Source organism: Shewanella sp. c952 (genome assembly GCF_019654975.1).
Lineage (GTDB): Bacteria > Pseudomonadota > Gammaproteobacteria > Enterobacterales > Shewanellaceae > Shewanella.
On sequence record NZ_BPEW01000002.1, the window covers coordinates 57,672 to 288,357 of the forward strand.

The 230,686-nt window shown below is 43.3% G+C and carries 200 protein-coding genes and 3 tRNA genes (1 of these 203 running past the window's edge); 73 read left to right on the top strand and 130 right to left on the bottom strand.

All coding sequences use genetic code 11. From position 1 onward, the window contains the following. Positions 1–199: 199 nt before the first annotated feature. Positions 200–739, bottom strand: coding sequence for a YfaZ family outer membrane protein (locus tag K5R16_RS02065; RefSeq protein WP_220735898.1), 540 nt, complete (start codon positions 737–739; stop codon positions 200–202). Between the two features lie 430 nt (positions 740–1,169). Between K5R16_RS02065 and K5R16_RS02070 the strand changes: the two genes are divergently transcribed. Together K5R16_RS02070 and K5R16_RS02075 are read left to right on the top strand one after the other, a co-directional pair. After that, positions 1,170–2,240 carry a DUF4382 domain-containing protein gene (locus K5R16_RS02070; protein WP_374758370.1) on the top strand — a complete coding sequence of 357 codons (1,071 nt, stop codon included), beginning with the start codon at positions 1,170–1,172 and terminating at the stop codon, positions 2,238–2,240. Positions 2,241–2,437: 197 nt separating this feature from the next. Beyond that, complete coding sequence (locus tag K5R16_RS02075; RefSeq protein ID WP_220735900.1) at positions 2,438–2,920, top strand: glutathione peroxidase; 483 nt, start codon at positions 2,438–2,440, stop codon at positions 2,918–2,920. Between the two features lie 1,306 nt (positions 2,921–4,226). Here the strand turns inward: K5R16_RS02075 and K5R16_RS02080 are convergent. Continuing rightward, the gene (locus tag K5R16_RS02080; protein WP_220735901.1) at positions 4,227–6,020 is read right to left on the bottom strand and encodes a M1 family metallopeptidase; all 1,794 of its coding nucleotides are present in this window, start codon (positions 6,018–6,020) and stop codon (positions 4,227–4,229) included. Between the two features lie 139 nt (positions 6,021–6,159). Here K5R16_RS02080 and K5R16_RS02085 point away from each other — a divergent pair, with 139 nt between their 5' ends. Then, the gene (locus K5R16_RS02085; protein WP_220735902.1) at positions 6,160–7,044 is read left to right on the top strand and encodes a collagenase; all 885 of its coding nucleotides are present in this window, start codon (positions 6,160–6,162) and stop codon (positions 7,042–7,044) included. A 58-nt stretch (positions 7,045–7,102) separates the two neighbouring features. Here K5R16_RS02085 and K5R16_RS02090 read toward each other — a convergent pair whose 3' ends face one another. The 4 genes from K5R16_RS02090 to K5R16_RS02105 form a co-directional block, all read right to left on the bottom strand. Then, positions 7,103–8,074, bottom strand: a complete 972-nt coding sequence (locus K5R16_RS02090) for a PstS family phosphate ABC transporter substrate-binding protein (protein ID WP_220735903.1) — start codon at positions 8,072–8,074, stop codon at positions 7,103–7,105. 190 nt (positions 8,075–8,264) lie between these two features. Beyond that, complete coding sequence (gene phoR / locus K5R16_RS02095) at positions 8,265–9,587, bottom strand: phosphate regulon sensor histidine kinase PhoR (RefSeq protein WP_220735904.1); 1,323 nt, start codon at positions 9,585–9,587, stop codon at positions 8,265–8,267. A gap of 69 nt (positions 9,588–9,656) precedes the next feature. Next, positions 9,657–10,346, bottom strand: coding sequence for a phosphate regulon transcriptional regulator PhoB (gene phoB, locus K5R16_RS02100; RefSeq protein ID WP_220735905.1), 690 nt, complete (start codon positions 10,344–10,346; stop codon positions 9,657–9,659). 182 nt (positions 10,347–10,528) lie between these two features. Beyond that, the gene (locus K5R16_RS02105; protein WP_220735906.1) at positions 10,529–11,479 is read right to left on the bottom strand and encodes a porin; all 951 of its coding nucleotides are present in this window, start codon (positions 11,477–11,479) and stop codon (positions 10,529–10,531) included. 291 nt (positions 11,480–11,770) lie between these two features. Here K5R16_RS02105 and rdgC point away from each other — a divergent pair, with 291 nt between their 5' ends. Next, positions 11,771–12,682, top strand: coding sequence for a recombination-associated protein RdgC (gene rdgC / locus K5R16_RS02110; RefSeq protein WP_220735907.1), 912 nt, complete (start codon positions 11,771–11,773; stop codon positions 12,680–12,682). Between the two features lie 65 nt (positions 12,683–12,747). Here rdgC and K5R16_RS02115 read toward each other — a convergent pair whose 3' ends face one another. After that, positions 12,748–13,260 carry an SCP2 domain-containing protein gene (locus K5R16_RS02115; RefSeq protein ID WP_220735908.1) on the bottom strand — a complete coding sequence of 171 codons (513 nt, stop codon included), beginning with the start codon at positions 13,258–13,260 and terminating at the stop codon, positions 12,748–12,750. A 133-nt stretch (positions 13,261–13,393) separates the two neighbouring features. Between K5R16_RS02115 and K5R16_RS02120 the strand changes: the two genes are divergently transcribed. Further along, positions 13,394–14,395: a peptidase U32 family protein gene (locus K5R16_RS02120; protein ID WP_220735909.1), complete on the top strand. Its 1,002-nt coding sequence runs from the start codon at positions 13,394–13,396 to the stop codon at positions 14,393–14,395. 29 nt (positions 14,396–14,424) lie between these two features. Then, a complete protein-coding gene (locus K5R16_RS02125) occupies positions 14,425–15,291 on the top strand; it encodes a U32 family peptidase (RefSeq protein WP_220735910.1) in 867 nt (288 codons plus the stop codon). Here the strand turns inward: K5R16_RS02125 and K5R16_RS02130 are convergent. Next, positions 15,288–15,977 carry a DUF998 domain-containing protein gene (locus tag K5R16_RS02130; protein WP_220735911.1) on the bottom strand — a complete coding sequence of 230 codons (690 nt, stop codon included), beginning with the start codon at positions 15,975–15,977 and terminating at the stop codon, positions 15,288–15,290. The two genes, K5R16_RS02125 and K5R16_RS02130, sit on opposite strands and share 4 nt — an antisense overlap. A gap of 380 nt (positions 15,978–16,357) precedes the next feature. Here K5R16_RS02130 and K5R16_RS02135 point away from each other — a divergent pair, with 380 nt between their 5' ends. The 4 genes from K5R16_RS02135 to K5R16_RS02150 all read left to right on the top strand — a co-directional run bounded on the left by K5R16_RS02135 (position 16,358) and on the right by K5R16_RS02150 (position 22,458). Continuing rightward, complete coding sequence (locus K5R16_RS02135; protein ID WP_220735912.1) at positions 16,358–17,902, top strand: methyl-accepting chemotaxis protein; 1,545 nt, start codon at positions 16,358–16,360, stop codon at positions 17,900–17,902. A gap of 366 nt (positions 17,903–18,268) precedes the next feature. Beyond that, positions 18,269–19,624, top strand: a complete 1,356-nt coding sequence (locus K5R16_RS02140; protein WP_220735913.1) for a YjiH family protein — start codon at positions 18,269–18,271, stop codon at positions 19,622–19,624. Positions 19,625–19,765: 141 nt separating this feature from the next. Further along, on the top strand, positions 19,766–20,689 hold the full coding sequence (locus K5R16_RS02145) for a UDP-2,3-diacylglucosamine diphosphatase (RefSeq protein WP_220735914.1): 924 nt from the start codon (positions 19,766–19,768) through the stop codon (positions 20,687–20,689). 23 nt (positions 20,690–20,712) lie between these two features. Further along, on the top strand, positions 20,713–22,458 hold the full coding sequence (locus K5R16_RS02150) for a GNAT family N-acyltransferase (RefSeq protein ID WP_374758371.1): 1,746 nt from the start codon (positions 20,713–20,715) through the stop codon (positions 22,456–22,458). A gap of 68 nt (positions 22,459–22,526) precedes the next feature. Here K5R16_RS02150 and K5R16_RS02155 read toward each other — a convergent pair whose 3' ends face one another. Together K5R16_RS02155 and K5R16_RS02160 are read right to left on the bottom strand one after the other, a co-directional pair. Continuing rightward, a complete protein-coding gene (locus K5R16_RS02155) occupies positions 22,527–23,885 on the bottom strand; it encodes an NCS2 family permease (RefSeq protein WP_220735916.1) in 1,359 nt (452 codons plus the stop codon). A 409-nt stretch (positions 23,886–24,294) separates the two neighbouring features. Continuing rightward, positions 24,295–24,984, bottom strand: coding sequence for a hypothetical protein (locus tag K5R16_RS02160; RefSeq protein WP_220735917.1), 690 nt, complete (start codon positions 24,982–24,984; stop codon positions 24,295–24,297). Between the two features lie 105 nt (positions 24,985–25,089). On the opposite strand from K5R16_RS02160, the gene K5R16_RS02165 reads away from it, so the two are divergent. Then, positions 25,090–25,962 (top strand): LysR family transcriptional regulator, encoded by an 873-nt coding sequence (locus K5R16_RS02165; RefSeq protein ID WP_220735918.1) that lies wholly within the window; start codon positions 25,090–25,092, stop codon positions 25,960–25,962. A gap of 66 nt (positions 25,963–26,028) precedes the next feature. Here the strand turns inward: K5R16_RS02165 and K5R16_RS02170 are convergent, their stop codons facing one another. After that, a complete protein-coding gene (locus K5R16_RS02170; RefSeq protein WP_220735919.1) occupies positions 26,029–26,232 on the bottom strand; it encodes a hypothetical protein in 204 nt (67 codons plus the stop codon). Positions 26,233–26,622: 390 nt separating this feature from the next. Here K5R16_RS02170 and K5R16_RS02175 point away from each other — a divergent pair, with 390 nt between their 5' ends. The 5 genes from K5R16_RS02175 to K5R16_RS02195 all read left to right on the top strand — a co-directional run bounded on the left by K5R16_RS02175 (position 26,623) and on the right by K5R16_RS02195 (position 29,967). After that, positions 26,623–26,802 carry a hypothetical protein gene (locus K5R16_RS02175; protein WP_220735920.1) on the top strand — a complete coding sequence of 60 codons (180 nt, stop codon included), beginning with the start codon at positions 26,623–26,625 and terminating at the stop codon, positions 26,800–26,802. Positions 26,803–27,068: 266 nt separating this feature from the next. After that, on the top strand, positions 27,069–27,422 hold the full coding sequence (locus K5R16_RS02180) for a hypothetical protein (RefSeq protein WP_220735921.1): 354 nt from the start codon (positions 27,069–27,071) through the stop codon (positions 27,420–27,422). A 50-nt stretch (positions 27,423–27,472) separates the two neighbouring features. Next, the gene (locus tag K5R16_RS02185) at positions 27,473–28,630 is read left to right on the top strand and encodes a BamA/TamA family outer membrane protein (protein ID WP_220735922.1); all 1,158 of its coding nucleotides are present in this window, start codon (positions 27,473–27,475) and stop codon (positions 28,628–28,630) included. Positions 28,631–28,787: 157 nt separating this feature from the next. Further along, positions 28,788–29,249 carry a hypothetical protein gene (locus K5R16_RS02190; protein WP_220735923.1) on the top strand — a complete coding sequence of 154 codons (462 nt, stop codon included), beginning with the start codon at positions 28,788–28,790 and terminating at the stop codon, positions 29,247–29,249. 259 nt (positions 29,250–29,508) lie between these two features. Further along, positions 29,509–29,967 (top strand): hypothetical protein, encoded by a 459-nt coding sequence (locus tag K5R16_RS02195; RefSeq protein ID WP_220735924.1) that lies wholly within the window; start codon positions 29,509–29,511, stop codon positions 29,965–29,967. 103 nt (positions 29,968–30,070) lie between these two features. Here the strand turns inward: K5R16_RS02195 and K5R16_RS02200 are convergent, their stop codons facing one another. Beyond that, positions 30,071–31,300, bottom strand: a complete 1,230-nt coding sequence (locus K5R16_RS02200) for a DEAD/DEAH box helicase (RefSeq protein ID WP_220735925.1) — start codon at positions 31,298–31,300, stop codon at positions 30,071–30,073. Between the two features lie 170 nt (positions 31,301–31,470). Between K5R16_RS02200 and K5R16_RS02205 the strand changes: the two genes are divergently transcribed. The 3 genes from K5R16_RS02205 to K5R16_RS02215 all read left to right on the top strand — a co-directional run bounded on the left by K5R16_RS02205 (position 31,471) and on the right by K5R16_RS02215 (position 34,158). Next, the gene (locus tag K5R16_RS02205) at positions 31,471–32,658 is read left to right on the top strand and encodes a BamA/TamA family outer membrane protein (RefSeq protein WP_220735926.1); all 1,188 of its coding nucleotides are present in this window, start codon (positions 31,471–31,473) and stop codon (positions 32,656–32,658) included. A gap of 451 nt (positions 32,659–33,109) precedes the next feature. Then, positions 33,110–33,655 carry a YgjV family protein gene (locus K5R16_RS02210; protein WP_220735927.1) on the top strand — a complete coding sequence of 182 codons (546 nt, stop codon included), beginning with the start codon at positions 33,110–33,112 and terminating at the stop codon, positions 33,653–33,655. Between the two features lie 131 nt (positions 33,656–33,786). After that, a complete protein-coding gene (locus tag K5R16_RS02215) occupies positions 33,787–34,158 on the top strand; it encodes a PilZ domain-containing protein (protein ID WP_220735928.1) in 372 nt (123 codons plus the stop codon). A 51-nt stretch (positions 34,159–34,209) separates the two neighbouring features. Here K5R16_RS02215 and radA read toward each other — a convergent pair whose 3' ends face one another. Further along, positions 34,210–35,583, bottom strand: coding sequence for a DNA repair protein RadA (radA, locus tag K5R16_RS02220; protein WP_220735929.1), 1,374 nt, complete (start codon positions 35,581–35,583; stop codon positions 34,210–34,212). A gap of 152 nt (positions 35,584–35,735) precedes the next feature. Between radA and K5R16_RS02225 the strand changes: the two genes are divergently transcribed. Beyond that, positions 35,736–38,135: a PilZ domain-containing protein gene (locus K5R16_RS02225; RefSeq protein ID WP_220735930.1), complete on the top strand. Its 2,400-nt coding sequence runs from the start codon at positions 35,736–35,738 to the stop codon at positions 38,133–38,135. A gap of 85 nt (positions 38,136–38,220) precedes the next feature. On the opposite strand, the gene nrfD is transcribed toward K5R16_RS02225, so the two are convergent. The 4 genes from nrfD to K5R16_RS02245 all read right to left on the bottom strand — a co-directional run bounded on the left by nrfD (position 38,221) and on the right by K5R16_RS02245 (position 44,230). Then, a complete protein-coding gene (gene nrfD, locus K5R16_RS02230) occupies positions 38,221–39,168 on the bottom strand; it encodes an NrfD/PsrC family molybdoenzyme membrane anchor subunit (protein ID WP_220735931.1) in 948 nt (315 codons plus the stop codon). Further along, entirely contained in the window at positions 39,165–39,737 is a 573-nt protein-coding gene (locus tag K5R16_RS02235; protein ID WP_220735932.1) for a 4Fe-4S dicluster domain-containing protein, read from the bottom strand. The genes nrfD and K5R16_RS02235 overlap by 4 nt, the downstream gene beginning before the upstream one ends. A gap of 12 nt (positions 39,738–39,749) precedes the next feature. Continuing rightward, positions 39,750–42,026, bottom strand: coding sequence for a thiosulfate reductase PhsA (phsA, locus tag K5R16_RS02240; RefSeq protein ID WP_220735933.1), 2,277 nt, complete (start codon positions 42,024–42,026; stop codon positions 39,750–39,752). Positions 42,027–42,445: 419 nt separating this feature from the next. Then, positions 42,446–44,230: a sensor histidine kinase gene (locus tag K5R16_RS02245; protein ID WP_220735934.1), complete on the bottom strand. Its 1,785-nt coding sequence runs from the start codon at positions 44,228–44,230 to the stop codon at positions 42,446–42,448. 157 nt (positions 44,231–44,387) lie between these two features. Here K5R16_RS02245 and K5R16_RS02250 point away from each other — a divergent pair, with 157 nt between their 5' ends. Then, on the top strand, positions 44,388–44,996 hold the full coding sequence (locus tag K5R16_RS02250; RefSeq protein WP_220735935.1) for a response regulator transcription factor: 609 nt from the start codon (positions 44,388–44,390) through the stop codon (positions 44,994–44,996). Here the strand turns inward: K5R16_RS02250 and K5R16_RS02255 are convergent. Together K5R16_RS02255 and serB are read right to left on the bottom strand one after the other, a co-directional pair. After that, positions 44,993–45,901: an alpha/beta fold hydrolase gene (locus K5R16_RS02255; protein WP_220735936.1), complete on the bottom strand. Its 909-nt coding sequence runs from the start codon at positions 45,899–45,901 to the stop codon at positions 44,993–44,995. The two genes, K5R16_RS02250 and K5R16_RS02255, sit on opposite strands and share 4 nt — an antisense overlap. 262 nt (positions 45,902–46,163) lie before the next feature. Next, positions 46,164–47,135 carry a phosphoserine phosphatase SerB gene (gene serB / locus K5R16_RS02260; RefSeq protein WP_220735937.1) on the bottom strand — a complete coding sequence of 324 codons (972 nt, stop codon included), beginning with the start codon at positions 47,133–47,135 and terminating at the stop codon, positions 46,164–46,166. A 78-nt stretch (positions 47,136–47,213) separates the two neighbouring features. Between serB and K5R16_RS02265 the strand changes: the two genes are divergently transcribed. Continuing rightward, complete coding sequence (locus tag K5R16_RS02265) at positions 47,214–47,918, top strand: YtjB family periplasmic protein (protein WP_220735938.1); 705 nt, start codon at positions 47,214–47,216, stop codon at positions 47,916–47,918. A 116-nt stretch (positions 47,919–48,034) separates the two neighbouring features. On the opposite strand, the gene deoD is transcribed toward K5R16_RS02265, so the two are convergent. The 10 genes from deoD to pnp all read right to left on the bottom strand — a co-directional run bounded on the left by deoD (position 48,035) and on the right by pnp (position 61,623). After that, a complete protein-coding gene (gene deoD, locus K5R16_RS02270) occupies positions 48,035–48,745 on the bottom strand; it encodes a purine-nucleoside phosphorylase (protein WP_020911404.1) in 711 nt (236 codons plus the stop codon). 103 nt (positions 48,746–48,848) lie between these two features. Beyond that, positions 48,849–50,066, bottom strand: a complete 1,218-nt coding sequence (locus tag K5R16_RS02275; protein WP_220735939.1) for a phosphopentomutase — start codon at positions 50,064–50,066, stop codon at positions 48,849–48,851. 13 nt (positions 50,067–50,079) lie between these two features. Further along, positions 50,080–51,411 (bottom strand): thymidine phosphorylase, encoded by a 1,332-nt coding sequence (gene deoA / locus K5R16_RS02280; RefSeq protein WP_220735940.1) that lies wholly within the window; start codon positions 51,409–51,411, stop codon positions 50,080–50,082. A 163-nt stretch (positions 51,412–51,574) separates the two neighbouring features. Then, positions 51,575–52,348 (bottom strand): deoxyribose-phosphate aldolase, encoded by a 774-nt coding sequence (gene deoC, locus K5R16_RS02285; RefSeq protein WP_220735941.1) that lies wholly within the window; start codon positions 52,346–52,348, stop codon positions 51,575–51,577. 513 nt (positions 52,349–52,861) lie between these two features. Then, positions 52,862–53,779, bottom strand: coding sequence for an outer membrane protein OmpK (locus K5R16_RS02290; protein WP_220735942.1), 918 nt, complete (start codon positions 53,777–53,779; stop codon positions 52,862–52,864). A gap of 339 nt (positions 53,780–54,118) precedes the next feature. Further along, complete coding sequence (locus K5R16_RS02295; RefSeq protein ID WP_220735943.1) at positions 54,119–55,393, bottom strand: NupC/NupG family nucleoside CNT transporter; 1,275 nt, start codon at positions 55,391–55,393, stop codon at positions 54,119–54,121. Positions 55,394–55,570: 177 nt separating this feature from the next. Further along, entirely contained in the window at positions 55,571–56,335 is a 765-nt protein-coding gene (locus K5R16_RS02300; RefSeq protein ID WP_220736086.1) for a TatD family hydrolase, read from the bottom strand. Between the two features lie 357 nt (positions 56,336–56,692). Continuing rightward, positions 56,693–58,273, bottom strand: a complete 1,581-nt coding sequence (prfC, locus tag K5R16_RS02305) for a peptide chain release factor 3 (protein WP_220735944.1) — start codon at positions 58,271–58,273, stop codon at positions 56,693–56,695. 153 nt (positions 58,274–58,426) lie between these two features. After that, a complete protein-coding gene (nlpI, locus tag K5R16_RS02310; RefSeq protein WP_220735945.1) occupies positions 58,427–59,320 on the bottom strand; it encodes a lipoprotein NlpI in 894 nt (297 codons plus the stop codon). A 197-nt stretch (positions 59,321–59,517) separates the two neighbouring features. Continuing rightward, positions 59,518–61,623, bottom strand: a complete 2,106-nt coding sequence (pnp, locus tag K5R16_RS02315; protein WP_220735946.1) for a polyribonucleotide nucleotidyltransferase — start codon at positions 61,621–61,623, stop codon at positions 59,518–59,520. Positions 61,624–61,824: 201 nt separating this feature from the next. Here pnp and K5R16_RS02320 point away from each other — a divergent pair, with 201 nt between their 5' ends. Further along, positions 61,825–63,867, top strand: a complete 2,043-nt coding sequence (locus tag K5R16_RS02320) for an EAL domain-containing protein (protein WP_220736087.1) — start codon at positions 61,825–61,827, stop codon at positions 63,865–63,867. 1,280 nt (positions 63,868–65,147) lie between these two features. Here K5R16_RS02320 and rpsO read toward each other — a convergent pair. The 14 genes from rpsO to rlmE form a co-directional block, all read right to left on the bottom strand. Continuing rightward, positions 65,148–65,417 carry a 30S ribosomal protein S15 gene (gene rpsO / locus K5R16_RS02325; protein ID WP_220735947.1) on the bottom strand — a complete coding sequence of 90 codons (270 nt, stop codon included), beginning with the start codon at positions 65,415–65,417 and terminating at the stop codon, positions 65,148–65,150. A gap of 126 nt (positions 65,418–65,543) precedes the next feature. After that, entirely contained in the window at positions 65,544–66,494 is a 951-nt protein-coding gene (gene truB / locus K5R16_RS02330; protein ID WP_220735948.1) for a tRNA pseudouridine(55) synthase TruB, read from the bottom strand. Continuing rightward, positions 66,494–66,922, bottom strand: a complete 429-nt coding sequence (rbfA, locus tag K5R16_RS02335; RefSeq protein WP_220735949.1) for a 30S ribosome-binding factor RbfA — start codon at positions 66,920–66,922, stop codon at positions 66,494–66,496. The genes truB and rbfA overlap by 1 nt, the downstream gene beginning before the upstream one ends. A gap of 66 nt (positions 66,923–66,988) precedes the next feature. After that, positions 66,989–69,673, bottom strand: a complete 2,685-nt coding sequence (infB, locus tag K5R16_RS02340) for a translation initiation factor IF-2 (protein ID WP_220735950.1) — start codon at positions 69,671–69,673, stop codon at positions 66,989–66,991. A gap of 26 nt (positions 69,674–69,699) precedes the next feature. Further along, on the bottom strand, positions 69,700–71,199 hold the full coding sequence (nusA, locus tag K5R16_RS02345) for a transcription termination factor NusA (protein WP_220735951.1): 1,500 nt from the start codon (positions 71,197–71,199) through the stop codon (positions 69,700–69,702). Positions 71,200–71,226: 27 nt separating this feature from the next. Further along, positions 71,227–71,682, bottom strand: a complete 456-nt coding sequence (gene rimP / locus K5R16_RS02350) for a ribosome maturation factor RimP (protein ID WP_220735952.1) — start codon at positions 71,680–71,682, stop codon at positions 71,227–71,229. 159 nt (positions 71,683–71,841) lie between these two features. Beyond that, positions 71,842–71,918 (bottom strand) — tRNA-Met (locus K5R16_RS02355). 105 nt (positions 71,919–72,023) lie between these two features. Next, positions 72,024–72,110: transfer RNA gene (locus tag K5R16_RS02360), tRNA-Leu, on the bottom strand. Between the two features lie 110 nt (positions 72,111–72,220). After that, entirely contained in the window at positions 72,221–72,556 is a 336-nt protein-coding gene (gene secG / locus K5R16_RS02365; RefSeq protein WP_220735953.1) for a preprotein translocase subunit SecG, read from the bottom strand. A 2-nt stretch (positions 72,557–72,558) separates the two neighbouring features. Beyond that, positions 72,559–73,341 (bottom strand): triose-phosphate isomerase, encoded by a 783-nt coding sequence (tpiA, locus tag K5R16_RS02370; RefSeq protein WP_020911386.1) that lies wholly within the window; start codon positions 73,339–73,341, stop codon positions 72,559–72,561. Between the two features lie 185 nt (positions 73,342–73,526). After that, the gene (gene glmM / locus K5R16_RS02375) at positions 73,527–74,864 is read right to left on the bottom strand and encodes a phosphoglucosamine mutase (protein WP_220735954.1); all 1,338 of its coding nucleotides are present in this window, start codon (positions 74,862–74,864) and stop codon (positions 73,527–73,529) included. An 82-nt stretch (positions 74,865–74,946) separates the two neighbouring features. Further along, positions 74,947–75,735: a dihydropteroate synthase gene (gene folP, locus K5R16_RS02380; RefSeq protein ID WP_374758372.1), complete on the bottom strand. Its 789-nt coding sequence runs from the start codon at positions 75,733–75,735 to the stop codon at positions 74,947–74,949. Positions 75,736–75,847: 112 nt separating this feature from the next. Then, on the bottom strand, positions 75,848–77,791 hold the full coding sequence (gene ftsH / locus K5R16_RS02385; RefSeq protein WP_220735956.1) for an ATP-dependent zinc metalloprotease FtsH: 1,944 nt from the start codon (positions 77,789–77,791) through the stop codon (positions 75,848–75,850). A 70-nt stretch (positions 77,792–77,861) separates the two neighbouring features. Beyond that, positions 77,862–78,491 carry a 23S rRNA (uridine(2552)-2'-O)-methyltransferase RlmE gene (gene rlmE / locus K5R16_RS02390; protein WP_020911382.1) on the bottom strand — a complete coding sequence of 210 codons (630 nt, stop codon included), beginning with the start codon at positions 78,489–78,491 and terminating at the stop codon, positions 77,862–77,864. A 91-nt stretch (positions 78,492–78,582) separates the two neighbouring features. On the opposite strand from rlmE, the gene yhbY reads away from it, so the two are divergent. Next, on the top strand, positions 78,583–78,882 hold the full coding sequence (yhbY, locus tag K5R16_RS02395) for a ribosome assembly RNA-binding protein YhbY (RefSeq protein ID WP_020911381.1): 300 nt from the start codon (positions 78,583–78,585) through the stop codon (positions 78,880–78,882). A gap of 419 nt (positions 78,883–79,301) precedes the next feature. Here yhbY and secF read toward each other — a convergent pair whose 3' ends face one another. From secF to dnaK, 11 genes are all read right to left on the bottom strand, one after another. Then, positions 79,302–80,210 carry a protein translocase subunit SecF gene (gene secF, locus K5R16_RS02400; RefSeq protein ID WP_220735957.1) on the bottom strand — a complete coding sequence of 303 codons (909 nt, stop codon included), beginning with the start codon at positions 80,208–80,210 and terminating at the stop codon, positions 79,302–79,304. 1 nt (position 80,211) lies between these two features. After that, positions 80,212–82,026 carry a protein translocase subunit SecD gene (gene secD, locus K5R16_RS02405; protein WP_220735958.1) on the bottom strand — a complete coding sequence of 605 codons (1,815 nt, stop codon included), beginning with the start codon at positions 82,024–82,026 and terminating at the stop codon, positions 80,212–80,214. A gap of 308 nt (positions 82,027–82,334) precedes the next feature. Beyond that, positions 82,335–82,832 (bottom strand): hypothetical protein, encoded by a 498-nt coding sequence (locus K5R16_RS02410; protein ID WP_259649745.1) that lies wholly within the window; start codon positions 82,830–82,832, stop codon positions 82,335–82,337. 203 nt (positions 82,833–83,035) lie between these two features. Beyond that, a complete protein-coding gene (greA, locus tag K5R16_RS02415) occupies positions 83,036–83,512 on the bottom strand; it encodes a transcription elongation factor GreA (protein ID WP_220735959.1) in 477 nt (158 codons plus the stop codon). A 357-nt stretch (positions 83,513–83,869) separates the two neighbouring features. Continuing rightward, a complete protein-coding gene (gene carB / locus K5R16_RS02420) occupies positions 83,870–87,091 on the bottom strand; it encodes a carbamoyl-phosphate synthase large subunit (RefSeq protein WP_220735960.1) in 3,222 nt (1,073 codons plus the stop codon). A 28-nt stretch (positions 87,092–87,119) separates the two neighbouring features. Beyond that, the gene (carA, locus tag K5R16_RS02425; protein WP_220735961.1) at positions 87,120–88,292 is read right to left on the bottom strand and encodes a glutamine-hydrolyzing carbamoyl-phosphate synthase small subunit; all 1,173 of its coding nucleotides are present in this window, start codon (positions 88,290–88,292) and stop codon (positions 87,120–87,122) included. Positions 88,293–88,467: 175 nt separating this feature from the next. Then, entirely contained in the window at positions 88,468–89,283 is an 816-nt protein-coding gene (gene dapB / locus K5R16_RS02430; protein ID WP_220735962.1) for a 4-hydroxy-tetrahydrodipicolinate reductase, read from the bottom strand. 63 nt (positions 89,284–89,346) lie between these two features. Further along, positions 89,347–89,964: an FKBP-type peptidyl-prolyl cis-trans isomerase gene (locus K5R16_RS02435; RefSeq protein WP_220735963.1), complete on the bottom strand. Its 618-nt coding sequence runs from the start codon at positions 89,962–89,964 to the stop codon at positions 89,347–89,349. An 81-nt stretch (positions 89,965–90,045) separates the two neighbouring features. After that, a complete protein-coding gene (locus K5R16_RS02440) occupies positions 90,046–90,849 on the bottom strand; it encodes a M48 family metallopeptidase (RefSeq protein WP_220735964.1) in 804 nt (267 codons plus the stop codon). Positions 90,850–90,926: 77 nt separating this feature from the next. Further along, positions 90,927–92,057 carry a molecular chaperone DnaJ gene (gene dnaJ, locus K5R16_RS02445; RefSeq protein ID WP_220735965.1) on the bottom strand — a complete coding sequence of 377 codons (1,131 nt, stop codon included), beginning with the start codon at positions 92,055–92,057 and terminating at the stop codon, positions 90,927–90,929. Between the two features lie 88 nt (positions 92,058–92,145). After that, a complete protein-coding gene (gene dnaK, locus K5R16_RS02450; protein WP_220735966.1) occupies positions 92,146–94,071 on the bottom strand; it encodes a molecular chaperone DnaK in 1,926 nt (641 codons plus the stop codon). Between the two features lie 306 nt (positions 94,072–94,377). Here dnaK and K5R16_RS02455 point away from each other — a divergent pair, with 306 nt between their 5' ends. After that, entirely contained in the window at positions 94,378–95,295 is a 918-nt protein-coding gene (locus K5R16_RS02455) for a DMT family transporter (RefSeq protein WP_220735967.1), read from the top strand. Between the two features lie 76 nt (positions 95,296–95,371). On the opposite strand, the gene K5R16_RS02460 is transcribed toward K5R16_RS02455, so the two are convergent. The 6 genes from K5R16_RS02460 to K5R16_RS02485 all read right to left on the bottom strand — a co-directional run bounded on the left by K5R16_RS02460 (position 95,372) and on the right by K5R16_RS02485 (position 102,474). Further along, positions 95,372–96,007: a hypothetical protein gene (locus K5R16_RS02460; RefSeq protein ID WP_220735968.1), complete on the bottom strand. Its 636-nt coding sequence runs from the start codon at positions 96,005–96,007 to the stop codon at positions 95,372–95,374. A 302-nt stretch (positions 96,008–96,309) separates the two neighbouring features. Continuing rightward, positions 96,310–97,578 (bottom strand): glutamate-5-semialdehyde dehydrogenase, encoded by a 1,269-nt coding sequence (locus tag K5R16_RS02465; RefSeq protein ID WP_220735969.1) that lies wholly within the window; start codon positions 97,576–97,578, stop codon positions 96,310–96,312. After that, positions 97,575–98,693, bottom strand: a complete 1,119-nt coding sequence (gene proB / locus K5R16_RS02470) for a glutamate 5-kinase (protein ID WP_220735970.1) — start codon at positions 98,691–98,693, stop codon at positions 97,575–97,577. Before proB ends, K5R16_RS02465 begins: the two co-directional genes overlap by 4 nt. Before the next feature lie 233 nt (positions 98,694–98,926). Then, positions 98,927–100,216 carry an NCS2 family permease gene (locus K5R16_RS02475; protein ID WP_220735971.1) on the bottom strand — a complete coding sequence of 430 codons (1,290 nt, stop codon included), beginning with the start codon at positions 100,214–100,216 and terminating at the stop codon, positions 98,927–98,929. Positions 100,217–101,391: 1,175 nt separating this feature from the next. Further along, a complete protein-coding gene (locus K5R16_RS02480) occupies positions 101,392–101,988 on the bottom strand; it encodes a DUF6624 domain-containing protein (protein WP_220735972.1) in 597 nt (198 codons plus the stop codon). Between the two features lie 198 nt (positions 101,989–102,186). Then, complete coding sequence (locus K5R16_RS02485; protein ID WP_220735973.1) at positions 102,187–102,474, bottom strand: YciI family protein; 288 nt, start codon at positions 102,472–102,474, stop codon at positions 102,187–102,189. Between the two features lie 89 nt (positions 102,475–102,563). On the opposite strand from K5R16_RS02485, the gene K5R16_RS02490 reads away from it, so the two are divergent. Beyond that, complete coding sequence (locus tag K5R16_RS02490; protein WP_220735974.1) at positions 102,564–102,893, top strand: helix-turn-helix domain-containing protein; 330 nt, start codon at positions 102,564–102,566, stop codon at positions 102,891–102,893. Positions 102,894–105,662: 2,769 nt separating this feature from the next. Here the strand turns inward: K5R16_RS02490 and K5R16_RS02495 are convergent. Further along, complete coding sequence (locus K5R16_RS02495; protein WP_220735975.1) at positions 105,663–107,201, bottom strand: leucyl aminopeptidase family protein; 1,539 nt, start codon at positions 107,199–107,201, stop codon at positions 105,663–105,665. A gap of 216 nt (positions 107,202–107,417) precedes the next feature. Between K5R16_RS02495 and K5R16_RS02500 the strand changes: the two genes are divergently transcribed. Further along, a complete protein-coding gene (locus K5R16_RS02500) occupies positions 107,418–108,881 on the top strand; it encodes an aminoacyl-histidine dipeptidase (protein WP_220735976.1) in 1,464 nt (487 codons plus the stop codon). 51 nt (positions 108,882–108,932) lie between these two features. Here K5R16_RS02500 and dinB read toward each other — a convergent pair whose 3' ends face one another. The 17 genes from dinB to K5R16_RS02585 form a co-directional block, all read right to left on the bottom strand. Beyond that, on the bottom strand, positions 108,933–110,009 hold the full coding sequence (gene dinB, locus K5R16_RS02505) for a DNA polymerase IV (RefSeq protein ID WP_220735977.1): 1,077 nt from the start codon (positions 110,007–110,009) through the stop codon (positions 108,933–108,935). A gap of 166 nt (positions 110,010–110,175) precedes the next feature. Continuing rightward, positions 110,176–112,176, bottom strand: a complete 2,001-nt coding sequence (locus K5R16_RS02510; RefSeq protein ID WP_220735978.1) for a methyl-accepting chemotaxis protein — start codon at positions 112,174–112,176, stop codon at positions 110,176–110,178. Positions 112,177–112,429: 253 nt separating this feature from the next. Next, positions 112,430–112,633 (bottom strand): hypothetical protein, encoded by a 204-nt coding sequence (locus tag K5R16_RS02515; protein WP_220735979.1) that lies wholly within the window; start codon positions 112,631–112,633, stop codon positions 112,430–112,432. A 285-nt stretch (positions 112,634–112,918) separates the two neighbouring features. Next, complete coding sequence (gene bfr, locus K5R16_RS02520; RefSeq protein WP_220735980.1) at positions 112,919–113,386, bottom strand: bacterioferritin; 468 nt, start codon at positions 113,384–113,386, stop codon at positions 112,919–112,921. 12 nt (positions 113,387–113,398) lie between these two features. Continuing rightward, a complete protein-coding gene (gene bfr, locus K5R16_RS02525) occupies positions 113,399–113,866 on the bottom strand; it encodes a bacterioferritin (protein WP_220735981.1) in 468 nt (155 codons plus the stop codon). A 330-nt stretch (positions 113,867–114,196) separates the two neighbouring features. Next, positions 114,197–114,418: a (Na+)-NQR maturation NqrM gene (gene nqrM / locus K5R16_RS02530; protein ID WP_220735982.1), complete on the bottom strand. Its 222-nt coding sequence runs from the start codon at positions 114,416–114,418 to the stop codon at positions 114,197–114,199. 12 nt (positions 114,419–114,430) lie between these two features. After that, positions 114,431–115,447 (bottom strand): FAD:protein FMN transferase, encoded by a 1,017-nt coding sequence (locus K5R16_RS02535; protein ID WP_220735983.1) that lies wholly within the window; start codon positions 115,445–115,447, stop codon positions 114,431–114,433. Between the two features lie 29 nt (positions 115,448–115,476). Then, positions 115,477–116,724, bottom strand: coding sequence for an NADH:ubiquinone reductase (Na(+)-transporting) subunit F (gene nqrF / locus K5R16_RS02540; RefSeq protein WP_220735984.1), 1,248 nt, complete (start codon positions 116,722–116,724; stop codon positions 115,477–115,479). Positions 116,725–116,771: 47 nt separating this feature from the next. Next, a complete protein-coding gene (gene nqrE / locus K5R16_RS02545; RefSeq protein ID WP_220735985.1) occupies positions 116,772–117,380 on the bottom strand; it encodes an NADH:ubiquinone reductase (Na(+)-transporting) subunit E in 609 nt (202 codons plus the stop codon). Positions 117,381–117,385: 5 nt separating this feature from the next. Further along, a complete protein-coding gene (locus K5R16_RS02550; RefSeq protein WP_220735986.1) occupies positions 117,386–118,018 on the bottom strand; it encodes an NADH:ubiquinone reductase (Na(+)-transporting) subunit D in 633 nt (210 codons plus the stop codon). Continuing rightward, positions 118,018–118,812, bottom strand: a complete 795-nt coding sequence (locus K5R16_RS02555) for a Na(+)-translocating NADH-quinone reductase subunit C (RefSeq protein ID WP_220735987.1) — start codon at positions 118,810–118,812, stop codon at positions 118,018–118,020. The genes K5R16_RS02550 and K5R16_RS02555 overlap by 1 nt, the downstream gene beginning before the upstream one ends. After that, complete coding sequence (locus K5R16_RS02560) at positions 118,805–120,007, bottom strand: NADH:ubiquinone reductase (Na(+)-transporting) subunit B (protein WP_220735988.1); 1,203 nt, start codon at positions 120,005–120,007, stop codon at positions 118,805–118,807. Before K5R16_RS02560 ends, K5R16_RS02555 begins: the two co-directional genes overlap by 8 nt. Beyond that, on the bottom strand, positions 120,007–121,341 hold the full coding sequence (locus K5R16_RS02565) for a Na(+)-translocating NADH-quinone reductase subunit A (protein WP_220736089.1): 1,335 nt from the start codon (positions 121,339–121,341) through the stop codon (positions 120,007–120,009). Before K5R16_RS02565 ends, K5R16_RS02560 begins: the two co-directional genes overlap by 1 nt. Positions 121,342–121,994: 653 nt before the next feature. Next, entirely contained in the window at positions 121,995–122,504 is a 510-nt protein-coding gene (luxS, locus tag K5R16_RS02570; RefSeq protein WP_220735989.1) for an S-ribosylhomocysteine lyase, read from the bottom strand. A 372-nt stretch (positions 122,505–122,876) separates the two neighbouring features. Beyond that, positions 122,877–123,176: a BolA family transcriptional regulator gene (locus K5R16_RS02575; protein WP_220735990.1), complete on the bottom strand. Its 300-nt coding sequence runs from the start codon at positions 123,174–123,176 to the stop codon at positions 122,877–122,879. A gap of 143 nt (positions 123,177–123,319) precedes the next feature. Then, positions 123,320–123,823: an ACT domain-containing protein gene (locus tag K5R16_RS02580; protein ID WP_220735991.1), complete on the bottom strand. Its 504-nt coding sequence runs from the start codon at positions 123,821–123,823 to the stop codon at positions 123,320–123,322. 179 nt (positions 123,824–124,002) lie between these two features. Beyond that, positions 124,003–124,668, bottom strand: a complete 666-nt coding sequence (locus K5R16_RS02585; protein WP_220735992.1) for an alpha-ketoglutarate-dependent dioxygenase AlkB — start codon at positions 124,666–124,668, stop codon at positions 124,003–124,005. Between the two features lie 117 nt (positions 124,669–124,785). Here K5R16_RS02585 and K5R16_RS02590 point away from each other — a divergent pair, with 117 nt between their 5' ends. Further along, entirely contained in the window at positions 124,786–126,039 is a 1,254-nt protein-coding gene (locus K5R16_RS02590; RefSeq protein ID WP_220735993.1) for a methyltransferase, read from the top strand. Between the two features lie 88 nt (positions 126,040–126,127). On the opposite strand, the gene K5R16_RS02595 is transcribed toward K5R16_RS02590, so the two are convergent. The 3 genes from K5R16_RS02595 to K5R16_RS02605 form a co-directional block, all read right to left on the bottom strand. After that, positions 126,128–127,057, bottom strand: a complete 930-nt coding sequence (locus tag K5R16_RS02595; protein WP_259649756.1) for a sterol desaturase family protein — start codon at positions 127,055–127,057, stop codon at positions 126,128–126,130. Between the two features lie 32 nt (positions 127,058–127,089). Beyond that, positions 127,090–128,154 carry a DUF2804 domain-containing protein gene (locus tag K5R16_RS02600; RefSeq protein ID WP_220735994.1) on the bottom strand — a complete coding sequence of 355 codons (1,065 nt, stop codon included), beginning with the start codon at positions 128,152–128,154 and terminating at the stop codon, positions 127,090–127,092. 219 nt (positions 128,155–128,373) lie between these two features. Beyond that, positions 128,374–128,937 carry a porin family protein gene (locus K5R16_RS02605; RefSeq protein ID WP_220735995.1) on the bottom strand — a complete coding sequence of 188 codons (564 nt, stop codon included), beginning with the start codon at positions 128,935–128,937 and terminating at the stop codon, positions 128,374–128,376. 224 nt (positions 128,938–129,161) lie between these two features. Between K5R16_RS02605 and K5R16_RS02610 the strand changes: the two genes are divergently transcribed. The 4 genes from K5R16_RS02610 to K5R16_RS02625 all read left to right on the top strand — a co-directional run bounded on the left by K5R16_RS02610 (position 129,162) and on the right by K5R16_RS02625 (position 132,417). Then, positions 129,162–129,728, top strand: coding sequence for a YajG family lipoprotein (locus K5R16_RS02610; protein ID WP_220735996.1), 567 nt, complete (start codon positions 129,162–129,164; stop codon positions 129,726–129,728). Positions 129,729–129,765: 37 nt separating this feature from the next. Beyond that, entirely contained in the window at positions 129,766–130,359 is a 594-nt protein-coding gene (locus K5R16_RS02615; protein ID WP_220735997.1) for a peptidylprolyl isomerase, read from the top strand. A gap of 106 nt (positions 130,360–130,465) precedes the next feature. Further along, a complete protein-coding gene (locus K5R16_RS02620) occupies positions 130,466–130,786 on the top strand; it encodes a hypothetical protein (RefSeq protein ID WP_220735998.1) in 321 nt (106 codons plus the stop codon). A gap of 209 nt (positions 130,787–130,995) precedes the next feature. Next, positions 130,996–132,417, top strand: a complete 1,422-nt coding sequence (locus tag K5R16_RS02625) for an MFS transporter (RefSeq protein WP_220735999.1) — start codon at positions 130,996–130,998, stop codon at positions 132,415–132,417. A 65-nt stretch (positions 132,418–132,482) separates the two neighbouring features. Here the strand turns inward: K5R16_RS02625 and K5R16_RS02630 are convergent, their stop codons facing one another. Beyond that, positions 132,483–132,968 carry a YajQ family cyclic di-GMP-binding protein gene (locus K5R16_RS02630; protein WP_220736000.1) on the bottom strand — a complete coding sequence of 162 codons (486 nt, stop codon included), beginning with the start codon at positions 132,966–132,968 and terminating at the stop codon, positions 132,483–132,485. A 124-nt stretch (positions 132,969–133,092) separates the two neighbouring features. On the opposite strand from K5R16_RS02630, the gene K5R16_RS02635 reads away from it, so the two are divergent. From K5R16_RS02635 to K5R16_RS02650, 4 genes are all read left to right on the top strand, one after another. After that, a complete protein-coding gene (locus K5R16_RS02635; RefSeq protein ID WP_374758367.1) occupies positions 133,093–133,500 on the top strand; it encodes a VanZ family protein in 408 nt (135 codons plus the stop codon). A 38-nt stretch (positions 133,501–133,538) separates the two neighbouring features. Beyond that, on the top strand, positions 133,539–134,513 hold the full coding sequence (locus K5R16_RS02640; protein ID WP_220736001.1) for a ketopantoate reductase family protein: 975 nt from the start codon (positions 133,539–133,541) through the stop codon (positions 134,511–134,513). A gap of 142 nt (positions 134,514–134,655) precedes the next feature. Then, positions 134,656–136,155 (top strand): sodium-dependent transporter, encoded by a 1,500-nt coding sequence (locus K5R16_RS02645; protein WP_220736002.1) that lies wholly within the window; start codon positions 134,656–134,658, stop codon positions 136,153–136,155. Further along, positions 136,152–136,256 carry a MetS family NSS transporter small subunit gene (locus K5R16_RS02650; protein ID WP_220736003.1) on the top strand — a complete coding sequence of 35 codons (105 nt, stop codon included), beginning with the start codon at positions 136,152–136,154 and terminating at the stop codon, positions 136,254–136,256. Before K5R16_RS02645 ends, K5R16_RS02650 begins: the two co-directional genes overlap by 4 nt. Before the next feature lie 34 nt (positions 136,257–136,290). Here K5R16_RS02650 and K5R16_RS22445 read toward each other — a convergent pair whose 3' ends face one another. Beyond that, a complete protein-coding gene (locus K5R16_RS22445) occupies positions 136,291–136,413 on the bottom strand; it encodes a hypothetical protein (RefSeq protein ID WP_259649746.1) in 123 nt (40 codons plus the stop codon). Positions 136,414–136,441: 28 nt separating this feature from the next. Between K5R16_RS22445 and K5R16_RS02655 the strand changes: the two genes are divergently transcribed. Then, positions 136,442–137,077, top strand: a complete 636-nt coding sequence (locus tag K5R16_RS02655; protein WP_259649747.1) for a phosphatase PAP2 family protein — start codon at positions 136,442–136,444, stop codon at positions 137,075–137,077. Between the two features lie 87 nt (positions 137,078–137,164). On the opposite strand, the gene K5R16_RS02660 is transcribed toward K5R16_RS02655, so the two are convergent. The 4 genes from K5R16_RS02660 to K5R16_RS02675 all read right to left on the bottom strand — a co-directional run bounded on the left by K5R16_RS02660 (position 137,165) and on the right by K5R16_RS02675 (position 141,492). After that, positions 137,165–138,040, bottom strand: coding sequence for a DMT family transporter (locus K5R16_RS02660; RefSeq protein WP_220736005.1), 876 nt, complete (start codon positions 138,038–138,040; stop codon positions 137,165–137,167). Positions 138,041–138,158: 118 nt separating this feature from the next. Continuing rightward, positions 138,159–139,391 (bottom strand): DUF819 domain-containing protein, encoded by a 1,233-nt coding sequence (locus tag K5R16_RS02665; RefSeq protein WP_220736006.1) that lies wholly within the window; start codon positions 139,389–139,391, stop codon positions 138,159–138,161. A gap of 8 nt (positions 139,392–139,399) precedes the next feature. Then, the gene (locus K5R16_RS02670; RefSeq protein WP_259649748.1) at positions 139,400–140,284 is read right to left on the bottom strand and encodes a LysR substrate-binding domain-containing protein; all 885 of its coding nucleotides are present in this window, start codon (positions 140,282–140,284) and stop codon (positions 139,400–139,402) included. Positions 140,285–140,460: 176 nt separating this feature from the next. Beyond that, complete coding sequence (locus K5R16_RS02675; protein WP_220736007.1) at positions 140,461–141,492, bottom strand: porin; 1,032 nt, start codon at positions 141,490–141,492, stop codon at positions 140,461–140,463. A gap of 283 nt (positions 141,493–141,775) precedes the next feature. On the opposite strand from K5R16_RS02675, the gene K5R16_RS02680 reads away from it, so the two are divergent. Continuing rightward, entirely contained in the window at positions 141,776–143,554 is a 1,779-nt protein-coding gene (locus K5R16_RS02680) for a flavocytochrome c (RefSeq protein ID WP_220736008.1), read from the top strand. 94 nt (positions 143,555–143,648) lie between these two features. Here K5R16_RS02680 and K5R16_RS02685 read toward each other — a convergent pair whose 3' ends face one another. From K5R16_RS02685 to K5R16_RS02705, 5 genes are all read right to left on the bottom strand, one after another. Beyond that, the gene (locus K5R16_RS02685; protein WP_220736009.1) at positions 143,649–145,208 is read right to left on the bottom strand and encodes an AbgT family transporter; all 1,560 of its coding nucleotides are present in this window, start codon (positions 145,206–145,208) and stop codon (positions 143,649–143,651) included. Between the two features lie 239 nt (positions 145,209–145,447). Then, the gene (gene kdsA, locus K5R16_RS02690; RefSeq protein WP_220736010.1) at positions 145,448–146,296 is read right to left on the bottom strand and encodes a 3-deoxy-8-phosphooctulonate synthase; all 849 of its coding nucleotides are present in this window, start codon (positions 146,294–146,296) and stop codon (positions 145,448–145,450) included. Positions 146,297–146,367: 71 nt separating this feature from the next. Beyond that, on the bottom strand, positions 146,368–147,636 hold the full coding sequence (locus tag K5R16_RS02695) for a DUF819 domain-containing protein (RefSeq protein ID WP_220736011.1): 1,269 nt from the start codon (positions 147,634–147,636) through the stop codon (positions 146,368–146,370). Between the two features lie 163 nt (positions 147,637–147,799). Then, on the bottom strand, positions 147,800–148,579 hold the full coding sequence (locus K5R16_RS02700; RefSeq protein WP_220736012.1) for a tetratricopeptide repeat protein: 780 nt from the start codon (positions 148,577–148,579) through the stop codon (positions 147,800–147,802). Positions 148,580–148,587: 8 nt separating this feature from the next. Next, positions 148,588–148,983: a SirB2 family protein gene (locus K5R16_RS02705; RefSeq protein WP_220736013.1), complete on the bottom strand. Its 396-nt coding sequence runs from the start codon at positions 148,981–148,983 to the stop codon at positions 148,588–148,590. Between the two features lie 1,031 nt (positions 148,984–150,014). On the opposite strand from K5R16_RS02705, the gene K5R16_RS02710 reads away from it, so the two are divergent. Continuing rightward, positions 150,015–150,917: a LysR family transcriptional regulator gene (locus K5R16_RS02710; protein ID WP_220736014.1), complete on the top strand. Its 903-nt coding sequence runs from the start codon at positions 150,015–150,017 to the stop codon at positions 150,915–150,917. A gap of 63 nt (positions 150,918–150,980) precedes the next feature. Here K5R16_RS02710 and K5R16_RS02715 read toward each other — a convergent pair whose 3' ends face one another. From K5R16_RS02715 to lgt, 3 genes are all read right to left on the bottom strand, one after another. Continuing rightward, positions 150,981–151,709 (bottom strand): HDOD domain-containing protein, encoded by a 729-nt coding sequence (locus K5R16_RS02715; RefSeq protein ID WP_220736015.1) that lies wholly within the window; start codon positions 151,707–151,709, stop codon positions 150,981–150,983. Between the two features lie 339 nt (positions 151,710–152,048). After that, entirely contained in the window at positions 152,049–152,642 is a 594-nt protein-coding gene (locus tag K5R16_RS02720) for a GDSL-type esterase/lipase family protein (protein ID WP_220736016.1), read from the bottom strand. A gap of 211 nt (positions 152,643–152,853) precedes the next feature. After that, complete coding sequence (gene lgt, locus K5R16_RS02725) at positions 152,854–153,636, bottom strand: prolipoprotein diacylglyceryl transferase (RefSeq protein ID WP_374758373.1); 783 nt, start codon at positions 153,634–153,636, stop codon at positions 152,854–152,856. 671 nt (positions 153,637–154,307) lie between these two features. Between lgt and K5R16_RS02730 the strand changes: the two genes are divergently transcribed. The 4 genes from K5R16_RS02730 (at position 154,308) to hemL (ending at position 159,114) form a co-directional block, all read left to right on the top strand. Then, positions 154,308–155,312 carry an FAD:protein FMN transferase gene (locus K5R16_RS02730; RefSeq protein WP_220736018.1) on the top strand — a complete coding sequence of 335 codons (1,005 nt, stop codon included), beginning with the start codon at positions 154,308–154,310 and terminating at the stop codon, positions 155,310–155,312. 76 nt (positions 155,313–155,388) lie between these two features. Next, the gene (locus K5R16_RS02735) at positions 155,389–156,555 is read left to right on the top strand and encodes a hypothetical protein (protein WP_220736019.1); all 1,167 of its coding nucleotides are present in this window, start codon (positions 155,389–155,391) and stop codon (positions 156,553–156,555) included. Between the two features lie 221 nt (positions 156,556–156,776). Then, positions 156,777–157,796 (top strand): aspartate carbamoyltransferase, encoded by a 1,020-nt coding sequence (locus tag K5R16_RS02740; protein ID WP_220736020.1) that lies wholly within the window; start codon positions 156,777–156,779, stop codon positions 157,794–157,796. A 28-nt stretch (positions 157,797–157,824) separates the two neighbouring features. Then, positions 157,825–159,114, top strand: coding sequence for a glutamate-1-semialdehyde 2,1-aminomutase (hemL, locus tag K5R16_RS02745; RefSeq protein ID WP_220736021.1), 1,290 nt, complete (start codon positions 157,825–157,827; stop codon positions 159,112–159,114). A 78-nt stretch (positions 159,115–159,192) separates the two neighbouring features. Here hemL and K5R16_RS02750 read toward each other — a convergent pair whose 3' ends face one another. Further along, positions 159,193–159,378 carry a hypothetical protein gene (locus tag K5R16_RS02750; protein WP_220736022.1) on the bottom strand — a complete coding sequence of 62 codons (186 nt, stop codon included), beginning with the start codon at positions 159,376–159,378 and terminating at the stop codon, positions 159,193–159,195. 696 nt (positions 159,379–160,074) lie between these two features. On the opposite strand from K5R16_RS02750, the gene nhaD reads away from it, so the two are divergent. Next, entirely contained in the window at positions 160,075–161,322 is a 1,248-nt protein-coding gene (gene nhaD, locus K5R16_RS02755) for a sodium:proton antiporter NhaD (RefSeq protein WP_220736023.1), read from the top strand. A gap of 96 nt (positions 161,323–161,418) precedes the next feature. On the opposite strand, the gene K5R16_RS02760 is transcribed toward nhaD, so the two are convergent. Together K5R16_RS02760 and K5R16_RS02765 are read right to left on the bottom strand one after the other, a co-directional pair. Further along, a complete protein-coding gene (locus K5R16_RS02760; protein WP_220736024.1) occupies positions 161,419–162,444 on the bottom strand; it encodes a general secretion pathway protein GspB in 1,026 nt (341 codons plus the stop codon). Further along, positions 162,444–164,039, bottom strand: a complete 1,596-nt coding sequence (locus K5R16_RS02765; protein ID WP_220736025.1) for an ExeA family protein — start codon at positions 164,037–164,039, stop codon at positions 162,444–162,446. Before K5R16_RS02765 ends, K5R16_RS02760 begins: the two co-directional genes overlap by 1 nt. Positions 164,040–164,341: 302 nt before the next feature. On the opposite strand from K5R16_RS02765, the gene K5R16_RS02770 reads away from it, so the two are divergent. Beyond that, positions 164,342–165,571: a multifunctional CCA addition/repair protein gene (locus K5R16_RS02770; RefSeq protein WP_220736026.1), complete on the top strand. Its 1,230-nt coding sequence runs from the start codon at positions 164,342–164,344 to the stop codon at positions 165,569–165,571. 230 nt (positions 165,572–165,801) lie between these two features. Further along, positions 165,802–166,068, top strand: coding sequence for an Lpp/OprI family alanine-zipper lipoprotein (locus K5R16_RS02775; protein WP_020911298.1), 267 nt, complete (start codon positions 165,802–165,804; stop codon positions 166,066–166,068). Between the two features lie 169 nt (positions 166,069–166,237). On the opposite strand, the gene K5R16_RS02780 is transcribed toward K5R16_RS02775, so the two are convergent. Genes K5R16_RS02780 through folB form a run of 5 tightly spaced genes read right to left on the bottom strand, consistent with a single transcriptional unit; the run spans position 166,238 to position 169,729 of the window. Then, a complete protein-coding gene (locus K5R16_RS02780; RefSeq protein WP_220736027.1) occupies positions 166,238–167,137 on the bottom strand; it encodes a L,D-transpeptidase family protein in 900 nt (299 codons plus the stop codon). 53 nt (positions 167,138–167,190) lie between these two features. Then, positions 167,191–168,024, bottom strand: coding sequence for a putative RNA methyltransferase (locus K5R16_RS02785; RefSeq protein WP_220736028.1), 834 nt, complete (start codon positions 168,022–168,024; stop codon positions 167,191–167,193). 34 nt (positions 168,025–168,058) lie between these two features. Then, the gene (locus K5R16_RS02790) at positions 168,059–168,859 is read right to left on the bottom strand and encodes an undecaprenyl-diphosphate phosphatase (RefSeq protein ID WP_220736029.1); all 801 of its coding nucleotides are present in this window, start codon (positions 168,857–168,859) and stop codon (positions 168,059–168,061) included. 24 nt (positions 168,860–168,883) lie between these two features. Further along, the gene (gene folK / locus K5R16_RS02795) at positions 168,884–169,375 is read right to left on the bottom strand and encodes a 2-amino-4-hydroxy-6-hydroxymethyldihydropteridine diphosphokinase (RefSeq protein ID WP_220736030.1); all 492 of its coding nucleotides are present in this window, start codon (positions 169,373–169,375) and stop codon (positions 168,884–168,886) included. Further along, a complete protein-coding gene (folB, locus tag K5R16_RS02800) occupies positions 169,376–169,729 on the bottom strand; it encodes a dihydroneopterin aldolase (RefSeq protein WP_220736031.1) in 354 nt (117 codons plus the stop codon). It abuts the gene before it with no gap. A 312-nt stretch (positions 169,730–170,041) separates the two neighbouring features. On the opposite strand from folB, the gene plsY reads away from it, so the two are divergent. Beyond that, positions 170,042–170,653 (top strand): glycerol-3-phosphate 1-O-acyltransferase PlsY, encoded by a 612-nt coding sequence (gene plsY / locus K5R16_RS02805; RefSeq protein ID WP_220736032.1) that lies wholly within the window; start codon positions 170,042–170,044, stop codon positions 170,651–170,653. A gap of 73 nt (positions 170,654–170,726) precedes the next feature. Here the strand turns inward: plsY and tsaD are convergent, their stop codons facing one another. Beyond that, positions 170,727–171,743 (bottom strand): tRNA (adenosine(37)-N6)-threonylcarbamoyltransferase complex transferase subunit TsaD, encoded by a 1,017-nt coding sequence (gene tsaD / locus K5R16_RS02810; RefSeq protein WP_220736033.1) that lies wholly within the window; start codon positions 171,741–171,743, stop codon positions 170,727–170,729. A 229-nt stretch (positions 171,744–171,972) separates the two neighbouring features. Here tsaD and rpsU point away from each other — a divergent pair, with 229 nt between their 5' ends. The 5 genes from rpsU (at position 171,973) to K5R16_RS02835 (ending at position 176,751) form a co-directional block, all read left to right on the top strand. Then, positions 171,973–172,188 (top strand): 30S ribosomal protein S21, encoded by a 216-nt coding sequence (gene rpsU / locus K5R16_RS02815; RefSeq protein WP_020911290.1) that lies wholly within the window; start codon positions 171,973–171,975, stop codon positions 172,186–172,188. A gap of 7 nt (positions 172,189–172,195) precedes the next feature. Further along, a complete protein-coding gene (locus K5R16_RS02820) occupies positions 172,196–172,639 on the top strand; it encodes a GatB/YqeY domain-containing protein (RefSeq protein ID WP_220736034.1) in 444 nt (147 codons plus the stop codon). 104 nt (positions 172,640–172,743) lie between these two features. Then, entirely contained in the window at positions 172,744–174,474 is a 1,731-nt protein-coding gene (gene dnaG, locus K5R16_RS02825; protein ID WP_220736035.1) for a DNA primase, read from the top strand. 126 nt (positions 174,475–174,600) lie between these two features. Beyond that, positions 174,601–176,430 (top strand): RNA polymerase sigma factor RpoD, encoded by a 1,830-nt coding sequence (gene rpoD / locus K5R16_RS02830; protein WP_220736036.1) that lies wholly within the window; start codon positions 174,601–174,603, stop codon positions 176,428–176,430. Between the two features lie 244 nt (positions 176,431–176,674). Continuing rightward, positions 176,675–176,751, top strand: a tRNA-Ile gene (locus tag K5R16_RS02835). A 268-nt stretch (positions 176,752–177,019) separates the two neighbouring features. On the opposite strand, the gene K5R16_RS02840 is transcribed toward K5R16_RS02835, so the two are convergent. Together K5R16_RS02840 and K5R16_RS02845 are read right to left on the bottom strand one after the other, a co-directional pair. Then, positions 177,020–177,616, bottom strand: coding sequence for an HAD family hydrolase (locus K5R16_RS02840; RefSeq protein WP_220736037.1), 597 nt, complete (start codon positions 177,614–177,616; stop codon positions 177,020–177,022). Between the two features lie 114 nt (positions 177,617–177,730). Further along, entirely contained in the window at positions 177,731–179,200 is a 1,470-nt protein-coding gene (locus K5R16_RS02845) for a carbon starvation protein A (protein ID WP_220736038.1), read from the bottom strand. A 586-nt stretch (positions 179,201–179,786) separates the two neighbouring features. On the opposite strand from K5R16_RS02845, the gene K5R16_RS02850 reads away from it, so the two are divergent. Beyond that, positions 179,787–180,197: a hypothetical protein gene (locus K5R16_RS02850; RefSeq protein ID WP_259649749.1), complete on the top strand. Its 411-nt coding sequence runs from the start codon at positions 179,787–179,789 to the stop codon at positions 180,195–180,197. Positions 180,198–180,216: 19 nt separating this feature from the next. On the opposite strand, the gene K5R16_RS02855 is transcribed toward K5R16_RS02850, so the two are convergent. Together K5R16_RS02855 and K5R16_RS02860 are read right to left on the bottom strand one after the other, a co-directional pair. Continuing rightward, positions 180,217–181,251 carry a hypothetical protein gene (locus K5R16_RS02855; protein WP_259649750.1) on the bottom strand — a complete coding sequence of 345 codons (1,035 nt, stop codon included), beginning with the start codon at positions 181,249–181,251 and terminating at the stop codon, positions 180,217–180,219. 229 nt (positions 181,252–181,480) lie between these two features. Further along, a complete protein-coding gene (locus K5R16_RS02860; protein WP_220736039.1) occupies positions 181,481–182,671 on the bottom strand; it encodes an alginate export family protein in 1,191 nt (396 codons plus the stop codon). 557 nt (positions 182,672–183,228) lie between these two features. Here K5R16_RS02860 and K5R16_RS02865 point away from each other — a divergent pair. The 7 genes from K5R16_RS02865 to K5R16_RS02895 all read left to right on the top strand — a co-directional run bounded on the left by K5R16_RS02865 (position 183,229) and on the right by K5R16_RS02895 (position 192,046). After that, entirely contained in the window at positions 183,229–183,468 is a 240-nt protein-coding gene (locus K5R16_RS02865; RefSeq protein ID WP_220736040.1) for a YdcH family protein, read from the top strand. A gap of 457 nt (positions 183,469–183,925) precedes the next feature. Next, positions 183,926–184,816, top strand: coding sequence for a prohibitin family protein (locus K5R16_RS02870; RefSeq protein WP_220736041.1), 891 nt, complete (start codon positions 183,926–183,928; stop codon positions 184,814–184,816). 655 nt (positions 184,817–185,471) lie between these two features. Further along, positions 185,472–185,762, top strand: coding sequence for a putative quinol monooxygenase (locus K5R16_RS02875; protein ID WP_220736042.1), 291 nt, complete (start codon positions 185,472–185,474; stop codon positions 185,760–185,762). Between the two features lie 66 nt (positions 185,763–185,828). Further along, positions 185,829–186,485 (top strand): nitroreductase family protein, encoded by a 657-nt coding sequence (locus K5R16_RS02880; protein ID WP_220736043.1) that lies wholly within the window; start codon positions 185,829–185,831, stop codon positions 186,483–186,485. A gap of 295 nt (positions 186,486–186,780) precedes the next feature. Continuing rightward, the gene (locus K5R16_RS02885; RefSeq protein ID WP_220736044.1) at positions 186,781–188,502 is read left to right on the top strand and encodes a DUF3859 domain-containing protein; all 1,722 of its coding nucleotides are present in this window, start codon (positions 186,781–186,783) and stop codon (positions 188,500–188,502) included. 278 nt (positions 188,503–188,780) lie between these two features. Continuing rightward, positions 188,781–189,845, top strand: a complete 1,065-nt coding sequence (locus K5R16_RS02890) for a PepSY domain-containing protein (RefSeq protein WP_259649751.1) — start codon at positions 188,781–188,783, stop codon at positions 189,843–189,845. A 131-nt stretch (positions 189,846–189,976) separates the two neighbouring features. Further along, positions 189,977–192,046 (top strand): M13 family metallopeptidase, encoded by a 2,070-nt coding sequence (locus tag K5R16_RS02895; RefSeq protein ID WP_220736046.1) that lies wholly within the window; start codon positions 189,977–189,979, stop codon positions 192,044–192,046. A 90-nt stretch (positions 192,047–192,136) separates the two neighbouring features. Here K5R16_RS02895 and K5R16_RS02900 read toward each other — a convergent pair whose 3' ends face one another. Further along, positions 192,137–192,385, bottom strand: a complete 249-nt coding sequence (locus tag K5R16_RS02900; protein ID WP_220736047.1) for a hypothetical protein — start codon at positions 192,383–192,385, stop codon at positions 192,137–192,139. Between the two features lie 252 nt (positions 192,386–192,637). Between K5R16_RS02900 and K5R16_RS02905 the strand changes: the two genes are divergently transcribed. Beyond that, positions 192,638–193,651, top strand: coding sequence for an HAD family phosphatase (locus K5R16_RS02905; protein WP_220736048.1), 1,014 nt, complete (start codon positions 192,638–192,640; stop codon positions 193,649–193,651). Positions 193,652–193,860: 209 nt separating this feature from the next. Then, positions 193,861–194,718, top strand: a complete 858-nt coding sequence (yghU, locus tag K5R16_RS02910) for a glutathione-dependent disulfide-bond oxidoreductase (protein ID WP_220736049.1) — start codon at positions 193,861–193,863, stop codon at positions 194,716–194,718. Between the two features lie 63 nt (positions 194,719–194,781). Here yghU and K5R16_RS02915 read toward each other — a convergent pair whose 3' ends face one another. Together K5R16_RS02915 and K5R16_RS02920 are read right to left on the bottom strand one after the other, a co-directional pair. Then, positions 194,782–195,018: a hypothetical protein gene (locus tag K5R16_RS02915; RefSeq protein ID WP_220736050.1), complete on the bottom strand. Its 237-nt coding sequence runs from the start codon at positions 195,016–195,018 to the stop codon at positions 194,782–194,784. A gap of 1,220 nt (positions 195,019–196,238) precedes the next feature. Next, positions 196,239–197,033, bottom strand: coding sequence for an SDR family NAD(P)-dependent oxidoreductase (locus K5R16_RS02920; RefSeq protein WP_220736051.1), 795 nt, complete (start codon positions 197,031–197,033; stop codon positions 196,239–196,241). A 281-nt stretch (positions 197,034–197,314) separates the two neighbouring features. On the opposite strand from K5R16_RS02920, the gene gloA reads away from it, so the two are divergent. The 3 genes from gloA to K5R16_RS02935 all read left to right on the top strand — a co-directional run bounded on the left by gloA (position 197,315) and on the right by K5R16_RS02935 (position 199,961). Further along, on the top strand, positions 197,315–197,701 hold the full coding sequence (gloA, locus tag K5R16_RS02925; protein ID WP_220736052.1) for a lactoylglutathione lyase: 387 nt from the start codon (positions 197,315–197,317) through the stop codon (positions 197,699–197,701). A 4-nt stretch (positions 197,702–197,705) separates the two neighbouring features. Then, a complete protein-coding gene (locus K5R16_RS02930) occupies positions 197,706–198,806 on the top strand; it encodes an alkene reductase (protein WP_220736053.1) in 1,101 nt (366 codons plus the stop codon). A gap of 294 nt (positions 198,807–199,100) precedes the next feature. Then, positions 199,101–199,961 carry a DMT family transporter gene (locus tag K5R16_RS02935; protein ID WP_220736054.1) on the top strand — a complete coding sequence of 287 codons (861 nt, stop codon included), beginning with the start codon at positions 199,101–199,103 and terminating at the stop codon, positions 199,959–199,961. A 68-nt stretch (positions 199,962–200,029) separates the two neighbouring features. Here K5R16_RS02935 and norW read toward each other — a convergent pair whose 3' ends face one another. The 3 genes from norW to K5R16_RS02950 all read right to left on the bottom strand — a co-directional run bounded on the left by norW (position 200,030) and on the right by K5R16_RS02950 (position 203,310). Then, positions 200,030–201,208 carry an NADH:flavorubredoxin reductase NorW gene (gene norW / locus K5R16_RS02940; protein WP_220736055.1) on the bottom strand — a complete coding sequence of 393 codons (1,179 nt, stop codon included), beginning with the start codon at positions 201,206–201,208 and terminating at the stop codon, positions 200,030–200,032. Positions 201,209–201,246: 38 nt separating this feature from the next. Further along, positions 201,247–202,734, bottom strand: coding sequence for an anaerobic nitric oxide reductase flavorubredoxin (norV, locus tag K5R16_RS02945; protein WP_220736056.1), 1,488 nt, complete (start codon positions 202,732–202,734; stop codon positions 201,247–201,249). A gap of 363 nt (positions 202,735–203,097) precedes the next feature. Beyond that, a complete protein-coding gene (locus K5R16_RS02950; RefSeq protein ID WP_020911253.1) occupies positions 203,098–203,310 on the bottom strand; it encodes a cold-shock protein in 213 nt (70 codons plus the stop codon). 879 nt (positions 203,311–204,189) lie between these two features. On the opposite strand from K5R16_RS02950, the gene K5R16_RS02955 reads away from it, so the two are divergent. Continuing rightward, positions 204,190–204,549, top strand: a complete 360-nt coding sequence (locus K5R16_RS02955) for a VOC family protein (RefSeq protein WP_220736057.1) — start codon at positions 204,190–204,192, stop codon at positions 204,547–204,549. Between the two features lie 76 nt (positions 204,550–204,625). On the opposite strand, the gene torS is transcribed toward K5R16_RS02955, so the two are convergent. After that, the gene (torS, locus tag K5R16_RS02960) at positions 204,626–207,706 is read right to left on the bottom strand and encodes a TMAO reductase system sensor histidine kinase/response regulator TorS (RefSeq protein ID WP_374758368.1); all 3,081 of its coding nucleotides are present in this window, start codon (positions 207,704–207,706) and stop codon (positions 204,626–204,628) included. 81 nt (positions 207,707–207,787) lie between these two features. On the opposite strand from torS, the gene torT reads away from it, so the two are divergent. Further along, positions 207,788–208,852, top strand: coding sequence for a TMAO reductase system periplasmic protein TorT (torT, locus tag K5R16_RS02965; protein ID WP_220736059.1), 1,065 nt, complete (start codon positions 207,788–207,790; stop codon positions 208,850–208,852). A gap of 36 nt (positions 208,853–208,888) precedes the next feature. Here the strand turns inward: torT and torR are convergent, their stop codons facing one another. The 4 genes from torR to K5R16_RS02985 form a co-directional block, all read right to left on the bottom strand. Continuing rightward, positions 208,889–209,599 carry a two-component system response regulator TorR gene (gene torR, locus K5R16_RS02970; RefSeq protein WP_220736060.1) on the bottom strand — a complete coding sequence of 237 codons (711 nt, stop codon included), beginning with the start codon at positions 209,597–209,599 and terminating at the stop codon, positions 208,889–208,891. Between the two features lie 293 nt (positions 209,600–209,892). Next, entirely contained in the window at positions 209,893–210,639 is a 747-nt protein-coding gene (locus tag K5R16_RS02975) for a TorF family putative porin (RefSeq protein ID WP_220736061.1), read from the bottom strand. Between the two features lie 116 nt (positions 210,640–210,755). After that, positions 210,756–211,589 (bottom strand): ion transporter, encoded by an 834-nt coding sequence (locus tag K5R16_RS02980; protein WP_220736062.1) that lies wholly within the window; start codon positions 211,587–211,589, stop codon positions 210,756–210,758. A gap of 138 nt (positions 211,590–211,727) precedes the next feature. After that, positions 211,728–212,030: a winged helix-turn-helix domain-containing protein gene (locus K5R16_RS02985; RefSeq protein WP_220736063.1), complete on the bottom strand. Its 303-nt coding sequence runs from the start codon at positions 212,028–212,030 to the stop codon at positions 211,728–211,730. 86 nt (positions 212,031–212,116) lie between these two features. Between K5R16_RS02985 and K5R16_RS02990 the strand changes: the two genes are divergently transcribed. From K5R16_RS02990 to K5R16_RS03000, 3 genes are read left to right on the top strand one after another with little or no spacing between them, the layout of a single operon-like run. Continuing rightward, on the top strand, positions 212,117–213,046 hold the full coding sequence (locus K5R16_RS02990; RefSeq protein ID WP_259649753.1) for a PH domain-containing protein: 930 nt from the start codon (positions 212,117–212,119) through the stop codon (positions 213,044–213,046). Further along, entirely contained in the window at positions 213,036–214,538 is a 1,503-nt protein-coding gene (locus tag K5R16_RS02995; RefSeq protein ID WP_220736064.1) for a PH domain-containing protein, read from the top strand. Before K5R16_RS02990 ends, K5R16_RS02995 begins: the two co-directional genes overlap by 11 nt. A gap of 2 nt (positions 214,539–214,540) precedes the next feature. After that, positions 214,541–215,107, top strand: a complete 567-nt coding sequence (locus K5R16_RS03000; protein WP_220736065.1) for a DUF924 family protein — start codon at positions 214,541–214,543, stop codon at positions 215,105–215,107. 51 nt (positions 215,108–215,158) lie between these two features. On the opposite strand, the gene K5R16_RS03005 is transcribed toward K5R16_RS03000, so the two are convergent. The 3 genes from K5R16_RS03005 to K5R16_RS03015 all read right to left on the bottom strand — a co-directional run bounded on the left by K5R16_RS03005 (position 215,159) and on the right by K5R16_RS03015 (position 216,661). Beyond that, on the bottom strand, positions 215,159–215,602 hold the full coding sequence (locus K5R16_RS03005) for a universal stress protein (protein WP_220736066.1): 444 nt from the start codon (positions 215,600–215,602) through the stop codon (positions 215,159–215,161). A 49-nt stretch (positions 215,603–215,651) separates the two neighbouring features. After that, entirely contained in the window at positions 215,652–216,083 is a 432-nt protein-coding gene (locus K5R16_RS03010) for a universal stress protein (RefSeq protein WP_220736067.1), read from the bottom strand. A 197-nt stretch (positions 216,084–216,280) separates the two neighbouring features. Continuing rightward, positions 216,281–216,661, bottom strand: a complete 381-nt coding sequence (locus K5R16_RS03015) for an STAS/SEC14 domain-containing protein (protein ID WP_220736068.1) — start codon at positions 216,659–216,661, stop codon at positions 216,281–216,283. A 171-nt stretch (positions 216,662–216,832) separates the two neighbouring features. Here K5R16_RS03015 and K5R16_RS03020 point away from each other — a divergent pair, with 171 nt between their 5' ends. The 3 genes from K5R16_RS03020 (at position 216,833) to K5R16_RS03030 (ending at position 219,184) form a co-directional block, all read left to right on the top strand. Beyond that, positions 216,833–218,260: a coniferyl aldehyde dehydrogenase gene (locus K5R16_RS03020; protein ID WP_220736069.1), complete on the top strand. Its 1,428-nt coding sequence runs from the start codon at positions 216,833–216,835 to the stop codon at positions 218,258–218,260. Between the two features lie 21 nt (positions 218,261–218,281). Further along, positions 218,282–218,854, top strand: a complete 573-nt coding sequence (locus tag K5R16_RS03025) for a TetR/AcrR family transcriptional regulator (RefSeq protein WP_220736070.1) — start codon at positions 218,282–218,284, stop codon at positions 218,852–218,854. 117 nt (positions 218,855–218,971) lie between these two features. Beyond that, positions 218,972–219,184, top strand: coding sequence for a DUF1272 domain-containing protein (locus K5R16_RS03030; protein ID WP_248973587.1), 213 nt, complete (start codon positions 218,972–218,974; stop codon positions 219,182–219,184). Between the two features lie 424 nt (positions 219,185–219,608). Here the strand turns inward: K5R16_RS03030 and K5R16_RS03035 are convergent, their stop codons facing one another. The 8 genes from K5R16_RS03035 to K5R16_RS03070 form a co-directional block, all read right to left on the bottom strand. Continuing rightward, on the bottom strand, positions 219,609–219,836 hold the full coding sequence (locus K5R16_RS03035; RefSeq protein ID WP_220736071.1) for a hypothetical protein: 228 nt from the start codon (positions 219,834–219,836) through the stop codon (positions 219,609–219,611). Positions 219,837–219,904: 68 nt separating this feature from the next. Then, entirely contained in the window at positions 219,905–221,419 is a 1,515-nt protein-coding gene (locus tag K5R16_RS03040; protein ID WP_374758369.1) for an efflux transporter outer membrane subunit, read from the bottom strand. Further along, positions 221,412–224,546 carry an efflux RND transporter permease subunit gene (locus K5R16_RS03045; protein ID WP_220736072.1) on the bottom strand — a complete coding sequence of 1,045 codons (3,135 nt, stop codon included), beginning with the start codon at positions 224,544–224,546 and terminating at the stop codon, positions 221,412–221,414. Before K5R16_RS03045 ends, K5R16_RS03040 begins: the two co-directional genes overlap by 8 nt. After that, positions 224,546–225,772: an efflux RND transporter periplasmic adaptor subunit gene (locus K5R16_RS03050; RefSeq protein ID WP_220736073.1), complete on the bottom strand. Its 1,227-nt coding sequence runs from the start codon at positions 225,770–225,772 to the stop codon at positions 224,546–224,548. Before K5R16_RS03050 ends, K5R16_RS03045 begins: the two co-directional genes overlap by 1 nt. Before the next feature lie 270 nt (positions 225,773–226,042). Beyond that, complete coding sequence (locus tag K5R16_RS03055) at positions 226,043–227,443, bottom strand: PAS domain-containing sensor histidine kinase (RefSeq protein WP_259649754.1); 1,401 nt, start codon at positions 227,441–227,443, stop codon at positions 226,043–226,045. Further along, on the bottom strand, positions 227,427–228,839 hold the full coding sequence (locus K5R16_RS03060; protein WP_220736074.1) for a sigma-54 dependent transcriptional regulator: 1,413 nt from the start codon (positions 228,837–228,839) through the stop codon (positions 227,427–227,429). The genes K5R16_RS03055 and K5R16_RS03060 overlap by 17 nt, the downstream gene beginning before the upstream one ends. Before the next feature lie 170 nt (positions 228,840–229,009). After that, a complete protein-coding gene (locus K5R16_RS03065) occupies positions 229,010–230,221 on the bottom strand; it encodes an ABC transporter permease (RefSeq protein ID WP_220736075.1) in 1,212 nt (403 codons plus the stop codon). Between the two features lie 16 nt (positions 230,222–230,237). Beyond that, positions 230,238–230,686 carry the end of an ABC transporter permease gene (locus tag K5R16_RS03070; RefSeq protein WP_220736076.1) on the bottom strand. It continues 853 nt past the right edge of the window, so only the last 449 of its 1,302 coding nucleotides appear in the window; its start codon lies beyond the right edge, outside the window; its stop codon occupies positions 230,238–230,240.

Consider the following 230,686-nt stretch of genomic DNA (forward strand, 5'->3'; position numbering starts at 1 on the left):
AAACAGACATTTATCAAAATGTAAAACGTACTCAGGCTTTTAACGATGACAAGAGTAATTAAGATTTTAAGCTGGCAGTTGAAGGCAGAGGTTAGCAGTATAAAGTGTAGATAAAACGAAATTAGACAGGAGATCTAGCAGCTAATAGCCTTTATTGGACTATTTAGCTGCACTATTTAGCTGCACTATTTAAGCAATATTAGAAAGTTGCTCTACCACCTAGATAGAAGCCTGAGTCAAATGTAGTATTGGCTGCATCATCATATTGAAAACGAATATTTCTATAACCAACAAAAAGCGCTAATGAAGGGTTTAGCTGGTATTGAACCTTGCCATCAACCTGCCAAGAACCATCAACATCACCAAACGACAGTACTGAAGGTGAGTAATAACCTGAGCCATGCACAGAAACGTTTGAACCTAAGTGCATTGCGTATCGCCCGCCGATGCCTACCGCATTACCATTTTGACTGTTCTTAGACCAAAGCTGAGAAAACTTCGCCCCAATCTCAATATGGTGCACTCCAGCATCATGAGCTATGTGCATAGCACCTGATAGCATCTGACCGCCTTTATCAGAGTAGATATACTCTACAGACGCATTGACATCCTTATTCAAGTCTACCTGTATATCAGTAAGCAAGGTGTCATCATTAAGCCCTAAGGTAAAATCTGTTGCCTGAGCTGAAACACTAGCCAAACTCAATACTGCAGCACCCACTAAAAGTTTTATTTTCATTGTTAATCCGACACATATTTTAATTTGTCAGGAGCATACACAAAACTTATCTAATGTTTTATCTAAACCACTGTACCAAGTTCGCATTTTAATAAAGCTCAACCTAAATCTCCTTAACTGACAACACACTCAACAATAAAGACACACTAATCTCAACCAAGATTCAAACATGAAATCTCACCTCAAAGAATTAAAGCGTTGATTTAGATTAAGAACAATCGACAACTTCTTAGCCTGTTGAATGCGCCATAATTGAGTAGCGGACATTCATCTTAAACTCCCTTATAGTGCCGCAGGGGTATTGGTCGACAAAGTCAGTATTCATCAATGATTACGGCTTTGGTTTACCCCTATTTAGCATAAGCAAAAGTACTTATAACAACTATAATGAATATCCTGAGTGATATGATTTGGAGCAATGATGAAAAATATAAAACTCACATCTTTGAGTATCGCGATAGCAACCAGCATCATGTTATCTGGCTGTGGTTCTGATTCAGATTCCACCCCAGAACAAGAGTTCGGCACATTCACCCTTGGAGTGTCAGATAATCCCGCTGATGCGAATATTGTTAATATCGCCTTTAAGCAAGTGGTATTAAAAAACAGTGAAGGCTCTGTCTCATTCGACGTTTCAGTTGGAGAGGACGGACTACAACACGTCGACCTATTAAGTGTGCAAGGGCAAAATGTCGAAACACTTGTCAGTGGCCAATCTGTTGCTGTCGGCGAATATCAAATGTGTATCTATATGCAAAATAACGAAATATCAGATACTGATAGCTCTTATGTACTTTCTGACGCCACTAAAGATGATAACGGAGAATATGTGGGCGGCGTTGTTGAAGGGTTGATCACAAACAGTAATGGCTCTTGTGGTGGCGAAGGCGCTGATGAAGAAAATACTGGTCGTTTATTTTTCAATAAAGCGTTTACTATAGCCGCTGGCAATAACGCTTTCGTTGCTGAATTTAACTTATCTAAAGGCCTTCAAGCTCCTCATGGCAATAAAGAGTACTGGACGTTAAAACCAACGTCAGTGCAATTGGTTAATAACGCCGAGGTTGGCGCAATTGCAGGGCAAATAAGTCCTGAAACCATGGCAACTTGTGAAGCCAATGCCGGTGGTTCAGAGTTTTCTTCAGCAGTTTACCTCTATCCAAGCGATACGGCACTTGATGATATGGCAGATTTTAGAAGTGGCGCGAATGTACTCACTCAGGTTGCTCCTATTACTTCTGCTAGAGTTAACCCTATTGAAGACGCTGAAGGCACTAACTTAGGTTATGGCTATGAATTTGGTTTTGTGGTTGCTGACACATATAGCCTAGGTTATACCTGCCTAGCGCAAAATGACGACCCTGAACTATCTAATGTTCGTGAGCCAGAAGATGACACGCTTCCTTTCTTTATCGACTCTGCAGAGCAAGATGTCACGGTCGTTATTGATGAAACAACTACCCGTCATTTCCCTGAGTCATTTGTACCTAGCGACTCATAGGAAAAGCAAGGCTTTGTAGCCCTGTTACTTAGGTTACTTAGGTTACTTAGCGAAAAGGTACTCACTCATTTGTGAGTACCTTTTTAATTTTCCCAAAGAAGCTATTTATTTGCTGCAATTCATACCAATATAAGTTGCGCGCAATAATATTGCCCACAAAACCATTTGATAGTATGCTTCTCAAAAAGGAGCGCACTATGCCATCATCAATTTATGATTTTTCAGTTGCAAACATTCAAGGTCAATCTACCGCTTTAAAAGACTACCAAGGAAAAGTGGTTCTTATTGTAAATACAGCGAGTGAGTGTGGCTTTACTCCGCAATATAAAGAGCTCGAAGCACTCTATAAAAAATACCAATCCCAAGGCTTAGTCATACTAGGCTTTCCTTGCAACCAATTTGGTGCTCAAGAAAAAGGCGATAGTGCAGCCATCAGTTCATTTTGCGAACTCAACTTTGGGGTTACTTTTCCACTTTTTGAAAAAATAGAGGTAAACGGCGCTGCAACGACACCGCTTTACCAATATTTAAAAACAGAAGCAAAAGGCTTACTTGGCTCTGAACGGATCAAGTGGAACTTCACCAAGTTTCTAATTAACAAGCAGGGGAAAGTAGAGAAACGCTTTGCGCCGGCAACGAAACCAATGGCGATAGAGAAAAACATCTTAGAATTATTGTAATTTTTATAGTTTAAAAACAATGAATTAAAAATATAATTAAAAAAACCACAATTAATCTGTCTATTTTTTGAACTTTAACTGATTTTACCTCTCTAACTTTTTGAGCATTGAATATTTACTTCATGTTCATCATTCTCCCTGGGACTTCTAGCGCGGTCCCCTTGATCTCTAAGTAGGTCAGTCAGGCAACCCATTGGGTTGCCCTTTTTTTCCTCAATGACTCTCCAAATGACATAAACCTGAAGTGAATAGAAAAATCTCTCTTTCAGGGAACTAAAACGAATTACAGCACTCTGACTATATGAACCGATTCTCGTTAAGTGAATTTCATCAGTTGGCTTAACTCTTATTCTCTTTGCTCATCACTCAGAGTGTATATAGTTTCATTGTTCATCATCATTCCCTTGGGCACTCCTGTTGAGGTTTGCCATTGGAGTTAACCGTTACGCTAGCGCACTAACTGTGTTAACTCTTGAAAACTTATGTTTATGGCAACCTATTTAGGTTGCCATTTTTTTTGGCTAACAATCACCGCAAAACATCCTCAAACAAATCTTGGTTTAATCGCAAAATTCAATGCATTAATAAACGGATAATCACCAGTAAGTGAGCTAAAAATCAAACCAAATGAAATAAAAACGAAAAAAGTGAGGAGTAATTGGAACTAAAGCGAAATTAGGCACTCTGACTATATGAACCGATTCTCGTTAAGTGAATTTCATCAATTGGCTTAACTCTTATTCTCTTTGCTCATCACTCAGAGTGTATATAGTTTCATTGTTCATCATCATTCCCTTGGGCACTCCTGTTGAGGTTTGCCATTGGAGTTAACCGTTACGCTAGCGCACTAACTGTGTTAACTCTTGAAAACTTATGTTTATGGCAACCTATTTAGGTTGCCATTTTTTTTGGCTAACAATCACCGCAAAATATCCTCAAACAAATCTTGGTTTAATCGCAAAATTCAATGCATTAATAAACGGATAATCACCAGTAAGTGAGCTAAAAATCAAACCAAATGAAATAAAAACTAAAAAAGTGAGCAATAATTGGAACTAAAACGAAATTAGGCACTCTGACTATATGAACCGATTCTCGTTAAGTGAATTTCATCAATTGGCTTAACTCTTACTCTCTTTGCTCATCACTCAGAGTGTATATAGTTTCATTGTTCATCATCATTCCCTTGGGCACTCCTGTTGAGGTTTGCCATTGGAGTTAACCGTTACGCTAGCGCACTAACCGTGTTAACTCTTGAAAACTTATGTTTATGGCAACCTATTTAGGTTGCCATTTTTTTTGGCTATTAAACAACAGCCTTAAGTTGAGCGTCTAACATCACCACTATCGATGGGTGGTAACCCTCTCGCGCCAAGGCATAGATGTTTTTGATCTGGCCATCAAAACCAGCTTTTAGTAGTTCAGCATAAAGTGGCTTAACAAATTTACCTCGGCCAATTTTTACTAAATAATCACTCACAGCAGGTAATACATCGCTGTAACCATTACGAATTGCCACTTTATACCAATCACAGGCTATTTCGGCATTGGTTGATACTGTGAGTGAAAATGCAGCGTCAAGTGCTTTAAGCTGATCATGGCTTACTACCTCTGGTAGGTTGGTCAGGAAGTACTGCCAGTGATGCACTAACCAGCCTGTAGTATTCAGGTCGGCAGCAGCAGCATGACCCGCTTCAAATGCTGACAGAGCTTCAGTGACCTTATCTAAACTATTTGATGTTGGCGCGATAAACCACTCAGGCATACCTTCACCATAGATCCAGCCCAATAGCTCAACCTCAGTAATCAATTCACTATGTTCGACAAGCAATGTCTTTTTAGCGTACTCAACAAAAGTCTCTGTTGTTATCGCTTCAAAAGCGAATGCTTGTACATATTGGTAGAGGAATTTATCAAAAGCAACTCGCCCTAAGCGCTTTTCAAGGTCATGAACAAACATCGAAGCCTTGTCATAGGTGAAGCGGTTAAAGGCTTCATTTGGGTCTTGAGTTTGCATATTGGCAGGCAAAGTTTGCGCGTGTAATTCAGTTGACTCGATCGCTTCCTTTAAACGGCCATATTCCAGCACCACTTCAAGCTCGGCTAACTCTTTACCGAACACCTTTTCAACAATGCGGTTAGTAAAGTAAGTCGTGAAGCCTTCGTTTAACCATAAATCGCGCCAAGTCGCGTTACTGACAAGATTGCCAGTCCAGGAATGCGCTAGTTCATGGGCAACAGTCGAGACTAAGCTCTTATCTCCAGCGATTAGCGTGGGAGTCATAAAGGCTAATCTTGGGTTTTCCATGCCACCAAATGGGAAGCTCGGTGGCAATACGATCATGTCATAGCGTCCCCAAGGGTATGGACCCAATAAAGATTCAGCCACTTCAACCATACTTTCAGTATCTTCAAACTCGGCAACGGCAGACTCAACAACCTCAGGTTCCGCATAGACACCTGTACGCGCACCCAATCGCCCAAAGGCTAAATCGCCAACGGCTATAGCGAGTAAGTGTGTCGGCATGGCTTTTTCCATGGTGAAGCTAAAGCGGCCATCGAGTGCTGCAGTGGCATCATTCATGGCGCTCATCACTGCTCGCATCCCTTTAGGTGCATTAATCACGGCATCGAAAGTTATTCTCGCTTTTGGGGTATCTTGCAGCGGGATCCAGCTACGTGCATTGATGGGTTGCGATTGACTGAACAAAAAGGGGAGTTTCTTGCCACTGGTTTGAGCGGGGGTTAACCACTGTAACCCTTGCGCTTCAGGCGTAGTGGCATAGTGTATTTTCACGCTGCTAACTGAAGAATCTAATTTGATACATAAGCGTTGGCCTAAGATTTCATCTTCTTTATCAATCGCGTACTCTAAGGCTTGATCGGCTGTTGTCGTCACATTAAAAATCGTGATATCACGTAGATCCAACATCAACTCACTGGTATTGTCATCTAAGTAATTAAGATTTAGCTCCACCTGCCCGGTTAACTGTTTTGCAGCAAAGTCCACATCTAACATCAATGATAAATGTTTAACACACACTTGCTCTGTATTGGCGAATGAATGGTAGTCACGGCTGTTATCCCATTGCTCTAACACGGCATATCCTTTTTTAGTCACTGAACTTTTTAGGGGTATTTTAGCCAACATCTTAATCTAGAGTGAAATTGACTTGAATAGTTTTAAGTGGAACACTTGCGAATATTGTATGCAAATATAAAATATAGAGAAACCCTCCATGAAAAATAAACACTATATCCTGACGCTAATCATGAGCCCTCTGCTGATTATGTCAGCATATACTGCAGCGCAAACAGCGCAGCCGTTAGAAAGGGTTCTAAGCCAGAACCATACCTGCAGTGATACCATCATAATCCGCTCTCAAGCATTGACGTCGCAGCAGATTGAATCAGCGTGTCAGTTACTGCAAAAACAGGAAGCTAAATTCCACAAACTATTTGGCACATTAAATAAACCTGTAGCCCATGACAACAACCACAGTATGCGGGCAAACGTCTACCACTCGCGTGAAGATTATGAAGTGAATGTCACTGCTCACTTTAATGTGCCCAGTGACAATGGCGGCATGTATTTAGAGGGGTTTCCCTGGGAAGAAGACAACCAAGCCGAGTTTGTTGCTTACGAGAAAAAAGGCCAAGTGTGGAATCTAGCCCATGAATATGTGCATTACCTTGATGGTCGCTTTAATCTTTATGGTGATTTTTGTGCCTCATTACATGACTCACATGGCGCGCCAGAGTACTGTCCTCAACCAACACCTTTGTATCCTCACCTCGTGTGGTGGAGCGAAGGCATTGCCGAATACATCTCTCTTGCTGACAATAATCCAAAAGCACTAAAGGTTATAGCTGATAATAACCTGCAATTGAGCGAGTTGTTTAATACCAGTTATGAGCAGAACGGTGGCGGCGATAGAGTCTACCGCTGGGGCTATTTAGCCGTGCGATTCATGCTTGAACAACATAAAGATAAAATCGATGAGATGCTAATCTTCACTCGAAAAGGGGATTTCCCAAGGTACCAGGCATTAGTGAGCCAATGGGGAACCTCAATGGATGCAGAGTTTCAAACTTGGTTAGCTGAATTGGTTAAAGCAGACTAATAGTCAAACAGAATCAAAAAAGGCCTCAATTGAGGCCTTTTTCTAAATAGATTTTAACTTAAAGACGGATACCGGCTTTAGCTAAATCTTTCGCAATCACACTGCGAGGAAGCGCAACATAACCGTCTTTCTCTACAATTTGCTGTCCTTGCATTGACAGTACGTAACGGATGAACTCACGGTCCATTGGTGCAAGGTCTTTGTTCGGATGCTTGTTCACATACACATATAGGTAACGTGAAAGTGGGTATTTACCACTTGCAGCATTTTCAGCAGATGCAGCGATGTAGTTAGTGCCTTTCTTAGATACTGCTACCGCTTTAACGCCCGCCGTTTTGTAACCAATACCTGAGTAACCAATCGCGTTAAGTGACTGAGATACTGACTGTACCACTGAGGCAGAACCAGGCTGTTCATTGACGTTAGCTTTGAAATCACCTTTACAAAGTGCTTTCTTTTTAAAGTAACCGTAAGTACCAGATACTGAGTTACGTCCATATAACTGCACATCACGGCCAGTCCAGCTACCCGTTAGGCCAACATCGCCCCAACGTTTAATATCATCACCGCCACACTTGTTTGTAGAAGAGAAGATACCGTCGATCTGCTCCATGCTCATGCCTTTGATAGGGTTATCTTTATGCACGAATACCGCTAACGCATCAATAGCAACACGGATAGCCGTTGGCTGGTAGCCATAATGTTTTTCAAAAGCTTCAACTTCATTTGGCTTCATCTTGCGGCTCATTGGGCCGAACTGTGAAGTGCCTTCAGTCAACGCTGGTGGCGCTGTAGACGAACCAGCGGCTTGAATTTGAATATTTACGTTAGGGTATAGTTGTTTAAAATCTTCAGCCCAAAGCGTCATCATGTTAGCCAAAGTATCTGAACCAACAGAAGATAAGTTACCAGACACACCACTTGTTTTTTCATAAGTAGGTAAAGACTGATCGATTGCCGCCATTGATGCTGCAGAAAATACAGTTGCTGCAGTTAAGCTTACTGCGCCAACAAGTTGTTTCAATTTCATTCTTTGCTCCAGTGTTTAAATATCTTGGTTTCTTAAAACGCTGTCAGTATTAACTTCTATGATGACAAGTCTATTACTGCAAAGTGACACTTCGATGACAGAACGGCTCTATTTGAAAAATTTATGTCGCTTAAATGAAAAAACAGGCTAAGCGCCTGTTTTTATGTCATCTATGTTTTTAGTCAAAATATCACTCAGCAAGCTTTTCCGTCTCAGGCTGCGAATATTCAACTAAATTAGGCGGAATAACAAAGCTAAATGTACTGCCCTTACCTAGCTGACTCGATACCATCAACTCGCTTTGGTGATGATTGAGTGCATGTTTTGTGATCGCAAGTCCAAGCCCTGTGCCACCGCTTTGTCTTGAACGTGCACTATCGACACGATAGAAACGCTCTGTTAAACGGCTAATATGTTGCGGCGCTATACCTTCACCACTATCACTGACACTAAACTCGCCACCTGAGGCAATTTTACGCCAGCTAATATCGATGCTGCCACCCGGTTCAGTATATCGAATCGCGTTAGAGATAAGGTTTGTGCAAGCGCTTCTAAGCTGAACTTCATTACCGTACATATCAAGCCCTGGCTCGCAATACAACGACACATCATACTGCTTTTGAGCGAGCGCCAGTGCTTCATCACGTAATATATCCATCATCTGCGACATATTCACTTTGACTTCAAGATCGACATCACCCGAGTCCTCAATTCTTGATAACGCCAACAACTGCTCAACCATAGAGCGCATGCGCGAGGTTTGCTGCTGCATTTGATCGAGCGCTCTCACGTTAGGCGAACCGGGCTCCTCCATCGACTGCATCATCTCCAAGTATCCTTGAAGTACAGTTAACGGGGTCTTTAGTTCATGAGATACATTGGCAACAAACTCTTTGCGCATCCCTTCTAACTGACGCACACGGGTAATATCCCGTGCAATCAGCAACAACTGACCTGAGCCGTAGCCCATAATGCGGATCTCAAGCAAACGGCCTTCAGATAAGGGTGCGGCAAGTTCCAACGGCTCTTGATACTCGGCTAGCTTTAAGTAATTTGAAAAATCAGGATGACGAATAAGGTTATCGATCCGCTGGCCATTATCTTGCGGCCAAACGAAACCTAATAGCAGCTGCGCTAGCTTGTTACACCAGAGAATATTATGCTCTGAATCAAGAACCACTGCAGCGTCGGGTAATGCTTCAGCACCTTGTCTGAAACGCCCTAATAGAAATGCTAATTGGGACACACGCTTACGATTCTTACCTTGCAAGCGATAGATACCGTTGAACACCCCTTCCCAACTGCCGCTGCCATTTGGCGGCGTTAAGCGACGGTCATGCCACAACCAATAATTAAGCCGAGATAATTGACGGTAATGCCACAGCAATAAACCGATACAACCGAGTAAAAGTATCCAAAAGACTTCACCAATCAGTAAACCTACCACCAAACAAAGTAGTAGATAGATCACCAATCGAGAAATTAGACGATACCCAGAATATGAATCAAACATAGACCGACCATATGGAAGAACTGAGCACAAGATAGCCTAAAAGCCATCTTGTGCCTATGAGATGTTTAACTAAAGTCTCGTCGAGAAACGATAGCCTGCGCCACGAACGGTTTGGATCAGGCGATCATGCCCTGAAAAAGTAACCGCTTTGCGTAAGCGTCTGATATGTACGTCAACAGTTCTATCTTCAACATAAACATTCGTCCCCCACACATTGTCGAGAAGTTGCTCTCGACTATACACGCGCTCGGGGTGTGTCATAAAGAAATGTAATAAACGAAACTCGGTAGGCCCCATATCCAACACCTGCTCACCGACCGTTACACGATGACTAACAGGGTCTAATTGCAACCCTTGCACATCGATGGGATCTTCAAGGCAGGTCGGCGCAGCTCGGCGCATAACCGCCTTAATACGTGCGACCAATTCTTTAGGGGAAAACGGTTTAGTAATAAAATCATCGGCACCAACTTCAAGCCCTCTGACTTTATCTTCCTCTTCGCCGCGAGCGGTTAGCATAATAATTGGGATGTGACGTGTGAACTCATCTTGGCGTAATCGCTTAGCTAATTGAATGCCACTGCCGCCTGGAAACATCCAATCGAGTAGTACTAGATCAGGATAAGGCTCGGTTAACATATCAAGTGCTGAGTCGTAGTCTTCAGCCGCGGTGGTGGTAAAACCATGTTGCTCTAGCACGAAAGTTAGCATCTCGCGGATCGCTAACTCATCTTCAACTATCAATATCCTTGCTGTCATAATCGATCTTCTGTCAGTGAATTTCTACGAGTCTATTATTGGTCAGTTTTATTACATTAATATTAAACGAAGTACCATTTTGACATAATAAACAGAATTATTGTCATAAAGCAGCATTAGTTGCTCTCACTTTACACGTAAAAAGGAGGCCTTAGCCTCCTTTTTTATAACCTTACTGTGATTTAGAACTTGTGCTCTAGACCCACACCAAAGTATTTGTCGTCGTTTTCAATTTTTTCATATGAACGATTGGTGTAAAATGCGAATAACTTGGTTGGTTTACCCAGCTTGTAATCACCACCTACTGACCAAGTATCACCTTTGTCTTCCATATCTTGGTACTGAGCTTTTAGCACAACTGCATCTATAGTGTAAGCAGCGCTTAATAGGTAACCGGTTTTGCTTTCTTGATCAACAAGTGGATTACCATCTGAGTCATAAGTAGCTTCTTGCTGCTGGTACATACCGCCTAACTTAAGACCTGCAATTTTACCTTGCACGGTCGCACGTACAACTTCGTAGCCTTTAACATCTGCGTCATAGGCTACAGCTGCATAAAACGGAGACTTCTTAAGTTTCGCATCACCATACATAGCCGCAACACTGAAACCGTCTTGTGCGTACTGAGAACTTGCGCCCTCTGCAGCATAAGTGACACCCATTTTAAAACCACTAAATGATGGAGTGACATACGTTGCAGTTTGCTCAATACGGTTTTCGCCTTTAAACAGGTTTTTCAAATCACCTGAAAGGTCATTAAACTGGTCAACTTTACCCTGAGAAATCTTAAGCATGGTGTCGTTACGACCGACTGAGAATGCACCAAAGTTACCTTTTAGACCTACAAACTGATTACGCGCTTTGAAGTTTTCCTTGTCTTCATCGCCAGTGTCAACTTCATACTCAACGGTGTAAAAAGCTTCAAGTGAGCTGCTTAATTCAAAAGCGCCCTTAACACCAAAACGAGAAGCATTAGATTGAATAGTCGTTGTTGCTTCATCATTCACATCATTAGACTGCGCAGTAACATTTAGCTTACCGTAAACTGTTAATGGGTCTGCCGCGTGAGCAGAGGCAAGAGTTGCAGTAGCTAGAGCAGAGGCCAGTAGAGTTTTACAAAAAACGTTCATCATTTAATCCTTTCGACGTTTATTCGTCTTGGTTATTGGTTTGGACGAGCGCCATAATGAAGATCGTTTGTTGCATTTTTATTTCAGCAAATACTAAATCGAGCTCCAATTGTTCATAAATTGCAACTTAGGATCTAGAAAGCCTTTGAAAACGGGGCTTTCAAGCATCCCTGTTGAAATATGACAGTTTGGTTAAATGTGACAATCACATCCAGTATCTACACACCTAAGCGGTTTACCCGAACCTGACAATGACTTACACTGCGGCTTTAATTTTGACTGAGCACTTAATCTATGTGGTTTAAAAATCTAACTGTCTACCGCTTTAACAAGCCCTTCTCTGTTGACACTGAATCAATGGAAAAATCACTGGAAGACTTCACCTTCTCTCCATGCTCAAGCCAAGATATCAGCAAGTTTGGCTTCTCTAACGCATTTGGTAAGCATGGCGACACTTTGGTCCATACCGCAGCAGACAGGCATCTTATCTGCGCAACCAAAGAGGAAAAAATTCTCCCAGCTCAAGTCATTAAAGAAGCATTAGAGGAGAAAGTTGCACTTCTTGAATCTGAAGATGGTCGTAAACTTGCGAAAAAAGAGAAAGACGCATTAAAAGATGAGATTACCACCACATTATTGCCAAGAGCCTTTTCTCGTCGCAGTCAAATTCGCGCACTGATTTTACCTGAGATCCAGATGATCTTGGTCGATAGCTCGAGTGCTGCTAAGTCTGAAGAGCTAATGGCGCTACTGCGTAAAGCCATTGGTACTTTACCTATTATTCCGATGAGCTTTAAAACGCCGATTGAAAGCCAATTAACGGAATGGTTAAAAGAGAGCAAAACACCTGCACCTTTTGAGATGCAAGATGAAGCTGAATTAAAAAGTGATTCAGATGAAGGTGGAATTGTTCGCTTTAAGCAGCAAGATTTGAGTGAAAACGAAGTATTGGCGCACATTGAAGTCGGTAAGCAAGTTCATAAACTAGCATTACACTTTGGTCAATCAGTAGCCTTCTTACTTCAGTCTGATGCAGCGATTAAACGCCTTAAGTTCTCTGAAGAGTTCAGAGCGGGTAATGACGATTTAGGCAATGAAGATCCAATGGCGCGTTTAGATGCAGACTTTGCCTTAATGGGCAGCGAGCTAATTGCCTTGGTGAATGCCGTCGTAGAAGCACTTGGTGGACTAGAAGACAGTATTTAATACCAACTTCTTATTTGCTAAAAGAAAAGGCGCCAACGGCGCCTTTTTTGTTATGTTGATTAAATTCAAGCTACTTGTGGCTCTGCGCTTCTCTGTAATGATTGCAACGCTTCCGCCAGCTTAGTGACGGCAGTGCTTACCGCTTTAGGCATTGAATCGAACTCCACACCAAGTAATAAGTTTTTCACTTCAAGCCCAAGCTCTGTATCACCTTCAATACTGAGTTTACGTTGAAAAAATAGCGTATCGGGATCTTCTTTCGCCGCAGCAACTAAAAGTAACGCTTTTGAGTCACTCTTAAACGTCACTTCTGCATTTTGTAATGGTCGGACTAACCAACTACCGTTGTAACTCACCTCAAAGGTTAAAGCTAAATCTTCAACTTCGATAGCAACCCAACGATCCAATAAAAATTCAAGCTCATCATCCCTTGCTTGCTCAGCAAGCATCAAGCCTAGTATCCGCTTTAAAAGATCAGCCTTTAAAGAGAACGGGATAAATGCTAACGGTTGTGATAGCGCCTTAGGGCCAATATTCAGAATTTTTTTAGCCAAACTATTGGGAAGTAAACCTTGCATTTAAAAATGCTCCAGCATTGATACAAAGAAAGTGATCTTACCTAGCTTTTATGATCACAAACCTGTTTTACATCAAAAATTTGATCTTCATTCCCTTTTAAACTCCTGATTCCTTATCATTGGAGCCAAATATATGGAACTGCTGTGCCCCGCGGGTAATCTCGCATCATTAAAAATTGCGCTAAATGCTGGCGCCGATGCGGTCTATCTAGGACTAAAAGATGATACCAATGCCCGTTCTTTTGCAGGTTTAAACTTTACTCCCAAAAAACTACAACAGGCTGTTGAGTACACTAAAAAATGCGGCAAGAAAGTATTTCTGACCATTAATACCTTTCCAAAACCAGGTGAAGAAACTCGCTGGTATCAAGCCATAGATTTGGCCGCGGCAACCGGTGTTGATGCGCTCATTATGGCGGATATATCATTACTCGATTACGCCCATAGCCGCTACCCACACTTGCCGTTGCACTTATCAGTGCAAGCCAGCGCGACTAATCTTGGTGCGCTAACGCTTTATAAAGAAGCATTTAATATCGAACGCGCAGTTTTGCCACGGGTATTGTCGATGAAGCAGGTCAGAGACCTGTCTAAAGTCACCCCTGTTGACTTAGAAGTTTTCGCATTCGGCAGTTTATGCATTATGGCTGAAGGCCGCTGCCATCTATCTTCATACGTCACCGGCCAATCTCCTAATACTGGCGGCTCCTGCTCACCGGCAAAACATGTACGTTGGCAAGAGGATGGCAGTGATAGGTTAACTTGGTTAAACGATGTACTTATTGATAAGTCTGGTGTTGATGAACAGATGGGTTACCCAGTCGTCTGTAAAGGTCGTTACACCACAGATGAAAACAGTACCGCTAGCCACATTCTTGAGGCGCCGACCAGTTTAAACACCTTAAGTTTATTGCCTGAACTTGCCAAAGCAAACGTAGTGTCTCTAAAAATAGAAGGCCGTCAACGCAGCCCAGCTTATGTTGAGCAAGTGACACGAGTATGGCGCGCTGCAATCGATAGTTACTTATCAGCACCTGAGAAATACCAAACCCAGCAAGAGTGGAATGCAGCTTTAAACAAAGTCTCTGAAGGGCAAACAACCACACTCGGCGCCTATGAGCGAACTTGGCAGTAACAGCACTGCTTATTTTTAAAGGAAAGATAATGAAAACATCTCTCGGGCCAATACAGTATTGCTGGTCAAAAGAAAAAGTCAGCCAGTTCTATCAGCAGGTAGCTGACAGCAATATTCCCGTCGTCTATCTTGGTGAAACCGTTTGCAGTAGACGCAGACAAGTAAAATTTAGCGACTATTTAAAACTAGCGCAGATGCTACGAGAGTCAGGTAAGGAAGTGATTCTATCTACGCTAGCGTTATTAGAAGCGCCATCAGAATACACTGAGCTAAAAAAGCAGGTTAACAATGGTGAATTCATTATCGAGGCTAATGATATCGGTGCAGTGCAAGCAGCAAAAGAGATTGGTTTACCCTTTGTCTGTGGTCCCACTATCAATAACTACAATTTGGCGACGCTAAAAAAACTGCATCAATGGGGCATGCAACGTTTTGTGATGCCTATAGAGTTGTCTAAAACTTGGCTAACCAATGTTATCGAAGCTGAATTAGCCACGAGTGGAGCCCCTCTCCCCTTTGAAATAGAGGTGTTTGCTCATGGGTATTTGCCACTGGCGCATTCTGCTCGCTGTTTTACGGCCAAACAACAGGGGCTGCCTAAAGATAACTGTCAAACGGTATGCTTGTCGCACTCAAAAGGGTTACTCGCTCAAACCCAAGACCAACAACCGTTACTAAGGATTAACGGTATTCAGACTCAGTCTGCCAGTCAAATTGATCTTTCAGCGGATATTGCCCAGATGCAACAGATGGGAATCAACTACTTTAGAGTCTCTCCAAGTAGCTTAAAGAGCATCGAAGTCGCTGAGAGTATTCTGTCTAAGCCGCAACTGCCAGAGCCTCTCACATGCAACGGATATTGGCATCAAACCTCAGGGTTAGCACAGGTTAACTAGGACTTAAATGTAGGCTTTAAATTTAACATGACGTTGGTGGTCCAAGCCACGAAACAGCTGATCCCTACCCATTCAAACACCGCAGGCCACCAAATATCAGGACGATGCATCTCAACCAGCATCTCCTGATAAAATGCCCTATCACCTTCAGTCAACTCTAACCCTAGCAAAGGTACAATTAGAAATGCCGCCATGCTGATGAACGAGCAAGATGCCAAAATGCTGGTAGTCCGTGAGAATAATCGTCCTTTGCCCACTAATAAATACAGTCCATATAACACCGAGCTGGTACTGCCGAAAATAAAGAAGTATTGAATTGCCGCAGTATGTAAATGATAAACATTGATTGGGAACAGCCCTATTGCAGCAAGACTAAAAAATGTCAGCGCTAAACAGGCGAAAAATGGGTAAGACCAAGGCGAGTCTGCAATTTGTAAAGAAAACAAACAAAACAGCACCACACTCAAACTACCAAAGAATAGTCCGCCATTAATGATTACTGCAAAATAGGAGTGGCCATAATTACCCAACTCACTGAGCGTATGGTTCAAAAAGCTAAAACCTCTACCGTCATACTGCTCAAATGTCAGCACAGACATCAGCAAGCCTAGCAATAATCCGAAGACTCCTAGCATACCAAAGCGAAATGCGAGCGTAGAAACCTTATTCTGTATCCGAGCTACCATATATTCCTATTTTTATAATTTCTAATGGCATCATCAAATATATATCGATTTAGCCCTAGTTAAAGAGGTCTAGCTCAGGTTTTTAACAAGCTTTACAACGCCACCAATTGTAGCGCACATGTTACTTTTATCGTTTACCGCCCATATTTTCAAGTTTAATATCCAAAACAATGAAGATGGATAAGACTAAAAAGAGAATAAACCCAGAAAGTTACACCAAAAAAGCGCAATGCACTTTTAGCTAATATTTCATTAAAAAAATTAGAAAAACCTGATTAAAAGTGGGTGTATTAATGTTATATTTCAGCCAAGTGGTTATACCCATTAGTACATTTACGACATAAACCTCGTAATGCCATTTGCAGTCACATGGAATAATAATGACAACAAACAATGCAAACACAGCCAACCGGGAAGTTAGGCTCAACAATTCAGACCAATTAATATCAAGCACTGACAAGCGAGGTGTTATTACCTATGCCAACCCACGATTTATTGAAGTTTCTGGCTATTCTGAGCAGGAACTGATTGGCCAGAACCACAAGCTAGTCCGCCACTCAGATATGCCCAAAGCAGCCTTTAAAGAGATGTGGCAAAAACTAGAGGCTGGACAGTCTTGGCGCGGTATCGTTAAAAACCGCTGTAAAAATGGCAACTTTTATTGGGTTGACGCCTTTGTTTCACCGCTGTTTGAGCAAGGGGATCTCGTCGGATATCAATCAGTGCGCGTAGCCCCTAAAGCCGAGTACGTCAGCCAAGCACAGAAAATTTATCAACGACTCAACAATGGCAAGGCCGTTAACGACCCCATTAGCCTAACCAACAAGCGCGTACTCTCAGCGGTGTGTGCCAGCCTAGGCTTAGCCGTCGCGGGTTATATTTGGGGCTGGGGGGTGATTTTAGCCGGTATTTTACTAATGGGTATCAATCTCGCCATTTTCTACGATGAAGCTTTTCGTATACCTGCCCGTTTAATGCAAATGAAGCAGCAACACGATTCAGTTAGCCGCTTTATCTACTGTGGGCGTGACACCTCCTCACTGCTCGATTTCCAATTGATGATGAAAGATGCCAAGTTACAAGGTGTGCTAGGCCGCTCGCAAGATAACGCCGAACACATTGATGACATATCAAATCAACTAGTCACCGCAGCAACTCAAGCACATGTCGGGCTTGATGTTGAAAGCCAACAGATAGAGCAAATCGCTAGTGCTACCGAAGAGATGGCAGCCACTATTACCGAAGTCGCCAGTAATATTAAGTCAACCTCTGACAGCATTCAGGACACTTATGTCCTTTGCGATGACAGTCGAGAGAAGATGCAAAAGAGTGCCAACAGTATTAATGAACTCACAGAGTCAGTATCAGAAGCCGCAGCGAATGCATTATTACTCAACAAAGAAGCTGAACGTGTCGCCAGCGCCATGTCTGAAATTGATGCCATAGCAGAACAAACTAACCTACTCGCCCTTAATGCTGCGATTGAAGCTGCTAGAGCCGGTGAACAAGGTCGTGGCTTTGCCGTGGTTGCTGATGAGGTTCGTGCGCTGTCGAGCCGCACCCAACAATCTACCGAAAGTATCTCAAAAAGCGTCGATAAGATGTTTTCGATGCTAACGCAATGGTCGAAGCAGATGGATGAAAGCAAATCTCAAGCATTGCTATGCACCGATGATGCACAGCAATCGGCTCAAAAAGTCGACACCATTTACGAAGCCGTCAGAAATATTCATGATTTAGCGCAACAAAATGCAGTTGCCGCAGAGCAACAAACGCTGGTTGTTGATGAAATCAACCAAAATATCAGCCACATTAGCCGAGCCTCAGCAGAAAATTTGGGCGCGATTGATGTGGTGGAATTAGCAGTTAAAGAACTAAAGATTAACGCCGAAAAAGCAAAATCTTTGAGGAAAACATTTAGTTAGTTTGCAGTACTTTGTAATAGTTGTCGTTACAAACTTTAGTAGCGACAACTAAAAAACCACAACAAACACACCAAAAGCCAACAATCAAAAAACAAACTTAAAACATTGTTTTGAATAGAATTAAACAAAAAATAATTTTGTTTTTTCACTGCATCTTCCTATACAATATATTTAGTCATTTAGAGTTAATAACTATTCGCACAGCTTGATATATTTTCTATATCGGTAGAATCGTTTTACATAGATGTTTTAAGGCGGTAACCTCGCCTGTTAGCAGTTGAATGAATATTCAATACATTTTTTGCTTAAGTACAAAACTCAGTTTTTAGGCTGCAAAGCAGAACTCGATATTTAGGGTAGAAAAAAGTGTCAGAAAAACAAACCCACAACATTAAAACAATACTTACGTTTATTGTGCCATCACTGATCGGTCTGCTGTTATTCATGACCCCTATCAGCTATCAAGATGCGATCACGATTCCTATTGCTATTATCTCGAAATCTTTACAGAGTTTCCTCGGTGATGCGCTTATCGGTATCGTGACAGGTATTGTTATCTTCACAGCGATAGCCTCCGCACTGGTAAAAGCAATTAAACCCAAATTGGTCACAGAAAATAGTTTCTTAAACTCATTGTTTAATGTCACACCAATATGGTTAGTCATTCGCATTCTAGGTGCTATCTTTATCAGCCTGACTTTCTTTGGTGTTGGTCCTGAAGCTATTCGTTCTGACGATACTGGAGCACTGGTATTGAACGACCTCTTACCTGTATTGTTCTCGGTGTTTTTATTTGCAGGCATGTTACTGCCGCTTTTGCTTAACTTTGGTTTACTAGAACTACTGGGCACCCTGCTTACTAAGATTATGCGCCCTATCTTTAACTTACCAGGACGCAGCGCCATTGACTGTATGGCATCTTGGTTAGGTGATGGTAGCGTAGGGATCTTAATGACCAGTAAGCAGTATGAAGCACGTTTTTATACCCAACGTGAAGCTGCAGTTATTGGAACGACCTTCTCAGCAGTATCAATCACTTTCTCGCTGGTGGTTATTTCACAGGTACAACTCGAGCATCTATTTGTTCCCTTCTATTTAACAGTCTGTTTTGCTGGCTTTGTCGCCGCGATAATCGTGCCTAAGCTACCACCACTGTCTTGGAAGAAAGATCTCTATATTGATGAAACACCACGCCATAAAGATGACGAGGTTATTCCAGCGGGTCACGGTGTTTTCTCTTGGGGACTCGATCAAGCATTAACAAAAGCCTCACGTGCAGGCGGTATCAAACATACTTTAACTGACGGCGTTAAAAACGTTGTTGATATGATTTTTGGCGTGATACCAGTCGTCATGGGGATCGGTACCATCGCCCTAATGATTGCCGAATTTACGCCTGTATTTAATTATCTAGGCATGCCATTTATTCCGCTACTAGAGTTGCTACAAGTGCCTGAAGCTGCTGAAGCCTCTAAAACAATTGTGGTCGGTTTTGCGGATATGTTTATTCCCGCTATTCTTGCCAGCTCAATTGAATCAGACATGACTCGCTTTATTATTGCTGCGCTATCGGTCACTCAGCTTATCTACATGAGCGAAGTTGGTGCACTATTGATGGGCAGTAAAATCCCAGTCAACTTCCTTGAGCTTGCAGTGGTGTTTATCTTAAGAACATTGGTTACTTTGCCTGTTATCGCTGGTATTGCACACCTGATTTTCTAATCGAATAATCACTAGCAATATAAAAAAGAGCGCTGAGGCGCTCTTTTTTATGCGCGTCATTAATTTGCCATAAAATATTCATCTTGCAGTCAACTATCGCTTTTACTCTATCGGCATCCCCCAGCGTTAACTGGCAGGACAATGAAAGAGAAGCAGCAAGGATTAGCACACAGCAAAACAGCACTTTTGAGCAGTGCACTCGTGAGTCATATTGATAGCATATCGCCAATCAATAACACCGAGAAAAATAGCACTGAGCGACACTTCAATGCCATTTGGTTGTCGGATGTTCACCTCGGCAGCAAAGACTGCAAGGCTGAGTATCTGCTACAACTGCTAAATTCACTGCACACCGATAAACTATTTCTCGTTGGCGACATCATCGACATTTGGGCGCTAAAGCGTAAGTTTCTCTGGCCACAGAGCCACAACCTTATCCTACAGAAACTACTAAAAATGGCCCGCGAAGGAACACATATTGTGTATATTCCCGGTAATCATGATGATGTATTCAAACCTTATGATGGATTCCACCTTTGGGATCTGACCATTAGTACAGAGCACATTCACATCACCGCCTCTAACCGCAAAGTATTAATGGTGCACGGCGATCAGTTTGATTCCGAAGTGTGTATTGGCCGCGCCTACGCCAAGTTAGGCGACCACCTTTATGATCTACTGTTATTTCTAAATCGACAACTGCATAGAGTTCGTAACCACTTAGGTTACCCTTATTGGTCGCTGGCAAGTTACGTGAAACTTAGAGTCGGCAAAGCTCAACAAGCCATCAATAACTACCGTAGTGCCGTCATACGCTATGCAAAATCTAAAGGGGCTGATGTGGTCGTCTGTGGCCATATCCACCAGCCCGAACTTAGCCTCACAAACAATATTATTTATGCCAATGACGGAGACTGGGTAGAAAACTGTACTTTTGTCGCTGAATCTCAATCTGGTGATATACAACTTTTGAAGTGGCAAGAATCGACAAGCAGCGCCCGACTGATTAGCGCTTTTCAATTTAGTCCGCAGCGCGATTCGCCAAAAACTAGACGTGTAGCCTAACCTCTTAACAGCCATAGAAGGGCCTGATTATGATTTTTACCGTCGATAATGTCGTTGAAAAGAACTTACCATTGCTCGATAAGAGTCCATGGTTAGCAACTCCCACCAAAGCAATGCTTCGTTATCTACTTAAAGAAAAAGAGTGCAATGACATTGCCAACAAATTTTCATTTTTACAGGGCGTCGACTTTGTCGAACAAGTACTCAACAGCTTCAATTTCAGTTACAGCGTTCCTAACAATGAAGTTGAGAATATTCCGATAGAGGGGCGGGTGGTTATTTATGCTAACCACCCAATTGGTTCGCTCGATGCTTTAGCCATGATAAAGCTTATCAGTAAAGTAAGACCCGATATCAAAGTGGTCGCCAATGAGCTACTGATGGCGCTGGAGCCATTGCACTCGATATTATTACCAGTGCGCAACATGACCGGCGGTACCCCAAAACAGCATCTAGATAATATTCACAAGCACCTGCGCAATGAAGGGGCGGTGCTGATTTTCCCCAGTGGAGAAGTTTCACGCTTGCGCCCTACAGGTGTTGTCGATCTTCACTGGCACAGTGGCTTTCTAAAAATAGCTAAAGCCTGTAATGCGCCCTTGTTACCTATGCATGCAGATGCCAAAAACTCAGCTGCTTTTTATGGCGCTTCAATGCTTTATAAACCATTAGCCAGCTTGATGCTGGTAAAAGAGATGTTTAAACAAGCAAAGAAAACCATGCCTGTGCGTATTGGAGAGTTGATCCCAAAGGAGGTGGTAAATAGCTCTGATTTCCCCCTAAAAACAAAAGTTAAGCTACTCAAAAATCATCTTTATCGCATTGGTAAAAATCGCAGTCCACTATTTACCACCCAAAGTGCAATCGCGCACCCTGAGTCTCGCAGTGAATTACAAACGGCACTGTTACAATGTGAGCTCCTTGGAGAGACCAGCGACGCTAAGAAGATTTTTCTATATCAGCATCAATCAAGTAATCCGATCATGCGCGAGATTGGTCGCCTCAGAGAGATAGCCTTTCGCGCGGTAGGTGAAGGTACCGGTATGCGCCGAGATACAGATAAATACGATCGCTACTATCAACATTTGGTTTTATGGGATCCCGTCGACTTAGAGATCGTCGGTTCATACCGTTTCGCAGGCGCCAAAGAGGTACATCAAAAACAGGGAAGTAATGCACTGTATAGCCAGTCACTCTTTAAATATCAACCCGCCTTTGCGCCCTACTTTGAACAAGGCCTAGAGCTCGGTCGGAGTTTTGTACAACCAAAGTACTGGGGGAAGCGAAGTTTAGATTACCTCTGGGTTGGGATTGGTGCATTCCTCGTTAAAAACCCACAATATCGTTATTTATTTGGTCCGGTTTCTTTAAGCGATCATTTACCAGACCCGGCAAAAGAGCGATTAATCCACTTCTATAAAACCCAATTTTCTAATGAGCAACCTCTAGCGCATTCATTTAGTCCCTATATTTTCAATGAAGACAAGCTACAGCAACTCAACAAACAATACTCCCAGTTAGACTATTCTCAGGGCTTTAAACAACTCAAACAAACCATGGCCAGTATGGGCGCAGCAGTCCCTGCGCTCTATAAGCAATATGGCGAATTGTGTCATGATGATGGGGTTAGCTTTCTCGATTTCGGCATAGATGCTGAGTTTGGCGATTGCATTGATGGACTAGTGCTTGTTGATACCCTGAAACTGAAAGATAAGAAGCGCAGCCGTTATTTTGACTGTCACCAAGCAGAAGTAGGTGCCATAAAGTAGTGCTTAAGATAAAAAAGAGCCAGCTTTATAGGCTGGCTCAGTTGAGTTAATCTTGCTAAGAGAACAGTTTAAATCGCCCAGCCACCCATATAGAAGACGACCAAACCGATAGTAATCGCTAACACACCTAGCTTTAATTTGCGCCACTCACCACTACAAATTCTGCCTATAACTAACGTCACAAAACCAAGCATAATACCAGTAACGATGTTACAGCTTAAGATAATGAATACCGCACAAGTTAGGCCTGCCATTGCATCGACTTTATCGTCAAAATCAAGCTTGGTGACGTTACTTAGCATGAGCAGTCCAACATACATCAATGCTGGCGCAGTCGCGTAAGCCGGAACTAAATAGCTCAGAGGTGCTAAGAACATCATTAGCAAAAACAGAACACCTACAATCGTCGCCGTAAGACCCGTCTTTCCACCCGCCGCAGTGCCCGCCGCCGATTCGATATAGACAGCCGCTGGAGCTCCGCCGACAACACCAGCAAAAATACTACTGACAGAATCTGATGTCAGCGCTTTACCACCACCGACAATATTGTCTTTTTCATCAAGCAATTCTGCTTGGCCAGCCACTGCTCGAATGGTACCTGTGGCATCAAAAATTGCGGTCATCACTAATGCCAGAACAATAGGCAATACCACTGGGTTGAGTGCTCCCATCACATCAAGCTGACCGATAAGTGAGGTTTCAGACATTAAGTCAGGCAGTGCAAATAATCCCTGATAAGTTACGCTCGGGTCGAACACTAAACCAAACACAGACAACGCGATAATAACTAACAAGATACCGCCCGGCATACCGCGGCGCTCAAGCCCGATAGTGGCCGCAAGACCAACAATCGTTGCTATAACAGGTAGACTATTAATATCGCCAAGCTTTACTGGTAAGCCAGCGTCATTCGACACAATCAAATTCACGCTATTGGTCGCAATAAGTAACAGGAATAAGCCAATGCCGATGCCTGTTCCGTGAGCAATACCCTTGGGTAAATTGGTCAGTACCCACTGGCGTATGCCGGTCACACTGACAAGAGTAAATACAATACCCATTAGAAAGATAGCGCCAAGTGTGACTGGAATCGAAATCCCCTGCCCTAACACCATACTAAAAGCGGTAAATGCAGTCAGCGAGATTGCGCAACCAATCGCCATTGGCAGATTAGCCCATAGCCCCATAAGTAAAGAGCCAAAAGCGGCAATTAAACAGGTCGCAATAAACACAGCCGCAGGATCAAAACCGGCAGTGCCTAGCATGTTTGGTACCACAATAACGGAGTAAACCATGGCTAAAAACGTGGTAAAGCCAGCGATAACTTCACGTTTTAAGGTACTGCCACGGGCTGAAATATTGAAATATCGATCCAAGAGTGAATCGGAGGGAGCACTAGAGCTTGCCAGCGTCTGTTCAGACTTCATAATTATTTTACCTTGATCTCTTAAATATCAGTTAACTAACGACAATTCATTAGCGACACGGCTATGGCAGGTAGAGCCCCAAAGTAATTAAACTTGGGTGAGAGATCCACTTAACGCGGCTTGCGTCAGTGACCTGCGAGTCTTGCTGTCAGCAATTTTACCAGTCAATTGCTGACAAACATTATCTGGTAAAATTTACTCTTACCAACATAACCTTTGTTGGCGCGGAGTGTACCGTAATATAGTGCGTTGAGATACGAAACAGCTAACAGTTTTGAGTTACATATGTAAAAACACCGCTATTTTAAGTAGCGGTGTTTTCTAAGGCGAACAGTGTGCAATTCAATTTTGCTCTGTTGCATTAATAGCAGGTCTAATCTGCCTAGCGACTATCTTCAATACAAGTCTTTTAAAAATAGTAGTTTGCTTGTAACCAAGTCACAGTGTCAGCTTTCATGGTGCCAAACTGGTTTTTGTGCTCAGCAGTGTACTCAACCTTGGCGCCGACAGAGATATTACTGGTCACCATAAAGCCGCCACCCACTTCTATTTGGTTAATGAACTCTTTGTTCTTCAGGTGGTAAGTTGTCTTCGGGTTAGCATATATCCAGTGACCGGCATCAAATCCGTACATTGCATATATGCCGGCCTGAGCAAGACCTGAACGGTCATATTTGTTGTCTTCACCAGGGCGTTTCACCTGTGTGGCACCACCGCTAAGCATTGGGAAGATAGAAATGTTGTCAGTTACCTGGAACTTATAGATTAGGCCACCGAGAACAGTTTGAGAGTTTGCATCAGCAAGTACGTCAACAGAGTAACCAAGGCCATCAGTCACATGAAAGTAGCGACCACGGCCGTTTAAATCGCCAGTTTTATTGTCGGCAGCAATATCAAGCTGGAAAATATTGGCACCAAAACCGACCATACCATTTAGTTGAGTAGTATCTTTATTGGCAGAGATACCGACGGTTGAGAAACTGGCAGTTGGATCACCGTAGTTAACATCTTGCTCAACTTCTGGCTCTGCAGCAAAAGCATTGAAAGAGAATAAAGTTGCGATTGATAGTGCAGTTAATGTTGAAGTAAGTGTTTTCATAATAGTGCCTCTTGGGTTTGATTCGAATAATTAACTGGCGCCAGTATCCCAAAAGATGTTTAATAGGTTAAATCAGATAACATTAACAAAACGAATAGGTGACCAATGCTAAATCTTGAACAACTTAACGCATTTGTAGCTGCAGCAGAAAAAGGCTCTTTTTCGGCCGCTGCTAGACACATAGGTAAAAGCCAAAGCTCTGTCAGTATTGGGGTCAACAACCTTGAACTTGACTTAGGGGTTAATCTATTTGATCGAAGCACTAAATACCCTACGCTGACCCAGCAGGGTGAGCGGCTATATCAACAAGCAAAAGTTATCATTCGCCAAGCCAATAGAATGGAAAACTATGCTCAAGGTACAATCGAAGAAGTTGAAGATGAATTGGTCATTGCCGCTGACCCTCTTGTGCCTATGTCAGTATTTGATTCAGCGCTTGAAAAAATGGCGCAAGCATTCCCATTTACCCGTATCAAGTTGGTTAAGTTATTTGGTGATGAACTCAACCGTGCACTAGTAGAGAAAAAAGCTAACCTTGGTTTCAATATTGCGTCGGATGCTATTCCTGAAAACTTAGATTTCGTCACCATCACTCAAGTGGAGTGGGTCTGTGTTTGTAGCCCTGACTCCAAGTTTGCAGATATGGAAGTGATAGATAATGAAATCCTAATCACAGAAAGGCAGATCACCTGTACCAGTATGCTGCAGCATAAGTTGCTTAAAAACTCGACGATACTATCACAGGAAACTTGGGAGGCATCAGATCAAGACGATATGATCCGTTTAGTTGAACAAGATTTGGGCTGGGCTTTTTTACCGAAAACTATGTTAGATGAGAAGCTGGCAATTGGCACTATTAGTCAATTCACACCAGAGTTTAATAAAACTAAAATGTACTCAGCAATTGATCTGATCTGGAAATCTAACAGCCCTAAAGGGCCTGCGATGAGTTTTATTGTTGAACAAATGCAGCGATAGTGCTTATGCCTTGGCTATCTATTAACAACTAGATAGTCAAGGTCAGCTTAGGTAATATCATTTAATTCAACCTAGCAGATTTTCGAGTAACACTTGAATATGCAACTGCTCATCTAACAAAGTTTCATAAGTAACAAATAGAGCGATTAGTGCGACAGTAGAAACCAGAGTCACTCCTTTATCAACAAAAGAAACATCTGCTTGAGCTTTGGTATTATTTAGGCCATCGGCTTTATGAGTGAATAATTTATTTAGAAATTTAATTGGCATGCTAGCCTCCAAAATTGATTTGCGGCTATTTTCCAACTAAATTAACTATAGTGTTAATTACTTTGTATGACACAATCGAATAGGTAGCTTCAAACTAAGCATTAAAAAACATCTCGTCTTCCTACGCAGCTTCCCATCGTCACAACCTATTCGCTATACCTATAATAGCTAACAAATGCTATTCACTAAACTTCTATAAGATAACGGCAAATCTTATCCGAGATCAGTTAAATCAATAATGAAGTTGATGATATTAAACCAACTATCACAGCATTCTGAACTGCTATTAACAAATATCAAGGACAGAGATAAAACCTCTCTTTAAAGCAAATTATATAAGGGAATCAATTCACTTTAGTTTAGTTTAGTTTAGTTTAGTTTAGGAAGCCTATGACCTATCTAATCCGTTATACGTTTTATCACCAATTAGGGGCAACAACTAAGCGCTTTACAGACAAAGTCATCATTAAGGACACCACGCTACAAGGTGCCAAAAAACAAGTGACTGCGCGGGCTATAAAGGAAGATCTGCAAAGCTTTAAAATCACTTCAGCTGAGCTCATGTTGTAACAACCTAATTAGCAATTCTCTTTACCCACCGTAAACCACAGAGTAGGTCTAGCTTGGGCTAGATCCACTCTCTACCATTTCCGCCCTCTTGTTAGAAAGCCACTGTGACCAGACCGAAAAATGCCTATGCCGAACAGTGAGATCTTCGCTGTTATTCTACCTCAAACAACCCATTCGATTTGTCGATACAAACTAACTCTTAGTATTGAATATATTCAAATAAAATGTGCTTCAAGTTAATCACACTATTACGACGAGGTACCACTATGAAACTTAAACATCTATTGATCACGGCAACCCTGAGCCTCAGCTGTGTAGCCACAAGCTCACTTGCTGATTACTGCGACGATACCTTAGGCAATGTTGTCGGCGGTGCACTAGAGGGCGGCTTGATTGGCACAGGGTTAGGCGCTATTGCCGACGGCAGAGAGGGCGCTAAACGTGGAGCGCAAATTGGCGCTGCAGTCGGTGCTATTGATGGCCTAATTGAAGGCGAAATCAGGCGAGATCGCTGTAACCGTGACATGCAAGATCTTGAAGACGGTTTAATCATGGATGAACTCGATGATATGGCAGTAGAAGACGCCATCGCCGACGACATCATCTTTAGCGATTATTAGTTTTGTCGCGCGCTGTTTTAACGCAGCGCGCAATCCTTGGGGGAGTGAACATGAAAACTAGCAACAATAAACCGGCCGTAAAAACGGCCTTAGTAGGCGCATTATCTCTGTTAATGCTGCCTAACATTGCATCAGCAAGCTTTATGGATGGCTTTAAAGATCCGATAGATGGGCGTATAGACGCTAGTCAATGGATTTTGGATAACTCAGCTGGCTTTATGCCTATTCCACTGATTATTACAGAGCCAGCTGTGGGTACTGGTGGCGGCGCAGCCTTGCTGTTTTTTCATGAAACGGAGGAGCAGAAAGCTATCCGTGAACAGAACCCCGAACAAGTCTCTGAGATCCCACCAAGCGTTACTGGTGTAGTCGGTGCAGCCACTAGCAATGGAAGCTCGCTCGCAGGAGTGTTTCATTCAGGAAATTGGAAGAACGACAATATCCGTTACTTAGGCGGTATATTCGGCGCTGACTTCAACCTACAGTACTACCAAGAGGGCTCAGATCAAGCCAATAAGTTCAACATTAAAGGCTTATATTTCTTCCAAGATATCGATTTTAGGATCGGTAGCAGTAACTTCTTTATCGGGGCTGATTACGTCAATATGAGTTCAGAGGCATCTTTTGACCTCTCTTCTATGCTGCCAGGTGTTGACCCCCTGGCATTAGATAGTACAGACGCTCATTTAGGACTCAAATTCACCTATGACAGTCGAGACAATCAGTTTGCCCCCAGAAAAGGCACCAAAGCTGGTGTGAAGGCCAATATGCATGGCAAAGGTGTCGGCGGAGATTTTGATTATCAAGATTATCACGCCTTTGTGCAGAGCTATCACCGGGTAGCCCCTAAGTGGGGAGTCGCCATGCGCCTTGATGCTAAATCAACAACAGACGGTGCACCTTTTTATGCTAAACCTTTTATTGATATGCGCGGCATGGCAGCAATGCGTTACCAAGCTGATAATACCGCACTCGCTGAAGTAGAGGTCAGCTACGACATAGACGACCGCTGGACTGTTTTAGGTTTTGCAGGCACAGGCAAAGCAGTCAATAACGACCAAAGCTTTAATCAAGCTAAGTGGCAAAATGCACAAGGTGCAGGTTTTAGATACCTAATCGCTCGTCAGCTCGGGTTAAGAACTGGAATTGATATCGCTAAAGGCCCTGAAGAGTGGACTGTGTATCTACAATTCGGTGGCGCATGGTAACTCGTACTTACTTTCGATAACAAAGGAGACTAATGGCTCCTTTTTTTAATTGTTAAAACCAACTACCCACCCGATAAACGAATATTTACTAACTGTTACCTATAAGAAAGTCAGTACATAATAGCCCCATACACAACAATGATGATGAGCAAACACAATGAAAAAGATACTAACGGCACTACTTTTTACACTGGCATTTACTGGCTGTGCTAGCAACGATGTCGCTCGAGAAACCCAAGGGGAAATCTTAGCCAATCAAATGGCTAAGGCAGATAACGAAGGTGGCGGAAAAGCAGTAGGTCAACTAGCCAGCCTTGCCGCATCTGACAGTGACACTAGGCTAACAAGCTGGATCATCGGTGGACTGGTTGGTGACGCAATAGAAGAGGCGACTTTAGGTCAAGTTTCTGAACTTGTCATCCGTCTTGATAATGGTCAAGTCGTCAGCGTTAAACTCGACATCTATACCGAAGAGTTTAAGCAGGGTGACAAGGTAGATGTAAGCATCAACAAGTATGGAGAGGCAATTGATATTAAGCCGCTAACGGTTAGCAATCATGCAGCTAAAACATCAGAGAAAGGATTGCATCTACACGATACAGCTCTGCTAGCAAAATAGTCAGCACTCGGCTTTACGGTGCAAGTTTTAACAATACAAAATTTAGAGACTGATAATAGTTTCGCAGCGTAGTGACTACACTCCCAGGTCGCTACGCTTTTTTATTTTTATATAACTTCTAGTCGCTATATAACTAGCTGCTTTTGACAATAAGTTCATCATCTCAAGCTACCTACTACAAAAACGAATACTAACTAACTGTAACCCACTCTATATTATATAGATAATGATAGGCTCCTAACCCTCAATAAAATACAGCATGAAAATAACAGTCACTAGCCTACTACTCACTCTGTTCATCAGTGGTTGCTCTAACAAAGACGCCTGCCAAGAAGTTCAGGGAGAGGTACTAACAAACACAATGACTCAGATAAGAGATGCTAAAGCTGCTGCTAATAATGAATTAGCAAGACTAATGGTTGCCGATCGACATGTTAGTTCACCGGGCTGGATCCTCGGCACTGCCACTAAAGACCCAATTGATGAAGTAACACTCCAAAAGGTGTCTGAAGTGACTGTTCGGCTGGATGACGGTAAAATTGTCAGTATGGAACTAGACCATTATGCAGATGACCTTAAACAAGGCGACAAGGTCTCCGTCAGTATCAACCAGAACGATGAGGCAATGAATATTAAAACGCTAATAGCAAAAAATCGTTCAGTAAATAGAACGGATAAGCTGTTACATCAACGCAATACCCAGTTGCTAATAAAGTAGTTAAGCTTTAATCAGTAAAAGCGGTGAAACACATTAAACATATAAACTAAAAGCAGTCATCGCAACGCAGTGCCTATTTAAACAAAGCAGCGTTTATAATAGGTTAACGCTTCCCCTTTGAGCCCAAAGCCCGTTTTTTAGCACGTTGTCTTTGCGCTGCTTTACCATTTTTGCGCGGCTGCACGTCCATTTTGGTTAAATCTGGCTCAAAACCCGGTAACCATTGCTGCGGTAAACGTTTATCCAGCAAAGACTCAAGCTCTTCGAGCAAGCGAGCATCATCTTCACTGTAAAGTGTAATGGCTTTACCTGTGCAACCCGCTCTACCTGTGCGGCCTATACGATGGATATAGTCTTCAGCAACAAATGGGATCTCAAAATTAACCACATAATTAAGCTCAACAATATCAAGCCCACGCGCCGCCACATCCGTTGCCACTAACGCCTTAATATTGCCCGCCTTAAAATCATTAAGCACTTGTTCGCGCGCACCTTGACTTAAATCACCATGAAAAGCTTTAGCAGCAACACCTGCTGCAGCTAACTTACTGGTAATAGTATCGGCGGTTTGTTTCTTACGGCTAAAAATAAGTACTTGTTGCCAGTCATGCTTAATAATTAAATGGCTAATTAGGGCAGCCTTTCGCTCGCTATCAACCGCATAGACTATTTGTTCAATACTGTCTGCGGCGCTATTAGCCTTATCAACTTCAATGCGTTCAGGTTTGTTAAGTAGCTGCTTACTTAGGCGATAGATAGCATCTGAAAAGGTCGCCGAAAACAGTAGAGTTTGTCGCTCCGCTGGCAGCTGCTTTAGAATGGCCTTTATCTCATCCATAAAGCCCATATCCAGCATTCTGTCGGCTTCATCAAAAACCAAGGTTTCTATCGCCATTAAGGATAAAGAACCACGGCGCAGATGATCCAGTAACCTACCAGGGGTAGCAACCACAATATCGGCGCCTGCAGCCAGCGAATTTGCCTGAGCATCAATGCTTACGCCGCCATAAATAACCACACTTTTAAGCGCGGTATTCACCCCGTATTCAGTGACACTTTTATTTACTTGTACAGCAAGTTCACGAGTCGGTACTAAGATTAAAGCACGAATGCTATCAGTCTTTTTATCAACAGACTGTATCGCCAACTTTTGCAGTATTGGTAGGGTAAAAGCCGCGGTTTTACCGGTGCCCGTTTGAGCGCTCGCCATTAAATCTTTACCACTTAAAATAGCCGGAATGGCAGCAGTTTGGATCGGTGTAGGCTCGTTATAGCCTTTTTGCTTTATAAGGCTTAGTAACTCGTCACTTAATAATAAAGATGAAAAAGACACCTGCATGTACCTAAATATTGCTATAGAACTTGCGCGCATAGTAACAGAAAATATCACAGTTGTTTTATTCGCTTTAGCTGGTAACTCAGCCAAGCAATGGCAGCGAGTTATTTGAACATATTAAGCTTGAGAGACTATACTCAAAACTCGTTTAAGAGGGATCGAATAACGTGATAAATAATAACAAGATAGTGCTATCCATAACCATTGCAACTTCCAGCTTGCTCTCAAGTAATGCAACCGCAATTGATTTCTTTGACCCCATTGATGGTTACTTTGATGCAGGGGAATATCTAGCGGAAAATGCCTACGGCTTTCTGCCGGTGCCTAGCATTATCACCGAACCGTCAGTGGGTAACGGTCTAGCGGTAATGGGGTTATTTCTGCATGAGACTGACGCCCAAAGAGACAAACGAAAAGAGGTCGCCACCCACTCCATTGATGGTGGTGCACAACTACTCACTCCTGGCATATCGGTTGTCGGAGTCGGCGCCACAGACAATGGCACAAAAGTGGGCTTTGCTGGACATAGACAAACATGGGGCAAAGACAGTATTCGTTACTTGGTCGGTGGCGGCTATGGCGATATCAATATGAGCTATTACAGCCAAAACGATTTTGCTGATGCCCTCTCCCTCGATCTTAACTTGCAAGGTTATGGATTACTGCAGAAATTCCAGTATCGTATTCCTGGTAGTGCATTCTTTGTCGGTGTATCACAAAAATTCCTTAGTGTTGATATGAGCAATCGACACAAAAATAGTACTATTCCAGCAGAACTGATTGATAGACTCACAGGGTTATTAAACGCTTCACCTACAGTGTCGGCACTTGGCGCTGTTATCGAATATGACAGCCTCAACAACTTTTTTCTGCCTACCAGCGGCTATAACTACACTTTTGAATATGATTGGTTTAGCGAAAGCCTAGGCAGTGATTATGATTACCAAACTTTGAATGTTGAAGGTATCAACTATTGGCCACTATCTAAGAAGCTGACATTTGGATTAAAGGCGCGCTATCAATCTGTTACAAGCGATGATCGCCTACCTGTATTTGCTTATCCTTATATCGACCTCCGCGGTATTCCAAAAAATCGCTACCAGGGCGAAAGCGTTGGCTCAGCGGAGGTGCAACTAATGTGGAAAGTCACTCCGCGTTGGATGTTGCTTTCCTTTTTAGGCAGCGGTGTGGCTGGAGATTCGAGCAGCTCAATGTGGGACAGCGATGAACAAAATGCTTACGGAGTCGGCTTTAGATACACAATAGCCCGTCGTTATGGCCTACATATGGGCATCGATGTTGCTAAAGGCCCTGAAGATGTAGCCTGGTACGTTAATGTTGGCACTGGGTTTTAATGCTCACTAGGGGCTGTTGATCTTTCGAGCTTAGTTGTTGTTCGGTTCTTTACCGTAAGGAATAATGCTTCTAGTACAAGGCTTGAGCGATAAAGCTTAGCTGGCTAAGTGAAAAGCTCATAACACATTCTAGTCATAAAAGAATAGAAGCATTGAATCGAACCCAAAGGGCCGCGTTTCTTGGCTATTTTTACTGTGTTGTAGACTATTTGTGGAGAATAACTAAACGGCATAGCCTCCGCCTTGTCAAAATAGCCAATAAACTGCGGCAAAAACAACCGTGAAAGATCAACAGCCCCTAGTAATATAAGCAGCAAAACATGAGCCAAGTCACAAACTACAGCAAAGCATGATAAAGCAAATGCTAAAGTGACGACTGGATCACAACGCTAACGGCTAAAAAAACGACAATAGCAGCCGGTTTAATTATGTCGTTATTGTTGGTCGTTCTGTGTTCGAGTTATCTCATCAAGCGTTATTTTGGGTTCAAGCGATAGGTTTTGTGTCTATGGCTATCGGTTGGTGGGCAAATGCTCAGTCATGCGATGCTAAACTCGTCTCAGGCAACCTGTTAGCATCTGGCTTAACAGCAATCCACTTGGGGCTGCTTGGCAGTACCTTAGGCATGATGAACCAACTGCTTAATATTGGTCGATTTGGCAGCTGTAGAAGCGAAAAAGCACGCTGTGGTTGGCGGATAACATTGTTGCCGCTGCTGTTTTCAGCGTTAGCTGTAATACAAGGCTTTATTTGGGCTGAACATTGGTCTGAATGGTGCGCTGTTGCTGCCGCTGTTTTAATGAGCTACGCCCTGTTTTATTGCAGCTCGTTGAAATTACGTTACGCCATGCTATTGAGTAACATACTTAACCTAATGCTATCGGTTCACCTGCTTTCATGGTCGGGTATCGCTTATCAGCTAATCACAATTGCGATTATCCTTAAGGGATTGCCCGCTGTAAAGCAGCAGTCTTACGCACTAGAGAGCACAGCTTAAGTAGAACTTTACAGCTAAATTAGCTTAAATGTCAGCAGAATGTTTTACTCAAGTTCTTCATTAAATTACTATAGCGACGAAAATGTAATGCACTGAAGTTGATAAAGGGATCGCAAGACAAGGAAAGCAATATGAATGAACGTCGACAGTTTTCAAGGGTTTTATTTTCCAATCAAGCACAACTTCGCTGCCAAGAAGCCGTCTGGCAAACAACATTGCTCGACATTAGTCTCAATGGTGCGCTCGTAGAAACTCCCGCGCAATTTGCCCCCGAAACAGGGCAGCTGCAGTTAAGCTTTACCATTCCAGACTCTGATATTTTGCTGCAGATGGAAACTCAGCTCGTTCACCAAAAAGATAATCAACTGGGCTTAGCTTGTCGGCATATAGATGTTGAAAGTATTAGCCATTTAAGACGACTGGTTGAACTTAATGTTGGCGACCCAACACTACTTAACCGAGAGCTGGCGCTATTTATTGATATGCGCAGCCCTGAAAAATAACTCATGCCCAGGGCCGGCTAGCGGCTCAATAGTTATCGCTAACTTTTGTCATTAGTTAATCAGCTCAATAAGTTCATGGACTGTTTTAATCGCATGGACTTTCGCGCCTAACCCTTCCATCGATTTATGATAATTCCTAAACGGAATATAGATCTCAGTAAAGCCGTGCTGTACCGCTTCTTTCACTCTAGCTACGCCGCTATCGATTGGTCTGACATCGCCATTAAGACTTAACTCACCCATGATGCAGGTTGTTCTTGGTACCACAAAATCATTAAGACTACTGAGCAGTGCCGTAACCAAAGCTAAATCGATACAGGTTTCAGACTCATCAATCTTCAAGCCTCCGACCAAATTAAAGTAGGTATCGTGGAAGATTTTCGTCTTGGTATGTTTGCGTAAAATACCGGTTAACATCTTAATACGATTCATATTAAGACCAACACATACCCGCTGTGGAAATTCGCCCTCGGTTTCAGTGGTCAAACATTGGATCTCAAGTAGCAGATTGCGATTACCTTTACGAATACAGGTGATCGCGGCTCCTGGAGATTCAGTGCTCGAACCAGAGAGGAATATTTCACTGGGGTTATCAACACTCAACATACCGCGCTCTGTCATGCGAAATATACCAACGGTATCCACATCACCAAAACGGTTTTTATTCGCTCTAAGTGTGCGCACTTGACCGTCATTGCACTCGATATGGGTTAAACAGTCAACGATATGAATAAGAGTCTGTGGGCCTGCCGTTTCATTGTTTTTATTCACATGTGCCACTAAGAACATGGTGACATTGTTTTGCTTACAGTATTGTGTCAGCGCTTGGGCACTGCCTTTTACTTGTGAAGGCGAACCGGGACTGCCATTCGCCATCTCAGTGACGACCGCTTGAATAGAATCAATCACTGCAAATTTAACCTGTTTGGCTTCAAGCTCGGCAATAATAGCCTCTACGCTAGTCTCAGCCATAAGGTAAAGATTGTCTTCGTTGCAATTCAGCTTTAATCGATTTACGCGATTTTTAAACTGCGATAGAGATTCCTCTGCAGTACAATAAAGAGACGGCATTAACTGCGACATACGCGAAACAAGATCAGACAACAAAGTCGTTTTACCCGCACCAGGGTCGCCAGATATGATGTTTACCGAGCCAGTCGTTAGGCCCCCGCACAATACTCTATCTAACTCTCCTATGCCGGTCAGTCTCTTTTGTGCCTCGACCTCTTCAATCTCAGTGAGCTTTTTCGAACCACCACCAACAGCGCCAGCGTAACCAGCACTGGTTGCTGTTGTTGGTTTAATGGTAGAGATCTTAAGTTCACTAATGGTGTTCCACTCTTGGCAAGCACTACACTGGCCCTGCCAGCGAGGAAAGTCTTGACCACATTCATTACATACGTAAGCTGTTTTATTCTTTGCCATGATTCTTTCTAGGTAGTATAAAGTCGATAAAGTATCGGCACTTTAAGCCGATAACTATGAGTACAAGGAAGATAGTACTGGAAATAATTATAAAAACTTGCCTGTGAGCCTATCAGCCATTGGTCCAATAAGCATCCTAAAAGAAGTAATAGATGAGTTTAGATCTGCATAATGCGCTAATAGAACAACTAATCCCCTTACTCATGGAACCCGATTTCCATGAGTTGTTTGAACAGCTCACTGCAGAAGAGTCAAATTCCACCCGTTTTCTGCTTAAGATGGAACTCAACCGATTAGCCGCTAGCTGCACTCGAATTATCGACCTACGTAATAAAACCGATCTCCGCTGTGAAAGCTTTGAGTTTGGCGCACAAACTCACTTTATCGATCCACCAGCGAAAGCCAGTTTTCAAGAAGCGTTAGCGCTATATAGAGAGCAATATACTCTTGGCGTTTACGAGCAAGTCATCGCGGCCCATAAAGCACGAATACTAAAAGCCCGCAGCAGTGCAAACAGTGGTGACAATACACCAACGCCATACGTCGCAGAAGGTGTCGTACTGGGTAACTACTTTGCGCGCAGTGAAGAGCGCATGAACTACAGCATGAAAATTGAAGTATCCCAAGCGATGCAACAATACATGGGGATTACGGTAGACTTGTCGGTCGGTGGTGCACGAATTCGCCTGCCCGCGAAACAAAACCTCAATGCCAAGCAGCCAATTAGAGTCAAATTACTAGAGTTAAGTGATGACTATTATCACCGAGATCTTCAACAAGGGGTTGAATACGAAATTGTCGATATTGAGGGCAATAATGAATACAACTGGTTGAGGCTAAAACGAATTTCAGGCAGTGAGGCTTTGGCTGAAATGTTGGGTAAACTTATAAGAGGGTTTAAGTTCCGATATAAAGTTGATGTCAATGATGTGCTGGTCACCGCCAAAGGGTTAGGTTTCGAACGTCATTATCTGCCACATCTACCGCACCTTGCACTCTTTATTGAGCACAAGGAGCAAGGTAATGCGGGGCTTCAATATTTGCCAACCCATCTTTTTTTAGGCCGAGACAATCAGGCTATTTCACAGTACTTTAAAGATGAGTCGGGTGTCACTCAGATTAAAGCACTGCTCACTCCCTCCCGTTTAAATGCCATCATTAACTCTGATGATAACAGCGCCCACTGCCAGCTTTTTTGCTTCACCTTTCAAGCAAAAGGCAGCAAATATTATTACTCTGCAACCTTGGCTGAATTACAAGAAAAACAGTTACAGGCGCTGTTTTTAAGCTTTGGCGCGACCAAACCAAGTTGGCGTGTTTTCCATGTTGCTCGGCAAACCATCGATCACCAACAATCGTATCGTGCGAGTTTATTGCCTGGGGATGACGCTAGCTATAGCGCATTAACCGAGACACAACTAGCGGCATTTACTCATGTGATCCAATTGATCGATGTCACTAATGATGCTGCAAACGAGCAGTATCAAACTTGGAAGAATTTTAACAACAGCAGTGCCAATGAACTTAAAGTTTTTGGTCAGAAAAAGCTTAAAACACATAATTTGAAGCAGGTCTCGATGCAGTTCAGCGAGCGTCGTAATGAGGCTCGCTTTGCATTTAAAACCCCGGTCTTATTAACTCAAGGGAAACTCAGCGCCACGGCATTGACTCAAGATATCTCCAGTAAAGGGATGCAACTGACCACTGAAACCGCGGTTGAATTTAACCCAACGGCTCCCATTGCTGTTAGCTTTCCCAAATTACAAACCATCGCTGGAAAAACCTCTTTACAACATCTGCCCTACCGTCTTATACGCACAAGAAAGAACGGTGTGACTTTGCACCTTGCCGCGCAGATAGGACATACCCCTCATATTGGCGTTGAGTTCCTCAATCGCTTAATCGAGCACAATAAAGATAAGTTCGATAAGCTCACTGAGAACAATCATGAGGTAAAAGAGCTTGCCGATGGAATGAAAAACATACTGCTCAGAAAGCTGGTGTCTGTGCCTTTTTATCTAGAAAAAACATTGAAGTCAGCTTACGTCTCGACTATCGGGATAGGTAAAGAACAAAACCATATCGCCAATATCTTCGCCTCTAATACCAATAACTTATTGGAATATGATTTAGCGCCACTGTTTCAAGATGGCAAGCTCAAACGCGATATTGTGACCCCGATTCGCACCATGAAACCACAAAACGGTCTGTCTTTTTACGAAGTTTATCTGCAAATATCGCAGCACTCTCAAGGTAAGATTAACGTTCGCTGTATCGCAGATTCCGATATTAAGGATAGCGGCCACTTACAACAGTTCATCGAGCAAAGTAGCCGCCTCGGTGAATTTTTAGCATTACGCGTTTATCGAGGCGCAGTAGGAAAGCCGGATCTAGACTATATCCGTAGAGAACGAGAATACATAAAGATCCATGCTCAGCACAAAGGCAAAAAGCTAGAGGAACAACTGTGGCGAATTATCGGTGTTGGCGAGCTGCTCGATGTGACTCGCGAGGTCTTATTACGTTTTCCTGCGCTTGATACTCAGGATTAAATCTGGCTAAGCGATATTCTTAATCAGCAATAAAAGGCAGCGCTAGTATTCACTAGTGCTGCCTTTTTTATTACCTTTTTAGCAATTAGCTAATATAACTTTGTCCGGCATATACCACAAAGTGGCGTAGTGCTAGCACTCCTAAAATGGTGCTACACGAGACCGTGATTAAAAAGCCTTTAGTATGACGCCATGCCTTTGGCGCTAAGGTACTTGCCAGTACAGGCACCACTAGACCTAAGCCAACCACACCAATCCAAAACACACTTGCCCATGCGCCAGTGGTTATCGCGGCCGTTGCCGCTTGTGCTGCTGGGCCTGAAAAGTTAAGCCCGACAAACAACAACACTAGACAAAGCGCTTCGTTAAACGCCACTGGATACTCGATACGGTGCACTTGCTCAATGCAATCAGACTCTTTCTTACTAAAGAACAGTGTCGCAACGAGTATATTACCCGCTGAGCCGACCGACATTGCCGAAGCTAAAAACAGCGCCGGTAGTACCGCGGTATTTAGGATAGGGTAACTAATCATCGCCGATAATAGGAAACCAGTGTAAACCCCAACGCCTAAAGCGAGCGCAAAAATAAGTTTGTTAAGGCTACCTTCAAGTTGACGACATACCTTTAATACTCCAGCAAGCCAAGGCGCATAGTGCAGTACTTGCTTTTCGAACACTAACGCAGCAAATACAAATACTAACGGAATATACACCAGTAACGCGATCACCCCCCATGCCATAACCGAACTCAAGTTGTAATTGAGTAAGATATGATAAAACTCAAAAGGCTTAGTTAAATCAAGTACTAGCAATGCCATACCTAAACAGATTGCCACAGGGCCAATCACTGCTGCCGCCTTGATAACCGGTAAACCTTCAGTGGGTAAACCACGGTTCTTTTTGTACCATTTAAGCCCTATTGCCACCAGCATTGAGCCTGCGGACAATCCCGCCATGAATAGGTAAACCGCGATGATCCAGTTCCAAACAACGGGATCGTATTGCTCCATTGAGCCCCATATATTGTTCATGCTTTGATCCCCCCTCGACGGCTTGGAATTCGGTACACTCTTGGTTCAGTACCAAGGTTCACCTTCTGTTGGTAGTTCTGTTTGGTGTCTAACACCTTACGTACTTCTGAGTTCAAATCGTTGGCATCGCCGAAAGTGAGTGCATCCGTTGGGCAAACACTGACACAAGCAGGCTCTTCTCCTCGTGCTAAGCGGCTCTCTTTACAGAAATCGCATTTGTCTGGCACCCGCGTTTCAGGATTAATAAAGCGCACTTTGTAAGGACACGCTGCAACACAGTAGAGACAGCCCACACATTTGCCTTCATTGATTGAAACGATGCCATCGTCATTGACGTACGCTGCACCAGTAGGACAAACCTTTACACAAGGCGCGTTTTCGCACTGCTCGCAAGAGACACGATTGTACTTAAAATGTAAGTGGGGGAAGTTGCCATATGGCCCTTCAATTCGAACTTGTAGCCGAGTCACGGACTCAGGTACATTATTTTCGCTGCGGCAAGCCACGTTGCAGGCTTGGCAACCAATGCACTTGTTTTCATCGTGCACCAGAACATAACGTTTAGTCATAATGATCTCCGATTAAATCTTGGCAATTTTGACGCCGGTGGTATGCAGGTTCATACCTGTCACCGGAGACGTAACGTGAGGAAGTAAGTTACCGCAATGCACGCCTTTACCCGTTGCTCGCGCTAGCTCTTTGTTTTTAGAACCGCAGCCCATGTAGGCAAACACAGTATCTGGACGTATACCTGGCGTAACCAAGGCATGCCCCTCTTCACTGCCAGTATCGTTGTAGATACGAATAGCATCACCGCTGGAGATACTCAGAAGTCCTGCTGTAATAGGGTGGATCCACACAGCATTGTCAGACATCAAGTTGGCAAGCATCGGCACATTTTGTGTAGCAGCATTGGTATGAACTGCCACCTTGCCTTGAATGAAAAACAGCTCATCGGCTTTTTTCATATTCACTTCTCGGTAGCGGATTACGCCGCGTCCTGGCGCCATCTTTTCGACTTTGTTAGAACTCAGTTCAATTTTACCCGACGGTGTCTTGAAGCTTAACTGGCTTGCATAGGTGCCATCTTCATCCAATGGCTTAGCATTGGGATAGCTCGCGCTGAACGCTTTGACCATTGCAGGTTCACGCAGCAATAACGGCTTACCATAGCTAACCCAACCATCACTTTTTATCTTGTTTAGTAGCGGCGTATTCTTATCAACTTGAAATAGTTGCAGTGTTTCCATGTTCTGCCACGGGAAGAATTGACCTTGGCCTAACTTATCGGCTAGCTCTTTCCAAATCATCCAGCTTGGTTTGGTATTACCAATGGTTTCCACCACTTTCTGGCGCACATAGTAAGCTGGGTTCTTACCCGACTTATCGACAATCTCTTCATCACGCTCAAGGTAAGTCGATTCAGGGAGGAAGATATCGGCGTAAGCTGCACTTTCGCTAATGTAGATATCGCAAGCGACCACAAAGTCGAGCTTTTGCATCGTTTTAACGATCCTTGCTCTGTCTGTCATGGTTTGCATTGGGTTGGTGCGGCTCATTACCCAGCCGTGCAGTTGATAAGGCTTGGCGTCGAGTGTGGAGTCTAGAATAGTCTGGTAGATCCCGCCTGATGACCACAATAGTGAGTATTGCTCGTCAACCATGTCGATGCGTTTTGCATCAATTTTTGGCATATCTTTTACGCCGGGTTTCGCCAACGTAGGCGCGACATTTTCTCCTGCAAATTTATTGTATTTGGAGGCTTTCTTGCCGAAGTACAAACCGCCTTTTCGCTCAATATTACCCACTAACACGTTGGCAGCATAAAGCGCTCGGCGCATTTCAAACTCTTCGGTAGTAAATGAGGAGCGGTGACCAAAATCAACCAATACATGAGGGGCTGCAGCGGCATACTCGTGGGTGATGCGACGAATATCTTCTGCAGGCACATCACTGATAGATTCAGCCCATTCAGGTGTATAAGCTTTAACTTCTTTGGCAAACTCAGCGAACCCTGTAACAAACTCAGCGACAAAGGCTTTGTCGTACAGATCATCTTCGATAAGTGTATGACAAATGGCCAGTGCCACCGCAACATCGGTGCCGGGCTTGATGGCATACCACTCATCGGCTTTATCTGCCACAATCGAAAAGCGCGGCTCAAATACCACCAGCTTAGCGCCCTTTTCCATTTGTGCATTCATCATGCCTCTGGTTTCAGACATATTGATGCCTTCATAGAGGTTATGCCCAAAGTTGATGATGTACTTAGAGTTGCTCAAATCACGCTTAATTTTACCGCCAAACATGGCCTTGGCTGCAACAACATAACCCGCTGGACAAGTAGATGCATGGGTAAAGGTATTAGGGCTGCCAAAGGCTTTAGCAAGGTGAAAAAGGTGACCAGAAAGAGAACCCGATTTTGACGAGAAAGCGACGGATTCGGCGCCGTGATCTGCTTTAATTCTATTAAGATTTTCAGCAATGGTTGCATAGGCTTCGTCCCATTCAATCTCTTGCCACTTCCCCTCTCCACGCTCACCAACACGCTTTAATGGCTTAACGATGCGTTGCTTATCGTAAAGTTGACTGTGACCTGCTCCGCCTCGAGCACAAACCGCACCACCATAAGACTTAGCATTTGCGTTACCCAATATCGACACGTTCTTGCCATTAACAATTCGTGCCGAGATAGGACAACGTGTGGAACACATTTCACAAATACTGGCAACGGACTCAGCGCTGCCCTTCAATGTTGATTCTCCAAAAGCGGCTAACGAGCCAGGTAAGCTTGCCAGTGCGCAGCCTGCTGTCGTTGCGCCAGCCCCTTTAATAAAGGTTCGCCGATCTAGTTTCATGATGATTCTCCCAGTAGACATTGGAACTCAGTGCTTTGCTGGGAACTTGCGGCCTTTCGTTAGCGTTTATGCTAGAAAATGGCTGCCGCCCCAAACTTTTCACCATTGTCTGCTAGGAATTATCAGCTGAATATTGTGGTAAACCACATATCGACATTTACATATTACGCTTTGTGAGTCGTTTCACAGTTCAGTTTTCGTCCAACATAAACCGATAGAATATGTCTATTGTGGTAAACCACATTTCGATAAGCTTGCGATAAATTTAAGAAAAACCTTCCCAAAAAACGCTGTCAAACTGATTACACTGTTGCGGAAATACAGAAAGTTCAGAGGAAAAGAAGCCGGCATATTTAACAGGCTTCTAAAAGTGTGAAATTTGAAGATACTGGTTTGGCGATAGGCAATAGAAACGTTAATTACACTTCTACACTGCGCTCACTACCACGTTTTTTTAAGCTAATTTTGGCAACACAACCGACTTGCCCATCAATACGGTCATGAAGAGAGAATGCGCCATCGTGTTCATTGACTACTTCATTACAGATAGCTAAGCCTAAGCCCAAACCATCTTCCTTGGTGGTAAAGAAGGTAGCCATGACTGAATCTGAACTTTGTTCCAAACCACTACCGTTATCGATAACCAGTACGTCAACTTGAAACTCTTTAAAAACAAGTTCGATAACAATTTTTCCCTCAACTTCTGTTTGCGCTTCAGCAATGGCATCAATACTGTTTTTAGTCAGATTGATAAGTACCTGCAGCAATCCAACCCGATCAGCACTAATGAAGAAAGGCTCGCCTTTAATACGCTTGGTTATTTGAATCTCTCGGCGCTGAGACTCCAACTTTAACAAGGATATGCACTCATCAACTAAGCTGAGAATATTAACGTCACTCATTACCGATTCACGTCGTTTCAGCAGGCTGCGGATCCGATGCACCACCTCTCCGGCTCGAGTCGACTGGCTGTGGATCTTTTGCAATAGCTCAATCATTGATGCGCTGTCACCTGCTTGCCCTCCCTCTAAGCGCATAATACCGCCTTCGCTGTAACTGGTAATCGCCGCAATCGGCTGATTAATTTCATGGGCTAAGCCAGCACCAATCTCGCCAATAATTGAGGCGCTTTGTAGTCGTTCAAGAGCAATAGCTTGCTGTTTTAGCTGCCTTTCAGTAGCGATTAACGATTCACTTTTCTGGTGAAAGCGATACTCTATCCACAAGTGGTAAACCGTGGCGACCAGAAATACAAAAATGGCAAATATGCCCCAATGCCGATTATCTTTGAGCCAGTTTTCAACGCTCTCCCAACGACTACCATCGCTAGCATGCACATGAAGTTCGCCAAAAAGTTGAATAACCGCTAATTGACTTATGGGGGATGTCCAGCCCATGAGTTGTGCTTTGATTGCAGCTGGATGCTCCGTTGGCAACTCCATTAACGCTTGAGTGATCTGTTTACTCAAACCAATATCAACACTTTCACTCGCAGCAAATGACCAATTGGGATAAAGGCTGGTGCTACATTGACAATCAAAGCCATCTGGCCGACTTGGATTAAGAATACGATAGTCTGCCGCGTTGATAAGTCCGCGAGCTATCATATCTTCAAAGGTACACAACGGCGTGATCGCCGCATCAACATTGCCATCTCGGACTTGATACAGAAGCGGATCGAGTGGGAAACCAAGAAACTTAACTTCTTTAAAGTAATCTTCCGACTCCATCCCCAGTTTATGCATCAAGCCCACTGTTGCTTGATACCCGCCAAGAGCGTGGGGATCACTTGCCGCAATCACCTTGCCTTTTAGATCATAGAGAGTTCGATAGTCACTTTCCGCCTTAACGATAATGGCTGAACCGATGGCCGACGTGGCGCCGTTATGGCGCGCTGAACGCATTGTTGCTAGCCAAGATAGCGGATACTGGTTTGATAGGTAGAGGTACTGCCCTGGGTTAGTAATAATAAACTGGATCTGTCCTAGCTCCATGGCCAAATTAAGCGCTTCAAAGTTACCCGGATAAACATGAAAGTCAGTGCCCGGTACTTGCTCATTTAGATATTCCATCATAGGTTGCCAACGCTCAATAGCTTGTTGGTTGCCCCAGTTAGACAATACGCCAACATAGAGTGATTGAGTTTGTCCCCAAACACTGGATGTACAACACAGTAGTAATAAACAGAATAAGGTCCGATACACTCGATTAGCCTCGAATTAAACGCTGGCTCAAGTTTACGATAGGCTAATGTAGAGCCAACGTGATGGGTCTCATGCTTTGTAAAAAATATGTTCGCATTAAGTAAGGAACTGAGATATCTATCTACTAGATCCTAATAAAAGTGAAAGAGGAATACCCATGCAAGCGTTGATTGGCGGCCCTGTCTACCTTGTCGATGATGATGAAGCTATCGTTGATTCCATCACTTTTCTTATGGACGGATTTGGCTACAAGATTAAAAGTTTCAACTCTGGTAATGATTTTCTAGCCGGCATTGATCTTAGCCAGCCGGGCTGCGTGATCCTTGATGCCCGTATGCCAGGCCTTAGTGGACCACAAGTCCAGCAGCTACTTAGTGAAGCGAATAGCCCACTGTCGGTCATTTTTCTTACCGGCCACGGTGATGTGCCTATGGCTGTGGATGCCTTTAAAAATGGTGCTTTCGATTTCTTTCAAAAACCCGTTCAAGGCCAAGTGTTATCGCAATCTATCTCAAAAGGTCTGCAAAACAGCGTTAATAAATATAATCGATTTACCGAACAACAGCTGATAACTCGTTTATCCGAGCGAGAATTGCAGATCTTTAAGCTCATTGTTGCAGGCAATACCAATAAACAGATGTCTAGCTCACTTTGTGTGGCAATTAGAACCATTGAAGTGCACAGGTCAAAGTTGATGGACAAGCTTGGTGCAGCAAATGTAGCTGAACTATTAAAGCTTGCCCCCTTAATTGAGCTTGAGGATTAGCGATTGAACTGACGGTACCAATCGCGAACTGTCGGAAAATGATCTTGTACAGCATCTTTATGGGTCAACATGCCAGCATGGTCATAGTCGTGCTTAAAACCATGTTTACGGCTGAGTAAAGTATAATCGACCTGTTGAATTTGGCACTCGCTAATCATCCGCTGTACATCACTAGGATTGCCTAAAACAGTATCGCCCTGCCCTGCAATAAACCAAGACTTAGGCCATTTTGCATTTCTTGCTGCCTGACTGTAGCTAAAGCCATCGTCATGATCGATCCAATGCCCGCGAACCCAGTCGATACTTTGCAGCAATGAAGCCTGAGACTCATTATCCATCCCCACCTTTAACTTATCAGCAGGAAGATATCCACGCTGCCAAGCTATAAAAGGTGCAAGTCGATTCCAGAACAGATCGACCTTCAACCACTTGCTCAGCGACTTAACTTCAATACGACGTTTGCTGCCAAAGGTCACCAGTGAAGCCACCGTTTGCTGTAAATTGTCATATCGAGCGATAGCACTGGCCATCAACACCCCCCCCCATGAGTGACCGCACCAATGCACACTATCGGATTTTGGATGCAGAGAAAGAATGTACTGTTGGATCAGTGGCAATTGCTCTCTGATGACTTCACCTTGCCCGGCACTAAATCCTCGGCCAAGTTTCGGTGTACTGTGTCCTCGCCCAAGCGTGTCCAATACATAGACAACCACTCCTGCGTCAGCTAAATAGCAGCCTAGCCCTTTACCTGATTCACTGTAAAAAACGCGCCCATTGGACATTGCGCCATGCAGCATCAATAACGGAGGTTTACTCATATCTGGGTTAGCTGGCAATAATTGCCTTAAATGCAGGTGGCCGTGGTTATAGGGCACAAAGAGAGATTTCTGTTGGGTTTTCACGCTGTAATGCTCAATTTTTTAACCTAAGTTACTGAGTTAACCACACAAAAACAAGAGTAATAACTCTAAAGAAAAGGCTGATACAAACAAATTCAGTAAGTTTCAAACAGCGAGGAAAAGGAACTACTAAATGGAACAGCAGCATAAGACACTTTTGAAACAAAAATAAAAAGACCCATAAAAGTGAATTTATAGGTCAGTAGATGACTAGCTTAATCGATGTTTACTATAGAGCACGCTTACCTAGCGTGACTACTTCAGACTATTTGAGCTGAAATAGATAGGGCAACACTTTAAGGTTTAGCTTATCAATATTAACGTCTGCAACCACAGCAAGCTTTGGTTTAGCATGGTAAGCAATACCAAAGTCTGCAATATTGATCATTGGGATATCATTGGCGCCATCACCAATAGCAACACGTTGCCCCATTGCTATTGACCACTGCTTAGCGCTACTTTCGACAGTATCAGCTTTAAACTGCGCATCAACCACCTGACCAGAAACCGTGCCGAGTAGCTTTCCTTCAGCAATATCTAACTCATTAGCAAAAGCGGCATCTAAATCGAGTAACTGTTTAAGGTGATTAACAAAAGGAGTAAAGCCACCAGAAGCCACTACTGTGCGCCATTGATATTGCTTTAGCTCAGCTACCATTGCTGTCAATCCCGGCATTAACGGCAGTTTGGCACATAAACGTTGAATAATGTCAGCATCGGCGTTATTGAGTTTTGCCACTCTGGCACGCAGGCTCTCTTCAAAATCAAGCTCTCCCTGCATCGCTTGCTCTGTCACGGCAGCAACTGCTGCACCAACCCCAGCCATCTCAGCAAGTTCATCGATACATTCAATCTCTATCGCGGTAGAGTCCATATCCATCACTAACAGTCCCGGCTGATTTAACACTGGGGCATCAGCTTTAACCTGAAATACTTCAACACACGACAAGGTCTTCAAAGCAGCAAAATTTAACGCTTCAGCCGCGCAGACTTCTATACAAGTCAGTTCGTTGTTACGGGTAATGAGCGCAAGGCTTAACTCTGTCGTATTACAAAGTAGCCAATCTTCTATAGCAGCAAGACCGCTATTATCAGAAAACAGGATCCGATAACGCAGTGACGTCGATGGAAACTGAGTCTCGACATGCCGAGAAAATCTTTGTTCCCCAGTGCGGTAAGACATGCTACTTTCACTGTTTAACCATTCAAAAACAGTAGATTGACTCAAATTTTCCATTAGTTATGCTTCTCCAACTACCGAGTACCGAGATAATCAATTATGATTAAGTAAGTACACTACAAATTAAGGATTTCAGTGTTTTATTTAAAAGGCCTAAAAAAGAGCCATCGAATAAGCAGGATATTACAGATCCTTATCGCTATCGCATTATTCATTGGTCTGGATCAGTTGTGGGAAACTAGCCTACTACAAGGGCAACAGCTTCTAAAGTCCCAAACCGAAAAGATGGCAAGATTATTAGTAGAGCAAACTGCCTATGGCGCCGCTCCAGCCCTGCAATTGGAAAATGATGAGCAGTTGCAATGGCTTGCCACCGCATTAGTACTTGACCCTAAAGTGATGTCAGCCAGTATTTTCAGTGAAGATGGCGTTAGGCTGTCCTTCGCACAAAGTGTCACCCAAGAGGATTATGAAGCTGATTCCGAGGAGATGGTACAACTGCTTGCGCAATACCCTCCTTATGTTGAAGCTGTTTCGCAAGATGGACAGAACTTGGGTTATGTAGAGGTCAGATTAGAGCCAAAGTACTTTTTTAATGAAATTAAAGAAGCGCACCAGATCAATATGGAACAGCAGCAGATGATGCTGATCATTGCTGGGCTCATCGGTATGCTATTGTCACGCGCGTTATCGTTTAAACGTGCCGACTTTGACAGGCGCAAAGCTAAGATAAAGTTCAGACAACTGCTCAGCAAAAGAAATGCTAAACATCGACGTGAAGAACAAGAAAATCAAGCGGATGAAACACTCTCTGTAGAAGAGAAAGTGGATAAACCATAAATTGTAATCGTAATACATTTCAGCACAAAACAAACAGCCACAAAAAAGCGGACAAACAATGTCCGCTTTTTTATGACCTGTAAACCAGTGTTACTGGCTTACTGCAACAATGCTCATTAAAGAGTGATAGCTGCTTCTAGTGTCATTTCGATCATTTCGTTAAAGGTAGTTTGACGCTCGTCAGAAGAGGTCTTTTCACCAGTACGGATGTGATCAGATACAGTACAAACACATAATGCTTTAGCACCGAACTCAGCAGCAACGCCGTAAAGGCCTGCAGCTTCCATTTCGACACCTAAAATGTTCATTTTTTCCATAACGTCAAACATTTCTGGATCTGGAGTGTAGAAAAGATCAGCAGAGAAAACGTTACCAACGCGGAACTTAGTGCCTTTCTCTTCTGCAGCTTTAACCACAGCGCTAAGTAGGCTGTAGTCAGCGATTGCTGCGAAATCTTGGCCTTTAAAACGTAGACGGTTAACTTGTGAATCAGTACATGCGCCCATACCAATCAATACGTCGCGTACTTTAACGTCAGTGCTAACTGCACCACAAGTACCAACACGGATTAGGTTTTTAACGCCGTAATCTTTGATCAATTCAGTTGCGTAGATTGAGCAAGAAGGAATACCCATGCCTGAACCCATAACTGAGATGCGAACACCTTTGTATGTGCCAGTAAAACCTAGCATGTTACGAACGTCAGTAACTTGCTCAACGTTTTCTAGAAATGTTTCAGCAATGTATTTTGCACGTAGTGGATCGCCAGGAAATAGAACTGTATCGCCAAATGCACCGTCTACGGCATTAATGTGTGGTGTAGCCATCAGAAAACCCCTATTTATATTTTTAGACCGTCGTTAATACTTGAGTCTTTGTATGCTAGCGGTCCAAAGTGAACCGCCAAATTTAAAAATTGTTTCGGTTTAACTAGCGAACAAACGATTCGCCATATTCCATAGGCTCAAGCTTAAAGTAGCTCGCTATAGATTGGCCCATATCAGCAAAGCTGTTACGTAGGCCTAATGATCCAGGTTCGAGCCCTGCACCATATGCTAAAACCGGTACTCGTTCGCGAGTATGATCACTACCAGGCCAAGTTGGGTCACAACCATGGTCAGCAGTAAGCAGTAAGAAGTCATCTTCGTCTAGCAGAGCCAAAATCTCTGGTAAGCGAGCATCGAAATACTCTAGGCTGCGAGCATAACCAGCAACATCACGGCGATGACCATAATGAGAGTCAAAATCAACAAAGTTAGTGAATACAATCGTATTATCACCCGCTTGTTTAACCTGCTCTAGCGTGGCATCAAACAATGCTTCAAGCCCTGTCGCTTTTACTTTTTGAGTAATACCGCAATGCGCATAGATGTCAGCAATCTTGCCCACACTAACCACTTCACCGCCGGCAGCTTTAAGCTTATCGAGTACAGTTGGCGCTGGAGGCTCAACCGCATAGTCACGACGATTGCCTGTACGCTCAAAGTTACTTGCATCAGTACCTACGAATGGGCGGGCAATAACACGACCAATGTTGTAATCAGCTAGCTCTTCACGGGCGATAATGCAAAGCTCATATAATTTTTCAAGTCCAAAGCTCTCTTCATGACAAGCAATCTGGAACACTGAATCGGCAGAGGTATAGAAAATAGGCTTACCAGTCCGCATATGCTCTTCACCAAGTTCTTCTAGGATCACAGTTCCTGAAGAGTGGCAGTTACCGAGAAACTCAGTTAAACCTGCACGAGCAAGTATCTTATCTGTAAGTTCCTGCGGGAAAGAGTTAGTCAGATCGCTAAAGTAGCCCCATTCATATAAAACAGGTACACCCGCCATTTCCCAATGTCCACTCGGCGTGTCTTTACCTGAGCTTAATTCATCGGCATGACCGTAAGCGCCGATAATCTCGACATCATCACCAAAACCAGCAGGGAATTCACCTGTGCTCTCTTTAGATGCGTGACCTAAACCCAAGCGTGCTAGGTTTGGTAATTTTAATGGCCCTTCACGGCCGTCATTTGCTTTACCTTCAGCACATGCTTTTGCGATGTGTCCAAAAGTGTCTGATCCTACGTCGCCAAAGGCTTCTGCATCATGTGCAGCCCCTACGCCGAATGAATCTAGCATCATGATTATAGTACGTTTCATAAACTGTGCTCCGTTACAGATCTGACTCACGGATATAACGATATATCTCAGGAGTTTTCTCTGGTTTGGTATCGCCAATGTGAATCGCTTTTTTCACTGCAGCTTCAGCTTCAGCAAAGGCACCTTCAGATTGAGCGTGTATAAATGCAATAGGCTTGTCGGCACTGATTTCATCGCCAAGGGCGCAAACTTTAGTCAGTCCAACACTGTAATCAAGTGTGTCACCAGGCTTGCGACGTCCGCCACCTAAGGTAACAACGGCAAGGCCCAACTCACGGGTATCCATTGCAGTTGCAAAACCAGTTTGGTCAGCGTAAACAGGACGAATGATTTGTGAATCAGGTAGGTATTTACTGTAGTTCTCTACGAAATCAGTCGGTCCACCAAGACCGGATACCATGCGGCCAAATATCTCAGCAGCTTTACCGTTGTCGAGCACTTCATTCAGCTTGGCACGTGCCTCCGCTTCATTGCTTGCAATACCACCAAGGGTAAGCATTTCTGCGCAAAGTCCCATAGTCACTTCGTAAAGACGAGGATTACGGTAAGCACCGGTCATGAAGTCGACAGCTTCTTTAACCTCAACCGCATTACCTGCACATGAAGCCAAAACTTGGTTCATATCAGTTAATAATGCGGTTGTTTTAGTACCAGCACCATTAGCAACAGCAGTGATACTGCGGGCAAGCTCTTCAGATGCTTCGTAGGTAGGCATAAAGGCGCCAGTACCAACTTTGACATCCATCGCTAGGGCATCGAGGCCTGCGGCAAGCTTTTTAGAAAGAATAGATGCAGTAATAAGTGAGATAGACTCTACTGTCGCGGTATTGTCGCGGATAGAGTAAAAGCGTTTATCTGCAGGGACAAGATCACCTGTCTGACCAATAATTGCTACGCCAGCCTCTTTTACCACTTTGCGAAACAGTGCACTGTCAGGCTCAGTATTGTAACCAGGAATAGCATCAAACTTATCAAGTGTACCGCCAGTATGACCAAGGCCGCGACCTGAAATCATCGGTACATAACCACCACAAGCTGCAGCCATAGGGCCTAACATCAAACTAATGACATCCCCCACACCGCCGGTTGAGTGCTTATCGATAATTGGACCATTAAGGTCAAGAGATTTCCAGTCGAGAACCGTACCGGAGTCACGCATGGATGTGGTAAGCGCGATACGCTCATCCATATTCATGTCGTTGAAATAAACAGCCATACCGAGTGCAGCGATCTGCCCTTCAGATACAGTGTTATTGGTGATGCCATTCACGAAGAATTGGATCTCTTCAGTTGAAAGGACTTCAGCATTACGTTTTTTACGAATAATTTCTTGAGCTAAAAACATGTACTACCTCCAAGAATGTAACTGAGTTCCCAACTAAGGTAACTTTCAGCTAGCAATCTGCTAAAGGGGAATCAAAAGCCGTAATATAGTTACATCATAACGGACTTTTGATACACCTAATTAGATTTAGATCACACTTAACAACAAGCTAAATCAGTAAAGATTAGTAACCTTGTGGTCCTTTAGGTGCGTCACCTAACTCCAATGTATGAAGTAAGTTAGTTAGTAGGCTAGAAGCGCCAAAACGGAACGTAGCAGGAGTTGCCCAGTCGTCACCTAGAAGACGTGCAGCAACACCTAAAAACTCTGCAGCTGCTGCAGCATCTTTTACGCCACCAGCAGGCTTAAAGCCAACCTTTGTGTTCTTTTCGCTGATCACTGTCATCATAATTTCAGCAGCTTCAAGAGTTGCGTTGACAGCAACTTTACCTGTTGAAGTCTTAATGAAGTCAGCACCCGCATCGATTGATAGCTCAGATGCTTTACGGATAAGCGCAGGATCTGCAAGAACACCTGATTCAATGATAACTTTCAAGATTGCTTCATCGCCACAAGCTTCTTTACAGGCTTTAACGAGCTCAAAACCGACAGTTTCGTTACCCGCCATTAATGCGCGGTATGGAAAAACAACATCAACTTCATCTGCGCCGTAAGCAACTGCTGCACGCGTCTCTAATACTGCAATGGCAATATCGTCGTTACCGTGTGGGAAGTTAGTCACTGTTGCGATTTTGATATCATCGCCGCCAATCTCATTTAGCGTTTTACGTGCAATAGGAATAAAGCGAGGGTAGATACAAATAGCAGCAGTGTCGCCAGCTGGCGTCTTAGCTTTATGACATAAATCGATAACCTTCTGATCGGTATCGTCGTCATTTAGCGTAGTAAGATCCATTAAACTAATGGCTTGTTGTGCTGCTTTTTTTAAGTCGCTCATAATAGCTCTCCGAGACATATTCAAATAGTAAAATTTTGATAGAAATTTGTCGTATAGCTGCGCTTAGAGGTGGCTGTTTTGATTATAGTTATGGGCCGGGCCTTCGAGCATTGCCAAACCTTAATGATGGGCATCGATTGATGATGCTCAACTTAAGGTCAATATTCAGGTATCCAACATTGCAACGTCTTTGCATTGCAATAATCTTGACACTAGTGTCACGACTTGAATCCATGAAGACCGGGAAGGGAGATAGATACTGCTTATGTCTGCCTTTCCGCGAAAAGTCCTTTTTAGCGCGTAATAAATCTTATATCACTTTCAATTAATACTTACCTAAACAAGCTAATTAAATATAGTTCATGCTTAAGTAAAAATTAATCTGTTTGCGTTACCAAAATGACTAAAAATCGAAATAAAAATTAAAGGTTCAACATCAATATGTTTAGAAGATAGTTAGAGCCGCGATATTTCGCGGCTCTGACAGATACTTAACTGTTCTTTAAGCGATGCTTAGAACTTGTAAGTAGCTGTTAGGTAATGTGCAAAACCAGTTGACTCTAGGCCAAATGTTCCGTCATCTTTAAGAAGGTATACATCTTTGTATGCTTTAAGACCATAACCTAGTGCATAGTTCTCTGAATGCCAATGCAGACCAAAGTAAGCTGCACCACCGCTTGAAGTAAATGTAGTATTTACGAAGTCGCCGTTGTCGTCATAAGCTTTAACTTCGTCAGCACCGAACTGGTAATCAACATAACCTTGGAAAGAAACAAAGCTACCATTGTCAAAGTTCATTACGGGCTTGAACCAGTTCATAGAGAACTGGTAACCGTTCCAATCTTTAGTGTTAAAATCGTATGCGCCATATAGGTTCATGCCAGTTTTACCTAACCATGGAACCATAACATCAGCACCGATCCCCCAGAATGACATATTTACGTCACCAGGATTATTGATAACTGAAGGACCTTCAGCTCCTTCAACATCAAACGAAATGCTCTGGCCACTAATTGCACCACCACCCCAGTTGAATAGAGTTGAGAAGTAAACTTCTTGGATAGGACCAAGAGAAAGATCCCAACCAGTTATTGCATCGATAGAGAAACGAGGCGCAAACTTCATGAACATCTTGCTCTTACCAGCAGTTTTGTCACCAGAACTGCTGTTAGTTAGGTTGAATACATCAACATAACCGTATAAGTCAACAACACCAGCGCGGCCGCCGAATTCCATCTCTAGGTAATCATGTCCGCCGTCATCAGCGTCAGAACGTGGAAGTTCATTGAACGCGTACATTGCGTTGAACTGCATCCAGCTGTAATCGCCAGAGCGGATATCTTCGCCGCGATCTGCTGCAAAAGTAGGTGCTGCCATTGTAGCTGTAGCTGCTAGTGCTGTAGCTAGTGCGATAGTTTTAACGTTTTTCATCATCAACCCCATTTATTTATGGTTTGCTGCTCGACTTTATGAAGAGTCAGCGTTTCTTTTTTATGGCGCGCATTCTACTTAATTTATGTCAAACTTCAACACTATTTATGTAAAAATGCGAACACTAAGTTTTAACATTCGAACAAAGTCATGATTTGTCGACAGATTATTTTGTCTGATCATTGTTATTGTCGTATTTAAGTCGAAATAATCCCTAATCTTAGTTATTGATCATTCCGTAAAACTTTGTAATTGGAAAACGATTGACTTAATTGTGGCTCTGCTCTGAGTGAGCAGAACCAAGACTGAGCAACACATGCCACTCAGTCAATTTGAGGCTTACAATGCTAGGAATAGACCAGCAAGTGTTGCACTCATAAGGTTTGCTAGTGATGCTGCGATAACCGCACGAACACCAAGCTTAGCAAGGTCGTGACGACGGCTTGGAGCCATAGCGCCTAGACCACCAAGTAGAATTGCGATTGAAGATAAGTTAGCAAATCCACATAGTGCGAATGAGATGATAGCTTTAGTTCTATCAGTCATAGCAACACCAGTTTCAGCAACAACTATACCGCCATCAGCAATATCTTTTAGGTATGGAGCAAAGTTTAGGTAAGCAACGAATTCGTTAACAATGATCTTCTGACCAATGAAAGAACCAGCAACCATTGCTTCATTCCAAGGCACACCGATTAGGAATGCTAAAGGCATGAACAAGTAACCTAAGATAAGCTCTAGAGAAAGATTCTCGAAACCAACTAGTCCACCAAGGCCGCCTAACATACCGTTAAGCATTGCAATAAGACCAACGAATGCTAGAAGCATTGCACCAACGTTTAGTGCTAAATGCATACCAGAAGCAGCACCGGCAGCAGCAGCGTCAATAACGTTAGCTGGCTTGTCAGTGTCTTCAGGCAGATCGCCCATTTCGTTTTTAGTGTCTTCAGTCTCAGGATGGATAAGCTTAGCCATCATTAGACCACCAGGAGCGGCCATGAAAGATGCAGCAACTAAGTACTCAATCTTAACGCCCATACCAGCGTAACCAGCAAGTACCGCACCAGCGATAGATGCAAGACCACCAACCATGATAGCGAATAGCTCTGAGTTAGTCATAGTCGCAATAAATGGACGTACAACTAATGGCGCTTCAGTTTGACCTACGAAGATATTTGCAGTAGCAGACATAGACTCAGTACGGCTTGTGCCCAATGCTTTCTGAAGACCACCACCGATGAACTTAATTACCATCTGCATGATGCCAAGGTAGTAAAGAACAGCAATCAAAGAAGAGAAGAAGATAATTACAGGTAGTACGCGAATAGCGAAGACGAAGCCAACACCGTTTGCGAACATAGCGTCAGTACCTAGACCACCAAATAGGAAGTCGATACCAGCTTGAGAGTAACCAATAACACTGGCAACACCCATTGAAACGCCACCAAGTACTTCTTGTCCAACTGGTACATACAATACGAAACCACCGAAAGCGGCTTGAATTGCTAGTGCACCTAGAACAGTACGTTTGTTAATTGCTTTTTTATTATTTGAAAGCCCGAAAGCGATCGCTAGTAAGGTGACCACCCCTACTAAACTCATTAAAATATCCATTAACCATCACCCTATTGTTAATACTTTTTAATTATGTTGTTAACCAACCTTTTTCCGCGGTCGATTATACCCGACCAGACGCTCAAAAGCGTCGTCTTGATCAAATTTTTGAAGTTTTATTTCAATGATTTCGTTAGTTATTATGATGCGAGTTACATCTGTTCAATCAAAATAAAACTAAAGGTCAAAGAGTTGCGAAACATTCAAATACAGCTGTTCTGATACAAGAACATTAGTTTTTTTCTGCAAACTTGCCATTTTTTTAAGTAATAAAGGCAAAATAAGTGGTGAATTACGATCATTATCACTATTTTGAGGCCTCATAGCAGGTGAATCGGTTTCTAACACGAATGCATTGAGGGGTAATTCAGCCACTGTTCGTTGCAACTTATGAGCATTATCATTCAAAAGTAATCCGCCAATACCTAACTTATAACCTAAATGAACATAACGTGATGCCAACTCGGGTCCGCCATAAAAGCCATGGATCACCCCTTTTCTGGCGTTGTTACTGACTTTGAGCTGGTTAAGCATCTCTTCATGGCTTTTAACACAATGAATAATGAGAGGTAGGTCAAACTCTTCAGCGAGCGAAATTTGAGCTCTAAATACCGATAATTGTGTTGCGAAATTACTTTTATGTAACTTATCTAAACCGCACTCGCCAATTGCTACAAGTTTTCCACCTTGCTGCGATCCTAATAACAACTCCCTGAGATTAGGTAACGTTTGCGCTGTCATCAAATCACAAAACCAAGGGTGTACACCTAATGCAAAGGGACAATCAAACTGCTTGGCAATGCGAATTTGGTTTGCCCATTTGTCTTCTGAAACGCCAGGGATCACAACTTGCTCAATCCCCTGCGCCCTTATCTGTTGAAACAGTTCGCCTCTATCGTGATCAAACTCGCTAAAATCCAAATGAGCGTGACTATCTATCATTGGAAATACTTTTAACTGTTCATCATTCACTAATAATGTCATGGCTTATCTCTCTGTTCGCTCACTATCAAAGGTCAATATAACAAGTCTCCCTATTATTGTAATACTAGGGTCGGTTGTTCTTTCGAGCTTAGTTTTTGTTCGATTCTTTACCGTAAGGAATAATGCTCCTAGTGCAAGGCTTGAGCAATGACGCTTAGCCGTCTAAGTGAAGAACTCGTAACGCATTCGAGTCATAAAAGAATAGAAGCAATGAATCAAATCTTTGACTGCTTCAACTTAACAATAAACAGCCAATAAAAAACCCAAGCCATGGCTTGGGTTTCAGTATCGAGTATCAAATATCAGTGACTAAGATTAGTTCTCACGCGTCTTAGCAAACTCAATATCAGGGTAGCGTTCCATCGAAAGGTTCAAATTCACCATTGTCGGTGCGATATAAGTGAGGTTATCACCGCCATCAAGTGCTAAGTTCATGCTGCACTTACGCTTGAATTCGTCCAGCTTTTTATGATCATCACAATAAACCCAGCGTGCAGTTGCAACACTGATAGCTTCATAGATAGCTTCGACCTTATATTCAGTCTTTAGGCGACCTACAACCACTTCAAATTGCAGCACACCAACGGCACCTACAATCAAGTCATTACTGTCTAATGGTCTAAATACCTGTACGGCGCCCTCTTCAGAAAGCTGTACTAAGCCCTTTAGCAGCTGTTTTTGCTTTAATGGATCTTTGAGGCGAATACGACGGAACATCTCTGGAGCAAAGTTTGGTACACCGGTAAAGCGTAACTTCTCGCCTTGAGTAAAGGTGTCACCAATGCGAATCGTACCGTGGTTATGCAAACCAATAATATCACCAGGGTAGGCAGCCTCTGCACGGTTTCGATCGCCCGCCATAAAGGTCAACGCATCGCTAACGTTTACATCTTTACCTAAACGTACATGATGCATCTTCATGCCCTGCTCATAACGCCCAGAACAGATCCGCATAAACGCGACACGATCACGATGCTTAGGATCCATATTGGCTTGGATCTTAAACACGAAACCAGTGAATTTAGATTCTATTGGCTCAATATTACGCGCTTCCGTTTCACGCGCTTGTGGGATAGGCGCCCATTCAACGATACCGTCAAGAATATGGTCAACACCAAAGTTACCTAATGCGGTACCAAAATAAACCGGGGTTAGCTCGCCTTTAAGAAACTGTTCACGATCAAATTCGTGAGCCGCGCCAGCCACTAACTCCATTTCATCACGGATCTCTTCAGCATAGCTGCCGATTGCTTCGTCAAGTTCTGGATTATCTAGTCCTTTAATGACTTTTGAGTCTTGAATGGTGTGACCCATACCATTTTGGTACAAAATCACCTCATCGCGTAAAAGGTGGTACACACCTTTAAACTCTTTACCGGCACCAATTGGCCAAGTGATGGGTGCACACTTAATGTTTAGCACCTCTTCAACTTCATCCATCAACTCAATTGGATCTCGAATATCTCGGTCGAGTTTGTTCATAAAGGTGACAATTGGCGTATCGCGCAAACGAGTCACTTCCATCAACTTAATGGTACGCTGCTCTACACCTTTAGCTGAATCGATCACCATCAGACATGAGTCTACAGCGGTTAGCGTACGGTAAGTATCTTCAGAGAAGTCTTCGTGACCAGGTGTGTCAAGAAGGTTTACTAACGCATCATTGTATGGAAACTGCATCACAGAAGTAGTAATCGAGATACCACGGTCTTTTTCCATCTCCATCCAGTCAGACTTAGCGTGCTGACCTGATTTTTTGCCTTTTACTGTGCCCGCTTTTTGCAAAGCGTTGCCGAATAAAAGAACCTTTTCAGTAATGGTGGTTTTACCCGCATCTGGGTGAGAGATGATGGCGAAAGTGCGACGCTTGTCGACCTCAACTTTATAGCCTGACATGTATACCTGTAATTCTGGGAGTTCACAAAGGCGGCAATTATAGCTGTTCACCTATATTTTGGCTACCAGTGCAGCAGCTTAAAACGAATTCAAAATCTCATTCAGCCAATAAAAAAGCCCCCATATAGGAGGCTTATAGAGGATCATTCAGGCTTAGTTAACGGCAGGACTCATTGCGGCACCAACTCTTGCAAGTTCGAGACGCGCATATCTATGCTCAACAAAGTCATAGATGTTTGTCGCTAATGCTAAGCGGAAGTAATTAGCTGCCTCGGCATTATCACCGCGATATTGGGCAATTTTTGCCATATAAAAATAGGCTTCACATAAACGCTCAGCATATTCATTCGGATGCTTTAACCCCTCTTTAGCTAACGCGAACACAGCTTCTTTATCTTTTTTACCTAGGTAGTAGTCAACTAAGGCACTTGACCAAGCGTCGGGGTTCAACTTAGCGCGGTTCTCAATCATTCTGGCGGTAGCGGCTTGCTCATCGATTTCTCGTTCAGCAAGGAAAAGCCATAACACACGATAACCATCAGATGGGTCGCGGCTATAAAACATATCCATATCCGATACGGCTAATTCAGAGCGCTCTCCATAATAAAGCGAGATGCCGCGATTAAGATAGGCATAATCGTACTCTGGAGACAACTCAAGTACCGCATCAAATGCCTCATAGGCGCTTTCGAACTCATTTTCTTGGGTATAGTAAATACCAAGGAAGTTATACGCGTCGGCAAGGTTAGGTTGTAACTTCAATGCCTGGTGGAAATCAATTCGGCTTAGAATACGCAAACCAACTCGGTCATAAATCACACCGCGGTCATAATGGAAGCGTGCACGCTGCTCTTGGGTTAACTCCATGCTTGAAAGTATTTCATTTAGCTTAGCTAACGTTATCTCAAGCTTATAGTCAGGGGAAACAGGAGCAACTTTAATAGCGTCAGGTTGGTTACTACCTGCTTGAGTTGATACACATCCGGTCAGCAATATACTGATCCCAGCCATCACTGCAATTGCAGTGGTACGCATCTTTTGATTCATCCATTTAACCTTTTGAGTTCAGCAATAGCTCCAATCATAGCAATCCCCTGTTACTACTGCTATCAAGGAATTGAAAAATAATCTCATTTACAGCAAATAATCCCAACTACGGCGAGAAACCTTGCTATATAAAGCGGTAAATAACACCAACAAAAAAGGAGGCCACTAGGGCCTCCTTTTGAATAAACGATTAACGTTTACTCTGCAGCAGGAGCTTCAGCTTTTGGCGCAGCTTCTTTCATAGAAAGACGCACACGACCTTGGCGGTCAACTTCCATTACTTTAACTTTAACTTCTTGGCCAACTTCTAGGTAGTCAGACACATTCGCAACACGCTCTTCAGCGATTTGAGAAATATGAACTAGACCATCTTTACCTGGAAGAATTGTCACGAATGCACCGAAATCGACGATACGAACAACTTTACCGTTGTAAACAGTACCAACTTCAACTTCAGCAGTGATCTCTTCGATACGACGGATAGCTTCTTTAGTTGCTTCGCCATTTGAAGAAGCAATCTTAACTGTGCCGTCATCTTCAAGTTCAATCGTAGTACCAGTCTCTTCAGTAAGTGCACGAATTGTTGCACCACCTTTACCAATAACGTCACGGATCTTCTCAGGATTAATCTTAAGAGTAGTGATACGTGGTGCGTGATCAGAGATATCATCACGATGTGAACCAATCGCTTGGTCCATCACGTTTAGGATATGAACACGCGCGCCATAGGCTTGCTGTAGAGCAATCTGCATGATGTCTTTAGTGATACCTTCAATCTTGATATCCATCTGCAGTGCAGTGATACCGTCACGAGTACCCGCTACTTTAAAGTCCATGTCACCAAGATGATCTTCATCACCTAGAATGTCTGAAAGAACAACGAAATCGTCACCTTCTTTAACTAGACCCATTGCGATACCAGCAACTGATGTCTTAATTGGTACACCTGCATCCATAAGCGCAAGTGAAGTACCACATACAGAAGCCATTGAGCTTGAACCATTTGATTCAGTGATCTCAGATACAACACGAACGCTGTACGGAAATTCTTCTGCAGAAGGCATAACAGCGTTAATACCACGCCATGCTAGCTTACCGTGACCGATTTCGCGGCGCTTAGGTGAACCAACAAAACCAGTTTCACCCACAGAGTATGGAGGGAAGTTGTAGTGAAGCATAAAGCGGTTGGTGTATTCGCCCATGATGCTGTCAACTTTCTGTGCATCACGTTCTGTACCAAGAGTACAAGTAACAAGAGCTTGAGTTTCACCACGAGTAAACAGTGAGCTACCGTGTGTACGTGGAAGTACACCAGCCATCACGTTTAGTGCACGAACCATGTCTGGCTCACGGCCATCGATACGTGGGTTACCCGCAATGATGCGGCTACGAACAACTTTCTTCTCTAAACTACCAAGAAGGCCGTCGATTTCGCGCAAATCAGCGTCTGGGTTTTCAGCCAATAATGCTTCTTTAGCAGCAGATTTAACAACGCCAACTTGAGCGTAACGATCTTGCTTAACTTCGATTTGGTAAGCAGCGGCCATGTCGGCCTCAGCCAAATCTTTAATTTTAGCAACAAGGTCTGCGTCTTGAACTGGAGCTGTCCAGTCCCATGCAGGCTTGCCAGCTTCAGCTTTAAGCTCGCTAATAGCATTGATCACTACTTGCTGCTGGTCATGGCCATAAACCACACCACCAAGCATGACTTCTTCTGGTAGAGAAGCGGCTTCTGATTCAACCATCAGAACTGCGCCTTCAGTACCAGCAACAACTAAGTCAAGCTCGCTATCAACAAGCTGAGTCACATCTGGGTTAAGAACGTATTCGCCGTTTGTATAACCAACACGAGCAACACCTAGAGGGCCATTGAAAGGTAGGCCTGAGATGGCTAATGCTGCTGAAGTACCAATCATTGAAATAATGTCTGGATTGATTTCAGGATCAACAGAAACAACTGTGATAATTACCTGAACTTCATTCTTGAAGCCATTTGGGAATAGTGGACGAATTGGACGGTCAATTAGGCGTGCAATCAGTGTTTCGCTTTCAGATGGACGACCTTCACGTTTGAAAAATCCACCTGGGATTTTACCAGCAGCATATGTCTTTTCCTGGTAATTAACCGTTAGTGGGAAAAAGTCACGACCAGGCTCTTCAGCTTTCTTTCCGACAACAGTAACAAGGACTGTTGTATCACCCATACTTGCTAAAACAGCGGCGTCTGCTTGACGTGCAATAACACCAGTTTCTAATGTAACTGTGTGCTGACCATATTCAAAACTCTTTACGATTGGATTCACGTGAACCATTCCTTAAATTTAATTACCTTAATTACGCGCGTAAGTATACTGCAAGTTTATTCAATAGATAAAGAGAATAGATTAATGACAAAGCGGAATCTTTTCTCTAAAGTGTGCATATTACGCTATCAATGTTTCCCTAAACACAACTAAACACCTACCTAAGCATGCATAAGCTATTAAAATAAAGGAAAAAAGTTGATAAAGGAAAATTTCAAATCACTCACGTGGAAGCAAACAATACTTGTTGTTTCTTCAACGTTATTTTTTGCTTTTGCCATTTTTCTAGTTGAAATTTCGCTAGTTTTTGTCAATGAGCGCCAACAGTTGATTTCAACGCAGCAAGAACTACTTGATTCTGTCGAACAACCAGCAACAAATGCAGTCTGGGCGATGGACGAAACATTGGCAACTCAAACCATTCAAGGCCTATTAAAGGTCGATAATATTGGTTCTGCAACTATTGAACTTGATGATAATAGTCGTTTTGTTGCCGTCAAAAATTCGAACAATATGCAAGTATCTGGATTGTTCACAAAAATAAGCAAAGAACTCTTTGGCGATCTTAATCAAGTATCCCGTTTATTATACCGCCCAAATTTTACTAATAATGACTATAAACAAGAACTAATAGGTCAGTTAACAGTTCATTATGATGTGCAGGAACTAACCCTATCGTTATTTTCAACCTTACGATACAGTTTGTGGGCAACCTTAACTCGCGCCTTTCTGCTGACACTGGTGTTATCAATTGTTTTCCATCGATTCTTAACTCAACCTATTGCTAGGATAAGCGAAGCGATTGATAAAATAGATCCCGAATCGCCGGCTGAAAACCTGCTTCCAACATCTCGAGCTCACAGAGACGACGAACTAGGCCTTGTAATCAGTAAACTCAATCAAATATTGGTGCAGTTCTCAAGAACGCAAAACAAGCTTAGAAAAATGGCGACAAGAGATGCGCTAACAGGCTTACCCAATAGAGCACTGCTGCTTGAAACCATTGCGGTCACAATACAAAGAGCTAAAGTTCAGAAAGTACAGTTTGTATTGCTATTTATTGATTTGGACAGGTTTAAAAATATCAATGACTCCCTAGGGCACGCCTTAGGCGACCAATTTCTGGTGCGGATCGCTCGAATTTTAGAAGATTCTGTTGCTGAAAAAGGTACGGTGGCACGCTTAGGTGGGGATGAGTTTGTTATTCTAGCAGACGGCCTTAGTACCCCCTGCCAAGCTGCCGATTTTGTCAGCAAACTTTTACTCAAACTCAATACTCAAATGCAGTTAAATGAGCATGCGATTCATCCTGCAGCGTCTATAGGTATCTCTATATTTCCTGATGATGGTCTAGCTGCAGAAGATCTTATCCGCCACGCCGATATCGCCATGTACAGCGCCAAAGCGGCGGGAACTAACCAGTGGGCCTTTTTCAAGCAGCAGATGACTGAGCGTGCCGCGGTGCGATTAAGAACCGAAGCATCACTGCATGATGCACTTATAAATAAAGAGTTCGTTCTACACTTTCAACCTAAGCTAGATATTCAAACAGGGCAACTTATTGGCTGTGAAGCCTTAATTAGATGGCAGAAAGATGGCAGATTAATTAGTCCTATGTCATTTATACCTGTCGCAGAAGAAACCGGTATCATTATCCCACTTGGGCAATGGGTAATAGAAGAGAGTTGTCGCACCATTAAGAAATGGCAAAATGAATACAACTTTTCTTTACCTATTGCTGTCAATGTTGCCTCACAACAGTTCGAACATTCAAGCCTCGTACCCGATATCAAAAAGGCGGCGCTACGCTATCAAATAGCCCCTGAGTTATTAGAGATTGAGATCACTGAAACCTCATTAATGGATGATGTTCAATTAGCGATAAAAAAGCTAGAAGAGCTGCGTTCAGCTGGTTTTGGCATTGCTGTTGATGACTTTGGCACTGGCTACTCTTCATTGTCGTATCTACGTCACTTACCCATCACGACTATAAAAATAGACCGTTGTTTTGTATCTGACCTTCCACAAGAAAGTGCAATAGCCTCAACTATATTAATGTTAGGAAAACAATTGGGTTTAAAGATAGTCGCGGAAGGCATTGAAAACGAAGCCCAGTTAGAGTGGTTACAGGAACGTGATTGCTTAATAGGACAAGGCTATTACTTTAGTAAACCCTTACCGCTAAACATATTTGAAGATAAATATATTAAGCAATATAGCGCTGAGGCTAAAACGGTAAGCTAATTATACCAATCAGTATAAGAAGTTGATCTACTCAGAGTGTTTTTTAGCGAGCTAATTCAAGATCGGTAAAAGACACGATGGTTATTCCCTTATGAGTCTATTCAACGCAGAAGTTGCAAGCCAAAAGCACTCTTTACAGGCGAGTTTTAGCGGCTCTGATGCCACGTTAATGAGCTTGAACCTCGTTTAATAGCAATTCCATTAAGCATATACTCAGTTCAGAGCTTTCTCAGGGCTTTCAATTCAAGGCGCATTGTGGAAGAAATGGTTATTCCATTTGAGATAATGCAACGTAGCAGTCAAAGCCCTGAGGCGATCACAACGTGCGGCTGATATTTAAGGCATGGGGAAATCACTTAATACAGCGCATGTGGCCTTCAATATACAACTAAATGGTCTATTTTTTCCCATACAAAATAAGACGTTCTGGCCCTCCTTGGCAGTCCGATTTAGGAGGTACTAGACCAAGGACCGTCGAAGGTAGAATGATGCAGGAGCAATTATCGAGAGCGAAGCAGCATGCCAGAGCCGAGAATAACGATTAGCGATAAGCGACTTACTTGTCTAAAGTGATTTTAACTGCCGCTGAATGAGCAACTCTTTAGCGGAGTTGGCATAACTATGCTCTCCACTCACAGCACACCACATGACCAAGCTTGTTCCTGAGATGATTAAGGCATTCCCTCCATTCCTGCAGGTCAGATAGGGTGAAGGTCATTAATACACGACGATATGGATATCGAAGATAGGGTAACCCTGGAGCAGTTACCGAGGAGCATTTAATGAACTTACCCCAAAGCCGCTAAACTCTCGCTGAGCGAACGAACCTTTATATTGATTGGTATTTGTTAGCAATTGAGACTTCAACCTAGACAATAACATAGCTTGCAGAGGCATGGTAACGAGGCGCTTTGGACTCAGCTTTGTTAAGGACTCTCTAACAATCCGGACTTAGCAGCCACAGAAACCTTCAGTCTGCAGAAATTAGCGCTATTAGCATCGTTTCATACCAATTACATTTAGTATTTGACCCGTTCAGAGCCCCTCAATCTTTTCAATTCAAAGCGCATTGGTAAAGAAATGGTTATTCCCTTTTAAGCCAATGCAAAGCAGAAGTGGAAAGACTGATGGGTTCACGTAGTGCGGCTAGAAAAACGCTGAATGGTCAAACTTTTAATGCTATTGGTATCAGTTTAAAAAACCAAGTTTTCCTAAATTACAGGCACAAAAAAAGGAGGCTATGCCTCCTTTTAATAGGTCGAACGTTATCTAATTAAAGATTAACGACGTAGACCTAACTTCTTGATAAGCTCTTGGTAACGAATATTTTCAGTACGCTTAAGGTATGCAAGAAGTTTACGACGTGTGCTAACCATACGTAGTAGACCACGACGTGAATGGTGATCATGGATGTGCTCTTTGAAGTGACCTTGTAGGTGGTTGATCTGCGCAGTTAGCAGAGCAACTTGAACTTCAGAAGAACCAGTATCATTTTCACAACGACCAAATTCAGCTAGGATTTTAGCTTTAGCTTCAACACTTAGTGACATTTCTATCTCCAAAATAATAATTAAAAATCTTTAGCCGATCACTAACTCAGCCAAAGTGAGCGCGCTATTCTACCCATTAAGCTAAGTAGTAGCAACTAGATTTCTTACCCGCATCGCAAATAATTGCTATTCGGCTGACTCATCTCTTAAAACAATAAGTCGCTTCGGCGCAAGCAGTCCATCATCATTCATCTGACCAATACCAACAAACTTACGCTCAACACCTAAAGTGATACGCACAAGCTCATCAACGGGCAAATTTGCAACCTGGACAGGGTTACCATTCATTAAGAACGGAGCGATATCATCAGAGACGTTGATCTCTTTGAAATCACTTACCGCGGTGTCCATAGGTAGAAGAAGCGGATCTAATACCTCTGCTAAAGTTAATGACTCAGCCTCAACCTTAGCGACTAGCGCCTCTAGCTGAGCCAGAGAGACCATATTGTCGTATGGATAACCCGCGACTTGAGTACGTCGCAGCATTATCACATGAGCGCCACAGCCGAGCATCTCACCCAAATCATCAGTAATGGTTCGGATATAAGTCCCTTTAGAGCAATGAATATCTAAGGTTAACTCATCGCCTTCTAGGCTAATAAAGTTAAGCTCGAATACATTGATAGGGCGCGCTTCACGCGGTACTTCAATGCCTTCACGCGCATATTTATACAAGGGCTGGCCTTGATATTTAAGCGCGGAATACATCGACGGCACTTGCATCGTTTTACCGCGAAAATACTCAAGTGCGGTATCAAGCTGCTCTTGAGTAAAGTCAATTTCACGAGTCTGAACAACTTCGCCGTCGGAATCGCTAGTATCAGTGCGCTGACCAAGCTTAGCAGTGACTATGTAACGCTTATCAGCATCGAGAAGGTGCTGTGAAAACTTAGTGGCTTCACCTAAGCATATAGGCAACATGCCTGTCGCTAAGGGATCAAGCGCACCAGTATGACCCGCTTTGTTTGCATTAAAAAAGCGTTTAACTCTTTGCAATGCAAAGTTCGAGCTCATGCCAGTGTCTTTATCTAGCAACAACACACCATCTATATGACGACCACGAGAACGACGAGCCATTACTTGTCGTCCTCAGCCTTGTCACTGTCTTGCTTAACGTTTTCTGCTGTGCCGTGCTCTTGTTGCTTAGCTTCATCATCACTGATCACTCGGCTAACAAGGTTAGACATGCGCATACCCTCAACCAGTGAACTGTCATAGATAAAGCGCAGTTCTGGCATCACGCGTAATTTCATACGACCTGCTACCAGTGAACGGATATAGCCTGCTGCGGCATCTAATGCTTCAACTTTCTCTTGAACAAGCTTTTCGTCTTCTTCAAAGAAAGTCACGTATACCTTGGCATAGCTCAAGTCACGTGAAACATCGACATCATTAACCGTCACAAACCCAATACGAGGGTCTTTCATATCACGTTGTAGCACTTGTGCCAGCTCTTGTTGGAGCTGCTGTGCGATACGGCGTGTACGACTAAATTCTTTTGCCATAATATATTTGCCATCTTATCAAAAAGTAAGGGCGGCTGACGCCGCCCCTATATGTTATGAGATAGGTTACAGTGTACGTGCTATCTCAACGGTTTCGAAGACTTCAATCTGATCGCCAACTCTGACGTCATTATAGTTCTTCACACCGATACCACATTCCATGCCGTTACGGACGTCGCTAACGTCATCTTTGAAGCGGCGTAGAGATTCTAGCTCACCTTCGTAAATAACAACGTTTTCACGTAGAACACGGATTGGAGCGCTACGCTTAATAGTACCTTCAGTCACCATACAACCAGCGATTGCGCCAATCTTAGGAGACTTAAATACGTCACGAACTTCAGCAAGACCAATAATTTCTTGTCTGAATTCTGGCGCTAGCATGCCACCCATCGCGTCTCTAACTTCATCAATCAATTGATAGATGATGCTGTAGTAACGTAGGTCAACACTTTCGCTATCGACTACTTTACGCGCTTGTGCATCAGCACGAACGTTAAAGCCAACCATAATAGCGTTAGATGCTGCAGCTAATGTTGCGTCTGTCTCAGTCAGTCCACCTACACCGCGAGCGATGATGTTAACTTTAACTTCGTCAGTTGACAGCTTATTAAGCGAATCAGCGATTGCTTCAAGCGAACCTTGTACGTCAGCTTTAAGTACCAAGTTAAGCTCTTGAACTTCACCTTCAACCATATTGGCGAACATGTTTTCAAGCTTAGACTTCTGCTGGCGAGCCAGCTTAACGTCACGGAACTTGCCTTGACGGTAAAGTGCGACTTCACGCGCTTTACGCTCATCACGTACAACAGTGGCTTCATCACCGGCTGATGGCACGCCAGAAAGACCTAAGATCTCTACTGGAATTGATGGGCCAGCTTCAGTAATTGCTTTACCGTTTTCATCTTTCATGGCACGGACTTTACCGTACTCAAGTCCACAAAGAACGATATCGCCCTGCTTCAGTGTACCTTCCTGTACAAGCACGGTTGCAACTGGACCACGGCCTTTATCAAGCTTAGATTCAACAACAACACCAGCAGCCATACCTTCACGAACCGCTTTAAGCTCTAATACTTCAGATTCTAGAAGGATACCTTCTAGTAATTCATCAATACCTTCGCCGCTCTTAGCTGAAACGTGAACAAACATGTTCTCTCCGCCCCAGTCTTCTGACATTACGCCATGTTGAGACAGCTCAGACTTAACACGCTCAGGATCCGCTTCCGGCTTATCAATCTTGTTCACTGCAACAATCAGTGGCACACCGCCTGCTTTAGCATGCTGGATAGCTTCGATTGTTTGTGGCATAACGCCATCATCTGCTGCAACAACAAGAATAACAATATCCGTTGCCTTGGCACCACGAGCACGCATTGCGGTAAACGCAGCGTGACCAGGAGTATCAAGGAAGGTGATCATGCCGTTACCCGTTTCAACGTGGTAAGCACCAATATGCTGAGTAATGCCACCGGCTTCGCCAGAAGCAACTTTTGCACGACGAATGTAATCAAGTAGCGATGTTTTACCATGGTCAACGTGGCCCATGATAGTCACTACTGGAGCACGTGGCTCAACTTTCACGTCACCGTTACGGTCAGCAAGAACTTGATGCTCAAGCTCGTTTTCACGAGTTAGAATCACTTTGTGACCCATTTCTTCAGCAACTAGCTGTGCAGTCTCTTGATCTAGGACTTGGTTAATAGTAACCATAGAGCCCATCTTCATCATCTGCTTGATAATTTCAGTTGCTTTAATTGACATCTTTGAAGCAAGTTCAGAAACTGAAACCGTTTCACCAATGCTAACTTCTGCTTTAACAACAACGGCAGACTTATTAAATGCTTGGTCCATAGACTCAGGTGCAACACTGCGTGCATTACGCGAGTTACGAGAGTTACGGTTGTCACGACGGTTATCTTTACCGCGCTTACCTTTACCACCTGGACGACCTGAACCCGCATTTGCATTTGGGTTAGCATTGTTGCCAGCATTTGCAGAAGGTTTACGAGGACGACGTCCACGTTTTTCAGCGTTAGCATCGGCAGTATCTTCAGCAGCACGAGCTTCTGTAGAGGTAGTCACATGGTGATCACCCGTCTTTTCAGCTTCTTTACGTGCTTTTTCTTCATCAGCCCAACGCTTAGCATTTTCTTCAGCTAGGCGGCGTGCTTCTTCAGTTGCTGCTGCAGCTTCAGTATCAGCTTTGGCTTTAGCAACTTCATCTTTAGCAGCTTGAAGCTGATCAGCTTCATCTTTAGCAGCTTTTTCATCAGCAGTTTGTGCTGGAGCCGCTTCTTGCTTCTCAGATTTAGCTTTCGCTGCTTTTTCAGCTTTCGCTTTAGCATCTGCATCGGCTTTCTGTTTTGCTTCAGCATCGGCTTTAGCTTTTGCCGCTGCTGCTTTAGCTTCTTCTTCAGCTTTCGCCGTTGCCGCTAATTCAGCTTCTTGTGCTTCGTCGCGTTTAACAAAAGTACGCTTCTTACGAACTTCAACTTTAACGTCTTTTGATTGACCGCCACTGCCTGCAACGCTCAATGTAGAAACTGACTTACGTTGTAATGTCATTTTCTGTGGTGCAGCATCGCCACCGTGTTGCTTCTTAAGAAAATCAAGCAACTGCTGTTTTTCAGATTCTGAAACCGTATCGTTTGCCGATTTCTTGATACCAGCCTGAGAAAATTGCTCGACGAGTCGATCAGCACTTTTCCCAACTTCTTTGGCTAGTTTGTCTACTGTAGTATCTGCCATTATTAAATTCCCCTCTGTTGATCGACTTATGCTTCTTCGCCAAACCAACAGATATTACGGGCAGCCATAATGAGCTCACCTGCTTTTTCTTCTGTTAATTCTTCAATTTCGATCAAATCATCAATGCCTTGTTCGGCTAAATCTTCTAGCGTGATTACGCCTATGCTTGCCATTACGAACGCCAAGTGTCTATCCAAACCTTCTAAAGCTAGTAGGTCTTCACTTGGTTCAGCACCATCAAGTGCTTCTTCAGTCGCAAGTGCGCGAGTTGAGATCGCCGCTTTTGCACGTTCTCTTAAAGACTCAACGATATCTTCGTCAAATCCTTCTATTTCTAGTAGCTCTGATGTTGGTACGTAAGCAATCTCTTCTAAAGAGGTAAAGCCTTCGTCAGCCAGAACTTGGGCAAACTCGCCATCAACATCTAATGAGTCGATAAACAAGTTCACCACTTTAGCGCTTTCTGCTTGATGCTTAGCTTTCATATCATCAACAGTCATTACGTTAAGTTCCCAACCAGATAGTTGAGTTGCTAAACGAATGTTTTGACCATTACGACCAATTGCTTGCGCTAAGCTATCAGCTTCAACAGCGATATCCATTGAGTGGTTGTCTTCATCTACAATAATTGAAGCAACATCAGCTGGCGCCATACAGTTGATAACATATTGTGCTGGATTATCATCCCAAAGCACGATATCAACACGCTCACCGCCAAGCTCGTTTGAAACGGCTTGAACACGTGCACCACGCATACCAACACACGCACCGATAGGATCGATACGACGGTCGTTAGACTTAACTGCAATCTTTGCGCGAGAGCCAGGATCACGAGCTGCGCCCATGATTTCGATCATCTCATCAGCAATTTCTGGTACTTCAACACGGAAAAGCTCAATGAGCATCTCTGATTTAGTACGAGTTAAGAACAACTGAGCGCCACGCGCTTCTGGACGTACTGAGTAAAGCAATGCTCTAACACGGTCACCAGGGCGGAAAGACTCACGCGAGATAAGGTCTTCTTTGAACAGTACGCCATCAGCATTACTACCCAAATCAACAACCACGCTCTCACGGTTACTTTTCTTAACAACACCAACAATTAGCTCACCTTCGCGATCGCGAAATTGGTCAACAATCTGTGCACGTTCAGCTTCACGTACTTTCTGTACGATTACTTGCTTTGCAGTTTGCGTCGTAATACGGTCAAATGCCACTGAATCGATTTCATCTTCGATAAAGCCACCAAGCTCAATCTCAGGATCATCGTATACAGCTGCTTCGAGCGTAATTTCGCGGAAAGGGTTCTCTAACGGCTCGCCAGTGTCTTCAACAACCATCCAACGACGGAATGTTTCGTAACCACCAGTTTTGCGATCAATGGCAACACGTACTTCAATGTCACCTTCATATTTTTTCTTGGTTGCTGTGGCTAGTGCAATTTCCAACGCTTCAAAAATCTTTTCGCGAGGTACACCTTTCTCATTTGAAACCGCCTCAGCGACTAGCAGGATCTCTTTATTCATTCTCTTGCCTCGTTCACCTTGAATTCATCAAAACTTAGCGATTAAATTGCCTTTACGGATATTATCCAAGGCAACTATCAGTTCGTTGCCGTCTACCGACAGAGTAAGCATTTGCCCCTCTACGCCAATAACGGTTCCTTTTAAATTACGACTACCTGCAACAGGCATCGTTACTTGTACTTTTACAGTCTCACCGACGTAGAGTTGATACTGCTCAGCTGTGAACAGTGGTCTATCTACACCAGGTGAAGAAACTTCGAGTGTGTATTCAGTTGAGATTGGGTCTTCAACATCCATAACAGCACTAACTTGACGACTGGTCTCTGCACAGTCCTCAATAAAAATGCCTTTTTCGTTGTCTATATATAGACGCAAGATAGAGTGCTTACCTGCTTGAATATATTCCAAACCCCAAAGCTCGTGGCCTAATGCTTCAACTGGTGCTTTGAGCATCTCTACCAGTTTGCGTTCTAATGTAGCCAAGGTTACCCCCAGAAAAACAAAAAAGGGCCTAATAGCCCCAGTAAAAAGTCATTTTCATGACAGTTTTGTAAGTCCCAGATAACAAAAAACCCCGTAATGACGAGGTTGATATATCCAGAACCTGTAACAGTATAGGATCGAAATCCTTTACTGGGAAGCTGGTTGCGGGGACCGGATTTGAACCGATGACCTTCGGGTTATGAGCCCGACGAGCTACCAAACTGCTCCACCCCGCGACAACTTGTGCAAGTATATTGAGAATCACCTCTACTTGCAATAATAAAGGGCTTAACTAGCCACTTTATTACCTTTGACTTGGTCATTAAACAAAATCAAAGATTTGGTGCGGATGGGGGGACTTGAACCCCCACGAGCTTTCGCTCACCAGCCCCTCAAGCTGGCGTGTCTACCAATTCCACCACATCCGCATAATTTCTACGTTGATTGCTTTTAATAATGACCACGTTTAGAGGTTAATAGTCATTTTAACAATCTCTATTAATCTATCTGATTAATAGTCTCCATAAGTTACTATGGATTAGTCAGGGATTTTATCTTCTGACTTTTCAGCGCCCTGCTGAACTTGCTCAACAGCTTGTGCTGCATCGCTACCTAAATCGTTCCATGCATCTTCAGATTGAGTGTGGTTTGCACTTAAGTTACCAATAGTAAGACTTAAAGCAAAAAACGCTATTGCCAAAATTGCAGTTGAACGAGTCAAGAAGTTACCAGAACCTGATGAACCGAACAGAGTACCAGATGCGCCGGCGCCAAAAGAGGCCCCCATATCTGCACCTTTACCTTGCTGGATAAGGATCATGCCTACTAGGCCAATCGCTACCAACAAGTATATAACCATTAGAACTTCATACATATTTATGCGCTCATCGCTATCGTACATAGACTGAGAAATTCAGTAGCATTCAGGCTAACACCGCCAATCAAGCCACCGTCTACATCAGGCTGCGCAAATAAATCTGCTGCGTTACTCGGTGTTACGCTACCACCGTACAAAATCCTGATATTTTCTCCGATAAATGGAGATACTTCAGAGAGGCGTTTGCGAATAAACGCATGAACTTCCTGTGCCTGCTCTGGCGTAGCGCTCTTACCGGTTCCTACTGCCCATAATGGCTCGTAGGCGATAATTGCGTTGTCAAAAGCCATGGTGCCATTTTTTTCAATGACCACGTCTAACTCTTCGGCAATAACTTCAAAAGTACGTCTTGCTTCACGAGCTGGACCTGACTCACCAACACATAATATTGGCGTCAAACCATGTTTTTGAGCTGCAGCAAATTTCTCTGCTACGATGTCACTCGTCTCTCCGTACATACGGCGACGTTCTGAATGGCCGATAATAACATATCGACATCCTGAATCTTTTAACATCTGTCCAGATATTTCACCAGTATAAGCACCGAAGTCATGTTGACTGACGTTCTGCGTACCCATTCTGACAAGACAACCGTTTAAGGCTTCTTTATTTTCATCTAGCAGCTGTCGAACACTTTCTAAATAAATAGAAGGCGGACACAAAACTACTTCCGCTGAATCATTTTGGAGCTTGGTAGCGAATTTTTTGAATAACTCTTGCGCGAGTTGCGCACTGCCATTCATTTTCCAATTACCAGCGACCATGGGACGTCTTAGTGCCATCACTGTCTCCTCTGAAAGCGGCGTGAATAATAGCGAACCACTTGTTAACTTACAATACCTAAAGGCGTAATTTTTAATAAACTCGGTTAGAACGCATACTTTTTACTCGACCAAGGCGTTATATGCTCGAAACGCGCATTTTTACAGCATCATAAACAGCAAACAATTCTAACCAAGCAGCAAGTCTACACTAGATTACGGACAGCATCTGCTATGTCGTTTGCAAATTGCGTCACGTCAGCTCGATCGTCGCCTTCAACCATCACCCTAAGTAACGGCTCTGTACCAGATTTACGCAGCAATACACGCCCTCTAGCACCAAGTTTCTGTTCAACCTCAGCTTTTGCTGCAAGTACCACCTCTGACGACAACGGGTCATCAGCGCCTTCAAAACGAACATTAACCAGGACTTGAGGCAACATGGTTATGCCTGCAGTGAGTTCCTCGAGGCTAGCACTTTGACGACGCATGGCTGCTAGTACCAATATACCCGCCACAATACCATCACCGGTTGTACCATGATCAAGGTTTAGAATGTGGCCGGAGTTTTCGCCGCCAATCTTCCAATCATGCTCTTTTAATAATTCCATCACATAACGGTCGCCCACTTTGGAGCGTACAAACGGAATATCAAGTGTCTGCAGTGCTAAGTCTAAACCTAGGTTAGACATCAATGTACCAACCACTCCGCCTTGCAATACGCCACGTTTTTGCGCATCACAGGCAAGAATGTAGAGGATCTCATCGCCATCAATCACTCGACCATAACGGTTCACCATCATGATCCGATCGCCATCACCGTCAAGTGCGATCCCTAAGTCAGCATTTTCTTCCAACACGGTTTCACAAATTTTAGCCATTGAAGTTGCACCAACTTTATCGTTGATGTTCAGGCCATTGGGTTTATCACCAATAGCGATAACTTCAGCGCCAAGCTCTTTAAATACACTTGGTGCGATGTGGTATGTTGCGCCATGAGCACAATCAACCACAATCTTTAAGCCACTTAAAGTCTGCTCTGCAGGGAAGTGACTTTTACAATATTCAATATAGCGGCCAGCTGCATCATCGATACGACCAACTTTGCCTAATAAGTGAGATTCCACGCAAGTTAACGGCTTTTCTAATTCAGCCTCGATTTCAAGCTCTACTGCATCTTCTAACTTACTACCATCGGTATAAAAGAATTTAATACCGTTGTCGTAATAAGGGTTATGGGAAGCACTGATCACAATCCCGGCTTCTGCACGGAATGTACGGGTCAAGTATGCGACCGCTGGCGTTGGCATTGGGCCAATTAACATGACATCTAGACCCGCAGCAGATAAGCCCGCCTCTAGCGCTGATTCAAATAGATAACCTGAAATACGGGTATCTTTACCAATAATAACTTTATGGGTACCCGCTCGAGATAATACACGTCCCGCCGCCCAACCCAGTTTGAGGGCAAGCTCAGGTGTCATCTTACCTGCACCGACCTTGCCACGAATACCGTCGGTACCAAAAAATTGTCTTTGCTTCACGAAAACTCCAAACTAATAGCTGTGGGTAGAAACGAATGCACATATTCTACCAAATAATACTTCATTTAAGCTGAACAAGAGTCTAACTTAAATCCTTGTAATTTTTAGTTGCGTTGAGCACAGCCATCATATCGGCTGTTTCCTGTACATCATGTACACGCACTATATCGGCTCCCGCCTGCAGGGCTAACATATTAGCAGCAAGAGACGCACTTAATCTTTGTGATACATCACGATTAAGTAACTGACCGAACATGCTTTTTCGAGACATTCCAGCTAACAATGGTAGCTTAAAAGCTTCAAATTCAGCAAAGCGCTGTAATATTTCATAATTATGCGCTAATGATTTACCAAATCCAAATCCTGGATCAAGCACTATGTTGTCACGCTTAATACCTGCTTGAACACATTGCTCAATACGCTGCTTAAAAAATGCCGCTATATCTTCAACAACGTCAGCATAGATTGGCGCTTGCTGCATAGTACGAGGTTGTCCTTGCATATGCATAAGGCATACGGGAACATTAAGCTCACTAGCCGCTGTTAACGCACCAGGTTCTTGTAAAGCTCTAACATCATTGATGAGGTGCGCTCCTGCCGCCACAGCCGCACTCATGACTCCAGGCTTACTGGTATCGATTGATATCCAAACAGCATGCTTGTTTGCAACATACTCAATCAACGGGATCACGCGGGCAAGCTCATCCTTCTCGCTGACTTCCTTAGCTCCAGGTCTTGTTGACTCACCACCAATATCAATAAACGTCGCTCCATGCTCGACCATGCTATCTGCTTGACGGCAGGCTCTTTCAAATGAAGAGTATGCTCCACCATCAGAAAAAGAGTCAGGGGTAACGTTAAGGATCCCCATAATAACCGCTGTAGTTAAATCTAATGATTTATCACCACTAGTTAATATCGACAAAATAAAGCTCCATAAACAAGAAAGCCCCATAAAGGGGCTTTCTCAAATTAACTAAAGATTACTTAGCAGGTGATTCGTCCGCATCACTTACATCCGTTTTTTTCTCTTCAGTGTCGTCAGTCTGTTCTTTCTTCTCAGAAGAAGCACCGTTACTGTCGTTGTCGTCAGACTGCTTGTCTTTCTCCCACTCAGCAGGCATACGCACTTCGCGACGTTCCATTAGGTCATCAATCTGATTTGAATCAATGGTTTCATACTTCATCAAAGCATCTTTCATTGCATGAAGAATATCCATATTTTCAGTCAGGTACTTTTGAGCCCTGTCGTAGTTAGAGTCAATCAGCATCTTAACTTCAGCATCAATAATTCGAGCAGTGTCATCTGACATATGCTGCGACTTACCCATGCTACGACCTAAGAAGACTTCATTTTCATCTTCAGCGTAAAGTACTGGGCCTAACTTTTCAGAGAAGCCCCACTGAGTCACCATGTTACGCGCAATAGATGTCGCGTACTTAATATCTTGCGACGCACCGGTCGATACTTTTTCTGTTCCGTAAATAATCTCTTCAGCTAGACGACCACCATAAGCAACTGAGATCTGGCTTTCAAGTTTACGTCGGCTTTGACTAATCGCATCGGCTTCAGGAAGGAAGAATGTTACCCCCAGTGCTCGACCGCGTGGAATGATAGTCACCTTATGCACAGGATCGTGCTCAGGCACCAAACAACCAACGATAGCATGACCCGCTTCGTGGTATGCCGTCATCTCTTTCTCTTCTTCAGACATCACCATAGTGCGGCGCTCAGCACCCATCATGATCTTATCTTTTGCACTTTCGAACTCTTCCATGCCAACGACACGGCGACTGTTACGAGCAGCAAACAGCGCGGCTTCATTAACAAGGTTAGCCAAATCTGCACCTGAGAAACCTGGAGTACCACGGGCAATAACACTTGCCTTAACACCGTCGGCCAAAGGTACTTTGCGCATATGTACTTTAAGAATTTGCTCACGGCCACGAACATCAGGCAAACCAACAACAACTTGACGGTCAAAACGACCAGGACGCAATAATGCAGCATCAAGTACGTCAGGACGGTTAGTCGCGGCGATGACAATTACACCTTCGTTACCTTCAAAGCCATCCATTTCAACCAACATTTGGTTCAATGTTTGCTCACGCTCATCATGACCACCACCCACGCCGGCGCCACGCTGGCGACCTACCGCATCGATTTCATCAATGAAGATAATACAAGGAGCTGACTTTTTAGCTTGCTCGAACATGTCACGTACACGAGATGCACCAACACCAACAAACATTTCAACAAAGTCAGAACCTGAAATAGTAAAGAAAGGCACTTTCGCTTCACCGGCAATGGCTTTAGCAATTAGCGTCTTACCAGTACCTGGAGGACCTACTAACAAAACACCTGTAGGAATTCGGCCACCCAACTTTTGGAAACGTGTTGGCTCTTTCAGGTAATCAACCAACTCTTTAACGTCTTCTTTCGCTTCGTCACAACCAGCGACATCAGCAAAAGTCGTTTTAATTTGGTCTTCACTCATCAGTTTGGCTTTACTCTTACCAAATGACATAGCGCCTTTGCCACCACCGCCTTGCATTTGACGCATGAAGAATATCCACACACCAATAAGGAGTAGCATTGGGAACCAAGAGATAAAGATTTGGGTCAAGAAACCCGATTCTTCCGCTTCTTGGCCTTTCATCATGATGCCTTTACGGTCAAGATCATTGATTAGATCTAGATCCGGCATCGGCATAATGGTGACAAACTTCTCACCGGTACGCTTAGTCCCTTCAATGGTACGTTGATCGCTTTTCACTTCAACAGTACTAACCTGTCCAGCTTTTACGTCATCCAAAAAGGTAGAATAATCCATCTTCTGCTTATTTGAAGAAGAGGGGGAATAGCCCTGAAAAACTGACATCAATACAACAGCGATGACAACCCAGAGAATTAAATTTTTAGCCATGTCACTCAAATTACTCGACCTCTTTTTAAAGTCTTTCGAAAACTAATGTTAGAGTACTTACGATAGATTACTATAACTTGTACCCAGTCGCCACAAGATAGACTTCACGCGATCGTGGTCGCGAAGAATCTGGCTTACGTGTTTTAACCGTTTTAAATGCTTCTTTTACTGCTTTCATGTATTCGTCAAAGCCCTCCCCCTGAAAGACCTTAACAGCAAAACAGCCATTAGGTGCCAAAACTTGATGACACATGTCTAATGCAAGTTCTACCAAATACATAGCGCGAGGTTGGTCTACCCCACCTGTACCACTCATGTTTGGTGCCATATCAGATAACACAACATCCACTTTCGCATCACCGACTCGGGTCAGCAGCGCATCAAGTACTTTTTCCTCGCGAAAATCCCCTTGCAAAAAATCTACGCCGACAATGGGATCCATAGGTAAAATGTCACATGCGATAACTTTACCTTTGTCTCCAGCAAGTTTAACGGCCACTTGTGACCAACCGCCGGGTGCGGCGCCTAAATCAACAACCGTCATCCCCGGACGAATAAGTTTATCTTTCTCTTGGATCTCTTCTATCTTAAAGGCCGCTCTAGACCTAAAACCGCGCTTTTGCGCAAGTTTGACATAGTGATCATCGAAATGTTCTTGCATCCAGCGAGATGAACTAGCTGTTCGTTTTTTACCTGACATTTAAAATCCGCAACAATTGAGAGTTACACAAAGCATATATAAGGGTAGAATAGCGGCTTTTCAACAGTAACTCAGCATAAAGTTGGTATAAATGAACTTAACAACCAAACAAAAACAGCACTTAAAGGGTTTAGCGCACAGTTTAAAGCCTGTAGTGATGCTTGGTGGCAACGGCCTGACTGAAGGTGTACTGGCTGAAATTGATAGTGCACTCTCTCATCATGAATTGATTAAAGTGAAAATAGCCTCTGGTGACAGAGAGCTTAAAAATGCAATCGTCGACGCCATCGTACGTGAAACTCAAGCTGTTCAAGTACAGCTTATTGGTCACGTCTTAGTACTGTTCCGTCAGTCTGAAGAAATGAAAATTGCTGTGCCTAAGGCAAAGTAGTTAGCAAAAGCCTCTTTTATCCACGAAAGAAGTTTTAGCAAGATAGATAAAAAGAGCCGCTGATTATTCAGCGGCTCTTTTTTATTGTCTATACCCGTACTACCTGAAGATGCTCGTTTCAGAGGCATTGTGCCAGTTCAATTCTAGGCGCATTGACGTAGAAATGGTTATTCCCTTTTAAGTAAGTGCAACAACGAAGTGGGCTGGCACAAAGCCTTCTGCGATGGGCGCTTCTTATATAAAAAGCATGGACTTTACTCTGTGTTATTGACTTTACTAAGGGAACGACCATTAATCGCAATCAATGCCTCGCCTACATGGATGTAGGTGCTTAGGTTCAGCATGGAGCAAAGAACCTGTGATTAAAGCCCATTAAATTCCCACTGAATCCTGCATCTTCAAGTAGAACGGGTATAAAACTATGGCGTATCGCTTATTGGTTTCACCTCATAGTGCTCAGCTTTTACGTTCAAAAATTCAGGCAAGCAGGTTCCTATTGAAATCGAAGATAGAGTACCAATCAAAATGCCTAAGAACATCGCAATAGAGAACCCCTCCAGTGGCGTGCCTCCCATAAACCACAACGCAGCGACAGTAATCAGAGTTGTACCACTCGTCACCATGGTTCGAGAAAAGGTTGCTTTTACCGCACTGCTACAGATTTCATCAATTGCCATCTTAGGTTTGGCGATTAACACCTCTCTAATTCTATCGGCAATCACTATCGAGTCATTGAGCGAATAACCTAAAATGGCCAGCACTGCCGCCAAAATCGTTAAGTTAAACTCCATTTGCGTCAAAGAGAAAACAGCCAATACAAATACAACATCATGAAACAAGGCTAATAGTGCACCACTGGCCAGTCGCCATTCAAAGCGAAAACTCAAATATACCAATATACACAGCATAGCCACTAGCAAAGCTAAACCGCCCTGCTCTGCTAGCTCTTGGCCGATTTGTGGCCCCACAATACTTGAGTTAAGAACTTCAACTTTTTCTGTTAGTGGTGCAAAAACACTGGCAATATTGGTGCTAGATTCAGCATCGACTTGGCTGTACCTCAGCACCCAACGTCCAGCTTCTCCTGCAGAAATGACACTCACCTCTTGTTCTGAGTGCGCAGCCAATAGTTGGCTTATCTGCGCTGCTTGAATATTTGCATCAACTTTAACTTCGGTAACCACTCCGCCAGTGAAATCTAAGCCCCAGTTAAAATCGTGGCTGAAGATAATACCGATAGATGAAATCATAATGATCAATGACAGTACACTCGAAAGGTAACGGGCTTTGCTTAGTTTGCTTAGTTTGCTTAAGTTAGATAATTTCATATTACACCTTCACATCACGTCTAAAGTCACGTCCATATACCCAGTTAACCAATGCTCTAGAAGCAAAAATACCGGTAAACATACTGGTTAGCAGACCAAGTCCTAAGGTCAAGGCAAAGCCTTGGATCGGACCGTTACCAATCGAATACAACACAACTGCGGTTATCATAGTGGTAATATTGGCGTCGATAATGGTCGAGAATGCGCTATCAAAACCTCGGTCAATCGCGTGTGCAAAGCTCCTTCCCTCACGTAGTTTGTCCTTAATCCTTTCAAAGATGAGTACATTTGTATCAACTGCCATGCCCACTGTTAGTACCAGGCCAGCAATTCCAGGTAAGGTTAAAACCGCTCCAGGGATTAATGCCAGTAGGCCAAATAACAGCACCATATTTGATAGAAGCGCCACATTAGCTATCCAGCCTAAACGGCGATACCAAAGCCCCATAAACAGCAATGTGAACGCCATACCTAAAGCTAAAGCAGCAAAGCCATTGGTTATGTTTTCTTCACCTAAACTTGGCCCGATGGTGCGCTCCTCTACAATTGTCACAGGTGCAGTCATTGAACCTGCCCTTAATAAAAGTGCTAACTGCTGTGCGCTCGCATAATCTCCGGCGCCAGTGATACTAAAACGATCCCCTAACTGTGAGCGAATCGTTGCCACGCTTATCACTTCAGTCGTCTGGTTAATCTTACCTTGCTCATCTCGGCTATATTCGCTGTACGATGTCGCCATTGGCTTGCCGATATTGGTGCGAGAGAAGTCTGACATCTTTCTGCCGCCATCACGATCAAGGTGAATCACCACTTCTGGCAAGCCCATTTCACCTAATTGAGCCCTAGCATCAACAATATGCTCACCGCCAAGTACTGCACGCCGTGCAACAGAGACTGGTTGTCCTTGCTCATCGTTGAGTGTTTTTGAGTTAACTGAGTTTGACTGCATCACCTGATAAAAAGCTAAACTGGCTGTAGCACCAATCACCGATTTGGCCTCGGCAGGATCTTGTACGCCCGGCAGTTCAATTCTGATCCGATGCTCTCCTTGACGCTGAACCACAGCTTCGGTGATCCCCAACTGCTCAATACGGCTGCGCATAATCTGCAGGTTCTGTTTCACGGTGAGATCTTGAATATTATTTTTTTCAGCAGCGGAGAGCACAACACTCAGTGAATTCGCACCATTACTACTCAATTGCCAATTCGGATATTTTTGGCTGATGAACGTCCTCAGTGCTTGTCGATGGTTTGAGTTCGATGTAGTGATTTGCACCCTATCACCGACCTGCTGTTGCACAGTGACGCCAGTTAGAGACTCATCTCTGACGAATTGGCGAACAGACTCCACAAAGGTGTTGTAGTGCAATTTGTAAACCGGCTCGATTTCAACATCCAATAAGAACTGTACGCCGCCACGGAGATCTAGCCCTAACTTTATCGGTGAAAATCCTAAGGACAGCATCCAATTTGGGGCTGAAGGGGCTAATATAAGCGTCAGCTCAGATGGATCTTGTACCTGCTTTGCAAGTAACGACTTCAACTGTGCTTGCTGGGAATTATCTCCAAGCACAACTAGAGTTTCTCCGTGTGACTGGTCAATCCTTTTTACGTCAATACCTGAAGATATTAAGCGTTGCTGCAGCGCCAACGGTTCTACCTCAAGACCGGCATTCTTGCCCACATGGATAGCGGAATCTTCGCCATAAAAGGTTGGTAGTGCGCTGAAAAACATAATGGTGATAGTGACCACTAACAGCACGTATTTCCATGCACTGTAATGGTTTAAAATTGTTGCTTTATTTTGTTTACTCATACTGTTTTGCTCTTTGTATTCACTAAAAACGCGAAAACGAACTGCAGCATCCACTCAGAATGTTATTAATACATTGAGTTCAATGAAGGGATGTTGCAGTAACAACTATCAAGAGCAACTCTTCGCCATTAATGACTCAATCGAGTCATGTATAAAAGCAGTAAAGCGTCACAACAGATTCAAAGGCACTTGATTCAATGCATAAGCTTGAAAGTACAAGTACGAGCTAATATTTGAAACTACGGTTTCTGACATTAACGATGAACTGTTCTTGATAGAGAAGCCTGAAACGGCTTATTGGTTGTTAGCTAGGCGGAACGAGTATGGGATAAACGGTACAAAAGATTAGATTCTTTCCATGCGGAAAGCCTGAAAGAGGAACCACCGACATGCAATTGCCACTCGACAGCTGGAGTGGAGTCCATGCGGTATCCAACAGTTAAAGACGGCACTGGTGGAGAAATAAACTCAAATGCGAGTTGATAGTCTGGTCGACTGTGCAAGCGCTCATGTTGCGCAAAACTCATAAAACGTTGAGATACAAGCGGTGCATATTCCGAGTGTGGCGGGAATGAGTGCCCTAGTTCACGATCGTGTAAACCAGCTTGTATATGTTCTTTTATTGTCGTTTTTTCAGAAGGGTCCAACAAAGTCAGACTCGATGAGTCTTTGATAACCCAAGCCAGAACAGAAGGTAGCGATGGTTCCACTGCGGCGGCATCGGCAGCAGCGTAAACTTGGGTTGAAGATTGCAATTTATGCTGGGTTTGCTTTTCTACAGGCGCACTTGCTGATATAGGTGACATTAAAAGTCCCCCAATAAGCAACAACATGACCCCAACCATCCCAAACAATCGCACTAAACCACCCTACAACTAAATTAACTCAAGCTTATATAAACACACTATGGTGACGACTCAAAGTATTGATTAGTAATTTGTGAGTCTGATTACAAACAAAAAGAAAAGGTCGCGACAAGCGACCTTAAACGATTCATCAAATCTTTAGCTTAGATGTATTCTACTTTAGTGATTTCAAAATCACTGGTGCCACCAGGGGTGCTAATAGAAATTTCATCATCCACGCTTTTGCCCACTAAACCACGGGCAATCGGTGAACTTACAGAAAGTAAGTTCTCTTTCACGTTGGCTTCATCTTCGCCCACGATGCGGTAAGTCACTTCTTCATCGGTATCGATGTTCAAAATAGTTACCGTGGTGCCGAAAATAACGCGGCCAGTATTTGGCATTTCCGTTACATCAATAATCTGTGCATGAGATAGCTTACCTTCGATATCACGAACGCGTGCTTCACATAGCCCCTGCTCTTCACGAGCAGCATGATATTCAGCATTTTCTTTTAAATCGCCAAGCTCACGTGCTTCGCCAATTGCTTGTGCAATTTTAGGACGACGATCAAACTTCAAAATTTCTAACTCTTGGCGCAGTCTATCTGCGCCGACAACAGTCATTGGAACCTTACTCATAAGCTTCTTTCGTCTCCTTTAAAACAAAAGCAGCCCTCGCTGACCGGTTAATTTGTCAACGTGGCTATAATCTGTGGAATTGCGCTATTGTAAACGCTGAGGGCAAATGTTGCACCCTAGGAATATATAGAGCTTACTCAACCTTGAGAGGAGTTACTAGCAAAGTCAGATAAATTTTTATTAACCGAGATTTCCTTCACTAAATTTACTTGATGGCCTCAACCTGCAGCGCTTAAGATTACGCTTCTCGCTTGCACTAACTCAGCGTTATTTTTTGACACTTTATTGTTGGCTTAAACCGATGAATACTCAATAAAAAAGGCCGCAACAATGCGGCCTTTTTAATATCAGTATAATTTACTTAACGATACGTTTGTGTAGCTCTTGTACCGAAGACACGTTTGAACGGTCATCGGCAGCATGCGCCATACACGTTGCAAATGCAGCATTCAACGTCGTGGTGTAGTTCACTTTATAACGCAATGCGCCGCGGCGAAGCTGACGTGAATCTTCAATCGCCTTACGACCTTCAGTGGTGTTCACAATGTAGGTGTACTCACCATTCTTAATACGGTCAAGAATATGAGGACGACCTTCGTGTACCTTGTTAACCAGACGTGGGTTGATACCCGCTTCGCCTAAGATAACGGCAGTGCCGTGCGTCGCATCGATTTCGTAACCAAGTTCAATCAACTTAGCAGCTAAATCAGCCACACGCGCTTTATCGCTGTTACGTACAGATAAAAGTGCACGTCCAGACTTAGGCACTTCTGATGTTGCACCTAGCTGCGCTTTAGCATAAGCCTCAGCAAACGTGTCACCCACACCCATCACTTCACCAGTTGAGCGCATTTCAGGGCCAAGCAATGGATCAACACCTGGGAACTTGTTAAACGGCAATACCACTTCTTTTACAGAGTAGAATGGCGGAATAACTTCCTCAGTGAAGTTCTGTGATTTCAAACTTTGACCAGCCATCACTCGTGCAGCAATCTTAGCTAACGGTATACCTGTCGCTTTCGATACAAATGGTACAGTACGCGCTGCACGTGGGTTAACTTCAATCATGTAGATCTCGTTATCCTTCACGGCAAACTGTACGTTCATCAAACCGATAACGCCAAGCTCCATTGCCAGCTTACCCACTTGCACACGCATGCGGTCTTGAATATCTTGGCTTAAGCTATATGGCGGTAATGAACAACCTGAGTCACCTGAGTGAACACCCGCTTGTTCGATATGCTCCATGATAGAGCCAATCACTACTGTTTCACCGTCACATACTGCATCGATATCAATTTCAATAGCATTATCAAGGAAACGATCAAGCAGTACTGGAGATGCATTCGATACGCTTACTGCTTCATTAAAGTAGCGACGTAAATCTTGCTCATCATAAACAATCTCCATGGCGCGGCCACCTAGTACGTATGATGGACGAACCACCAACGGATAACCAATACGCTCTGCAGATATCACCGCACCTTCAACCGTTGTCACTGTATCGTTTTCAGGCTGCTTCATGCCTAAACGTTCAATAGCTTGCTGAAAACGCTCACGATCTTCAGCACGGTCAATCGCATCAGGGCTGGTACCAATAATCGGCACGCCAGCAGCTTCTAAATCACGAGCCAATTTAAGCGGTGTTTGACCACCGTACTGCACGATAACGCCTTTTGGCTTTTCAATGCGTACGATTTCAAGCACATCTTCAAAGGTGATCGATTCAAAGTACAGACGATCTGATGTGTCGTAATCGGTTGAAACCGTTTCAGGGTTACAGTTAACCATGATGGTTTCGTACCCGTCTTCTCGTAGCGCTAACGCTGCGTGTACACAACAGTAATCAAACTCAATACCCTGACCAATTCTGTTTGGACCACCGCCGAGCACCATGATCTTGTCACGGTTTGAAGGATTAGCTTCACACTCTTCTTCATAAGTCGAGTACATGTATGCAGTATCAGTTGAGAACTCTGCAGCACAGGTATCAACGCGTTTATACACAGGATGAATTTCGAAACGAGTACGTAATTTACGTACTTCAGACTCACTTACACCCGCTAGCGCTGCTAATCGAGAATCGGCAAAACCTTTACGCTTAAGCTTACGCAATACTTCTGCATTTAAACCAGCAAGACCGGCTTCAGCAACTTGTGCTTCGCTCTTAAGTAAATCTTCAAGCTGCACAAGGAACCAAGGATCAACATTGGTTAAAGCAAAAATATCATCTACCGATAAACCAGATCGGAATGCATCGGCAATATACCAAATACGCTCAGCACCCGGTTCTTTTAGCTCATGGCGAATACGCGACATAGCGTCGGCTTCGGTGATATCGATTTCAGGACAAAGACCATTTTTGCCAACTTCAAGACCACGTAGTGCTTTTTGAAGTGACTCTTGGAAAGTACGGCCAATTGCCATCACTTCACCAACAGACTTCATTTGAGTGGTTAGACGGTCATTAGCACCGGCAAACTTTTCAAAGTTAAAACGAGGTATTTTGGTCACAACGTAATCGATTGCAGGCTCAAACGATGCAGGTGTTGCGCCACCAGTAATATCGTTACTTAGCTCATCAAGAGTGAAACCAACAGCTAGCTTGGCTGCAATTTTAGCAATCGGGAAACCCGTTGCTTTTGAGGCTAATGCAGATGAACGCGATACACGCGGGTTCATCTCGATGATAACCATACGGCCATCTTTCGGGTTGATACCAAATTGTACGTTTGAACCACCGGTTTCAACACCGATTTCGCGCAGTACTGCAAGTGATGCGTTACGCATCAGTTGGTACTCTTTATCCGTCAATGTTTGTGCTGGAGCCACGGTGATAGAGTCACCAGTGTGCACGCCCATTGGATCGAAGTTTTCGATTGCACAAACGATAATACAGTTATCGTTGCGATCACGAACCACTTCCATCTCGTACTCTTTCCAACCAATCAAAGATTCGTCGATAAGCAGTTCGCTGGTAGGCGACAGTTCAAGACCTTGAGAACAGATATCCTCAAACTCTTCTTTGTTGTATGCAATACCGCCACCGCTACCGCCCATGGTAAATGATGGGCGAATAATACATGGGTAGCCGACTTCTGCTAATACAGCGCGAGCTTCATCCATGTTATGAGCGATACCTGCGCGAGGACACTCAAGGCCAATTGACTTCATTGCTTTGTCAAAACGGCTACGGTCTTCGGCTTTATCGATGGCATCGGCAGTTGCGCCAATCATATCGACGTTAAACTCTTTTAGTACGCCGCGGCTTTCTAGCTCTAACGCACAGTTAAGTGCAGTTTGGCCACCCATTGTTGGTAAGATCGCATCAGGGCGTTCTTTAGCAATAATGTTACGGACAACTTCCCAGTGAATTGGCTCGATATAAGTCGCATCGGCCATCTCTGGATCAGTCATAATGGTTGCAGGGTTAGAGTTAACAAGAATAACTCGATAACCCTCTTCGCGTAGGGCTTTACAGGCTTGAGCGCCTGAGTAGTCAAACTCACAGGCTTGACCAATAACAATTGGTCCAGCACCTAGGATAAGAATACTCTTTATATCGGTACGTTTTGGCATTGCTTAAATCTTCTCCCGGATGAATTTACTACTTGGCATTCTGGCGATACAGTTCAATCAAATCGATGAAGTGATTAAATAGTGGCGCAGCATCATGTGGCCCAGGGCTCGCTTCAGGGTGACCCTGGAAGCTAAACGCAGGCTTGTCTGTCAAGTGAATACCTTGCAAAGAACCATCAAACAGTGACTTGTGAGTCACTTTAATATTGGCTGGTAAGGTTGCTTCATCAGCGGCAAAACCATGGTTTTGGCTGGTGATCATAACGTTACCTTGTTCGATATTGCTCACTGGATGGTTTGCACCATGATGACCAAATTTCATTTTTAAGGTTTTAGCGCCAGAGGCTAATGCTAATAACTGATGGCCTAAGCAGATCCCAAATACCGGAATATCGGTCTTCAAAATCTCTTGAATCGCAGTAATTGCATAGTCACAAGGCTCAGGGTCGCCTGGACCGTTTGATAGGAAAACCCCATCTGGGTTCATCGCTAATACTTCAGATGCAGGCGTTTGCGCTGGTACCACTGTGACGTCACAGCCACGGTCAACGAGCATGCGTAAAATATTACGCTTAACACCATAATCGTAAGCAACGACTTTATATTTAAGCTCTGCTTCAGCCTTATCTGACGGTAAACCGCCAATAAGACGCCAGCTACCACTGCGCCATGGGTAGGCTTCAGTAGTTGTTACTTCTTTGGCTAAATCCATGCCTTTTAAACCAGGGAACGCTTTAGCAGCTGCTAGCGCCTTGGCTTCATCAAGATCACCCACCAGAATACATCCTGCTTGGGCGCCTTTTTCTCGTAAAATACGAGTCAATTTACGGGTATCAATATCCGCAATACCAACAACATTGTTGGCCTCTAAGTATTCACTTAAAGATTGCTGATTTCGGAAGTTACTTGCAATAAGCGGCAAGTCCCTAATAATAAGGCCACAAGCATGAACAGACGACGATTCAGTGTCTTCATCATTAGTGCCAGTATTACCAATATGTGGGTAAGTGAGGGTTACCATTTGACGAGCATATGATGGATCAGTCAAAATTTCTTGATAACCAGTCATTGAAGTGTTAAATACCACTTCACCAACAGACATCCCTTCAGCACCAATTGCAGTGCCAGAAAAAACGGTTCCATCTTCAAGTACGAGTAAGGCAGACTTTGTCAACGCGACCTCCGGAAAGAGCCAAGCCATTGAAATACAATGTTTTTTGTGTTTTTTTAAAATACCAACTTTCGATAAAATACGAAATTTTGACAAATTCCGCCGATTTTATACGTAAAACTGGTACTCGTCTATAGTGGAACTGTACTTTAAAAAAAAATAACTGTTCTCATATAAAAAAACCGCTAATAGCGGTTTTGAATATTTATTGTTTTAAGCCAAGGACTTGTTGCATATCATACAGCCCAGAACCTTGAGCACTGAGCCAGGAAGCTGCACGCATAGCACCATTAGCAAAAGTCATTCGACTCGACGCTTTATGAGTGATTTCAAGTCGCTCACCAATATCAGCAAATAGTGCAGTATGTTCGCCAACAATGTCACCAGCACGAACAGTAGCAAAACCTATGGTTTCTCTATCACGCTCACCGGTAATACCTTCACGACCATAAACAGCACATTTTTCAAGATCACGACCTAAGGTTTCTGCAATCACTTCACCCATTTTAAGTGCTGTGCCAGACGGTGCATCTTTCTTATATCTATGATGCCCTTCGATGATCTCGATATCGCTGTAATGCCCCATCACTTCAGCTGCAACCTCTAACAGTTTCCACATTAGATTGACGCCAACAGCCATATTAGGTGCCATTACAATGGGTACTTGTTCTGAGTATGCTGAAATCTGCTCTTTTTGAGCATGATTGAAACCCGTTGTACCAATAACAATGGCTTTGCCATGTTTAGCACACCAGTCGGTATGGATCACACTAGCCTCAGGCGAGGTAAAGTCGATGAGTACATCAAAATCATCAACGGCCTTATCTAGTGAATCGGTAATCGCAACATTCATTGCGCCCACACCCGCAAGCTCGCCAGCGTCAACTCCCATTAACGTTGAACCTGCACGCTCAATCGCAGCGCCTAACAAAATAAGGTCATTTTGTTTAGCCGCTTCAATAAGAGTTCGTCCCATACGGCCACTGCCGCCGGTAATCGCCACTCTTACTCTTTCAGTCATCTCAGTACTCCTTACTTAATGTCAAAAAAAAGCCTAAGTATTAACTTAGGCTTATTGGCTAACTTAGATAATCTCTAACAATTCAACTTCGAATACCAAGGTTGAATATGGTGGGATTGCAGCGCCAGCGCCACGCTCACCGTATGCTAAGTGCTGTGGTACGCAAAGCTTCCACTTAGAACCAACAGGCATAAGTTGTAGTGCTTCAGTCCAACCAGCGATAACGCCGTTTACTGGGAATTCAGCTGGCTCGCCACGAGCAACAGAGCTATCAAATACATCACCAGAGATGAATGTACCGTGGTAGTGAGTACGTACAGTTGAGTCAGCGTTTGGCTTGTCACCATTACCTTCGGTAATGATTTCGTATTGAAGACCAGACTCTAAAGTCACAACGCCTTCACGTGCGCCGTTGTCAGCAAGGAACTTATCGCCGACTTCTGATGCAGCAGCTGCAGCAGCTTCTTGAACTTTCTGGATACGTTGGCTGATTTCAGTGAATGCGATTTGCATATCTTGCATAGCCACTACACTTTCTTTACCTTCGAAAGCGTCAGATAGACCCAATTGAACGGCAGAAATATCGATACCTTCAAACGAGTTAGCAGCTAGTTGCTCACCTAGTTGACGACCAACACCGTAACTTGCTTGCTCTTCAATTGTACTGAACTTATCAGACATAATGATTTTACTCTCAATGATTCATGAATTTTCGCGCGCCAGTTTAGCACGTTTTCTGTGATATTCCCCTAAAAAGCGCGGCTAATTTGGCCTTTGACAAGTATTTTTCACACTAACACGATTAGCTTCATAAAGTGGCTGGGCTTTGGCCTGCATTTGTTGTAATTGAGCAATACGTTGTCCGTGTGATGGGTGGGTCGATAACAGCTCAGGTCCCTGTTCACCGCCAGCTTTTGACATATTCTTCCATAACTCAACGCTTTGTGCTGGGTTAAAGCCCGCCTTGGCCATTAGCTCTACTCCAATTACATCAGCCTCTGATTCTTGGTCGCGACCATAAGGTAAGATGTAGCCGACTTGTACTCCGAGCCCGAGCGCGGCCATATAAATGCTCTTATCTTCAATGCCACCAGCGCCTAATGCAACATCAGCCAGCTGCATCCCTGCCCCAGTGAGCTGTGCGCGAGACACTTGCTCATTACTGTGATTAGCTAAAACATGCGCCACTTCATGGCCGATGACTGTCGCGAGCTGATCGGAATTCACTGCAACATTTAACAGGCCAGTGTAAACACCTATATGGCCACCAGGCAACGCAAAGGCATTGACCTGTTCAGATTCAAATACCACCACTTCCCACGGTAAGCTTTGATCTGGCAATGCGGCGGTTATCCTATCGGCGACACAACTGACATAGTTGTTTGTTGCTTTGTTTTGACTGACCTTCTCTTGCTGCTTTAATTGTGCAAATGAAGAGTCTCCCAGTTGTGACATCTCTTGTGATGAAAACAGTAAGGTTTGACCACGTCCTGTAGGTGATTGGTGGGTCGCACAGCCCGATAACAGTAGTACCGAACTGATAAGTATCATTAATCCTTTAGTCATATACTTGATTCCATATTGCTAATAACAAAAAGCCCCGCAATTGCGAGGCTTAAATTATATAACGATTTGAACAGTTATTAGCTATTCAAATCTTGAAAAAACTTTTTAACACCATCGAAGAAACCTTCAGCTTTAGGGCTGTGTTTCTTTGACTGGCCAGTTAATGTCCCTTCAAATTCGCGCAATAGCTCTTTTTGACGTTCGTTAAGGTTAACTGGAGTTTCCATGACAACCTTACACAATAAGTCGCCAACAGCATGGCTGCGAACAGACTTAACGCCCTTACCGCGCATACGGAACATACGTCCTGTTTGCGTTTCAGTTGGGATCTTAAGATTAACTTTACCATCTAATGTTGGCACTTCAATCTCACCGCCCAATGCAGCTTTGCTAAATGAGATAGGCACTTCACAATAAAGGTTATTGCCATCACGCTGGAAGATTGCATGCTCGCGAACACTAACCTGAACATACAAGTCACCAGGAGGTGCACCATACTCGCCCGCTTCACCTTCGCCAGATAGACGAATACGGTCGCCAGTATCAACACCTGCAGGGATCTTAACGGATAATGTCTTGCTCTTCTCTACGCGACCTTCACCATGACACTTGTTACAAGGATCTTTAATGATCTTGCCACGACCGTGACAGGTAGGACAGGCTTGCTGAACAGCAAAGAAGCCTTGACGCATCTGAACTTGGCCTTGGCCATGACAGGTGCCACAAGTGGTTGGTTTAGAGCCTTTCTTAGCACCGCTACCATCACATGGTTCACACGCAACCAATGTTGGAATACGTAACTCTTTGCTTAACCCTTTAACCGCTTCCTCTAAAGAAAGCTCTAGGTTGTAACGCAAATCGCTGCCACGTGCCGCTTGACGTTGTCCGCCACCGCGACGACCGCCACCGAAGATATCGCCAAATACATCGCCAAATACGTCGCCAAAATCTGCACCGCCATGACCGCCACCGCCACGATTTGGATCAACGCCAGCATGACCGAACTGGTCATACGCCGCTTTCTTATCGCTATCGGTTAGGATTTCATAAGCTTCTTTAACTTCTTTAAAGCTAGCTTCTGCTTCTTTATCACCTGGGTTGCGATCTGGGTGAAACTTCATTGCTAAACGCTTATAAGCTTTTTTCACTTCGCGTTCGCTGGCGTCACGTCCGACACCTAATACTTCGTAAAAATCTCGCTTTGACATAATCTCATGCTTTCTTTGCTGGAGTTGCACGAACGGGCGTTAGAGTTGCCTCAAACGCCCGCTGGAATAAATTAGGGGTTAGCCGTCATTATTTTTTGTCGTCTTTCACTTCTTCAAACTCAGCGTCAACAACATCATCACCTGCGTGAGCATCTTGTTGAGCTTCGCCAGCGCCTTCTGGTTGACCTTGCTGTGCTTGCGCTTTAGCTTGGGCAATTTCCATTAGCTTAGAAGAAGCTTCCATTAGCTCTTGAGTCGCTTTTTCAATCGCTTCTTTGTCGCTACCTTTAGTGGCAGTGTCAACGTTAGCCATTGCAGCTTCAATTTTCTCTTTTTCATCAGCTGGTAACTCTTCACCGGCTTCTTCGATTTGCTTCTTCGTTGCGTGAACCATGCCATCAGCTTGGTTACGAGCTGTTACTAGCTCTTCGAATTTAGCATCTTCATCAGCATGTGCTTCAGCATCACGAACCATTGCTTCAACTTCTTCATCACTTAGACCTGAAGAGGCTTTAATAGTGATGTTCTGTGCTTTACCAGTCTTCTTGTCTGTAGCAGATACATGCAAGATACCGTCGGCATCGATGTCGAATGCAACTTCAACTTGTGGCATACCACGTGGAGCTGGCTCAATGCCTTCTAGGTTGAATTGACCTAGAGACTTGTTACCGCTTGATTGCTTACGCTCACCTTGCAGTACGTGAATGGTCACAGCTGCTTGGTTGTCGTCTGCAGTCGAGAACGTTTGCGACGCTTTAGTCGGGATAGTAGTGTTCTTCTCGATAAGCTTAGTCATCACGCTGCCCATAGTCTCAATACCTAGAGACAGTGGAGTAACGTCTAGTAGCAATACGTCTTTAACGTCGCCAGATAGTACGCCCGCTTGAACTGCTGCACCGATAGCAACGGCTTCATCAGGGTTAACATCTTGACGTAGCTCTTTGCCAAAGAATGAAGAGACTTCTTCACGTACTTTAGGCATACGAGTCTGGCCACCAACAAGAATCACTTCGTTGATATCAGAAACTGAAAGGTCAGCATCTGCTAGGGCAACTTTTAGTGGCTCAAGTGAACGAGTAATTAGATCTTCAACCAGTGACTCAAGTTTTGCACGAGTGATCTTAACCACTAAATGCTTAGGACCTGTTGCATCAGCAGTGATGTATGGCAGGTTAACTTCAGTTTGTGTTGTGCTTGAAAGCTCAATCTTCGCTTTTTCAGCAGCTTCTTTTAGACGCTGCATGGCTAGCGGATCGTTACGTAGGTCAAGACCTTGCTCTTTTTTGAACTCTTCAGCAAGATACTTAATCATACGGTTATCAAAATCTTCACCACCTAAGTGAGTGTCACCGTTAGTCGCAAGTACTTCAAAAGTTTGCTCGCCATCAACACTGTCGATTTCAATGATAGAGATATCGAATGTACCACCACCTAAATCGTATACCGCAACGATATTATCGCCTTGCTTCTTATCAATACCGTATGCAAGTGCTGCAGCAGTTGGCTCGTTGATAATACGCTTAACTTCAAGACCTGCGATACGGCCAGCATCTTTAGTCGCTTGACGCTGTGAATCGTTAAAGTATGCAGGAACAGTAATAACCGCTTCTGTCACTTCTTCACCTAAGTAATCTTCTGCAGTTTTCTTCATCTTCTTCAAGATTTCAGCAGAGATTTGTGGTGGAGCCATTTTCTTACCTTGAGCTTCTACCCAAGCATCGCCATTATCTGCGCCGATGATTTTGAATGGCATGATGTCAACGTCACGTTGAACTTCATCATCTTTAAAACGACGACCGATAAGACGCTTAATAGCAAATACGGTGTTAGTTGGGTTTGTTACAGCCTGACGCTTTGCAGGTTGGCCAACTAAAGTTTCATCAGCAGTGTATGCGATGATTGAGGGTGTAGTACGATCGCCTTCAGCATTTTCTAATACGCGAGCTTTGTCGCCGTCCAATACTGCAACACAAGAGTTTGTTGTGCCTAAATCGATACCAATAATTCTACCCATGGAGTCCTCCGAAATCTTATCTAAACTAAATTTGTTATCTGGTAATAGAAATGGGGTCAGACTGAATCGTTTTCAAGTCTTAATTTTTTGCCCATTTCGTCTCTTGGTTACCTATATTGGGACGTTTGAAACGAATACAAGGGAAAAATGTAAATTTTGTCATTTGATTGCTATTTTTTGATCTTCTGCTCAGTTCTAACTCACAGCAAATGTATAATGCATGCAATCGAAGAAGGTATCGTTCAGTTAACCCCCAGTGGCAACCGAACGCATGAATGTAGTCTCGACGTAGTAGAGTAATAAAAATTGAAACAATCCCATCAGGCTTATGCTTTCGGCATAGGTGCAATACTGCTGTGGTCGACTGTCGCCACCGCGTTTAAACTAGCATTGTCGCATTACACCCCGTTACAGTTGGTGTTTATTGCGGTTATCACCTCTATAGTGGCACTTGGAATGATCCTTGCCATGCAAAATAAACTGTCACTCGTTAGCAAACAATTTGCTACTCGACCACTCTTTTATTTGCAAACGGGTTTACTCAGCCCTTTCCTGTACTATTTAGTATTGTTTAAGGCTTATGACTTACTGCCCGCGCAGCAAGCATTGTCACTAAACTACACATGGGCGATTCTGCTGCCTTTACTTTCAGTACCTTTATTAGGCCAAACGCTAAGAAAAAGTGACGTAGTTGCGGCAGCGGTTGCTTACCTTGGGGTATTTACCATTGCCACTAAAGGCAATTTAACGGGTTTTCAGTTTGAAAGTACCGCTGGTGTGGTACTGGCCTTAACCAGCACATTACTGTGGTCACTGTATTGGATAGTCAACACTAAGGACAAAGGCGACCCAGTAATCAGTTTACTGCTGAGCTTCTTAGTAGGACTGCCTTTTATAGCCATTGCATTACTAACGACGCAAACATTACCGGCGTGGAACCTCGAGGGCATGTTAGCCGGGATTTATGTCGGCTTGTTTGAGATGGGAGTGACCTTTGTGCTGTGGCTTATCGCGCTAAAAAAGGCAGAACGCACCGCCAGTATTACAACATTGGTGTTTATCACCCCAGTGCTGTCAATCGGCTTTATTGCTTGGATCTTGCAAGAAAACATCGAAGATTCGACCTATATCGGCCTAGCTTTGATCTTGTCTGCATTAGCCTTGCAGCGGCTATTACCAAAACTGGGCAAGTGGCGCGACAGTAAACGCGCAACGGTGCAATAGCAGTACTCGTGCTATAAGACTAAATAAAAAACCGGCAAATGCCGGTTTTTTATTTATTAACGACAAGCTGAAATCACTACAGTTTTGTAACGATAACCTCGCCCACACCAACATCAACGGTGAGAGATGCCTCGCCAGTTTCGCTATTGTTCGAGTATGACTGCGCGACTAAGCTTCTCTCAACAGTGAGCTTTTTACCCTGCTCACTGATTGATACATCACCCACTCCAGAATCAAGATCAATACTGCTATAGGTAACTTGATGTTCAACAATAGCACTGCCGACTCCCAATGAAATTTCAATATCATTGGTCATGCCGCTAACTTCAATTGCACCAACACCAACCTCTAATGACAATGCCGCTTGCTTGGGTAAATACACCGTCCACTGCTGCTCGATATTATCTTGCTCATTTAAACTAAGCTTGAGTTTTTTGGTTGTTATCTTTGAGTCGATGGCAATGTCACTAAGATTGGTATCGCCCCAAAAGAACAGCCAATTGGTGTCTGAATCTTCAACGACTACTTCAATTTTTATCTCATTACTGTCAGTGGCAACAAACTTAGCTGAACCGATCCCCATATCAAGGCTTACCTGTTGGCCATCATATTGATAACTCTCGCTCAGGGTTCTGGTTGATGCAGCCATCGCTGCCGTTGATGTCATTGCCAATATAAGGAACAGTGCAGTGAATAAGCGGGAAGTCGTCATGGTTAAGTCCTTTTGATTATCTTTCATTTATTAACAATTGAAATGCAATCGACAGGCCAACTTTTATATACTATAAATTCAAAGGCTTAAATGTTTTCATTAATGTTAAATAAATAAGGTTATGTTATTCCACGCTAGTTAATAGTAATTCTAACCATCTCAGATTTGAATCTGCTACCCACAACGAATATGAAATAGAGAGCGACTAGGGCAATAAAAAGGCCGCTAATAGCGACCTGTTATGGCGAGTAGCTTTAAAGCAAAGCTTCAATGCATTATTGAGCGAGTTGAATAGCTAATGATTAGCCTCTTACGGTGTAATCTCCCCAAGCCAACCACTTATAAGTTGTTAACGCTTCGAGTCCCATCGGGCCGCGAGCATGTAGCTTTTGAGTGCTGACCGCCACTTCTGCGCCTAAACCAAACTCGCCACCATCGGTAAAGCGGGTACTGGCATTCACGTAAACCGCAGCAGAATCGACCGCATTCATAAACTCGCTAGCAGTATGGATATTGTCAGTCAAAATAGACTCAGAGTGGCCACTTGAATATTGACGGATATGCGCGACTGCATCTTCTAGGCTATCCACCACCTTAATTCCGAGGGTTAACGACAACCACTCCGTAGAGTAACTCTCGTCGGTTGCTAACAAAACCTGCTGCTCTTTGTTATCCATAGCCGCTTGAGTTTGCTCACAGCCATAAAAGCTAACGCCTTTAGTTGCAAGGTGCTTACACAATGCTGGAATAAAGTGCTTAGCATTAGCTTGATGTACCAATACCGTATCTAATGCATTACACACTGTAGGCCGCTGCACCTTGGCATTTTCAATAACGGCTATCGCCTTTTCGAGATCGGCCTGTACATCAACAAACAGATGACAAATTCCGATGCCGCCCAAAATAACGGGAATAGTCGCTTGTTCAGCACATAAGCGCTGCAGATTCTGACCGCCTCGCGGTACGATCATATCTACATACCTATCAAGTTTAAGTAGCCCAGACACCAAGCTACGGTCTGGATTATCGATTAGCTGTACGCAATCTTCCGGTAAGCCTTGCTCCGTCATTGCACTGCGGATCACTTTGCATAACGCTTTGTTTGAGGCCAAGGTCTCTTTACCACCACGCAGAATAACCGCGTTGCCCGTCTTTAACGCGAGTACTGCAATATCAACAGTCACGTTCGGACGCGCTTCGTAAATAACACCAATAACACCGAGTGGTACACGGCGGCGAGATAAACGCAGGCCGTTATCAAGTACGCGGCTATCAATCTCACTGCCAACGGGATCGGTTAGGCCAATTACATTATCAATATCAGCGATCACACTCAGTAAACGCGGTTCATCGAGCAACAGACGATCGATCATCGCCTCAGATAAGCCATTGGCTTTTGCTTGCTCAACATCTTGTTGGTTGGCCGCAATAATGTCTGTTTTGGCATAGGTCAGTTTGCTAGCGATGCATCGCAGCAATGCCGTCTTTTGCTGGCCCGTTAGACTCGCTAGCGCGTAGCTTGCTTTCTTTGCTTGTTCACCTAACTTATTTAGAAATTCGCTATTACTCATAACACCACCATATCGTTGCGATGAACCACTGCGTCACCGTAATCATAACCGAGCACCAACTCGATGCTATCTGAATGTTTGCCCGCTATTAGGCCTAAATCTTTCGAGCTATAACGGCTCATGCCTTTGGCGCAGACTCTACCAGCACTATCTATTAACTCAACGGTATCACCGCGTTGGAACAAACCGTTTATCTCGGTAATGCCTTTCGATAGCAGGCTTTTGCCTTTATCCGTCACCGCGGCAACTGCGCCAGGATCGAGCTTAATTTGGCCTCGAGTTGCAGGGCCTGCCAAAATCCATTGCTTGCGGCTTTCTAACGGATTTTCTAACGCAGTGAAATGAGTACCCACCGGTGTTGAACAGACCACTTTTTGAATCACATCTTTATGATGTCCAGAAGCAATCACCACCTCAACACCTGCACGGCGAGCGATATCAGCCGCCTCAAGCTTGGTTGCCATGCCGCCTGTACCTAAGCCTGAAACCGCGCCGCCCGCCAACATACGTAGGCTATCGTCAATATTAACCACTTCAGTGATCAGCTTTGCATTAGGATCACTTCGAGGATCGGCATCAAACAAACCTTTTTGATCCGTCAGTAGGATAAGCATATCCGCATCACAAAGTAGCGCCGCACGTGCAGATAAGTTGTCGTTGTCACCCACTTTAATTTCCGTGGTCGCGACAGCGTCATTTTCATTAATAATTGGGATAATGCCATTCGCCAGCAGCGCGTTTAAAGAGTCTCTGGCATTGAGATAGCGCTCTCTGTCGTGCAGGTCGGCGCGAGTTAGCAATAGCTGACCAACATGTAAACCGTAGATACTAAAGAGTTGCGACCAAGCTAAGATAAGCTGACTTTGACCAACCGCTGCTAATAATTGCTTACTTGCCATGGTATCGGGGAGTTCGGGGTAGCCTAAATGCTCTTTACCAGCAGCGATAGCACCTGAAGTGCAAAGCACGACTTCAACACCCGCTTTCATCAAACTTGCCATTTGGCGAGCAAGTTCAACTAAATGTGCTTTATCCAATTTACGGCTGCCAGAAGTCAGCACGCTCGTTCCCAGTTTTACCACCACGCGGCGGTAAGCAATCTCACTTAAGTTCATTATTATCTAGCTAAAATACATTGAATAAACCTTATACCCAATCTAGGTTTGAATTGGTAGTGAGTACCCACAAAGAGCAGAAATAAATTAGATGAATTGGATATATCTCATATTATTGCCGCTTTATAGTAAGATCTGCAGCCCATTAACTTCGCTAGCTTACAAAAGGCAAAATAAAAGCCACCCGAGGTGGCTTCTGTAACTATCAACAATATTCAGCTGCTAACAAGCATTTAGCCATAGATGAATTTTGCCACAAACAGAGCGGCTAAAATTACCACACCAAGGCTTAAATCTTTATAACGACCGCTCATCAGTTTTATCACCGCGTAAGAGATAAAGCCCATCGCAATACCTGTCGCGATAGAGAAAGTCAGTGGCATTAAAATACAAACCACCACCACTGGCGCGGCTTCAGTGATATCTTCCCACTCAACATGCACAAGGCCTGACATCATCAAAATGGCCACATAAAACAGTGTGCCGGCGGTTGCATACGCTGGCACCATACCAGCAAGTGGCGAGATAAACAGTGAACCTAAAAACAGCAGCCCCACCACAACCGCGGTTAGACCTGTTCGACCACCAGCACTCACACCAGCAGTACTTTCAATATAACTGGTGGTGGTTGAAGTTCCGAGCATAGCACCAGCAATCGTGGCGGTACTATCAGCAGTCAGCGCACGGTTTAAACGTGGCAACTTACCTTTATCATCTAAAAAACCACCGCGCTGTGCAACAGCAACTAAAGTGCCAGAAGTATCAAACAGATCCACAAACAGGAATGCAAAAACAACCGACAGCATACTCACTTCAAGTACACTCGACAGATCCATCTTCATAAAGGTCGGCATAATTGAAGGCGGCGTTGCCACAATGCCTTGGTACTGTACATCACCAAACAGTAGCCCGAGGCCAGTAACTGCCAATATGCTGATAATCACCGCCGACTTCATGCCTCTGTGTACCATGGCAATAATCAAGAAGAAGCCAAGAACCGCCATCACAGCAGGAAACGCAGTCACATCGCCCATAGTCACTAGAGTAGCAGGGCTTGCGACGACTATGCCGGCACTCTTAAGGCCAATCAGCGCCAAAAATAGACCAATACCAGCGGCAATGCCTAAGCGCAGCGACATAGGAATACTATTAACAATCCACTCGCGAATACGCACTAACGACAACACTAAGAAACAGATCCCCGAAAGGAACACCGCACCTAATGCTGTTTCCCATGTGTAGCCCATTTCACCCACAACCGTGTAAGTGAAAAACGCGTTCAAACCCATACCGGGAGCTAGCGCGATAGGATAGTTAGCGACAATCCCCATTATCAAGCAACCAATTGCCGCCGCTAAACAGGTAGCCACAAACACAGCGCCATGATCCATGCCCGCATCCGCGAGCATCATAGGGTTAACAAAAATAATATAAGCCATGGTTAAAAAAGTGGTTAAGCCCGCAACAACCTCTTGTTTTAACGATGTTTGGTTCTCTTTTAATTTGAATAGTTTTTCTAGCATGGAACAAGGTTCCTTGATTTTTATTATGTAGGGTTAATACAGTTTCTACTGTCATATAAATGTTTACGAACTGTTAAGGACGCACATTTTTAGGCGATTATACGGGCAGATATCAGTTGATGCTAGCGATTTACTTTAGCTTAGAACAGACTAATTTAAATAGTTTTTTTGATGGAAGGACAAACAAAGCCAAGCAGGCTAAAAGCAAATATGTAGATAGCTCTGCTATCAATTGAAAGCAGAGCTTGCTCTAGAACGGAGTGTAAAATTTACTCAGCGAAGCTCATTTTTTGGATTGAAACGAGTTAACGCTAAGAGTTTAAAAGTTACGAAAGTATATGGCAATGGGATGCGACGCAACTGCATTGAGCTTCGCAAGTCGCCGTAATTATCCCTATAGGCTCTACTCAATCATCCATGATTTAGAAGCTTGCACAGTCCAATTCAGATGAATACCTAGCCAGCCCATTTTAGTCGTTAACTCGTCTTTGGACAGAAGTTTGTTTGTGCTTGAAGCACTTCGACATCCACAACCAAACCAATTAAACTTCGTTTGATCTAAGGTCGTGGCGCTTCGCCCAGTCTTGCAACAAAGAGTCGAGCCAAGGAGCAAAGCGCTTGCGCCCCTTAACCATACCTCAGCGCCCCAGACGAAGTTGTCTCCCTCTCACTTATTCGAAATAGCCTAACGCTTCCGATGGGACATCTGCTGCAAACGGATTTACGAATGCCGCGGTGGCATGGTCAATGATATTCCCGACATCATATAGACATTTCCCATATCCATATAGGGCAGATGCCAATACGCGGCCTGTCCCCCGAAAGCTATGCCCACATCTGATAGGCTGGATGCCTTGAAATGCATGGATGCACGAGAAAGACCATGTGGGCATTACGACTACTTCTTCAACGTACTTCGGCAACTTCGATGGGGAGTAGGTGTATTTGGTGAGTCTGTAATGGCTGTTAGTCACTAGATATCTGCCCAGCGGGCAAGCCCATTATTGGACAGAAATCAATTAACGCTAAAGCTCTTGGAGTGATGAATTCTATAGGTTAAAACTGTTTCTTTCTTGGTTTGATATATCTAGGCATCTTAGCCTCCTCATTGCAATAGGAGGTCCCCCTAAACAGGGGAAGAGTTGTGTCCCGCTGACTTGGTTTGTTATATGGTTTTAATTCAGCTCTATTTCGGGATGATCTTTGATACCATACATCTCTTCCATAAGTTTTTTATAAAACTCCAGTGGCGGCATGTTCATTTCAGCTCTTCTTTTATCAACAGTTTCAATATCTGAAATGGGTTCGAAAGTTATCTCACCATTGTTAATATTTGCTTGTGTACCATACCGTTGCTTTTGACCCTTATGGATAAGTACACGATCAGTTAATAGCGCAACTTCCTGACCTGATATACCTTCGTTTTTTAGATAGGAATTTTTTAAAACGGGTAGCATCCTTTCTTGGAAGGATTGATCTGGGGAATGTTGAATTATCAAAAATGCGGCTCCGATACCTTCCTTACCCACCTCTGATTCCTTAAACCAATGTCGTTTGCTTAAAATTACTTTAAGCTTTTCAGTATTTTCGTGATCTATAGCTGATATTTTCGCATGAAGTTCTTTCGAAGTTTTATCCCAACCAGCTTTTCCCAACTGTTTTCGAACTGATTGATCCTGTTTTTCCATATCTATAAGTTGAGTCTGTAGTGCTTGATTTATCTCCGCAGAGGAGAAAAAAGGGAGAAAAAAGAGTAAAAAAAGTAAACGCATTTTCAAATTCCTTTTGAGTATATAACGCCCCAATTTACGGACTGAGAGGGATGACGGCTTGTTTGCGTGTCTTTGCAAACAAGGTGACAGCCCACGGAGTTCCACAAGATTGCCTTGTTAACAGGCAAAATATAGTTGGCTATAATAAGCGACTAAGCAGCAAAACCCTACTGTATATTGTCCTTTTTTAACAGCTTGTTAGGCTATAATACACTCATAATCTTTAGAAGCCATTACAGGAATAAATTCCGTAATTGAGTAGGTTACCGCTCCACTCTTAACGAATGGGTCTGAGTTTAAAACTTGTTTAAGCTCATACTCACTCGCATGTTGTGAAATTAGTATTCCCCCTGTTCGAGGTACTTTTCTTCCTCCAAACATCAACTTGTTTGATTTATATTCTTGTTCAAGATAACTCTTATGCTTATCAGTTAGTTCTGGTGTGATTTTTGTCATGTCAATAAAACTCATATCTACTAGATACATATAACTCTCGCTTTTTAAATGGATTAATATAAAATCGCTACTTATTTCGTAGCGAACTATACCGCTACTCTTTTAGAAGCGCAATATTTATGACAACGCCATTACCTAGAAAATTAGTCAGAGGATCAAGCTCGGGTGTAGCTATCATGGCTGTTTTTGATCTGTTAGGTCGAAAATGGAATATGAGAATTATGTGGGAACTTAACTCCGCACCTCTAAGCTTTAGAGGGTTACAAGAGCGATGTGACGGTATGTCACCATCTGTTTTAAATACTAGAATTAAGCAATTGACTGAAGCTGAATTGATTTTTACGACATCAGAAGGCTATAAACTAACAGAATTAGGAGCGTCCTTAATGGATACTCTTAACCCGTTAAGATATTGGGCTGCGGAGTGGGAAGAGAAGATTGCAAAGTAGTCTAACAGCTTATTCATTAGTCGCTCGATAACGTTCTTAGCAATCATTTGATTTTTCAACAAATTATTACTGCTAAGGCATTGCTATAAATAGATAAATTTTAATTTTAATTTTAATTTTAATTTTAATTTTAATTTTAATTTTAAACTATAGAAATCACCTTGTAGCCAGCGGAGAAAGAGAGTCTAGGGTGTTCAATGGGTTCGTGTATCACTTTTTTACATTTATCATAAGATTGATTTTAATAAGCTTTGTTAAGTATTGAATGTTAAAGAATTATCGATACCTAGCAACAGGTATTTTGGCATCTTTGTTCGCGCTATCCTTGGCCGTTCTGAAGGTTTTACTTGAGCTCCTGGATGGAATAAATGCCTAACTCTGTATGCTACAGGGATGGATATGCATCCAAAGGCCTCACAGCATCTTCATTGGATTATTAAAGCGTAAATACTTAGCGCTTGTGTTTTAGCTTTAGCGGTTTTCCCGTAAATGTCTGAGCCTAAAAACATTTCAATGAACTCGCAGCATCAAACCTTCCACGTTAGAAATTTTTCAGTTTAAATTTCGCCGGGGCGCTGAGGGATTGTCTAGGGACGCAAGCGCTTTGCCCCTTGGCTCTAGTGTGGGCGAAGTGCCACGACGTTATCGGCCGCAAGGCCGCGACACCTTGGAACCATATTGAAATACCAATAATTTGATGTAGATGTAGATGTAGATGTAGATGTAGATGTAGATGTAGAAAATTTACCTTTTGCCAAATTTCAGGCAAAGAAATGCCTGCTTAAAGAGCAGGCAAACATGTTCAAGTGTTCCATAAGGAAATCGGCATAACACTGCTAGCATTAATTAATAGCAAGCTGTTGCCATTAGTCTCCAGACAAGACCTTGAATTTCAGACAAAAAAATGCCTGCTCAAAGAGCAGGCAGACATGTTCAAGTGTTCCATAAGGAATCGGCATAACACTGCTAGCATTAATTAATAGCAAGCTGTTGCCATTAATCTCCAGACAAAACCTTGAATTACAGGCAAAAAAAATGCCTGTTCAAAAAGCAGGCAGACATGTTCAAGTGTTCCATAAGGAAATCGGCATAACACTGCTAGCATTAATTAATAGCAAGGTGTTGCCATTAATCTCCAGGCAAAACCTCAAATTTAAAGCAAAGAAAAGCCAGCTCTAAGAACAGGAAGACATGTTCAAGTGTTCCATAAGGAATCGGCATAACACTGCTAGCATTAATTAATAGCAAGCTGTTGCCATTAACCTCCAGACAAAACCTTGAATTTCAGACAAAAAAATGCCTGCTCAAAGAGCAGGCAGACATGTTCAAGTGTTCCATAAGGAAATCGGCATAACACTGCTAGCATTAATTAATAGCAAGCTGTTGCCATTAATCTCCAGGCAAAACCTCAAATTTAAGGCAAAGAAAAGCCAGCTCTAAGAACAGGAAGACATGTTCAAGTGTTCCATAAGGAATCGGCATAACACTGCTAGCATTAATTAATAGCAAGCTGTTGCCATTAATCACCAGACAAAACCTTGAATTACAGGCAAAAAAAATGCCTGCTCAAAGAGCAGGCAGACATGTTCAAGTGTTCCATAAGGAAATCGGTTAGCGCGCTAGCGTTAATCAATGGCATGTTGACTAGCATCAACATACAACTTGCGTCTAAACACACCCAAAGGGTGTTATAAGGTTGATGGATATTGAAACTACTCTTAAGGAGGGTTAGCCCTTAAAAGTCATAGCGTATAGACCGCCACGCATCACATCGGTGTTTAACCAAAAGCTCTGCGAATAAATAGTACTACTAGCTGTAAATGACATAATCATTACTCCTAACAAAGTTGAAAAAATACTCTAATCAATTTAATTACGGGGTTGAGACCAATTAAACTGACGAGTCAACTTGTCGCTCGATTCCTTGGAGAATTATCCATCCTGGATAGACTTATCTGTGGTAGGCATTCACCCTAACCAACGAGAGCCATTATAGATAACTGTAATTTTATTACAGCTATTAATTCAATATAATGCCAAAAAGCGGTTTCAAACGTAATTTAACCACACTTATAGTGTGTGTAGATCACATAAAATCGATATTTATTGAGGCTTATGCCAGTTGTTAACAGATTCAGATCAGAATAATTACCTTCGCCCAACCAGAATCGACAAAAAATGACTAAAGTAGATCAATATATACAACGCAAAAAAAAGCCCGCTCAATGAGCGGGCAAGACATATTCAAGTTTTCTGATGGAAATTGGTTAGCGCGCTAGCGATAATCAATTGTAAATTTGGTCAATCTACAACTTGGTCTAAAAACATCTAATAGATGTCATAAGGGTGATGGAAACGTGCGACTTACTAGGTGGTTAGCCCTTGTAAGCCATGGCGTATATACCGCCACGCAAAACATCAGTGTTTAACCAAAAGCTTTGCGAATAAATAGTCGTGCTCTTTGTAAAAGACATAATCAATACTCCTAACTAAGTTGAATTCTAAATACTCTGCATGCTAATTGCGCCCCATCGTGGGTTAAGCAAAGCCAACTCGTCGCTCGATTCCTTGGAGAATTATCCATCCTGGATAGACTAGCTCGATTAGGCACCTGCCTAATCAACGGAAATCATTATATCTAAATGTAGTTTTATTACAACTATTTTTATTAAAAATAGCCAAAATAACCCTTGAACTGTAATTTTATTACTTAAAATCACATTAAAAAGCCGACTTTAGTGTCGGCTTTAACGGTTTAGCGTGTAAAACTTACTGACTATTCACCATGTAGTTAAATAACCCAACTAATGGCGTTGCTGTTGGGCTACCATATTGCGGATGACCTTCGGTCGCACTACCCGCGATATCTAAATGCGTATAAGCAATAGGTGTATCGCTATTTAAACCATGCTGGCTTAACCCTGATGCTTGGATTAAAAATGCGGCAGGGTATTGATGACCTCGGGCTGTCACCGATGAAGGTGCATTATTTGATGACAACATGTCTGCTGCTGCTGATGGATCAATAATCTTACTAAAGTCATCTCGGCGCAATTGGCTAACCTCTATTGGCTCTCCCCAAATAGCCGCTTGTTGCTGAATACTATCGGCAACGTTCGCCTGCTTAGCGACACTGTTTTCTACCGCGGCGGTATAACCACCAAAACAGCGCACCACGTGACCAGTTAACGTTGCCACAGAGTACATCTCAGGTTTTACTGCTGATTCCGCTTTAAGACGCAGATGCGACAGTAGATCCGCTAATACCAGTCGTCCTTCTGCGTCAGTATTACCAATACGCACACGTTTGCCTGCATGACTGGTAATGATTTCATCGGTCACAAATGCCTCACTACCAATACTGTTACGCACTAAGCCTAACTCAGCAACAATACGGATCCCTTTCGGTTTAAGCATACTAACGGTTTTTAGCAACCCAGCCACGGCTGCAGCGCCGCCCTTATCTCGACTCATGCCGGCCATACCACCAGCAATTTTTATATCTGCGCCGCCAGTGTCATAAACCACACCTTTACCAGCAAACATAAAGGTGCGTTCGATTTCGCCCTCACCGACATACTCTAGCTTAACCACTCGGGGTTGATGTCTCAGTACAGCAAAAGATGAACGGCCAACCGCGCTCAGTAGCGGATAATCACGCTCTAAAATATCTCGGTCCTCTACCACTGACATTGTTAAACCGCTATCTGCTAGTGCAGCCAAGCAGTAATCGGCAAATGCCGGTGCTGACATGCGCTCAGGCTCGGTACCACAAAGGTCACGTGCTAACACGCGTCCAGCCTCAATTGCCGTTAGTGTTGCAGCGTGGTGAGTATCGCTCAGTAAACCTATGCACTCTAATGCTTCATCTGCCCCACCCGCTTCGCGTAGTTCAAGCGCCTGCCATAACTCTTGTCCACACGCTAAAGCCGATACCTCGGCCGCTTTTTGATAACGAGACTCTCCGATACCATTCACTAGTAACAATGGTCGTTTAGCTCCCGCTTCTTTAGCGACTCGAATACCTTGGCGCGCCGCGTCAGCAAACACTCTTACATCTTCATACTCATCAGCAGCTTTGGTTACCGGCGCAATGACTAATCGGCCGCCCGCAATGCCTGGCGCAAACAATAGCGTTACCGATTTTCCGACTCGTTGGTCAACTTTCTGACCATGATTGGCCAGTAATGCCACTTCTTCAACCTTAATCGCATTGAGATCGGCAGCAACAACCACTAGTGCATCCCATCCATTACCTTCAAATATCGCCTCTTGAGAGGCTACATCAACATATTTAACTACAGCCATGACCCTTCCTTTTTATTTTTAATTGCTGGCATTATTATCCTATTGCGTGCAGATTACCAACGACTTCATCAAGCTTGAAATCTTCTATGGCAACTTCTGCTGACACTGATTATGTAAAGCGGAGTAACAGATTCTAAGACTATGGTAGAATGTTGCCATTTTCAGCCTCAAGCGCACCAGCGCAGTAGTGATAATCTCAAAATAGAGGAACTTTCTGTGACCGCACTAAACCAGCTACAACCACAAGCACTTTGGCAATGGTTCGAACAAATCTGTGCCATTCCACACCCTTCAAAACATGAGCAAGCCTTGAGTGAACACATTCAAGCTTGGGCTAAAGATAAGCAGCTGTCTGTTGTCGAAGATAAAGTCGGCAACCTTATTATCAAGAAAGCCGCAACAGCGGGCATGGAAGATCGTAAAACCGTCGTTCTGCAAGCGCATATCGATATGGTTCCACAAAAGAATGCTGATAAAGTGCATGACTTTGAAAAAGATCCCATCGATGCCTACGTTGAAGATGACTGGGTTAAGGCTCGTGGCACGACTCTTGGTGCCGATAACGGTATTGGCATGGCTTCAGCATTAGCGGTTCTTGGTGCTGATGATATTGTTCATGGCCCACTTGAAGTACTTCTGACTATTGATGAAGAAGCGGGTATGACCGGAGCATTCGGCTTAGAAGCTGGCATGCTTGAAGCAGAGATATTGATCAACACTGACTCTGAGCAAGAGGGTGAAATCTACATGGGCTGCGCAGGTGGCGTAGATGGCCAAATTAGCGTGCCTATGGTTTGGCAATCTCCAGAGCCGAGCAACTCGAGTTATACGCTATCGCTTGCTGGTCTAAAAGGTGGCCATTCAGGGGTGAACATCCATTTAGGTCGTGGTAATGCCAACAAGTTGCTGGCTAGATTCCTATTTGATCATAGCGATGAACTTGCGCTTGAGCTGACAAACTTCACTGGTGGTTCACTGCGTAACGCAATCCCACGTGAAGCACAAATTAGCTTTATGCTTCCTGCTGAAAATGTCACTCTACTGCAGAGTCGCATTAGCGAATTTCAAGCATTAGTACGCCAAGAATTAGCCATTGCAGACCCAGGCACAGAGCTAACGCTAACTGAAATACCTGCCGAAGCTAAAGTGATGAGTGAAGACTCACAGCAAATTTTGATCGATATTCTCAACGCTTGCCCTAACGGCGTAGTGCGCATGAGTGATGAAGTAGAAGGCGTAACTGAAACCTCGTTAAACGTTGGCGTTATCAGCACTGAAACTGATTCAGTGCAGGTACTTTGTCTTATTCGCTCACTGATTGATTCAGGTCGTGAAGAGATAGAAGGCGTACTAACCTCGTTAAGCAGCCTTGCAGGTGCTAACGTTGAGTTTAGCGGTGCATACCCAGGTTGGAAGCCTGACAATAGCTCACCTGTGATGGCAAGTGTGCGTGAGACTTATGAAGATATCTACAACAAAGAGCCGACAATCATGGTGATCCATGCAGGCCTTGAGTGTGGTTTATTTAAGAAGCCTTACCCAGAAATGGACATGGTTTCTATTGGCCCAACCATTCGCTACCCACATAGCCCTGATGAAAAAGTCAATATCACTACCGTTGGTCAGTACTGGAAACTATTACTGGCAGTACTTGAACGTACACCAGTGAAAGGTAGCTAATCGCTTATATTCAGTCCATTAAAAAGCCGCTTATGAGCGGTTTTTTTTTCCCTAAAAACCTAGATCCATTTGCGGCGGCGCTATCCCATCATGGCTGTCAACTTGGCTGTTTGAAGCGAGTCCCACTGATACCCCTAACAAACGAATACCGCGATCATGTTGCCGCTCCATCGCTTGCTCTAGCAGTTGATAAAACAGATTAACGGATATCTCATCACTACGATGTTCAATCGTTGTCTGCTTAAAATCTTCAAACTTGAGCTTAACCACCTGTTTATGGATAACGCGATCTTTTGCGCTACGGTTAACTCTTGCACCTAACTCTTGTATAAGCTGCGGCATCACCGCACGGCATTGCTCCAGTGTATGAATGTCTTTTGCCAATGTGGTTTCAACGCCCACAGACTTGCGTTCCCTGTTTGGGGATATTGCTCGGTTATCGATCCCTTTTGCCCTTTCTATCAATATTGCGCCAAATTTTCCAAATCGTTCTAACAGCTTGTTTTGTGGATAAGCCTGAATGTCTGCGCAGGTGTTCAAACCAAGATCGGTTAACTTTTTAGCGGTAACCTTACCGACACCGGGAATTTTGATTAACGGTAAGGTTTTTACAAACTCTGCAATTTGATCAGGCCTTATAAGGTACTGACCGTTGGGCTTATTTAAGTCTGAGGCTATCTTGGCAAGAAATTTAACCGGAGCAATGCCTGCTGATGCAGTCAGCCCTGTCTCAGTAAATATCTCTTCACGAATAGCTTTCGCCATCAACGTTGCAGAGCCTTGGCAGTGGTCGCTTTCAGTGACATCAAGGTAAGCTTCATCGAGCGACAATGGTTCTATCAAGTCGGTATAGCGCTCAAACACAGCTCTTATCTGACGAGAGACATCTTTATAGACCTGCATTCTGCCCGGTACCAATATAAGATCAGGACAAAGCTTAAGGGCATAACCCGATGCCATCGCCGAACGTACGCCAAATTTACGCGCTTCATAGTTACAAGTACTGATCACGCCGCGGCGATCACTCCTGCCACCCACCGCGATGGGTTTACCCTGTAACTCTGGAAAATCACGCATCTCTACAGCAGCGTAAAAGCAGTCCATATCGACATGAATTATTTTTTGCAATCTTAAGCCCTCCGTAGAGGATGATACTGTATATAAAAACAGTACTCAAGAGAAGTTAACTATGAGGCCACAACGAGCGTAATTTATCAGCTGTATTTATGCAGCAACAGATTACAAAAACGGAGCCAATTGGCTCCGTTTTAATGTGATCATTGATAACTAATCACTAGATTTTAAACTGCTTAATGTTACCAGACAGTGACTCTGTAACTTGAGCAAAGTCACCAAAGTTACGTGATAACTCCTCACTCGCTGCAAGGGAGTCATCGGACAGCGCTCTAACATTTTCAACATTGCACGCCACCTCTTCTGCGACCACTGCTTGCTGACCCACTGCAGCGGAGATCTCAATGGTTTGCTGTTGAATCGCTTCAATGGCGCCAGTAATGCTATCAAGTGCCACTTCAACTTTGCCGGTAAGTTCCTGACCGATATTGGCTTGCTCAACGCTTGCCTCCATCACTTGCTCAGCTTCATTGGCATTTTGTTGTAATGTTTGGATGATCTCTTGAATGTTAGCTGTAGAGTCTTGAGTACGTGATGCTAGCGTTCTTACCTCGTCGGCAACTACAGCAAAACCTCTGCCCTGCTCACCGGCTCTTGCAGCTTCAATCGCCGCATTAAGCGCTAATAGGTTAGTTTGCTCAGCAATACCTCGAATAACATTAAGTACTTCACCAATCTGTTCTGAACGAGTTCTTAACTGCTTTACAACCTTTGCCGCTTCAATCACTTGAGATGATAAAGACCGCATCCCTTGGCTCGCTTGCGCCACAATAGCGCCGCCTTCTACCGATTCAGTTTGCGCCTTATCGGCAAAGTCACTAGCACGTTGTGCACTCGCCGCCATCTCTTGACTCGTATGCGCCATCTCTGTTGCCGCCGTTGCTACAGAAGCGATCTCCTCTTTTTGCTGTGCTACAGAGTGAAGTGCACGTTCGCTGACTTCAGACGCAGCTGAAACACCATTTTCAACCTCTAGGGTTAAGTCGCGAGTTTCTTGCAGCATTCCCTGAACTTTTGCGGCAAAACGGTTAAATGCATCGCCGAGTTTACCAAGCTCGTCTTCTCTATCCATTTGGATCCGTTTAGCTAAATCACTGTCGCCTTCGGCAATATCTTCCATCGCGACGAGTAAACTATTGAGCTGCTTTCTAAACGGTAGCAGCATGCCCCAAACAGTAACGCCAACAAATAGCATGATCAAACATGAGAGAAGAATTGAATTAATAATAGCGTCAGTTACCGGCGCTTCAATGACCTCAGTGGGTAACATAAAGGCCAAATGCCACTTCTGCTCAGGGAAATCGCCACCAACCTCGACGAAGCTAACCCGTTGAGGCTGACCTTTGAAGGTAACCTCTGCAAAACCCAATGACTGTGACTGCATCTGCCTACTTAACGCGTTAAAGCCACGAGTATCTTTAAACTGACTATCGACTTTTGAAGCATCTGATCCTGGTGGAAATTTTTCAGTGAAACCAGGGAAATAAACCAACTTACCTGCATTGGTTACAAGAAAGGCTTGGCCCGCACCTTGATATTTAATTGGCGCTAACAGCTCGCTGCCGATGGTATCGATTAAAATATCCATCCCACCGATACCAATAAAGCGACCAGACTGATCTTTGACAACGGTTTTAACTGTTGCAGAAATTGAACCATCGTTGGCATCAACTGCTGGATCACCAACAAACATGCCATCTTGGTCTATGGCTTCTTGCCACCAAGGGCGTTTATTGGTGTAGTACTCGCTATCATTGTAGCGGCCGTTTAGGTCAAAATATTCAAAGGTATTGGCCGAGCCAAAAAAGACGGATTTGATATCACTGTCTTGATCGGAAAAAAACTTAAAGTATTCAACAATGGAATTGTATTGCTTATCGGACGATAGATCGCTTAAACGGTTATTATATTTAGCAAACCAAGCTAATACGGTTGGATCTGCAAACACCGCATGGATCAACTGTCCTTTTGCGACAAAGTAACTGCGAACCTCATTAGACTTGAGCTGAACAAGCCCCGTGAGATCACTATCAATTTGTTGACGTGTACTCGTGCTTTCATTCTTAACTAAGAACAATGCAACGATGGTAAACAGTACCGCCAAAGCGCCTACAATTGTCACGACCAGCTGCATACTTAGCGAGCGTTTAAACCCAAACATCCAATATTCCTTTGTTATTATATTTTTATAGGAATAATGAATTTAACAGAATTAGCACAAGATTAAAGTACAAAATTCAACATTTAACCGTCGGATTGTAAACAGAAAGTTACATCCATAGAGAGGCGTAGGTATCAACAGGGGATAGTTTCGATTGGCCGCAGCAACGCTAGATTATTTCGCTACCACTTCCATACAAGCATAGTGAAAGGCTCTAGAAGTAAGCTTCAATTATTGAAAAGAGTGACCAATACTAGAAAAGGGTAGTCAACATTGATAGTTCATCAGCAGAGAGAGCTGGCTGGCTACTATAACTCGTTTGTGGTGAAGAGTTACCTCTATTACCTGACTCGGCTAATTCAAGTTGCTGTTCAAGCTTTCTTATCTTAGAAAGAAGACGCTCAATTATCAGCTGGTTATCACTTTCATGAACGCTATTTTTTGCTGAAATAATCATAATCTCTCCTTGCTATTAATTAACCTTCAAAAAATCACACTTGCGCACTTTAAGGTTAGTACAAAAAACCAGCGCCGCAATCAATTTTGTGAATTATTTATACCTTTATTATAGTAATCCTCTTTAGCTGAATATTAGCTGTATAAACTCAGTCAAAATATAAGCAATTTCACTTTATAAGCATTGCAAAACGCCTTAAAAGCAAAGAGCACCGCCACGTTCAAAGTGAGGTGCTCAAGCAAATATGGCTACGCCGTGTTGACGCTGCAGAGTTAGCCAAACTGACTACATCTTACTCTGTAGGTAGTTCTGCAGGCCGACTTTATCAATCAGACCTAATTGCTTTTCTAGCCAGTACATATGATCAGCCTCAGTCTCCTCTAGCAATACCTCTAAGATCTCGCGGCTTTCGTAATCTCTTTTCTCTTCACACAGTGCAATGGCACTACGAAGGTTATCAGCCACTTGATACTCATAGGCTAAATCGTTCTTAAGCATCTGCTCAGTATCTTTACCAATATTGAGTGGTTCACGACTAGCGACGTCGGGAGTGCCCTCTAAAAAAAGAATACGCTGTACCAGCTTTTTAGCATGCTCACGCTCATCATCTGATTCGTGAGAAATCCTCTCATGCAGCTCGTTCAATCCCCAATCTTCATACATTAGGCCGTGAACAAAATACTGATCCATTGCTGACAACTCACCGGTAAGCAACTTATTAAGTGTGTCGATGACTTCTTTGTTACCTTTCATAATTGTCTCCGGTTAGTCCATTTTAGATTGTAAGTAGTTTTGAATACCTGTTAGTGAAATAAGCTCTAGCTGGGCTTCAAGCCAGTCTAAATGCTCCTCTTCATCTTCCAGCAGATCTTCCAAAATATCACGGCTAACGTAGTCAGCAGATTGTTCACACAGAGCAATAGCATCCCGCAGTAATACCAGTTCCTCTTCCAGCATCACTTTGTCGCATTCGAGCATCTCTTGGCTATGCTCTCCAATACGAATTTTGTCCAACTGTTGTAGATTCGGCAACCCTTCAAGAAACAAGATCCGTTCAATGATCTTGTCAGCATGCTTCATATCTTGAATAGATTTCTTGTACGCTTTTTCATCAAGCTCTCCAAGCCCCCAGTTTTTAAACATTCGAGCATGGAGGAAGTATTGGTTAATGGCTGTGAGCTCACTAGTCAGTACTTTGTTAAGTAGACTAATGACTTTGGGCTGTCCTTTCATTCTGTATTCCTTATCTGAAAATTGATCTATATCAATAAACACAGACTAGAACAAAAAACACACAAACACAAATTAACCTTTAGTTTCAGCTACTTAGTAAAGATAACCATTATCATTACTATTATAGTTATTAATTAGGCTCTGTTAGATTAAGGAGGTTTTTTTGAATGAAAATAACCTATTGCAAGGGCTGCAATTTGGATGAAAGCTATAAGTATTTAACAAGCTAGCAAAAATAGAACTAAAGAGTATTAGTCTTAACCATTATAGTGGTAAAAGATATAAAAAAGCCCCTTGGAAAGGGGCCTTAATAACAGGAAAACTGTAAAGCTAGATGATTCGGTTCTGCTCTAACTTTTCACGACGTTCCTGTTCAGCCATTCTGGCTTTACGCTTATCACATGGATCATCGCAATCACATGCTTTTTCAATTCCCAGTGCGCCTAGACCACCGCAGCTTCCTGCCACCTCTTTTTTCTTAATCAAATAACCGATCGACATTAAGAAGAAAAATGCTAGTAACACGACAAATGCCGCTATAAATGTGCTCATATTCGACTCCAACTACTGAGTAACGAAAGGTTTAAACGCTTCGCTATAGAAAACTTTAAAGCCATCATCCTGCTTTTCTATTAGCATTATCGCAAGATGCTCACGATTAGCAAGTTCTAGTGATGCCTGCGTCCCTAAAACCATCATTGCCGTAGCATAACCATCAGCCACCATCGACTCTTCATGTAACACTGTCACCGAGGCTAATCTATGATCAATCGGGTAACCGGTTCTCGGGTCAATAAGATGAGAAAAGCGCTGACCATCCTCTTCATAATAGTTACGATAATCGCCCGATGTCGCCATTGCCATGTTTTTAGGTGATATAACTTGCTGTACACCTGTGGCTGAATCTCCAGGTTGCTCTATCGCAATCACCCACAGTGATCCATCGGGTTTAGTGCCTCTTAGGCTTATCTCACCACCTATCTCGACTAAATAACCTTGAGGTTGATATTTGTCTAATAGCGCAGCAATTTTATCAACACCAAATCCTTTAGCAATCGAAGACAGATCAACATATAAGTCCGGGTTTTGCTTGCTTATTTTATTGCCTGACAACGATAAATACTCGATGCCAGTGCGACTTTCAGCCTCTGCAATAGCCTCTTTGCTAGGGATAGTCGTCGGACGCTTATCAGGCCCAAATCCCCATAAGTTAACCAAAGGACCTAAAGTAATATCAAGAGCACCATCAGTGATCTTGTATAACTCAATGCCTTCAGCAACGACTTTAGCGGTATCTGCCGATACTTCCATCTGCGCATTGCGAGTCATCTGGTTGAACAAAGACAGCTCAGAATTAGGACGGTAAGTTGACATTTGATCATTGACTTTCTCAAGTGCTAGATCAATTTCTGCTTGTAAGAGTTGAACATCTGGCAGTGACTCACTGCGCACAACTTTAATATGGTAAGTTGTGCCCATAGTGTTACCAGACAGTGAAATTATTTCAGCAGGTTTACCACATCCTGAAATAAAAAAGGCTAACCCAACAAGGGCCAGCCAGTTTACTAAGGTCTTAAACATATCGACCTAGATCTCCAATTAGAGAGAGGTTAGCCACCGAAGTCATCAAGTAAGATGTTTTCATCTTCGACACCAAGATCTTTAAGCATGCTAATAACAGCTGCGTTCATCATTGGTGGGCCACACATGTAGTATTCACAATCTTCTGGCGCTTCATGATCGCGTAAGTAGTTTTCGTACAATACGTTATGAATAAAGCCAGTGTATCCGTCCCAGTTATCTTCAGGCTGCGGATCAGACAATGCAACATGCCACTTAAAGTTCTCGTTATCAGCCGCTAAGCCATCAAAATCTTCTACATAGAACATTTCACGACTAGAACGTGCACCATACCAGAAGCTCATCTTACGCTTAGAGTTAAGACGCTTAAGTTGGTCGAAGATATGAGAGCGCATTGGCGCCATACCTGCACCACCGCCAACAAAGACCATTTCTGCATCGGTATCTTTTGCAAAGAACTCACCGAATGGGCCAGAAATTGTGACCTTATCGCCCGCTTTAAGGCTAAAGATGTACGAAGACATCTTACCACAAGGCAGAGATAGGTTACGTGGAGGTGGCGACGCAATACGTACGTTCAACATGATGATACCTTCCTCTAGAGGATAGTTCGCCATTGAATAAGCACGGATTGTTTCGTCGTCAACTTGAGACTCTAAGTTGAAGAAGCCAAAATGCTCCCAGTCACCACGGTACTCTGCAGGGATATCGTAATCTGCATATTTAACATGGTGCGCAGGTGCTTCAATCTGAATATAACCACCAGCACGGAAAGGTACTGAATCGCCATCAGGGATTTGAAGCTTAAGCTCTTTAATGAAGGTTGCTTTGCTATCGTTAGAGATAACTTCACATTCCCACTTCTTAACACCGAAGATCTCTTCTTCTAGTTCGATCTCCATATCAGCTTTAACATTTACCTGGCAAGATAAACGACAGCCCTCACGAGCCTCACCTTTGCTAATATGATCCATCTCAGTAGGGAGAATATCTCCACCACCAGACTTAACGTGTACTTTACACTGACCACAAGTACCACCACCGCCACATGCAGACGATACGAAAATACCGCTCTCTGCTAGTGCACCCAGTAGCTTGCCGCCTGCTGCAGTTTTAATTGCTTTACCAGCATCATCATTGATGCCGATGGTGACATCACCGCTTGGTACTAACTTTGATTTGGCGAATAAAATAACCAAAACCAAAACTAATACAATTGCAGTAAACATACTCACACCGAGATAGACATCGATTGGAGTAGATTCAAGAATACCCATTAACTTATCCTTAAAGGTTCAAATTAAGACGTCGCTATGGTGCCTCTTTACAGAGACACACCAGAGAACGACATGAAACCTAGAGCCATCAAACCAGCGGTAACAAAGGTAATACCTAAGCCGCGAAGCCCATCAGGAACATCAGCATATTTCAACTTCTCACGGATACCAGCCAGTAGCACAAGTGCTAACGCCCAACCGATACCAGAACCGACACCAAACACTAAGCTCTCAGTAAGGTTGTAATCACGCTCAACCATGAAAGAGACTGCACCGAAAATTGCACAGTTTACAGTGATAAGCGGTAGGAAGATCCCCAATGCGTTATATAGCGGTGGGAAATACTTATCCAATGCCATTTCAAGGATTTGAACCAACGCTGCAATAACACCAATAAAGGTGATGAACTTCAAGAAGCTCAAGTCAGCATCTGGCACACCAGCCCAAGCGAGTGCGCCTGGAGCAAGGATACCTTGATAGATAATTTGGTTAACAGGAACTGAAATTGCCAGTACCACGATAACAGCAACACCTAGACCCATAGCCGTTTTTACTTTCTTCGATACCGCTAAGAAAGTACACATACCAAGGAAAAAGGACAGCGCCATGTTTTCAATGAAAACAGAACGAATTAGCAGACTAATATAATGTTCCATTATGCTTATCCTTTTGCTTCTACTTGCTCTGGCTTCATCACACGAATAATCCAGATCAATGCACCGATCAGGAAGAACGCACTTGGAGGCAGTAGCAATAGGCCGTTAGGCTGATACCAGCCACCGTCTGAAATCTTGCTTAAGATTTCAATGCCGAACAATGAACCGTTACCAAACAATTCACGAACGAAGCCAACTGACAATAGGATTGCACCGTAGCCTAGACCATTACCAAGACCATCCATGAAACTCATCATCGGTGGAGTCTTCATCGCGAAAGCCTCAGCACGGCCCATCACGATACAGTTGGTAATAATCAAACCAACGAATACCGACAGCTGCTTAGCAACATCGTAAGCGTAAGCTTGTAGTACTTGGTCAACCACGATTACCAATGAAGCAATAATCGTCATCTGCACAATAATACGCACACTACTTGGAATGTGATTACGGATCATTGAGATAAACAGGTTAGACAGCGCAGTAACTGCTGTTAGTGCAATGGTCATTACCAATGCTGTTTCCATTTTACTGGTTACAGCAAGTGCACTACATACACCCAGAATTTGCAAAGCAATTGGGTTGTTACTAACGATAGGTCCAACTAGAACCTGTTTGAGTTCTTTAGCATCAGCCATTAGCTAAGCCCTCCATTGCGAGCTTTTTCGATAAAGCGAGCAAAGCCCTCTTCACCTAACCAGAATGTCAGAGAGTGCTGTACACCATTACTTGTTAGCGTGGCACCAGACAGTGCATCAACACCGTATGGAGACGCAGCAACAGTTGGGTTTTTAGTGACGCTAATAGCTAAGTCGCCATTGTCATCATACAACTTCTTGCCTGTCCACTTTGCAATCCACTGCGGGTTTTGCACTTCGCCACCTAGGCCTGGTGTTTCACCAGAACCAGTGAAGCTGTAGTAAACCAAGCTACGAATTGTATTTAGATCAGGTTCTACAGCAAGGAAAGCAAACATCGTTGACCACAATCCGTAACCTTTAACAGGAATAATCACTGTTTGTAGTTGCTGATTGTCATCACGAACAAGGTAAACCACAGCTTCATTTGCTACACGCTTAACCGACGCGATGTCGTTTTGCGGAACAAAAGAAGTTGCTGGAGTACGCGCAGCTTTTTCTGCATCAAAAGTATCTGCATCACCAGCAACAAAATCACCAGTTTTCAGATCAACAAGTTTAGCTTCAACATACTTATTGTATGTTTCAAGGATCTGCGCTTTCTCTACTTTGCCTTCTCTGGGATTAATCAGACCAGCAGCTTCAAGAATATACTTTTGCTTATCAAGTAATCTGTTTTCTTGCTGAGTTGGTTTCAATAATACTGCTGCCGTCGAAACGAACATTGAGCAGATGAAACACAAGCCAACAACAACAAATAGTGTTCTTCCGAACGAATCTTTATTACTAGCCACGAGCAATCCTCCGCTTGATATTCGACTGAACCACGAAATGGTCAAATAATGGAGCAAATAGGTTAGCGAACAAGATGGCCAACATCATACCTTCAGGGAAAGCAGGGTTGATAACACGAATAAAGACTGCCATAGCACCGATTAAGATACCGTAAGCCCATTTCGCATTATTAGTGAAAGACGCTGAAACAGGGTCTGTCGCCATAAACATCATACCGAACGCAAAGCCACCTAACACCAGATGCCAATACCAAGGCATTGCAAACATTGGGTTAGTGTCACTACCAATAAAGTTCAGAAGGTAAGAAACGGCAATCATACCCGCCATCACACCTGCCACGATGCGCCATGAAGCGATACGGGTATAGATGATAACAGCGCCACCAATCAAGATAGCTAAAGTAGATACTTCACCAACAGAACCAGGAATGAAGCCAAAGAAAGCATCCCACCAGTTCTGAGTTAAGCCGTACTCTAATGTGCCTTGTGCCGCTTGGCTCAGCGCCGTAGCACCAGAGAAACCATCTGCAACTACCCAAGTAGTATCACCAGACATATTTAGCGGATAAGCGAAGAATAGGAACGCACGACCAGCAAGAGCCGGGTTCAAGAAGTTACGACCTGTGCCACCAAATATCTCTTTCGCGACAACCACACCAAAGGTGATACCCAATGCAACCATCCATAAAGGAATTGTTGCCGGTAGTGTCAATGCGAAAAGAATCGAGGTAACAAAGAAACCTTCGTTAACTTCATGTCCACGTACTGATGCAAATAGTACTTCCCAAATACCACCGACAGCAAATGTCACGGCATATATGGGTAAGAACCAACAGGCGCCATACCACATTAATGCGGCGATACCTGAGTCTGCAGTCAATTCAGTACCAAACATACCGAACAAAGCAACCTGCCACGTATCAGGAGATGCAAGGCCTTGCAAAACTAGCGCGTCTTGTGCTTGCAAACCTACGTTATACATACCTACAAACATTGCAGGGAATACACAAGCCCAAACCGTAATCATCATACGCTTTAGGTCCAAGTTATCACGAACGTGGGTACGACCTTTGTTCACGTGACCTGGAGTATAGAAGACAGTATATGCGGCTTCAAAAATCGCATAAAACTTCTCATATTTACCGCCTTTTTCAAACTGCGGTTCAATATTTTCGAAAAATTGTTTTAAGCCCATTAGCCTTCCCTCACGATCGTATCTAAACAGTCACGTAGATATGACGCATAGTCATACTTACCAGGACATACGAAAGTACACAGTGCCAAATCTTCTTCATCCAACTCCAATGCACCTAATGTTGCAGCGCCATCGTAGTCACCTGAAACAAGGTCACGTAACAGCATAGTTGGGAGAATATCCAGCGGCATCACACGCTCATAGTTACCAATAGGTACCATTGCGCGATCTGAACCACCTGTGCTCGTTGTCATATTAAACAGACGAGAAGATGAAAGGTGTCCTAGGAATGCACGAGTGATAGAGAACTTATCGCTGCCAGGCATAGCCCAACCGAATAGCTCTTTCTCAGTGCCTTCTTCTAACAAGCTAACTTGATTATGGTAACGACCAAGGTAAGCATGAGGACCAATAGCATTACGTCCATTCAAAACTGAGCCAGAGATAACACGAACATTACCTTCACTTGCTTCATTTTGAGTCAACTCAGCCATTGCAGCACCGACAACAGTTCTAACTAATCGAGGCTTAACAGCTTTAGGACCCGCTACAGATACAACACGCTGAGTATGAAGCTCACCCGTTGTAAATAGCTGACCTATCGCGATAACGTCTTGATAGTTGATCTGCCACACAGTTCTATTAGCAGAAGCTGGTAGTAGGAAGTGAATATGCGTACCAGCCAAGCCTGCAGGGTGTGCCCCAGCAAACTCTTCAACTTGAGCATTTGCACTTGGAATATCAGCGCCAGGAGCCTTACAAAGGTAAACTTTACCTTCAGTTAACTTTGAAAGTAGCGTTAAACCATTCTCAAAATCAGCTTTATGCTCTGCAATCACCACAACAGGATCTGCTGCAAGTGGTTGAGTATCTATAGCGGTGACAAAAATACCGGCGGCGGTAGAATCTACTGCGGGTACTTTACTGAAAGGACGCGTTCGCAGAGCCGTCCACAATCCTGATTCGATCAGGTTGTCACGGACTTGCTGCGTTTCAACTGATTCTATTGCAGTGGCGTCATATTTAGCAAAAGAGATGTAGTCATCCCCTTCGACATTTATGACAACAGACTGCAGAACACGTTGAGCGCCCCGGTTAACTTCGGAAATTGTGCCACTGGCTAAAGCAGTATATTTCACGCCCAAATTCTTTTTATCTTCAAAAAGAACCTGACCTTTTTTAACTTTATCCCCTACCTTTATTTTCATGGTAGGACGTAAGCCAATATACTCTTCACCCAAAGTAGCTACGTGGTTGATGGCCGGGCCATCATGGATAACTTGCTCTGGCCCACCGACTAGGGGTAGGTCCAATCCTTTCTTTATTGTAATCATATCCACAAGCACTACGTTATGAAGGAAAGACAATGCGCCGCGTTCCTGCTAAACACACAAGTTTTAAACAAACCTTTTTTTCGTGTTGAGCTAGCGCAGATTTATCGCCGAAATGCGATCGCAATCACGCTGGTCGCGCGCATTTTACCCCAAATATCACAAGGTCGCCATGAAAAATGTGGGTGTTTTAAAAGGTTGCCGACGTTTTAATAACAAACCGCCCGAATTGATTAAATTTTTAAGTTTCAATTAACCTAGTACAATCACACAATAGCTATACTTATAAGTTACTTAGGGATAGGTCAGCTATTATTACCAATGTGACATTAGAATTAAATTAATAAGAATCAGCTTGAATGCGAGTGTTGAATATTTGAACAGAGCATTTTATCGGTCTTTGTCAATATGACCAAAGAATCAGGTAATTGCAGCGTGAAATATAGCCTTACATCAGAGTTTTTTTGATTTCAAGACTCGCTAAGTCGCTTAAATTTATCGAAAATATTTTACTAAAACACTGGTAATTAAGCTTTTACACAATTTACGATGCTAGTGACTTAAAACATAATGTCAGTTAAAAAAGGCTGCTGCTAATAGCAAATAAAAAAACGGCCTAAGCCGCTTCTTTTTTTACTATTAGCACAAAAGCCTCATTACAAACCGTTTAAGATCTCATCGCTCAAAGTAAGCTCATCGTTACGGTTCACATTTATACCTGCAGAGATGATACTGCGCGCAATCTCTTTTGCTTGTTCGAGAGAGTGCATCTCATAAGTACCGCACTGGTACTCATTCAACTCTGGGATTTCAGATTGTTCGACCACGGCGAGCACATCTTGCATCGCGGCCAGCCACGCATCAGCCACTTTAGACTCTGAAGGTGTGCCAATTAAGCTCATGTAAAAGCCTGTACGGCAGCCCATCGGTGAAATATCGATGATCTCAACATTGTCACCATTTAGGTGGTCACGCATAAAGCCAGCAAAAAGATGCTCAAGAGTATGAATGCCTCTTTCACTTAATATCTGTTTGTTGGGGACGCAAAAACGCAGATCAAACACTGTTATTGTATCGCCCTTAGGGGTAGACATAGACTTAGCAACACGAACTGCTGGTGCATTCATTCGAGTGTGGTCAACGGTAAAGCTATCTAATAACGGCATAATTAGTCTCCAATTGCGCTTTCTAATTGAGCATAGGTAGGTTACGGACAGAAGCGACTGTAACAATTTTTATTATAATCAGTGATACTTACCCAGCCCCACCTTGTAGTCAACATCAGCGTCATAAACTTTTTTCACTGACTTATCATCTATTTTTATAAGCACAAACTCACACAAGAATATGTTTCACGAGAACGTCACGAATTATCAGCTTAAAAGTAGAGTTTACAGCAGTAAATGAATGGCAGCTTGCGTTTAAAACAGCATCAAAATAACCCATTAACTCCTTATAGGTGAGCTATGACTTATTTGGGGGTAAAACGAAAAATCACAGCAATGCTGTGATTTTTAGTGCACGTGAAGCAAATACCTCTAGCCTTTACATTTAGGCGAAGCTGGTACAGCAGACTCTAGAGCCCACTCTTCAGGGGTAAAGGTATGCATAGACAATGCATGTAGTCCTTGAGCAAACTCTTCAGCAAGCGCCTCATTAACAGCACGATGACGACCTATAAGGCGTTTACCATCGAATTGGCTACTGCTAATAATCACTTTAAAGTGAGTTTCTGAGTTTGGCGGTACATGATGGTTATGACTTTCATTGATCACTTCTAAATGTGACGGTGAAAGTGCGGCGGTGAGTTTTTCGGTAATGATCTTTTCAACTGACATAACGAGGTTCTCAAATGGCATAAATCCGATTGCGGCAGGTTACTGCCATGAGCCGAAAAGATCAACTGTCAGCAAAATTACTGAGACTGCCCACCACTAAAATATAAGTTATCAGCAGGCCTACAATTGCCAATGGCCCAAACTTAAATAACACTCGCTCTTAAGCCTTCAGACACGCCTTCCAATAACTCTAATACACTGGCATTGCTGACCTCTATAGGCAGTAAAACGGTCAACTTAGAGGTAAACATTGTTTCGCCAATCACTGATACATGGACACGATTAAACTCCATATGTTCGATTGCCAAATCTAAATTGACTAACACATCAACTATATCTCGAGTCAGTCCTGGACGATCCTTGCAATCAACATTAAAATTTACCGCCCTTAAATTATGTAGATCAGCGCTATTAGAGGGTTCAAACATCAAGTTAAGTTTAGGAAACTGGCTTTTAAGCATTAGCTTTAACGGTTCAGCCTTTTCCTCTTCAATTGCTATCTTTAACAATGCCGCAAAATGATGATCAACTTTAATCACTTTACTGGTTATCCATTCGCCGCCGGATTCACGGGTCAGCTGGGCAAGCGCTTTAATCACGCCAGGAGTCACTTCGCCCAGTACGGTTGCTATATACATCTTTTTCATTGAAAACTCCTAACTGCAGCTAAAGCTTGAATGGAAAATTGTTGGCAAGTCAGCTATCTAGCACAGCAGAAAACACCCACTATGACAATCAGCCCCCTCGCGGCTATATCAAGCATAGAGTAAATATTTACCGTAAAGTGCGAACTGGATAGCAAAATCGAGCAAATTAGCATCACAAATCAAGATGCATGAAAGCCGACTATCAACTTTCTAAAAGTATAGTTAATTCTCGTTTGTTTCACTCGCATTCGCTTAGGCAGTGCATGCTCCCAGTGCTGCTGCATTGGCCAGTGCATAATCAATAGATCGCCACTATTTAAAGTTAGGACTGTTTTTTCTTTAGTCAGTTTATGCCGAATAAAAAACTCTCGACTGGCACCTATGGTTACCGAAGCAATATCACTACCGAACTCAATCTCTTTTTCATCATCACTGTGCCAGCCCATCGATTCAGTACCATCACGATAGCAGTTAACGAGTACACCGTTACTCACTAATGAATAATCTCGCATAAGCTTGAGCCTTAGCTTCTCGGCATATTTCGGCCAAGGCAGTGACTCAATAAAAAGTCCTGAGTAGTAATAATCGCAACCTTTATCGGCAAACCAAACTTGGCTACGTGGTATCGGATGGCTTTTACCATAAACGGTTAGTTCTGGGCGTGTCATTGGGTAGCTCTTAGCTTCAATTAACAAAGCCTGCTGCTGTGCTTTATTGAGATAGCCCCTTATTAATGTGTAGTGCATAGCAGCTTTATTGGCGGCTAACTCCTCCGGCATTTGATTTTTACTCGCGGTTGGCTGCAGAGGCGTCTGCTCATCAAAACCAAAGCCTTTTTGCTTCATGCCCCTCTCCTCTTCTACTCACTAAATCATTAACTGTATTGCTATCGAACTAACATATACCTAAGATCATAAATCTGCGATAATACGCGCCCTCTTTTATTAGGTACTTATTGGCATATGACGACACAATTTTCAGTATCGGGTATTGAACTCGAACTCTTCCGTTACCCTAGCAGACAAGAGTCGAATCTGCAGGCATGGGACGCTGCTGATGAGCACCTGATAAAACACTTAGTCGATAATGAGCAGAAAGCCGTTAATAGCGCCATTATAAACGATAGCTTCGGTGCGTTAACCGCGGGCTTGTTATCAATCGCTGCAGACTGGCCGCTTACGCTTGAAACTGATGCTAAAACCAGTTTGTTAGGCACAACTCAAAACTTAACCCGTAACCAGTTAAATGACGCTAGCCTTAGCTGGGTTAATAGCCGTGATGAATTGCCACAAGGTATCGAGCTGGTATTGATGAAACTGCCTAAGAACCTTAATTACTTTAGCCACCAGCTAAAGAGGTTATCGCAAGTTTTACCGGCTGGAACACCAGTGTTGATTGGCGCTAAAGCTAAATCAATCAATAAATCACTGCTTGAAACCATCGCTCGTCATCTGGGAGAAGCTAGTGCAAGCTTAACTTGGAAGAAAACCCGAGTGATTACCTGTATCGCAGATGGTAAGCCGCGCCCATTACCGACAACCACCAATTGGTTAGTCCCTGAGTGTAATTTGCAAATCACCAACCTAAGTAATGTATTTGCCGCGAATAAACTTGATATTGGCGCCCGCATCATGCTCGATAACATGCCAAAAGGTGAGTTTAAATCAATCGTCGATTTGGGCTGTGGTAACGGAATTTTAGGTCTGCATGCCAAACAATGCTTTCCAGAAGCTTATATCCACTTTATTGATGATTCTGAAATGGCAGTTGCTTCAGCAAAAGACAACTGGACGCTTAACAAGCTAGATAACCCTGAACTTGTCGGTGAACAAGCCACTTTTGCGTGGGATGATTGTTTAACCCATATGAATGAAGGCTTCCGTCCAGATCTGATACTGTGCAACCCGCCCTTTCACCAAGGTGAAGCGATTACCGATCATATTGCCTGGCAGATGTTCCTTGATGCATTTAGGCGCTTAAAGAATGGTGGGATTTTGCATGTTGTGGGCAATCGTCATTTGGCTTATCACATTAAGCTACAGCGTATTTTCAAAAACTGTACTACGGTAGCCTCAAATGGAAAATTTGTTATTTTGCAGGCACAGAAAATCAGTAAGAAAGCCCAAGATCCTGAAGTTGACGCCGACACAGCAATAGAACAGACATCAGAAATCCCGCATCCTCAAAGCGGGTTATACGGTAAGCCAAACAGTTAGATATACAGCAAGTTATAGAATAAAACGGTGAGCCATTAGCTCACCGTTTTCATTAGCGCTTAACAATCGGTATCAACTCGCTAGCCAGCTACTTCACTTCAGCCACGTCTTTGGAGTTATCACTCTCAGAGCCATCACCAGCATTCGGTTGCTGATTCGATTGAACCTCTGCAGTGGCTGGCGGTGCAAATAATACATTAAAGCGCTGTAATGGGCTTAAATTGGCACTAAATGCTTCTTTAAACATATCGCGCCACTCAGTAAAGGTCACCACTAAAGGGTTGAAGCTATTAATGGGTTTAGTAATACCGTACTCAACCGTTTCAACTTCTTTTTCAAATGTGCCAAACATACGGTCCCAAATGATAAGAATGCCGGCATAGTTTTTATCGATATATTGCGGATTACGACCATGATGTACTCGATGGTGAGACGGCGTATTAATCACCCACTCTAAGATCCCTAGGGATTTGACCGCTTGAGTATGGACAAAGAACTGCAGGCCAAGATTGAGCAGTACCACAAACACCACCCAGTTAGGATCGAAACCAACAACCACCAGTGGTACCCAAAAAATCCACATTCCCGCCAATGGATACATTAAGCTTTGTCTAAATGCGGTGCTGAAATTCATGTTCTCTGAGCTGTGATGCGCCACATGCGCCGCCCACATCCAACGAATACTATGACTCGCTCGATGGAACCAGTAGTAACAAAAATCCTGTGCAACCATCAGCGCCACAAACGTGGCTGCATTCATCTCAATATCAAATAGCCGCCAACCAAAAAATATCAGATACAACTTAGCAATAAGCAAGCCGGTAACAATATCGGTTAATTGATGCATCGCCGCTAAGCCAAAGTTGCACATCACTTCAGGCAAGTGATAACGGGCATTAAGTGGCAGCCTATTTTGCCTATCTCCAATATACCATTCCAACAAAATACAGACGAAAAAGATTGGCGCGAGCACCAAAAGTAGTACTTCCGGGTGTGAGATCAGTGAATTAAAATCCATCTTGTTATCCATTTCCTATAAATCCTTTTTCATTACCAACGAGCAAAGTGATCTTCAGTTAAGCCCAATACATTATCTAACTGATGTCTATTACCTAGATTATCAATGACATAGCCACTGTAATGGCCTAAATACTGCCTAAAGTTACTCTTTATCAACCAAAGGTTCAGTTTTTTCTGGCGGCAGTTAAGCGGGGTAAAATTGAGTTCAACTTGGCCATTGTCGGAATAGATCCGCCAACAACTTGCTTGCTGATTTTTTGTTATTTGGCGAGTGAAATCAAAATGAACCGCTCCCAGTAAATGCCGCTCACCATCAATCCAAAAGGCATTTTCATTACAGCCTGTCTCATTCACTCCCGCCGCAAGATTTAACCCAATACTGCCTGTGTCTGTTAGCGCATTAATACTTGCCCAGCGCCAACTGGTTTCCCGGCGCATAAAACCTGCGCTGAAATCATAGCCAGCAGTAACTCTTTGCAAGGGTTGTGGCTCGTGATTAATCACCAGCTTACCTTTTACCGTTAACGCATTATGTTTTTGAGTGTAAGTCCAGCCGCTGTACCCCGTTGGATTACACATCGCCATGGGCAAACTCAATGGCTCTGGTTGTAAAATCAGATCAGCGTCTATACCAAGGGTATTGAGCTTTACTCGCCACAGCCCCTGCTCAATATCAAACTGGATCTCGCCTTTTGCGCCTTTGATGCCGGCATTTCCTTGCATCGGAGATTCGGACATTTGATATCCCATGCCCAACGGTTTAAGCCAGCTAGCTTCAATTAAGCTATTTTTCTTAATGTCATACAGATAACAAAACGCACTTCCAACGTAACGGATGTCTGCAAGCGCAACCCCAATAATGTAATGGGGAGTCACAATACTGACAAACTGGAACTGCTTATAATCGAATCGATTTGCCCAGCTTGAAGCAGGTTTATCCATTTCATCAAAGTAGCGAAATTTATCCACGCCAAGTTCAGTAACTGGACCATCAAAGTGTCCATATACTGGCTGACCAGTATCATCAATAAGAGACTGCGGTGCCGCCAAACTTGTCAATATTTTAGGCGCCCATGGCACGCTAATAGAAGACATTAATAGACCATCCCTCTGAATACATTTGACCTTTTACTCTAACTGGAACTGACCTAGGTTAAAAGCAATTAGCGCATTTTTTGTTATCAAACTGTAAAGGAATACTGTTTAACGATAAAGCAGGATGCTGGGAAGTACGTGTAAGATGGAAGGCGTTCTAGAAAAGGTATTCATGTGACGCCTTTAGTAAAGGCGTCACATCCTCCTCAACTGAGCTTGCTAAAATTGATAGCTTATACCGAAGTTTAGGTTCTGCGCGGTTAACTGCTGCACTGGGATATATTGGTACTCAATATTCATACCAAAGCCTGAGTGAAATCGAACCTCCCAACCGACTGCAGTGTACAGGTCTTGATCGCTTTCACTCTCATGAGTGAATTCACCACTAGAAAATGGACGACCTTTGTCATAGCTAAGTTCGTTCGCACTCACACCTAACTTGGCATATAAGCGGTTTCTTTCAGACAACATATATTGACCATAAAGCGCGGCTCTAAAACCGGAATATTCGACATTCTTAATACCAGTAAAAATGCTTGTAAACGCTGAGGCTATTCCAGCATCTCCAGCAAAGTAGCCCGCTTCAATACCAAAGTTATCGTGCCACATATAGCGATAGTAGATATCATAAACAAAGTTATCACCATCACCTGAGTCATCATCCGCTAACCCATCAAAATCATTAAAACCATAGCCTACACTACCGCCAACAACATGTTCACCTTGAGCGGCCATAGCACCGCAACTCAATAACCCGGCTACAACGAGTGTTAAAATACGCATATTGATTCCCTTAATACACTTTTATAAAATTAGTGGGATCCACTAATCCATTAATAAATAAACAGTTCAGTTACACTGCGTTTGCATCATATATCGATATTTACAACAGAATCTACCAAAAATTCAGTCTAAAGTGCTAACGCATCAAAAGTCATCTCAACTGTGGAATTCAGATCCTGTTCTGGTATGCTGATGCCATCTAATTTTTGACAAAAACAGTGACAATGAAACCTCTTATTTTAGTGATAGCCGCGGCATTTACCGTTATAGGTTGCGCCAGTCAGGCACCAACTCATATAGCATTAAACCCAGAAGTTCCAAATATTACCCAGCAATCAGATATTGAACTGCCTATCGCGATAGACACTATCGACACACGTTCAGCCAATTTTATTGTCAGGTTTAATGATGGCGACAATGCAGCTCGCCTAGTGAGTCCTAGCGAAGCACCGCGAGTGCAGATGGATCAAGTATTTAGGGATGGGTTTTCACAAGCGGGATACCGTGTCGATCCGAGTTCAGTCAAGCACCTACAGATCCAATTGGAACAATTATTAACCGACGTTGATGAAGGCACCTTTGGCTTTGAAGCAAATAGCCAGATTGTTATCAATGTAATAGCACAAAATACCAATCAGTCGTTGACCAAGCGCTACCGCGCAAAAGGCCTACTAAAAGGGCCATTCAGTGCAGACTTTGCCACGCTAGAGCTTGAAATGAACAAGTTACTTGGCGAACTGACACACGATATTATTAACGATCCCGAGCTAAATCAGTTCATTCAACAATAAACGCAGCCAACACCCACAAATACAGCAAAGGAAGATTATGAAATCTTGGACGATAAAATGTATTAGCCTCGTCGCAATACTACTCACACCGTTTGCCAATGCGGTTGATATTCAGCCCAATACTCTTTATCCACAAGTTGAATTTGATACTAGCATGGGAAAAATTGTGGTTGAGCTAGATAGAACTAGAGCACCGCTTACTGTTGATAACTTTCTTACTTATGTCGTGAAGGGTCACTACGACAACACTCTGTTCCACCGCGTTATTGCAGATTTCGTGGTGCAAGGTGGTGGTTTAGATTTAGAGAAAGAGGAACGACCAACGGGCGAGCCCATCGTCAATGAATCTGGAAATGGTCTATCTAATCTTACTGGTACTATTGCTATGGCACGGGAAAATGAGCCCCATAGCGCCACCAGCCAGTTTTACTTCAACGTGGTCGATAATGAAAAGTTAGACCCTTCATCTCGCCGCTGGGGCTACGCTGTATTTGGCGAAGTGACTTCAGGAATGGAAGTATTAGCCGCAATGGCTTTAGTACCCACAGAGTTTAATAACAAGCTCGAATGGCCTGACTTTCCCGTTGAAGATATCATCCTTAAGCGGGCAACACTATTACCTAGAGACTAGCTAATTAGTGTTTTTTGGATATTTTATAAAACATTCAAAAAATATTGAGCAAAAAATCTAAAAGACCTTCTATACTGATATTGCTAAAGCAAAAGGAGGCGGTTCAATGACACCAAATCAGTTCATTGATGATAAAGCGCCCCAGCTGGCTTTCTACGGAAAAGCGTTTTTAAGTAATCAACTCGATTTCAATGAAATCCAGCTATATCTATGGGACACCCTAGAAGAGTGGCAGATGTATGACCATCAGGGTGATGCGCAAACGGATATGGAACGTGTGTTTTGGCACCTACTGCATTCCTTCGATAGATGGCCCAGTTGGGCAATCAGAGGTAATCAGTTCTTGAGGCAACAGGTAGACGACTGTTGCGACTACCTAAGTATTGGTGGTCAAATTCCTCAAGGATGTGTAGGGATCAGGCCTTAGTTCTTATCTAAAGCTAAAACTAAAAGCTACACCCCAAGCCCAAACCTTTTCGGTTTGGGCTTTTTAGTGGCTGAATCTTTTCAGCGTCGCACAATTTCTCAGTGACACCAGTATCAATGCACAGTTAGCGAGTTAGAACTGTATTATTCCCTTGAACCCAAACTCACTGCACCGTAAGCTAGTTCTATCTTTACTTGTTAAGCAAGCATATGCCTTCAGTGACCAAGCTTTCCTATTTCCAACGCATTAAAGATTCACTCTCCATCTACTGCCATAAACGGGTTCTAAGCCTATTGTTGCTTGGGTTTTCTGCAGGCTTACCCTTGATGCTGGTTTTTTCGACATTATCTTTTTGGCTCAGAGAAGCGGGAGTTGATAGAACTGCTATCGGCTACTTCAGCTGGATTGCTTTAGTTTATGGTTTTAAATGGGCATGGTCACCACTGGTTGATCGTATGTCATTCCCCTTATTAACCCGCTTTTTAGGTCGCCGCCGCGGTTGGATGATCTTCGCGCAACTGACTTTGGTGCTTGCCATCATGGGAATGAGTCAAAGTGATCCCTTGGTCGACATTGATAAGCTCGCACTATTTGCTCTGATGGTTGCTTTTGCGTCAGCAACACAAGATATTGTTATCGATGCATTTAGAATTGAATCCGCCTCAGAAAAGATGCAAGCAGCATTAGCAGCCGCCTACCAAGTGGGTTATCGCAGTGCAATGATTATCGCCACCGCGGGTGCATTAACGATAGCAGCTTGGGTTGAGCCCAGCAGCGAGGCTTATAGTCTCGAGTCTTGGCAAACAGCTTATTTAGCAATGGCTGGACTAATGTCGATAGGTATAATCACCACCCTATTTAGCGCCGAACCGCAAGTAGAAGCCAAAGAGGCTGATGCAAAAGAAGCAGAGCTTAAACAAAAGTTTTCACAGCGTTATCCGCGCGCTGTAGCAGGTGCTCTATCTTGGTTATACACCGCAAGTGTATTGCCTTTTCTTGATTTCTTTAAACGCTACGGCAAAAGCGCACTGCTGATCTTATTGTTAATCTCTACCTACCGCATCTCAGATATCGTGATGGGCGTGATGGCTAACGTATTTTACGTCGACATGGGATTCTCTAAAGCGGAAATTGCCACCTTAAGTAAAGTCTATGGCCTGATTATGACCTTAGTGGGCGCTGGTGCTGGCGGGTTATTAGTTGCTAAATATGGCACCATGAAAACGCTGTTTTTGGGTGCGTTTCTTGTGGCTACCACCAACTTACTGTTTGCTTATCAAGCGGTACTTGGTTATAACGTGCCGTTTTTAACGCTGGCGATTTCAGTCGATAACTTTAGTGGTGGCGTCGCGACTGCGGCCTTTATCGCTTATTTGTCGAGTCTGACGAGTACCGGATATAGCGCAACACAATATGCATTACTATCCTCAATTATGTTGCTGTTTCCTAAGTTTGTTGCAGGGTTCTCCGGCGCTTATATTGATGCCTATGATTACGTCAGCTTCTTTATCGGCGCCAGCTTAATTGGCTTCCCGGTACTTGGGCTAATTATATTGGTACAGAAATATGTCCCCGATACAAAAACAGACTCAACAGAAAGCTTAGCGCAACAAAAAGAGCTCAACAGTTAACGGTGAGCTCTTTAGATTATCAACGACCGCGAACCTATTTGGTGCGTTAGTCTTGATCAAATAGGTTAATCGCGGAAGTTATTAAATTGAAATGGCTGGCCAAGATCAGCTTCGCGAGCTAAAGCCATTACCGCTTGTAGATCGTCACGCTTCTTACCCGTTACCCGCACAGAGTCTCCTTGAATCGAAGACTGTACCTTAAGTTTGCTATCTTTTATCTGCTTAACCAACTTCTTAGCAATTAACGTCTCAATGCCTTCTTTAAACTTCACGCGTAAAGAAAAGGTTTTACCGCTATGCACTGCTTTGTCATCGACATCCATCGACTTAGGATCAACATTACGCTTACTCATCTGCATGCGCAGGATATCGACCAACTGCTGGCATTGAAAATCATCTTCAGCCGACAGTGTTACCACGTGATCTTTATATTCGATGCTCGCTTCCTTGCCACGAAAATCGAAACGACTCTTTAATTCACGTACCGAGTTGTCTACAGCGTTACGTAATTCGACTTCATTCACTTCTGAAACAATATCCATTGAAGGCATGCGTTTGGCTCTTATAGATTAATTTGAGCGTATTTTACCCACGAACAGCGGCGACTTGAAGAGCCGAACGAGATTTAATTGATAGTAAGCATAGTTATTGGTGACTTTAATCGGCTATTTTTCTATGATGAGAACAAATATCTTTAGTGTGTATGATGTGATCAATCGACAGAATATATTCAAGCTAGCCCTAGCGGTAACCTTAGTGGTTGTCAGTTACTTGGTTTTTTCAAAGCCAAGCTACAACATCAACACCATCCCTCACTTTGATAAAATTGGCCATATAGGTAGCTTTTTTGTTCTCTCATACCTAACTTACTTCGCCTTTAAGCCCAGATGGTACATATTGGCAGTTGTGTTAGCTTTCTACGCTATTTTTATCGAAATGGTCCAATCGCAACTCTCCTATCGTAGCGCCTCTTTTGCTGATGTTGTTGCTGATATGGTTGGTATCTTACTGTTCTACCTCACTCAATGGCTCTACAAAAGATACTTTAAAGCCAGTAAGCTTGTCGACAATAGCGTAAGCTAATCACGAGTGTTGTTTTAATCAACGAGTCAAACTTATCAATGAGTTTAATCAGTCAGTCAGCAGCCGATGAGGCTCACACGCAACCCCAGATATCTATTGTTGGTGCAGGTGCGATTGGGCAGCTAATTTACCAGCAATTATCCAGTGCCAATCATAGCAATGCCGTGTCGATTAACTTTATTAGCCGCACTGAAACCTCACAACAGCAAAGCCTTACTTTTACTAATTTGGCCCAACAGCAAACAACTCAAATGGCAGAGTTTGTTGGCCGTAATGATTGGTCGCACAAACTGCTAAAGACACAGTTACTCATCGTTTGTGTAAAGGCCTATCAAGTGATTGCAGCACTTAAACCAATCATTAAGTTACTCAGTCCCAATTGCCATATTTTACTGCTGCACAATGGCATGGGCCCTCACCTCGACGTTTCTCAAATGCTCAACGGCCAAGGGTTAAGCTTAGGCACAACCTCCCAAGGGGCACTAAAGCAGTCTCCTTGGCATACAGCACAAACAGGCCAAGGTGTCACTCAACTGGGCGCTTTTTCTGGTGCATTAATGAATGAAACAGTTAAAAGAACATTGCTATCATGCATTCCACAGAGCCAATGGTATGAAGATATAATGCCAATGCTATGGCAAAAATTAGCCATAAACGTTGCTATCAACCCACTGACTGCAATACATAATTGTCGCAATGGCGAACTGGCTGCTGAGCAGTATCGAAACATTATCACTGCAGCCGTCACTGAATTAGTACAAGTTGCCGCAGCGGAATCAATTGTGCTTGATTTAGAGGGGCTACTAACTCGTGTATATCAAGTAATTGAACTGACAGCGTCAAACTATTCTTCAATGCATCAGGATGTTCAGCACCAGCGAAAAACCGAAATAGAAGCTATCAATGGTTTTATAGTGCTGATGGCAAGCAGACATACTATCCGTGCAGAGATAAATCAACAGCTATTTGCCAGCATTACCGCTCTAGAACAAGGGTATTCAAGCAACGCTTAATGCCCACCCATCGTTAGATTATTGTTACCGTCACAGCCAACGCCTCTGGTTTCAGCTTCCAAGCAATATTCTGAATTCAGACTAAAATTAAGCGATTACTCCCTACCGACAGACTTAGCCGGGAAGACAAAAGGCGCGTTTGATGCAAAGAGAACAATGGAACTCAAGAACTGGTTTTATCCTTGCTGCCGTGGGCTCAGCAATTGGTTTGGGTAATATCTGGCGTTTTCCCTACATGGCTTATGAAAATGGCGGTGGCGCGTTTTTCATCCCTTACCTATTTGCCATGCTGTCTGCCGGGATCCCTTTTATGATAATGGAGTTTAGCCTCGGCCATAAATACCGCGGCGCCGCCCCTAAAGTATTTGCAAAATTAGGACAAAGCATTGGTCTTAGGCTGGAGTGGTTAGGTTGGTTTCAAGTGTTTATTGCCGCAGTCATTGCCGTTTACTATGTGGCTATTATCGGCTGGGCCATGTCTTATCTGGTTTTCTCCTTTACGCAAAGCTGGGGAGTCGATACTAATGACTTTTTCTTTAAAAATTACCTGCAATTAGGTGACAACTCGCCGACTAAACTTGGTGACTTTCAGTTTCATATCGCACTGCCAATGACCGTAGCCTGGGCGATTACCAGCTTGGCGGTTTATTCTGGTGTTAAAGCTGGTATCGAACGCGCCAGTAAAATCATGATGCCACTACTGTTTATTATGGTGCTTTTGCTAATAGGTCGCATCATTATGCTGCCCGGTGCATTAGAAGGATTAGACTACCTGTTTCGACCTGATTTCAGTAAAATCCTCGATGCCAAGGTATGGTCAGCAGCTTATGGACAGATATTCTTCACCTTAAGTGTCGGCTTCGCGATCATGATTGCCTACTCAAGTTACTTGCCTGATAAGTCAGATATAAATAACAATGCCTTTATGACCGTACTAATAAACTGCGGTTTCTCCATTCTTGGCGGTATCATGATTTTCGCGGTGCTTGGTTATATGGCAGCCGAGCAATCTAAACCGATCACTGAGGTTGTAACCTCTGGCGTTGGGCTGGCCTTTGTCACCATACCTGCCGCCATTAATTTACTGCCTATTCCTTATATTCTCGGACCACTGTTCTTTTTAGCATTGGTGGTAGCGGGGCTCAGTTCACACATATCAATTATTGAGGCCGTGGTATCCGCCGTCATCGATAAAGTGAATATCTCAAGAAAAAAAGCCGCACTTCTAGTCTGTGGTCTTGGCTATGTCACCTCTCTCGCATTTTCTACCAATGGTGGCTTGCTGCTGCTCGATCTAGTCGATTACTTTATTAATAATGTCGCGCTACTAACAAGTTGCTTGATAGAGCTACTGATTATGGGTTGGCTGTTTAAACTTGCTAATGTACGCGAATACGTCAACCGCTGTAGTGAGTTTAACGTGGGCCAATGGCTCGTCATCTGCTTACGCTTTATTAGCCCGATCATGCTGGCGGGGATCCTTTTCAAAAACCTTATCAACACCATTCAAAATGGCTACGGCGACTACCCAATAGCCGATCAACTGTTTTTGGGTTGGGGTCTCATCGCAATGATGCTGTTCTGTGCAATTTTCATCGGACTTGTTTCTAACCCAAATCAACCAGAGGAGCGTAACCTATGAGCACAGGAGCAATGACGATGATGATACTGGCATTGATAATCACCTGGGGCGGCGCTGCAATTTGTATCTCTATTGCGATGAAAGCTTCAAAAAATAAATAGCCACTACATGCACGCTATGATGGTTAAGGTGGCATTAAGGCTTTGCAGGTAACGATTGTGACTTGTGCTTAGCGCTATCAGTCCCTAAACTCAACGCACCTAAAACCTTTAACGCTAAGCCTTTGATGAGTAAGATTAGATTAGCTGTTTCAAACATGTCACTGCCTGTAAACCCAGCCTCAAATATGAGCAGTAGAACTCATATTTGGTTGTACCTTGCCGCATTATCGCTCACCGTATTTAGCGTCATGTTCCTCGATAGGAACATCGCCACTTGGATGCATCAACACAGCCATGCCAGCTACATTTTTAAGCCTTTAAGCCAAATGCCGCTGCTATTTGAAATACTTTCGGCTATGGTCATTATAAGTTGTGTAACCGCAAAAGGTCGCAAGCAGTTCTTACCCCTAGCGCTCAGCTTAGGCATAACGTTAATCCTCGCGACAATCTTTCGTGTTGGAGCCAAATTCATTTTTGGCCGCACTTGGCCTGAGACCTGGATCCATACTGAATTAGGCAGCAATCCTTCTTGGATAAACGATGCTGTTGAAGGTTTCCACCCGTTCGCCGAAGGCCTAGCTTACAACTCATTTCCCTCGGGGCATGCCCTATTTACCTATGCACTGGTGAGCGTTTTTTGGTGGCGTTTCCCACAGCTTAAAGTCGTGTGGATAATGGCGATGTTAGGCGCCGTCGCAGGGCAGATTGGGCAGAATTATCACTATTTAGGCGACCTAATCGCTGGCGCGACCTTAGGGGTATTTAGCGCCCATATCTCAATCCGAATCGTCTACTACCTCGTACGACGAGCCAAGCGCTGAGCGATTAAAACTAAACGGCTGTCAGTCTCACAGAGCCTAAGCTATAAGGACAGCCTGGTTAAGCGGAGTACAAAAATGGCTTAACCGTTAGCCCCACATCACTAAGGTTGCTGCAATCGCTATCATTACTAATGCTGCTACATCTCTGATTTTAACTTTATCTTTCAGCCAAAACGCAGCAATCAGTAACGTAAAGAACACCTCAATCTGGCCAAGGGTTTTCACGTAAGGCACACTTTGTAGTGACATAGCGCTAAACCAACCGATAGAGCCTAAGCAGCTAGTAACACTGGTCAGTAGAGTGAGTTTAGGGCGCTTAAGCAAGTTATCTATTGTACTTCTATCTACAGCGTAGGCGTATATCACTAGCACCAAGGTCTGAATCGCGATAACAAATAACAGTACCCATGCTGCGCGATGAGGAAAGGGTAAATCAAGACTCAAGCTTGCTTCTCTTACCCACAACGAAGTTAAAGCAAATGCACCGCCACAAGCAAGGCCAAGCATGACTGTAGTAAATGAGATCTGCTTTAGTTTCTGACCACTACTCATAATAAAAACCGCAACGCCGCCAAGTAATACTCCCAGCCAACCAAGCCAAGAAAGGTAGGTACCAAAGAAGATCACCCCTAGAATGGCTGCCATTAAGGCTTCACTCTTCGCAAGCCCTGCCCCAACGGCAAAATTACGCATTTTAAACAGCTTAACCATCATCATCGTCGCGACAATTTGCATTGCGGCAGCAGCAAGCACATAAAGACTGAAAGTTGGCGTAATAAAGGGCAAACCCACAGGCTGCCATGTATATAATCCCACTAAATAGATAAGTGCGATTGGCGTCGCCCACAGAAAACGTGCCAGAGTCACGCCTGCAGTATTAACCTCTTTACTGAGCTGACTTTGAAAGGCATTACGCCAAGCCTGCATCCCAGCCGCAAGAAAAGTAAATAAAATCCAACCCATTATCTATTGCTTACCAAGTATGAATGTTCGACGGGGGACATTATGCAATGGAATCACATCGTACGCCTTACATTCGTATCAATAGTGAATATTTGTAGCTGTGATAAATGTACTCAGTTTAAGGAGTAATCGTTTTGAGCAACTCACCGCATAGCCAAGCCATATAAGTCGCGATACCGTAGCCAAATACAGAGAAAAGAACGGCTACGGGCGCAAAACTCTTGTGAAATGCCATGGCCACCACTGGTGATGAAGCCGCTCCGCCTAAATTACACTGACTAGCGATCGCCATATAAGCAACGGGAGCCCGCATGATATAGCCTGCGATGACAACAAAAAACACATGTATTGACAGCCATACCGCGCCAATCAAGAAGTAGATAGGAAAATCTGCAATGGAGGTAATATCCATCTGCAATCCCATAATAGCGATCAAAAAGTAAAGCATCATAGACGATACTTTAGAGGCTCCAACCAACTCTAATTGACGCACTCGGGTGTAAGAAAGGCCTAGACTGACAACAGACACTACAATCACAATCCAAAAGAACTCGGACGTAAAGCTATACCTTGCCAGTTGTGGGTAATTGTTTTCAAAAAAGGGAGCCAATATGTCAGCTAAGCCATGCCCTAGTCCCATAACAGTAAAACCCACCGCAAAGATCATCATATAATCATTTAGGTTTGGGATCTGTTTCGATTCAGTATTTAGCTTATTCGCAGATTGTTGTAGTTTTACAATTTGTCGAGTATCTGCTTTTAACCTACGATCAATAACCTTGGCATGACTGGCACAGAAGAGTAAGAAAGACATCCACAACGCGGAAAAGACTACGTTAACAGTGATCATTATTGAAAAGATTTGATCGCCAACTTGATACACTTCTTTCATCGCCAACTGATTTGCAGTACCGCCAACCCAATTACCGGCCAACGTAGCCATGCCTTTCCATACAGCATTGGCACCATCCCAAGGCAAACTATCGGGAGTAAAATAGGCGAATACCAACAAAGTTATAGGTCCACCGACAACCACACCAAATGCACCGATAAGGTATAGGATGATAAGTTTTGGCCCTTGTTGTAGCAACGCTCGCACATCAACACTAATAATTAATAAGCAAAGACAAACAGGCATGATATAGCGCGATGCAATGGTAGCTAATTGGCTATTGCTCGTATCGATTAAATCAAACGCATTAAATAATGACGGTAAGAAATAACACATCACCATCACTGGGATATACCGATAAAGCTTTTGCCAGAAAATATGCTGCAGTTGACTAGTATAAAAGATAATGCCTAATGTTGTGGCAACAAAACCGAGTATGATGGGATCTGAATTGATCATTGGTTCATCTACTTAGCGTAACAAAAATTTAAAAACTTTGCCGCTAGCTCAGATAAGGCTTCATCCTCGCCATAAATTGACCAATAGTGTCGGCAGTGCTCCCAACCTTCGAGCTCAATTTTAACAAGATCACCGCGTTTAACCTCTTCAACGACAGCTAACCAAGGCAGCACACTAATGCCGATACCTGTTCCTATCGCTCTTTTTATCGCCCCCATGGTTGTCATCGTCAACTCTTGCTCAATATTGATTTTGGCACTTTTGAGTAACTGAATCGCTCTTGTCCTGCTAATCGAACTTGATTGTTCTAACACCCACAACTCTTTTGACAGACTCGAGGGGCAAACCGACATTGAACTGATTGGGTTCGCAGCACCCGCAACAATGCAGATATCATCTTTAATCCATTGTTGAGTACTAAGGTTTTTACAGGCAGGTTTTGCATCAATGAAGCCGAGGTCGAGTTCTTTTTCACTGACCATTTTTTCAATAGTAATACTGTCCTCAACAACCAATTTGATATCAACAAAAGGGTTATTTTTCTTGAATAGCGGAATTTTACGAGACAAGACATAGTTACCAGCAGTTTTACTACTGCCGACTTTAAGTGTTCCTCTTACGCCATTAGTCTTTTCTACGAATATCTTTTCCAGTTGCATTCCTTTAGAGAGCATTTCATTCGCATAGGGCAAGATCACCGTACCACTATCGTTAATAGCCAAACCATTGCTATTACGATCAAACAATCTGCTTCCTAGGGAGCTTTCAAGCTCTTTAAGCGCCATGCTAACGGCTGGAACTGACATGTGCAGTGCTTTTGCTGCTTTAGAGATTTGGCCGCTGTTATGAATAGCTTTAAAAATGCTCAGTTGTTTTAGCGTAATTCTCATCATCAGTATCCAGGTAAAAATCCGATTAATTATATCTGAAGCAACTCTGAAAGCAGGTTTAATCAAAGCCCAATGAGTGGAAGTGTTAGGCAGGTAATACTTATATGATTAATTAGACTTAGCGCAAGGCGTATAAACTTATTAAGCAGTGTTTATACGCCATAAATCAGCGCAACCAACTAGAAATCATAACGGATACTTACACTGGTAATGTTGTCATCTTCGAGTTCAATCATTGGACCAGCATTAGCAATACGGTACTCCCCTGAATAAGCAGCAAAATGGGCATATACTGTCGTTGACTTTGACAGTTTATAGTCCGCACCAATAACCAATGAATCTATATCGACATCAGTCGCTTCACTATAATCAGCTGAACTTAGCGCACTGTTTTTAAAATATTTACCGAAACCGGCTTTATCCTTGCCATATTCAGCTTTCAGATTGACCCCATTAAAGTTATAAATAGCGGCGACAAAGTATGAATTGCCATTTTTATCTTCATAAGATTGACTCTGTGTATTCTGAAACAGTCCTGCTAACTTAAGGTTGTTAATCTTTACTTGAGCAACACCTCTATAAGCATCAATTCCTCCCACGGTATTATATGCAGCCGAAACATAATAATTAGATTTATTTAGTTTCTTATCGCCGAATACAACGTTTAGTGCATACTGTTCATCATCATTACCTTGGTAATTATCATCCATCAAATAAGTTGCATTAAAATTAAATAAACCTGCAATTTTTGGCGAATAATAAGTAAACCCATCTCCCTTACGCACTTGACCACCAATCATCCGATTATAAGCCGCGTTAGTCAGTGCAAATGTTTCGGCATTACCTTTTGAGGTTTTAAAAACGGTATCATTACGGCCAACCAAAAAAGTTCCCAAATTGGACTTTAAACCTAGATAAGTATTTCTCGGTGTAAATACATCATCACTTTGAGTCGCACTATGAACCTGCACTTCCATTTTATAAAGTAATTCAATACCTTTGGCTATCTTCTCACTACCTTTTAGACCAATTTTAGAGAAGTTATTCTCAATGACGGTACCAGACTTTCCATTTTGGGTAGTCGTGCCATTATCTGAATGTGTGACAGAGAAATCAAGTCGACCATAGATTTGTGGATCATTGGCTAAAGCAGAGAATGAGCTAAATGAAACAACAGATATAATAACAGCAGACAATAGAGATTTTTTCATAGAACACCCTTGGAATAATTAAAAATATAAACGTGATAAGTTATTATTGTTATATTTCGCGTTCCAAATATTATTAAATCAGGTTTATAAATAAAGACACTTAGCTCACACTCACCACATATAAACAGCATTTTAAGAAAAACTTAAACATGTTTAACATTTACTTATTCAGCTCTTTAACATGACTTAGTTCTAAGTTTTAAATCCCATCCGACACTAATCTACTAGCAAATAAATAGTGCTCATCAGCAAGTACTACAAATAGACCGCTATGGAGTAAACAATGAAACTAACTAAACTCGCCTCATTAATGACAGTAATACTATTGTCTTCAGGCGCTGCTGTAGCAAAGAGCAATGATCTAGCATCATTCCACACCGATATGGGTAGTTGTGAATCTTGCCACTTAGCAGAAAAAATAAAAGACATTAAAAAAGACATAACCGATAGCCAAACATACGAGAACCAACAATGCCGCTCTTGTCATGGTTCTTACGAAGAGTTGGCTAGCGACAAACTTGAATTTGATCCACATGCTTCACATTTAGGCGAGATCAACTGTACCTCATGTCACTCCGGTCATGCTAAAGCAACATTAACCTGTAATAACTGCCATAACTTTGAAATGGAAATGCCATTTGCAAAAGCCAAGGATAAAAAACGCTGGGATGCAGGTTGGAACCAAGAAAAAATTCAGAAAGCCATCGATAACGGTCCAGTAGAAACGGTAGATGTCATTGTAGTAGGGGGCGGTTCTGCCGGATTCAATGCGGCAATCTCAGCTAAGGCAGCGGGTGCTAACGTGGTTCTCTTTGAAAAAGCGGCTTACACGGGTGGTAATTCAATGCTTGCGGCAGGTGGAATCAACGCCGTCGGGACACCACAGCAAAAAGCGAAAGGTATAGAAGATAAGGTTGAATGGTACGCCGAAGATGCAATGAAAGGCGGCCGCTATAAAAATGACGAAAAACTGGTGCAGATCCTAGCAGAAGAATCCGCTGACGCGGTGAAATGGCTTGAGTCATTGGGCGCCAATATGGATGATTTAAAACGCTCAGGTGGCGCACGAGTTGAGCGTACTCATCGACCATCTGGTGGCGCTTCTGTTGGGCCGCACATTATAGATACCCTGCGCACAGCTGCAGTAACCCGCGATATTCCTGTACGAGTAAACTCTCGAGTTGAAAAAATCGTCCTAAATGAAGACAAGTCTATAGCAGGCGTTGTTGTCCACGGTCGTCATAGTGGTTATAACATGATAGCGGCTGACTCAGTGGTGCTTGCCACAGGGGGTTACGGTATGAATAAGCAGATGATTGCTTACTACCGCCCGACCATGAAAGACATGACCAGTTCGAACAACGTCACAGCCACTGGCGACGGTATTTTACTGGCAAAAGAAATTGGCGCCTCAATGACCGATATCGACTGGGTTCAAGCACACCCAACCATTGGTAAAGACAGTCGTATTCTTATTTCTGAAACTGTGCGTGGTGTCGGCGCTATCATGGTCAACATCGATGGTGAACGTTTCATTAGTGAGCTAACGACTCGTGACCGTGCTTCAGATGCAATTCTAAAGCAAAAAGATCAATATGCTTGGTTAGTCTTTGATGAACAGTTGGTTGAGAAAAAGAAAATGGTACGCGGCTATGAACACTTAGGCATGCTAAGTAAAGCTAATACCATTGAAGAATTGGCAAAAATCACAGGAATGAAAGCGTTATCTAAGACGGCTGATGATTACAATAGGTATCAAGCAGTCGGTAAAGATGATGCATTTGGTCGTGAAGACATGCCTTTAAACCTGAGTAAAGCTCCTTTCTATGCAGTTAAAGTTGCTCCCGGTATCCATCACACTATGGGCGGTGTAGCCGTTGATACAGATGCTAACGTTCTGAACCTTCAAAGCTGGAAAATGGAAGGTCTATTTGCTGCAGGTGAAGTAACTGGAGGCTTACATGGCCACAACCGTTTAGGCGGAAATGCCATTGCAGAAACGGTAGTCTTTGGCCGTAAAGCTGGAGAAAATGCCGCCAAGCACGCACTAGATAAAAAATAAAAGTCGTTTAGCTCATCACTCTCCACAAAAGGCCAAGTCCCACCACTTGGCCTTTTATCTATTAGTCCTCAGAAGCCGCTATTAGTATCACCTCTTACAAGCCATAGCTGTAACTTGAGCCTAACCCCAATGGCAAGCCTATTGACCAGTAAAGCAGTAGCCAAGCACTCCATATCGTCATTAGCGCCAGACTAAACGGCAACATCATTGAGATGAGTGTACCGATACCTATGTTCTTCACATAACGCTGGCAATACACCACCACTAGCGGGAAGTAAGGCATCAAAGGCGTGATGATATTCGAACTTGAATCTCCAACCCTGTATGCTGCTTGAGATAAGTCAGGGCTGATATTAAGCTGCATCAACATCGGCACCAGCACAGGGCCTATTAACGCCCATTTAGCCGATGATGAACCTACAAACAAGTTAACAAAACCAACCAAGATTATCATACCAACCACAGTGACTTCGGCTGGTAAGTTTAATGCCTTAAGACCACTTGCGCCCTCAACAGCGATTAATGCCCCTAGATTAGATGCCGAGAATGCTGCAACAAACTGGGCACAGAAAAATGCCATCACTATGTAGTGCGACATACCGCTCATCGACTTAGACATCGCCTGAACCACATCACTTGAGTTCTTAAAACTGCCTGTGATATAACCGTATACTAGACCCGGTAACATGAAGAAGATAAAGATTAACGGCACAATCGATTGCATTAGCGGTGCACTAAAGCTGGTAAGTGAACCATTACTATCTCTAAGTGTGGAGTTCTCAGGGAAGGTCAAAGAGAAGAAGCCTACAATGGCAATTAACATCACCAGCGATGCACTTCTAAATGCTTTCATCTCCGTTGGAGTAACCTCATCCATCGCTGGCAGATCAACTTCATCACGATTAACTTTGTGAGTACGATTAAGTCTAGGCTCAAGAACTTTATCGGTTAACCACCAAATAAGCAGCGTAATAGGAATACAAGATGAAGCAGCAAAAAACCAGTTATTCAGCGGGTTAACCGTAATGCTTGGATCAACAATCTGCGCCGCCGACTGAGTAAAGCTTTGTAACAGCGGATCGATACCCGACGGAATAAAGTTAGCGCAGAAACCACCAGACACACCAGCAAAGGCTGCGGCAATACCCGCTAAAGGGTGGCGCCCGACGGTAAAGAAGATAACGCCAGCAAGCGGAATAACCACCACATAACCCGCATCAGTTGCGGTATGAGAGATTATGCCGACCAACACAACAGCGGGAGTCAGTAACTTTGCAGGGGTCACTTTCAGCATCTGCTTGAGCGCTGTATTGATGAATCCTGAATGCTCCGCGACTCCAACACCTAGCATCGCAACAAGTACCACACCTAAAGGCGCAAACGCGGTAAAGGTGGTAACCATCGAGGTTAGAAAGTGAGTAAGCGCTTCTGCACTAAGCAAGTTATTAACCACTATCGGGCTATCGGTACGCGGATCTATCGCATCAAAACTAACACCCGACAATAAGGCTGATAAGCCCCATACTGCAAACATCAATATTAAAAATAACATCGCAGGGTCAGGTAACTTATTACCGACACGCTCAATGCCATCAAGTGCTTTTCCCAACATCCCGGGGGCGCCATTATCGGCCTGGGTTTGTGTACTAGCCATAATCATTCAACCTATTTTGTGTTATCCGTCTAGCCTAATAGCCAATAGAATTGACTCAGTATTTGCGACGCGGATTTCTTAGTAAACGATAGGATATAATTTGAGGCTTTACCCAAACTTAAATTGAGCAGCTGATTTGGTGTTAACTTTAAGATTCAATTAGCTGCTCATACAAAAAAGCCTCGTTATAAAACGAGGCTTTAGTCAGTCAACTTATTTTAACACTAGAAACTGATAGATTATTTACTGGTATCAATTGGCGCAAACGACTTAACAAGGTCATCTACGGCCTTCATTTGGGTTAAGTAGTTCTCTAGCTGATGCAAAGGCAGTGCACAAGGGCCATCACACTTAGCATTATCAGGATCAGGATGAGCTTCAATGAACAAGCCAGCCAAGCCCAATGCCATACCACTGCGAGCAAGCTCTGTTGCTTGAGCGCGACGACCACCAGCACTATCGCTACGTCCACCAGGTTTTTGCAGCGCGTGAGTAGCATCAAAAATCACTGGGTAACCCGATTGCTTCATCTCATCCATACCCAGCATATCAACAACTAGGTTGTTATAACCAAAGCTTGAACCACGCTCACATAAAATGATCTCGTCATTACCCGCTTCATTAAACTTGCTAATAATATGACGCATTTCGTGCGGCGCTAAAAACTGTGGCTTTTTCACGTTAATGATTGCGCCAGTTTTAGCCATTGCAACTACTAAGTCAGTTTGACGTGCTAAGAACGCCGGCAGCTGAATAATATCAACAACTTCAGCCACAGGTGCACACTGATGTACTTCATGAACATCAGTGATTAGCGGCAGGTTGAAGGTTGACTTAATCTCTTCAAAAATCTTCAACCCCTCTTCCATACCTGGACCGCGGTAAGAGTTAACAGAAGAGCGGTTTGCCTTATCGAACGATGCTTTAAATACGTAAGGGATCCCCAGTTTCTGAGTCACTTCAGCGTAAGTCTCGGCAATCTGCATTGCAAGATCCCGTGACTCAAGCACATTCATACCACCAAACAACACAAAAGGTTTGTCATTTGCGATTTTAATCGAACCTAAATCAATGGTTTTATTGCTCATCAATCTCTTCTCTCTATCTGAGCCAAAACCGCTGTCTTGGCGTTATTCAAAATAAGTTTTACTTTGTGAGTCTAGCTTGCAACTAGCTGCAATATTTGGCCACACATCCACGCCATATAAGTGCCTAAAGCATAGCCCAACACAGCCAGAAGCACACCCACAGGTGCCAATGCAGGATGGAAAGCTGCTGCTACAACAGGTGCTGATGCCGCACCACCAACATTTGCTTGGCTGCCCACCGCCATATAAAACAGCGGCGCTTTTATCAGTTTAGCCACAATCAACATAAAGCTTGCATGGATCAGCATCCAAATCATACCAATAGCAAAGTACCAAAGGTTATCGGCATCGAACAGTTTTGAGACATCCATGTGCAAACCAATGGTCGCAACCAAGATATACAGGAAAACTGTTGCCACTTTTGATGCACCAGCCGCTTCCAAATGACGAACAGGGCTGAACGACATAGCTAAACCAATTGTGGTTACCGTGACGATTAACCAGAAGAATTTAGACGTTAAGCTGTAATCGCGAGTCCAAGGGTAGTTCGCTTCAAAGAATGGGCCTAAGAAATCGGCGACCACATGTGCAAGACCAGTAATACCAAATCCAATCGCTGCAATCATCATCAAGTCATTCAAACTTGGGATACGAGCATTCTCGGCGTGGTATTTCTCCACCTTCTCTTTTAATGCTTCTAAAGCCGATGTATCGGCGCCGGTCTTAGCATCAATCTCTTTCGCTTTTGAAGCCATAAACAGCAGCACTGCCATCCAGATATTTGCCACGATAACGTCAACCGTCACCATGATAGAAAAGATATCCCCACCGGCTTCATAGATCTCTTTCATCGCGGCTTGGTTGGCGCCGCCACCAATCCAACTTCCGGCAAGGGTTGTCATGCCGCGCCATACAGCTTCAGGGCCAGTGACGCCAAGCACTTCAGGGTTGATACTCGAGATGATCAATAATGCAATTGGACCGCCAATCACAATACCGACAGTACCGGTCAAAAACATAATTATCGCTTTCGGGCCGAGCGAGAGAATGGCTTTTAGATCGACACTTAAAATAAGTAACACTAAACAAGCGGGAAGTAGATAACGTGAAGCGACAAAATACAGCTTAGAACTATCACCATCGATGATATTAAAGGTATTGAGCAGTGATGGTAAGAAATAACACATCAACAATGCTGGAATGAAAGTGTAAAACTTCTTCCAGAAATGATGGCTGCTGTTACTGGTGTAAAATACAAACCCCAGCACAACCGCTAAAATGCCAAGCGCTGTGGCATCATTGGTGACCAATGCACTACTGATCGAATCGGAACTACTCATTTTACCCTATCCCCCTGATAGTGGCTGTATTGTAAATAACAATACCTTGCCTAGTTATTATTCTTGTTGTTCAATTTGTTGTTTTAGTAATGGTGTATTTGTACACTCTAATACTGATAGTGGTGTAACGAAAAAAGAGCCATTCGGCTCTCTTTTTTTGCGCTTAATGGAACGTTTCAACGTCCTCTTTAAGCTCTTTCAATTGCATCTTTACCAGCTCAATGACAGGGTCATGTGGACTGTTATCGACAAAATGCTTTAAATCCGCCGTCGCGACGCTAATACAACCCAACTGCTGGGCAATAAAAGCTCGCTCGCGGTTGAGGTTGAGATCTTCCGAGTGCCATTGCAGCAGCAAATTACAACATTCCATCGCAGGTTCAAATTTGTGCGCGACAATACTGCCCGCTTTCATCTCATGGATCATGCGTGACACGATGCGCTTTACTGACGCTGGCTTTAGGTAGCTAGGTTTAAATGCGGCAGCATTGCCTAGCTCACCACGTACTAATATATGCAGTTGATGTTTGCTTAACTCATTACCAGTTAGCGGATCTATATAGCGAATATCATCGTCAATTTGGCTCAGAAGTACCGTTTGCCCAGGTAAAAGCAACGGCTCTAATTTAAGATCCAATTGCTTTGCCAACAACATCAGCACAGTGGCTAGCGTGGTACTATTACCCTGTTTTGATGTCATGCACTTACCTAGATCGGCTGCTTCCGCGCTGTAATAAGCTTCCCGTGCACAGAAACCCAAGTCGTTATAAAACCAGTTCAGAAGTGCTTTTAAACGGTCATGTCTGTCAACCACATAAAAGCTTAACACCGAGCCTGCAAGCTCAAGCCAAGCCCAATTAGCATTTTTCACTTTAGAAAAGCCCAGATGTTCAGCAACATCAAAGGCTGTTTCAGGTAATTGGATAGAATCGTTGAGTTTCAAGTGAGTCTTCAACCTAATAAAACTGCTTGCTTAAACACAGCCAGTTTCGCGGCGTAAACCACCCAACCAATTGCGCCTAATGCGGCAAATACTTTAAATAATTTATTACGATTAGCCTTAAGAGCGATAGTCGCTAGAAGGATGTAGGCAACTACAGCGCTTAGTTTTTCTGTCATCCAAGGATCAACAAATGGATACTGTTTAATAGAAAAACACAAAACCAAACCAGATAGCAGCAGGAAAGTATCGATAACGTGCGGCGCAATTTTAACGAACTTTTTGTCCATTATCGGCGACTGACGTAAATGAAGCGAAAAACGCACAACAAAAAACAGCACACTTAACGCAACAAACGTCATATGAGTATGCTTAAACACAGGGTATAAACTATAAAAAGTTTCCATGATTTTAGGTCTTTTAGCCGACAAAGGCGCTAGTGTACCCGATCCCCTTAACCATAACCAATATCAGCGAATAGTATTGAGCAGGAGTGCGCAAAATTTAACCTTTGCATAGATATAGCTAAGCGTTAGCTGCAAACGGTCTGGCGGAGCGTTGTCTTTCTTTGACTCATGCAGCTGACTCTTTAACTGTTTTAGTGCTTTAGTATGTCTAACGAACTGCGGCTTCCACTGACTCTATTTCAACAGGTTCTGCCTTGTAAAATACACAAGGCCACACCTAAAGCTTCAAAGCGAACAAGTATTGCACGGCATAGATTAAGTAACGGGGGCTTCTGTGATCGTTTATCAAGCTCTCATCAGCGACTGCTGCCAGATAGATAAACACCCGGGCTAGCCGAGTCATTTTCCTTGATAAGCCAACGCTCACCGACCTCATAAAAATTTGTCTATAACTGATGCAAAACAACTTTTTTAACTCACCCAAGAACAATATAGCGAGAATTGGCATTAAAAACCGGGTCATTTTTACAGCTAATTATGCTTACCTTTAGATATTCGACCACAGACTATTTTATGAAAAGTATCGAGAGCGGCACCATTAGGTTCACGATGCGATTCGGAAATTACGTCCAAAGTCGCACCCAATTTAGCTATTTGCTCATAATATGCAAAATCTTTTTCGTGGAATAATCAGCCCCTAGAATCAACTTAACAATACCGGCACCACAAACAAAATATTAAATAATATCAAAAAGTTAAAACGGTAAACGTTCACCAAGTTAATGCCTATCTATAACGACCTTAAATTTAGCCTGATATCCTATTTAGAAAAAATCAAAACCATTTTATTGCATATTGTATACCCTTTAGTGTTAAGATGAATAAAATTCAGATACATGCCGCTCTGGATTATATTGTTTCAAATTACACACCTAGACGTCTGGACGTCCAAGTGTCCATTATGGTAATCTATTTCATCGCAATCGAATTGAATTCAAGAGCAACATGAGACAACTTCATGTGAGGATAAAATGATAGAGCTTAGACATTTACGTACATTAGTTGCCCTAAAAGAAAGCGGAAGTCTCGCAGGTGCTGCGAAGAAGCGCTTTGTCACACAATCGGCACTGTCTCATCAGATCAAGGAACTTGAAACTAGGATTAACTCAGCCATTTTTGTGCGAAAGAGTAAGCCGTTATCTTTCACCCAAGAAGGCTCAAGATTACTAAACCTTGCAGAAGACATTTTGCCTAAGGTCATAGAGACCGAGTTTGATCTAAAAAAAGGTCTTGAAGAGGGCGATAATAAGCTGGGTGTGGGAATTGAGTGCCACAGCTGTTTCCGCTGGTTAATGCCAGTTATGGAGCTATTTAGGCAGGAATATCCTCAGGCAGATCTTGACCTTTCAAGCCGTCACCTATTTGATTCACTGAATGCACTTGAGGTGGGTGAACTAGATGTGGTGCTAACCTCAGATCCTGTGCCAGGGCAAGCAATTGCTTATCAGCACCTTTTTGACTTTGAAGTACGACTTGTTGTGGCCAGTAACCACCCGCTTGCCAATGAAGAGTTTGTCACACCAAAGCAGCTTGAAAACCTGCCAATTTTAAGCTATCCGGTAGCGCTAGAACGATTGGATATTTACCGCCACTTCATGGAGCCTGCAGGCATTCAGGCGGGTGCAATCATCAAATGTGACCTCACCATGATGTTGCTACAACGCATTGCCTGTAAAGATGGTATTGCTGCATTACCAAACTGGTCAATCAGTGAAAGCCACGGCCTAAACCTAGTTAGTATCAAGTTGGGTCCTGACGGGCTTAAAAGACCATTATTTGGGGCGTACCGTAGAAATGGTTCAAATGCCCGTTTAGCACAGCATTGGTTAGAAATGGTTGCTAAGGAAGGAATTGAAAAGCAAAAGCTCAAATAGAACGACTTGCTCACCAATCAATCGATATAAAAAAGCCTGCTAAATGCAGGCTTTTTATTAACTCTATAGTGGTCTTAATAGGAGGTTTCGTTTAGCTAGCGTTCGTCTAAGTACTAAACCTGGTGACGAAGCGTTATGAGTTTGTCGCAAATTGTGGGCAATCAAAAATTCATCACGTAGCTCATCATCTAGCCCTAGAGACTCAAATGCCTCCATAGTCAGTGTTTGCTGCTGATTTTCAAGAATACCTTTAAGCACGCTAAGTGAATAAGGCTTATCTACTTCACTATTTAGGTAAGCAAAAGCAGTCAGCGCGATGATATCTCCAAACACACTAAACAGCGCTAGAGTTTGCACTTCATCAGGGCTGATATCAAAACTATTCATTTGATACAGAGTATCGACTGCATCGGTTGCAACGGCCTCTGTTAATGCCCAGTAGCCGTGAACCAGTTTTTTGTAAGGCTCTTTTAACTCATCGAGTCTTTCTTTCAAATAAAAAGTAAACGCGTAACGGTAAATATTCACCTGTCCAAGCCTAACTAATGCATCCTTCAATGAACGATTCTTAGCGGATTGAGCAGAGATTTGATTTGCCGTACTGCTACGCCACAATAAGTGTGCAGATAGCGCCGGATCTGACGAGACAATGTCAATGACATTTCGAATATCACCATCAGCTATGATGGCTTTTTTTAATGGGATAAGTATCCCTCTACGGCCAATTACCTGCTCTTCATTGCCGATAATCGCGCGTACTTGAGTAAATACCTGCTGCTCAAGATCTGTCATTTGAAACGTTAAACCTTTTATTATATTTATATATATGCTCAATCTGCTAATAACTCTTAACAATTGGCAATTGGAGCCAAGCTCTCTGCCCCTAGCTTAGCAAGTTTCAGCCATTTTTTGCGCATTAAATTTAGTTTAGTGAATAAATCTGTGATTCCAATAACAATCCAAATAAAGACTGTGTCAAAGGTAAAAACCCCCGTAAATTGGCTGTATAAGCCTTAATAATTAGTGAGTACATAGACTTAAGAGCCCCGCTAACTCAACGACCAAGGATCAAGTTCACTATTTTAGCTTTTTTCTGCTATTAACACTCGATACTGGTAAATCGAGTTCGAGTTAAGCCCGGCCTATATAATGATTAATGGCTTCAGCTAACGCTCGGTAACCGCTGTCATTAAGATGAATGGTATCTGATTTTTGACTTGGGCTGCCTAACAGTTCGCTAAGCGTCTCTTCCAACAAGACTAATTGGTACTCCTGCGCTAACTCAGCATAAATAGGTGAAGGAGTAAGAAATAGGCTTTTCTGTGGTACCGCGATTAACAACACTGTGATCCCTTGCGATTGTGCCAACTCAATCATGCTCGCCAAATTATTTCTGGTCTCAGCGATAGGACGATTTCTTAAAAAATCATTGCCGCCTTCTAGTAAGATGAGCAGCTCTGGAGAATGTTTTGCTAATACTGAAGGCAACCTCTGTCGCCCTTTAGCCGTAGTTTCACCAGATATACCAGCATTGATAACCGTTAATTGACTAATGTCAGCGAGTTGAGCCGGATAATCAGCCCCTTTGCTAGCACCAACACCTGCAGTTAAGCTATCCCCAAAAGCGACAATAGTAGCGCCTGATGACAAAAGAGGCAGTCGCGCATCTTGGCACGATTGCAGTAGCAATATACAGGGCAATAAAAGCAGTAAACCAAATTTCATATCTCAAACTCAACCAATAAAAAGGTGCTAATGACTAGCATAATGATTAACCCAGCAAAAATGAATGCTTAAGCAGGTCTTTGTACCAGCGAGTCTAAAAGGTTATTCACCAGTTGGCATTCTAGGTTTCATCACAGTTCTGCACTGTTAAGCACAAAAAATCGCTGACGCATCACGGCAGCGATTTTAATTGCATTGAGTAAGCCAGATTCTATTCGCTCGTGTTAGCTTTACGCATATAAGGGATGACGAGCAGCGCTATGCCCACTAGCAAGAATGGAATACTCAACAATTGGCCAGCACTGAATGTCCATGAATCAGCATAAACAGCTTGTTTAACCTTCACCATTTCAATAGCGAAACGAGCACTAAATACTAGAACTAAGAACAGTCCAAAAATGGCACCATGTTTCTGCTTCATCTCAGTCATTCTATAGATGCACCATAACAAGGCAAAAATTGACAAGTAGGCAATAGCTTCGTACAGCTGCGCTGGATGGCGAGGTAACATATCAATTCTTTCAAAGATAATCCCCCATGGCTTATCAGTCGGTAAGCCAAGAATCTCTGAGTTAACGAAATTTGCCATTCGCACAAAGAAACCAAAGATCGCTGTAGCAATAGCCAAACGGTCAAGCAGGAATAAGAATGGTAACTTCACCTGACGTTGATAGTAATAAAGCGCTAGGATGGCACCTAGTCCGCCGCCATGGCTCGCTAAGCCGCCTTCCCATATCGCAAATATTTTAAGTGGGTGGCTTAGGTAATACGCTGGATCGTAGAATAGACAATGGGCTAAGCGCGCGCCGACGATAATGCCCACCACACAATACATCAGTAGATTGTCTAACGACTCAACTGGCAAATTTTCCCTAACATAAATACGCTTCATCACCTGAAAGCCAGAGGCAATCGCCAATGCGAACAATATGCCGTACCAATGTACTTTAAGCCCCATAAAACTAATTGCTACAGGGTCTACATTCCAAATCATGTGGTCCAATTTAAACCTTCCAAAGCTATGCTTTTAAATCAAAATACTCGAATCTATTGCGCTGTTTTACTCTGCAACAATCGATTTAGCAAGCGCATCAGCCAATAAAGTCAAATTAGACCGCTCAGTGACTCGACGACGGACTCACCAATAGAAGGATTCGCTCATTAACAGCATCTGTTGTTCATTTATGTATTGTCAAAGCTGAAGTTGAGGTCACAACCCATTACCACCCAATTAGGCACCACTGACAATAATAAGGGAGAATAGCTATTTCTAAATCAAATACTATTAGTTCACATTTATATAGAAATAACAAAATGGTGCACACTAATTTAATTTACTCAGAATCAATCACACAACCACATATTATTTGAGCAGGCTCATGACATATAATAATTATAGATATGACCACAACAATAATTAACCATGAAATACAAACACTTCTAAATTAGGCTTAACTAAAAGCATTCACTTACCCACACAGCTGCACATCTATAAAAAGACCTAAACATCAGATAGATAACCATCAAAAAACAACAAAACCAAAAAGAGAACACACTAATAGAGTTGTATCAAGATGCATCAAGCTAAATAATATTGATAACAGTCACATTTACAAAATAGATATATATGTACCTTAAAATAAGATTAACCATACATTAAGCCACATGAATATTTTTTTTATAATTGTAATTTCAATCATAGCAACCGCTTCATTCAACTGCTCAGCAAATGAAATAAAAACTCTAAAAGGCTTCACCATGGGGAATAATTTCAAAGTCACTTGGTCAGAAGAAAATATCACAGCAGATAGAATGAACGAACTATCAAATAGAATAAACAATAAGCTTAAACATATAAGTCAATCCATGTCTACATGGAACAGTAACTCAGAGTTAAGCAAAATTAATAGCGGTAGCCAGCTAAATAATATCGAGCTTTCTCCTGAGTTAGCTAAGGTTATTGATAGTTCGCTAAAGCTTAATCAACTTACTGAAGGTGCTTTAGACATCACCGTTGCACCTCTTATACAACTTTGGGGGTTTGGCGTTAGCGGAATAATTGAAAATGCACCATCAGACTCAGAGATAGAAACAGTAAAAAAACTAACCGGCGCCGAAAAAATAACCATTAAAGACAGGAAATTACAGAGATACCATAAAGATGTCAGTATCGACCTTTCTGCTATTGCTAAAGGCTATGCCGTCGATGTGATTGCGGCAATTCTAGAAGAAAATAATATCGAAAATTACATCGTTGATATTGGTGGGGAGTTAAAGCTAAAAGGCAATAAAAGTAATAAGCCTTGGACAGTGGGTATTGATAAACCTTTTGCATATTCGAGTGGTCAAATTGAAGTGATCGAACCAGGTAATAAAGGTATAGCAACTTCAGGGAATTACAGAAAATACTTTGAAAGTAATGGAAAACACTACTCTCACATTATTAATCCCATCACGGGGAAACCAGTACAGCATACAGTGGTATCAGCAACTGTTATTAGCGACAGCTGTATGAAATCTGATGGATTGGCAACTGCATTCATGGTGTTACCTGTTAATAAATCATTAGAAATAGCAAATAACAATAATCTTTCAATTATGATAATAGAGGACAAATTTGGAAAACTAACCACACACTACTCAAATAGTTTTAAGCAATACATAAATTAGAAATAACTATACAAAATTGCATAACAAGCAATAAATAAAAACATAAGTAGAATTAATCTACGCAGGGGAATACAAAATGAAAAACAAATTTAAACTAAGCCTACTTTGTGTCTCAATATTGGCACTAACGGGTTGTAATGATGATGACAATACTGATACCTCAGGACTAGAAGCACAAATTGCGACACTTGAAACTCAAAATTCTGAATTAACATCTTCAAACAAGACACTTACTGAAAACAACGATGCGCTTACGGCTGACAATACCGGCTTACAAGCAAAAGCCGTCAGCTACATCAGTAATTTCAGTCAGCAATGTGCAGAAGCAGGTGTAAAATTTGACTATGTTGATCCTAATGCGCCAATTGTAGCAGCAAGTGCAACCCCAAGTTATATGGTGAAAGCGGCAGAAGAAGCTGATTGCTTATCATGCCATACCTATGAAGCACCAGTTGAAGTGCCCCACGCAGATTATGGCGCGACATGTTCGCAATGTCATGATAATCCACATCTAGAAGAAGCACCTATTGAAGGTAAACCAACAGATCCAACCTTTACTCAGCCAAACCCATCACCGACTCTTGTAGATGGTAAAACAGGGGCGTCGGGCTCGTTCTATTACACACCTGCATCATATTTAAATGCCGATTATCTAGCTTCACGCCTAAGCGGTTCTGTACATAACTTCGAATGGGCCGAAGCTACAGATGAAGCGCCAGGTGTCGATAACTTAGCAGCAGCTTGTCAGTTGGAAGACAGAGAACATATCAAAGCGATGTTCCCAACTGACGGCAAGAGTTATAGCTTAAATGGTTTTAGTAACCAGATGGGCGCAAAGCTTATCTCTACGGTAAATAAGTTTACCGATGAAGAAACCAATGAAATTGTTGAAACGGCAAATATTGCCATCTTCGGCTACGGCATGAAGAAAGAGGGTGATGACTACACTGTTTCAATGAGCATTGGTAAAAACAACACCTGTTACAACGCGGTTATGAATGGTGAGGCGCGTATGTCTTACTATGAGTATGATCCAATGCTTTCAGTTAAACATGAGCGTAACCAAGGAGCCCGTATCCTTGCAACTCTTGACTACACTAAGACTGCGCTAAAGCAAGGTTGGTCAACAGTTCTTCCTGGCTTCGGCGCTGGCGAAAACTTCACACCAGCCCAAGTCAACTGGGAAGATGTTGGTTCTTGTTCTTTAGTATTCAAAGTAGACAGCATTATCCCACTAGGTTAACCCCTAACCGATTCAACAAACGGCTGCGAATATAGCAGCCGTTTTTTTCTATCCCCCACCTTTCTTACATGCTTTCCAATGCATATTCAATCCCACACATATTCCACTACATTGGACTTTCTGCTATAGTGCCGCCTCAGCCACCCTACATAAATTTAGGGCAAATTAGCTGCGTGATAACGCGTGCTAAAAAGCCCCCCAGAAATTGGAAATAAAGGCTGATGACTCAGTTTCAAGGTTCACATATCCTTTCGGTAAACCAGCTTAATCTGGATGCCGTACAGAACATCTTCGATGTCGCTACTCGTATGACCCCCTACGCTTTAAGACAGAAACGCACTACTGTTTTAGATGGCGCGGTATTGGGCAACCTTTTCTTTGAGCCGAGCACACGTACTCGTATCAGCTTTGGCTGTGCATTTAACCTGCTAGGCGGCAAAGTTAATGAAACCGTCGGTATGGCTTCATCATCATTATCAAAAGGTGAGTCTCTTTACGATACTGCTCGAGTACTCTCCAGCTACTCTGATGTGATTGCGATGCGTCACCCTGAAGCGTTTTCAGTTAAAGAGTTTGCAGAAGGTAGCCGCGTGCCAGTGATCAATGGCGGCGATGGCTCAAACGAGCACCCGACCCAAGCACTACTGGATCTCTTTACCATTCAGAAAGAGCTCGCCTCTGGTGGCCGTGATATTAGCGGCATGCACATTGCGATGGTCGGCGATTTGAAATTTGGCCGCACCGTGCACTCTTTATCTCGTCTGTTATGTATGTATAAAGATGTCAGCTTCACGTTAGTGTCACCTAAAGAGTTAGCAATGCCTGACTATGTGATCGATGACATTGAAAATGCTGGGCATAAGATCACAATAACAGACCAACTTGAAGGCAATTTAGATCGCGCTGATATACTCTATCTAACTCGAATTCAAGAAGAACGCTTCCCGTCACAGGATGAAGCAAATAAATATCGTGGTAAGTTTCGACTTAACCAAAGTATTTATACCAAGAATTGTAAATCTAACACAGTGATCATGCATCCTTTGCCGCGAGACTCTCGTGAACAAGCAAATGAACTGGATAACGATCTTAATAACCACCCTAACCTGGCTATATTTAGGCAGGCAGATAACGGTTTATTAATTCGTATGGCACTGTTTGCACTGACGCTAGGTGTTGACTCTCAATTGGAGCAATATGAGCGCCCAGTCAATTGGTATTCACGAAAAGCTGAATTTTAATCAGGCTACTGACTTTTAAGGATCTAAAATGACCCGTTCCGACGAACTATTTGAACAGGCTAAAAAAACCATTCCAGGCGGCGTTAACTCTCCAGTCCGCGCATTTAATGGTGTTGGTGGTTCTCCACGTTTTATTGAAAAAGCTGATGGCGCCTATATCTTTGACGCTGATGGCAAGAAGTACATCGACTATGTTGGTTCTTGGGGACCGATGATTTTAGGCCATAACCATCCGAAAATCCGTGAAGCTGTATTAAAAGCAGTAGAGAACGGTTTATCATTTGGTGCACCAACTGAACTTGAAGTGACTATGGCTGAAAAAGTCATCGAAATGGTACCTTCAATGGAACAAGTTCGTATGGTGAGTTCAGGTACTGAAGCGACCATGAGTGCGATCCGTTTAGCACGTGGCTTCACTAACCGTGACAAAATCCTAAAGTTTGAAGGCTGTTACCACGGCCACGCTGATTGCCTATTAGTTAAAGCAGGTTCTGGTGCACTGACTCTAGGTCAGCCTAGCTCTCCAGGTATTCCAGAAGATTTTGCTAAGCACACACTTACAGCTACTTATAATGACCTAGATTCTGTTAAGGCACTATTTGAGCAGTACCCTGAAGCGATTTCGTGCATTATTTTAGAGCCTGTTGCCGGTAACATGAACTGTATCCCACCTGTAGAAGGTTTCTTACAAGGGCTACGTGCTATCTGTGACCAATATGGCGCATTGATGATTATCGATGAAGTCATGACCGGTTTCCGCGTATCTAAGAGCGGTGCACAGGGTCACTACGGTGTCACGCCCGATCTAACCACATTAGGTAAAGTGATTGGCGGCGGCATGCCAGTAGGCGCTTTTGGTGGCCGTAAAGATGTGATGCAGTTTATCGCTCCAACAGGTCCAGTTTACCAAGCCGGTACACTGTCAGGTAACCCTATTGCAATGTCTGCTGGTCTTGCACAGATGGAAGCACTTTGTGAAGATGGCGTTTACGAGCAGCTAGCAGCTAAGACACAGTACATTGCAGAAGGCTTTAAAGCGGCGGCTAATAAACACGGCATTCCAATGGCAATCAACTACGTGGGTGGCATGTTTGGCTTCTTCTTTACTGAAGAGGAAAAGGTTACTTCATTTGAGCAAGTCACTAAATGTGATGCAGAGAAATTCCCTGTATTTTACCATGGCATGCTAGATGAAGGTGTTTACTTAGCACCAAGTGCTTATGAAGCTGGTTTCCTATCGCTTGCGCATGGTGAAGCAGAGCTTGAAGCAACACTTGCGGCTGCAGAACGTGTATTTGCAAAAATGGCTAAAGGCTAACGCTTAAAAGTCACTTATTGTAGACATAAAAAAGGAACACCTAGGTGTTCCTTTTTTATTTTCATCAATTAAACAAGGTTAATTTTTTGCCCGTACAGATGTTTTTATCACAACGACAGCCACTAACGCCTGTGCCAATAAAGTTAGGTTATCTCGAACTAAACCTGGATTTTCAAAAATGCCTAATCCAACAAGTTGTTTCAAACTAACAAGTAGCCAAACAACTGCGCCTAACAGTAAAAAACTTCGAACAAAAAAAGCCATTGTTTCGCCCTCAATCACTAAATGTTGTAGTAAGCATTTACTTTGAGCACAATATACTGTTCATTTACTAAGCAGTCAACAAATTGACAATGCCAATTTACCGTCTCTTATACCTTAGCGTTCTATTAGCATTAATTAACGAAAATTAATGATTCAAACGGCTCAGGTAACCCTGCTGCGATCGGGAACAAACCCAAAATCACGACAACAGATACTACTGGCAATCCCCACGCTACCAGTTTAAAAGTCTACAAAAAAGCAATAACGCACCACCTAAATCACGATTTCTGGAAAAGTTTGAACTAGATAACAGTTGCGTTCTGTTTTTTGCTGTGGTCTGATCGCCGCGCTCTATCAAGGAAAGCTTAAATATTTAGCCAAACAATTTGGAAATGTGAATGTCTGAGGCATTGCATGAGTTAGGTTCAAAGCGCGTCAAGATTAGAAGCGGATAACACTTTTGAATTGATACGTTCTGGAGCTGGACTGCGTAAAGCCTTGGTCAATGGATTTTAATACGCTGCATCTTAGGTTAAAGATTTTGGGAAGGTCATCTCCATTACCTTAATCGATAGCTTGCTATAGCTAATTAACGTCCCACAAGACTTTGCTATCCAAAACTGTTCGCTATCTTTTTTAGTAGCAGAACAATACTGATTTCAGTATCCAATATAAAAATCGCCTGTGAGTCGCCCTATGTTGTACGCATTTCTAATATCGCTAGCAGTACTTGCGTTGTTAAGTATTGTGTTTGAAGAAGTTACCCATCTCAATAAAGCTAAAACCACCCTATTTTTCGGATGTATCTCTTGGATTGCACTTTTTATGGCCGCTGGAGATCCTGGCCATGAGAAATTAATCGAAGAGCAGCTAAACGAAAACTTGCTTGAAATTGCCACTTTATGGCTATTCCTAATGTCGACGATGACATTTGTCGCCTATCTCAATGCAAAAGGTATGATCCAAATACTGGTACAAAAGCTGTTCCCACAGCGAGTCTCTGTACGGATGTTAATGCTGCAAGTCGCTTTCTTCTCTCTAGTGCTTTCAGCCATCTGTGACAACGTTACAGCAACCTTGGTATCGCTAGGGTTACTAACAACCTTTAAGCTCGATAAGCAAATGCGCCGACGCATGGCAGTGTTGATAATCTTCGCTGTTAACTCTGGCGGAGTAGCACTCATTACAGGTGATGTGACCACATTGATGATTTTCCTTGGCGGCCATGTACACATGTCGGAACTACTGCTGCTATTTGTACCTGCAGCGGTTAGCGTCATGCTACTTGCGATGCTTTTCTCGCTAAAGGCTGAAGGAGAAGTGAGCACCACACCGATTAAAAGAGAGGTGCGCTCAGTTGATATTATTATCGCGGTGATCTTTTTCAGCACCATTGTGATGACCATGGCATTGAATATCCTGTTTGGCATCCCGCCAGTGTTAACCTTCTTAACGGGCTTGTCGGTAATGTTCCTCGTTGGCCATACAACTCGCAGTAACAAAGAGGAGTTACAGATTTTGGAATATATTCGCCAAGTAGAATACGACACCCTGTTATTCTTCTTAGGCATTTTACTGCTAGTGGGGATGCTGAAAGAGATAGGTACTCTTGATCTGCTCACCCAGGTCTATTCTCAGTTCGATCCGAATATATCTAACTTTGTAGCAGGCATAGGCTCAGCACTGCTTGATAACGTGCCACTAACAGCCGCATTGTTAAAGGCTGAACCCGTACTTAATACCCCGGAATGGCTTGGGTTAACATACTCAGTAGGTGTGGGTGGTTCATTGCTGGTCATTGGTTCTGCCGCTGGTATTATCGCCATGAGCAAAGTGAAGGAGCTAACCTTTGTTAGCTACCTAAAGTTCGTACCCGCGCTAGCTTTATGTTACAGCGTAGGCTATGGCCTTACTTTACTACTGGCTTACCATTTCTACGGCTAGTGACTGCGCTAACCAACGATTGTCATCATTAAAAAAGGCCTAACTTCTGTTAGGCCTTTTTTATCACTGTAACGATTGTTTATTGATAGCTCAGCACTAAATAGCCGGGACTTTAAACTCCGTCCCTTCAATAGACAGAACGACATCACGCGGGCGGATCTCGACGACGGTTAACTTCCCCTGGATCATGTCGCCCTGTTGCAATTCTTTACCATCGACATTCAACCAACGATTATCAGCCACACTTGAATAGACATGTGCATTAATATTGAATTCTGGCACTTGTAGTTGAAGCCCTGCAGGCAATTGCCCATACTTAGGAATTGCATCTGATTTGGGTGTGGTCGGAATAGGATCTAAATCAGGTTGAGTGACCGGTGTGGCCACCGCGTTTTCACGTTCAACTTCTTTGAGCGCAGCTTCAAATGCAGCCACTAGATTATTATCATTTTGAGGCTTAGGCAGTCTATCTAAACCAACATCAGCCGCAGCAAGATCAACTTCATACTGCAACGATGCCAGCATATCTTGGCCACGTTGGTTCGCATTAGCACCTAAAATAATCGGCTCTGCATCACCGCTGTTTGATTGCACGCTATCAACCGTATTAGCCGTATCAGCTTCAACACTTTTCTGCGCTTTCAGCACCGCTGCTAGCAAGTCTTGCTGCTCATTATTATCCGAAGCTTTAGCGCCGTCAGAATTATCAACAACCTCGTTTACACTCACAGGTTGTCGTTGATAGCTGGATACATCCGCTTTTGGCATAACTTGCGCGACAGGTAACGCTACCTTTCCGGCAAGCTTAACCCCAGCAGCATTAAATGGCTGTTCACTCAATGTCGGTTGCGCTGTCACTTGCTCGACTTCATTTTGCTGTGTATTTGTTCTAACTAGTTGTTCGCCGTAAGTGTTAGCAACAGGCTTGAATAGCACCTGACTCAACACCCAAGCTAAAGCAATAACCGATAAAAATAGCCCAACAAAAAACGCGATACGCTTTGCGGTTTGATATTCATTATTATGCGTTTGGTACGCCGCGCGCGGCGTCATAACAACATCATGCTGGATAGCTTGTGATTGCTGCTTATCGCGCGTGACGGCATCAAGTAAAATAGACATTAATACAGCCTCTTAGATTGACCTAAACGCGGGCCAATATCACTTAAGTAGAGGTTTAGCTGAACTAATGTTTGCGCTCCTGCAATTCCGTCAGCCCGCAGTCCATGCTGACGTTGAAATTCTTTTACTTTTTGCTCAAGATAACTATCAAATTCGCTAACTAATCGCGGTGAAGACTCATTGACTATCGCCAAGCTATTTTCTAGCCATTGCAGTTGCGCCTGATTAGCTGACTTGCCGATTTCATTAACCTGACTCTTTGGCGCTTGCCAGAGGATCTCAAATGTTCCACTAAAGTGACGAGTAAACCAATCGCGTTTAACCCACAATTGCTGCTCGTTAAGTTGCAGTAATATTTGCTCCCCCTGTCTCGCAACCACTGTGCCGTAAAATGCTTGTTGTTGCTCATCAACTAAATAAACAACGGCTGGAAAATTCAATCTCACAATTGAATTCCAATTGCCCTGCTGTTGATAACAAGAGAGTCCCTGTTGCTGAGCAGACTGACAAGCCGTTAAACCTATATAAGGTGTTTTGCCCCACAAGCCCAATATACTGGCATAGGCATTATCGATATCACGGCTTTGTGCTATTGCGCTTTTAAGTACTCGCTGGCTACTGTCTAACTTTGCAGTTGTCACAGCGGTTGGCTTGTTGCTAGATGGCGATATATTAGCCGCGCTAACATGCTCGCTCGCACCTTGGCTAAAGAGATAAAAAGCACCACTGAAAGTTAGCACTAGCGCTGCAGCTAATCCGGCGGGGAGCCAAATATTACGCTTTTCAGGCTCCTCCCCTAAAACTTCAACAGATGCCATATTGATCATCTTGTTATCAATGGGCACTTTAGACTGGCCGTAGCTCGCCATTAAAGCACGCTCACACAGCAAGTTAATCAGTCTTGGGATCCCACCACTATGTTTATGCAGCGCTTTTACAGCACTTTTATGAAATAGTGGCTCATGACGTCCAGCAACCTGTAGGCGATGCTGCACATAAAGTGCTACCTCTTCAATAGTTAGCGGCAATAAGTGGTAACGTGCTGTTATACGCTGGGCCAGCTGTCGTAGCTCCTGACGTTTAAGCAGTTGTTGCAGTTCTGGCTGCCCAATTAAAATGACTTGCAGTAATTTCTTAGTATCGGTTTCTAGGTTGGTCAGAAGTCTCAATTGCTCAAGCACTTCAGCTTTGAGATGCTGTGCTTCGTCAATAATAAGAACCGTATTACGCCCTTTACTGTGGTTATCCAGTAAAAAGGTACTTATCCTGTCGGTCAGTTGCTTAAGAGTTGGTGATTCGCCATAGCTTATCTTTAATTCATCGCACAAAGTGGCAAGCAGTTCTAACTCGGTCAGAGCAGGGTTAAGAATAAAAGCGGTATCGGTGTTCTCAGGCAGTTGATTGAGTAAGCAGCGTGATACTGTAGTCTTACCAGTGCCCACTTCCCCCGTCAGTAAAACAAATCCACCGGTTTCACCTAAGCCGTAAGTGAGATGGGCTAATGCTTCTCTATGACGATCACTAAGAAAGAGATAATGAGGGTTAGGTGCAATCGAAAATGGATTATCTTTTAATCCAAAAAAAGCCTTATACATGCCGCTTTCAATCCTTTTGAGAGCAGTTCGACAGCAGTTACAGCTGTGAATAACTCCGCAGTTAATCAAACGCTTTGGTTATCGAGAAACTACGCCCCGATGGGCAATTAGCTTGTCAGCAGACGCTTAGCGTTATGACAGAAATATAGAAATTGCACTCACGTTAAAGCCAAGCTGAAGCGTTGTCAAAACTTGCTACAGGTTAAACTGCTAAACTAAGAGGTCTATCGTGACTGATTTTGGCGTCGAACATCAATTTATCCATGCTAAACTAGCACTTATGTCCATAGATGAGTTTTATTGTGAAAATTTACCTTGTTGGCGGCGCTGTCCGCGATAGTTTGCTAAATCTACCAATTAAAGATCGTGATTATATGGTGGTTGGTGCAACACCAGAGCAAATGCTAGCTCTTGGCTATAAGCAAGTTGGCAGAGACTTTCCGGTATTTTTGCATCCAAAAACTCAGCAAGAGTACGCGCTCGCTAGAACAGAGCGAAAAACCGCAGCGGGTTATGGTGGGTTCAGTGTGGATGCAGCGCCGAATGTCACCCTAGAACAAGATTTGCTTCGAAGAGACTTAACGGTTAATGCTATTGCTGAAGATGATGCTGGAAATAGATATGATCCTTTCAATGGTATTGCCGATCTTAATGCCCGAATCCTAAGGCACGTTTCAGATGCCTTTATAGAAGACCCTCTGCGTGTACTGCGGGTAGCCCGTTTTGCAGCTCGGTTCCACTCTCTTGGTTTCAGCATAGCAGCAGAAACAATGACACTGATGGCGGAGATAAGCCAAAGCGGCGAACTCGAAGCGTTAACCGCAGAGCGAGTTTATATCGAACTCGATAAAGCATTATCGTCCGATGCGCCACAAGTTTTCTTTAACGTACTGAAAGAGTGCGGCGCATTAGCTGTGCTATTTCCTGAGATTGATGCGCTTTTTGGTGTACCACAACCCGAACAATGGCATCCAGAAATTGATTCAGGAGTACACACCTTGATGGTGCTTGAGCAAGCTGCAAAATTATCTACCGATAATGCCGTTCGCTTTGCATCATTAGTGCATGATCTTGGTAAAGCGTTAAGTCCAAAAGAATCACTACCTAAACATCATGGTCATGGCCAAAAGGGCTTGCCTCTTATTAAGGCACTTTGCGAGCGCTTTAGAGTCCCCAATGAATATCGTGACCTTGCGTTATTAGTTAGCGACCAACATCAAAATATCCATAATGCCCATGAACTTCGAGCTGACACGATAGTGAAGCTTTTTGATAAGGCCGACTTTTGGCGCAAGCCACATCGTCTTCAGCAGTTACTACTAAGCTGCGAAGCCGATGCCAAAGGGAGAACCGGGTTTGAACTTTCCCCTTACCCTCAAGCTGGCTATATTCAGCAATGTTTTGCAGCGGCCTCAAATGTCGTAGTGAAGGACATTATTGATGCAGGGTATAAAGGCGCAGAAATAAGGCAACAACTTACCTCTTCTCGTGTTGAGGCAGTACAAGAAATTAAGCAGAATTTCGAAAAATGAGCAAAATGGAAAAAATTCAGCGTATTTCTATATTTATGGTCTAGTATTATATCTGTGTTATTTAGCATTAAAATCGCACTTAGCTTGCATTTGAGCATATATTCGCTAAGGTATTCAGACCTTAGCACTAAAATGCATAGCAAAAAAATTTTTCTATGACATAATTAGCCTGTTCAGTTGTTATGTACGGCTGTGCTTATGAAATCCAACCTAAATAAAGGGAATTCCCGATGAATAAAAAAGTACTTATGATTGCTGGTGTAGCAATGACTGCCCTTCTAGGTGGCTGTGCAAACACTACTGCTCTTGAAGAAAGCGTTGCAAACCTAGGTAACAAAGTTGACCAGCTTTCAGCTGAAGTTAGCTCACTAAAATCAGATCACGGTAAAATGTCTGCTGACATCAATGATGCAAAAGCAGCAGCTATGGACGCACAAGCAGAAGCTAAGCGTGCTAACGACCGTATCGACAACGTAGCGTCTTCTTACAAGAAGTAATTACGTTTAGGAATTAGCTTATTTAAGCTACTCCGAAAGGCTTGGTTCAAGGTAACTTGACCAAGCCTTAAATTTATCTGCAGTAACAACACACGCCTCATATCAACCAAAATCCAGATATAAAAAAGCGCCCAAATATGGACGCATAATTCAACCAAGCTTAATGCGACTAGCTTTGAATATTGACTGGGATGCCATTTTGAGTCAGTAAGGCATCATTAGCTTTAGTATAATCAACATCTTCTTGCCCAATAAACTCTACGACATCACGATTCATCTCAATCACACGATTACTTTGTCCTTCAGATTCAGACAATGGCGAATGTACTTCGATGATTTGCTGTCCGTCTGGCTCAGTAGAAGTTTTAACGGTCTGGTTAATAACAGTGACTGAATCACCATATTTAACCTCATTAAACAGCCATTCAATATCATCAGGGTTCAGACGGATACAACCTGCACTGACTCGCATACCAATACCAAAATCCTTATTGGTTCCATGGATCAAGTAGCTACCGTCGCCGTAAGAAAGCTGAATGGCATATTTTCCTAATGGGTTTTCAGGGCCTGCCAATACCACTCTTGGCAACTCCTCACCGCGTTCTTCTAAATGCTCCTTGCGGATGCTAGCCGGTGGTGTCCAGCTTGGGTTAGGGATCCGAGATTTAATCCGAGTCACCATCTCTGGCGTCTCTCTGCCTATTCGACCGATACCAACAGGGAATACGTGCACCTCTTGGCCACCTTTAGGGAAGTAATACAACCTCAGTTCAGCTAAGTTAATCACCACCCCTTTATGCGGTACATCAGGCAACAACATCTGGGTTGGAATTAATAAACGCGTACCCGGCCTTGGCAGAAACGGATCAACACCTGGGTTGGATTCCATTAATTCCAAAATACCTATGTTGTATTGTTTAGAGATGGTTTGAAAATAGTCGCCCTTTTCCACTACATGCTCTTGTAACTCTCCCACTAGACGGCTACCGTCTTGCGGGATCTGATACACGTTAGCAAATGAAACTAGCGGTAAAACAGCTAAGATGAACAACAGCAATGTACGCATCATCAGTATTTAAAATTCCGTTAGGTTGAATAAACAAAGATTACCTTGAGCGACAACTATTTTCTAGTCATCAGGTTAATCACAAAATCTATCTCTAGTGAATCGAACTTAGCCTGTTGAATATGATGGCGCGTATTGTCGTTGGCGCGCCAAGCATAAGGCGTCATTTCAAGTAACGCTATTGCTTGCTCACCGGAAACACTCACCTTAATCGACAGTCTCTCACTCTGGACTAACTCAAGCTCTTTTGGCAAATTATGGCTGACAGGTTTTTCAGTCAGATCTGGGTAGATAAACTCTCTTATCTGCCACAAATGTCTAGGGCCTGCGGCTACCTGTAATAAAATCCCATCTTGCTTGAGTACTCGCGTCAGCTCTTTTCCCTTAAGTTGTTTATCGATTAAGGTCACTAAATCAAAGCTTTCATCTTTAATCGGCAGGTGCTTTAAGTTTGAAACGATATAAGTCGGACCACTTTGCGACTTAGCAGCTGCAAAAATAGCGTTCTCCGCTTCAGAGATCCCTGTTTGCTCAACAGCAGTATCAGGTTGCTGCTCAGCTAGAATGTCCTTAACCGTTCTTAAAAAATAACCCTCTCCGCAGTCATAATCTAACTGTGATAATGACTTACCCGCTGAAAACTGTGGCAAATTACCAATAATCTCAGCCAGTTTCTGTGCAAGCGGTACATAAATCCCAGATTCAAGTACATAGCGCTTAGCACGCATCACAGCTCTAGAGTCAATTTTTGGCTTTTTAACCTGGCCAAAGAGCCAATATCCATGCTCATTTTTGTCAAAGTGATGCTTATTTTCACAATGCAGCCCTTTCGACTCTTCATGCACCATTAAGTCTGACTGGCAAATGGGACAAAGATAAATACTGTTCATAACACGCTCACTGTTCAAATAAATAGGTCTAGCTTTACAGGAAGATAAAGCCACACAAGACGGCGCCTAGCGCTAATCGATAGATCACAAATGGCGTCATGCCCATCTTACTAATAATCTTCAAGAAGTAATGGATACACACATAAGCAGCGATAAATGACACCACGATACCTAATCCCAAGGCTTGATAATCAATGGCTTGACCGCTCGAAATCAGATCTTTAGTCACTAAGATCGCCGCACCAAGGCTCACTGGCACCGACATCAAAAATGAAAATCTCGCTGCTGCTTCACGGTTTAAGCCAAGCATTAATGCAGCTGTAATTGTAGCGCCTGAACGCGACGTCCCAGGAATGAGCGCCATAGCCTGAGCGATACCAATCACTAATGCTTTTTTCCAACCCACTTGGAACTCATTAAAACCTTGGCGCTGCATTCTGTCTGCCCACCAAAGCAATAAACCAAAAATGATAGTCGTTGCAGCAATGACTTCGATATTACGCAGGTGCGTCTCAATAAAGCCTTTAGCAGTAAAACCAACAATGACTGCTGGAATGGTGGCTAATATGATCCACCAAGACAACTTACTCTCTTGGGTCTGTTTGCCACTGGCTATACTGCCAGTCCAAGCCATAAACATAGAATACAATTCTTTACGGAAATACATTACCACTGCGAGTAATGAGCCCGTATTCACTGCCACATCAAAAGATAACCCTTGATCCTGCCAATCTAATAATTGCGCCGGTAAGATCAGATGTGCAGAGCTTGAAATGGGTAAAAACTCGGTGAGGCCTTGAATTAGCGCCAATATAATCACCTGAAACGTGTCCATAACTTTCCTATTTTAAAAAGCGACTTAAGCAGACCAATTGAACTCAATAGGCCATAATTTTTGTTGTGATTTATCGTATTCGTTCCAGAGATACTTATATGATTCCATAACGACAGGATGGTTAAGCTCGGGGGCAATTTCAGCTAAAGGCCAAAGTACAAATGCGTTATATAAGATTTCGGCGCGTGGCAGCACGATTGGCGCTTCACAAACGACATCATCATAAAGCAGTAAATCCAAATCTAAAGTTCTGGCTGCAAACTTTTTAGCCCCCACAACGCGACCATGATCTTGTTCGATTTTTTTGAACCTAGCGACAACGTCTTCAATGGATAATTCGGTTTCGGCTGCAACGACCATATTCAGAAAGTTAGTCCCATCAAAACCGACCGCTTCACTCTCAAAAACCGATGACAGCACTAACTCGTCAAAATGATAGTCCAAATCAATTAATGCAGCCTTTAGGTAGCGAACGGGCTCAATATTACTACCTAAACTGATGTAGATCTTGGCCATTTATGCATGACCTCTCTCGATCTCAACGCCAACGGCTTGAGCGGTTGGCACTGCTCCAGGTTTCATCACTTTAACCTTAACCCAAGGCACATTAAACTCACTCATCAGACAAGTCGCTACCATCTCAGCAACGGTTTCAATCAACTCTATAGGCTTTTCGGTAATAAGCGCGGTGAGTCGATTCGATACTGTTTCATAGCACAGTGCATTCTCGTATGAATCACTCGCCGCAGCCAAACGATTATCCCACGCCATATCTAAATCCAGTAACAAGGTTTGATGGATCTGCTTTTCCCATTCATAGATCCCAATAACGGTTTCTATTTTAAGTTCTCTAATCAGTACTTTATCCATGTTTTCTCCAAAACCTTAATCATTGCCACTGAGGTCTGATAAGCTAAAACGAACAAAAAGGATATAATCCGTCGCAAAGCTGAGATATTACCCTATGGCTCTTTCGAACAAGAACAAATCCAAGTAGGATAAGTTCTCGTAAATAAAGAATTAATAAAAACAGCCGCTTTAATAGCAAGGTAGCTAACAGAGATATTCAAAGCTGTTTTTTGTGCTCCAATTCACTGCCAAATCCATAAGGCTGTCAGTTGAATCTAAAGAGCATTTTTTTGTGTGGCGCGATAATACCCTAAGACGGATAAGGAAACCAATTTGACCACAATAGCACTAACAATATTAATGATAATGGGCGCCTATTTGGCAGGCTCAATATCGAGTGCTGTTCTGGTTTGCAAAATGCGTGGCCTGCCCGACCCAAGAACTGAGGGTTCAGGTAATCCTGGAGCCACCAATGTGCTGCGTATAGGCGGCGCTAGTTCTGCAGCACTCGTGTTATTTTTTGATATGCTAAAAGGTGCCGCCCCCACTTACCTAGCCTTTAGATTAGGCGTCGATCCAATCTCACTAGGCCTCATTGCTATAGCCGCCTGCCTAGGTCATATCTTTCCAATATTTTTTGGTTTTAAAGGTGGTAAAGGTGTAGCAACGGCTTTTGGTGCCATGGCGCCAATTGGTCATTTTTTGGCGATATATCTAATGTTGACTTGGGCAGTCATTGTGTTGATCACACGCTACTCATCATTTGCCGCCATTTGCACCGCACTATTAGCCCCCGTTTATACTTGGTGGCTCGATGACAGATTTACCATTCCGGTGGCAATGCTTTCAACACTTATCGTGATCCGCCACCGTGACAATATTAAACGTTTGTTAAAAGGTGAAGAGTCTAAAGTGTCTCGTAAAAGGCGTAATAAAAGCCTATAACGATATTCGCTTCACGTGGCTAGGATCATAAAAAAACGGCGCTTAAGCGCCGTTTTTCATATAAAGATAATGTTCAATCAACTGGTTCTAAAGTATCCAGTGGCCATCTTGGCTGACCTTTAACGCCAAGGTCATCGGTTTGTCCTGCTTTCAAGCGCTGTAGACCCGCATAAGCGATCATTGCACCGTTATCGGTACAGAACTCACCACGAGGGTAAAAAACCTTACCACCAAGGTTAGTCATCATTTCAGCTAATTGAGCTCGTAAACGCGTATTGGCACTCACTCCCCCCGCAATAACTAAACGCTGGTAACCCGTTTGCTTTAACGCTCGCTTACATTTTATCGCTAAGGTATCAACCACCGCCTCTTCAAATGCACAAGCGATGTTAGCTCTTGTTTGCTCGTCGTTTGGTTCTGCCGCGATTGTATTAGCAGCAAATGTTTTAAGCCCCGAGAAGCTAAAATTAAGCCCAGGCTTATCTGTCATTGGTCTTGGAAAACGATAACTCTTAGCCACGCCTTTGGCAGCCAATTTCGACAATCTCGGTCCGCCTGGGTAATCAAGCCCCATTAACTTAGCAGTCTTATCAAACGCTTCGCCTGCTGCATCATCTACAGACTCACCTAGAACCTCATAACGACCAATTCCTTCAACGCCCACAAGCATTGAATGACCACCCGATACTAATAACGCAAGAAATGGAAATTCAGGAACATCATCTTCGAGCATAGGGGCGAGTAGATGTCCTTCCATATGATGCACACCAATTGCAGGCTTATCCCACGAAAATGCTAACGCTCGGCCAACACATGCACCTACAAGTAAAGCACCAATAAGCCCTGGCCCCTTGGTGTATGCAATACCGTCAATATCTTCTATGGTCATATCGGCATCAGCTAATGCTTGGCGGATCAACGGCACGATTTTACGAACATGATCACGCGATGCTAACTCAGGAACAACCCCACCGTAATCGGCGTGCAATTTAACCTGACTATATAAGGTATGTGATAAAAGCCCTTTGCCGTCATCATAAACAGCTATTCCTGTCTCATCACAAGATGTCTCTATTCCTAAAACCCGCATTGTTTCTCATCTTTACTTCATATATATTGCCGACAATTCTACCTGCTGTGCTTTAATTACTCCATAGCACAACGGCCATCTGAGTAGATTATTAGTAAGAAGACGCAATTCTGATCGCTAATAAGGGTTTACAACAGGGGGCGAGTCGGTATAGAATTCCGCACCATTTTTAAATTATCTGAGTCAAGTAATTGTCTCAATGCAACCTACACCTAAGGGGTGATGGCGTATGCCAATTATTAAAGTACGTGAAAACGAACCATTCGACGTAGCTCTTCGTCGTTTCAAGCGCTCTTGTGAAAAAGCTGGTATCTTAGCTGACGTTCGCGCTCGTGAATTCTACGAGAAGCCAACTACTGCACGTAAACGTGCTAAAGCCGCTGCTATCAAGCGTCTTGCTAAGAAGCTTTCTCGCGAAAACGCACGTCGCGTACGTTTATACTAATCTCATTATGAGCCTAATTGATCAGCTAAAAGAGCAGATGAAAGACGCCATGCGTGCCAAACAAAAGGTGCGCTTGGGGACTATTCGTATGGCACTAGCGGCCATCAAACAAATTGAAGTGGATACCCGCGAATCTTTGAATGATGACCAAACTATAGCGGTCTTAACCAAAATGGTTAAACAGCGTCGTGATTCTATTGCTCAATATACAGCAGCAGGACGCGACGAATTAGCACAAATTGAAGCAGATGAAATTCAAGTACTTGAAGAGTTTCTGCCTCAACCTCTTACTGAAGAGGAAATTGTTGTGCTAGTTGATGCAAGCATCTCTGAGATGGGCGCATCCTCCATGGCGGACATGGGTAAAGTAATGGGATCATTAAAACCTAAAGTAATGGGCAGAGCAGATATGGCGGCAATTGGCGCTATGATCCGTGCAAAACTCAAGTAGTTTTAGTTTTAATGATGAATAAGCCGTGCTTTTGCGCGGCTTGTTTGTTTTCGATTTTCTCTATTTTAACTTCACGAAATTAAAGGCGGCATTTAACAACACTAATGGCGATACCTCGTGATTTTATCAATGAGCTAGTAGCTCGCACTGACATTGTCGACTTAATCGACCCTAAAGTGCCCCTAAAGAAGGCGGGTAAAAACCACTCTGCCTGTTGTCCTTTTCATAGCGAAAAATCTCCCTCTTTCACCGTTAGCAGAGACAAACAGTTTTACCATTGTTTTGGCTGCGGCGCACACGGAAATGTTATTGATTTTGTCATGGAATATGACCGACTCGACTTCGTGGATGCAATTGAAGAACTCGCTGGACAGTTAGGACTAGAAGTTCCCCAGGAACAAGGCACTGGTAAGCCTCGCGACCAAGAGCTTAGTCGTGATTTATACCAACTGATGGAAGAGTCGAGCTTATTCTTTCAAAGTCAGTTAAGACAACATCCAGATAAACAAAAAGTGCTTGATTACTTAGCCCATCGTGGGCTTTCAAAAGAGGTAGTCGAACATTTTAATATTGGTTTTGCTCCCGATGGATGGGACGGTTTATTAAGCCGATATCGTCAGAACCAAGATTCACAGAACAAACTACTCACAGCCGGCATGGTCATCGAAAATGACAGCGGTAAGCGCTATGACAGGTTTCGCGACCGATTAATGTTCCCGATTAGGGACCGACGCGGCCGAGTGATTGGCTTTGGTGGCAGAGTTTTAGGAGAAGGTACGCCAAAGTACTTGAATTCTCCAGAAACGCCCATATTTCATAAGGGCAATGAGCTTTATGGATTATATGAGCTAAAACAGCGTCATCGTGATCCACAACAAGTGCTCATTGTTGAAGGCTACATGGACGTGGTTGCTCTAGGGCAATTCGGCGTCGACTATGCTGTTGCGTCGTTAGGAACTTCAACTACCGCTGATCAATTTCAGCTGTTACTGCGTAGTGCAAAAGAAGTTATCTGTTGTTATGACGGCGACAAAGCTGGTAAAGAAGCTGCTTGGCGTGCACTTGAAACCGCACTGCCCTTGTTAAAACCTGGCAATCAAGTTCGCTTCATGTTTCTACCTGAAGGCGAAGATCCTGACACGCTAGTGAGACAAATCGGTAAAGAACAGTTCGAACAGAATATTGGCCAAGCCATGGCACTTCCTGAGTTTCTATTTGAAAACTTAGCGAAGAAATTTGGTAAAGAAGACAAAAGTGTTTTGGCAAAAAATGCCATTAAACTGATAGAAAAAGTGCAAGACACTGTATTACAGAGTCTGCTGCTTGAAGATTTAGCACACAAGCTAAGAATGAACGGTGCTGATGAGCTTAAACGAAAATTTAACTTTTCGACTAAGACGGCCGATAAACCTAAACAGCACAAAGCGTTAAAAGGACGTGGTACCCCATTGCGACTAGCCATTGCATTGTTAGTACAACATCCGCGCCTAGGTGAAAAATTACCTGAGCAACTCGCGCTAAAACACGTACAAATGCCAGGCATTGACTTGCTAGCCCTTGTATTAGATTTAACTCGCGGCAAAGTAATGAGCAGCGCACAACTACTTGAACAGTTCAGGGGCGATAACCAATTCAGCACCCTAAAAAAACTGACCCAATGGGATCATCAAGTGGCGGATGAAAACTTACTTAAAGAGTTAAAAGGCACCTTAGTGTGGTTAAACAACCAGTATCTGGAGCAACGCTACCAAGAGCTGAGTTTGAAAACTAACCTCACAAAAGATGAAAGATTACAGCTTAGCAAGCTAATCTCAGTGATCAAAAGTAAGGCATAGATTTGAAATCTGCCCCAAAAGTAAACACTTGGACTAGCACAGTGAAGCACCGAAGGCTATAATTAACGACTTGCGCGGCTGTTTTTTGCCCGTCGTTTTAACTGTTTCCCAACTTGGATGATATCTATGGATCATACTCCGCAGTCGCAACTTAAATTGTTGCTTGCCAAAGGTAAAGAGCAAGGTTACTTAACCTACGCAGAAGTGAACGATCACCTACCTGCAGACATGGTCGACTCTGACCAGATCGAAGATATTATCCAGATGATCAATGACATGGGTATTCGAGTCTATGAACAGGCTCCGGATGCTGATGAAATCATGATGTCTGAAGACAGCACCGATGACGATGCTGCAGAAGAAGCTGCTGCCGCATTAGCGACAGTGGAAGCTGAATTAGGTCGTACTACTGACCCAGTGCGCATGTACATGCGTGAAATGGGTACGGTTGAGCTACTGACCCGTGAAGGTGAGATTGTTATCGCCAAGCGTATTGAAGAAGGGATCAACACGGTTCAAGCTTCAGTTGCTGAATACCCGCAAGCAATTGCAATGATCCTAGAGCAGTTTGATCGCTTCGAAGCCGAGGAAGTTAGACTATCTGACATCATCTCTGGTTTCATCGATCCAAATGCAGAAGATGTTGCGCCTACTGCTACTCACGTGGGTTCTGAACTGTCTGATGAAGAATTAGATGATGAAGACGATGACGATGATGAAGACGAAGAAGAGGAAGGTCCAAAAGGTCCAGATCCTGAAGAAGCTAAAGAGAAATTTACTACGCTTCGTCTAGCTCATGAAAGAGCACTTGAAATCATCTCAGTCAAAGGTCGTGGTCATCCAGAGTCTACCGTAGCCCTTTTTGAAATCGGCGAGATCTTCAAAGAGTTCCGCTTGATGCCTAAGCAGTTTGACCGCTTAGTAAAAAGCATGCGCGCAATGATGGACAAAGTTCGCGTTCAAGAGCGTTTGATCATGAAGCTTTGTGTTGAACAAGCGAAAATGCCTAAGAAAAACTTCGTTAAGGTATATACCAGTAACGAAAGTAGCATCGAATGGTTCAATGAAGAGCTAGCATCGGGCAAGCCATACGCAGAAGGCCTTAAAATGGTCGATTTCGATGTTCAGCGTTGCCGTGCAAAGCTTGACGCGATTGAAACTGAAACAGGTCTCGCCATTGGCGCGATTAAAGATATCAACCGTCGTATGTCTATCGGTGAAGCGAAAGCGCGCCGAGCAAAGAAAGAGATGGTCGAAGCGAACTTACGTCTAGTAATTTCGATTGCTAAAAAGTACACCAACCGTGGCCTACAGTTCTTGGATCTCATTCAAGAAGGTAACATTGGTCTAATGAAAGCGGTAGATAAGTTCGAATACCGTCGTGGTTATAAGTTCTCAACTTATGCGACATGGTGGATCCGTCAGGCAATTACTCGTTCTATTGCTGACCAAGCAAGAACAATTCGTATCCCAGTACATATGATAGAGACGATCAACAAGCTAAACCGTATCTCTCGTCAAATGCTACAAGAGATGGGTCGTGAGCCATCACCTGAAGAGCTTGCTGAGCGCATGTTAATGCCTGAAGACAAGATCCGTAAGGTATTGAAGATTGCTAAAGAGCCAATCTCAATGGAAACACCAATTGGTGACGATGAAGATTCGCACTTAGGTGACTTTATCGAAGATACGACGCTTGAGTTACCACTAGACTCTGCGACTGGCGAAAGCTTACGTAATGCAACACACGAAGTTCTTGCAGGCCTAACCGCCCGTGAAGCGAAAGTATTGCGTATGCGTTTTGGTATCGACATGAACACCGACCACACGTTAGAAGAAGTGGGTAAGCAGTTTGATGTAACGCGTGAGCGTATTCGTCAAATTGAAGCTAAAGCGCTACGTAAGTTGCGTCACCCTTCTCGCTCAGAGATTTTGAAGTCGTTCTTAGACGAGTAGTCTTAGCAAAGAGACGAGTAGTCTTAAATAAAGAGACGAGTAGTCTTTAGCTAGATTCAAAACTCATTGAAAAAGCTGCCTAATGGCAGCTTTTTTGTTTCTGCGCTTACGAATCGACTTAATATTGATTAACAGATAAGCAGTTGAACCATTAGAGTTAAAAACAGCGAAAAACTCAGGTGACAAGCGCATTTAAACCTCGTATACTTCTTTTCGCTTTCGGTAGTGACGACTATCCTAAGTCGGCCCCTTAGCTCAGTTGGTTAGAGCATACGACTCATAATCGTCAGGTCCCCAGTTCGAGTCTGGGAGGGGCCACCAATTTATGATGAGCCGCTTGAATTTATTCAAGCGGCTTTTTCATGTCAAAAATTTAAATGACTCTCCCCCTTACGTTCATAGATAACATCATCGTCATCAACTCATGCAGTTCGAGTCTGGGAAGGGCCATCAATTAAAAACGAAGAAGCCTACCTTGTGTAGGCTTTTTTATGTCTTAAATTTAATCCAAGCATCATGCTAATTCTCGCAGTTCAAACGAAAAATAGGCTATTAGTCTCAGCAGTTTTTTATCGGCTAGTGATTACAATCAAAGCGACACTTTTATCCCATTCATATGTGGGTGTTCTGCGAGAGCTAACATAGCCAAATCCTCATGGGTGTCGCCGTAGGCAAAGACTTCGCTATAGTCGGTTAGACAAAACTGTTGCTGTACTTTGATTGCTTTCATCTCACAACTGCAATCCCCAGCCTGATAACGACCGCTGTAGTGACCCTGCTCTACGGCCATTTGGCTGCAGATTAACCTTATTCCCATAGATTCACACCAAGGCTGTAAGTAAAGGTCGAGAGATGCCGACACCAATACCACCTCAGTACCGTCTGCTTGATGCTTTTCGAGCACAGACAGCATTTCAGCTCGCAGAGAATTTGGAATTGTCTCCTTTGCGTATTGCTTACCAAGTGCGGTAACCGTTTTTATGTCTCGCCCTACAAAAGCACAATAGCTCACCAGTGGCCGGAGCTTACGTGCAGGAATAATGCCCAATCGGTAGAGTATGTATAACGGAGAAAGGAAAATAGAGCCAAGAAACAAACGTATAGGAGTGGCCGAATAAAGGATGAATCGAGTGTACATATCATGATGGGTTAGTGTGCCATCAAAATCAAATAGGGCTAGCTTCAAACAATACTCCTTTTAACTCGCGAGAGTTACTCAGTAACTTTATCTCGTTTAACCATTGATATCCACCCACTAAAAAGGGCTGCAAAGCAGCCCTTTTTTCAGGTAAAAGTTAGCCTATGACTCAGCAACAACTTTACGTTTCTGATGGGCAAGTATCAGCCCAATTAAACAGATAACACCAACTGCAATACCCACTGGCTGGCTCATCTCTTGTGGTAAACCAAGACCTATACCTGCGGTCATAATGTAAGACACTGTCACACAGGTACCAATGATGGCAGGTAAGCTGACTATCCAATGGAAAGTTCCGCGATCAAACAGATACTTAGTTGCCAACCACAATACACTGGTCGATAACAACATATTAGAGAATGCGAAGTAACGCCAGATCAATGAGAAATCAATTTTAGTCATGAAGTACGCAATGATTAGAATTGGAATGGCTAACAATAGACGGTTACGCATACTTTGCGGGATCTTAAACGCATCAGTAATAGTCAGTCGCAAAGAACGGAATGCTGTATCACCTGAGGTAATCGGGAAAATCGCCACTGCGATAATCGCCATGATACCACCAGCAACCCCAAGGTAAGTTGTGGCAACTTGGTTTACAACAAGGCCTGGGCCGCCCGCATCGAGAATGCTCTTAAGCTCTACATAGCCACCTGGGAATGCTGCAATACCAGCCAATGCCCATACACACGCTACGATGCCTTCAGACATCATCGCACCATAATAAACAGGGCGAACGTATTTCTCATTGGTTAAACAACGAGCCATGATTGGCGCTTGAGTAGAGTGAAAACCACTGATAGCACCACAAGTAATAGTCACAAACAGTAGCGGCCATACAGGTAAACCATCAGGATTTGGCGCCAATAGGTCATTGTTATAATGGCTATGATCGAAATAGGCAAAAATATCGCCGACTTCAGGCAGTTGCGGCGCACTCACTAACAAGCCTATTGCGATAGAGACTGTCATAACTATCATCAATAAGCCGAACAGCGGATAAAGCTTAGTGATGATTTTATCGATAGGAAGCATGGTTGCAAAAAAGTAGTAACCAAGGATCACCAACACCCAAAAGGTGTTATTGGCAAAAATGGTTCCCTCGAAGTAATCTAAGCTACTTAGCAACCCTGCAGGGCTCATGATAAAGACCACTCCGACGAAGAACAGCAACATCGCGGTGAATATTAACATTACGCCTTTAAAATAAATATTGAAGTAGTGCCCTGCAATTTCAGGCAGACTTTTACCATCCTCTTTGATACTCAGCACGCCTGAGAAGTAGTCGTGTACTGCACCACCAATAATGTTACCCAATACAATCCAAACCAAAGCGATTGGGCCATATAATGCACCTAAGATAGGACCAAAGATTGGTCCGACACCGGCGACATTAAGAAACTGAATAAGGTAAGCTTTAACCGGATGAACTTTTACGTAGTCCACACCGTCATCAAAACGCGTTTGAGGGGTTTTTGCTTTAGGATCAATGCCAGCTTGTTTCTCTACAAAAGGGCTGTAGAACTTATAAGCTAGCAATAGTAATCCAATGCAAATAAAGAAAATAAGCATGTTTTGTTAATCCGTATTTTGTAGGGTAATTATTGTTATCCAAGTGTCAATCACATCGATTCTACGGTCAAGTAACAATGTGTTATACCAAAGTAGGGTTCGCATGTTTGCTTTTTTAAAGTAGGAGATTTTACAGCTTGGCTGCAAGCGGAGAACATTACCGACGTCTAATTAACAAATCCTGCAAAAACGCAGAGTTAGTATGTGTTCAACTCCTCTCCATTCTCTTCGGTAATAATTGACTTATGCCCATGGTATGGACCGAATCAATGATGTTGTCATTAGAAAAATAATCGAACAAAAAAACAGCTGAGAGTACCTTTTAACAATCAAGTTCACTTTCTAACGCCAACCAGCAGCATTTCTATAGCAATAGCTTTTGGAAATTCAACATAACTTAAGCTCGTTGGATATACCTGTTAAGTCGAGCGCCCTCGCCTTAACGGACACAGCTATCGGAGTTAGCTCCGCAAATAAGCGCAGACTTTATCGCTTCGATCATCTCTCGTCTCAATAAGGCATTTCTCTATCCATAAAAATAGGATAGATTGAGTTGTATCAATCGTAATAGAGAATGTATAAACAGATGAAACAAAAGAGCATATTAGTAAAAAGCTACTTTGCTAAAATTGAAACCGATAAGCGGCAGCAGATGTGGGAAGCAAAACCCAAGACCACTGATTGGGAATATTCTAGCTGTAAAGTGGATTCACAAAGGCTTAATGACGATCTGCAGCAAGCTATTGAGTCTCTTAACGCACAAGGTTATAAAGTGGTGCAAATCACCCCCATCACCTCTGGCGACTTCCACTTTAGCGATCACTTAAGCGATCCGCACCTATTGGGCAATGGAGTGACCACCGAGGGCGGCTACGGTTACGGGTTTTCCTACACAGATAGCTTAGTCATTTTGGCTGAACAGGTAGTGTCTGAAATTGAAACACTCCCTACAGAAGAACCTACGATTATGTCAGAGGATGTGATTGTCGTTGATTAATCCGAATTGAGATTAGGTGTTAAACGTTCTGAAATAAGAACTCTAGTGTAAATGTGATAATGACTTGATGAATACGCTCAGAGACAGCATCTTCTTTGCTCCAGTTATATTCAGGGGTCACTGAGTAAAATAACCAATCACGGGCAAAGTTCTGTCGATAAGTAAAACCGACACTTGCATTTTGAATATAGTAGTAAGGCTCATCGACACTGTGTATTGCCCCTTGGTAACTAATCGCCTGAGTGTTACTAATATATTGATAAAGCTGCACACTTGATCCCAACTCCCAACCATTTCCGCGGTTCTCATATTGCGCAGCACCACTCCAGCGCAGCAGGAAGGTCTCATTAAATGAGTGCTCGACATCCAAACCACTAGACTGCCCGGTAACCTTTTTTTCTTGATAGAGTTTTTGGGTAAAGCGGGCAACGGTATTATCTGAAAACGGATAGGCATAACGCCACCTTGCTTCAACTTTTGGCTTTAAATTGGCTTGAATATTAAAACTGCTTCGCCCTTTGGCATACCAGTCATAACGCAGACCAACTTCGCGCTCTCGCTCTGTGTTTGGCGCTTTCGATGCCGCAAAGAGATCATCTTCCTCCGTCGAACCTAAAATGAGTTTAAGACGTTTATTAACACCAGGAAGATTTAGGCGAGCCTTGAAGTTAGCTCTGTATTTGAAACTTTCTTTCTCATAAAACGAAAAGTCGTTGTACCAACGAATGACTGTGCCTGCTCGCGCATCCTCTTCTATACGATCGTCAACAAAGAAGCTATCGAACCAGATAGCCGGCTGGCAAAATTTGGTATTGAGGTAATCAAATGCTCGATCTATTGCTTGGTGTTGCTGCGAGACACTATGGCAAGGAGCATCGTCCTCTATTTGAGTACTAGCAGGTGGCAGTTTAGAGGCCGCGACTTCAGTCTGCTCATCAGAGGGCAGTGTTGATGCCTTTTGTCGCTCAGACGACTGTTCTGCGGCGAATACGGGGACCAATGCCAATAAGCTAACAATAAGAACTGCGACAACGATTTGGGATGGAGACGACAAGCAATTCGCTCACTGATAAAGGGTGTTGCCCAATAGTAACACTAGCCACATTTGGGCTACAGTGATTTAACTAAAAACAAAGTTTGTAGCGACACAGCTTCGACCCGTGTTTTTAAAACGAAAAAAAGCAGGAATAAAAGAATTTTCCTGCTTGGAAGGGAGCGTTTGCAGCCAACGAGTATGGTGTAATGACACCGCTTACACTCGTTGCCGCATTAACTAGAAGTGCTTAATATTTTGCTTGGAAGGTTAACCAAAGCTTATCGGTATCATTTGAGAAGCTATACCCCTCATCAGCACCGCTAAAGCTTGCGTATTTAACGCCTAGGCTGTAGTGCTTCGCAAATGGATAAGTTGCAGCAACGCCCCATTCTTTACCCATATCGATATCGCCAAAATCAGAATCGAACTTGTGGTATTTAGCGAGTAACTTTAAGCCCGCTACCTTAGCTGTCAAAACAACATGGGCGTCAACAAGACCATTTTCCCAGTTACCTTTACCACCGAATAGGAACTTATCTGTCCAACCGTTAAAAGCGTGTAGCGTTGCTAATGGAGTGATAAAGCCAGCTTTACCATCATCAGAGCCTAGTACTTCGTAACCGGCTTTGAAGCCAAAGGCATCTAGGTTAATACCTGCGCCCAACTTGTAGTAACTTGCACTGTAGCTAACTGGGTTATCACCCGCTTCAGATTGCTGTGCAAACTCAGCTTCGTAGCTCAACTTAAGTGCATCTAGCTTAATGTCGCCCGTTGCACGAACACCATAAGTGTCTGTAGAAAAAGCGGCGACATCTTGGTTATCAATTAGGTAACCGTAACCAGTAATTTTGGCGAAATCTAGACCTGAATAGTTAATGTTAACTAGGTTCGTTTCGTTTTCATGCTCTTCTTTACCTGAGCCTTCAGGGAAGATACGGTTAACTGTAGCCACGTAAGCGTAATATGCAGTCAAGCCTTCGATGGCGGTATTTTTTACCGAAAATGCATCATAAGTTTGCTCATTCTGACGGAAACCTACACCACCAACAAAACGTTGGTTATCAAGCAAAATACGTTGGCGACCAAATTTAGCCAATGTTTCAGCTGGTCCTTTATAACCAATAAAACCTTGGTTAATTTGGGTGTACGCATAGTCAGCAATTAGCGGCTCGTTATCTGTTGAGCGAACGTCATCAATTTCCGCTACAGCGAACAAATTATAGATATCACCAGTTTGGTAATTTAAACGGGTACGTAAAGTTGTTTGGTTTTCTTGATCAACATTGGCAACATCAACATCTTCATAACGAAGACGGAATTGAACTTTAACTTTTGAGTCATCAATGAATGCTTTCTTAAGAGGGTCAACGGTGTCGGCGGCGACAGCGCTAGAAGCTAAACTTGCAAGTACGGCTAACGTTAGGGCATGGACTTTCATTTATTGTAATCCTTTTGTTTCATCATTCTCACAAAAGGTTATAAAGCTGAAAACAGTTTGAAAACTTGATCTAGAACAATGTTACTAAATGATTACAACCTTGTATCCATAACTGTGAGCAAGATCATTAACACCTACTAATTTAGAGGTACCTATAAATAGGTATTTATTTCATTTTTCTTAAATTTATATTTCTAATTCAGATAAATGCAAAGCAGATAAAATACAGGCTGGAGCTGAAATATGTGGATAAAAATACCTTAAAGAGACGATAAACTCGACACTATTTCTACTCATTTATTACATTATAGGCAACTATAAATGGCCAAATAACCATTGCTAAATAGGTAAGATGCTTACTATCACACCTCAGTGTTATCCAGTTAAATGGTAAAACAGAGCTTACCTACTATCACCAAGCATGATTAACCTGTTCTGCTGAAGCCATTAATACTTTGCAGATAAGCACCATGATCTTCACCTTGAAATTCATCTTAGTATTAGCTTTAATTAACCCGTTAAATCGAGTTTATTAATATCTAATTAAAGGGGTTTTTATGTTAGGCGAAGATCATTCTCTGCTCCATGAGTTTCCTGAGTACCAAGCTGTCATTACCAAGCTTTGTCAAAGTGATAGCGCATTTACAAAAGATGCTAAACATTACGATGCACTAGATAAAGAGATCCGCGAGTTAGAGCTCAACGGCGCCCCGATAGATGATGAAGCGATGCATCAACTCAAGCATGATCGTGCTGAGCTTAAAGATGCACTATTCCAGCGGCTGTCGAGCCAGTAATCGAAATCAATAACAAAGCATAATGATTAAGGCTAAAGCTAAATTATTAGGAGCTGTTGATCTTTAGAGCTTAGTTTTCGTTCGATTCTTTACCGTAAGGAATCATTATTTTAGTACAAGGCTTGAGCGATGCTGCTTAGCTGGCTAAGCGAAAGCTCGTAACGCATTCTTGTCATAAAAGAATAAAAGCATTGAAACGAACCCGAAGGGCCGCACTTCTTGGCTATTTTGACTGTGTTGTAGGTTATTTGTGGAAAATGACTAAACGACATGGGCTCCGCTTTGTCAAAATAGCCAATAAACTGCGGCAAAAACAACCGTAAAAGGTCAACAGCCGCTAGATTCTTTAATCAAAAAACACCTAAACCAACACTTTTACAACTAAATAAACACAACTGTTTCACCCTGTTAAATAACCTGTTATCTTTGCCGCGCATATTTAGAAAGGATACCAAACATGTCGCTGCAAAAATCATCACCACTTTCATTTTTAAAATCAATTTCAATAGCAAAATTTTTGCCAATACTGCTAATTATCATAGCCTTATTTAACTCCTATTTTATTGTTATCGAGGGCCATGTCGGCGTGGTAAAACGCTTTGGTGAAGCCAAAGGCCAACAAAATCCAGGCTTACACTTTAAAATTCCATTTATCGAAACGGTCGAGTTAATCGAAGTACGTACCCGTAAGAATGCTGAGAAAATGGCATCAAGCACCAAAGAACAGATGCCGGTCACTATTGAAGTGTCTGTCAACTGGACCGTCAACAAAGAAGCCGCGTTAGATCTGTTTAAACGATATGGTGGCCTCACTCAGTTTGAACAACGTATTCTTGACCCACGTTTTCGTTCTGCGACAAAAGACACTATCCCGCAGTTTGAAGCGGAGCAGCTTATCCAAGACCGAGCCAGTGCAATTCAAGGCATCGAGCGTCGCTTAGCTGAAGAGATGGAAGGCTTCCCTGTCGTGGTTGATAATATCCAGATTGAAAATATTGTCTTACCGCAGAAGTACATCAACTCGATTGAGATAAAACAAACAGAGAAGAACTTAGCCGCCGCAGAAGAGCACAAACTTGAGCGTCAACGCCTAGAAGCACTTCGCGCAGTAAACACTGCCGACGCTCAAGCTAAAGGGATACTTAAAATTGCAGAGGCTGAAGCACAGTCAATACTGCTAAAAGGTAAAGCTGAGGCACAAGCAATTGAAGCCAAAGCTAAGGCGCTTAAGAATAACCCGTTAATTGTAAAACTTACCGAAGCACAAGCGTGGGATGGCAAACTGCCAAGCACCATGATGGGTGACGGTGTTATGCCAATTATGGATATAAGAGACGATAGTAAATAAAACTAATCAGTATCAACTCTACTTAACGTACAACGGGGCCTAATGGCCCCGTTTTTGTTTCGAATATGCAATCAAATGCAAACCAGTCAACTAGCCCCGCTAACAGCCAACTTCGTTTAACAGCTATTTCAAGAAAACTGACACAGCACCGATAATCCTCAACTAACACTCCTCAGTGGGCTAATGATGTTCATTGCAGATATACCCGTGCTAGCTGAAGATGCAGGATTCACTAGGAGTTTAATGGAGGATAGCGACAATATTAACAAGCTAAAAAGAAACCCTTGCGCCCATTATCCTGTGCAAGAAAACCATAGCACTGGACGCTACAGAGTGTGCTTATAAGCTATAGAGCAAATTTCAATAGATCGGGCTAAGCTTATTGACCTAGTGAATGGACTCCTAAAGCTCGAGCATAACGCAATCATATTGGTCATGCCGTGATTGGTGCGAATAATAACTGCAATATCATTGCGATTAAGCTTTTTACAGTAGTCACTAACATCACCGCCACTCACTATTATCAATTTTTAATTGATAATAATTCAAAAGTTAAGCTGTTTTTGTTTTGAATACTTAGCGCTAATATGCACCCCATAGTCGAACACGTAACAAATTCGATGCCGAGATTAGATTTGAATCACAGGAGTTCAGCATGACCAAGCTCACCGTTGTAGCTAATATAATAGCCAATAAGGACAGTATTGATTTCGTCAAAGCAGAGTTAATCAAGCTTATTGAGGTGACTCGTGCAGAAGCGGGTTGCATTAATTATGACCTGCACCAAGATAATGAAAATCCAGCTCACTTCGTATTTTATGAAAACTGGCAAAGCCGTGAACATCTTCAGACTCATCTGGCTAATAGCCATATAGCAGATTACGTTGCAGCCACCGAAGGTCGAGTGGAACTGTTTACGATCAATGAAATGACACACATTGCCTAATACACTTTAGCCTAATTCCCCCAATTTTTAGTGGTGCTAAATCACTAGCATCATAAGGAAACAAACATGACACACCCAATTATTACTGATTTAGAGAACCGTTACACAGCAAAGAGATATGACGCATCAAAACGCGTTCCTCAGGCCGAACTTGATGTAATTTATGAGGCTATGCGTTTATCCGCTTCATCAATTAACTCTCAGCCTTGGAAGTTTATTGTGATTGAGAGCGATGCAGCTAAGCAACGTATGCACGACACATTTGCTAATAAATTTCAGTTTAATCAGCCGCACATGAAATCAGCATCACACATTATTTTGTTTGCTCACAACCCACATTACACCCGCGACGATTACGCTAAAGTGGTTGATAAAGGTATTGAAGACGGTCGTACGAAACCTGAAGAAAGAGAGCAAGCTTTTGGTGGCTTTGCTTTTGCTGAGATCAATACTGACGAGACTGGTAACACTGCAACTTGGACTAAATCTCAAACTTACTTAGCGCTGGGTAACACTTTGCATGTATTAGCTCGTCTTGGCATCGACTCTACCACAATGGAAGGCGTAGACAGTGAGCTTATCGGTGAGAATTTTAAAGATGAGTTAGATGGTTATGTCTGTGAGGTTGCACTGGCTATTGGTTATCACCATGCTGATGAAGACTACAATGCAGCACTGCCAAAATCACGCTTGAGCGCTGAAGCAGTGATGACGGTTATCTAATTAAACCGTTATTCAATGGACAAGTGACCATTGCTAAATAACCCCATAATGCCGTACATACTTGGTCGTATGTACGGCATTTTTTATAACACTACGACTGATTCGATACCATAATTGTTCACTGCTCATCCAATTCTTAGCCTAAAGCCTTCACAGCGCAAAATTTGACAATTTATCGCCTAACTCATGATTGATTAAAGTTAGCTTTGTGTTACTTTCCCTTTGTTTTTTAATGATTAAACTCAAAACTGGTTAGATGAAGGTTGCCTAGCAACCACTAAGGGAAATAGACGTTATGATATCATCGAAGTTAACCACCTACATTTTAAGCGTTACGCTAGTAGCATTAAGTGGCTGCGCCCTCTCACCCAAAAATGTTAGTGACATTCAATTTAAAGATCCAAACTTTGCACACTGTATTGCACAAACAAAAATGGCAGTGTTGTCAGACATTACCGAGCTCAACTGCTCGGATAGACAGATCACCCATGTCGACGAAATTCGTTACATGCCGGCACTTACTGACCTCGATTTAATGAATAATGAATTGGCAGAGTTTGATACAACACTCCGCCCCAACCTTCAGCGTTTAAATCTACAAGGCAATAAGCTTTCCAATATCAATTTGAGCAACAGCCCTGAGCTCACTTTCCTCAATATCTCTAACAATAAAATAAGCAACATCGATGTAGGCCAAAATTCAAAGCTGATTAGCCTTTATGCCTACAAACTGCCACTTACCCAAATTGATGTTTCTGCTCAATCAAAATTAAGAGATCTAGGCTTAAGCAAACATAAGCTAACTAATATCGATCTATCTAATAATCCGCAACTACAAAGCCTCAATTTATCTGTTGGCACACTGGATAATATCGACTTAACTCATAATGCCAAATTGAGCCACGTCTACCTTGCGAGTAATCAGCTGACACAAATAGACGTTAGCCAAAACCCGAAATTGATACAGCTATCTGTTAGAAATAATCAATTGAATGAGCTCGATTTAAGCCGTAATGCACAACTGGTGACACTCAAAGCAGACTACAACAAAATTGAAGATGTTTTGTTTAGCGCTGAGCCGCTGATTACTGAGCTTGAGATCAACAATAATCGACTCACCGTATTAGATACTTCTGCATTCGCGCACTTAGATAAACTGACCGCTTTCAATAACCCATTACAGCTACTGAAGGTCAATCACGCGCAACCGCCAAAGGTGCTCTCTATTGAGGGCACACCCTACGCATTATCGAATCAAGCACAAACTAACGAGCGCACGATTTCTAATCTACTATCGCCACGAGTGAGTATTTTAGAGGCTGGGTTAATCAGCCAAGATGGCAATCAATACAATATTTTTTCGAGCCAGTTAGTGCTGCCGTCTTTAGGCCAATATATAGGGTATCGTTATTCGGTAACCCTACCGAAAAATGCCAAAGGACAGATAGCTCCCGAGCTCGTCAATCAGGCGCAATTCCCTATAACGGTGCGTATGACACACCCAGAAATTGTTGACCCTAAAAGTGGTAAAGGCTTCACCACATCAAGCTGGACAGACACTATGCTCAAGCATAATCGTAATTTGGCAATGTGGTATTTTGGCGACAAACATGAGCTGGTCAGCGGCCGCTGGACACTCGATATTCTTTACCGTAACTCAGTCATAGCAACCAAGTCGTTTATGTTGGTGAATATGGATGAAGAACCAAAACAAAAGCCGCAGAAAAATGTCACCTTCGCTGATTTAATTAGCAATGGTCAACATTATCTATGCACGGATAAAAAGTACCGGAGCTGTTTAGGCTTCAGCGATAGCAGCCACTGCGAAACAAGCCTTCAGCCTTTTAAAGCCCAATGTCAGCAAAGTGCGATAAAAGCAGTTCAAAAGCTAAGGCGTAGGCCTATGAATACTCAGCTTAAAGCTTTCTTTAGCCACCTTACCGCCTGTATGGGTGACAAATATATTCAAACAAGCAAACTTGTACCACAACAAGTTGGTAGCTGCTTAAGTAATTAAACGACTATTTAGCGCAAACAACTTGCCACAATATCAATAGCCCGCTCTGTGCGGGCTTTATTATAACTACAGATAAAAACTGCTAGCTGCATCACGCTCCTTTACACTTCTTTAATTGAACTTGTAACTGAGTTTAATTACCATTCTCAACTTCAAAGTTTACTTATTTATCTGCAACAACTTCCAGATAGAAATAAAGCCTTTTAACAAAAAAGTAAGCTATTAGCCGTAGTTGTCTTGCGCTTATATTTTGCCAAGACCGATTTGAGATCTTAACAATGAATGTCGTTCCCGCTTTAAAATGGTTCCACAATTGGGTTGGTTTTTTTATTAGCATTACTATGCTAACTGTATTAACAACAGGCGTTTACCTTGGCAGTATCGACATGTTCAAACGCCTTGATGACAAAGGACAACAATACGCGCCACTGTCTATTGAGCGAAAAGCAGAGGTGACAAATACACTGTTTGAACGCTATCCAGAAATAAGCTCAGTTCGCTTTCCCACTGAGCACACCCCATATATTCAAGCTGGTGCAAGGGGCACAACAATAGCGTTAGATAGTGAGCTCAATGAGCTGTCTATTCGCAAGTTTTCTGAAATGCCAATGTATAGCACCGTTTTCTGGTTACACAGAAACTTCTTAATGGGTGACTTTGGTAAGTACCTCAATGCTTGGGCATCAATGATTGGTGCGGTTATCACCTTAGTGGGGATCTATCTATGGTGGCGAGTGCGTAAAGGTTTTCGCCTAAAACAAAGTCTCCCTAAAGATACTCGTTCAAGTAGCTTGTTAAAAAGCCACATTCAACTCGGATTGTTTATCTCTGTGCCTCTATTCGTTTTGTGTTTAAGTGGCTTTTTAATCACTTATAAAGGTTTGTGGTTCGGCGCATTAAAACCAAGCTCGAACATAGAAATTAGCTACCCTAAAAGCCAAGCTAAAGATTGGCCAAGCCAATTACAAACCGCGCAAAACATTTGGCCTGACTCTCTACTCGTTGCAGTCAGTAAAGATCGCGCTAAAAAGCCAAAAGAGGGAGAACCAGCAGCGGAACCTAGCTATAGCATCCAGTTCGATAGCCATAGCGACGTGTGGTTACGTAATGCAGACAGGATCAGTATCAATCACGCCGAAGGCACCATTAAATCGGCTTTAAAGCACAGCGACAGGCCACTTTCAGCCCGAGTAGCCAGTTTTGTAAGACCGTTGCACGACGCGCTTAATATGCCTTTTGGTTACGTTGTATTTATTACGAGTGTGTCATTGGTTGGCTGCATGATGCTAATGTTTAGTGCACTCACTTTCTATCGACGTATATTTAAGAAAAAACGTAGCTAGTTCTCTAATAACGACTGGGTAATTGTTAGCAAAACTTTGCTAACAATTACCCAGTTGACATTTTATGCCATTTATAGAAGATTGATGCGTTAGAAAACTATAATAACTTCAGCAAGGAAGAGCATAAAATAATGAAAAAATCACTAATTGCTATTGCCTTAGCCACTACCTTTTTAGGTGGCTGCGGCGCTTCGGATGTTAATGAAACAGCAGCGACAGAAGTCACTAAGACTACTGCAACTAAAGCGGAACTAGGCAGCTTCGGGGTTGACCTTTCTGCACGAAATGAAGCCGTCAAACCTGGCGATGACTTCTTTATGTACGCCAGCGGTACATGGTACGACCATTACATCATGCCGGCAGACAAGACTCGATATGGCGCATTTACAGGTCTTGCTGAGCGCAGTGAAGAGCAAGTTAAAGAGATCATCGATGATATTGCTAGCCGCAGTGATTTAAATGCTGAAGAGCAGCTCATTGCTGACTTCTACAAATCATACATGGACACAGATACCATCAACAAACTGGGTATCACGCCGATTCAAGGCACCCTTGATCAGATTTCAGCAATCAAGAATACCGATGATTTAACCAAGGTATTTGGTCAAGCATGGTTAACTGGCGCAACCTCTCCTATTTCTGGTGGTATGTGGTTTAACCGCCTAGATCCTAACCAATATGAAATGTCGATTGGTGCTGGCGGCTTAGGTTTACCAGATCGTTCATACTACCTTGAAGATAGCGAACGTTTCGTTAAAATCCGCAGCGCTTATGTTAGCCACATTGCGCAAATGCTTGCATTTGCAGGTGTTAAAGATGGCGAAGCACGCGCACAAGCTATACTCGCGTTAGAAACTAAGATGGCAGAAGGCCAATGGCCACGAGAGAAGCGTCGTAACCGTGACTTAACCTTAAACCAAGTTAAGCGTGCTGATCTTGCTAAGCAATATCCAGGCTTTGATTGGGATCTGTACTTCGCAGAAACCGGCTATAAAGTCCCACAGCTGAACATCTCGCAGCCTGATCCAGTTAAAACCATGATTGGCCTAGTCAATAGCGAGTCGCTTAAGGTTTGGCAAGATTACCTGACTTTCCATACCATCAGTAACAACTCAGATGTGCTTTCTGAAGATATCTACGCCGCTAACTTTGCATTTTACGGCAAAGAGCTAAGTGGCCAACAAGAGCCTCGCCCTCGTTGGAAACGTGCAATTTCAGAGATGTCAGGCACGCAATCATTAGGTTTCGCTATTGGTAAAGTGTATGTAGCCCGCTACTTCCCAGAATCTTCGAAGCAGCAGATGTCTGAGCTAGTTGAGAACTTACGTACCGCTATGGGTCAACGTATTGATGATCTTGACTGGATGGGTGACGAAACTAAAGTTAATGCTCATGCAAAACTTGCCGCTTTCAATCCTAAAATTGGTTACCCAGATGTATGGCAAGAGTTTGATGGTTTAGTACTGACCAACAAAGATTTAGTCGGTAACATTCACAATCTGCGTGAGTACTTTAAAGCTGATAGCGTAGCTAAAGAGCTAAAGAAAACGGATCGCAACCGTTGGGGCATGACACCGCAACGTGTTAACGCCTACTACAATAGTTCGTTTAACGAGATTGTATTCCCAGCAGCCATTTTACAACCACCATTCTTCGACCCAAATGCTGATGCTGCAGTGAACTATGGCGGTATTGGCGCTGTTATCGGCCATGAAATGGGCCACGGTTTTGATGACCAAGGTTCTAAGTCTGATGCAAACGGAATTCAACGCAACTGGTGGACAGATGCCGATCGTGCAGCATTTGACGCCAAAGCTGATCAGCTAGCGGCTCAATACAGCAAGTATGAACCCATCCCTGAAAACTTCGTTAACGGTCGAAATAGCCTTGGCGAAAATATTGGTGATGTTGGTGGTCTATCAATGGCTTATCACGCATACAAACTTAGCCTGAATGGCAAAGAAGCGCCGGTAATCGATGGCGTGACGGGCGATCAACGCTTCTTCCTTGCTTGGGCTCAAGTTTGGAAAGAGAAACGCACCGAGCAAAGTATGCTGAACCAACTGCGAGCAGGTACTCATGCACCAGGTCGCTACCGTGCTCAAGCACCACGTAACCACGATGCATGGTACAAAGCCTTTGATGTTAAACCAGGTGATGCACTTTACTTAACTGAAGAAGAACGTGTACGTATTTGGTAAATAATATGAGCATGTTGGTATAAGAAAATAAAAAGCCCCGCTTATGCAAGCGGGGCTTTTTTATTCTGGACGGGACAAGCCGTGAAAAGCTTAATGCTTGCCTTTTACGCCATGACGTACCATCTCTTTACCGGTAACGAAGATTTCGTCGGTGATCCAACGGGCATGTAGTAACTTATGATTATTATCAAAAACAGCAACAAAGTGACGCCCATCGGCATTGTTAGTTGCCATACCTACGCCTTCTACACCTACCAGGCCTAGACCACCATTCTCAACTGATATCAGGAATGCTTCTAGTTTATCTAAGCTATCAATCACACTTTGTTCATCACTCATATTACTCTCTCTTCATCTTGCCAAAACTGTGTATGCAACAGCCTAGTATTGGCGCCATTTTAACGCGTCTATAACTAAATTTGCACTGGGTTAATGGTAAGTCAGAAAAAGTTTGACTTTTATACGACAAAGCAACTTGATTTAATTACCATTTCCAGCTTTAGTTACTGTCAACAAACTAGCAATTTTCCCTGTTCTTTTGGGCAGTTATATCTGTTTAACTGGAATAACACTAAACTTAAAGGATCTTTTATGAAGCTCAAACCTCTGTCTTTGCTCCTTATGCTGACACTATCGTCAACCTCTGCTTTGGCCGTCACTTGCCAATCTAATACCAGTGATCTCCCTTCATGGGCCAACAGTGAACGTAGAAGTGCAATCTTAGAGTTCGTAGAAGAGGTCAGTAACCCGAATAGCCCAAGGTTTGTCGCTGCTAAAGACCGTATCGCAGTGTTTGATAATGATGGCACCCTTTGGTCGGAACAGCCTATGTACTACCAACTGGTATTTACCTTAGAACAGATTAAAGGGCTTGCCAGCAAGCATCCACAGTGGAAAAACCAAACACCTTTTAAATGGGTGCTTGAAGATGATATTGAATCACTGATGAAAGCCGATCACCATGCACTGCTAGAGCTACTGCAAGCAACCCATTCAGGCTTAACAGTGGAGGCGTTTCAGCAGATAGTGCACAGCTGGGTGACTAAGAGTAAAAATCAACGCTTCGAGCGCAGTTATATCGACATGACCTATCAACCAATGAAAGAGATGCTGACTTATCTTAAAGCCAACGGATTTACTAACTACATCGTCTCAGGTGGCGGCAGTGACTTTATGCGCGCCTGGACAGAGCAAGCATATGGCATACCTGCTGAGAATGTGATTGGCAGTAGCTTTGGATACGACGTAGTAAAAGTGGGCGCTGATACGGTGATAGTGAAAAATGGTGAGTTAGTGTCAAACAATGACAAACAGGTAAAAGTTGAAAATATTCAGCGCATTATTGGCAAAAAACCAATACTCGCGGTAGGTAATTCCGACGGCGATCACGCCATGATGCAATGGAGTACCAGCCAGAACATCCCTAGTATGGCAATGATAGTGCATCACACCGACAGTGAACGTGAATGGCAATATGATCGCAACTCATCCATTGGCCGGTTAGACAAGGCACTCGATGAGGCCAAACAAAAAGACAACTGGCACTTAATCGATATGAAAAATGACTGGTGTACAGTATTTGGTGCCACCAGCGCGAGTAAATAGCCCTATTGACAGTAACAGCTAACAAAGCAAAGAAGGCTTGAAAGCCTTCTTTGCTAAAATACTGATCCGTCATTTTCACGTGACATATACGCTCAATCCACAGTTAGACCAAGTAGCACTTTCTCATGACGAATCTTTATATCCACAACACTTTTAAAAGAATGAAATAGCCCCATATTAATAAGACAGCTAAACACATAGGAATTGATATGAGCAAGCAATACACTCCAGCAAAAGTTTGGACAATGGACAGTGAAAATGGTGGCGAATGGGCAAGTATCAATCGCCCTGATTCTGGCGCCAGATATGAGAGAGCACTTCCTGTCGGTAAACACCCGATACAGTTGCACTCGTTAGCAACACCTAACGGCCAGAAAGTGACAATCATGCTTGAAGAGCTACTTGCACAAGGCGTATCTGGCGCCGAATACGATGCATACCTCATTAATATTGGCGACAGCGATCAATTCTCATCAGGCTTTGTTGAAATAAACCCCAACTCTAAAATTCCAGCGCTGATTGATAACTCAGACAATAGCGCAATCAATGTATTCGAATCGGGTAGCATTTTACTTTACCTTGCAGATAAGTTTGGCCACTTCTTGCCCACAGAGATTGCCGCTCGCACCGAGACAATGAACTGGCTATTCTGGCTACAAGGCTCCGCACCTTATCTTGGCGGTGGATTTGGTCATTTTTATGCTTATGCGCCTGAAAAGTTCGAGTATCCAATTGACCGTTTTACTATGGAAGCTAAGCGCCAACTCGATGTACTCGACAAGCAATTAGCAAAAAATGAGTATATTGCAGGTGAAGACTACACTATCGCAGATATGGCGATCTGGCCTTGGTATGGAAATTTAGTACTCGGTAAACTTTATAATGCAGCCGAGTTCCTTGATGTCGAAAGCTACACCCACGTGCAACGCTGGGCTAAGTTAGTTGGCGAACGAGCTGCGGTTAAACGTGGGAAAATAGTCAACTGCACCTGGGGTGAAGAGTGGCAGCAATTAGCCGAGCGCCATAGTGCGAAAGATATTGATGCTGTATTGAAGAAGCAACCTTAAAGCTTGTAGTGGTAAAGCCTGCGCGCCTGGGTCGAGAAAGTATCACTCGCTCCGGGCGCGTTGTCATTCAGATTGATTACGTTCTGCTTCGCGCCGCACAAGGATAAAAGTTAGGTACATTTTGGTTGGCAATGATAGAACCATGCCAAAGGCAATACACATTGCGCTAATGATGATCCCTTTAACCCCCATCGCCTCCACAGTTTCACTAAAGTTGTGGAAATAGATCCCAAGTAAAATGAGGCAAAGACCAAGGGTAATCACTGTTTTTAACAGTAATATCAGTTTAGTATCTGTCACGCTTTACCTCCCTTAATCATCATAGTACTCGGTGCTCGACGCTATCTTTCAATATTGAATCTATTTAGCCCATCACGCCATGATTCAGATCAAGCTTGAAAAGTTAATGTAGCGAAAGCTGATTAACGCTCTAATGTTTCGACTCGCAAATTAAAGTTCAAACCACCTCTGCATACCTACAAAGCAGTATTTTTAGCTTTAACCGTGGTATTCAGTCCTCTCTAGTAGTCATAAATAGCGGTTATTACTGTCACAATCACAGTTAAATACAACAGCGTTGATGTAGATCAATAAGCACCTACGCCTTTTCGGGTCATATAATAGTGAACCAGATCACAAACAGGCGCATCGGTAATGATGCGGTACTCACAAAAGTTGTGATTTAAAGCCTTACTAGAAATGAAATGTAGAATTTAGAGGTGCACGATGGAGCTACTACCCAATTGCTATACAGATCTTTGCGTCAATGGAAAATGGTTCCACTATGATCACGGGGAAAGCTCGGTGTTTATGCTCAATGGCAGCAAACCTTTATCATTTGAGCTTGATTCATTGCCAACAACAGAAGATGAACTCGAATCACATTTATGCCATATAGCAGCAAATCTAATCTAAACGAGTCCCTGCAGGTTCTATAAAAAATGGGCCTCTAAGGCCCATTTCAATATAATACCAATCGGTATAAAGATTTGGTCGCTCAGCGAGAGTTTAGCGGTTTTGAGGCCAGGCAATGAGTGAAGTACATAGTTATTCTACGTTCAAGCTCATTAACGCAGCATCAGAGCCGCTAAAACTCGCCTGTAAGGAGTGTTTTTGGCTTCCTACTTCGGTGTTGGATAAAGGCAAAAGGGAACAACCATTATGGCAATTATCCGCCTTGAATTAGTTCGCCAAAAAACACTCTGAGTAGACCAACTACTTATGCCGATTGATATACCCGTACTACCTGAAGATGCTCGTTTCAGAGGCATTGTGCCAGTTCAATTCTAGGCGCATTGACGTAGAAATGGTTACTCCCTTTTAAGTAAGTGCAACAACGAAGTGGGCTGGCACAAAGCCTTCTGCGATGGGTTTTAATTGACTTTACTCTGTGTAATTGATTTTACTAAGGGAACGACCATTAATCGCAATCAATGCCTTGATTAAAGCCCATTAAATTCCCACTGAATCCTGCATCTTCAAGTAGAACGGGTATATAAGTACTCTGCGAGTTAACTTACTTAACTCACCTTTGACAGTGCTTGTTTCATCGTATCCATCAATAACATCACTTTAGTGTCATCTAGCGCATCATTATGAGGGCTGCTAAAACGTCCAATATCATTATCAAAATACAACCCCGCAGCAGCTGAAAACTCATCAGATAACGCTGCTCGACAAAGAATATCAACACCTATACTCAAGTCACCGCCCGTTACACCAAAGGCATCTTTAACCATCTTACTACCAAGCATAGAGGCTGGATTAACTGAAACAATTATCGGCCCAGTTGCTTGTAACTCAAGCCCTAATGCCCGCGACCACATGGTGATGGCCAACTTACTCTGCGCATAAGCCTGTCCATCAGGTAATACCTTCTCACCAGCAAGCGCTTTTAAGTCGATACTCGCTTGAGCCGCAGATGACAGATTAACCACGCGACTGTGCTTACCAAGCAATGGCAACAGCTTTTGGGTTAACAAATACGGCGCAAATGTGTTTACAGCAAATCGTAGATCAAAGCCGTCTTTAGTCAGCGTGCCTGAGCCGCCATATACACCAGCATTATTAATAATCACATCAATATGCTGATGCCGTTGCTTGATGTTATCAGCAAGTGCAGTCACGTCGCTCATAACAGATAGATCGGCAATATAAGACTCAGTGCTTCCACTCGCCAATTGCTCGGTAACGGCTGCTAACTTGGTCTCGCTACGCCCATGGAGCAATACGTGATGCCCTTGAGATACCAAGACTTTTGCGGTTTCAAGGCCAATACCGTCGGTAGCGCCAGTGATTAAAATTGTCTTTGTCATCATTCGCCCTTTTCTATTTCACTACCAATAAGTCTACATCTAATTGCAGATATTGATAATCGGTCTACAAGAGTAAATAGTTTCAACTTAGCATTGATAATCAACTCTAAACCAGATTCATCAATCGCAGGTCATTACATAACATTATTAAATACATAAGAAATGATAATTTCAAATCCCCACCGACTCCCTGTAAATTTCCCCCATCGAATACAGATCATCAAACGCACAACTTACTCTGTTTATATTCAAGTTCAGTGATGCGTTTCTAAGGGCCATATATGAAGTTTTTACACACCATGTTAAGGGTTAGAGACCTTGAGAAATCAATCGCTTTTTATACCAATGTACTTGGTATGAAAGAGCTTGAGAGAACTGAAAATCAGCAATACCGCTACACCTTAGTGTTCGTTGGTTTTGCTACCCAAGCAGACAGTACAACCATCGAACTAACCCATAACTGGGATACTAATGAATATGATATGGGCAATGCTTTTGGCCATATCGCCCTTGGTGTTGAAGATATTTACGCTGCTTGCGACAAAATTAGAAAACTTGGCGGCAACATCACCCGCGAGGCAGGTCCAGTAAAAGGCGGTAGCACTCATATTGCCTTTATCACTGACCCTGACGGCTACCAAATCGAACTGATTCAACTAGGAGAGTAATACGATGACTGACTCGCTATTTCAACCAATACAGCTTGGTAAACTACCCCTAAAAAATCGTATTGTTATGCCACCCATGACCCGTTCACGAGCGAGCCAACCGGGTAATACTGCCAATCAGATGATGGCCAAATACTATGCTCAAAGAGCATCAGCTGGACTTATCGTTGCAGAAGGCACTCAAATATCGGCAATGGGCCAAGGCTATGCGTGGACACCAGGGATCTATACCTCTGAGCAAATTCATGGCTGGAAACTCGTCACTGATGCTGTTCACAACAATGGCGGCACCATCTTTGCTCAATTGTGGCATGTAGGCCGCGTCACCCATCCAGATAACATTGGTGGCCAACAACCGATCTCATCTTCTGCCTTAAAAGCAGAAAACGTTAAGGTATTTATCGACAATGGTACCCAAGAGCCAGGCTTTGTTGACGTAGTCGAACCGAGAGAGATGACTAAAGCTGATATTGAACTGGTTATTGGTCAATATCGCCAAGCTGCACTCAATGCGATTGAGGCTGGTTTTGATGGTATTGAACTCCATGCTGCAAACGGTTACCTAATCAACCAGTTTATCGACTCAGAAGCGAACAACCGCACCGATGAGTATGGTGGATCTATAGAAAATAGACTCCGTTTTATGGGCGAAGTGGTTGCGGCTATGACCGATGCAATTGGCGCTGATCGCGTTGGTGTGCGTCTAGCGCCATTTACCTCACTTAATGGCACTGTTGATGCGACTCCTGAGGAAACTTACACCGCTGCAGCAGCGCTGCTAAACTCACTGAACGTGGTTTACATCCATATAGCTGAAGTTGACTGGGATGATGCGCCAGAAACACCTAAAGCGTTTAAAGCTGATGTCCGCCAAGCTTACCAAGGTACGCTGATCTATGCCGGCCGCTATGATAGCGACAAAGGTGCCAAAGCGATTGATGATGGAGTAGCAGACATGATTGGTTTTGGCCGTCCATTCGTTGCCAACCCGGATCTGCCGTCACGTATTCAGCATGGCTTTCCATTAGCGCCGCACAATCCCAACACTCTGTTTGGTGGTGCTGAAGTAGGACTTACCGATTACCCCGAGTACAGCCCAAGCTAAACACATTGCGTATCCCATCCTACTAGGCAAGCATCTTCGAGTGAGATGGGGATAAACTCGTTGCCAAGTCACATACTTGGCAACGACCGCTAGCGGCTCAAGCCCTTCTACCTGAAGATACTGGACTCTGTGGGAGGTTTATCACAGGTTAAAGACTCTAAGCTGAACCTAGGCATCAATATCCATTTAGTCGAGGCATTGATTGTCACTAATGGTCACCCCCTTGAACAATCAATGAGCCTGCCTGTTTTAGTAAAATCATTCCGCCAAAGCGTTAACAAAGAAATTCGATAAATGAAAAAACTAGCACTACGTGGCGAACTTCTATTATTGCTGGCGACTCTTCTTGCCGCTTTCGGCTGGGTTGCATCAAAGCAAATCATCTCCGAAGTACCGGGCAGTGTATTTATTAGCGCACGCTTTTTACTGGCAAGCCTCATCCTATTGCCTTTTTGTTTTAGTCATCTAGTTAACTTAACCGCTAAGCAGCTCATTTCAATATGCGCAGTCGGGGTAATATTGGCAGCTTGTACTCAAATATGGGTGTATGCGATTTCAATATCTAGCACGCTATCTGAAGGAGCTTTTATCATGAGCTTGGCAATGATCATTGCGCCATTTACCTCGTGGTTATTGTTTCGAGTAAGACCGAATCGCGCTTTCTGGTTAGCCCTGCCCATAGCCGTATTAGGCATGACACTGCTAACACTGACCAATGGTTGGCAAGTAGAACAAAGCCAATGGTATTTCTTGCTAGCATCAGCACTTTTGTCATTGCACTTTGTATTAAATAAGCGGCTAACGGCAAGCATCAAACCACTCACTTCTATAAGCCTACAACTCTTTGTGGTCGGTCTTGGCGGAGTACTCTCACTCGCGCTAAGCCAACCTGAAGCATTTGAATTAAGCAGTCAGACATTGGTGTGGTTTGCAGCTTCAACGGTCATAGCGACATCTTTACGCTACCTAATGCAAACAACGGGGCAGTTTTCTGTGAAAATTGAAACCGCCTCTCTCATTATGATCTTAGAACCTATCTGGACGCTAATCCTCAGTGTTGGGTTACTTGGAGAGGTACTCGAGCCACAAAAGCTGCTGGGGGGAGGCGTTATTTTGTTATCGTTATTTGTCTACATTAGGGGCTCTAATAATTGACAACAATATGCAGAGCGAGCCATAAAAAAAGGCCGCCAGTGCGACCTTTGCGAATACAGCTGATTCAGTTATGCCGCCGAGACTTTTCTTAACAGCGAAAATGCCTGCTTAGCATTTTCATCCGTGACCACAAAACCTGTCATATTGTTTAGCTCATCATAAGCTTCTGCAATAACTCCTAGCTTATCAAACCCGACTTTCCATGAAGAGTCCGCGCTAAAGTGGCCACCCACTTGAATAGGGTATGTAGGCGTTTTAACTTTCACCATCATTGGTGGCAATGTCAGTTGCGACATTTGACCTAGCAGCTGCTTAGCCAACGCATTAGCACTGAGAATAATCGGTTGTAAGTAAGCCATCACCTTGCCATTAATCTCGGCGCAGTCACCCAAGGCATAGACATTTTCAGTTGAAGTATTAAGTCGCTCATCGACCACAATACCGTGTCTCACCTCTAAACCAGCTTGCTGCGCTAATTGAGTATTTGGCCGTAAACCAGCAGCTGATATCACACAATCAACTTCAAAGCGTCTAGCTGCACTTGTCGTTACAGTCAGCCCTTGATTCTTCAACTCCGCATCATTTTCGATTAGTGAGTTAGCTGTAGATAAATCAATTGTGCTCACAGTATCATTTAGCGCAAGCGTCATGCCTGCATCAAGCAAGGTACGTTCAAGTTTCAGCGCGACAAAATCGGGGGCAACGTTCGCAAGCAATCGACTGTTTGGCTCAACCACTACCACCTCTTTCCCGCTGGCTTGCAGATCCATCGCGAGCTCTGTACCAATCAAGCCTCCACCCATTAGCAATATTCGAGCTGCACGACTTAAGACCGCTTGCGAACCACGATACTCAGACAAACTATTGAGGGTAATAACACAGCCTTTGCCTTCACCTTTAATAGGCGGTACAAAGGCGCTAGCGCCCGTGGCAAATACTAACTTAGCGTAATGATAAGTTTGACCACCAGCATCTAAACTCTGCATTTTAGTGTCAATACTATCGACTCTAGTATTAGTCACTATTTCGACTTGTTGCTGTGCTGCAAAGTCAGTAGCTGATTGCAATATCAATGCATCTGCATCTTGCTCTTTTGAGAAAACATGACTTAAATCAGGCTTGTTATATTCATCACCGTTATCGGCTGTTATCACTAGAATCGGCAGTTCAGTGTCTTGTCTGCGAATATTTTTTATCAATTGATAAGCGGCAAAGCCGCTACCAATGATCACAACAGGTGCTGTCATGATGGAATCCTCTTAATACCAATCGGTATAATACGTCTCTAGCCGTTATGCTCAACAAACACATCTTTACCCAAGTTGCACTCAGGGCAGAGAAAGTATTCAGGTACGTCAGCCCAAGTAGTTCCAGCTTCAATCTCTTGGTTTGGTTCACCTTTAGCGGGATCATAAACCCAATTACATACAGTGCAGATCATGCATTGGCAATCAGCACTGTGCTCAGCTAACACCACCTCTTCAGCATTTACAGATACAGGCTTAGCTGTTTGAGCAGCAGATTTAGGCTCAGCGTTTAGCCTTGTATTAGCAAGACTAGCAACGGTAGTAAGAGGTTGTAGTGCCCACTGTTTTGCAATTTGACGGCCATGTTCACGACATTCACGCATCGCTTTGCCATCAGGTCGCCACTTGGTTTTTAGGCCCAATGCAGTTTCAAAGCCAGCATCCATTAAACGAGTGTTAATCCGGTCGACCGCGCCGCCATTCCAGCCATAACTGCCAAATGCCGCTGCTTTTTTACCTCTAAACCTAAGACCTGTGATCTCTTCTAACATGCCAGCTATTTTTGGCATCATGACATTGTTCATGGTTGATGAACCGACAAGCACACCTTTAGAGCGGAAAGTGTGCGATAGGATTTCATTCTTATCGTGTTTAGAAACATTAAACACTTTAACGGCTACACCGGGATCAACATCATGAATACCTTGGGCAATAGCATCTGCCATCATACGGGTGTTATTCGACATTGAATCATAGAAGATAGTGATTTTGTCTTCTTGGTAACTGTCTGCCCATTCAAGATACTGATGAATAATCTGAGTCGGGTTGTCGCGCCAAACAATACCGTGAGCAGTTGCAATCATGTCCACAGGTACGTTAAAGCTCAACACTTCATGAATTTTGGCGGTAACGAGACTGCTAAAAGGGGTAAGAATGTTGGCGTAATAACGCAGACACTGCTCTTTAAGCTCATTTTGATCAACTTCATCATTAAACAGATGCTCATCGCAGTAGTGCTGACCAAAGGCATCATTACTAAACAGCACTGCATCTTCAGTCATGTAGGTCATCATGCTATCAGGCCAGTGCAGCATTGGCGCTTCAATAAAGATAAGTTGTTTACCATTACCAATATCGACACTGTCGCCGGTTTTAACGATTTTGAAGTTCCACTCTGGGTGATGGTGATGACCGACAATAGAGTCCACTGCCGCTTCAGTACAATAGATTGGCGTGCCTGGTATTTTCTGCATCAAGGCTGTTAACGCACCGGAGTGATCTTCTTCGGCATGGTTTATCACAATGAAATCGATACTATTAAGATCAATTTCCATCTCTAGGTTTTGAATAAACTGATGGCTAAATCTATGATCAACGGTATCAATGAGTACAGTTTTCTGCTCTCGGATGAGGTAACTGTTATAACTGGTACCGCGTGTCATTTTGTATTCTGTGCCATGGAAGTCCTGTACTTCCCAATCGCGTTGACCGACCCAGTGGATATTGTTTTTTACATGAATTGTCATTAGCTACTACCTAAAAGATTAAATAAATTTTTAATTTCTAAGTTGAGTAATTGCACTAACCGTGCCAGATATCTAATCGATTGAAAGTGCAAGGTATGTATAAAAAACAGGCATGACAACAGTGTCTTTATAACAGCAATTAGAGCTGTCAATTAGACAGTCTCAATGTCTTAATAACAATTCACTTTAGAGTGTATTTATGACAAGGAAGAAAAAAGAGAAGAGAAGAATGCTATTACGCAGCGCTAAAACGCAAAAAGCGAACCTTTCGGCTCGCTTTTCAAATAATCAAACAAGGTTAACCTAGCTTAATTATCTCAAGTGACTCAATTAGTCTTTAGACTGTTTGAGTCAACTTTCAACTTAGATAGCAACTACGTTAGCTGCTTGTGGGCCTTTTTGGCCTTGCTCTAGGTCGAAAGAAACTTTTTGGCCTTCAGCAAGAGTTTTGAAACCGTCTGAAGCGATTGCACGGAAATGTACGAATACGTCAGCGCCGCCATTGTCTTGAGTGATGAAGCCAAAACCTTTGTCTTCGTTAAACCATTTTACGATACCAGTAGTTGAATTAGACATTTTGTGTCCCTTATATAATTAAAAATTAATAAATCTATCGCGAAATTGCGATGTGCTGAGAGCTTGAATTATTAAATGTGACGATGAAGCTAAGGGAAACACTATGGATAACAACGATAACGCAGTAATCAGAGGCTTACTTTTACTTGATGGTTCACTAATAACTCTGAATGCCAGAGCAAGGCGTACTTTACAGCAGTCAGAGATATTGTAAAGGTTTAATTTATGTAAAAAGTGATTACAACCACGCTTTTTCGCCAATGGTTCCAACATCAAGTAAAGAATCTACCCTACAATTAATCGTTTAAAAAACGAACAGACGCATCAACCTCTAGTTGATATTTTTTAACCTAATACAACATTCAAGCATATTTCAGATAGACTCATGCTGATAAGTTGAACAGCTAACCGCTTTTCAGGGCACGATTTTGAAGGGCATTAATAGCAGTAGCATTTGATACTGGGTCATGCTGCCATCACCTACAGTCAGTGATTTGGATCGGAAAACTATCAAAGAAAAAATTTTACTGCTGCCGATAACGCTAATATTTTCAAATAATACCGTGCGTGTTATAACTCAATTAACAACGGAATAAAGACGACTAGGGATCAGTATGTATAGAAGAAAACACGAAAATCAGCTGTTTTGTAAGTGCAAACACTGTAATTCAGAGGATGTAGGTATAACGTTTTCATTTATCCCCAATCTACTGTCATACCCATTAGGCCTATGTGTACTGACTTTAATGGGTATTCAACCATTCCCGGTAAAACTACATTGTAAAGCCTGTGCTAAAACGTTTTATGGCAGCGGGATACATCACTAATCAAACTTATAAACTCATTGTTAATCGGCTCTAAATACGAGAACTTGCTTATATGGATAACCCTGCAACGCTACTCATCGTGGAAAACCTGCAACAATCTAAAACCTTTTACTTAGACATACTAGGACTTGAGCTGATATCTGAAACGGACTCCTGCCTTAAGCTGCTAGCAGGAAACCACAGCGTATTGATGTTTCAAGGAACGTTACCTGCCAGTCAATATGAACACGGTTACAATGCCAGTTCGACACTGGTTTTTAGCGTAAAAAATCTTGATGAAAAAATCACAGAGCTAAAGTGTCACGATGTGGAATTTATTCATCAAACACCCAATGCAAATGACTGGGGCCGATATGCAGCCTTTAAAGACCCATCAGGTATAGTGCATGAGATTTTTGAGCCTAACGATTAGTCGGCAGTGTATTGCATTGTTGTAAAACGCAGTTAATGACTGGCATAAAAACGCTATGGAGTTATGCTTTAGCCGACTACGTCTGCTCTACATTTTTCTGACCATCAAGCCATTTAGATAATTCATCTAATGAGCGCTGCCACAGCTCAAACAGTGCTGGGTGTTGATCTAATTGATAAGCAGCAGCACTAATTTTGAGCTGTTCGATGTCACGACATTTTGCCGCAAGCGACGTCAATCCCATGCTGGCACTACTGCCCTTTAAGGCATGCAGTACTCGTTCAAAATCTTCAGGCGCTTTGGCAAGTGTCGCCATATGAGCTTGGCTAGAATCTTGATAAAGGCTAAATAACTCCAGCACGGCCTCTTTACCCAAATAGCCCATATCTTGGGTCAACTGCCCATCATCAAGCAAAGGCTCTAGTTTAGCCTTACTCTTAGCGACACTATCTTGTTCCATCTTTGTACTCGCTCCTATCTCAATCTGACGCTCTATATCACTTTCTGTATTTACTACGCCTATTTGCCAATCTGTGACACAGCAATCACTATCGGTGGTATCGGGCTCTTTCGCGCAGCCAAGCCAAACTGACAACGCCTGCATATCCAATGGCTTCATCAACACTTGGTCAAAACCTTTAGCTTGATAGTTTTCCATATCTTCAGCTTGCAGTTGAGCAGTAAAAGCTGCGATTGGCAGTGTGTGACTTGCTTGTGCATTAATCTGTTGCAGCTCCTCCAATAAACTGACTCCCGAACCATCTCCCAGTTGAATATCAAGCATGATGGCATCATATTCGGTGGCTGTTTGCTGGGTGTAGAGCATCCGCGCAGCTTCGCAGCTAGTGGCTAACTTAGAGTCGTGGCCTAAGTGTGCTAGAAACCCTTGGGCCACCATCGCATTAATCTTGTTATCTTCTACGACCAAAACGTGCTTCGAACTTACCCGTTTAGCCTGTTGTTGCAGTGTTATATCGGGACCTGAGCAGACCTTTAATGGAAGTGAAAAACCAAAGCAGCTGCCCTCGCCCACTTCACTTTTGACCCATAAAACCCCGGTTTTATCAGTGTTTAAACTCATTAACTCGACAAGCTGCTTACTGATCGCAAGACCAAGTCCAGTGCCACGGTCGCGACCTTCACTCACTTCACTGCTATAGGCTTTAAATAAATGTTTCATTGCGCTCACATCTATTCCGACACCACTGTCTTGAACTTTAAACGTCAGCTCCTGTTGCTCAACCAGCACAGACAGTTCGACCGTACCTTTTGGGGTAAATTTAATCGCGTTACCTAGCAGGTTAAACAACACTTGCCGTAATTTGGGACCATCGACGTAAATCCATTTAGGAAGTTCTTTATAGTTGGCCACTAAAGTGAGCCCCGCCAAACTGGCTCCCGCTAACATAATTGCTGTAACTTCATCCAACAACTGCGCTAAATCAACAGCTCTGGGCTCATTGGCTAACTTACTCTGCTCAAGCCTAGAGAAATCTAGAATATCATTCAGCACCGTTTGTAACAGCGTACCGCTATACTGCGACAAAGCGAGCATCTGCCTTTGTGCAGGTGGTAACTTGGAGTGTCCAAGTAATGTTAATGTACCCAATAGCCCATTTAGTGGTGTTCGAATTTCATGACTCATGGTAGCTAAAAACAGTGATTTAGCTTGGTTAGCTTGCTCTGCCATGTCTCGAGCTAGTACATGACCTTTTGCTTCTCGATCTAACTGCACATTAGCCTCTGCCAACTCTAATGTTCGCGCCTCGACTTTCGCTTCCAAGGCTTGCTTATGCTCGTATAACTCTTCTGCGGTATCACGCAGTTCAGCTTGCAATTTAAGATTGTGTTCAGTCTTTTGCTTAAACGCTTTAATTGCACTCGCCATCGCAGCAAGTTCATCATCGCCTTGGGTATCAATAGTCACTGCAGTGTTGCCTAGACTTAACTGCGCTAATGCGTTGGTGGCAGCATTGAGCTTGAGCGCTATTCCCTGGTAGATCACCTTATAGATAACGAACGCTATCACTAACAGCATGAGTAACCCTGTAAATAACAGGCTTACTTTCGACCAGCTCAGTTGGTTAAGGTAATCGCTTCTGGCATTATCAGCTTCAATACGCTGCGTGCGCATTGCGCTATCTACAGCGCCATTTAGCGCATCGAGTTTATCGGTGAGAGCCTGTAGTTGTAACTCTTGAGCTTGGTTTAATTGAGTATGCTGCTTTTGCAGCAAGAGGCTTTGTGGCAAGGATTGTAAAATAGTGACCTGCTTTGCAAACGCCTTGGCACGCACGGGGTCGCGTATAATGTTAGATAAGCGGGTTAAAGAAGCGAAGTAGCGTACACCGGCGTCAGAATTTGGATCATTTAACCCAGACAGTGACACACCAAGTTGTGCTAACTGACTGTCATTTTTAGCTAATGAATTAAATACTGTGCTATCCAACTCTGGAGACTGAAACACCTGCCCCATCAACGCTATGTTATGCACGATTTTCAGTGCTCGGTTAAGTCGCTCTTGAATATCGATATCTTGCTCTATCAAACTATCGAGTAATATGGAGGTTTGCTCAGCGCCCACAGCTTGCGGGTAAGCTAAACTGAGCTTAGACAGAATACCCGAATCGACAATCGCAAGTTCCGCCAACAATAACTCAGTACTTTGATTCGAGGACTCCACCAGCGCTTTACCTTGTAACTGCAATTGGTAACCAGCCAAAATGCGCTGACCAACTTGCTCCCCAAGCAAGGATAGATCGCCAATAATGTCCGACGCGCTTTGCTCAAGGCTTAGATCAAAGTTCACATCTAGCGCTTTAAGTACTTTAATTGCATTTAACATAGCAGCACTGTTAATTGATAGTTTCCGCCCAATTAATTGCCGCTGCGACTCTTGCTCAGATTGTCCAAGTCGCTTAGCATTTTCGGCCAGAGCATTACTTGATAGCACCAACTGACGAGCGGCTTCAGATGCAGGCAACGCCCTATCGTAAAGATACTTGTCAGCCTGCTGTACCCAGTGCAGACTTAAGCTGCCAAGAGAGACTAATAACAGTAACAACAGCGCCAATAAACTGAAGGCCAGCATTAAGCGACCAATAAGGCTCTTTCTTGATAAAGATAATCTGGGCCGCGGCAATAAGGATAATGACAAAGGACTCACTCTTCTACGCTATGCTGTTACAATATCGAACATTAGTATCTAACATTAGCACGAAACAAAGGGATGTTAACTATGGCGAAAGCTTTACTGCAATGGAAAAGCCTACTGCTTGTACTGTCACTCGCCAGTCCATTAGTCAATGCAGCAGTTACCGTGTCTACATGGTCGCTTGAGCTGCGACAGCCCTTTGATCAAACCATTCAGCAAACAACATCAATACAATATACTCCACTAGCTCAAGCCAAAAAAGACTGGCGTATTTGCGTGTTAATGCCGCACTTAAAAGATAGCTACTGGACTGGTATTAACTATGGTTTAGTCGCGCAAGCTAAAAAGCTGAACCTGCATCTAGCAGTGTTTGAAGCCGGTGGATATTACGCCCTGGACAAACAATTAAGTCAGCTCGACAGCTGCATGAAACACAACTACGATGCGATCTTACTTGGCGCTGTTCGCCCAGACATACTCGATTTTTACAAACCACCTGTCAACAAACCCATTATCGCCTTAGTCAACCGTTTAGATAGCAAACAAGTTAACACCCGGATCGGGGTAAACTGGTATCAAATGGGTTTTCAAGCGGGTCAATATATACGTAAGCAAACCTCGAAACCCACCCAAGTTGCGCTGTTAGCGGGCCCCGATAAGCAAGGCGGCAGTGGTTTAGTTGAACAGGGGTTAACCGCTGCGCTGGTCGACAGCCAAGTGACCATTTCAGCTGTGCGTCATGCTGACAACAATCGTAATTTGTATCGCGATGAAATTGAGAGTCTCCTAAGCAGCCAAACACCACAATATATTTTAGGCAGTGCAGTAGCCATTGAAGCTGCTGTCGCTATTTTAAGGCAGCTGCAACTTGAAGATGATATCAAACTGGTTAGCAGTTACCTCTCACCTGCCATCCTTCGTGGGATCTATCGGGACCGGGTTGAGTTTAGTAATGATGACTTAGTCGTCATACAAGGTATGCTCGCCATTGATGTGGCAGTAAAAGAGCTTCAAGGCGCAGCAGCCTTTGGTGATATTGGCCCAAAAATTCAGAGCCAGAGTATCGGTAATATAAATAAGCAGGTACTAAAAACCAGCTTAGCACCGGCTGACTATTATCCGATTTATCGCGTTAACGGAATCGACTAATTAGCTTTATTATTTTCGCTCAACTAAACGTTAGCCCTAATCTTTAACTTTGGCGGCAAACAGATAGCCTTCACCATGTACAGTAACAAACAGCTCAGCAGATAATTTGTTGCGCAATCGTCTGATGATGACGTCGATGGTTCTGTCATTAACATCTTGGTTACGGTGGCTAGTTTGCTGCATAAGTCGGTCTCGAGACAGCACTTGTTGCGGATGCAGTGCAAAAGCGGTGAGCAGTTCAAATTCAGCCTTGGTGAGCTTAATGAGGTCACCATTACAACTTAATTGGCGACTATTCAGTTCTAATATGTAGTCATTAAAGGCAATGATGTTGTCATTTGGGTCAGCTTGAGCAGCGCTTTCATCTTTCGCTTTTTGCACTAAAGATATGCGCCACAGTAGGTTTTTAACTCTGACTAACAGCTCTCTTAACTCGAACGGTTTGGTGACGTAATCATCTGCGCCCATCTCCAAACCAACGATTTTATCGATGGTCTCATCGCGGCCAGTCACTAAGATGATCCCCACATCACCACGGCTGCGCAATTCGCGAGCAAGGCTTAAGCCATCTGTGCCTGGTAGGTTAATATCGAGCATGACTAAATCGATGTGTTGCCGCTCAAACTCATGCCACATCTGCTCACCATCTTGAGCTTCGACGACTTGATAGCCCTCTTTCTCAAAATAGCCTTTTAATCTAGCCCTAATGACAGCTTCGTCATCAACAACCAGCACCCTATAACCCATATATCACCCCTACCAACCGCTTCCAAAAACTGTTTCGGTACTTTGCTTCACTGTATTAACACCACATTATATACCTGTTCGATCTTAAGATGCCTGCTTTCAGTGACAATGAAAAGTGATTTAGACAAGGCTTCGATCGCCGTGCAATTATACATAACTTAGCCGCTAACACACGTCGTATGCACTCAATCTGACCCACTACAGATTAATACTCCAGCGTTACTTTCAGCTTAGGTTACCCGTGATAACAAAAAGCCGACTCTATTAAGTCGGCTGTTATATGAGGGTATAGATTAAAAACTCTTACTTAAGCCAAAGACCACACGATCATCAAAGATCTCTGTTTGCGTGCCATACACTAAGTGTGATTCATCAACTGAGCTACCGTGGTAACGCAAGTCAAAATTTAAACCAACGTAGCTGGCTTCAACACCTAAGTTCCAATGTGTCCAGCCTTCAGCGCCTTCACCATCAAGATCTTGGTAACCGAACGACCCTGAAACCTTAATACCGTTGTTAAAGTCATAGCTTGGATGAACTGCGTAGTTAACGCCCTGCCAACCCTCTACGCCAAACCAGTCGTCAATAGTTGGAGTCACTTCTAAGGTGACATTCGCCTGACCAAACTGCTTACCAACCTTGACCCATAATTCAGTGTAGTTCGAGTAAGAAGCGCCCGGATAAAGATATGAAAACACCATAACATCATACGTCACACCACTATCACCAAAGCTGCCAGCTTTGCCAATATAAGGAGCTGTGACTATTTCGAGGTTAGGATCTGCAAACTTAATGTTTGATGCAAAAACGCCGGTGTACCAACCATCATCGTTACCCCAACCTAACGTGCCCTGTACAACGGGAACATCGCCATCCATTGTTTCGGACTCGCCGCGAAAAACGTAATCAGTAGCAAACTTAACGTTACCGCTTAGCTGGCCACCAAATAGCTCATTGTTATCGGCTGCAATTGCAGTACCCATTGAAGTCGCCGTTAGGCTTGCAAGCATCAAAGCGTGTGCAGTTTTCATAATCATCATCCCATTGTGTTATTTGAGACAAATGTTACTCCCAAGTTATTAATAACTTTGGGAGTAGATATGAACCAATAAACCAACAATATGAAAAAATATGAATGCTGTTTATAGCATTGCGATCATCCAGCCTTTTGTAGCAACAAACCTTTCAGCTCTTCTATCTGCTGTTTCAGCTCTGCGACATCGGCTGCACTCGCTGGTTTGTCACTTGCAGGGATATCAGCATTGGCTTCATCTTCAGCACGCATTGCTGCGGTTTCTTGAGTCATCACATCAAGCACTGCACCGACCATCATGTTTAAAAATACAAAAGCCGTCAGAAAAATAAAGCTCAAATAATAGAGCCAGCTTAAAGGGTATACCGCCATGGTTTCGTACATTACCGAGGTCCATGACTCAAAGGTCGACACCCTAAATAGCGTTAACATCGCCACAGAGACATCGCCCCATAGAAAATCATTAATATTTGCAAACAGCATGCTACCAATAGCGCCATAGATATAGAAAATCACAAACATTAACAGCGCGATATATCCCATTCTTGGTATCGCTTTTAGCAGAGCGTTTACCAGCATTCTTAGCTCTGGGATCATCGATACCAAACGCAACACTCTGAAAATACGCAATAGCCTTGCCAATAGGATTGCCGAGCCACCAGCAGGGATCAAGCTGCCTATCACAATGATGGTATCGAAAATATTCCAACCATTGCTAAAAAAGCGTTTCGGGCCATCGCTTGCTAGAAATCGAATAACAATCTCAATGGCAAAAAATACAGTGATACCAAGATCAAGCAGCACCAGACTTTTTTCCATCCACCCTGGTAGATGATAGGTATGTGCCCCTATTGAGAGAGCCGAGACTATGATGACAAAAATGACAAAGCCTTGAAAAGCTTTGCTGTTATCGATGAGTTTTAATTTAGACTGAAGAGCTGAGACATTGGCGAGCACTTACGGTTCCTCGAGTTAAGCGGAGATAGGTCTATAAAAGAGAGTCATTTCCCCGAATAATCGAGGATCGCGAAGTTTAATCAGTAATACTTAATTTGGCGTTAATTTTTAGCCAATATTGAGTTTAATCCAGCTTAGTTACGACTCGTTAAGGATAACTTCTATCTGTGCCACATTACTCTTCACCCAATCACTTTTAATTGGGCCCCAATCGGCAATTTTGTAGTAACCCGCATTATTACGCTCGCCATCTTGCACAAACTCACACTCAATGCCGAGATCAATAAACGCAGCAATGGCATCTTGCAGCGTTCTTCTAGGCATATTGGTTAGCTTATGTAGCGACAACAAGTTGTGTTTATCGGTGCTTATTTGATGGGCGATAAAAAGCTTTCGATAAAATGCTTTTTGTTGCTTTGACACGGTTTTATGAGGGTTCATTTAGTTTTATCTTCAAAAAGTTATAGCCGCTAAATTACGTTATCCATAGTAAATAACAAGTCATTAGGTTCCTTTAGTGGACCAAAATGTTGCCAAATATGTCTCACGCTGGCAGTGAATTGCCAGATACTGATATAGTCGCTGAAGTTAAGGCGTGTTACATGAGTATTGAAATGGATGATTCACACTTGGAAAATACCACCACAGCAGCAGAGTCACAAAACAAACCTGAACAACGCGATAATACTGCCGATACTCAGCATGCAGCTGAAGATGCGGCTTATGCGACACATCATTTAGTCGCTCAAGCGCAATGGCAAGGCTTTGAAGAGGTTGAGCTACAAAGGATTGATGAACGCTATTACACCCAAGTGCTCTATGAGAGTTTATTCATTGCATTAATTGGCGTTATTATCGCCTCACTCGCTACCATTTTACCCGGTGTACTGAGCGTTACTTATGTCATCCTCGTCATCACCGCTGTTCTGCTGCTAATGTTTGCCATTGGTTATCTTAGTCATAGGCAAGCACAAAAGCTGGGCTATGGTGTATGTGAACATGAATTTTTAATGGAGAAGGGTCTCTGGTGGCATAAACGCATCTCGCTGCCCTACTCGAGATTGCAGCATGTGAGTCTGTCTCAGGGTCCACTGCAGCGGCACTTTAATCTATTTACCTTAAAATGTTTTAGCGCTGGTAGCGGCAGCGCAGAAATAGAACTTCCCGGTATAGAACAACATACCGCCGAGCACTTACGCCAACACTTACTCGCTCAAGCAGCCAAAGCCCACTTAACCGATCCACAGCAAGCAGATACAGAACTAAGCGATGACCAAACAGAAGTCATCGATAGAACAGATGAACTCGCCGCGGCGCAGTTAACAATAAAAGAAGTCAATCTGCAGCAAGCTGATATAGAGAAAAGCGATACCCAAACTACAGTTTCAGATTGCACAGATGAGCTCGCAACTAAGTCGTCAGCAGTAAAAGAGCCAGAGGCGCGCCATGAGCAATAAATTTGCAGACTGGTCATCGCTATCAGCTTGGTCAGTTATTAGCTTTACTTTATTTGCCGTTAAGCAGTTATTGAGCAACGGTTATGCACTTATCCCTGTGGTATACACCGGTTGGCAACAGGGCTTTAGTAGCCCTTGGGTTATTATAGTAGTGCTATTAAGCGTGGTATTAATCCTTAGCTACAGCGTGCTGCAATGGCTCAAATTCAGATTTAAGATTGATGCTCACAAGCTTAATATTAAGCACGGCATCATTTTCAAAAAAGTCGACGAAATCCCCTTCAATAAAATTCAAAACGTTCGTTTGCAGCAGCCTCTTTATTTTAGGCCAATGGGGCTCTATAGCATTGTGGTAGAAACCGCTGGCTCTAAAGGGAATGAGGCCGAACTTTCAGCCCTTGATTACAAAGAAGCTTTAGCGCTGAAAAAACGCTTGATGACCGAACAAGAACATCAAAGCCAAGACAGCAATGATGCAGGCACGAGTGCAGCCGATACGCAACACAATACCCTGGCCCGAAAAAGCTTTAAGGAGCTGGTTTTATTCGGGTTGTATCAAAACAATGCAATTTGGTTAGCCGTTATCTTGGGGCCACTATTTGGTCAACTCGATTGGGAGTCAATGGAGAATCTACAATCCGTGCAAACTTTTTGGGCTTGGTACGATGTTAATATCGCTATCAGCTTTATTTTGCAGGCAGCCTTTGCACTATTGGCTTTAACTTTATTCTATCTACTGTTTTCGATTCTTTCGATGACCTCATCCGTGCTGAAATACTTTCCCTATCGCTTGAGTCGTAGCGGAAATACCTTACATCGCACTGGCGGGGTTATCGCCAAACAAAACGATGCTTTAGCGATAAGACGCATTCAAGTGGTTAAGTTTTATCAACCGCTCGTGGGTCGGTTCTTTAAACGCTGGACAGTGTATTTCCAGCAAGTAAAAGGTCATGAAGTGGAGCAGCGCGGTAGCAGTAACATGTTGGTACCGACGATGTCTCGAAGTGCTATTGCCGAGCTACTACCAAAGCTAAAAGGCATTGAAGCAACCTCCATCACACTGCCTAAAGCCTACCAACATATCCACCTAGGCTGGTTTTGGCGCCGAGGCCTACTGCCGCTGCTGGTTCCCGCAATTAATACTTACTTTCATGGTTTAGACATATATACCGAGATCCTATGGATTGCAGCCAGCTTATTTTGTCTTGGGATCTACCTAAGATATCACCAATATGGTTATGTGATTGAAGGGAATAATCTGTGGTTTCACTCAGGCTTACTCGGCCACTCTTGGCAGCTTGTCGCCTTGAGTAAAGTACAGCATATCGCAATGAGCCAAAGCCCAAATCAGAAACGCAGTCAGTTAGCCAATCTTGAAATTGGGCTTGCTAGTGGCAGTATTAAGCTACCCTATATATCAGTAATCGATGCCCGTAATATCGCAGAGCGATCACTCTCGCTTATTCATAATGACCACAGGAATTGGATTTAATCATGGATCAAATAGCAGAAAACACCCCTGTAACGCCTGATACTATTTTGCATTTTTGGTTCGACGAGATAGAACCGAAACAGTGGTGGGTAAAAGATACTGAGTTTGATGCACTGATAAAAAAGCGTTTTGAAGCAGTGTTAAAACAAGCCATTGCAGCAGAGCTTTACCATTGGCGCGCAACGCCAGAGGGGCGCTTAGCGGAGATTATCGTACTAGATCAGTTCTCGCGTAATATCTATCGCGATACGCCGCAATCTTTTGCTGCCGATGCTATGGCTTTAGTGCTGGCACAAGAAGCCGTTGCGCTTAACTGTGATAGTGAACTTAAAGCCAAGCAAGTACCATTTTTATTAATGCCCTATATGCACAGTGAATCACTTGCCGTCCACGAAGTCGCTGTGCGATTGTTTAGCCGAGAAGCAGCTCAAGGCAACCTTGAGTTTGAGCACAGGCACAAAGCGATTATTGAACAGTTTGGCCGCTACCCACATCGAAATACGATTTTAGGCCGCACATCTACTGCTGCAGAATTGGCATTTTTGCAGCAACCAGGGTCTAGCTTCTAATGCGAGTTAAATTAGCACTAACCACTTAAATTACGAGTTGTTCAAGCAAGCTTATTTAACGACTAACACCGGGGTTTTAGCTTTATTTGCTAATGCCTCGGCAATATTGGGATTAAGAAGGTGCGCAATGCCTTGTCGACCATGGCTAGCAACCACTATCATGCCTATTTCCCCCTGCTCCGATTCAGCTAAAATCTCAGTTAACACATCGCCACTACGAATAACGGTTTGTACGCTGAGGCCATGATTGAGTTCCGCCTGTATATCGAGCTGAATTTTTTGCAAGCTTTCAGTCGCAAATGACGTTATCTGTTGCTCCAGTTCAGTGACGGCTTCTACTGCTAGCCCATAATGATGTTCACTAAACGGCTCACTCATCACATGCAGCAATCTTAAACTGACACCGTATAAATTTGCCATTTCTACTGCATAACTGAGCGCATGTGACGCCGTTATAGAGAAATCTGTTGGACATAGAATTTGACGAGTACGCATAGCGACTCCTTATTTGACTGATAATGTGAGTAACCAAATTTTGCTTTCGCTACTTCACCACTAACACTGGACACTTAGCTCTATTAGCGACCGCCTCTGCTACATTAGTGGCCAAGAAATGAGATAAGCCGGTACGCCCGTGGCTAGCAATAACAATCATCCCCGCCTCTGAACATTCCGCTTCTTTTAGGATCTGCTCCGAAGCAACGCCATGGCGAATAACGCTCTCTACTGACAACTCACTATTAAGCTCGGCTAACAACGCGTGCATCTGCTCTGCAGCATTATCTTCCATGCTCTTGGCAAGCTCTTCTGGCGTCACGGTGAGTATTTGGTAGTTCTCAAGTCCTACAGGCTGATCAATAACATGCACCAATCGTAAACCTACATGGTAAAGGTTAGCCATCTCTATCGCATATTTCAGTGCATGCGAAGCGGTTTCAGAAAAGTCGGTCGGGCATAATATTTGTCGATTACGCATATCGAATTCCTCCAAACATTGTTTAATTAGGCTTTGCTGTGGCCGCAAATCACTTTAGTCATTCGTTCTCACCCATCTAAAGCTAAAGCAGAGATCAAAGCTGAATCGCTAGCATAAAGGCTTTATATATCGCAGCCTATACAGCCACAAAATAACAGCTTAATAGTTTGAGTAAAAAATTATTAACTCGTTCAACTTTAATCTTTTAACCACTTATATGCTTGCTCTTTATCTTCAAAAAACTTGGCATCATAAGGGGTAAACCAAGCAGCAATCTTTGTCATCCACTCCTGAAAGTTACCGCTACCGACCACCGCGATTTTTTTAAACTCTCTCCCATGAGCTAAGCCAAGTTTAAGATCATCCCATGCAGCTCTTAACTCCCACCCATCAAGCTCAGTGACGTCGGCAATAACATTAATTTCTGGATGCTCGACTCCAGCTAAAGCAGACTCAATCATAGGCACCATATATTGATAATCTTGGTGTGTGAGCTTGCCCTTAGCGGTAAAGTTCAAATGAAACTTATTGTCGAATCGCTCTATACCTACTGATATTCCATGTCTTTTATCACTCATCTTTATCTCCTTTATTGACGTAATGCCTCATTTCATTTTAGTGCAGTTTAGCTAAGTGAAGTTGATCTTGCTCACAAAACAAACTGATATTTGACCTTTACAAAAAAGTGGATTACTATCAGACCGACTAATCAGTCGGTTATTTAAAGAGCACTCTCTGGAGCGATGAAAATGAACATGCCAATTCAACAACAAGCAACACAGCCTTTATCAGATATTCTAGTCGCTCAGCGTACGCAGTATCTCGCACAGCCAGCTCCATCCTACGAGGCTAGAATTGAGCACCTCAAGAGCCTTAAAAAATCGATATTAGCCTATCAAGAGCAACTGGTTCAGGCGTTAAACCGTGATTATGGTAACCGCTCAATTGATGACAGTAATATCTCTGACATCATGCCGTGTATCAACAACATCAATTATAGTCTCAAACATTTGAAAAAGTGGATGAAACCAAGTCGTCGTCACGCAGGGCTATTACTCGCTCCGGCAAGCATTAAAGTGCAATACCAGCCGCTTGGCGTTGTCGGTATTATTGTGCCTTGGAACTTCCCTATTATGCTATCGGTAGGCCCTCTGATCACCGCATTGGCTGCCGGTAACCGAGCAATGATAAAGCTGTCAGAATTTACCCCAGAGACCAACAAAGTCCTGATTGCCATGCTTGCAAGCATCTATGATCAAAACCATGTTGCCTGCGTTGAAGGCGAAGCTGGTGTGGCTGCAGAATTCTCATCACTAGCGTTTGATCATATGTTGTTTACTGGCTCCACTACCGTTGGTCGCCACGTTATGCGCAGCGCTGCGCAAAACCTTACTCCAGTAACTTTAGAGCTTGGTGGCAAGTCACCGGTTATCGTAGCCGATGATATTGATATGGATATTGCTGTAGAGCGCATGATCTACGGTAAATGTCTTAACTCCGGCCAGATATGTGTCGCACCCGATTACGTGCTAGTGCCCAAAGAAAAGCTCAATGATTTTGTGCAGGCTTACAAAAGCAAGTTTACCAAGATGTATGGCCAAGTCAGTGACAACAAAGACTATGGCAGTATCATCAACCAACGTCAGTTTGACCGTGTAATGCAAGTTCTCGATGATGCTAAAGCAAAAGGTGCAACCGTAGTAAGTGCCAATGACGAAGCCATTAATACCGATAAACGTAAAGTCCCGACACAGCTCATTACTGGCGCGACTGACGACATGTTGCTGCTGCAAGATGAGATATTTGGTCCATTACTGCCCGTTATCCCATACGGCCAGTTAGATGAAGCCATCGACTACGTAAATCAACGCCCGCGTCCATTAGCACTCTACTTAATGAGCTTTGATAAGGCGACTCAGCAGAAAGTCATGAACCACACTCACTCTGGCGGCGTTTGTATTAATGAAACCGTATTTCATGTTGCCGCGGATGATGCACCATTTGGTGGTATCGGTCCATCAGGAATGGGACACTACCACGGTAAAGAGGGCTTCTTGACCTTCAGTCATGCTAAAACGATTCTCAAGCGTGGCAAGTTCTTTAATACAGGTAAGCTAGTCCACCCTCCTTATGGCGGAGCATTGCAACAATTGCTGACAAAGTTTTTCCTGCGCTAAAGCATTAGGATAATCTCACTGATGAGTAAAATAGATAAAAAACAAGCCATACTAGACACTGCGCTGACACTCTTTGTCAGCCAGGGCTTTTATGCCACATCAACCGCCTCTATCGCCAAAACTGCAGGAGTGGCAACAGGGACGCTATTTCATCATTTCGCTTCAAAAAATGAATTGATGAATTATCTCTTTCTGAATATAAAGCAAGAGCTTGCAACTGAAATACAATCAAAAGCGAGCAATAAGGGAGATCTGCAGTTAAACGCTGAACACCTGTGGAAAGTTGCTATCGATTGGGCGATTGCCAACCCGTTAAAACAGGAGTTCTTTCAGCAATATTCAATGTCACCTTCAATTGCAGCAGAAGTCAGGCAGCAAGCAATGACAGGAATATTGAGCTTTATGGGCGAACTGATCACCCTTGGTCAAAAAACAGGCGTTCTAGCAAATTATCCGCTATCATTGATGCTAGAAGGTTGCCACGGTCAGTATTTGGCCGCGACAAGGTACTTCTTAGACCACCCAGATAAGTGGCAAAATGAAACACACAAGCAGGCAAGCTTTTCGATGTTTTGGAATGCAATGAAGGCCTAATTGTGACTATAACAGTAACAAGCTCATGGAAGAGAAAAACCTTGTTACCAGCGTTTTAATTTTAGATGTAGAAGTAGAAGTAGCTTAGTTATTCAAGGGAGTGAATTTATGTTAAGAATGAAAACAGAGTGCGAGTGCTGCAAGACCAAGCTGGCGAGAAAAGAGGTCGCTTATATCTGCTCTTTCGAGTGCACCTATTGCAAAAGCTGCAGTGAAAAAATGCATTTCACCTGTAACAACTGCCAAGGTGCGTTAGTACTTAGGCCACCTAGGTTAATTGAGCCATTTAAGATCCCAGCAGCGGAGCTCAAAAATACCCTTTTCAGTTAGCTACGTAATTTTTAACTGTAAAATAATGAAAGGTCAGCAAATGCTGGCCTTTATTGTGTTTAAGAGGATTTAATCAGCATCGGAGTTATTGGCTAAAACATATTTACTTGCGACTTTTACTGAGGTTCTAGAGTCATCTTCTTTAGCCTGCTTACCAATTCAAATATTCCCCAACATCCCAATCCAAGTAGGCTAATCTGTAATGAGTTAATAGCACTGAAACTAAAATCCTCTGAGTACGCAGCCAAACCGATGAGGTAGCCAGCCTGACCCCCCCCCACGGTGGCAAAAGTGATGTAAATTACCAATAAAAAGGGTTTCGAGAATTGAGAACGATAAAACATAAAGACTCCTGTCTAAATCCTGTTTAACTTGAAAGTTACTCGCAAGAGAGGGCTATAGGCACAATAAAGTAAACAAATATTTAGCCTTCAAAAGACTTAGCAAGCTTGACTCGCCACATGCTATATCCAAATAGAATCCCTGCTATAGGAAAAATGATCAATGAGGATATAAGCCCATCAAAAAACGACATGTCTCCCATAATCATCTGAATTAACTGCACGATAATTGCGGTGGAAACTCCCCAACCGAGCACGCCAACCAGCAACACAAATCGAACCATATCGTATTTTCCTGCACTCAAACTCATCATTCCTCCTTGATGATTGCTCACGAAAAAGAGCAACTAACTAAAAATAACACCACTCAACGCTTACATTATAGTGACTCTTTCTCAAGTTCAGTTTGCATCTCTTCACTGGTTAACACCCCACCGCCTAATGCACGGTACAGAGTAATCATAGACAGCAATCGGTCACGTTTTACCAGGCTTAACGTCAACTCTGCACTAAACAAACTACGCTGGGCATCCATCAAATCTAATGAACTAGACACGCCATTGCGGTAGCGCAGCATGGCTAAGCGCGTATATTCTGTTGATGCTTCAACCAACTCTTGCTGCGCTTCAATGGCTAATTCTGAACGCCTAAAACTGTTCATTGCATCATTAACTTCAAAATAGGCTGCAAGCACAGTACTCCTGTATTTGAGCATCGCCTGTTTTGCTTCCTCTTGCGCAATATCATATTGCGCCGAAATCTTACCAGAGTTGAATATTGGCGCAGTTATACCACCGAGTAGTGACCACGTTACCCCCTCACTATCAAAAATATCACTCAGACTTGGAGACTCTGAACCATAGCTACCACTGATGGTGAACTTTGGGAAAAAAGCGGTCTTAGCGACTCCAACATTGGCGTTGGCAGCAATAAGAGCTTGCTCTGCGGTTTTAACATCAGGACGTTGCGATAGCATTTGAGAAGGTATACCCACTGCAAATGAGTCTGGGAACAACGCACCTTCAGCTTTTAACTGCGCTTCGGTTTTAGGTGTTAATGGATACTTAAACTCTCCCAATAAGATCCGTAACTGGTTAGCCTTTTCATTGCGTTCATAATCGAGATCAGGCAATGTGACTTTGGCACTTTGATACTCCACTTCAGCTTGTCTGACTTGCAAACCGGATATCACCCCATTTTGCTTACGCAACCTTGCAAGATCTCGCTCCTTTTTACGCAGTGCAGCGGTATTAAGTGAAATTTGGTAACGCTGCTCAATATCAAGCCATTCATAGTAACGACCAGCCACATCACTAATAAGACTGATAGTCGCTAGATTCAGTGCCTCTTGAGATGAGATAAAGTTAGCAAATTCAGCTTCACTACGGCGACGATTCGCCCCCCAAAGATCCAGTTCCCATGAAACCGTACCAGCAACGGAAAAAGTATCTTCTTCCACGGGATTGGTACTGGTTAATGCGCTATCTAGCGCCCGCTCACCACTGGCCTTGAGTCCAACCACCGGATATAACTCAGCATCAGTAACTGTAACCCCGGCTCTAGCAGCCAATAATCTTGAACGAACTCCTTCCAAATCAAGGTTTTGATCAAGTGCATGTTCAATTAGACGCTGTAACTCTGGATCGAGATAAAACTCACGCCAGTGTTTAAGCCCGACATTCTGCCCATCGGTTTGCTGTAACTCATCAAGGTATTGTTGCGGAATATCCAGCTCAGGCCTTTGATAGTCTGGCCCCATAGCGCAAGCAGAAAGCAATAACATGCTTGATGCCATGCTAACTGCAACGCCTTTGAGCTTGAAGGTTTTTAAGTAAGACCTATGTGAGCCTGAGATTATCGCCTTTTGCTGCTGAGAATTTACTGGTTTAGGCATGAGTAGATACCTCCGCGGTAGCAGATTTACCGCTAATCTTACTGCGAACCCAGCCAGCCGTTGTCACGAAAAATAGCGGCACCAGCACTATGCCAATGGTGGTTGCGAAGATCATCCCGCATAAAATTGGAATAGAGATACTTTGCCGACTTACGGCGCCAGGGCCAACCGACAGCACTAATGGCAATACGCCCAAAATGAATGCCAAAGAGGTCATTAGAATGGGTCTAAAGCGCATATTGGCTGCTTCCACCGCAGAGTCTAAGCGACTCTTACCCTCTTGATGCAACTGGTTGGCAAACTCAACAATCAAAATTGAATTCTTAGCCGCCATACCGATAAGTGCGATAAAGGCAACTTGGAAAAACAGATTACTTTCCATACCACTGATAAGCGTACCCAATGAGGCACCTAACATCGCAATAGGTGCAATCAGCAGTACAGCAATCGGTAAAGTCCAACTCTCATAGAGTGCAGCCAAAAATAGAAACACAAACAACATAGCCAGTGTCACTGCTATCGCGGTTTGGTTAGCAGATTGCACCTCTTGATAGGTGATCCCCGTCCACTCGTAACTAAATTCATCAGGGAGCATAGGCTTAGCAACTCGCTCGATTGCTTTAATCACATCACCTGAAGCATAACCTTTTGCAGGCGATGCATTAATCGACGCGCTAGTGAACATATTATAATGAGTCACTGCAGCGGGCCCGACGGAGTAGTCGTACTTAGCCAACACACCAATAGGTACCATCGCTCCCGATGCAGAGCGAACATGGTAGTCCTCAATCTGATCAGGGTATTGCCGGAACTGCTCCTCAGCTTGTACTTTTACTCGGTAGACTCGACCGAAAAGGTTGAAATCATTCACCGTCGATGAATCAGTAAAGGTTTTTATCGTGCCATAGATATCAGAAATCTTAACCCCTATTGCCATTGCTTTGGCTTCATCTACGCTCAAATGCAGTTGTGGAATTGCGGTCTGTAAAGACAGACCTGCTGTAGCGATCTCAGGTTGTAGTTTTAGTGCCTCCACCAGATCATCAGCCGTTTCCATCAAGCCCTTAAAGTTACTGCCTGATGTATCTTGCAGTTCCATTTCCACCCCAGAGCCATTACCCAATCCCGGCACTGCAGAAGGTAAATAGATTTTGAACTCCGCCTCTAGTACATCATGTAGGTCATGCCTAATATCTTCCATCACATTTTGCACAGTAGCGTCACTATCAGCACGAATAGACCAAGGTTTAAGAATAACCTCAAATTGTCCGTTAGCTTGGTTAGAGCCTGAACGTCTATTTTCGCCAGCGAGTGTAAAGGAGTATTCAATGGCAGGGTGAGCCAACACTATCGCCTCGGCTTTTTTGAGTACATCTTGCGAGCGATTAACCGTTGCGCCATTAGGCAAGGACATATCGATAAAGAATCGGCCTTGATCTTCATCAGGCATAAAGCTCGACGGTAAAGAGCTCATGATCAGATACATGCCGCCCACCATCAGTGCAAACATTAAGTAACTGCGCTTGGCATGCTTATTGGTTAACACCACCAAACCAACATACTTGGCTGTAGCTGTATCTAAATGATCATTCATCCATTTAAAGATACCGGAGGTCGCTTTGTCGCCAGGCTTAAGCAATAAGGCGCACAATGCCGGAGAAAGAGTCAGAGCCACAACGGTAGAAATGAGCACTGCAACGGTAATAGCGACAGCAAATTCTCGGTACATGATGCCGGTGATGCCAGATAAGAAAGAGACAGGTACAAATACCGCAGCAAGCACCAAACTGGTTGCAATGAGGGCGCCAGAAAGCTCTTTCATCGCCACTTTAGTCGCCTCCGCAGGGCTTAAGCCCTTTTCATGCATTAACCTTTCAACATTTTCTACCACCACAATCGCATCATCAACAACGATACCAATGGCTAACACCAATGCTAATAAACTGACGGTGTTAATGGTAAAGCCAAAAGCAAGCATTGCCGCAAGTGTACCGATTAATGAAACGGGTACAGCGATGGCAGGAATTAAGGTGGCACGAAGGTTTTGCAGAAACAAAAATACCACTAAGATAACCAGTATCAACGCTTCAATAAGCGTTTTCACTACCTCTTCAATGGAGTTTTCGATAAACACAGAGGCATCAAAAAAGACCTCCCAATTCATCCCCTGGGGGAATTTTTGCGACAGCTTTGCCATCTCTGCTTTAACTTTTTTAGTCACTTCTAGCGCGTTGGCACCGGGTAATAAGTACACTTGCAAAATAGTGGCATTATTGCCATTAAGCTGAGATTGCAAAGTGTACGCTGATGAACCCAGCTCAATGTTGGCAATATCACGCAGCCGTATGATTGAACCATCGGAGTTGGCTCGCACAATAATTTCATTAAATTGCGGCACACTGCTCATCCGCCCTGCAGCCGTGATAGGCAGTGTCATGCTTAGTGTATCTGCATTAGGCTGCGAGCCAATACTGCCAGCGGGAGACTCCTTATTTTGAGCCTTAATAGCATCAATAACATCTGTCGTTGTTAATCCATAGCCCGTCATCGTGTCGGGGTTAAGCCACACTCGCATGGAATAACTGCGCGAGCCGGTATTACGGACACGGCCAACCCCAGGAATACGCTTTAACGCCGATTCAATATTGATGGTGGCATAGTTACTTAGGTAAATTTCATCATAGCGCTCATCTTCAGAGGTGAGTGCCAGCTTAAGTAACTCAACCGAGGCCTCTTTAGAAACAGATACCCCTTCGGTTTGCACATCAATAGGTAAACTGCCCGTTGCTTGTTGGGTAGAGTTTTGTGCATCTACCGCAGCAAGATCTGGATTGGTCCCGACATCAAAAGTAATGGTGACATTGGAGCTACCAGAGTTAGTGCTCTTGGAGCTCATGTAGATCATATTTGGCAGACCATTAAGCTCTTGCTCTAATGGTGTAGCGACTGATTCAGCTGCAGTTGTTGACGTTGCCCCTGGGTAAGATGCTGATATTTTTACCTGTGGTGGGGTAATGTAAGGATATTGATCAATGGGTAATTGAAACATGGCGATCAGCCCTAACAGCACAATGACTATCGAGATGACACTGGCAAAAACCGGACGATTAACAAAATACTGTGCCATTAGTTGTCCTCCTGTTCCTGCTCAAGCTCTTGCTGTTTCAATGCTTGCTCTTTTTGTTTCAGATCCTCTTTTTGATAGTACTGCTCTGCAGTTAATGGCTCAGCAAGCTGCCCATGGCGCACACGATGCATACCTTCAACAATCACTTGCTCGCCAGCTTTTAATCCGCTTTGAACCACCACGCCCATCTCAATTTGGTGTTTAACCACAATAAAGCGACGCTCAACTTTATTGTTAGGCAGTACCACCATTACATAAACCCCACCCTGCTCGACTTGAGTGGCTTTGTTAGGGATCACTATCGCATCATCAACTTCACTGAGTTTGATCCTTACATTGGTATATTGACCAGGAAGTAGCTCTTTATCTGGGTTAGGCAGTTCCGCCCTTACCTGAAAGGTTCCCGTTTCAGGATTTACCGATGGATCAGTAAAGCCAACATCACCCAAATATCGATACTCGCTGTTATCAGGTAAAGTGATGGTGACGAAGCCTTCAACCGCCTTCCCCTCTGACTCCGCGACCTGTTGTTCTTTATAACTGGTCATACGGCGACGAGCATTAAGGTAATCCAGCGCCGACATGTTGAAAGTGACATAGATAGGGTCAACTTGCTTAACTCGGGTTAATAATGATTGACCGCTGCTTCCAACAAGCGCGCCGATATCAACTTCAGAGCGGCTCACTAAGCCACTAATTGGTGATTTAATCTCGGTATAACTGAGTTCAAGCTTTGCCTCTTCAAGCTCTGCTTTACTGGCTGCGACACTAGATTTGGCTTGGGATAGTACCGAAAGTGCATTATCGAAATCTAACTGACTGGCCGCATCCTGCTCATACAATGGTTTTAAACGCTCGACATCGCGTTGTGCTTTTTCAAGTGCCGATTGCTGCGACTCAACATTAGCGCTTAAGCGATTGACCACCGCTACATAGGGGCGGTTATCGATACGATACAACGGCGCACCCGCTTTAACAGCGCTACCTTCAATAAAACTCTTGTTTTCAACAAAACCGTTTACCCGAGCCCGTACTTCAACATCCAGTGAGGCTTTAGTGACACCGACATAATTGCCATACAAGGGCACGGTTGCAGTAGCGACCTTTTCAACGACAACCAATTTAGGAGTGATTTTAATTGGTTCTTTTTCGCATGCAGTGATCAGTGCCAACGATGAAAATATCAGTGCGAATTTAAATGCAGTGCAATTGAGATAATTTGGCATAGGTTCGTCCCGGAATCAGCTAATCATGCTGTAAAAGCACGCTTTCAAATCAAGTAAATCTAATTGAATTTGAAACAGTTATTGTTTTAAATTTGTAGTCTCAGTTTAGGTTCTTTAAGTGGGCCACGGCAATAGCAAAGGTGATTTAAATCACCTTTAAGGGCAAAAAATCCTATTCGCTATTGGTGTAGTATTAATAAGCGGTACTAACGCTAGCAGCTCGTTAGCTTTAATTGGTCACCCAGAGAGTTTCATTTAGCGCTGAAGTCGCTACTTAGGTAACCACAATCTGACACACAACCCTTTATCATCGCGGTTTTGTAAACTAATGTGCCCATCATGTGCCTCTACAATCTCACGGCATAGCGGCAAACCAAGCCCTGTTCCCGATTGTTTAGTTGAGTAAAAGGGCAACAACGCTTGTCTAAGGACTTCAGCAGGCATGCCTGAACCTTGATCGTTAACTTCAATGTAAACGCCCTCTGTACCATCCGACAAACTGGAATCGACAATCGATAAGCTGATGCTGTCAGCTGCAGCGCCGGATTCATGGGCATTTTTTAACAGGTTCAGTAACACCTGCTCCATCTGTATCAAGTCGAACTCAACCCTAGAGCTTGGCAACTCATTTTCAAGGAAGAATCGATAATGTTGCTGCAGTTGTTCAGTTAATTTATGCCAATCGACCAGACTCTTTTTGGGCACCGGTAGCTTGGCGAAACGCGCGTAATCAAAGATAAACTGGCTAAGGTGACTGGTTCTATCTTCGATAGTATCAAAAATGAGTTTAAGCTTAGGATCATCAAGATCTTTGGTGATCATTCGCCCGGAGTTGACCATAGAAGCAATAGGCGCCACTGAATTGTTCAGCTCGTGGCTAATAATGCGGATCACCTTTTTCCACACTGCCACTTCTTGGCGATTGAGCTCGCGCGTCATCTGTTTGAGTAAAATAAGGTGGTGAAATTGACCGTTTAACAGGAATTGCCCCCGGGAAAGGTGCCATGTTTCAGGCTCTCCATCGCCGTTTGAATCACTGTCCTTGGCACTTAACGAGAACAAACCATCTTTAGGGTTTGCAAGTGCAGCGCTTAACTCATCAGCAACCTGTGCAATAAGTTCGTTAAGCTCAATACCTTCAATTCTAAGCCCTTGGTTAAAAAGGTGCCTTGCAGCATCGTTAGCGTAAATAACCCGCTGCTCATCATCTAGCAGCAACATGACGTTTGGTGAGCTTTGAATCACCTTATCGAGCAGCAGTTCACGTTGATAAATATACTGACGCTCTTTCCTCAATGCTTCGGCTGACTCATTAAACAATACTGCTAATGCTTGTAGCTGTTTATCGCCGCCGACGGGCAAACTCACGCTAAAGTCATTATCTTTAAAATTGAGCAAGCCAACTTCAAGTGCCATTAAACTGGTGGCTAAATGACGAGTTAATAAGTAACTTACTGTAATAGCAATGCAAATAGATAGGCCAAAAATGATAAGCAGCAGCAAACTAAATTGTTTAACAATCGTTTGTGAAACTGCTGGCTCCGCAAACCATAATAATAAACTCAGCGATAACATTAGCCCCACCGCAGTTGCCAGAGCGCTGCCAATAATCAATTTAGTGCGCAGAGAAATACCACTCATGCGGCTACTGGGTTTATTTTTCAATGCCATATTTTTCCATGCGTCGATAGAGTGCTTGTCTGCTCAAACCCAGTGATTTTGCGACTCGTGCGATCACCCCTTTATGGCTATCTAACGCTGCTTGAATATTGGCTTTCTCATCAGTCGATGAGTTAACAGCTTGATAATTTGTCTCCACCTGCGCGGCTTGGGGCTTGGGGCTTGCTTGATTGAAACTAACCTGTTCAACCGTTTGTGAACTAGCTGCAACGTCTAACTCAATCAGGCCAAAATCATCAGCATTTAAATGATGACTGTCGGCTAGAATCACTGCACGTTTACAGGCGTTTTCAAGCTCACGTACATTACCCGGCCAATGATGTGCCTCTAGTGTTTGCTGTGTATGTTTACTCAATGAGAATTCAGCGCCGACAAAGTGATTGACCAGCGGGATAACATCATCTTTTCGCTCACTAAGCGCCGGCAGCGCCAGTTCAATCACATTGAGCCGATAAAACAGATCTTCTCGAAAGCGGCCAACTTGGATTTCATGAATCAGATCAGCATTGGTTGCACTAACAACCCTAACATTTACTTGACGAGTTTGATGACTCCCAAGACGCTCAAACTCACCAGTTTGCAGCACCCGCAGTAACTTAACTTGACCAGATAATGGCAGGTTGCCAATTTCGTCTAAAAATAGCGTACCGCCATCTGCGGCCTCAAAGCGACCAATACGCGTTTTGGTCGCGCCAGTAAAAGCTCCCGCTTCTGCGCCAAATAACTCAGCCTCTAATAACTCCATTGGCAACGCGCCAATATTGACCTTAATAAATGGCTTATGTTTTAGGTTGGAGTTGGCGTGAATGATATCAGCCAGCTTATCTTTACCAGCACCATTAGGGCCGGTCACCAGCACAGACACATCACTGCGGGCAATTTGCAATGCTAAATCCACACAACGCTGCATGGCGCCACTGTTAAATACAATGCCACAGAGGTCAGCACCTTTTATCGCTGCCATTCGCTGGTTATCGACTCGTGCAAGTTTTGCGTTGGCTTTGGTTAAGGTGTGTAGTGAGATCAAATTACCGATACTGGTGAGTAGCTTGGCATCATCCCAAGGCTTGCCCATGTAATCGGCTGCACCCTCTTTAACCAACTCAACAGCCACTTCAAGTTGAGTCCAAGCCGTTAACAATATAATCGGTAGCTGTGGCTGCAACGCTCTTAAAGCATAGAACAGCGATACGCCCTCCTCGCCCGAGGTGGTATCTTGGGTAAAATTCATATCTTGTACAACAAGTGCAATATCATGCAGCTGCACTAACTCTGCTGCCACTTCCGGTGACAAGCAGGTCAGTGTTTGATAGCCATGTAATTCCAGCATCAGCGATAAAGCACTGCATACTGCTTGGTTATCATCAACGATGAGAATCGTTTCCATAGTTTCTTTTTTATAATCTGTGTATAAGGCTTGCCTAAAACTAACGCAAAGCGAAACAGAGATAAAGCGATTAACTTTTCAATCAATAGTTCATCTTAGATCACTTAAACAATCGAAACGGCTTGAAGATGACAATCAAGCCGTTATTCATCGTAAATTAGCGATAGATATTAGACACTTCGTGTGGCTATTGCAGGAGAGATTTTTGCCGCTTTACGAGCCGGAAAAATCACCGCCACGGTTGTGAGTACTAAAAGGCCTGCTACTGTAACAATCGGGTAGATAAGTTCGAGCTTTGGTAAACTATAAAGCGACATCAACTGCTGCCCGAGTTGCACGGCAATCAAGCCACCTAAACCGCCACCAATAAGACATATCAAGTAGTTTTCAACTAAGAAAAAACTCACAATATCGCGCTTTTTAGCCCCTAATGCTCGTCTCGTGCCTATCTGTTTAGTGCGGCGCTCAATATTAAACATCACCATTCCAGCAAGACCTAACGAGGTGATCAGCAGCAATAACACCACCATCAACGACAGTACTGACGCCATCAACTCGTGGTTACGATAAACACTGGTGCGGTGTTCAGTGATGGTAGTAAAGTCAGTAACTACGCGGTTAGGGTGCTCTTTGTGCAGCGCTGCTGGTATCGCCTCTTTTAGCCCTGCGATTGCAGCTTCATCTGCCCTCACCAAGATTCGATTAAAAGCATAATTGAGCTCGACATTTAATATCACACTGCGATTTAAGTTATCATTATCAACCCAAGCACCTTGTAAACGCTCCACCACACCGATGATTTTCATCGGTTGGTCACCAATGTTACCGCGGTACATGACCTGTCCAACCGCAGGTTCATCGCCAAAAGTTTCTTTAGCAAATTCAGCAGATACTATCGCTAGGCTAGCCAGTTCAGGGCCACCTGTATGCACTTCATCGGGATAAAAGTTACGTCCTTCGATAAGGTTTAGACCTAAGGTCGAGATAAACTGCTCATCGCTATAGTAGATAGCCGAATTAGGGCTGTCTTTTCGATCCTCTTCGCTAGTGCCATGTGCAAAGTTTGATGACCAGCCACCACCGCTTAAGGGAGTCATACTGGTTGAAACCGCAGCTTTAACCCCATCGAGCTGACGAATAATGTCGAGGTCGCGTAGGTTTTGAGTCTCAGGCACGATGCTTTCGTCAAAATTGTAGACGCTAAAGTCAAACACCTCTGATTCGACAATCCCCGATTCACGGCTAATTAAGCCAATACGTTCGCTAATAATAAAACTTGCGTTAGCCACTATGGCAACTGACAGAATAATCTGAATTAACAGCAATAACGGGCCGCTTTTATTGCGCATCAGCATGCTGATAATAGGTTTAATCTGAAACATGATAAATTCCTTTTCTCTACTGGCTCTTCAGGTAAATACTTGGGTTAGTACTGCAAATGCGCCAAGCTGGGTAAATCCCTGCAATAATGGCTGCAGAGACCGCAATCACAGGCGCGATTAACCACATGCTTTGGTCTAGCTGAGCCAATGACTCGGTTAAGTCAAACTTCGACGCTAATAACGACAACGCAGCCCACGCCCAAGCTAAGCCCAACACTCCACCACAAAAACCGATTAACCCCACCTCGACTAGATGCTGAGAGAATATCTGCATTCTGCTCGCGCCAATGGCACGCCTAACACCCACTTCCGGTGCTCGTTTCAAAAACTTAGCCAATAACAAGCCGAGCATATTCACCAAACACACCACCAAGAACAACACACTCAAACCCACCAGTACTTTATTGTCTTCAGGAACCACATTGTTAAACACCATCCAGGTCGCAACATCAGAGACTTCACCTC

What these genes read in the sequence shown, in the direction of transcription:
- prfC (WP_220735944.1), bottom strand. Translation starts at nt 58,273, where the DNA reads ATGTCAGGCTATAAAGTTGAGGTCGACAAGCGTCGCACTTTCGCCATC.
- K5R16_RS02575 (WP_220735990.1), bottom strand. Translation starts at nt 123,176, where the DNA reads ATGTCAGTTGAAAAGATCATTACCGAAAAACTCACCGCCGCACTTTCA.
- K5R16_RS22445 (WP_259649746.1), bottom strand. Translation starts at nt 136,413, where the DNA reads ATGTTTGAAACAGCTAATCTAATCTTACTCATCAAAGGCTTAGCGTTA.
- K5R16_RS03050 (WP_220736073.1), bottom strand. Translation starts at nt 225,772, where the DNA reads ATGCCAAATTATCTCAATTGCACTGCATTTAAATTCGCACTGATATTT.
- K5R16_RS02730 (WP_220736018.1), top strand. Translation starts at nt 154,308, where the DNA reads ATGAATATTTTTTTTATAATTGTAATTTCAATCATAGCAACCGCTTCA.
- K5R16_RS02820 (WP_220736034.1), top strand. Translation starts at nt 172,196, where the DNA reads ATGAGCCTAATTGATCAGCTAAAAGAGCAGATGAAAGACGCCATGCGT.
- K5R16_RS02655 (WP_259649747.1), top strand. Translation starts at nt 136,442, where the DNA reads ATGAGCAGTAGAACTCATATTTGGTTGTACCTTGCCGCATTATCGCTC.
- dnaG (WP_220736035.1), top strand. Translation starts at nt 172,744, where the DNA reads ATGGCGATACCTCGTGATTTTATCAATGAGCTAGTAGCTCGCACTGAC.
- K5R16_RS02075 (WP_220735900.1), top strand. Translation starts at nt 2,438, where the DNA reads ATGCCATCATCAATTTATGATTTTTCAGTTGCAAACATTCAAGGTCAA.
- yghU (WP_220736049.1), top strand. Translation starts at nt 193,861, where the DNA reads ATGAGCAAGCAATACACTCCAGCAAAAGTTTGGACAATGGACAGTGAA.
- K5R16_RS02565 (WP_220736089.1), bottom strand. Translation starts at nt 121,341, where the DNA reads ATGATTACAATAAAGAAAGGATTGGACCTACCCCTAGTCGGTGGGCCA.
- K5R16_RS02475 (WP_220735971.1), bottom strand. Translation starts at nt 100,216, where the DNA reads ATGCTAGAAAAACTATTCAAATTAAAAGAGAACCAAACATCGTTAAAA.
- K5R16_RS02145 (WP_220735914.1), top strand. Translation starts at nt 19,766, where the DNA reads ATGAAAGAGAAGCAGCAAGGATTAGCACACAGCAAAACAGCACTTTTG.
- K5R16_RS02710 (WP_220736014.1), top strand. Translation starts at nt 150,015, where the DNA reads ATGATAGAGCTTAGACATTTACGTACATTAGTTGCCCTAAAAGAAAGC.
- phoR (WP_220735904.1), bottom strand. Translation starts at nt 9,587, where the DNA reads ATGTTTGATTCATATTCTGGGTATCGTCTAATTTCTCGATTGGTGATC.
- K5R16_RS02890 (WP_259649751.1), top strand. Translation starts at nt 188,781, where the DNA reads ATGAATGTCGTTCCCGCTTTAAAATGGTTCCACAATTGGGTTGGTTTT.
- K5R16_RS02120 (WP_220735909.1), top strand. Translation starts at nt 13,394, where the DNA reads ATGGAACTGCTGTGCCCCGCGGGTAATCTCGCATCATTAAAAATTGCG.
- K5R16_RS02215 (WP_220735928.1), top strand. Translation starts at nt 33,787, where the DNA reads ATGAATGAACGTCGACAGTTTTCAAGGGTTTTATTTTCCAATCAAGCA.
- serB (WP_220735937.1), bottom strand. Translation starts at nt 47,135, where the DNA reads ATGGAAAATTTGAGTCAATCTACTGTTTTTGAATGGTTAAACAGTGAA.
- K5R16_RS02105 (WP_220735906.1), bottom strand. Translation starts at nt 11,479, where the DNA reads ATGATGAACGTTTTTTGTAAAACTCTACTGGCCTCTGCTCTAGCTACT.
- K5R16_RS02600 (WP_220735994.1), bottom strand. Translation starts at nt 128,154, where the DNA reads ATGTCTTCTATTAGCGTGCCATGGGCGCCTAAAATATTGACAAGTTTG.
- K5R16_RS02170 (WP_220735919.1), bottom strand. Translation starts at nt 26,232, where the DNA reads ATGCCAATTAAATTTCTAAATAAATTATTCACTCATAAAGCCGATGGC.
- K5R16_RS02660 (WP_220736005.1), bottom strand. Translation starts at nt 138,040, where the DNA reads ATGGGTTGGATTTTATTTACTTTTCTTGCGGCTGGGATGCAGGCTTGG.
- K5R16_RS02780 (WP_220736027.1), bottom strand. Translation starts at nt 167,137, where the DNA reads ATGATGCGTACATTGCTGTTGTTCATCTTAGCTGTTTTACCGCTAGTT.
- K5R16_RS02995 (WP_220736064.1), top strand. Translation starts at nt 213,036, where the DNA reads ATGAGCAATAAATTTGCAGACTGGTCATCGCTATCAGCTTGGTCAGTT.
- K5R16_RS02735 (WP_220736019.1), top strand. Translation starts at nt 155,389, where the DNA reads ATGAAAAACAAATTTAAACTAAGCCTACTTTGTGTCTCAATATTGGCA.
- K5R16_RS03030 (WP_248973587.1), top strand. Translation starts at nt 218,972, where the DNA reads ATGAAAACAGAGTGCGAGTGCTGCAAGACCAAGCTGGCGAGAAAAGAG.
- radA (WP_220735929.1), bottom strand. Translation starts at nt 35,583, where the DNA reads ATGGCAAAGAATAAAACAGCTTACGTATGTAATGAATGTGGTCAAGAC.
- K5R16_RS02130 (WP_220735911.1), bottom strand. Translation starts at nt 15,977, where the DNA reads ATGGTAGCTCGGATACAGAATAAGGTTTCTACGCTCGCATTTCGCTTT.
- K5R16_RS02650 (WP_220736003.1), top strand. Translation starts at nt 136,152, where the DNA reads ATGAGCACAGGAGCAATGACGATGATGATACTGGCATTGATAATCACC.
- nhaD (WP_220736023.1), top strand. Translation starts at nt 160,075, where the DNA reads ATGTTGTACGCATTTCTAATATCGCTAGCAGTACTTGCGTTGTTAAGT.
- yhbY (WP_020911381.1), top strand. Translation starts at nt 78,583, where the DNA reads ATGAACTTAACAACCAAACAAAAACAGCACTTAAAGGGTTTAGCGCAC.
- rbfA (WP_220735949.1), bottom strand. Translation starts at nt 66,922, where the DNA reads ATGGCAAAAGAATTTAGTCGTACACGCCGTATCGCACAGCAGCTCCAA.
- K5R16_RS02850 (WP_259649749.1), top strand. Translation starts at nt 179,787, where the DNA reads ATGAAACAAAAGAGCATATTAGTAAAAAGCTACTTTGCTAAAATTGAA.
- phsA (WP_220735933.1), bottom strand. Translation starts at nt 42,026, where the DNA reads ATGAAACTAGATCGGCGAACCTTTATTAAAGGGGCTGGCGCAACGACA.
- K5R16_RS02760 (WP_220736024.1), bottom strand. Translation starts at nt 162,444, where the DNA reads ATGTCTATTTTACTTGATGCCGTCACGCGCGATAAGCAGCAATCACAA.
- K5R16_RS02785 (WP_220736028.1), bottom strand. Translation starts at nt 168,024, where the DNA reads ATGAACAGTATTTATCTTTGTCCCATTTGCCAGTCAGACTTAATGGTG.
- K5R16_RS02620 (WP_220735998.1), top strand. Translation starts at nt 130,466, where the DNA reads ATGACACCAAATCAGTTCATTGATGATAAAGCGCCCCAGCTGGCTTTC.
- K5R16_RS02865 (WP_220736040.1), top strand. Translation starts at nt 183,229, where the DNA reads ATGTTAGGCGAAGATCATTCTCTGCTCCATGAGTTTCCTGAGTACCAA.
- proB (WP_220735970.1), bottom strand. Translation starts at nt 98,693, where the DNA reads ATGAACTTAAGTGAGATTGCTTACCGCCGCGTGGTGGTAAAACTGGGA.
- nqrE (WP_220735985.1), bottom strand. Translation starts at nt 117,380, where the DNA reads ATGGAACATTATATTAGTCTGCTAATTCGTTCTGTTTTCATTGAAAAC.
- K5R16_RS02670 (WP_259649748.1), bottom strand. Translation starts at nt 140,284, where the DNA reads ATGATGAGAATTACGCTAAAACAACTGAGCATTTTTAAAGCTATTCAT.
- K5R16_RS02085 (WP_220735902.1), top strand. Translation starts at nt 6,160, where the DNA reads ATGAAAAATAAACACTATATCCTGACGCTAATCATGAGCCCTCTGCTG.
- folP (WP_374758372.1), bottom strand. Translation starts at nt 75,735, where the DNA reads ATGGGGATCCTTAACGTTACCCCTGACTCTTTTTCTGATGGTGGAGCA.
- tsaD (WP_220736033.1), bottom strand. Translation starts at nt 171,743, where the DNA reads ATGCGGGTTTTAGGAATAGAGACATCTTGTGATGAGACAGGAATAGCT.
- K5R16_RS02250 (WP_220735935.1), top strand. Translation starts at nt 44,388, where the DNA reads ATGCAAGCGTTGATTGGCGGCCCTGTCTACCTTGTCGATGATGATGAA.
- K5R16_RS02465 (WP_220735969.1), bottom strand. Translation starts at nt 97,578, where the DNA reads ATGAGTAATAGCGAATTTCTAAATAAGTTAGGTGAACAAGCAAAGAAA.
- K5R16_RS02885 (WP_220736044.1), top strand. Translation starts at nt 186,781, where the DNA reads ATGATATCATCGAAGTTAACCACCTACATTTTAAGCGTTACGCTAGTA.
- torR (WP_220736060.1), bottom strand. Translation starts at nt 209,599, where the DNA reads ATGGGTTATAGGGTGCTGGTTGTTGATGACGAAGCTGTCATTAGGGCT.
- rdgC (WP_220735907.1), top strand. Translation starts at nt 11,771, where the DNA reads ATGTGGTTTAAAAATCTAACTGTCTACCGCTTTAACAAGCCCTTCTCT.
- tpiA (WP_020911386.1), bottom strand. Translation starts at nt 73,341, where the DNA reads ATGGCACTAAGACGTCCCATGGTCGCTGGTAATTGGAAAATGAATGGC.
- K5R16_RS02440 (WP_220735964.1), bottom strand. Translation starts at nt 90,849, where the DNA reads ATGACTAAAGGATTAATGATACTTATCAGTTCGGTACTACTGTTATCG.
- K5R16_RS02630 (WP_220736000.1), bottom strand. Translation starts at nt 132,968, where the DNA reads ATGCCTTCAATGGATATTGTTTCAGAAGTGAATGAAGTCGAATTACGT.
- K5R16_RS02705 (WP_220736013.1), bottom strand. Translation starts at nt 148,983, where the DNA reads ATGGAAACTTTTTATAGTTTATACCCTGTGTTTAAGCATACTCATATG.
- nlpI (WP_220735945.1), bottom strand. Translation starts at nt 59,320, where the DNA reads ATGAATCAAAAGATGCGTACCACTGCAATTGCAGTGATGGCTGGGATC.
- K5R16_RS02615 (WP_220735997.1), top strand. Translation starts at nt 129,766, where the DNA reads ATGAAATCTTGGACGATAAAATGTATTAGCCTCGTCGCAATACTACTC.
- K5R16_RS02590 (WP_220735993.1), top strand. Translation starts at nt 124,786, where the DNA reads ATGACGACACAATTTTCAGTATCGGGTATTGAACTCGAACTCTTCCGT.
- K5R16_RS02955 (WP_220736057.1), top strand. Translation starts at nt 204,190, where the DNA reads ATGGATAACCCTGCAACGCTACTCATCGTGGAAAACCTGCAACAATCT.
- K5R16_RS02115 (WP_220735908.1), bottom strand. Translation starts at nt 13,260, where the DNA reads ATGCAAGGTTTACTTCCCAATAGTTTGGCTAAAAAAATTCTGAATATT.
- K5R16_RS02460 (WP_220735968.1), bottom strand. Translation starts at nt 96,007, where the DNA reads ATGACGACTTCCCGCTTATTCACTGCACTGTTCCTTATATTGGCAATG.
- K5R16_RS02550 (WP_220735986.1), bottom strand. Translation starts at nt 118,018, where the DNA reads ATGGCTGATGCTAAAGAACTCAAACAGGTTCTAGTTGGACCTATCGTT.
- K5R16_RS02065 (WP_220735898.1), bottom strand. Translation starts at nt 739, where the DNA reads ATGAAAATAAAACTTTTAGTGGGTGCTGCAGTATTGAGTTTGGCTAGT.
- nqrM (WP_220735982.1), bottom strand. Translation starts at nt 114,418, where the DNA reads ATGAGCACATTTATAGCGGCATTTGTCGTGTTACTAGCATTTTTCTTC.
- K5R16_RS02905 (WP_220736048.1), top strand. Translation starts at nt 192,638, where the DNA reads ATGAAGCTCAAACCTCTGTCTTTGCTCCTTATGCTGACACTATCGTCA.
- phoB (WP_220735905.1), bottom strand. Translation starts at nt 10,346, where the DNA reads ATGACAGCAAGGATATTGATAGTTGAAGATGAGTTAGCGATCCGCGAG.
- rpoD (WP_220736036.1), top strand. Translation starts at nt 174,601, where the DNA reads ATGGATCATACTCCGCAGTCGCAACTTAAATTGTTGCTTGCCAAAGGT.
- deoA (WP_220735940.1), bottom strand. Translation starts at nt 51,411, where the DNA reads ATGTTTTTAGCTCAAGAAATTATTCGTAAAAAACGTAATGCTGAAGTC.
- K5R16_RS03065 (WP_220736075.1), bottom strand. Translation starts at nt 230,221, where the DNA reads ATGTTTCAGATTAAACCTATTATCAGCATGCTGATGCGCAATAAAAGC.
- K5R16_RS02950 (WP_020911253.1), bottom strand. Translation starts at nt 203,310, where the DNA reads ATGTCTAATTCAACTACTGGTATCGTAAAATGGTTTAACGAAGACAAA.
- nrfD (WP_220735931.1), bottom strand. Translation starts at nt 39,168, where the DNA reads ATGAACAATATATGGGGCTCAATGGAGCAATACGATCCCGTTGTTTGG.
- deoC (WP_220735941.1), bottom strand. Translation starts at nt 52,348, where the DNA reads ATGAGCGACTTAAAAAAAGCAGCACAACAAGCCATTAGTTTAATGGAT.
- K5R16_RS02480 (WP_220735972.1), bottom strand. Translation starts at nt 101,988, where the DNA reads ATGCGTTTACTTTTTTTACTCTTTTTTCTCCCTTTTTTCTCCTCTGCG.
- K5R16_RS02175 (WP_220735920.1), top strand. Translation starts at nt 26,623, where the DNA reads ATGACCTATCTAATCCGTTATACGTTTTATCACCAATTAGGGGCAACA.
- bfr (WP_220735981.1), bottom strand. Translation starts at nt 113,866, where the DNA reads ATGAAAGGACAGCCCAAAGTCATTAGTCTACTTAACAAAGTACTGACT.
- K5R16_RS02485 (WP_220735973.1), bottom strand. Translation starts at nt 102,474, where the DNA reads ATGTATCTAGTAGATATGAGTTTTATTGACATGACAAAAATCACACCA.
- K5R16_RS02860 (WP_220736039.1), bottom strand. Translation starts at nt 182,671, where the DNA reads ATGAAAGTCCATGCCCTAACGTTAGCCGTACTTGCAAGTTTAGCTTCT.
- hemL (WP_220736021.1), top strand. Translation starts at nt 157,825, where the DNA reads ATGACCCGTTCCGACGAACTATTTGAACAGGCTAAAAAAACCATTCCA.
- folB (WP_220736031.1), bottom strand. Translation starts at nt 169,729, where the DNA reads ATGGATAAAGTACTGATTAGAGAACTTAAAATAGAAACCGTTATTGGG.
- carA (WP_220735961.1), bottom strand. Translation starts at nt 88,292, where the DNA reads ATGGCTTGGCTCTTTCCGGAGGTCGCGTTGACAAAGTCTGCCTTACTC.
- K5R16_RS02720 (WP_220736016.1), bottom strand. Translation starts at nt 152,642, where the DNA reads ATGAAATTTGGTTTACTGCTTTTATTGCCCTGTATATTGCTACTGCAA.
- greA (WP_220735959.1), bottom strand. Translation starts at nt 83,512, where the DNA reads ATGAGTAAGGTTCCAATGACTGTTGTCGGCGCAGATAGACTGCGCCAA.
- dnaJ (WP_220735965.1), bottom strand. Translation starts at nt 92,057, where the DNA reads ATGTCAAAGCGAGATTTTTACGAAGTATTAGGTGTCGGACGTGACGCC.
- K5R16_RS03020 (WP_220736069.1), top strand. Translation starts at nt 216,833, where the DNA reads ATGAACATGCCAATTCAACAACAAGCAACACAGCCTTTATCAGATATT.
- K5R16_RS02740 (WP_220736020.1), top strand. Translation starts at nt 156,777, where the DNA reads ATGACTCAGTTTCAAGGTTCACATATCCTTTCGGTAAACCAGCTTAAT.
- K5R16_RS02975 (WP_220736061.1), bottom strand. Translation starts at nt 210,639, where the DNA reads ATGATGATTATGAAAACTGCACACGCTTTGATGCTTGCAAGCCTAACG.
- K5R16_RS02985 (WP_220736063.1), bottom strand. Translation starts at nt 212,030, where the DNA reads ATGAACCCTCATAAAACCGTGTCAAAGCAACAAAAAGCATTTTATCGA.
- K5R16_RS02935 (WP_220736054.1), top strand. Translation starts at nt 199,101, where the DNA reads ATGAAAAAACTAGCACTACGTGGCGAACTTCTATTATTGCTGGCGACT.
- K5R16_RS02750 (WP_220736022.1), bottom strand. Translation starts at nt 159,378, where the DNA reads ATGGCTTTTTTTGTTCGAAGTTTTTTACTGTTAGGCGCAGTTGTTTGG.
- K5R16_RS02135 (WP_220735912.1), top strand. Translation starts at nt 16,358, where the DNA reads ATGACAACAAACAATGCAAACACAGCCAACCGGGAAGTTAGGCTCAAC.
- K5R16_RS02515 (WP_220735979.1), bottom strand. Translation starts at nt 112,633, where the DNA reads ATGATTATTTCAGCAAAAAATAGCGTTCATGAAAGTGATAACCAGCTG.
- K5R16_RS03040 (WP_374758369.1), bottom strand. Translation starts at nt 221,419, where the DNA reads ATGCCTAAACCAGTAAATTCTCAGCAGCAAAAGGCGATAATCTCAGGC.
- K5R16_RS02900 (WP_220736047.1), bottom strand. Translation starts at nt 192,385, where the DNA reads ATGAGTGATGAACAAAGTGTGATTGATAGCTTAGATAAACTAGAAGCA.
- K5R16_RS03000 (WP_220736065.1), top strand. Translation starts at nt 214,541, where the DNA reads ATGGATCAAATAGCAGAAAACACCCCTGTAACGCCTGATACTATTTTG.
- K5R16_RS02185 (WP_220735922.1), top strand. Translation starts at nt 27,473, where the DNA reads ATGAAAACTAGCAACAATAAACCGGCCGTAAAAACGGCCTTAGTAGGC.
- K5R16_RS02300 (WP_220736086.1), bottom strand. Translation starts at nt 56,335, where the DNA reads ATGATAGATAGTCACGCTCATTTGGATTTTAGCGAGTTTGATCACGAT.
- K5R16_RS02585 (WP_220735992.1), bottom strand. Translation starts at nt 124,668, where the DNA reads ATGAAGCAAAAAGGCTTTGGTTTTGATGAGCAGACGCCTCTGCAGCCA.
- K5R16_RS02790 (WP_220736029.1), bottom strand. Translation starts at nt 168,859, where the DNA reads ATGGACACGTTTCAGGTGATTATATTGGCGCTAATTCAAGGCCTCACC.
- K5R16_RS02535 (WP_220735983.1), bottom strand. Translation starts at nt 115,447, where the DNA reads ATGTTTAAGACCTTAGTAAACTGGCTGGCCCTTGTTGGGTTAGCCTTT.
- rlmE (WP_020911382.1), bottom strand. Translation starts at nt 78,491, where the DNA reads ATGTCAGGTAAAAAACGAACAGCTAGTTCATCTCGCTGGATGCAAGAA.
- K5R16_RS02180 (WP_220735921.1), top strand. Translation starts at nt 27,069, where the DNA reads ATGAAACTTAAACATCTATTGATCACGGCAACCCTGAGCCTCAGCTGT.
- rpsO (WP_220735947.1), bottom strand. Translation starts at nt 65,417, where the DNA reads ATGTCACTAAGTGTTGAAGCTAAAGCTAAAATCCTAGCTGAATTTGGT.
- carB (WP_220735960.1), bottom strand. Translation starts at nt 87,091, where the DNA reads ATGCCAAAACGTACCGATATAAAGAGTATTCTTATCCTAGGTGCTGGA.
- K5R16_RS02090 (WP_220735903.1), bottom strand. Translation starts at nt 8,074, where the DNA reads ATGAAATTGAAACAACTTGTTGGCGCAGTAAGCTTAACTGCAGCAACT.
- infB (WP_220735950.1), bottom strand. Translation starts at nt 69,673, where the DNA reads ATGGCAGATACTACAGTAGACAAACTAGCCAAAGAAGTTGGGAAAAGT.
- dapB (WP_220735962.1), bottom strand. Translation starts at nt 89,283, where the DNA reads ATGACTGAAAGAGTAAGAGTGGCGATTACCGGCGGCAGTGGCCGTATG.
- K5R16_RS02195 (WP_220735924.1), top strand. Translation starts at nt 29,509, where the DNA reads ATGAAAATAACAGTCACTAGCCTACTACTCACTCTGTTCATCAGTGGT.
- K5R16_RS02895 (WP_220736046.1), top strand. Translation starts at nt 189,977, where the DNA reads ATGAAAAAATCACTAATTGCTATTGCCTTAGCCACTACCTTTTTAGGT.
- K5R16_RS02165 (WP_220735918.1), top strand. Translation starts at nt 25,090, where the DNA reads ATGCTAAATCTTGAACAACTTAACGCATTTGTAGCTGCAGCAGAAAAA.
- K5R16_RS02635 (WP_374758367.1), top strand. Translation starts at nt 133,093, where the DNA reads ATGATGAGAACAAATATCTTTAGTGTGTATGATGTGATCAATCGACAG.
- K5R16_RS02580 (WP_220735991.1), bottom strand. Translation starts at nt 123,823, where the DNA reads ATGAAAAAGATGTATATAGCAACCGTACTGGGCGAAGTGACTCCTGGC.
- K5R16_RS02290 (WP_220735942.1), bottom strand. Translation starts at nt 53,779, where the DNA reads ATGAAAAACGTTAAAACTATCGCACTAGCTACAGCACTAGCAGCTACA.
- K5R16_RS02775 (WP_020911298.1), top strand. Translation starts at nt 165,802, where the DNA reads ATGAATAAAAAAGTACTTATGATTGCTGGTGTAGCAATGACTGCCCTT.
- K5R16_RS02680 (WP_220736008.1), top strand. Translation starts at nt 141,776, where the DNA reads ATGAAACTAACTAAACTCGCCTCATTAATGACAGTAATACTATTGTCT.
- kdsA (WP_220736010.1), bottom strand. Translation starts at nt 146,296, where the DNA reads ATGAGCAATAAAACCATTGATTTAGGTTCGATTAAAATCGCAAATGAC.
- bfr (WP_220735980.1), bottom strand. Translation starts at nt 113,386, where the DNA reads ATGAAAGGTAACAAAGAAGTCATCGACACACTTAATAAGTTGCTTACC.
- gloA (WP_220736052.1), top strand. Translation starts at nt 197,315, where the DNA reads ATGAAGTTTTTACACACCATGTTAAGGGTTAGAGACCTTGAGAAATCA.
- K5R16_RS02295 (WP_220735943.1), bottom strand. Translation starts at nt 55,393, where the DNA reads ATGGATATTTTAATGAGTTTAGTAGGGGTGGTCACCTTACTAGCGATC.
- K5R16_RS02845 (WP_220736038.1), bottom strand. Translation starts at nt 179,200, where the DNA reads ATGCTTATTTTCTTTATTTGCATTGGATTACTATTGCTAGCTTATAAG.
- dnaK (WP_220735966.1), bottom strand. Translation starts at nt 94,071, where the DNA reads ATGGGTAGAATTATTGGTATCGATTTAGGCACAACAAACTCTTGTGTT.
- K5R16_RS02275 (WP_220735939.1), bottom strand. Translation starts at nt 50,066, where the DNA reads ATGAAACGTACTATAATCATGATGCTAGATTCATTCGGCGTAGGGGCT.
- K5R16_RS02990 (WP_259649753.1), top strand. Translation starts at nt 212,117, where the DNA reads ATGTTGCCAAATATGTCTCACGCTGGCAGTGAATTGCCAGATACTGAT.
- K5R16_RS03005 (WP_220736066.1), bottom strand. Translation starts at nt 215,602, where the DNA reads ATGCGTACTCGTCAAATTCTATGTCCAACAGATTTCTCTATAACGGCG.
- K5R16_RS02125 (WP_220735910.1), top strand. Translation starts at nt 14,425, where the DNA reads ATGAAAACATCTCTCGGGCCAATACAGTATTGCTGGTCAAAAGAAAAA.
- K5R16_RS02160 (WP_220735917.1), bottom strand. Translation starts at nt 24,984, where the DNA reads ATGAAAACACTTACTTCAACATTAACTGCACTATCAATCGCAACTTTA.
- K5R16_RS02640 (WP_220736001.1), top strand. Translation starts at nt 133,539, where the DNA reads ATGAGTTTAATCAGTCAGTCAGCAGCCGATGAGGCTCACACGCAACCC.
- K5R16_RS02495 (WP_220735975.1), bottom strand. Translation starts at nt 107,201, where the DNA reads ATGGCTGTAGTTAAATATGTTGATGTAGCCTCTCAAGAGGCGATATTT.
- nqrF (WP_220735984.1), bottom strand. Translation starts at nt 116,724, where the DNA reads ATGGGTATTCTTGAATCTACTCCAATCGATGTCTATCTCGGTGTGAGT.
- K5R16_RS03035 (WP_220736071.1), bottom strand. Translation starts at nt 219,836, where the DNA reads ATGAGTTTGAGTGCAGGAAAATACGATATGGTTCGATTTGTGTTGCTG.
- K5R16_RS03010 (WP_220736067.1), bottom strand. Translation starts at nt 216,083, where the DNA reads ATGCGTAATCGACAAATATTATGCCCGACCGACTTTTCTGAAACCGCT.
- K5R16_RS02685 (WP_220736009.1), bottom strand. Translation starts at nt 145,208, where the DNA reads ATGGCTAGTACACAAACCCAGGCCGATAATGGCGCCCCCGGGATGTTG.
- secG (WP_220735953.1), bottom strand. Translation starts at nt 72,556, where the DNA reads ATGTATGAAGTTCTAATGGTTATATACTTGTTGGTAGCGATTGGCCTA.
- K5R16_RS02190 (WP_220735923.1), top strand. Translation starts at nt 28,788, where the DNA reads ATGAAAAAGATACTAACGGCACTACTTTTTACACTGGCATTTACTGGC.
- norV (WP_220736056.1), bottom strand. Translation starts at nt 202,734, where the DNA reads ATGACAATTCATGTAAAAAACAATATCCACTGGGTCGGTCAACGCGAT.
- K5R16_RS02155 (WP_220735916.1), bottom strand. Translation starts at nt 23,885, where the DNA reads ATGAAGTCTGAACAGACGCTGGCAAGCTCTAGTGCTCCCTCCGATTCA.
- deoD (WP_020911404.1), bottom strand. Translation starts at nt 48,745, where the DNA reads ATGGCTACACCACACATTAATGCCGTAGACGGTGCATTTGGCGATACA.
- ftsH (WP_220735956.1), bottom strand. Translation starts at nt 77,791, where the DNA reads ATGGCTAAAAATTTAATTCTCTGGGTTGTCATCGCTGTTGTATTGATG.
- K5R16_RS02235 (WP_220735932.1), bottom strand. Translation starts at nt 39,737, where the DNA reads ATGACTAAACGTTATGTTCTGGTGCACGATGAAAACAAGTGCATTGGT.
- K5R16_RS02765 (WP_220736025.1), bottom strand. Translation starts at nt 164,039, where the DNA reads ATGTATAAGGCTTTTTTTGGATTAAAAGATAATCCATTTTCGATTGCA.
- rpsU (WP_020911290.1), top strand. Translation starts at nt 171,973, where the DNA reads ATGCCAATTATTAAAGTACGTGAAAACGAACCATTCGACGTAGCTCTT.
- K5R16_RS02625 (WP_220735999.1), top strand. Translation starts at nt 130,996, where the DNA reads ATGCCTTCAGTGACCAAGCTTTCCTATTTCCAACGCATTAAAGATTCA.
- K5R16_RS02595 (WP_259649756.1), bottom strand. Translation starts at nt 127,057, where the DNA reads ATGGATTTTAATTCACTGATCTCACACCCGGAAGTACTACTTTTGGTG.
- K5R16_RS02410 (WP_259649745.1), bottom strand. Translation starts at nt 82,832, where the DNA reads ATGTCACCTATATCAGCAAGTGCGCCTGTAGAAAAGCAAACCCAGCAT.
- nusA (WP_220735951.1), bottom strand. Translation starts at nt 71,199, where the DNA reads ATGAATAAAGAGATCCTGCTAGTCGCTGAGGCGGTTTCAAATGAGAAA.
- K5R16_RS03060 (WP_220736074.1), bottom strand. Translation starts at nt 228,839, where the DNA reads ATGGAAACGATTCTCATCGTTGATGATAACCAAGCAGTATGCAGTGCT.
- K5R16_RS02665 (WP_220736006.1), bottom strand. Translation starts at nt 139,391, where the DNA reads ATGATCAATTCAGATCCCATCATACTCGGTTTTGTTGCCACAACATTA.
- K5R16_RS02875 (WP_220736042.1), top strand. Translation starts at nt 185,472, where the DNA reads ATGACCAAGCTCACCGTTGTAGCTAATATAATAGCCAATAAGGACAGT.
- K5R16_RS02435 (WP_220735963.1), bottom strand. Translation starts at nt 89,964, where the DNA reads ATGTCTGATAAGTTCAGTACAATTGAAGAGCAAGCAAGTTACGGTGTT.
- lgt (WP_374758373.1), bottom strand. Translation starts at nt 153,636, where the DNA reads ATGATTTGGAATGTAGACCCTGTAGCAATTAGTTTTATGGGGCTTAAA.
- K5R16_RS03015 (WP_220736068.1), bottom strand. Translation starts at nt 216,661, where the DNA reads ATGAGTGATAAAAGACATGGAATATCAGTAGGTATAGAGCGATTCGAC.
- K5R16_RS02560 (WP_220735988.1), bottom strand. Translation starts at nt 120,007, where the DNA reads ATGGGCTTAAAACAATTTTTCGAAAATATTGAACCGCAGTTTGAAAAA.
- K5R16_RS02610 (WP_220735996.1), top strand. Translation starts at nt 129,162, where the DNA reads ATGAAACCTCTTATTTTAGTGATAGCCGCGGCATTTACCGTTATAGGT.
- K5R16_RS02870 (WP_220736041.1), top strand. Translation starts at nt 183,926, where the DNA reads ATGTCGCTGCAAAAATCATCACCACTTTCATTTTTAAAATCAATTTCA.
- K5R16_RS02490 (WP_220735974.1), top strand. Translation starts at nt 102,564, where the DNA reads ATGACAACGCCATTACCTAGAAAATTAGTCAGAGGATCAAGCTCGGGT.
- K5R16_RS03055 (WP_259649754.1), bottom strand. Translation starts at nt 227,443, where the DNA reads ATGGCATTGAAAAATAAACCCAGTAGCCGCATGAGTGGTATTTCTCTG.
- K5R16_RS02605 (WP_220735995.1), bottom strand. Translation starts at nt 128,937, where the DNA reads ATGCGTATTTTAACACTCGTTGTAGCCGGGTTATTGAGTTGCGGTGCT.
- K5R16_RS02715 (WP_220736015.1), bottom strand. Translation starts at nt 151,709, where the DNA reads ATGACAGATCTTGAGCAGCAGGTATTTACTCAAGTACGCGCGATTATC.
- K5R16_RS02695 (WP_220736011.1), bottom strand. Translation starts at nt 147,636, where the DNA reads ATGAGTAGTTCCGATTCGATCAGTAGTGCATTGGTCACCAATGATGCC.
- luxS (WP_220735989.1), bottom strand. Translation starts at nt 122,504, where the DNA reads ATGCCGTTATTAGATAGCTTTACCGTTGACCACACTCGAATGAATGCA.
- secF (WP_220735957.1), bottom strand. Translation starts at nt 80,210, where the DNA reads ATGAAATTATCTAACTTAAGCAAACTAAGCAAACTAAGCAAAGCCCGT.
- K5R16_RS02880 (WP_220736043.1), top strand. Translation starts at nt 185,829, where the DNA reads ATGACACACCCAATTATTACTGATTTAGAGAACCGTTACACAGCAAAG.
- K5R16_RS02510 (WP_220735978.1), bottom strand. Translation starts at nt 112,176, where the DNA reads ATGTTTGGGTTTAAACGCTCGCTAAGTATGCAGCTGGTCGTGACAATT.
- truB (WP_220735948.1), bottom strand. Translation starts at nt 66,494, where the DNA reads ATGGCTCGTCGTTCTCGTGGTCGTCATATAGATGGTGTGTTGTTGCTA.
- K5R16_RS02225 (WP_220735930.1), top strand. Translation starts at nt 35,736, where the DNA reads ATGAGTTTAGATCTGCATAATGCGCTAATAGAACAACTAATCCCCTTA.
- K5R16_RS02930 (WP_220736053.1), top strand. Translation starts at nt 197,706, where the DNA reads ATGACTGACTCGCTATTTCAACCAATACAGCTTGGTAAACTACCCCTA.
- secD (WP_220735958.1), bottom strand. Translation starts at nt 82,026, where the DNA reads ATGAGTAAACAAAATAAAGCAACAATTTTAAACCATTACAGTGCATGG.
- K5R16_RS02645 (WP_220736002.1), top strand. Translation starts at nt 134,656, where the DNA reads ATGCAAAGAGAACAATGGAACTCAAGAACTGGTTTTATCCTTGCTGCC.
- folK (WP_220736030.1), bottom strand. Translation starts at nt 169,375, where the DNA reads ATGGCCAAGATCTACATCAGTTTAGGTAGTAATATTGAGCCCGTTCGC.
- K5R16_RS02920 (WP_220736051.1), bottom strand. Translation starts at nt 197,033, where the DNA reads ATGACAAAGACAATTTTAATCACTGGCGCTACCGACGGTATTGGCCTT.
- K5R16_RS03025 (WP_220736070.1), top strand. Translation starts at nt 218,282, where the DNA reads ATGAGTAAAATAGATAAAAAACAAGCCATACTAGACACTGCGCTGACA.
- torT (WP_220736059.1), top strand. Translation starts at nt 207,788, where the DNA reads ATGGCGAAAGCTTTACTGCAATGGAAAAGCCTACTGCTTGTACTGTCA.
- K5R16_RS02675 (WP_220736007.1), bottom strand. Translation starts at nt 141,492, where the DNA reads ATGAAAAAATCTCTATTGTCTGCTGTTATTATATCTGTTGTTTCATTT.
- K5R16_RS03045 (WP_220736072.1), bottom strand. Translation starts at nt 224,546, where the DNA reads ATGGCACAGTATTTTGTTAATCGTCCGGTTTTTGCCAGTGTCATCTCG.
- norW (WP_220736055.1), bottom strand. Translation starts at nt 201,208, where the DNA reads ATGACAGCACCTGTTGTGATCATTGGTAGCGGCTTTGCCGCTTATCAA.